The organism is Allomuricauda sp. XS_ASV26 (genome assembly GCF_041224615.1).
Lineage (GTDB): Bacteria > Bacteroidota > Bacteroidia > Flavobacteriales > Flavobacteriaceae > Flagellimonas > Flagellimonas alginolytica.
Map to the genome: position 1 here is coordinate 57672 of NZ_JBGFGK010000033.1, position 230686 is coordinate 288357.

Sequence of the window (230686 nt, forward strand, 5' to 3'; positions counted from 1 at the left end):
CTATTATGCCCTTTAGGGTATTTGGGCTATCGCTAAAGACCACATAATCCTCGATTTGGGTAAAGTAGGGTTTATCGAACTCATTAAATCTGCCGCCCAGTAGCATTTTAAAAAATCCTTTGATGGACAAAAAATTAATTTCGTACCCCTTGTAATTAACAGCTTTGAACTTTACCGGTGTTTTTTTGCGGACCTGCTCCACCACAAAATCCAAGTTGGTCCTAGCCTTATCGGCATTATTGGTTTTAAGGACAAGCGCTAGATCATTTTTGCCTTTGGAAATGTGAGATTGTATCTGAAGTAAGGCCACCTCGTCCCCTATCCAGCTCACAAAATTTTCCTTGATATCGATTTTTAGGAACTTTTCCACTTTGGCTATGCCCTTTTGGTAACTTTCAAACTGTTCGGGGTCGCTTTGCTGGACCATCTCAAAATTTTTGTAGAACTCGGAAAAGCTATCAAAACCATAGCTAACATAAAGCGCTGTGCTATTTGGGGCCACTTCTGGTATGGAACGTTTTGCCTTTCCCGATTTTTGAAGTGCCTTAAGGTAATATTCGTTTACCGAACTTATGTTGGTATATCCGTTGGCGGTCAGTGTGCTGTTCTTGTCCAAATCAAAATAGAACCCAGAAAACAAAAAGTTTTCACTTACGCGCATTACCCAGTCGGAGGGCCGGTCGGAATACATTTTAATGTAATCGTCAAAAAAATGGTATTGGACATACAACCGGAACAGGTCCTCGTGCCCGACTTTTTGATTGATTTCCAAAAAATTGAGGTTTCGCCCCAACACCGGCTCCATATATTGATCTATTGAAGCTTCTACCAAAGTGTGCGTGTAAGAGGCCACCAATTGATTTTTGATGAAGGACAAATGCATGGTTTCCTTGCTATCGCGATCGTGAACTTCCAATATCTCGTGTTCGTGATAGGTACGTTTGCTAAGCACATAGCCATCGTCCAACAGTGTGTTCAAATATGTTTTAAGCAATTGTAGCTTGGCTATCCGTTTTAAGTCCAGTACATAAAAAATCCCGTAGTCTTTGGGGGATATCATGTGTACGGATATGAACAGGGAGCGATTATCAAAAAACTCGAACAGTTTATGATTATCGTTAAATACAGTATCTACCCTTTGGATATTTTCTGTAAGGTCTGAAAAGTAATCGTTCTTTTTAAGATGGTGCCAGGCTCTGGACTTACTGACCTGTTCCCAACTTTCCACGGGCTTTTCCGATTCAACAATAAAAACGGCATCCTTTGGGATAAGGTAGATAGATTGAAGATTTGTCTTGGGGGATAGCACAAAAACATAAGCCAGATAGCACAAATACAGTACAATTAGGCCTAAGAAACCGTAAAAAATCCGTTTTTTGGTCATTTTTCCAAAAAGTGTCTTTTTCTAAAACGATAAAGAATTGATTTTAGTTTAGACACAGAAAAGTTGACCTTATTATAAGGATTTTAGATCTTTAATGGTCTTGAAGGCAACATCCACTTGTTCATCGTTCACCAAAATGGTAAACTCGTTTGTAGTGGATATTACTTCGTAGAGCACAATGCCTTCCCATGCCAATCGTTGAAAAATAAAGTAATAAATTCCTGGTACCGATACGTTATCGGACGGCAGTTTAACGGTAATCGACGAAAGTCCTTCGGCCTTTTGCGTACAGCGCTCCATTTTAAAGTACTTTTCCACAATACCGTCCATTGTATTGCTGATCACAATGTTGATTTCGTTTACACCGCGCGAGGAAGTATAAAACACATCTTGATTGGCATTGACTTCTTCCAAGAGTCGTGCCTGTTGTTGTAAAATAGTATCGGAGGCCAAAAACGTATAGTCGGATAAATTAGATCTAACGGTAATTTCCCCAATATTCTTGAGCACTTTTACAATCTTGTGTGTGGCCCTAAACTCCAGATCGTCCGAAAGCCGTTTGAGAGCCATTACAATAGCGCCATCTTTAACATCTTTTCCAAGTTCTTCTGCAATTTCCGGTTTTATTTGTCTGGATAAAGAAGTTAAGTTAATGATCCCTTGTGCCAGTGCTGTTTGCAAGAACGGCTTTTTTTTGATGTAGTGCTCAACTACGGCAGATATTGTTTTCATTTCTGGTTAGAGTTTATTCAAAAATAACACATTGTTATAAAACAAACAAATGGTTAAAAATGATAGAAAGCACCTTCAATGTGTTCAATTTCAAACTTCTGCCCTCTTTTTACAACGGTAATCACATCAAATCTAACCTCCACATCCAAATCATTTTTTTCGATATACTGGTTTGCCGCCATGGTCAAAAGTTTAATTTTTTTAGTGGTGATCACCGTTGAGATATCTTCCAAAAAACCCGTATTTCGGGACTTTACCTCCACTATTGCCAAAACATCGTCCTTTTGGGCAACAATATCGATCTCGGCACTGAGATACCGATAGTTACGATGACATATTTTGTATCCCTTCCCCTCTAAATGGGCAACGGCCTTCTGCTCCCCGAGCATCCCAAATGTGTTGTGTTCAGCCATATATTTTGTAAAAATGTAAATTTTTTGTGCATTTCGTCGAAAAATTTGGTAGTTCGTGGACTTAAGAACGTTAAGATTGTAATTTGTTGGCTCAATTGAACCACACCAACATTAGCATAAACATATAGTTGCCCCAAAACTATGTACTTAATAAACGCCAGACATTGCTATGGAGTACTTTATCAATTGTAATTCCTCAACTTTGGCACCGTACACTACTCCACTGGACGAGTTGCGTGCCGCCCATTTGTACCGAAGGCTAGGTTTTAGTGCCCCGGTGCAAACCATTGCTGCTGCTGTTGGACAAACAGCTGGCCCACTCGTGGACAGCTTGGTGGACCAAGCGCTAGCCGCTCTCCCGATTCCGGCCCCAGCCTGGGCAGACTGGAACAATGCCGATTACCCTGCCGATGATGATTTGGCTCGGCAAATGCGTAGAGCCCACATCGAAGAGCTTACCACAGCCTACGGAAACGCCTTGGCAAACAACGAACTGCTAGATAGATTGAGCTTCTTTTGGAGCAATCACTTTGTAACCCAATTGGAAACTTATGACTGTCCACAGTTCCTTTTTTATTATCTCAATTGTTTACAACGAAATGCGCTTGGCAACTTTAAGACCTTTACCAGTGAAATCGGCCTTACCAGTGCCATGCTCTATTATTTGGACGGTGTAAGAAATCGAGGGAACAACCCGAACGAGAACTATGCCCGAGAACTATACGAGCTGTTTACCTTGGGAGAAGGAAATAATTACACCGAAGAGGATATTATCGAAACCTCAAAAGCATTGTCCGGTTATACCGAAAGAGGTGAAGAAGGGTGTACCCAGGTCACTTTCGACCCGTCGGAATTCAATACGGACAACAAGACTATTTTCGGGCAAACGGGCAATTGGGGCTATGATGACGTAATAGACATACTGTTTAACCAAAGGCCCGATGAAATCGGATGGTTCATCTGTAAAAAACTTTATGAGTTTTTTGTCCATCCAGATTCTACAAACGATGATGGCGGCATTGCTCCACAGATTATCGATGGTCTAGCACAGACTTTTATCAATAGTGGCTTCGAAATTGCCCCTGTACTCCGTCAACTTTTTAAGAGCCAACACTTTTTCGACGAAACTGCAATAGGTGTAATCATAAAAAGTCCGGCCGATCTTTATTTCAACCTATTAAAAGAAACTGGGTTTACGTATGACGATGGCACCATACTGAACATGATCGATTCCTGTTCGTTGATCGGACAGCAATTTTTTCAACCGCCCGAAGTGGAAGGCTGGCAACGTGATCGGACCTGGATCAACACTAATTTTATAATTGGACGGTGGTTGACCGTTGAGATGTTCCTGCAAAGGTTTTATCAAGAAAATCCCGAACAATTCAGGGATTTGGGTCTCTCGCTTTCTGGCAATGCCGGGCTCACAAGCAACAACCCAGACGAAGTTGCCAGGCCCATTATCGATAAATTTTTACCAAAAGGCTTACTCACCGATGCCGACTACGATAGAGCATTTATAGCGTTTAGGAGCGATGTGGACATAAATTATTACGAAGGCGGAACAACGCCTTCGTGGACTTTACTTGGATGGGAAACAGGACCGTCTCAAGTTTATCTTCTATTGCGTCACTTATCCCGCGAGCCCGAATTTCAACTCAAATAACCCCACACCATGTGCGATAATCACCACACCCACGATACATCCCCACACAAAGGCCTTGAACACAAAGGCCACGATCAGGAACATAAAAAATGGAGCAGACGATCATTTATCCAGGCACTTGGTATAGCCGGTTCTGGATCCATGTTTTTAGGAAGCCATATGATCTCGGCATCAGCGCCATCCCCACTTACGGCAGCAGTAGCTGCGGCCGAAACCGACAATATTTTGATCCTTATTCGATTATCCGGAGGGAATGATGGTCTCAGTACTGTAATTCCCATTCAACAATATGATACTTATGCCAATGCAAGACCCAATATCTATATCCCCGAAAGTAAGGTCTTAAAACTTACCGACGATTTTGGGGTGCCCACTTATATGAGCGCCCTAGAGTCCCTTTGGGGAGACGGACAATTTAAGGCCGTGCATGGCGTAGGTTACGAAAACCAAAGCCTTTCCCACTTTACGGGATCGGATATTTTTGCCAACACCGATCTAACCACAACAGGATTCTCAGGAGAAAACACAGGATGGATGGGCAGGCATTTTGAAGAGCTGTATCCCGACTACCTGATTGCCCCGCCACCTTCCCCGGCAGCCATACAAATTGGCAACCTGGCCAACTTGGTCTTTCAAGGAGAAGAAACCAACTATGCCTTTGTGACCAACAATGTGGAACAATTGGAGCAAATTGCAGAAACAGGTACCTTTTATGATATAGAAAATGCTCCTTTTGACGATTGTATGTACGGAGACCAACTCAGGTTCCTGCGCGGAGTGGCCAATACCACATACGAATATGCAGGTACTATCCATGATGCATACATGGCCGGACAAAACCAAGTAGAATATCAAGACAATGGTTTTGCACGTCAATTGGCGCTTTTGGCACGTTTGATCAAAGGAAATTTAGGAACCAAAGTATATATGATCTCCATGGGAGGTTTTGATACTCACGGAAACCAACCCGAAGTTCACGAACGCTTAATGTCCAATCTTTCCGTGGCCATCAACAATTTTTATGAGGACCTAGCTTTTACCGAACAAGACGATAAGGTTTTGAGCATGACCTTTTCCGAATTTGGGAGACGGATTTTTGAAAACGGTTCCAATGGAACCGACCACGGAAAAGCAGCACCCACCTTATTTTTTGGCTCCGGATTGAACGGAAGCGCTTTTGTTGGCGACCACCCATCTTTAGATGAGCCCAATAATCGGGGAAATTTGGAGTATACCATGGATTTTAGAAATCTATATGGCACCGTATTGGCAGAATGGCTTTGTGTTCCCAGGGAATCTGTTGAACAGCACTTATTGGGACATCCTTACCAAGCTATCGACCTAGGGTTTAACTGTAGCGGAGAAGTTTTTGATGACATTGCCATGGACAATGACCCGCCTACCTTGCCCGAAACCCCGCCAAGTCAAGATCCAATGGACCCCAATATCGATATTTTGGATACCATTGAACACGCGGCCATATATCCGGCAACCTCACCTCGAGACCCATATATCCATCTGGAAATGCCCGTTTCAGCCCATGTAGATATTGAACTCTTTAATATTTTGGGACAACGTGTAGGCACCCTGTTCAATGAAATGATGATGGAAGGTGCCGTGGACATCAATATACGTGAGCGAATGCGCGATAGCTTGTCCACTGGAAAATATATCTATAGAATATCTGTAGGAGATAAGAAAATGAGCAAATCTGTAATGATAACCTAAAACACGTACATTTTAATAGTCCAATTTTCGAGACCCATCGATAGTGTACCCCTCACCCCAAATAGGGCCGCACTTTCGAGGGTTTCGTTTTTTATGTGTATCCCGTTAAAATCAGTATTTTTGGGGCCTAATTAGAATTTTACATGGCTCAGAATACATCACCTTCCAGATATACCATTACCGCAGCACTTCCGTACACCAACGGTCCCATTCATATTGGACATTTGGCCGGAGTTTATGTCCCTGCAGATATTTATTCCCGTTATTTAAGATTAAAGGGCAACGACGTTGCCTTTGTTTGCGGGAGCGACGAGCACGGCGTGGCAATTTCCATGAAAGCCAAAAAGGAAGGTGTTACCCCCAAAGAAATAATAGACAAGTACCACGGCATCATTAAAAAATCCTTTGCCGATTTTGGTATTTCTTTTGACAACTATTCCAGGACATCGGCGCAAGTGCACCATGAAACTGCTTCGGAATTTTTCAAAAAAATGTACGAGCAAGGTGATTTTATAGAAGAAGAAACCGAACAATTGTACGATGATGAGGCCAACCAGTTTTTGGCAGACAGATTTGTAATCGGAACCTGCCCAAGATGCGGGCACCACGAAGCTTATGGCGATCAGTGCGAAAATTGTGGGTCATCTCTCAACGCAACGGATTTGATCGACCCAAAATCGACGATAACGGGAACGGTACCGACCTTAAAAAAGACAAAACATTGGTTTTTGCCCTTGGACCGCTACGAAGGGTTCTTAAAAAAGTGGATCTTAGAAGGTCATAAGTCCGACTGGAAACCCAATGTTTATGGGCAATGTAAATCTTGGATAGACGAGGGCCTAAAACCTAGGGCCGTAACCCGTGATTTGGACTGGGGAATACCCGTTCCAGTGGATGGCGGCGAAGGCAAAGTACTATATGTCTGGTTCGATGCCCCGATCGGATATATTTCCTCCACCAAAGAGTGGGCAGAACGCGAAGGCAAGGATTGGGAACCCTATTGGAAAGATCAAAGCACCAAATTGGTCCACTTTATAGGCAAGGACAATATTGTGTTCCATTGCATTATTTTCCCGAGCATGTTACAAGCCAACGGTGATTATATACTACCGGAAAATGTGCCCGCAAACGAATTCCTGAACTTGGAGGGGAACAAACTGTCCACCTCTAAAAATTGGGCGGTCTGGTTGCACGAATATTTGGAAGAATTTCCAGATATGCAAGACGTACTCCGATATACCTTAACAGCAAATGCACCCGAGACCAAGGATAATGATTTTACCTGGAAAGATTTTCAGGCACGCAACAACAACGAATTGGTGGCCATTTTTGGCAACTTCGTGAACCGTGTGGCTGTTTTGACACATAAATATTACGACGGCACCATACCAGCGCCCGGAGAACTTACAAGCACTGATAAAGAAACCTTGAGTTCCTTAAAAAGCTATCCGGATCTACTTTCCAACTCACTGGAGCGATATCGTTTCCGAGAAGGAAGTCAAGAATTGATGAACCTGGCACGTTTAGGCAATAAATATTTGGCCGATGCAGAACCATGGAAGTTGATCAAAACCGACGAGGAACGGGTCAAGACAATAATGTACGTTGCCTTACAAATTGCTGCAGGTTTGGCTATTTTGAGCGAACCATTTTTGCCCTTCACTTCTAAAAAACTGAAAGGCATACTTAATGTCCAGTCTGGCAAGGTCGAGACTTCTTGGGAAAGTGTGTCTTCTGAAGATACCCTGCTCCCTGCCGGACACATCATCAATAAAAGTGAATTGCTTTTCCGTAAGATCGAGGACGCTGAAATTGAACATCAGCTACAAAAATTGGAAGACACTAAAAAAGAAAATGCTTCGACCACCAATAGCGCAGCTACCATGGAAAACAAAATAGTACCACAAAAAGACACCATTACTTACGATGATTTTTCCAAACTGGACATGCGCGTCGGAACCATTATCGAAGCCGAAAAAATGCCAAAAGCCGATAAACTTTTGGTTTTAAAGGTAGATACTGGTCTGGATACGCGAACCATTGTTTCGGGTATTGCAAAAAGTTTTAAGCCAGAGGATATTGTGGGCAAAAAAGTAACTGTATTGGTAAACTTGGCTCCTAGAAAATTACGCGGTGTAGAAAGTCAGGGGATGATCTTGATGACGGAGAACAAAGAGGAGAAACTGGTTTTTGTAAATCCTGATGCCGATGGAGTTTTAAATGGTGAAGTTATAAGTTAATCCATTACCGAGAAACTGTGCTTTGGAGCACAATTGAGATCCTCTTAAAAATTTTGGATAGTAAAACTTCTCGACTGCGCTCGAAGTTACAAATACTAAACAAACATGATGCAGCTTGTACCCTATATTGTCCGCCATACCCAATTGCCGGAAAAGAGTGTGGAAAACACAGTGACCCTTTTGAACCAAGATTGTACCGTTCCATTTATCTCTCGTTACAGAAAGGAACTTACCGGCAATCTGGATGAAGTCCAAATAGGTTCCATAGTGGAATTCAAGAACCAGTTCGAGGCATTGGAAAAAAGAAAAACAGCTATTCTAAAAGCTGTAGATGAGCAAGGCGCACTTACTCCAGAACTAAAATCAAAGTTTTTAAACTGCGAGGACCTTACCAGTCTGGAAGATTTGTATTTACCTTTTAAAAAAAGCAAGAAGACCAAAGCGGAGACTGCCCGTAAACATGGACTGGAGCCCTTGGCCAAAATTATAATGGCGCAGCGCAGTGATGACATCGAATTCATCGCTTCCAAATACCTAAATAAAGAGATAATCAATGAGGACGAGGCCCTGGAAGGTGCCAGACACATTATTTCCGAGTGGATCAATGAACGTACCGATATAAGAAATCAGCTCCGAGGTCAATTGGAACGCCACGCCCTGATTACCACAAAAGTGGTAAAGACAAAAAAGGATGATGAGCAGGCACAAAAATTCCGAGATTACTTTGATTGGAGCGAACCTTTGAACCGATGTCCATCTCACCGTTTTTTGGCCATTATGCGCGCCGAAAAAGAAGGTTTTATCCGTGTGAAAGTTGAAATTGATGATGAACGTGCGCTTCAAAATATGGAACGTAGATTGATCAAAACCAAAAACAGCTGCACAGAACATATCGAGATAGCCGTTGCCGATGCCTATAAAAGACTTTTGTTTCCTTCACTGTCCAACGAACTTTTAAAAATTGCCAAGGAAAAAGCCGACGCTTCCGCGATACAAGTTTTCTCAAAAAACCTGAAACAGTTATTGCTCGGTGCTCCACTTGGCGAAAAACGCATTTTGGCCATTGACCCTGGTTTTAGGACTGGCTGTAAAATAGTCTGTTTGGACGAACAGGGCGATTTAAAACATAACGAAACCATTTATCCGCACCCTCCTCAACGCGATAGTTCTGGAGCCATCAAAAAAATAAGCTCTTTGGTGGATGCCCATAAAATAGAGGCCATTGCCATTGGTAACGGAACAGCATCGCGCGAAACGGAACAATTGGTAAAACGGATTGCTTTTAAAAGGCCCATCGAAGTTTTTGTGGTAAGTGAAGCAGGTGCTTCCATTTATTCCGCATCCAAAATTGCACGAGATGAATTCCCAAACTACGATGTTACGGTAAGGGGAGCTGTTTCGATTGGTAGACGATTGGCCGATCCTTTGGCAGAATTGGTAAAAATAGACGCTAAATCCATTGGGGTGGGGCAATACCAACACGATGTGGACCAAGCACAATTAAAAACTTCTTTGGACACTGTTGTGGAAAGTTGTGTAAACTCCGTAGGAGTAAACATTAATACGGCCAGTATTCCATTATTGAGCTATGTATCGGGAATAGGGCCCAAATTGGCCGAAAACATAGTGGCCCACAGAAACGAAAATGGTGCTTTTAAGAATAGGGAGGACATTAAAAAGGTAGCTCGTTTGGGCGGTAAGGCCTTTGAGCAAAGCGCAGGTTTTTTGCGTATCAAAAATGGTGATAATCCTTTGGATGATTCTGCCGTTCACCCCGAACGTTACAGTTTGATCTCGAAAATGGCCAAAGACCGGGGAATCTCCCTTAAAGAAATTGTGGGAAACACCTCTGCTCTAAAGGAAATCGACCTTAAAGCATATTGTACAGATACAATCGGAATGCCCACTTTGGAAGATATTGTGAAGGAATTGGAAAAGCCTGGTTTAGATTTACGCGAAAAAGCAAAAGTGTTCACATTTAACCAAAACATTAGGGAAATCAACGATTTACGTGAAGGCCAATTATTACCGGGTATCGTAAACAACATCACCAACTTTGGCTGTTTTGTGGACATCGGCATTAAAGAAAGTGGCTTGATCCACATCTCCAATCTTGCCGACACTTTTGTAAAAGACGTTAACGAGCATGTGAGCCTTCATCAACAAGTTGTGGTCAAGGTCTTGGATGTGGATGTTCCCAGAAAACGAATTCAACTGGCATTGCACAAAAAGGATGTTTAAATGCTAAAAATAGCCTATCATCCCATATACAAACATCCGCTGCCCGAGAAGCATCGATTCCCAATGATCAAGTATGAGCTCTTACCTCAACAACTGTTATATGAGGGCACTTGTACCGAGGAGAACTTTTTTGAGCCCGCGCTACCGGAAGACCGGCATATTTTATCGGTGCACGATAAAACCTACTACAATGATCTTAAAGAGTTAATGCTTTCCAAAAGTGCCGTTCGAAAAATCGGTTTTCCTCTCAGTGATGAGCTTGTCCTACGGGAACGTATTATTGCCGATGGCACAATTAAAGGTTGTGAATTTGCACTTGAAAATGGTATCGCCATGAATATCGCAGGTGGAACCCACCATGCATATTCCGATAGAGGGGAAGCATTTTGTATGTTGAACGACCAAGCCATTGGGGCCCGTTATTTGTTAAAGAACGATCTCGCAAATAAGATACTGATCGTTGATCTGGATGTGCACCAAGGCAATGGAACCGCCGAAATATTCAGGACAGACCATTCTGTTTTTACTTTTTCCATGCACGGAAAGGGCAATTACCCCTTTAAAAAGGAAATATCCGACTTGGACATACCTCTTCCAAAAGGCACCACCGATCAAGAATACCTTTCCCTGCTTAAAAAAACATTGCCGGAATTATTGCAGCAAGTGCAACCGGATTTTATATTCTATCTCTGTGGCGTGGACGTACTCGATTCGGATAAATTGGGCACATTGTCGATGACCTTGGAAGGTTGCAAGGAGCGTGACCGATTTGTACTTCAATTATGTTCCGATGAAAACATTCCCGTACAATGCAGTATGGGCGGCGGATATTCACCAGATATTAAGACCATTGTCGAAGCGCATGCCAACACTTTTCGGCTTGCTCAAGATATTTTATAATTATTTTTGCGACAACCTAGTATAAACCATCATCATGAAACCTCTACAACTCCTTTTTCTAGTTCTTTTCACGACCACGATTTCGGGACAAGATCTACAACCTAAAAAAGAAAAAAACCTTTGGAACAACTTCACTTACGACGTTGGCAATATGTTTGGTGGTGTTGGATATGCCTACTCCCGTCCATTCCATTGGAAAGGTAACGACTGGGCCAATTTTGGTTATTTAACTGGCGGTACATTACTACTATTTACAGTTGATGATGAACTTAACCGTTGGAAAAATGGTTTTGACCAGGATGTTCCCGACCTTATTATGGACTATGGAAACAAATATGGTGCTCCCGAAAACAATTATATGCTAACGGGCGGCGTATATCTTGCCGGCTTATTTACCAAAAATGAAAAACTTCGCCGAACCGGGGTTCTTTTAATTTCTTCGGCCACTGCTGGGGGCTTTCTTCAACAGGTAAGTAAGCGGATCATTGGTAGGGCACGACCTAAAAGTGGTGCTGGATCGGGAACCTATGATCCTTTTCATTTGGACCGGGTGTACGATTATGATTCTTTCCCTTCCGGACACGCCATGCTTGCATTTAGCAACGCTTATGCCATTGCAAAGCAATTTAAAAGTCCTTGGGTAAAAGGAGGCCTTTATACTGTTGGGATGATTCCTGGACTAGTCCGTGTGTTGGATGATTTCCATTGGTTTTCGGATGTGGCGTTTAGTACTGTGCTAAGTATTTTTATCGTAGAGTCCATTGATCGTTACCTCGACTCCAAATACAATGAAAAATATAACAACAAAAGACCCAAAGACGTAAGTTGGAACCTATCTTTTGGTCCCAATAGGGTTGGTGTCTCCGTTAACTTTTAGGTTGACTCAAAATGCAATAATGTTAAATTTTATTTAGATTTATTTAAAATAATTATTTTTGCTCCGGTATTTCATTTCTATCAATGGGAAAGAAAAAGGACAAGAAAAAGCTCAAAAAGGCACAACTTAGAGAGTTGCCCCCAACTGGTAAGGTAAAATCCAAGTGCTGTAAAAAATATAAGAAGAGCGAGAGCAAGCGCTGTAAAAAATGTCCGTGCTTTGATCTTCTGAAAAAAGTTGCTTAGATAGGTTTGTCTTCCCGAGATTTTAAAATCTTCAAAAAAAATAACCCATTGCCTAATTAGAACATAGAACCCTTGGTATGTTCAGGCGTTGGTTAATACGATATCCACAAAAAAACGCCCCAACAATTGGGGCGCATTTATTAACCAACTAAAAATATGCAATCAAAAAATTCTTGGAGAAGCTACTTGGACAATTGAACCCACAGCCCCTTTGGATATATTTTCGTTGTCCTTGTATGTAAAATATATACTTGCCTTTTCGTAGAAGTAATCGCTATGCGTACACTGATTGTTGCAAGAATGGGCATACTGGGAGTATGCCTCCTGCTTGCTTGTCATGTATACTTGATAAGCCAGACGATTTTTGGTTTTTAGTTCCTTTTCGTATCGGACTTGATCTTGCCAAAAATCTTTTTCGTCATCTACATTTAAAAAAATGGCCGTTTGTTCTTTATAGGCGTCTTTTTTGGCTTGGTTTTCGTAAAAGGAAAGGTCATTCTCTTGTGCCGAAGCAATGGCCGCCAGCCCTAACGCTAAAAATACCGTGATGTGAACTTTTAATCTCATCTGTCTGAGTTCTTCTAAATACTGTGTTCATTATCTAAAGTTCTGGCGTTTGCCTTTATAACAACTTAATTTACATTTACCCTAATGTAAAAGCCAAAAAAATCGTTATTCTCCTCTTTTTGTCGCCTTGGAACAACTAAACTTACTTGCCCAACATCAACAATTCGTTGCATTTGATTTCCGTTATGTACCGCTTCTCACCTTCATTGGTTTCGTACGAACGGTTTACGAGCTTGCCCTCGATAATAACCTCTTTGCCCTTGCTTAGAAAATCTTCTGATATTTCGGCCAATTTGCCCCAGGCCACGATATTGTGCCATTGGGTATCCGTTACTTTTTCGCCCTTGTTGTTTTTGTATGTCTCGTTGGTCGCGATGGAAAACTTGGCCAATTTTGTCTCATTTTCCAGAACAATGATCTCTGGGTCGTTCCCCAGGTTGCCAATCAATTGTACTTTGTTTCTTAGTGAATTCATAATAGTAAGATTTAAGTTTAAAATTCAATTTTTGAATCCTGCTGATTCGATAGGGCAAACTTATATCCACAAAAAAACTGTATTCGGAATGCAACTATTTGTTTTCGTTTGTAAACGTATGTAAATAATTACGCATGATTATAAGTGACCCCTCATCCCTAATTTGTGTCATAAGAAATATATTTAATCATTCGACTTCATGCACATCAGAAATATTAATAGATACAAGGTCATTAAGCGGTTCAGTATTAGTAAAACGTTATTAGACATCAATGAAATCCTATATATTCAGGAAAAAGATACCGAACACGAAAATCCTCAAAAAATATTCAGTGAAACCAAAGAATATCTTACGGACATATCCCCGAAATTGTACAGTTCTCTACTACAGGGTTTCATTGTTCCCGATGAGCGCCTACCATCCAAACCAAAATAGGTCTTAACGGTTGCTAAATTTTCATATAAGGTTGATTTTATACTACTTACACAAAATTTTCAGTATAAATAATTACTGCTAAAATCTTCAAAACACAGTGGGAAAAGGCCTAAAACCCTATCGATATCGGCCCAAAAACCAATTGGATCAAGAATTAAATCGTTACGATCAATCCTCCCGGGCAATCTCTTATACTTTTACAGTGAACAAATAAAAAATCTAGTATATGGAAGCTGTTAAAGCAAAAAATAAAACATTCAAAAAATTAGGATTCACATATTTGGAAACTGCTGAAATCGTGGTCAGTTTAAACACCTTATTGGCCAATTATCAGGTCTTTTACAATAAACTGAGAAATTTTCATTGGAACATCGAAGGGCCCGATTTTTTTGAACTTCATGAAGAATTCGAAAACGAGTACAATACGGTAAAGGAAAATATCGATGTCGTTGCAGAAAGAATCCGGGTATTCGGAGTAAAAAGCAATTTTACCTTTAAGAAAACACTGGAGCTTTCCAAGATCAAAGAGCAAGAAAAAGAAATTTCCGCGTTGGAAATGGTAAGGGAAGTGCTCCACGACTATGAAATATTGCACGATAGAATGCTAGATGCGGTAAATGCCTCTCTGGAAACCGGCGATGTGGTAACCGAAAACATGATTACCGGATTTATGACCGAATTGGAAAAGAGACACTGGATGTTCACTTCTTTCCTAAAGTAGAAACCAGTCGGCACTCTCGAAAAAACAAAGTATTAACCTTAAAAAATAATTCTATGAAAAAGCTATTCACCATACTATCTATTGCCACCTTGACCGCATTTGCGGGATATGGGCAAAACAAGACTTCCGGCGTTATGAAAGCGACCACACAATTAAAAACCTTTACCGTTTCTGAAAATGGCAAGGAGCTACAGTACAGTGTTAAGGTAATGGAGCGCAGAAAATACGGAATGGAACTGGACCATAAGGACAAGGGCATGGTAAACCAAGATAGAAAAACATCAGCCGCCTATGTTACCAAACTAGTGGCCATTGATAGTGATTCCGATAACAACTACGATGATTATATGGTATTAAAATACAAGGGTACCGAAAACAATGATTTTGAAGTAGTACAGACGGACAAAGGATTTGATATCAATGTAGACGACAAATCCATGCACTACAATGTTCTGGAAAGCAATTATCTCGTAGATAAGAAGAGTAAAAACTTCTTTATTATCGAGGAATTTGAATCGAAATAAGTTTTAATTTCGTTTTTTGATTGATGAACGGCCGGAGATAATCTCCGGCTTTTTCAATTTTATATGCCCATATAAAGCCTATATTTGACCTAAAATTCAACCTATGGAAACTTGGTTACGCCCCACACAACTGGAAGGCGAATGGGTAAAACTGGTGCCCCTGCAAAAATCCCATAAAGTAGATTTGGCCTTCGCCGCATCGGATGGAAAGCTTTGGGAACTATGGTACACCTCGGTCCCCTCCCCCAAGACCATAGATGCCTATTTGGATGTTGCCCTGAACGAACAGGAAAATGGAACCGCATTGCCATTTGCCATAATCAATAAAAAGAACAACACCATTGTAGGCAGCACACGTTACATGAATTTGGATGCAAAAAACAAACGATTGGAGATCGGTTCAACTTGGTATGCCAAAAAAGTGCAGCGCACAGGCATCAATACCGAGGCCAAATACCTATTGTTAAAATATGCTTTTGAAAACTTAGGCTGCATTGCCGTAGAATTTCGGACGCACTTTCACAACCATCCATCCAGAAATGCCATTCTTCGACTAGGCGCAAAACAAGATGGTATTTTAAGAAACCATAGAATAGATGGTTCCGGAAACCTAAGGGACACCGTTGTTTTTTCCATTTTGAACAGCGAATGGAAAACCGTAAAAACTTCTTTGGAATTTAAGATGGGGATTAGACCTATAAATTAGCTTTTGCCCAATTTCAGCATATTTGCGAAATTATAGCTCGCCAATTCCAAGTTCTCCTCGACATTTGCCTTGGCATCGTCCAAATTGCCTACTTCATTAAGAATCGACACTGCATAATCCAGGCCCATTTCTTGTATTTGTCCAATGGTCACTTCTACCGAACCACAGAGTGCGGCAACGAGTACATTCTGTTTTTTCGCCGATTTTACCACTCCGTTAATGGTTTTGCCGGAAAAGGTTTGGGAATCCAGCTTTCCTTCCCCGGTAATTACCCAATCGGCACCCTGCAGCACTTTATCAAAATTGGCAAGTTGCATCACCAAATCTACGCCAGAGGCCAATTCCGCATTTAAAAACGTTATCGCTCCACCTCCTGCTCCACCGGCTGCACCGGCGCCATGGATCTCTTGGACATCAATCTTAAAAGTTGATCGCAAAATATTCGCAAAATGCCTTAAACCCTCGTCCAAAAAGGTAATCTCTTCTTCTGTTGCTCCTTTTTGAGCCCCATAAATTTTAGCAGCACCCAGCTCTCCATAAAATGGATTGGTCACATCGCAGGCCACTTGAATTTTTGTATCCATCAGTTTTGGATGTAGATTGTTTGTTCGTATTTCCCTTACCTTGCCCAGATTTCGCCCAATAGGCTTTAGCTGATTTCCATTCGCATCCACAAAAACGTAACCAAGGGCTTGGGCCATACCCATACCTCCATCGTTGGTTGCACTTCCTCCAATGCCCAATACAATGTTTCTGGCTCCTTTTTCAAGTGCATCCACCACCATTTCACCTGTTCCCAAGGTTGTGGTATCCATACAGTTCATCTCGGATTTTTGCAATAATTTATATCCAGAAGCTTCGGACATTTCAATAAAAGCCGTTTGCCTATCCTCGGAAAGCAGGTAAAAGGCGGTAATCTTCCTAAAAAGCGGGTCTGTAACAACAATCTTCTCTTTAGATGCCTTTAGGTAATCTATAACCACATCGATGGTACCGTCCCCACCATCGGCAAGGGGTCGATACACTGTTTCTGCATTGGGAAAAACTTTTTTGATGCCCCGGGCAACTATTTCACAAAATTCCCATCCAGTTAGGGAGCCTTTATATTTATCTGGTGCCAAAATAATTTTCATGCCTACAATGTACTCAAGTTAATTCAGTTAACCCATACATTCATGTGAATCAAAACTTTCAAATTAGACTACGGCACATGTTTTGAATGTAAAGATGAAGTATATACCTTTAATAAAAATTAATCATGAAAAAAACGATCTTTTTAATGGCCGCAGCGCTGTTCTCATCGGTAACTTTTGCCCAATCCAAAAACTTTTTGGACACCCCCTATCTGGAAACACAAGCCAAAGTGGACACTTTGGTGACCCCGGATAGAATATACCTCAATATCATTATCCAAGAAAAGGATACCAAAGGCCGTGTTTCTGTAGAGGAACAAGAAAACCAAATGGCACAACGCTTTAAAGCCATGGGCATCGACCTCACGGAACAACTTGTGATAAAAGACATGGGCAGCAATTTTAAAAAATACTTTTTGCGCCAAAAGGAAGTCCTAAAAAGCAAACAATATTCGCTTTTGGTCTATTCGGGAAAAGAACTCGGTGATGTTATGATGGCTTTGGAACAATTGGATATTGCCAATACCCATATCGAAAAAACCGAATATTCCATGATGGACGAATTAGAGCTGGAACTAAAATCCCGAGCAGTAAAGAGAGCGAAACAAAAAGCCGATGCCCTGACCCGACCTCTGGGCCAAAAAGTAGGCATGGCCATCCATATTGCAGATAATTCAAATTACTATCCTAGGTACAACCAAGCCCCCATGATGGAAATGAAAGCGGTTTCTGCTGATATGGGTCAGGCACAGCCCTTGGACATCGATTTTGAGAAAATCAATGTGGAGACCACTGTAAACGTAAAATTTGCTTTATCCAATTAACGATGGTAATGTAACACCGACCAAAAAACCATTATGAAACATATTACACTTATTTTCTTGTTGTGGGCGGGACTTGTTTCCGCCCAACATACAATGCAATTGAACAAAGGCCAATCATCACCAAAAGCCAATCTAGAGGATGTTTCATGGATCAAGGGCCACTGGATTGGCGAAGCTTTCGGAGGAACGGCCGAAGAAATTTGGAGTGCACCAATGGGCAATTCTATGATGTTTGTATTTCGACTAGTGAACAATGGCAAAGTTTCATTCTACGAATCAGGTCATATCCAACAATCGGACGATTCCATAATTCTCCAGCTCAAGCATTTTGACGGCAATATGAAAGGTTGGGAAGAAAAAGATAAAACCATTGATTTTAAACTAGTAAAACTAGAACCAAACAAGGTGTATTTTGAAGGGCTCACCATGGAAAAAATTGATGACGACCATATGAATGTCCATGTACTTATTGAAGAAAACAACAATACAGAAGAAATCCTGTTCGCTTACAAGAAAGTGAAGTAATTTAGTTTCATTGGAATACGTTGAATTAGTATCTTTAACGGACTAACTAATTCCAACACTCTCGTGAAAATAAGACCTTTACTATTATGTGCCATACTTTTGGCCTTGCACCCTGTTGATGCACAACGAAGAAACAAAAAATCCAACCAACCCTCCACAGAAGTCAACGACTCACTTTTTCCCGGTTTAAAATGGCGAAACATTGGTCCGTTCCGTGGCGGCCGAAGCGTTACATCCACCGGTGTAGTAGGGCAACCCTACACCTACTATATGGGTACCACTGGGGGTGGCATTTGGAAGACCACCGATGATGGTCTTACCTGGAAGAACATCTCCGATGGATTTCTAAAAACCGGAACCGTTGGCGATATTGCCGTTGCAGAAAGCAACCCTAATTTGGTTATCGCAGGAATGGGCGAACACGCCGCTCGGGGGGTTATGACATCCATGGGAGATGGAGTCTACAGATCTACCGATGCCGGTAAAACTTGGGAACATATAGGTTTGGATTACACACGCCACATTTCGGATGTTATAATCCATCCTACAGATCCAAATATCATCTTTGTCGCTGCCCAAGGCGCACAATATGGCCCATCCGAGGACAGAGGCATTTACCGTTCGACCAACGGCGGCAATACCTGGGAAAAAGTACTCTTTGTGGACTCAAATACAGGCGCTTCCTCCTTGAGTATGGACATGAACAACCCTTTGATTCTTTATGCATCCATGTGGCAACATCGCAGATATCCCTGGACAATGGAATCTGGCGGTGCCTCTTCGGGTCTTTATAAATCCACAGATGGTGGGACTACATGGAAAAAAATGGAAAAAGGACTTCCAAAAGAGTTTGGGAAATCCGGAATTTCGGTTTCTAGGGCAAATGCCGAGGTTGTATATGCCGTAATCGAAGCCGAAGGTGAAAAAGGTGGAGTATATAAAAGTACCGATGCTGGCAAAACATGGCGGCAGACCAATAAGGACCGTATCAATATAGCACGATCTTGGTACTACATGGAAATTTATGCCGATACGCAAGACGAAAACATCGTATATGTTCTCAATGCTCCCGTTACCAAATCCATCGATGGCGGAAAAACCTTTACCACGGTATCCACACCGCACGGTGACAACCATGATCTTTGGATCCATCCCGAGAACAACCAGATCATGGTCAATTCCAACGATGGAGGTGCTAATGTGTCCAACAACGGAGGTAAAAGCTGGAGCACACAGCAAAACCAAGCTACGGCGCAGTTTTATCGCGTAATTACCGATAATCTGGTACCGTACAACGTGTATGGTGGGCAGCAGGACAATTCTGCCATTTCCATTGCAAGCAGAACACATGGCTATGGAATTGATTGGAAAGATTGGTATTCCGTGGCAGGTTGCGAAAGCGCTTATTTGGCCTTTGACCCCGATAATCCGGAGGTGATATATGGTGGCTGCTACCAAGGTATCATCGAAAAATGGGTAAAGGCTTCAAGAGAATCCAAGCCCATAAAAGAATACCCAGAACTGGGACTGAGCAAAGTTCCCAAAGACTTTAAGTTCCGTTACAACTGGAACGCACCTATAATCAGTTCCCCCCACGACAGAAACACCATTTATCATGCCGGGAACGTGGTGTTTAGAACACAGGACGGGGGCAATAGCTGGGAAGTAGTGAGCCCCGATCTTACCCGGAACAATCCCGACCAGCAAGGTCCGGGAGGTGGCCCATACACCAACGAAGCAGCTGGTGGGGAAAACTACAATACCATTATGTACTTGGTGGAATCCCCTCACGAAAAAGGAGTTTTATATGCCGGTTCGGACGATGGACTGGTCCATATTACCAAAAATGGAGGTGAAAGCTGGGAAAATATTACCCCTCCCAATAGTAAAGAAGGTATTATAAACAGCATCGAAGTATCCCCGCACGAGCCAGGAACAGCATATATTACATTGATGCGCTATAAGTTCATGGACTTGAACTCCTATATTTTTAAAACCTCCGATTACGGGCAAACTTGGACCAAAATAACCAACGGAATAAATGGCGAGCACAACTTTACCCGTGTAGTGCGTGAGGACAAAAAGCAAAAAGGGTTACTGTATGCCGGTACCGAAACAGGTCTTTTTGTTTCACTGGATGATGGTTCCAACTGGCAACCGCTGCAATTAAACCTTCCTGTGGTACCCATCAATGATTTGGTGATCCACGATAATGATCTTGTAGCGGCAACAGCCGGTCGTTCTTTTTGGATTCTGGATGATCTAGGAGCGATCCAACATAGCATCGAACCAACTTCCGAGCTTCAAATTGTGCCCCCAAAACCTTCCTATCGCATCTTTAATGGAAGCACCAATTCCACTGTTCCAGGGTTGGGTCAAAACCCAAAATCGGGCGTTACTTTTGATTACTACCTGCCCAAAAAGTTGGACACGATAGAACTAAAACTCGAGGTACTTTCCGCTGGCAAGGTGATAAAAACAGTGACCAATCAACCCGATAAGAGTTTTAAAAGCTGGCCCGGTGGACCTCCAAAACCCGATGTATTGCCGTCGGCCAAAGGGTACAACCGTTTTACATGGGATTTTAGCAAAGAGGCTGTTCCTGCCGTGGACAAAGTTTTTGTTTATGGCAATTATAAAGGAGCTCGTGTGTCCCCTGGCACTTACACTTTACGTTTAACATCCGAGGGACGTTCCGTAGAAACAGAAGCAACGGTTCTTGCCAATCCAAAAGTTAGTGGCACTCCCATGGATTACGCAGAACAGCAATCGGTACTCAATAAAATTGATGAAACAGTGGCAAGTATGCACCATTCCGTAAACCAAATGCGCGAGGCCAAAAGTCAGTTAAAACATTATAAAAAATTGCTTAAAGACCACGAAAACGCCAAAGCATTGTTGGAAAACGGTGATGAATTATTGGAGAGAATAACCAATTGGGAAGAAAAGCTGATCCAGCCCAACCAAAAAACTTTCCAAGATGTAATCAATTTTAAAAATCAACTCAATGCCGAATTTATGCATTTGAAAGGCTTTGTAGATGTGGCCGAACCAAAGGTAACCCAAGGTGCCAAAGAAAGGTTACGTGATCTTTTGGCCCAATGGAAGACTTACGAAGATGAAAAAAACGCCATTGTAGTGGATGGTATGGGAACATATAACCAAATGTTCAAAGCATTGGATGTGCCCGCCATAATCTTGACCAAGGAGTAATGGCGGATAACTTTTGGCTGGAACAGGAGTTCGTAAAACAGGATTTTACCCAAACAAAATTGCCCAAAGGCGATTATGAAGAATGTAGTTTTGTGGACTGCCTGTTCTCCAAAGGTTTTTTGGACAACCAGAATTTTGTGGACTGCACTTTTGATGGGTGCGACCTTACCAATACCAATATTGCCCATACCATTTTTAATGGTGCAACCTTTAAAAGCTGTAAAATGGTGGGGGTTCAATTTGAGACCTGTAATCAACTTTTATTGACTTTGCGTTTTTTGGACTGTAATTTATCCGTGGCATCATTTATTGGGATGAACCTCCCCCAAATCCAATTTATGGACTGCAGGCTGCATCAAACCGATTTTACAGACACCCAATTAACTATGGCCAAATTTCCAAATTGTGATTTTGACAATGCTATTTTCGAGAATACGGATCTAAGCGGAGCCGATTTGAGTACTGCCTTTGGTTTTAATATAGATCCAACCATCAACCAACTAAGGAAAACCAGGTTTAGCCAAGAGGGATTGATCGGTTTATTAAAAAAGTATGATATTGTGGTAACCTAAATCTTATCACATGTCCGAAAGAAATTGTTTGGTCTGCGGTGAAAAACTACTCGGTCGCATAGATCAAAAGTACTGTTCCGACCATTGTAGGAACGCCTATAACAACCGACTTAACCGAGACAATAAAAACCTAGTACGCAACATAAACAACAAATTGCGCAAAAACTACCGGATACTGAATGGCTTTACCCTCCGGGATGGGAAAACAAAGACCACAAAAATGCGTTTGTTGGATAAAGGTTTTGATTTTGAATACATTACAAACCTATATACCACAAAAAAGGGCAGTACCTATTTTTTTGTGTACGATCTAGGGTATTTGCCGCTGGACAACGACTATTTTATGATCGTAAAAAGGGAGTGATCATTTCCAACTGTGCGACGTTAATTTAAGTGCTGCGATCACAATATCCTTTCGGCTTATCTGCCCAACGAGAATATCGTTTTTCATAACGGGCAATCTGCGCCTATTGTGACGATCAAATACGCCCGCTGCATCGAAAATGGACATGTCGTGGGGAATGGTCTCTACATTTTTGGTCATAAACCGCTCAACACTTTTATCCAAAATGGGTTGGTTAAAATACCTACTCTCCGATATCTGTTTCATACAATCCGCCTCGGATATGATTCCTACCAAAAACCCATTATTATCTACCACTGGTCCACCGGAAATATGATGTTTGGCAAACGTCTCCATTACTTCCAAAATGGACTGTTCAGGGGAAAATGTGATCAATTTATTGGTCATGTAATCTTCCACCAAAATTGGGGCATTGTACTTTTTCTTGTTCTCCTCCTTGCTCCGTATGCCTTGAAAACTTTTGATTGCCATAAGGTTAGATTTTAAAGTTGATTCTTAAATATAGTTTTTTTTAGCGAATAACCTAATTTTAAGCGCTTAAAGATGAGAACCTTTCATATATTCACATTTTAAATTATGAATATCACTACGCCATGAAGTTTTCCCGGACCCTTGCCCTAATTCTACTTTTTCTTGCCGTGTATTGGAGTTTTAGATCCTTGACGCCCCAGTACAAAACCGATCAGGATGCCCCGTTGGGAGCTTTCTCCACAGATAGAGCACTTTCCCATGTAAAAGAATTATCCAAAGAACCACATGCCGTTGGTTTTCCAGGACACCAAAGAGCCAGGACCTATATTATCTCCGAACTCAAAAAAATGGGTCTAGAAACTACCACACAACAGGGTTACACCGCTGGAGACTGGGGCAATCTGAGCAAAGCCACGAATATTTTGGCAAGAATTAAGGGCAGTGGCAACGGAAAAGCATTATTGGTGCTCTCGCATTACGATAGTAGCCCCCATTCCTCCTTTGGAGCAAGTGATGCAGGTAGTGGAGTTGCCACAATTTTGGAGGGAATCCGAGCATTTTTGAGCAACAATGAAACCCCAGAGAACGATATCATTATCCTAATTACCGATGCCGAGGAACTTGGCCTTAATGGGGCCGACCTTTTCGTAAATAAACACCCTTGGGCAAAAAATGTGGGGCTAGCCCTAAATTTTGAGGCTCGCGGTAGCGGCGGGCCCAGTTATATGCTTATAGAGACCAATCGCGGCAATGGCACTTTGATCAAGGAATTTACAAAAGCAAATCCCAAATACCCGGTTGCGAACTCTTTGGCCTATAGCATTTATAAAATGCTCCCCAACGATACCGACCTAACCGTTTTTAGGGAAGATGCAGATATTGATGGATTTAACTTTGCTTTTATAGATGACCATTTTGATTACCACACCGCCCTGGACAATTATGAGCGTTTGGACCGAAAAACCCTAGCTCACCAAGGCAGTTATTTAATGCCGTTGCTCGCACATTTTAGTAATGCCGATTTGGATAATTTAAAAAGTTTGGATGATTATGTGTATTTCAATATCCCCATCTTTAATCTGGTTTCCTATCCTTTTGAGTGGATCTGGCCCGCATTTGGCATTGCAGTTTTGGCTTTTGTCCTGTTACTTTTTTCAGGGTTTAAAAAACAGGTCTTAAAAACAAACGATGTTTTAAAAGGCTTTGTTCCCGTCCTCATCACCTTAATGGTGAACAGTGCGGTCGGGTATTTTTGTTGGGCCATAATTACATGGTGGTACCCCGGGTATAAGGATATGCTCCACGGGTTTACCTATAACGGCCATACTTACATTGCCGTGTATGTTATGTTCTCGCTGTTTATCTGCTTTTACACCTATCATAAATTCCGAAAAACCCCTACCCCAAGTTTATTGGTAGCCCCTATTTTTATTTGGTTGCTAATTTGCGGCTTGGTAGCACAATACTTAAAAGGCGCCAGTTTTTTTATAGTTCCCCTGTTCGGCTTGCTGGCAGGGCTGCTCGTAACCACCAATCAAAAGAAGCCCAATCCATTTTTAATGCTGTTCTTGGCCTTGCCCGCGGTTCTTATCTATTCCCCATTCATTAAAATGTTTCCCGTAGGCCTTGGTTTAAAAATGATGGTGGCCGCGACCCTTTTTACGACGTTGTTGTTTTTCCTGGCACTCCCATTTTTAGGTCAGTTAAAAAGTAAAAGGAGACTGGCCTATTTATTTCTGCTTCTTTTTTTTGCATTCGGAATTACGAGTCACATACAATCCGACTTCAACGAAGAAAGACCAAAACCCAGCAGTTTGCTATATGTTTATAATACGGACGACGACTCAGCACTATGGGCCACATACGATAACGTTCTAATTGATTGGAACGGCCAATTTATTAACGAAAACAAAAGAAAACCTAAAGCTGAGACCATATCCAGCAAATACCGCACTAACTTAAATTATGTGGCAGATGCACCAAAAAAACAACTGGAAGCATCCTATATTGATACCGTGATGGACACTATTGTTGGGAAAAACAGGGTAATAGAACTTTGCATCACACCGAAAAGAACGGTGAACCGCCTTGAGGTATTTACCAATCCGATCAATTTATCGAAGGCAAAAGTGAACCAAATCGAATTATCCCCTTATTTCCTCGAAAACAGGAAAAACAGGTTGGTCACTCATTATATTTCCAATAATGATTTTACAGAACTGCAACTCCAATTCCCTAAGGATTCGGTATTGGAACTCACTTTATACGAAGCATCCAACGATTTGTTGACACATCCGGATTTTAGCATACCGAAAAGACCAAAAAACAGTATTCCCACCCCTTTTGTGTTAAATGATGCTATATTGACCATAAAAACTTTGCGATTTGAATAAATATATTGGTATTCTGGGATGTGGTTGGCTGGGATTTCCCTTGGCCAAATCATTGATAAAAAAAGGATATCACGTTAAAGGGACCACCACTTCCACCGATAAATTAATGGAATTACAAAAAGAAGGTATTGAACCCTTCGAAATTCGTTTGACCGAAACTGGAACCGAGGGAAATATTAAGGAATTTCTTTCCCAAGTCGGGACCTTGATCATTAATGTGCCACCGAAGTTACGAGGCAATAATGCCGAGAGTTTTGTTGACAAAATAAAGTTCCTGATATCTGAATTGAAAGACAGCGAAATTTCCAATATTATTTTTGTGAGCAGTACTGCGGTATACGGAGATTTGGAGGGAGAGGTTACCGAAGCAACACCAGTATATCCCAATACGGAATCGGGCAGACAATTGGTGCAATGTGAAAACATGTTCCAAAAAGAAGTTGGCCTCGATACCACTATAGTCCGCTTTGGAGGGCTAATTGGTCCGGACAGACACCCTGTGACCACCTTATCGGGTAGGAAGCAACTTGGCAACGGCAACCATGCCATCAACTTGATTCACCTGTACGATTGCATTCACATGATCCAAACCATATTAGAAGAAGGTTATTGGGGCGAAATTTTCAACGGTGTTTACCCTTATCATCCCAAAAAGCAATTGTACTATTTTGAGGAGGCCCAGAAAAGAGGAATCCCCACGCCATCGTATAAAGAAACATCATCCAAGGCAATGGGAAAAATCGTTTTGAGCCAGAATTTTTTAAACAAATCCCATAACTTCACTACCTCCATTGTTTCCTGAGAACCTTCCATTACTTATTGTATTCTTAACAGCTTGGTTGGGATTATTTTGTTAGATTTGGCGCACTAAACTGAAGATCAATGAAAAAGACTATACTCGTATTGCTCCTTTTAACGGGCATTAGCGGTATTTCGCAAACCAGCAACGAACTTTTAAAACATTATGAAGCGTATTACAAAGAAATGCGTTTGCAGGGAGATGTAAACGGTGTTATTGGAGCGTTGACCCATTTGAACGTTTTGGCGCCATCAAAAGAAAGAAAGGATACCTTGGCCTTTGTTTATATGAACAACGGACAACACATGCAGGCCCTAAACACTATAGGTGTGGATAAAGATGCCACTGATTCCGATCTTGCCGTACAGATCAAAGCATTTTCGTTAAAGGCGCTTAACCAGCCCAAAAGGGCATTGGAGCATTTTGAGGAGCTTTTCTCGAGAAATCCATCTCCTTACCTGGCCTACGAAATGGCCGACCTTAAGATACAGACCGGTGAAACCAGCGATGCAAGAGTGAACATTGAGTACGGTATTGCCAATGCCACCGACGAAATGAAGTATGCTTTTTACGAACGTCAGCAGCCCTACGAGGTTCCTTTAAAAGCTGCATTTTATCATTTAAAAGGATTGGCAGATTTCAATCTGGACAAAGAAAATATTGATGCTGCCATAGTTTCTATAGATGAAGCCCTAAAGATTGCACCGAACTTTAACTTGGCGAGTTTGAGCAAACAGGCATTGGAAGCCAGAAAAAAAGAAGCAGCCCAGAGCGACGGGAACTAATCTATTATCTGTTCTTTTTTAGCTCCTCTAAGATTGCGTTGTCTTTTTCTTCTTTGATTTGGACAAGTTCATCCACATATTCGTTGGGAACGGCAATTGAAAGTACATAATGGGCAATTTTCCATTGCCCATTTTCTTTTTTGAGCACACCCGAACCTCTACATATTTTCATTTGGGTATCCAAAAGTTCATCGAACCAGGCCAAACTCCCAGAATCATCCAGATACACATTCCGCTGGACGGTAGTAAAGTTCCATGCCTTTCCTTTATCAAAATATGGTTTGGAAAACTCCCTAAACTCTGTATTTTGCCAGTTTTCCATGGCATCCGTGCCCAAAAACACCCCTTCTTTGGTCATATTGCCAAAATAAGCCTCAAAATCTGCATTGGCCGCTGCCATGTGCCAGTTATCCAACACCTTATTTATTTTTTGCTCATCACTGGTCTGGGCCAAAACGGTACTTACCATTAACAGTACAGTGATAATTATAATTTTATGTTTCATCCAAGATCAGTTTTTTATCCAATTGGCTATTTACTATTATGTTTAGTTGTTTTCGCATGTTGTTATATGCTTCCAGGGCTTCCACAATCGGACCAGTTGTTGGTTGGTTCTCTAGGATGCTTGCTTTTGCCTTGTACAGAAAAGTGCGCATCACACTTTGCCTACTCTTTACCTGAAAGGTATCGAAAAGTTCGGGATACTTACCGTTGGTCATTTTTTTCTCTTTCTCGATAAGATCGTCTATGGCCAGGGCCAAATCTTCGTTGTTGGTTGCCCTGTACAGTACGTCCACACTGGAATTCAAATCCTTGAACTCTGGCCACTCCTCAACTATGGCGGTTGCTTCCGGGTTGAACTCAATTTTATCCGGCATTTTTTGATAATCGAACTCCAACTCGGGAGATTCGACCTCGGCCGTGGCCTTCTCAACCTTCTTACATCCTCCCAGTACGGAGAACAGCAGTAAAATACCTAACAATTTTCGCATAAGCGAATGTACAAATTTTAAGAAAGGGTATCTTTGGCAACAAACTAAATTAACTTCGATTTACATGCACAAACCCATTTTAATTATTGGCGCTTGCGGTCAGATAGGAACCGAACTAACCTTTGAGCTACGCAACAAATATGGTGCGGACAATGTTATTGTAAGCGATATTAGAGAAGGAGGAGATGCCCTAATGCAGTCGGGGCCCTTTGAATTACTAGATGCCACCGACTATGCTGCAGTCGAAGATGTGGTTATGCATTACGAAATTGAAGAAGTGTATTTAATGGCCGCCATGCTCAGTGCAACTGCGGAAAAATTCCCGATGAGAGCATGGAACCTAAACATGAACTCTTTGTTCCATGTTCTTAACCTAGCCAAGGAAAAGAAGATCTCCAAGATCTTTTGGCCTTCCAGTATCGCCGTTTTCGGCCCAAATACCCCCAAGGAAGACACCCCTCAGAACACCATTATGGAGCCCAGCACGGTTTATGGCATAAGTAAGCAATCTGGGGAACGTTGGTGCGAGTATTATCACAAAAAATATGGGGTAGACGTTAGAAGTGTTAGGTATCCTGGCCTAATAAGTTGGAAAACCATGCCAGGTGGCGGCACTACGGACTATGCTGTAGAAATCTACCACGAAGCCCTAAAACAAGGTAAATATGAGTGTTTTTTGAGCAGTGAGACCCAATTGCCCATGATGTACATGGATGATGCAATAAGGGCGACCATTTGCTTAATGGAAAGTCCGGCTGAAAAAATAAAAGTACGATCGTCCTACAATCTGGCCGGAATGACCTTTACCCCCAAAGAAATTTCTAAGAGCATTGAAAAGCATATACCTGGGTTCACCATTAGTTATGCTCCCGATTTTAGACAGGAAATTGCTGATTCTTGGCCAAGTAGTATAGATGATACCAAAGCTCGCCAACAGTGGGGATGGACACCTAGGTTCGACCTGGACCAAACGACCAAGGAAATGTTGGATAATCTAAAGGCTATGACAAATTAGTCCTCTACCTTGTCGTTATCATCGGAATCGGAAAACTCATCGCTGTCACCGGGAATTTTTTCATAATCCTCAGAGTCAAAATCATCGTCTTCATCTTCATCGAAGTCCGCCATGGTACGCTCTAATTTTGAGCTGATCTTCACCAAATATTTGGTATCCTCCGTGGACACCTCAACGGCTTCAATAGTTTCCCCTTTCAGGTTTTTAAAGTTGATCACATCATCGTCCCCGTAACCATCGGGATATTTATCCACCAAAAGCTTGAGCACTTCGGAGGTCAATTTTTTATAATCAACTATTACACGTTTGAGGTTATTCATCGTTTTGGGATTGATTTATTGTTCGATATAGATCGAATCATTGTGATTGTATGGAAAAATTATAAAAAAAAACTTGGGTAGTCAAAAATGGGAAGATAAAATCGACCAAAAATGACCTTAACTAGAAGATGGTATTATTAAAATGTTGGGAAAGATGTGACAACTTCTTGATATTACAGCAAGTTTTGTCTTCGTGCCTTTTGCACGGCCTCCAACTTGTTGTGGACCTGAAGCTTCTTGTAAATATTCTCGATATGCTTTCTTACCGTACTTGGGGAGAGAAAGAGATTTTTGGCAATCACGGTATAGCTTAACCCTTCGGCCAGTTGTTCCAACACCTCCTTTTCGCGGGAACTTAGTAAAATATCCTCTTCCTGTGTGGATAGGGCTTTTTGTTTCTCTGGATACCGTAACAATTTAAGTGTCTTTACGGCGATTGAAGGGCTCATTGCCGCGCCTCCCCCAATGGTCTCCACAATGGCATTGTGCAGTTTTTGTCCTTCTATTTCCTTGAGCAAATAGCCATCGGCACCTGCTTGTATTGCGTTGAAAATATTCTCATCATTATCAAAAACCGTTAGCATAAGAACTTTAATGTGCGGGTATTTCCGTTTTACGATATGCACGGTTTCTATGCCGTCCAATATAGGCATTTCAATATCCAAGAGCACCAAATCCAGATTATGGTTTTTTTCTAGTGCGGCCAACAGTTCACTACCATTAAATGCCATGTACTTGATATCCAAATTTTCAAAATGGACCAATTTTTCGCGGACGGCCCTCGCCAAAAATGTATTGTCGTCCACTATGGCCAGTTTAATCTTGCTCATGGTTGTCTTTTTTCTACTATACTATTATACCCTAACCCTCAATGTTACCTTGGTGCCTTTACCCAGTTTACTTTCCTGTTCAAAATCAACACCTGCTTTTTCGGCCCTGTTTCGCATAATATGAAGTCCGTTCCCTGTTGACTCTTTTGACGTGCTGAACCCTCTTCCAAAGTCTAGGACCACAATTTGTACTGCACCATCAATTTCATTAAATATTACTTCTATTAGTTCGCTTCCCGAATGCTTCACGGCATTGTTGACCGATTCTTGAATAATTCTGAAAAGGTTCATTCCTACAAAAGCGTTGAGCACCCTATTGGCAGGGGTCCCTTTAATTTTGACTCGCGTTTTATCATCTGTTGCTTCATGCACGGTCGCAGCCATTTGTTGGGTACGCTCCTTAATATCCTCCAAGCTGATCTCGTCTTTGTTCATGGCCCAAATGGTATCCCGAAGCTCGGAGATAGTAACCAACGAAAACTGTTTCATTTGGGTGAGTTTTTCCATTAAAAACACTTCTCCTTTGTCTATTCCTCGTTTTGCGGAATCGGTTAGGGAAGTAAGGTATGTAAGCTGAGAACCAATATTATCGTGTAGATCCCGAGCAATCCGTAAACGTTGCTCTTTAAGGTTTTCTTGTGCTCGGGCCTCGGCCATTGCTTTCTCCAGAACGGTCTCCCTTTCAAAGTTCTTCGCCTTTATTTTCTGTTCCCTGAACAGTACAAATCCAACAATCAACAGTATTGCCACCAAACCGCCGCTACCCATCAGCATATTATTGCGTTTTTTTATGGACAGTTCGCTTTCTACCAGCTGGTTTTGTTGGCGCAAGATTTCATTCTCCTTTTGTTCGGACTCGTATTTTTCTTTTAGGTTAAGTACTTCTTTGGCCCTTTCATCACTTTTTAAGCTATCGTTTATTTTTACGGACTGTTGTAGAAAGGTATAGGCTTCACCATAATTTCCAAGGTTATTGTTAATTTCGGACAGTGTATTGCACAATTCCAATTGTGCCAAAACTATACCTTTTTGTAGTGCCTCGTCATACGCTTGATCCGCTATTGCCTTGGCTTTATTAAGTTTACCTTGTAAAATATAGGTTTTTGCAATATCATTCTTAAGATGAATGGCAACGTACCAATCTTCTTTTTCCTGCTGAATTTTTAAGGCCTTCTCAAAATAGTCCAAGGCTAAATCAAATTCTTTCGACCCTTGATGGGCATATCCCAAATTGTAAAGTGATGTGGCCGTTTCAAAATAGGCTCCCGAAGACACAAAGCCTTCAAGGGATTTATCTGCATATACCATTGCTTTAACGTAATCCTTGCGCAATAGGTAGATACTGGCCAAGTTATTGTTTATCAAGGCCACATAGTATTCGTAGCCCAATTGACCATACAAATCCCGAGCCTTTTTAAAATAGTTTTCGGAAGTATCATATTCCTCTATAGCTTGATACCTGCTACCTAAATTATTATAACTACCGGCAATCCATATGGAATCTTTTGAAATTTCGAATTCTTGCAATGCTTTTAGTTGATACGAAACGGACTGGTCCACTTCTCCTATTTTCTCATAGGCGTTGGACATATTTGTATAAAGGGCGCCTTTAGCAAAATAATCATCCGAATTTATAATTGTGGGCAAGGCCCTTTTGTAATATTTTAGGGCTTCCAACGAATTTCCCTTTCCGTTTTCCAATATCCCAAAAGATATGGTCAACCTTGCAGCCAAGTATTCATTTTGTTGTTCAATGGCTTCCGAGTAACCTATTTTTGTGTAATACCATGCACTATCATAATTTATAGATCTAAACTTCATCCCGATATCCTTCAGGACCAGAATCCTGTCCTCTCCCTTTTTCAACTTTAAGCTATCCTTTAGTGCGCTGATCTGCTGTTGAATATCTTGTGCAAAAAAAGGCATACTAAACATTAATGCGCAAAAGAAGAAAATGGGAGAAAGGATTTTTTTTGGACAGGTCATGGTAAAAGAAAATGGTTGGTGTTTAAAGCTAAACCAAAAGTGAATATAAATTTTCTTTTTTTAGAAAAATGTCGATAATCCCAACTAGCGTTAGTTTGATTTATTTGCCAATTTTTCGATAGTTGCACCCAAAAAGGCGGTTATTGCCATTTCGGCCCCTTTATTATATTTTTCCGGGTCGCATTTTACCACTGAAACATTGATGTCTTCTTTATCTTCCACTCGCCATATACGGAAAACCCCGGCATCGGTTCCTCTCTTGTCCACATCTGCTCCCTGTGAGGCATCAAACTTTTGCTTTTCCAAAATACCTGCTACTTCCACACCACCTTTAACGATCATTTGTCCAATATTGAACTTATTAAAACTGGAGGCACCAATCTTAAAATCGGTCTCGGCCTTTACCTGTGCGTATCCGGCATGCCTGTTCAATGCTCTTGTGGTCTCGCTCAAGGCATTATCAAAAGCCATTACATTAAGGACCACTTTATTAAAAATGAATTCCTTTTTTTGGTTGGAAACTTTCAGTTCTACTTGTTCTTCGTAATTGGCCAGTTTTAGGGGGCCTGTTTTTTTATTGTCCATATTCTTTTTGGCCACGATAAATTTCTGACCGGTTGGGCGCATTACAATGGTTCCGAACTCATCTCCTTTTTCCCCTCCTTGTCCAGACCGTAAGTCCCATCTTTTCTCACGATTTTTTTGGTATGCGTTATGGTTCCATAATTCTTCGATGGATGCTATTTCAAACCCTTTGGCGACAAGTTCGGCTTTGTATTGTTCAAAGAGTTTATCGGTGAGTTGCTGAAGTTCTTCTATATTGAGCCCGTCCAAGACCAACGTCAAAGATGCCTTTGCATCTCCTTTTAAACCCCCTCTCCACATTTTTCCGCCTTTCTTTTTATCTTCCAGTTGCAGAGCGGTTTGAAAGTTGACCTGAAAATCGGAGATTACCACTCTTTTTGGAACTTTCCTAAAGTTAAGATTGGCCGGCCCCAACATTTTTACCTTAAAGTCTTTTACATTTTGTGCAATCAAAACTGGAGATGCACATAATAGAATCAATAGAAAAGATAACATAGATAGATTAATACGTCTCATATACTGGTTTTATGGTTTATCGCAAACTTAAGTGCCAGTATCTGTCGACTCAATAGGGCAATTGACGTATTTAGGAAAGAAAAGCTAGCCCAAAAAAAATTGAACTTGTCTCCTAGACCTCTTTATTATTGGGATTTTAGCTTTTTAATTTCAAAATATCGACGATATGTGAACCCTTGATTAAAGTAGTTCTTTTTAAGTGCTGCCTTTATTATAGAGCTCTCAATATGTAATTCGGTATCATTTCATTTGGCGGCGTACTTTTACCATAAAGTTCGTATGAGTTGTAATTACCCCCTGTAAATACAGTAATCATATCAAGTTCTGGCCAAATATTAATTTTTTGCCCGCCATTTCCCGAAGCTAGATAAGAATTATATCTTTTACCGTCTATCACGAAATATTTATGTTCCCATAGGTAACCATAGTCTCCTTCCTCCATATCGAATGTTTTAATTATCCAATCTTTAGATATGACTTGTTTTCCATTCCATATGCCCCCGTCTTTAAACATTTTTGCTAAACGAACTAAATCTCTTGGTGTAATATACATTTGACTGAAAGTATTTTTACTAGAAGGATTTGGTTCAAAGTCCCATTTATAATTAGTAATTTCCATTGGTTGATAGAAATATTTTTTAGCAAAGTCTTCTATTTTTTCATTTGTTGCAATTTCTACCAAATTGCCCAGTGTAAGCGCACAGCCCGTACAATAGGATGAATATTGTCCTTGAATTGCTACCATGGGCAAATCAAGGGTGTATTTTACCCAATCTTCACTTTGCATCATTAGCATTTCATTTCCCTTGCTATCCGCGTTGTTATTTTCACAGTCCAGTCCATGGCGATAGGTTAAAAAATTCTCAATAGTGATTTCTTTTTTTCTGTCATCCAAATTGTCAATATTTGGATATTTTGCAGCAAAAAAAGGTAAGAGCTTCTCTTTCTCGCTACTTATAAATCCTTTGTCAATTGCAATACCCAGTATTCCTCCAATTAAAGGTTTGTTTGCTGATCTTAATTGATGTGGTGTATTGGCATCATACCCATAAAAATATTCTTCCAGTACCAATTTGTCATTTTTAAAAATAAGTATGCCGTGTACTTCGGGGAAATTTCCTTTGATTGTTTCCTTGACCATATTTATTATTGTTTCAGGGTTAGAAAATTCTTTAAACAAATCACCCGAAACGAGACCATCATTTTTATTTTCAGGTATTCCATAAGAATAATTATCAGCGTTACCGAATAATTCTCTACGTGGAAACATTTCCATTTTTTCGAACTCCTTGTTTAAAAGTTTGAAATCTTGACCTCCTGATCTATAACTAAATATTTTACCGCTCTCATCCCTTTTAAAAACAACTGGGTTATTTCTAATATTGACGAAACTATCTTTTTCAATATAGGTCAAAGGATATTTTGAATTGTCCAATACAGCATAGAGGACTGTATCAAATTCTGATGCTACAAGATCTATTGTAGTTTTTCCCAAATACTCATAATGCCCTTCATATTCAACTAATGTTTGATATTCATTTTTCTCTTTTCGTGGCGAACATCCTATTGCTACCAGTGTTATAACAAAAAATACTTTTCTCATATAGTAAGTTTTGTTTAAAGACGATATTTAGATTTAATTGTGACATTTTCTTGTTTAGGACTCTATGACATATAATCTTTCATAAAACCGGACATATTTTAATATCATATAACTATTAAATCAATTGTTTATCAAGATATAAGGCTTATCGATGTTGCTTGAGCAAATGAACTTTTGACACTTTACTTTTTTGAATCCTGTTCATTGATCGGAATCCTTCGCTTTAAACTGATGTTGAGCTTTTACCGTTCACAGAAATCCTGGCATGAATGGGAGCTTTGCCATTTTTAGGCCTACTGGAATAAAGTCAAAACAGAACGGAAAAATGTGGAGTTTGGCCTCTTAATTGTCTTCTTTTAGTTGTTGACGAAGACGAAAGTCAAATCAAATGCATCAACTAAATCACTGATTTTCAATATATTGCCTTAAAACAGCAACCTAAAAAATGTTGACGATTTGTGAACTCTAAAAGCCAAAATCAAAGGAATTCAATTAAAATCAAAAAATATGAAGAAGTCAAAAAGTAGCCCCGGCAAGAATCGAACTTGCATCTAAAGTTTAGGAAACTTCTATTCTATCCATTGAACTACGGGGCCATCCTTGAAAAGGGATAGCAAAAATATGCTTTTTCAGAAAAACTTTGTACTAGTTGAGAGTCAATTTTAAGATGTTCGGTGTTCGCCCGTTTTTTTGAATCAACTTCTCCTTTTCTCCTCTTCTTTCAAAATTTTCTCCAGATAAGATCGTGATAAGGGTTTGTCCACATAGCCCGCAATCAACCCATGATCTTTGGCTATGGTTCGGTCTTTGGCATTTGTAAAGGCAGATAACACATAAACACTGGGCAGTTTATGTTCTTTGAACAAATTTTTCAGGTTTTCCAGAAAATCCCATCCACTCATCCCGTCCATAACAAGGTCTAAAAAAATAATATCGGGCAACCTATTGCTCTTTTCCACAAAGTTAAAACAGGCTTGAACACCTTCTTCTCCACTGGAACAGGTTACGATATCAAACTCTCTTTGAGATTGTTGTATACAGTACCTTGTCGCAAATTGCGACACCAGATCATCATCAATGATAAATGTGGTCAGCTTCATTAATCGGGACTATTAAGTAGGTTTGCATCGAACAAAGCTATAGGCCAGCCCCCAAGCTGCCATTCATATTCGTTAATCGACCCAAATATCCCGTTAAGGCAACACTAATGTGGTAATTTCCCTCTTAAAACCCCATATACAAAGGCACCCAGCAATGCACCAAACAAAACAATGACCATGGGCCAATATCCTGCTCCGACTAAAATATAAATTGGTCCCGGGCACGAACCTGCCAGGGCCCATCCCAATCCAAAAAGAGTACCTCCCCATATATATCTTGCAAAGGATTTTTCCTTATCCGGTATTTGGATGATCTCTCCTGAAAATGATTTGACCTTGGATTTTTTGATCCAAAAGACCAAAACAACACCAATGGTCAAAGCTGATCCGATAATACCGTACATGTGGAATGCATCGAACTGAAACATTTCATAGATCCTAAACCATGATGCTGCTTCGGATTTATACAAGACCACTCCTAAAAACGAACCTAAAAGGATATACACTAAACGCTTCATACCGCAAAAATTAAAGGGAACAGTAAATGAACCATGATCAATCCCCCTACAAAAAATCCGATTACGGCAATCAGGGATGGTCGCTGTAAATTACTCAGACCAGAAATGGCATGCCCAGAGGTACAGCCGCCAGCGTAGCGAGTTCCAAAGCCTACCAAAAAGCCCGCCACCAAAAGTATCGCCCAAACTTTAGGATCGGACAAGGATTCTAGTGCAAACAGTTCTGTGGGCAAATAGGATTTACCTGCGCTTTCAAAACCCAGTTCGTTGAGCTTGGCTACCGTATCGTCCGAAATATCCACGGCAGGATTCGGTGAAAGTACGTTTGCACCAACAAATCCGCCAATTACAGACCCCAGAACCACCAAGAGGTTCCATCGTTTTGATTTTATGTCAACTTTGAAATAATCCGAGTATTTCCCCGCTCCTCCGATAGAACATAGGGTTTCGAGGTTGGAGGACATTCCAAAACGTTTGCCCATTAATATGAGCAGTGCCATGATAATGGCAATAAGTGGGCCGGCCACATACCATGGCCAAGGTTGATACAGCATTTTCGCGAGGTTTTTAAACAAAGATCACGAAAATGCTTTAGATATCAAATATAGATGGACTAGCAACAATCCTTTTCGGAATCGGGGACCCCGAACTTCTTCAGGATATCTTCCAGTAAACACCATTTGGTCAACGATGACTGTAACAGGTTGGCCCCTACAAAAGCCGTAAACCACAGCCAATTTTGACTTACATAAATGGCCAAAAGCAAACTGATCAATATAAAGCTTCCTGCTACTCCTCTTACAATTCTATTTTTCATGTTCGATGTTTTAAACGGTTCTTTCAATTGGGACTTCTACAGCCCTGATCGGGTTCGTTGTTTCACTTTCGGTATTGAATTGCTCGATCATTTTGAACAATTCGGTTACTTTTTCCTCTTCGGTAAAAGAAAAATACATGTTCGATGCTGCACCGCCTCTTTCGCTAGGAAACCAACTACTGGTGTACATTAAGGGCGCCGCTTTTTTAAAACCATCGATATCCGATCCACTAAAGCTTTCCACTCCGGCCTTTTTAAATAATTTGAATACTTCGTTCTTATATTCTTCGACCGTGGTAACAATGATCATTTTCATGTGCTTATTTTTATAGTTTTTTCAATGGTCACATGGAACCTTTGACGACTAAAATAATCTTTGCCGTGTGTCTAAAGATTATTTTAGTCATGTCGGTTTCATCTTAGTTATAATTTTTACGTTCAATCATATAATACACCAATGGCACCACCAAGAGCGTCAGTACGGTAGACACTATGGTTCCTCCCATAAGTGATATGGCCAATCCCTGAAAAATAGGGTCGAACAAAATCACAAAAGCTCCAATGACCACGGTTCCTGCGGTCAATAAAATAGGAGTTGTACGTACGGCTCCTGCTTCTATAACAGCCTGCTTTAATGGAACATCTTCTTTGAGCCTTAAGTTGACGAAATCAATAAGCAATACCGAGTTCCGTACCATAATACCAGCCAAGGCAATCATCCCGATGAAGGAGGTTGCCGTAAAAAAGGCGCCCAACATCCAATGTCCGAGCACAATCCCGATCAAGGAAAGCGGAATGGCCACCATCATCACCATGGGTGCTTTAAAATTTTGGAACCATCCCACGATCAACATGTAAATGATCACAATTACACCGAGGAACGCAATTCCCAAATCCCGGAATACCTCCAAGGTGATCTGCCATTCCCCATCCCATTTAACAGTATAATCATCCTCAAATTGCGGTTGTTCCATGTACAGTTCGTTGATGGAATATCCTTTGGGCAACTCCAATTGATTCAATTTGTCCGTCATGCCTAAAATGGCATAGACCGGGCTTTCCAATTCCCCCGCCATATCCGACATAACATATACTACTCTCTTTTGATTCTTCCGGTAGATGCTCTTGGCCTTTGTTCCCTCTTTAATGGAAACCAAATCACCCACGGACACCATGTTGCCCTGTTGGGACTTTATTTTCAATTGTTTGATTTTATCCAAACTGGACTTATCCTTTTCACTTACGGACAAAACAATTCCGATTTGATCAAAGGAATCTTCACGATACATATGGGATACCGGCTGCTCACGGAAAGCCATGGCCATCACCTGAACAATTTGTTGAGGGGTAACCCCGTACAACATGGCTTTTTCCTTATCAATCACAAAATCATACTCCACTTGGTCATCCTCTACCATCCAATCCACATCAACAACGTCAGTAGTATTGTTCAAAATGCCCTTTACCTTATCGGCCAAATCAATCTGTTTGTCATAATCGGGACCATACACCTCAGCCACAATGGTGGAAAGTACAGGAGGTCCCGGCGGCACCTCAACTATTTTGATATTGGCATGGTATTTTTTGCCCAACTCTTGGATTTTTGGGCGCAACAATTTGGCAATATCATGGCTTTGTTCACTTCTGTCGTGCTTGTCCACCAGATTGACCTGAATATCGGCCATGTTGCTTCCCCCGCGTAGGTCGTAGTGCCGTACCAAACCGTTGAAGGTTATCGGAGCTGATGTGCCCACATAGGTTTGATAATTCACCACTTCGGGTCGGGTGGATAAGTAAGCTCCGATTTCCTTAGTTACGGCAGCCGTTCTTTCCAACGTGGTTCCTTCGGGAAGATCTATCACCACCTGGAACTCGTTCTTGTTATCAAAAGGCAACATTTTTACCGCTACCGATTTGGTAAAGAACATGGCCACGGAGGCAATCAACAAGAGAAAGGTAATGCCCAAGAATAGCCATCTTTTTTTACCACTCTCGATCAAGGGCCTTTCAAATCGAGCATACGCCTTATAGATGAAGGTATCTTGAATTTCTACAGGCTCTTTTTCCTTTTTCTTCTTTTTATCTTTTTCCCTTAAGAAGATGTATCCCAAATACGGGGTTATGGTCAATGCCACAAACAATGATAGCAACATTGCAATGGATGCTCCAATGGGCATTGGTGACATGTAAGGGCCCATCAAACCAGAAACAAATGCCATTGGCAATACAGATGCAATAACCGTAAAGGTGGCCAAGATGGTGGGGTTACCTACCTCGTTGATGGCATACAGAGCGGCATCCTTGAACGGCAAGCGTTTCATTTTAAAGTGACGGTGCATGTTCTCCGCTATAATAATGGAGTCGTCCACCACGATACCGGTTACGAACACCAAGGCAAACAAAGTAATTCGGTTCAACGTATAATCGAGCATGTAATAGCTCAACAAAGTCAAAGCGAAGGTAATGGGCACGGAAAGGAACACGACCAATCCACCTCGCCAACCCATGGCCAACATCACCACAAAGGTCACGGCGATAATGGCACCGATCAAGTGCATCAACAATTCGGATACCTTTTGCGAAGCGGTTTGACCATAATTACGGGTCACTTCGACTTTCACTTCTTCCGGAATCAGGGTTGTTTTTAGGTGCTCCACTTTCTCCAACACCACGTCGGCAATCTTCATGGCATCCGCACCTTTTCTTTTGGCAATCGAAATGGTTACCGCTGGGTATTCCGATTTAAATTCTTCTGACTTTTCACTAGCGGCCCCAAATCCAAGGGAAACATAGTTTTTGGGCAGCTCGGGACCATCCAAAACGGTGGCTACCTGTTTTAAATATATGGGCTGACCTTGTTTTGTGCCCACAATCAGGTTTTTGAGATCTTCTTTTGTTTCCAAAAAATTTCCCGTGCTAATGTGGAACTCGGTATCGTTGGAAAGGAAATTCCCAGCATCCATTTGCTGGTTATTGGCTTTAATCATTTGGGCCACGGCCAACATATCGATGCCCGATTCGGCCATTTTATCCTTATCCACCACCACACGAAGTTGGGGACTACGTCCGCCTATCTTCTTGGTGATGGAAACCCCGTTAACTTTTTCAACCTCATTGACCAATTCCCCAGAAATCTCTCGTAACTGAAAATCATCATATTCATCGCTCCACAGAGTAAGTGCGAGCATGGGTACATCATCGATCGCACGGGTTTTTACCAATGGCATGGTTACTCCGGCGGGCATTTGGTCCATGTGCTTGTTGATCTCGTCGTACAAACGCACCAACGATCTTTCAATATCCTCACCAACATAGAACTGTACAATGGCCATCCCCTGCTCTTGCATAGAAGTTGTGTACACGTACTCTACACCTTTAATGTTCGATATAATTTTCTCCAGGGGTTTGGTAATCCTGGATTCCACTTCTGTAGGGCTAGCCCCGGGATATCCCACAAATATGTCCGCCATGGGCACGTCTATCTGTGGCTCTTCTTCCCTTGGGATAAGGAAGGAACTGTACACCCCAATGACCATGAACACGATCATTAGGAGCACCGTTAATTTGGAGCTGATAAACCCTTTGGCTATTTTTCCTGCAAGTCCGTCTTTCATTATTAGCTTTTTTTGGGTTATTGAATACTTACTTTAGCTCCGTTGTACAACTTTCCTTCGGCCGACACGATATACTGATCTCCTTGGGACAAACCAGATAATACTTCCACCTCATCTCCATAACTCTCTCCCAATCGCAACCAGCGTAAAAGCGCTACATTATCCTGCCCTAGCGTATAAACACCTGTTAGTTGGCCTTTGTGCACCAAGGCTTCGGACGGAACGGTAACAACTGTTTTACCATCGCTCTCCATTTCCGCCTCGAGCCTAACAGTGGCATACATACCTGACAAAATCTTGGCATCCGTATCGTCCAAGCTTACTTTCATTATATATTGTCCGCCTGTATTTTGTGCCGAGGCACTCAACTCGGACACTTTTCCCGCAATTGTGGTATTCAATGCTTTTACCAAAATGTGGGCTTTGGTTCCAACTTCGATGGCTGAAATGCTGTTCTCCGCCACTTTGGCCTCTACTTCAAACCCTGTTGCTGGGGATTCCACAGAAACCAACGGCACCCCTGGGTTGGCCATATCGCCTTCGTCAACATAGGTGTTGGTGACCACGCCATTGAATGGGGCCCTGATGTTGGCATAAGCAAACTGGGAGTTTACCTCGTTCTTCATTTGGCTTGCAGCTTCCAATCTGGCTTTTGCCATTTCGTAGCGCGCAGTCACATCATCCAACTCCTTTTGTGAAGCACTGCTTTCGTTAAAAAGGTTCTGGAACCTTTCATAATCTTTCTTGGCATTGTTAAATGCCACCTGTGCTTCGGTAATGGATGCCTCCACTTGTGCTTTTTTGGCGCGTAGGTCCACATTGTTGATAGAGATCAGCAAATCTCCTTTATTTACCTTCTGACCTATTTTCACAGGAATGGATTCCACATGGCCCATCATTCGGGTGCTCAAATTGGCACTATTCACGGCTTTAATCTGACCACTTCCTGCCAATATGGTGGAGCTATCGCCTATGGTTACTTCGCCGATGGTTACCGGTACTGCTTCCGTGTTGTCAGCCGGCTGTTTTTCATCACTTCCACAACCTATAAGCAAAAAGCCCAAGGAGACGGTCAGCATAAAACTTTTATATATCGTAGTGTTTTTCATCTTGCAATTATTCTTTGGTTAAAAATGTTAATAAGGATTGTGCTTGATTGTATTCAAATATGTTTTGATAATAAGCCAATTGCTTTTCGGCATAAGTGGCTTCGGCCATTAATAAATCGGTTGTTTTTTCCAATCCTTCTTTGAATCTATTGGTGCGTATCCTTAATGATTCTTCGGATTGCTCCATAGCCAATTCTGAGGTCTGGAGCCTGCTCTCGGCATTTTCGACCATCCGCTTGGTGCGTTGTAGCTCCATAGAACTTTTGGCGACGTACTGCTCATATTCTTGTTTTGCTTTTTCATAATTGGTTTTGCTCTTTCCTGCTTTGGAAAAGCGTTGAGACCCTTTAAACACATCCCAACTTAAACTTGCCCCTATAATATATCCGTTCGCATCGGCCCGGAATATTTCGTCATCGTACATTTCATAACTGGCGAAAGCATTCAATCTTGGCAAAAAGGTCATTTTATCGGCTTTCATATTGGCTTTGTAAGCTTCGGACACTAGGCCCATTGCCTTAACATCGGCCCTATTTTCCAGTGAGCCTTCTAAAGGTCCTCCTGGTCTGACTGGCACTAATTCTTCTGATGGTTCATAAATAACACCCCCATGTTCGTTCATTAGAAATGCCAAGTAATCCGAAGCATTTTGAACGTTGCTCTTGGCTGTTTTCAATTGGTCCGATACTTCCGTTACCCTCACTTTCACCTCCAACAAATCGGCTTTTTGAAGCAGACCTTGGTCATAACTGTTCTGTGCCGTGTTCAAATTGGCATTTGCAGCTTCAAAAGCTTTCTGCAACACGGCTACGGCTTGGTGAGCCAGTTGTAATTGACCATAGGCCTTTTGGGCTTCAAAATTGAGATAGTCCCTGGTCCGCATGGCTTGAAGCTCCTTGGCCTCCATGGTGGTCTTGGCCGCTTTACGCTGATAGAAACCATCCAGGTTGATCAAGGGTTGTTCCACTGAAATTTTTGTGGCATAGTTCTCAATCTGATCGGGGTCGTTCAACAAATCAGGGTTAAAATCGGTCTGGGTCAAAATCTCTTGGTTGAGTTTGGAGCCAAATGCCATTAAAGGATTTGTGGTCGCCAATCCAGTATGTGATACCGATACCTGCGGCAAAAAAATGGAATTGGAAAACCGATAATCATATTTGGCCATCTTGGCCTCATATTCGGATACCTTGATACTGGCATTGGATTCCTGTACCTTGATCAGGACGTCTTCCAAGGAGATTCCGACATGCTCTTGGGCAAAAAATTGACCCTGAGCAAAAAAGAATATCATTAATACTAATAATCGCTTCATATACCTAATTGATTTGAAGCAAAATTAGATTTGCAGCCAGACTTACACAGTAACATGAGTTACCGAGAATATCGCATAAAAAACCTCAATACTGGGTCCGTTAAGAGGTGTACTCCTGTATTGAGGCAATTTTAGTTCTGAGACCTATTTATTATTATGCGTCTCGGGTTCCACCGTGACCTCCTGCCACTACGACCAATACTTTGATGCTCAAATAAATGAACTTGAAGAATTGGATTATAGGGTTCATCATTGTAAATCGTTTGTATTTGGATATTCTGCGTGTCATAACTAATCTATTCAGGAATTAACCACCAAAAAGGTTTCATTTTTGCTTTATAAATAAAGGCATAGTGCAATGCCAGTTTCAACCAGTGGCCTGCCAAACCAATGGTACCAAAAGTCTTGCCCAATTTTCTGCCCTGTGTATCGGGATATTTGTTGTAATCGGGAACAATCGGAAAGGTAGTAATGCTCACACCGCTACCCTTGGTCATTCCAAAACCTGCGGATGCAATACAAGCGGCACCCATATTGCCCATAGATCCTTTGTGATACATTTTATTGCTCGAGTGTTTGATCATATCTATAATGTTATCGGCCACCAACTTTGCGGTTATCCCCGAAGGCATACCTGTTCTGGGAGGCGCCGGTGTAATATCCGTACCGTTCTTGCTCTTTCTTGGTTTGGATATACTGTGTGGCGGGGCAAAGGCAATTCCCGGCGCAAAAATATTGGGGTAAGACGGATTTTGATAGGTTTCGGGCCAGTCCTGAACACTCCATTCCTCGTACGGTTTTGGGGTGTAATCGGCATCAACGATCATAAATCCCCTAAAAAGTTTATCCGTAACATCCTCCCCTTCTTTATTGTAGGCTTTAAATCCGTGACCGGAAAAAGCAGGTATGAGCATGGCGAAATCGTAGGTTTTTTGTTTGTGATCACCGTCCAAGTTCTCGTAATGGACCAATCCGTCCTCTACCTTGTTTACGGCTGCTCCCAAAATCCAATTGATACCACGATCCTCAAAGATCATTTCCACCATTTCATTCGACTTCATAATGTTGCTTCCATAGCTCATTAGCATGCCGTCCATTCCAAAGTCTCCAAGATGGTATTCGTTGGAAATCCAAGTAATTTCGGCCATATCCCTGACCTTATGTCTTCTGAGTTCTTGTTCTACATTTAAAATGTACTCAAAAGCAGCTCCTTGACAGGTTGATTTGGCATGGCCCGTTCCGATCAATATTTTAATCTTTTTTCCTTCCTTCATTTGTTTAATGAGGCCTTCCAAGGCAATCCATGCTTCTTGTGCATGGGTGTAGGTACAAACGGAATGTGCTTTGTTCTTACCCGGTGAGAGTCCTTCGGTTCCTTCAAAGTTGAGTTTTGGTCCTGTGGCATTGATCAAGTAATCGTAGGTAACCTTTTCAGTCGTTCCCTTTTCATCACCAGCTACATATTCTGCCAAAACATAGGGTCTTGGTTCGTTATTATCACCTTCTGGATGAAAACTTATCGCTTTGGCCTGTTTATAATCAATTTGCTTTTTTTTGTAAAGAGGTGCTAATGGGAACAGAATATCCTTTGGTTTCATTCTCCCTATCCCTACCCAAATATTGGATGGAATCCATTGATAATTACTGTTTGGTGAAACTACCACAACCTCATGCTCCTTGGAGAGCTTTCTTCTAAGATGGGAGGCAGCAACATGGCCTGCAATACCAGCTCCCAAAACAACTATTTTGGACATTTTTTCTATGATTTACCCAAATGTAATGGTACCCAAGGAGATATAAAGTGACTTAAGTCACACACAAAAAAGAGCACTGTGCTTGATGCTTTTTTTTAATTGGAACAAAAAATCCAAAATCAATAACTGGTCTCGTCCAATTTTACTTTTCCCCAAAAGGTCTTGTACACAAAAATGGTATAGAACAGCACCAATGGAGTTCCAATGGCCACTATTACCATCATAATCTGTAAGGATTTTGTTGAAGATGCTGCATTGTAGATGTCAATATTATATTGTGGGTCTATCGAAGAACGCAACAGTACCGGATATAGTTCCACTGCTACCAAAACCAATAAAAAGGCAATGGTCAACGAGGAAAACAAAAACGCAGATTTATACCTGCGCTTTTCGGCCAACCTGGGTACGTTGGCAATACTGAGAAAGGTAAGCAGGGGTATAACAAAAAGTGCCGGATTACTTTTAAAATCGTCCGACAAATGGGGAATATAGATCAAGGTATAAAGGGTGGTCACCGCAAAACTAACCATAAAAAATATCATTCCTCTTTTTAAAAGGCGTGTTAACTTGGCGAACAACCTGCCCTCGGTCTTTAAGAGCAAAAAAATGGCGCCGTGTGCCATAAAAAGTGACAACGTGGTAAATCCCGTCATTAGAGCATATGGGTTTAAAAACTCGAACAGCACACCCCCTTGGTATTGGTAATTCTCCCCTATTGCAATTCCTTGTAGCACATTGCCCAGTACAACCCCCAACAAAAAAGCCAGCATAATACTGGACACACTGTAGCTAACATCCCATAGATTTCGCCACCACAACATCGGCTCTTTGCCCCTAAACTCTATGGATATGGCCCGGAATATAATAAATACCAAAAACAGCATAAAAGGAACGTAAAGGGACGAAAACATGGTGGCATACATAACAGGGAACCCAGCAAAAAGAGCTCCACCACCAATCACCAGCCAAACTTCGTTACCATCCCACACCGGTCCAACGGCATTTAAAGCGATCCTGCGACTGTTCTCTTTCTTTAAAAAGAGATGCCATGCCCCGGCACCAAAATCAAAGCCGTCCAGTATGGCATAGCCGGAAAAAAGACCTCCTACCACCAAAAACCACCATGTGGGATAATCCAATCCTAAAAAAGTTTCCATAATCTTATTTCATCATATGTGTTAGTGTTCCCCCGAAAGGTGTATCATCGTTTTCCGATTCATCGTATGGCCCATGTTTTATTTTTTTGTGCAACAAATAAATAAACAGCACGAACAAAAGGCTATACACAAAGAAGAACAGAATGAGGGAAAACAAAATTTGATTGTCGGACACTGCTTGCGAAAATGCCTGATCTGTTCTTAAAAGACCGTAGACCACCCAGGGTTGTCTACCCATTTCAGCAGCAAACCAACCGACCTGATTGGCAATTTGAGGCAGAAAAACTGCAAATACAAAAATCCACAACAGCCATTTTTTATTGAACAATTTACCTCTCCACCATAAAAAAGTGGCATAGAGGGTCAAAAATATCAACACCATACCAATGGCCACCATTATATGATAAAACTGAAAAACGGCATTCACTTGGGAAGGTCGCTCATCTTCGGGAAATGCATTGAGACCGGTTACCGGAGCATCAAAATCATATTCCAATAAAAAAGATAAACCTCCGGGTAACTTTAACCCTGTTACTTCCTGCTTATCTTTATCCACCCATCCCAAAATATACATGTCGGCAGGGGCGGAGGCTTCAAAATGTCCTTCCAGTGCGGCCAGTTTAGCGGGCTGGTTTTTTGCCACACCATCTGCTGACCGGTGCCCTGTGAACAACTGTCCCAGGGAAAATACAGTGGCAACTACCAGGGCTATTTTGAAGGCTTTTTTGGAAATTTCAACATATTTCCCTTTGATAAGATAATAAGCATGAACGCTCATGACCAAAAAGGCTCCGGCCAAAAAGGCTCCAAGCCAAACATGCGTCAATCGGTCTACACTAGACGGATTGAACACCATGGCCCAAAAATCTGTGATTTCTGCCCTGGCATCAAACCCTTCACCAACTATATGAAATCCGGCAGGAGTCTGCTGCCAGCTATTGGCAACTACGATCCAAATCGCGGAAAACATGGACCCCAAAAATACGCCGATGGTCGAAACCAAATGTACCCAAGGCTTGACCCTGTTCCATCCGAAGAGCAAGATGCCCAAAAATCCACTTTCCAAGGCAAAGGCAAAAATTCCCTCCGCTGCCAGCGCACTTCCAAAAACATCGCCAACAAATCTGGAATATACGGCCCAGTTGGTTCCGAATTCAAATTCCATAACAATACCTGTAACCACACCTATACCAAAGGTCAAGGCGAATATTTTGGTCCAAAATCGCGCTAGTTTATGGTAAATTTCCTTTTTGGTCCTTATGTAGGAACTTTCAAAAATTACAAGCAGCAGACCGATCCCAATACTTAAGGGCGGATAGATGTAATGAAAAGCAACAGTGAAGGCAAATTGAATCCGGGCGAGAATTTCGGTTTCCATGGGCAACTATTTATAGTCCAAAAATACACTAGACCGTGGTATTCTTAGGTGACCCATGTTACAAACGAAATGGATTTAACATAAAAGTAATTTAACCTATGCCAAATCCATTTCAAAGTATGTGGTTAGTATTTATTTTTTACCACTATTCATCATGGCCAAAACTGCAACTATCAACACGACGACCACTAAGGCAAACAGACCTATCATCCAGATACCGTTTTCCCAAACTACCAGAGGAATATTTGTAAGTGCTTTCACAATGTATTGGTTTTAATTTTAAATCAAATTTAATTGCTCCGATCTGTTCAAAACATGATATTACTCATAAATGCTGGTTCCAACAGGTTTCCAATTATACATTTTTACCTTTCATCAATATATTCCGATACAAATAAAATAGTCATATTCTTTAGGCCAATCCCAATGATCCTTCCCTCAAACACCGTTATTCTCAAAATAAAAAAGCCGTTCGAAATCGAACGGCCTTCCTATATCAACCAACCAAAAAACCTAATTTTTGACCTTACATGTACGTATTCCAAAAAGGGTATACAAAGGACAAAAACTAACTAAGCTTGTTAAAACAAATATGGTAGCCAAAGCTAGCAACACATATGCCAATGTTCCTGTTATCATATTAAAGTAATATAATGCACCAACTATAAGTGCAAGTACAATTCGGATTGCGCGGTCTGCTCCGCCCATGTTTTTTTTCATAATCGTTAGTTTATGATTTGCTCCTTACAATGCATCAAAAAAATAAAATGATTTATATCCGAAGCATGTATTTTTGATTTACAGGGCACTATTCCAAAAATATGGTCTCTTTAAATGTTTTAGCGTAACATGGGTTACATAACCGTTATTTTTTTAAAAGTATTTTTAAGTTTGAATCAGTTTTGCCCTTTGCAAACGACTAAGTACACCTATGTTGGAATATTTTGAAGCTTTAATCAATGGTTTTTTGGGTACGGTCCGTTGGACATGGAAGTCCATCCTTTTTGATGTTCCTTGGTACACCAATTATTTTTGGGGACTTATCTTGATCTCTTTGTTGGTATGGGCTTTGGAAATCCTTTTCCCTTGGCGCAAAGAACAATCCATTTTTAGGAAGGACTTTTGGCTGGATGCTTTCTATATGTTTTTCAACTTTTTCATTTTTGCCATAGTCATCAGTGGAGTTTACAAATTCCTTGGTGTGCTTTTTAAGGACGTGGGAATCAGTAGTACTTCGCTGACCATAATCGACATCAGTCATTGGTCCCAATGGGCCCAACTGCTCGTATTCTTTGTGGTATTGGACTTTGTCCAGTGGTTTACCCATGTGCTTTTGCACAAATACCCTGTGCTTTGGCAGTTCCATAAAGTACACCATAGTGTAAAAGAAATGGGGTTTGCCGCACACTTAAGGTTTCATTGGATGGAAAATATTTTATACAAACCTTTAAAAACATTGGGGGTAATGGTCTTGGGCGGGTTTGAACCTGAACAAGCCAATATTGTTCATTTTGCGGCAATTACCATTGGACATTTTAATCACTCCAATATAAAACTGACCTACGGCCCTTTAAAATATATTCTTAATAATCCGGTAATGCACCTGTACCATCATGCCTATACCATTCCAAAAGACTCCTACGGTGTAAATTTCGGAATAAGTCTAAGCATTTGGGACTACATCTTCAAGACACATTATATCCCCGAAAGTGGCGGAAAAATAAAACTTGGTTTTCCTGGTGATGAAAACCTGCCCAAAGGATTTTGGGGACAATTGGTATATGGCTTTAAAAAGCCAAAAAAATAAACGGATTTTTTAGTCTGTGTTTTTTGTGGCATCAAAAACAATACTCCAGATGCCACGGACCTCATCGGGACCGTATCCAACGGCCATATCCTTTGGATATAGCTCCAATAAATTCCGATATACTTTCGGAAGTATATCCTTGTTCGGCGTTCCATGGCAGTTTAAGCACATGGTATTGGTAACTATGGGGTAGTAAAAATACACCTTGCCGTTTTCCTCCCTTAAAATTGGTTCAACCGAATCCCCGGAGGCCACTTTGCCTTTAAACGAATCAATATGTTCCAATTCTATAGCATTTGCCCTGTTGTTCGGATTTCTGGGCTTATCCGATACTCTTCTTATACGGGCATTAAAGTGGGTGGACATACTATCGGTGAGTGGGTAGGCCCGCTCGTTGCAAAATACAAAGGCCTCCTCTACCCCTTTGTTCTGTATGGTACCCATAAGGTTTTGGCCCAACACTTTTTTGGTTCCCAACGCATATTGCATCCCGAGCTCCTTCGGCGTTGGTTTTGTCTTTATCGGCGCCAACCTTTTGCCTTTATTGTACAAAGAGTCGTTATGCCTAGCCAACCAATGTTCTTTAAACCAATCCGGCTCTTCAATTTGATAATCGAACATGTACTTCGCTATTTTTTTGACTTCTGTTTCGGGAAATTGCTGTGCCGGCATTACTCCAAATCTACGGACCGCTCCACGCATTAAGGTATTTTCCTCGGTTGGAGAATTTACAAACTGCATGATGCTTTTTATAAAGGCATCTTTGTTTTTATGGGCTGCTAAATAATGAGCTTTGATGGCGACCATTGGCGGCCCGATCCGAGAACCCTTTTCTGGAGCGGATGGGTTATGGCATAGATAGCATTTGGTTTCCATCAACTTTTGGGCGTCCTCCGGTGAGAACACTTCCGCTTGCACTACTGGCCCAGGATCTACATCGGTGGTTTTTGGCCCCTTTTTGCAGGATGCGATTCCAATTATAAGTGTTATGAAAACAAAAAGATTCTTCATTATTTGGACATTCTGCCGCTGGCACAGCTCATAAAGGATTTTGCCTTGTCCACAAAACCATTTTCATCATCGACTGTGGGATACCCCATTTTTTTGAGGGCCTCTTTAACTAAGGAAGCATCATCGGCGCTCTGATGATCAAAGCTAACCGATGAGCTATCCTTCTCCACAATCACATTTTTGATTTCTTTTATTTCCGAAAGTTTATTGGAAATTGTTTTTACACAGCCTCCACACTTAAGGTTTTGTACTTGAACTGTTGTTTTCATGTTGTATCGTCTTCAAATTAGTAGGTCCAAGTCCGGTATCCTCCTCGGAGGTCGTACACCTTATCGAACCCCATTTTTACCAGTTTTCTAGCTGCTTTTTGACTCCTGTTCCCTGACTGGCAATACAGATAGACCGGCTGATCTTTCTTTAATTCTGAAAAATTACTTTCAAAACTCGACCCTTGAAAAAAATCTATGTTCTTGGCCCCTTTAATATGGCCCGACATAAATTCTCTTTTTGTTCTGACATCTACGAGTTGAACCTTTCCTTTGGAAATCGCGCTTTTGTAATCCTCCCTATCCAAAATGGCTATGGCATCCGGCAGGTTTTGTTCTTTGAACAAGAAACTAAATATTGACATGGTATCTTTATTTTGAGACACTAAAGTATCTCAAACAGCCTGTCCCGTCAGTAACGATGGTTACATAACCTGAACTTTTTTGAAACTATTCCCGAAGTTTCTCCCTTATTTCAAGGTAGTAGGGCACACATAGTCGGTAACAGGTATGCCAGCTTTCTTGATGTCAGCAAAACCACCGGCAACGTCCACTAGGTTGTGGATTCCCCTACTCTTCAATATAGAGGAAGCGATCATGCTCCTGTATCCCCCTGCACAATGAATGTAAAATTTTTCGTTATCCGGAAACTCGGCCAAGTGGTCATTAATGTAGTCCAAGGGTGTCAAGTTTGCATCCACAACATGTTCGGCCTGGTACTCGCTTTCTTTTCGCACATCGAAAACGGGTACTTTCTTTTCGACCATTTTTTTGAACTCTTCCGCATTTACACTATCCACGGTATCGATTTCCTTGCCGGATTGTTTCCAGGCCTCAACTCCACCTTGTAGGAAACCCAAGGTGTTATCGAAACCAACTCTCGACAATCGCGTAACGGTTTCTTCTTCCCTTCCTTCCGGAGTGATCAACAATATGGGTTGTTCCACATCGGCGATCAAGGCGCCCACCCATGGTGCAAAACTGCCGTCCAGACCAATAAAAATTGATCGTGGCACATGTGCTTTGGCGAAGTCATCTTGATGGCGTACATCCAAAACAATGGCTCCAGTTTCATTGGCCGCCACCTCAAATGCACTGGGATTGAGTGCTTGTGTGCCCCTTTTTAATACCTTGTCGATATCCTCGTATCCTTCTTTGTTCATTTTTACGTTCAGAGGGAAGTATTGTGGCGGTGGCAATAGGCCATCGGTAACTTCTTCAATGAATTCGTCACGCGTCATGTCCGCCCTTAATGCATAATTCATTTTTTTCTGATTGCCCAGGGTATCCACGGTTTCCTTCATCATATTTTTTCCACAGGCCGAACCTGCTCCATGCGCCGGATACACGATTACATCATCGGCCAAGGGCATGATCTTATTGCGAAGACTATCGAACAGGGTTCCTGCCAATTCTTCCTGTGTCATGTGTGCAGCTTTTTGCGCCAGGTCCGGGCGGCCTACGTCTCCAAGGAACAGTGTATCGCCACTAAAAATTGCGTGGTCCTTTCCGTTTTCATCTATCAACAGAAAGGTGGAGCTCTCCATCGTATGTCCGGGTGTATGTAGTACTTTAATGGTAATTTTTCCTAGTTTAAACTCCTGCCCGTCCTCTGCAATCAACGCTTCGAAGGATGGATTTGCCGTTGGACCATACACGATGGCGGCCCCAGTTTCTTTGGAAAGGGTTACGTGTCCACTTACAAAATCGGCATGGAAATGGGTTTCAAAAATGTACTTGATCTTGGCCCCATCTTCCTCAGCTTTTTTAATATATGGTTTTACTTCTCTTAAAGGGTCCACAATGGCCGCTTCTCCTTCACTCTCTATATAATATGCCCCTTGGGCCAAACATCCTGTGTAAATTTGTTCAATCTTCATGTGATAATGGTTTTTATCAAAATTAGTATTGTGCTCCCTAATTTTCTGTGACCAAAGTTACAAACGTTTGGTCTTATATTGTTGGGATACTTTTTTCTGTATGGTACTCAATGTCTCTGGATTACGGCAGCATTCCACGGCATCAAAGGTTTGTGCAAAAAGATTTTCCTCTCCCAGTACATCTATAATTCCACTGGTGTACAATATATCACGTGTTGGGCCAATTGCCCCGGCTATTAAAAACTGGATACCGTTTTCCCGTTGTTCCCGAATAATTCGTTCCAACATAACTGCCGCACTGCTATCGATATAATTAATAGGCTCGGCATTTAAGATTATGTATTTTAAGCTCGGTCCTTTTTTTGCAATTTGTTGGTACAATTGTTTTTTGAAGTAATCCTTGTTCCCAAAATAGAGTTGAGCATCGAATCGTAGAATGAGCTTATCCCCGGACACCTCAACATCTTCCGAAAAACGATCTATGTTTTTAAAATAGTTGGTTCCTTTGATTCTTCCCAAAACCGCAATATGTGGGTTTGATATCCTATAGACCAACAGCAGCAAAGAAAGCAGAACACCCAAAAGAATACCTTCTATCAGTCCGATGGACATGGTCATTATAAAAGTGGCCAACAAAAGAACGAATTCATCTTTTCGGTTTTTCCACAATTGTAGGGGATACTTCAAATCAATCAGTCCAAATACCGAAACAATTATAATGGCACCGAGTACAACTGTGGGCAGGTTATAGAAAAGTGGGGTCAAAAACAACAATACTCCCGCTACCAACAAGGCGCTAAATACCAATGCCATTCCTGTGCGCGCTCCCGAGTGATCATTGATCGCTGTTCTGGAAAAACTTCCCGAAACGGAAAAAGATTGAAAAAACGACCCTAAAATATTGGAGATACCCAAAGCTCTGAGTTCTTGGTTGGGGTCAAGGTCGTATTCAGGATGCCTCTCTTCTACGGTTTTGGCAATGGAAATGGATTCCATAAAACCAAAAAGGGCAACGGTAAGTGCTATTGGTATAAACTGTCCTATTTTATCCCATTGAAATCTTGGCAATTGAAAACTTGGCAATCCTTTTGGAATTTCGCCAACCACTTTGATTCCTTTTGATTCCAATCCCAATATAACTACGGACATTATACCCAACACCACGACAAGTAAGGGAATCGGTAGCTTTTTATTGATTTTTTTCAACCCAATGATCAATGCGATGACCAAAATTCCCATGCCCAAAGTAAGCCATTGGACTTCTCCAAGGTTATCAAAAATATTTCCTAGCAACACATAGATCTTGCCCGACTGCGGCAAATCCACGCCGAGTACGTGCTTTAGTTGGCCCAAACCAATTAAAATGGCCGCTGCGGATGTAAATCCACTAATTACCGGTTTGGACAAGAAGTTTACAAAAAGGCCCATTTTTAAAATACCGAGCAATAATTGAAACAATCCAATAAGAAGGGTCAAAAAGATAACTGCTGCAATATAGTCTTCGGTATTTCCCAATTGCATAGCGCCTATTCCGGCCGCCACCAAAAGTGAATCCATGGCTACGGGGCCAACGGCCAATTGCCTTGATGTTCCTGTTATTGCATAGACCAATTGTGGCACCAATGCCGCGTACAGCCCATATATGGGTGGCATGCCCGCAATCATAGCGTAGGCCATCCCCTGCGGGATCAACATTATACCTACGGTAATGCCGGCAACTAAATCGCCAAAGAGCAAAGAGCGATTGTAAGAGCCTATCCAAGTTAAAAAAGGAAAAATCCTTTTGAGCATTCGATTGATTTTATGCAAAAATAGAATGGCCAGCTACTACAAACAGTAACAAAGGGCACATATTTTAAAGGTCTATTACAAGAATGTGGTTTCTGTGGAGCTCCAGCTTCTTCATTTTCTCCAGTTTTTTCAACAATCTGGAAACTACCACCCTTGAGGTGTGCAAGTCATAAGCGATCTCTTGATGTGTGTTATTTATCCGGTTGTCATTGGTTACCTCGACTTTCTTTTTCAGATAATCCATTAAACGTTGATCTAAATTTTTAAAGGCGATACTGTCCACGGTCAGCAACAACTCATTCAGACGGTTTTGGTAACTATCAAAAACATAATTGCGCCAACCTTTATATTTTGCCATCCATTCCTCCATTTTCTGCACCGGTACCATCACAATTTTGGTATCGGTTTCGGTTATGGCCTTAATTTCGCTTTTGGTATGTCCCATACAGCAGGTCATGGTCACCGAACAGGTTTCGCCCTGCTCCAAATAATATAAAAGCAGTTCATCGCCTTCTTCGTCTTCCCTGAGAACTTTTATGGCCCCGGACAACAACAGTGGCATACTTCTTATATATTGGCCAATATCCATAATGGTTTCTCCTGCTGGAATCTCCTTATACTTGCCCTCTTTAAGGATCTCTTGGATAAGAGCAGGTTCGAAATAGTTGCTGAATGTTCCTAAAAGTTCTTCTTCCATTTGGCAAAAATACACTGCTCTAAGGTAACCATTTTAACAAAACCTAGCACATAGCTTCAGGGTACAAAGAGAAAGACCCGCACTGATCATACGGGTCTTTGCACAAACATGAACTAATAAACTGAATTAAACGTACTTAAACTTATAGTTTTAGGAATTTTCTTGTTCCGGAGAGGTAATAACTAGTGAAAACTGAATCCATCACTTCGGACAAAATTTGTCTCTACTTGCTTTTTATTTCTGCCGTTTTAAATGACACCGTTGGGGACCAATCGCTCCAATTTAAGTTTTGGTCTCTATATCTGACTCTCCAATAGTAATTTGTATTGGGTTTTAATCGTTTTGTTTTTTCGTCCGTCAAATCATCGTTCTCTTGACGATTTTCTTTGTAATACCAGTTTTCAAATTGTTTCCAGCTATCCAAGGCCAATTTTTCAAAATCCTTGGATTCCGATACCTGCCAATGGGATGCTGCATGGAAGGAGGCATGGTGTGCACTGGAAAATTCTCCGGCTTTCAACATGGCAAACTCATCCTTTACAATTGCACCATTGATTGGGGAGACCGCCTTGGGCGCTTCGGGTTTTTTGCTCAGCCTCCAAATCGTGATGCTATCCCGAAGTTCATTTTCTCTGGATTTGATCGTATTCCCCCTACTAATCCTTTTAATGGTAAACTTGGGGTCGTTCCTGTTGCCATCCACCTCGACCATAACAAAACCGTATTCGTCCTGGGTAACGGTAAACTCATCATAATCCCTGCCTTCAAACTCGCCCCAATTGTCAATAGCGCCTCCAGCGGATGCCACATTTATCCACAAGTGCTTATGGTCTCGGGACTGTCCTCTGGAATACCCGTGGGTATGTCCAAAGAAATGAATACTTGGTTTTCCTGTTTTTGTTGAAAACTCTTCGAGCATTTTCACCACTTTTCCTGTCGATTCTTCCTCCCCTGGAATCCACAGTTCTGATTTATGCGGATGATGAAGTTGTGCAAAAACAAAATCAATATCCTCGTTTTTTTCGGTATCCAACAATACTTTCTCCAGCCACTCGTACTGTTCCCGTAGGTCACGATAACCTTCGTTGGAATTTAATCCGATGATTCGCGTATTCCCATAATCCTTGTACCACCAATGTTCTGCGTAGGCGGGAGTTCCATTTTCGGGCAAACTGAAGTACTTGAAGTAGAATACCGAATTTTTTTCATGATTTCCCAAAACGGGATATACAGGAACTTCTGCAAAAAGCTTTTGGGCGGGATCAAAAAAATGCTCTTTCCATTGATAGTATTTGCTTCCCGTGGTCACTAAATCGCCAGGAATCATTACCATGGCCAAGTTATTGGGCAATTTGCCGCCATGCGCTTTTTCGAGATATTGAAGCACTCCTTGATTCACGATCTCGGAAAATTTATTGGGATGCTGGCTATCGTATTGCATATCGCTCATGGCCACAATATTAAAGGACTCTTCGTCACTTGAAAACGGCGGTGTTTTAAATTGGAAGATATCCGATGTTATCTTTCCCGTTTTTACACGATAATAATACTCGGTGAATCGCTTGAGTCCTTCCAATTTTACAGTATGCACCCTGGATTCGGAGAAATTGATGTCCTCTGCCCTTCCGGTGGCTTTTTTACCGAGTTTTTCGGTAGTTCCCCACTCTACAATGCTTTCCTCTCCGCTAGAGGTTTCCCACATGATCACTATGGAATTGGGTTCGGCATCTTGCAAATAAGGTTGCACAAGAATTTCGGGTTTGGTCTGGGCAGCAAGCTGCATCAATCCCAAACAAAAAACAATACAAAAACAGTTGATTTTTTTCATTAGGCTATGGTGTTGGTTTTTAAAAATGCACAATTAAGTATTTCAAATGCTGTTTCCAGCTCTTCCCTGGAAATGGTCAAAGCGGGCGAAAGTTGCAGAACGTTCCCTTTGGAAACCTTGAAACTCAATCCTTGTTTTAGACATTCGTACATGATTTCCTCGGCTTCTGCCGTTGCTTTTTTCTTTGTGGTTCTATCGACCACTAATTCGATTCCCCATAAAAGTCCTACGCCTCGAACGTCACCTATCAAGGAATATTTACGGTACATTTTATAAAGGTTCTTCCGCATAAACTCTTGATCTTCCTTCACTTTTTGAAGAATCTGTTCATCTTCGAGCACTTCCAATAGCGTTAATCCTGCCATGGAGCCCAATGGACTTTTTTCGTGAGTATAGTGCCCAAGCGAAATATCCCCGAACTTATTGTACTCTTCTCGAGTCACAATGGCCGCCTGTGGAAATATCCCCCCGCCTAGACCTTTGCCCAAACATAGAATGTCCGGTTCAATGTCAAAAAGCTCATAGGCAAACATTTTGCCCGTGCGCCCGAAGGCAATCGGGATTTCATCCAAAATTAAAAGTACATTATGTTCAGTGCATAACTCCCTTGCTCCTTTCCAGAATTTTTTTGATGGAATCTGCACATCGGTATTACGGATGGTTTCTGCCAAAAATGCCCCTATCTGATGCTCTTTTTCCAAAACATATTTCAAATATTCCAAGGCCCTATCCTCATCTCCTTCAAAAATACCACGATAGGTTATTGGCGGTGGAATGCGCTCCACCCCCGGCATTAAAGGCCCCATATGTTCCTGAAAAACAGACTCGCCGCCCACGCTTATGGCATCTAAAGAGGCTCCATGGAACGAATCCCAGAATGAGACCACTTTGTGCTTTCCTGTTACGGCCCTCGCCAATTTTAGGGCAATACCAATAGCAGAGCTTCCATTTGGCGTAAGCAAGACACGGTCAAGACCTTTGGGCGTATATGAAGTTAACTTCTCGGCAAACCGAATTGCGGTCTTGTTGGCATACCTTCGGGTGGAAAAAGTTAGGCTTTGTAGTTGCTCGGTTAAACGAGAGACCAATTTTGGATGGGAAAATCCAATTTGGTGCACATTGTTGCCGTGAAAATCCAAATATTTTTTGCCGGATATACTTTCTATGTGCGACCCTTCACACGTTTGGAGCACATCCAAACAAGGTGTCGACATGGATTGATGCATAAAATATTTAGCATCTTTTTCCAAAAGTTCTCTGGTTTCTTCGCTCACTTCGTTTTGCAACCATTCGCTCCGAGCGGGGGTTCGGTTAATGTCGCCTTCCACAACAGATTCTAAGTTGTGCTTATCGCGTTCTCGGTTCATCATTTACCTATTTTTCTCTGTATAAATGATTTGCAGGTATAATCTGTTTTGGGGTGTTTGGGCCTTTATATTTCACATCTAAATGAAAGCCCCCGCCTCCATTAAAATACTCCACACGCACCAAATGTTTCCCTTTGGCAAGTTGTAACGACCCGCTACGTTCCCTTACACCATGGTCTCCATCGTTGTCAACTATTTCGGTGCCATTTACATAAAGTTTGCTGCCATCATCACTATTGGTATAAAAAGTATACTTCCCTTCTTGTGGAATTTCGAGTAAACTTTCAAACACAACGGCAACCTGCTCTTGGGGCCTGTCCTTGGTCAAGGACTGTTTGTGAGAAAACTCGGTTACAAAACCTTTAAGCATTGGTGTTAGAGACGAGAAATCGGGTAATTTTTCTATTCCATTTACCTGATAAATTTCAAATTGAACAGGGTCTTGCTTTAATTTTGGAACAATTCTAAAATTAGCCTCCGTAACCGTACTCACCAATTGGTTGTCCTGAAATATTCCTGCTTTTACGATTTCTGTTTGTTTCAGATAGAAGGTATCTTGGTAACGTTGGCTATTATCGAATGTGGGAACTATATCTCCAAGTGTGTACCTTATCTCGCCCAAATTGTTCGGGTTTTGCATAACCACCGCCACCGAGTCTGCTTTAAAAATCCCTCCTGCTGGCTCAAAATAGCCAGCATCCGGAAGAATTTTTGGTTGGGTTATTTTAACCTTTCGCTTGTAGATAAGTTTTGGGGCTTTATTACCTATAAATGCACCTTTGACGGGACGACCGATCCATGCTTGCGGAGTTATTAGCCCCATGGCATAGGCTACAGTTGGTGCGTTGTCGTATTGATAAACGGTTTCTTTTATTTGATATCCTTTTTTAATGCCTGCGCCGTACAAAATAAAAGGAATCTCCATTTCGGCCAAGCTTTCTCCTCCATGGCCAAAGCCCAACCCACCATGATCGGAGGCCACTATGAACATGGTATTTTCAAAAATTCCGGCTTCTTTGGTAGCATCCACAATTTTGGTGATTAGGGCATCTGCTTTTTCCACGGACTCATAATAATCGGGAGTGCCGTGACCCTTGGCATGGCCTGCGTGGTCCACATGGTCCAAGTGGACAAAGGTGAACTTTGGTTTATTCTTTTTGATATAGTCCACTGCTGCAAGGGCAGTTTTTTCTTCGTGGTCTCCATCAATATCAAAATCAACATCCGATTTCTCGAACAAGCGTCCGAATCCATCCCAATCGTAAATAGCTCCTACATGGGCTTCCGGTTGTTGGTCTTTAAAAAGTGTAAATATTGTTGGAAAAGTTCCGTTTTTGGTGGCTACGACCGGAGGCAATTGATGGTCGAATTTTTCCCATCCGTTAGATGTAACCCCATGTTGTTCCGTACCGGCTCCCATGATCATGCTGGCCCAGTTTGGACTGGAACTGGATGGTAATACGGCCCTTCCGTTCATGGTGGCTGCGCCGTTCTTAACCATTTCGTCCATCATTGGGGTTTCTGCCTTAAGAATACCATCCGGGCTCATACCATCTACTCCGATAACCACTACATGCTTGATTCCTGTAGGGGTTTTCTTGATTTTGGAATCACATGAAAACAGAAGGAATACAGATAAAATGGCACATACAATTAATCTTGACATACTGTTGGTTATTAAATGCAAAGGCTGCCCTTGGTAAAGGGCAACCACTTGCAATTATTTTAAATTTTGTAAGCTTAGTATCTTGTTCCTGTTTCCCACCATCCCGGTGTATTGATGTTATCGCCTTCGCCACCCATGGCCTCTACCGCTGCCTTATAATTATCTCCGTTCAAGGTCTGTTCAGAGGAGGGGTAAAGGAAGCGAACTGGATATCGGCCGCCATTAAGGTCGTCTTGACCATTCTCCAAGGCGGGTATTCCAGTTCTTCGATAGTCCATCCATCCTTGGTAATCCACGTTCCAAAGGGCAATTGTTTTTTGGGTCAACAATAATTCCAAAGAACCATTGTATTGAACGGCCGGCTGTACCAAATACGCTTCAATGTCATCACTGGGCACACCCCAGTAATCCAAACTTGCACGGATTCCATTGTTATAATAATCCTCTGCACTTCCAGAAATAAACCCTCTTTCTGCAGCTTCGGCAAGGATAAACTGTACTTCGGAGTTTTTCATAATAAAGGCTTCGGCTGCTGTAGAGGAAAAATAGAACAGCTCAACATCCAATCGACTTGGACTAAATTCATCGTCATAGGCACGAGCGTTATCTTGGTTAAGACCAATTGGGATCCCCACCCATTCACCTTCACTGTTGCGATCGAACCAAATATCCAATCGGGGATCATTGAATTCTTCAAAATAGCCCAACAAGGTTGTGCAAAGACTCTTTTCATCGAACCCTCCAATACGACCCGTACTCTGTGGCCAAGAATCGGTATTGGATGTTCCACTATAAACCAAAATCGCATTGTCGCTATTATCGTTGATGTAATTTCCTGCACTTACAATGGCCTGCATTTCGGAGGATACATCTCTTTGCTTGGAAATTCGCAATAGGTAGCGCAAACGCAATGCGTTCGCCAATTTTCTCCATTTGGATGCATCGCCGTTATAAATTACATCACCGGTAGACCCTGCTATGGCCTGACCTTTGGCAAGTGCCGCATCGGCATCGGCCAAATCCTGAAGTACTCCGTTGTATACCGTTTCTTGATCATCGTAAACAGGGGTAAAAATACCTTCTGTTTTACCTGCCATTGCCTCGCTATATGGAACGTGACCGTACAAATCGGTAAGGTTGGCAAAAGATAGTGCCCTTAGGGTAAGTGCAATCCCTTCGTAAGTTGAATTTTGAGTGCCTTCTGCTCTTGAAATTTCCAAAATATCGTTGATCTCGGGCAAATAGCTGTAGAAAAAATTCCACATGCCTTGATCTCCCCAATCGAACTGGCTAAACCCAGGGAAATTGTTTTTGGCCATTAATTGGGTAATTGTGTTCCCGTCGCTATACCCTTCTTGTGTCAATGTCCGTGTAATTTCGGAGGTTACCGTAGAGGTAAGCAGGTTGGCGCTAACTTGTTCGGGCGCATTTGGGTTGGAATTGATTTCCTCAAAATTGTTGGTACACGAAACCAAAACGGTTCCTGCAAATAAGATGGATTTTATGAAGTTTGATGTTTTCATCATTCTTTATCTTAAATTCTTTTTTAAAATTCTACGTTAAGGTTAAGCCCAAAACTTCTTGTGCTTGGCAATGCCATATCTTCTACGCCGGGAACAATGGTTCCTCCTGAGAATGAGATGGTTTCAGGGTCTACATGATCGTTCTCTGTCCAAAGGGCCAGATTACGGCCCACCAGTGAAATTGTGGCGGACTTTATCGGGGTTTTTGCCAATAGTTTGCTCGGTAATGTGTATCCAAGTTTTACTTCTCTCAATTTTACATAGGTGGCATCGAACATTGAACTTTCCTCGTTACCTCTGTTATAAACGTGGGAGTAATAATTGGATGCAGCTACGTTTGTGGTGTTTGGTGTATAATTTCCGTTTCCATCGTCCACAACACCTTGTGCCACGATCCCTGTTTCGCGACCGGGAACGGTAAAGTCCAGCATACCGGTTGTTCCGCCAATGGCAACTGTTCTTGAGTGATACACACCACCTTGTCTCCAATCGAACAAGAATCCGAAACGAAGATTTTTATACCTGAAACTATTTTGAAAACCAACCATAAAATCAGGGTTGTAGTTTCCTAGGTTTCTTAACTCGTTGCTTCTAATGGGCAATCCTGAATCACCATCTATGATCCATTGTCCATAGTATTGGCTGTTCTTATCGGTAACTTTTTCAAATCCGGTTCCGTACAAATCGCCCATGCGCTCGCCTACTTCGGCCACTACTTGCAAATAGTTCGATTTAACCAAATATTGATCTAGGCCTTCCGTCAACTCTTTTACCTCTCCACGATTGGTGGTAAAGTTGATGTTGGTGTTCCAGCTAAAATTATCCGTTTGTACCGGAGTGGCCGATAACGTTACTTCCAAACCTTTGTTCTCAACTTCACCTGCGTTTATGATTCTAGAACTATACCCGGAAGTATTGGATACCGGCAAGGATAAAATCTGGTTTTTGGTGATGGATTTGTATGCTGCAACGTCCAATCCCAAGCGGTTACCCAAGAATCTTAAATCGGCCCCTACTTCGAACGAGTTGGTACGCTCCGGTTTTAGGTCGGCCAATTTTAGTTCGGACGGTGAATAAACTCGTGAATACCCGTTAAACGTATTTCCAAAACCATAGGTCGCGGCCAAATTATAAGGGTCGGTATCGTTACCTACACTTGCCCAACCCCCTCTAATTTTTGCAAAGCTGATCGCTTCCGGCATTTGAAACATATCCGAAAGAATAAAACTTAAACCAACGGATGGATAGAAATAGCTATTGTTGCCATCGGGTAGTGTGGACGACCAATCGTTACGTGCCGTTACATCCAAAAATGCATAATCTTTATAGGCCAAGTTGGAAAATGCATACAAACTGTTTACGGTAAACTTGCTATCGTAATCGCTTTGTGTTAAAGGTTCTGCGGCATTTCCAAAATTGTAGATCCCAGGAATGGACAAGGAATTGGCACTGATCCGCTGGTATCTGTTTTTGGCAGAACGGTGGTTACCTCCCAAGGATATCCCAAAATCAAAGTCTTGATTCAATTCTTTGTTATAGGACAGCAAGAAATCGGTGTTCTGTTCGTAGGCATACACAAAATCCTCTCTATACTGTCCATTTGGAAAACGTTGTGTAGAGTAGGCCCTTTTACGTCTATCCAACTCATTGGAATAATCGAAGCCTGTACGGACCATCAAACTTAAACCATTGGCAAGATTCATATCTGCCCTAAGATTGGTAATTACACGATCCTTATTAAAGGCGTTTGTATTTTCGAAAACCGTAAAGAACGGGTTGTCGTGATAGTTATAGTTGTAGTTGTACTGCTGAACATCTTCCAATCCAGGCTGCCAGTAATCCTTTAATCCGTTCATATTGATATGACGGCCGAACCAAATCCACAGGTACATAATGTTCTCCGTTCCATAGGAATTGTTGGGACGGTTACGTGAATTTGAGTTGATGTAATTCATAGATCCAGTAACCTTTAACCAATCCGTTAGATTATATGATCCGTTTACTTGATATGACCTTCTTTTAAAATTGGAGTGCGGGATTACACTCTCACTCTGTAGGTCGGTAAATGAAACCCTAAAATTTCCATCTTTATTGGCACCGGTCAAAGCCACGTTATTGCTCATGGTAAAACCAGTTCTAAAAAAATCTTCGATATTATCGGGTTGGGGAGAAAATGGGGTTGCGATGATCTCATCGGCAAAAGTACCATCGGGATTTCTTGGTCTAACATGTACATCGCCCGCGCGGAAACCGCTAGAGGTAGGACTATCGTGCTGTGGGATCAATTGCCCGTTCATGGCAGGTCCCCAACTTTCGTCCACATGATCGTTTATGCCTCCGGTAAGGGAACGGTTCTGACCACCATCGTTAAAGGCAAACTGACCGCCAGAACCCTGTCCATATCGGTTTTGGTATTTTGGAAGGGTCAATAAGTCCTCGAAAGTTGTGTTATGGGTTATGGAAACACCGATTCCTTTGGTACCTTGACCTGATTTTGTTGTTATAAGTACAACACCATTTGCACCTCTGGAACCGTACAATGCGGTGGCGTTCGGACCTTTAAGCACGGTCATTGTTTCTACATCGTCCGGGTTTATGTCCATGGCCCCATTACCGTAATCCACTTCCATGTTACCTTCGGAACCTCTGTTGCTAACATTGTTGTTTATAGGAATCCCATCCACAACGAACAATGGAGAGTTGGCATTTGGGCTTGGGTTTAATGAACTTTCTCCACGAATTATAATCTGTGATGTAGAACCAACCCCAGAATTACCTCCTGTTACCTGAACTCCCGCCATTTTACCGGAGAGAGAGTTCACCACGTTGGTTTCACGCGCCTCTGCGATTTCTTCACCGGAAACCTTTTGTACCGCATATGCCAGTTTCTTGGTTTCCCTTTTAATCCCCAATGCAGTAACAACTACCTCATCCAACTGTTGGGAATCTGGCTGTAGCATTATGGAAATGGATGTTTTTCCAGCAGTCTCAACATCTTGAGAGATATACCCTATATAGGATACCTCGAGTATTTCTCCACCTTGAGGAAGCTCTATTTCAAAGTTTCCATCAAAGTCGGTGGCAACACCATTGGCACTGCCCTTTACAACAACCGATGCACCTGGTAAAGGCACGTTGTTCTCGTCTACTACCTTTCCAGAAAAGGTGACTTGCGAATAGCCAATTATACTTACCGTAAATGCAAGTAAAAATGCTACGAATGATTTTTTCATTTGTTGAATATTTGTAAAATTTGGTTAATTATTTATCAACAAATATCCAACACCAGAATTAAGACACGCATCCATCCAGATTAAAAAAATGATACGGAAAGGTTAAAAGAAACAGCCCAATGTTATATTAATATTATTTACAAATATTTAACTTTTAACAAAGGTTAGAGACATGTTCTTTTTTAAGAACTCTAACAATATCCTACCGTTACAGATATTTTTCTTATTCTTGATCTTTCTTAGAATATTATAAATACTAAAATTTTTGAGTTCGCATATTATGGAAGATTATTTGGTGGGCATTGGAAAGAGGATCAAACAAATTCGCAAAGACAATAAAAAAACCATAAACGATGTTGCTGGAAGTGCCGGGGTAACTGCCGGCTTAATTTCCAGGATAGAAAATGGCCGTACCATTCCATCGTTGCCCGTATTTTTGAAAATTGTGGAAGCATTGGGCACCGAAATGACCGTTTTTTTTGATGGTATCCCCAATGTAAATGGACAGAATTTTTTAGTGACCCGCAAAGATGAACAGTCCGTGATCGATAAGGAAGACGAAGCTATCGGCTTTTCTTACAATTACATCTTTAGCAAGCAATTGAACTCGGTCGGCTTTGAAAGTGTGCTCTTGGAGGTACAGCCCAACTCTAAAAGGGAAAAAGTGGTGACCGATGCTTTTGAGTTCAAATATATTTTAACCGGTGAGTGCTATTACGAAATAGGCGACCAAGAAGTGCTGTTAAAAGAAGGGGACTCTATTTTTTTTGATGGTAGAGTCCCCCATGTACCTGTAAACAAAGGGAATGTTCCTTCTAAAATGTTGGTTGTATATTTTTTTATCTGATCAGGAAAACAATTCCTCCGCCAAGCTGGACAAGGATTCCAAGATAAGGGTTGGCCGTGCTGTTTCCAATTGCTCACGGTTCTGTGCCCCGGTAAGTACACCTACCGTCCAGCCGCAATTGGCATTTTTACCCTCTTCAATATCGATAGCGGAGTCGCCGGCCTTTAATACCTTTTGCGGATCGGTAACACCAAATAATTCCATGGCCTTATCTATCATTTCGGACGACGGTCTTCCATTGACCACATCGTCCGCCGTGATCAAAGCATCCACCTGTTCACCGGGAATCCACCCCAATTTATTTAAAAGGGTTTCCGCTGTTTTACGATCATAACCAGTATTCAACACTATTTTTACTTCCTGTTTCTTTAAGGTTTTAAATAGTTCTTCAACGCCATCATAAGTGCCAACGTTTAAATTGGTATAAGCATCTTCCAACATTCCCTTAAAATCCTGAAACACTGCTTTGGCATCCACACTTTTGTTCTGGCTTTCCTCTAAAATATCGGAAATGGCCTTAAACTTTTCCTTTCCAGCGCCGCATTCGAGTACAGTTTCCAAAGTAACATCCACGCCATGCTTCGCCAGAGCGGCCCTTACGGTTTTGTACACCACATTATCTTCGTTCACTGTGGTTCCCGCCATATCAAAAACGGCCAGTTCTATTTTTTTCATAAATTGATTTTCTGTGCATTAAAAATTGTTGCAATGTTTTTTTTGGAAAATCCGGCACTCCCAGTCATTCCCTTACCTCCGATTCCCGTAACAATATGAATATTGTTGTCTATTGTTTTTTGATAAATATCACTGTTTTTACATTGTGAGTACATGCCGTACCATCTTTTTTGGATTTGATAGGTGGGCAGGTCAATAATTTTCTTGGCCTCCTGAACCATAAAATCATCAATATCCATATCAAGATCGTATCCCAGATCTTCCATGTTACCGGCATCGGCGTATTGGTGGGAATCCCCGAGAATTACCGAACCATCTGCTGCTTGTTTAAACAAAATGTGTACCCCCCATTTCTTTTGAAGGCTGTCCTTTGGCTCGTTGGCCTTTATCGTTTTGAAGGAAGGACATTCGTGAAACGCCTCGTACCTTCGAATGGACCAACCTGTCAATATAGATCCTTTTAGATTGTAATTCCCTTGGGGTTTGGTCTGCATCATCTGCAATTTGGAAACCTCTAGATCACTGGATGCAAACGTTTCGGGATAAAGATTTTTAAAATCGGCCCCATTGCAGATTATCACTTTTTTGGCTTGCACTTCTATATTTTTGGTGTTTTTGACCCTAACCCAACTACCATCGGATTCGCAGGAAACCACCGGAAAATCGAACTTGATATCCAACCCTTTTTGCTCCATCAAATATTTTTGAAGTTTATGGATCATTACCCTGGGCTCTACGGTGACTTCTTGCGGAAAATACAATCCGGACAGAACATAGTCTTTCCTTAATCCTGGATATTTTTCCAAGCACTGTTCCTTGGTTAGCATTTTGGATTCGTAATCGTTGCCACTGTTTATTGCCCTAAGCTCCACCAGCAAACGCTCTTCTTCTTCGTTGGATGCTAAATAGACTGTACCGTTCTGACGGATACTGATATCGAACTGCGATTGGATATCCTTATATATTCGAAGACTTTCGCGGCCAAATTTTTGCCATTTGGTATTCATGCCAGAAGGCACAACCTGTCCAAAGTTCTGGGTGGTAGCCCCTTTGGGGTAGGCATCTTTTTCCACCAAGCAAACTTTTAGGCCCATTTCCATTGCATGATAGGCATGAAAAGTTCCCAAAACACCGCCACCTACAATGACAGCATCATACTTATTGTCCATAATCGAATTGTTTATTGAGTTGTTCCGCCTTGCTCAGCGCAGTAAAATGAAAATACAGCACCAGTGTACAGCCAATACCTATAAATGCTACGGCATAGGTTCCATATATAAAAAAGTTGAGCCAAGATAAATTGGCCTGTCCAAAGTTTTTATAGAGCAAAACAAGTACACTGCCCACGTAGCCAAAAGAATCGGCGATGTATATAAGAAAACCCGAATTCCCTTTTACATGATAGGTGGCTATGAAGCGGTCGAAAAAAAGACAATTGAAGGGCACGTAGCAGATATATAGCCCAAAGCCGGTGCAAACCATCCAAATAAATGGGTCCAGTACTCCTGTTTGAAACAAAAGTGTACCTACGGCCAACACCAAGGTGCCCATTATTAGTAGGGCATGATAGGTAAGTAGCGCCTTAAAATTGTTCTTTATATAAAAAATGGAACCTATGATCAATAAGACTATAATTGCAATTATGATTTCCGATGTCGAAAAAACGGAAACATCGCCCTGATACCCGATACTATCCCAAAGTTCTCGAGCAAAATTGTCCCTAAAATCCCTAAATGCGGTTAAAAATGTATAGAAGAGCACAATGAGCACCAATGGAAAAAAATACTTTTTGACCAAGTCTCTTCGGTCTGCCGCAGTCATTGGGATACGTTCGGTCCTGCTGGAAATATCTTGGGCTGTTGGTGGTGGAACCCGTTGTAAAAGAAGGGAGCAAATCAAAAGGGGAACAAAAAACAATGCCCCGGTCACGGAGGGCATCCAAAATTCGCTCACACCCCATGAATTCATAACAAAGAGGCCTACAGATTTTACAACGCCACTGGAGACGATAAAACTTGCAGATAGGACCACTCCCAGAATATCGGTAAACTTTCTTCCTTCTATATAGGAAAACACAATGCCCCAGATCATTCCCAAGGGCAAACCGTTCAAGAACATAAACAATATATTGTACGGTGCAGGGACCCAGGCAAAAAGCAACAGGGATATTTCTGCAATACCTATAAGCGATATTAAGTAAAGTAACCTTTGGTCGGGTTTTAGTTCCGATATCACTTTTATACCGACAAATTTGGATAGTGCGTACCCCAACACCTGCGCAATCACCAATAATATCTTGTAATCCACTCCCCAGAAAGCCACTCCATCAAAAGTTGCTACAGAAAATGGTTTCCTAAAAGCGTACATACAAAAGTAAGTGCCAAAAGCAGCAAGCGATGCGTGCAGCACAAAAACCAAACTCGGTCGCTTAACAACAGAACTATTATCAATCAAAGTTTACTAATAATAAAATTAAGTTGCTAATTACTCAATTTATTATCATAAAAAAGCCACAAAACAGTTTAAATAATTGTTAGCTGTGGATTATCTTTTTGAAGGCCAGCCATCCATAAACTTTTGAAACTCCTTCAAATTAGAATGAAAATGTTGCGTTTATAGATTCTATATACTTTTCCGAAAAATCCAGTTATATTAGCATTTGTTAGAATTTTATATTCGCTTTTAATATTGGACCATACCGATTCACCTTGCAGTTTTTTGTAAAGTCCAGATTAATTGCACCCAACTAAGCAAACCGTTTTGGCACGCGCCGGAACATCAAACTTTAAAGTATGGCACTTATTTCCTTTTTGGGATTTACTCTAATGGTAGGTATAATATCCTGGTGGTCCGTTAGAAAAACGGACGAAACCTCATCGGACGGTTATTTTTTGGGCGGAAGAAGCCTAACCGCCGGCGTAATAGCTGGGTCACTATTGCTCACCAACCTCTCCACAGAACAAATTGTTGGCCTAAACGGCAGTGCATATAAGGACGGATTATCGGTCATGGCCTGGGAAACCCTGGCAGCGCTTGCCATAGTGGTCACCGCATTGTTTTTGCTCCCGCGCTATTTAAAGGGAGGACTTACAACGGTCCCTCAGTTTTTGGCCAAACGGTTCGATGTTACCACAAAAACGATTACATCGGGACTTTTCTTAACGGGCTATGTTGTTGTGCTGTTGCCGGTAATTTTATATTCTGGTTCGGTTGCCATAAGTGGTATGTTCGATGTTCCGACCTTACTAGGGGTATCGGATTCCACCGCTTTGGTCGTTTGTATTTGGGGTATCGGTATCATTGGTTCCATTTATGCGGTTTTTGGAGGATTAAAGGCTGTTGCCGTTTCAGACAGTATCAATGCGGTTGGACTTATTGTAGGTGGTATTTTGATACCCGTTTTTGGATTGATGGCCATTGGGGACGGAAGTGTTCTTGGCGGCTTGCAAACATTAATGGATGCCAACCCAGAGCGCTTTGATTCCACTGGGAATCCTGGACAAGAGGTGCCCTTTTCCACCATTTTTACAGGAATGATGCTGGTTCAGCTTTTCTATTGGGGCACCAATCAACAAATCATCCAAAGGGGATTGGGCGCAAAAAACCTTGCGGAAGGCCAAAAAGGCCTATTATTGGCCGCATTTTTAAAGATTTTAGGGCCAATAATCTTGGTGTTGCCCGGGATGATCGCCTACTATTATTTTGAGGGAGGGCTTGCCAGTAGCGACTTGGCATATCCCGAACTGGTACGCGCCGTGCTTCCTAAACCATTAATGGGCTTCTTTGCCGCTGTACTTTTTGGTGCTATTTTAAGTTCGTTCAATAGTGTGCTCAATAGTTCGGTGACCTTGTTCGGGATAGACATTTATAAACAGCACATCAACAAAAATGCCTCGGAAATAACCGTGGTAAAATACGGTAAGGTGTTCGGCGTATGCTTGGCACTTGCAGCCATGTTCATTGCCCCAATGATTGCCAACGCTGGTAGCTTGTTCAACTATTTACAAGAGATCAACGGTATTTACAGCATCCCTATTTTCACTATAATCGTTGTGGGATATCTCACCAAAAGGGTACCTGCCATTGCAGCCAAAATAGGCATCCTTTCAGGATCCATTCTTTACATCATCAGTCAGTTTATTGTGGGGCCCAGAATGGTGGCCAACGCACTTGCCGAAGCCAAGGCAAATGGCATTACAGACCCTGTGGAACTAAATCTGGTAGAAGCCGGTGCCTATCCACACTATCTTCACGTAATGGCGATATTGTTTGTTTCCAATATTGTAATTATGTTGATCATCGGGAAGTTTTATCCAAGAAAAGAACCCTTCGAATTGGAGTACACCAAACAGGTTTCCATTGAGCCCTGGAAGTATGTAAAACCGGCCAGTGCATTTATCTGCTTTATCGTTATTGCCATTTATGTGTACTTTGCGAAATAGAGCAAAATTTATAAAGATTTAAAGTAAAAGCCCGGAAACAAATTCCGGGCTTTTACTTTAATATGCTCTTTAAAAAAGTATCCTTATATGCCCTGCCCAAGGGTACTTTGGCCCCATTGGCCAGGATCACCAGATTTCCTGAAATCCTATCGATTTTTTTGGTGTTTATGATATGTGATTTGTGGATTTGATAGAATTGATCGCCTCCCAAAACACTTACCCAATGTCTAAGTGGTTCGTTGGACAAGATTTTTTTGTCCTCCAAGTGGATTTCGGTATAATCGGAATCCGAGGTAATCGTGTAAATATCATCCACCAGCACTTTAATATGCTCGTGGCTGGATTTTACGTAAATCTCGGTCAGTAGTTCATTGACGCTGCCGGATCTCTGCACATCCAACTTGGCATTTGCCTTGTTCACGGCCTGTAAAAAGCGCTGAAACGAAAATGGCTTCAACAAGTAGTCCACTACATTTAGATCATATCCTTCCAAGGCGTATTCGGAGAAAGCAGTGGTCAAAATAACTTGAGGAGGGTCCGGAATACTCTTTAAAAAGTCCAGACCATTGATTTTTGGCAAGTGTATGTCCAAGAACATAATATCCACGGACTCCCGGTTCAGGAATTCCATGGCGCTCAGACCGTCCGAAAACATATCAACAAGTTCCAAGTTGGGAACATCTTGTATATATTTTTTTAAGATTCGCTGCGCCGGTGGTTGATCCTCAACTATAATACACCTCATCTTTTTAGACTTTTTCCAGTTCCAATTTTAGATATACCTTGTAATCGTTCTCTGTTTCCTCTATCTGCAAAATATGTTTTTTTGGATAAAGCAGCTCTAATCTTTTCCTCACATTTTTTAACCCGATACCCTTGGCCACACTATCCAAACTAAAGCCAGAGACGTAGTTATTGCTGCATACGAATTCCAAGGTGGTATTATTTACCTTAACGGAAATATTGATCTTGATATCCGAAGATTGACCCGACTGGCTATGTTTAAAGGCGTTTTCGATAAACACAATCAAAATTAATGGCGCGATCCTGTATTCGCCCTCTATTTTATCAACATCAAAAAGTACCTCGCCCCTGTCCTCTATCTGTAATTTGTACAACTTGATAAAGTTCCCCAGTTGCTCCAGCTCTTTTTTGAGCGGGACCATCTGCTCTTTGGACTCGTACAGCATGTAACGCAGAACACCGCTCATCTCCAAAATAATCTCAGGGGTTTTAGGCGATTCTTGCAGGGCATAGGAGTATAAATTGTTCAAATTGTTGAACAAAAAGTGCGGGTTTATCTGGTTTCTGAGAAATTGAAGTTCACTTTCTTCTATGGCGTTTTTCAATTCATCTATCTGCGCTTGTTTCTGCAAGGCATCCCATCCGAATTTAAATCCGGACAGAATACAGATTACGGGCAGTACACTGAACAATGATATATATATTCCAGGAAAGCTTCTTCCACGTTCGGTATCGGGAAACATTATAGGCTCCAACACCAATTCTTCGATCAAAATTACGGATACCACTACCAAGGTCACCCCAAAGAAGAACTGCCAATACTTTTTCTTGTACAGAAACCGCGGCATTAGGTAATACGTTATGGACACGGTCGAAATACTATAAAACAACAGGAATACGGCCCGATACCAGACAATTCCCCCGGTGTTTCGGCTAAAGGAGAAAAACAATAGCACCAAAACGTGCAGTATTATTTGAAAAAGAAGTTCTTTTTTAGAAATCAAAATGCTCTTTTTAGCTAGAACAAAACTATTGATAAAAGTATTGCATAAGAAAAGTTGCTTTATAAACAACCATATTTACCCTGTAAACGACAGTTTGACCACAAAACGCACTTAAGTAATTGGTTAAATGCATATTAAGAAATAAGGGGTTTATCGTGAAGCCAGATTTGGCAATCAACTTGTAGGGATTCCAAATATTTTGATGAAATTGGAGAAAAATGGCATGTATCAATATTGCCACTTATATGACACTCAACAACAAACTTTACCCAACAAAAAAGCCACCGTTTTTCGGTGGCTTTTGCTTTAGATGCTCCCCCTCTTGGGCTCGAACCAAGGACCCTCTGATTAACAGCGTCGTCGAATGGGGTACAAGCAAAATTAAATTTGCTGTTATTTAATTGATTATCAATATTTTAATAAATTTTAATTTCAAACAGAATCAATTGAAACCAAGCTTTTGCGTGCAAATTGCGTGCAAATTTTTTTATAACTTATGTTCATGAATACGAGTATAAAGCTAAGTTTGGACACCCGCAGAATGACCCAAAATGGATGTTTTCCCATCATTTTGAGGCTGACCCATTTTAGAAAAACCACATCAATCAAAACAGGTCATTATGTCCCAGAGGAATATTGGGATCATCATCGATGCAAAGTAAAAAGAAATTTTCCAGATGTTGATTCAGTCCACTTAATGAATACCCTTTTATTAAAAAAACAACTTAAGGCACAAGAAGTAATCAATAGACTGGCCGATAATGATCAATTGGATAGTCTTACAGCAAAAGATATTGCTGATAAAATAGTCAATAGAAAAAGATTAAACTCCTTTTATGAGTTTGGCCTTCAAAAAGCGGAAGAGCTTATAAAAGAAAAGCGGATTGGCACTGCTAGAAACTATTCCGGGATAATTGGGCGACTAAGAGTATTTACAAACGGTAGAGATTTAAAATTTAACGAACTAAACCTTGAATTCTTAAGACGGTTTGAAAGACATCATTTATCTAAACCAGGCAATACCATTAATGGAATTGCATCATATATGAGAACGATAAAGGCCATCTACAATAAAGGAATCAAGGAAGGCATGGTGGATGAAGCTCTCTACCCTTTTAAATACTACATAATAAAAACAAAGCCAACTGAAAAAAGAGCCATTAAGATTGAAAGCATCAAGAAAATACTTGAAATGAAAACCGAGATTGGCTCCAATCATTTTCACTATAGAAATTATTTTATTCTTTCTTATCTGATGTTAGGTATGTCTTTTATTGATATGGCATTTCTGAAAAGGGATAATATAATTGATGGCCGTGTTAAATTCCAAAGACGGAAAACAGGAAAACGTTACGATATAATTATAACCGATCAAATTAAACCCATTATTCAATACTATCTGGACAATCCTAACCCCTCTGGTTTTTTATTGCCCATAATTTATCGGGATACTTTGGAATTGCAGTACAAAGATGCCCAATGGGAGCTTAGACGTTACAATATTGGTTTGAAGGAAATCGCAAAAGAATGTAAGATTGAAGAGCGTTTAACTTCTTATGTTTCAAGACATAGTTTTGCAACCCATGCAATGTTCAAAAAAGTTCCTCTGGAAGCCATATCCGCAATGATGGGCCACAATAAACTCAGTACCACTCAAATTTATCTAAAGTCATTACCAAGCAATGTACTTGACACCTATCAATTAGAACTAAATTCTATCTAAAAAATAGTTCTGCTTTCTTTTAAGAATCTTACAAACTCATTCGAAAAGCTGTCATAAATAAGTTACATATGCTATTCTTTTCAGAATAGATTAATTAACTCTTCTGGCTACTACTTCATTTTCTGAATTAGGAATACCATATATGATGAGTGTGTCTAAGTGTATTTCTTTAATTGGAAAGGCATAACTAAGTTTTTCCAACAAATAGAAACATAAAAAATAAGTTTTTTGCACCTTTTCAATAATAATGTGGTCCGTAACTATGGATGGATTATCCATTATAATTGCATCACCTTTAGCTTTTTTCTCACCCAATACAAACTTCATTTTTGCATGGGCAAAATGAATACTAAAGGATTTATTATAAAGGCTGTCGACTTGATTGTCTTGGTCTTTTGTAGGTAGTAATCGGACAAACTTCACTGGATGCTCTACATTGACATCATTAACAGACTTTTGTACCAAGATATTGTCACCAATGAACTTAAAATCAACTATAAGTGAATCATTTAAAACTAGAGTGTTCTTACCAAGAATTTTAGTTTCTCCCTTTTCGTACAACTTATCAAAATCAAATGCATAAATACTATCACTTCTTATCTCAATAATATTTACAAGTGGATAGTTTATTGAATTCGGGATTCTAATCTGCATCCATTTTCCCCGAATATCCTGTGCATTCCCAATGGAAAAGATTAAAATTAACGAAAGAAAGGCTAGCACCCTTGAACTGATCATGGTTAAGTTATTTTATTGATTTCATAGTCTGGATTACCTTTAATCAAGGCTTCGTTCCTATGCAAGGGTAGAATCTTTCTAAAAAAAGCATCTCCTACTGTGTATATCACCTTATCCTCCATTATTGGTGGTTTCACCCCTTTTAACTCAATTTCTTGAATGCTATATGGTAAAAAAATAGGATTTTCAGTGATGGCCTCCAGAGAAGACTGAATTTTTAAAAACAAATCTTTATGTCGATGATTTTCGGGCGAAACCCATATTTCTTTTAGGGTTTGCTTTGGCAATGTCAACTTCATCATAGGATTGAATTCCTTAGATTCCTCAATCTCCAATATTTGGATTGTATAGACATTGTCCAACAAGCTTACATAAAACTGTATTTGTGTAATGTCTTTTCGATTACTATCAATTTCATTTGAAAATTGTACTTGTCCACCATAATTGGGGATAAAACCAAAAGTAATTCCTTGAACATTACACCCAATTTCGCTACCAATATTCTTCAGCACTCCATCTTTCCAATAAACCTTATAATTTTCACTATTCCCAATTCTATCAAGAATCAGTTCCTCAATACTGTATTTTGCAATGGAATCTAACCCATAATATTCATTAAGAATACGATATAGCTTGGGGAACTTAACAATTAAACTGTCTATATCCTTTTTTTCTTTTTTCATTTGCAGTATCTTACCACTGACACACTCGCACCTCTGCAATTACCAATCGATGCAGTAGATCCCACCCTTAAACCCTGAAAAGCTATGTTCAAATTTCTTACCATAGCTGTACCGTATTCAGCGTCTGTAGGTTCTCTTTCTCCAATTATTTTTGCCATCACCTCATCAACATATAAACTATGCACAGCCGTCTCCCAAGCTATTTTAAGTCTTGTAGTTGCAATATGATTAGGATATTTTACCTCCTTATTATTGTAACCATAATCAAAATTAGGAATTTGAATACAAATATTCGGAATTTTGATTATTCTTCTTGGCCCTATTGGAATACCCAGAACTGGTGTTCTGGCTGTAAGACGCAGTCCCGACATCATGGTATAATAAGAATCTCCTATATCACTCCATACAATCCCTCCACATATTTTATTTTCTTCAGGTATTTTTACGAACGCATTGGTGACATCCTCTCTTTCTTTTTCAACCTTATCAATTACTGCCTGCCGTGACCATACGCCATACGAACCTGTGGTAAGGAGGTTTAATTGGCTTTGTAAGTAATCTTCCCCGAATATATACTGAGCCTTTGGAATTTGTGGGCTATATTCCTTTGCCCATTCATTTAAGATACTTTCATCCCAAACCATTGGAGGTCTATAATTGGCAAGTTGGGACGGCAAACAAGAAAGTTGAGGACTGGGACAATTCACATTGTTACTGATTAAATAAGCACTCATTTGAAAAACCTTAGCTTGCCACCCCAAACTGCGATAATGCGCTACCCGCTTATCGCTTATCTTAGTTAAAAGTTTGTCTCCATCGTTGACCATGGCTTTCAAACCGATAGATCGAGACTTATTAAAACCACTTTTATAAAAGGCGTCGCCAAATGCATCAAAGGCGATATCCCTGAAATTAAGGGCGTAGAACTTTGGACCTGGGCCACTATCGGTATCATAACTTCCTAAAGAATTCACATTCATGGCGAAATTTCTCAATTCGTCACAATAACCGCATTCTATCCATTTATTAAGTATTAGATAATCCTTTTGATTGTCCTTTGCTTTCTCCATCCAGTTTCTTGACCAAGTATTGTTCTTGGCCGCATTTTCATTGGCAATACGCACCGGACCGGAGTTGCCATATCTACCACCTTCATAAAACTTAAAATACTCTCTTTGGGCCGTGGAAAACGAGGTGTAGTTCTTGCCCATTTGTCTGTTCATTTCCTTTAAGAGAGTGGTATTCTCCTGTTTCTTCAACCAGTTATCAATTTCTTTCCTTGCCAACTGTGAGTACGCGATTTGTGATTGTAACAATTGTAGGATGTTAAAATTTCCAAATGACAAATTGAAAAGAAATTCGCCACCATCTTCCACACCCCCAATTGGTTCGATGTTGACAGGAAGCCTAGCCGATTTAGTATTGGACACATCAGCCTTTTCGGCATCGATGGCAGCCTGCTTGTCATAATAATGCAGTTCATACTGGGCATACGTCGCTTTCCCCCCAAACAGGGAGAACGAAAGAAATAATATAGTTATGTATAGATTCTTCATCTTTTTGTGATTATCGTTTGACTACCAATTTTGTATACAATCTGTCATTGACCTGGACCTGGACGACATAGATCCCTGATTTGAGGGAACCATTCGAAATGGTATGGACATGCTCTCCTGCCCTTAGGAAACCATTGGTTACGTTCTCCACATTGGAACCACCATAATAGTCCATGAGCCCAACCTGTACATGGGCATCGGTTTCCAGTTCATAGTGGATGAGAAGGTCATCTATAAAGGGATTCGGGTACAGTTTGATAAAGCTGTCCCCTTGTTCGGCAAAGGCAGCCAGGGCCTCCTTAGAAATCGGGGTACCCTCACGGGTCAGTACCAACATTATGGGTGGCCCAGGTTCTGACCAATTCAGAATCTGTGATTCCAATCTTCCCAATAGGTAATCAGTACCCTCCAAGTTCCTCACGGTAAAAGACATAGAGTTTAATCCGTAATCGAGGGTTGTATAATCGGGATGGTCGGTAAATTGCTTTTCGATGGTCACCTGCCCATCAAAAATGGTCAAATCTCCGTTCCTCCAAATGGCCTCGCTGGTCGTAGAGCTCTCTCCTACTTGAATGGTGCTTTCCACAGTTCCGTAGACATCAGAAACCTCCCCGACGGTCAAATTTGCAGGAAAAGTTCGGGTCATCTGTGTCCCTGACCAGTCCATTTCCATCCATTGCCCTTTCCAATTTCCTGTAATGGATTCGGGAATGGTTCCCATTTCAGTTGGTGCAATGGAAAGGATTTCCCCTTGACCATCGGCCATGGCCTCAAACAAATCCCCATTCTGTATTTCATCTTGAGCAGTTAGATCCTCTATTACATCCATCTTTTCCAATTGGCCCAATAGTACCTCACTATTGTAAATGGGGTTGTTGGTTAAGATGTCCAAAGCCCTTGCCCTGTCCTTCGGAACCCCATATCCGAAATAGTACATTTTGGCCAACCAATGCTTTGCCATAGGATGATTGCTTTTGGTAAACCATTCCAAGGCCTTGCCATAATCTTGTGGTATATTCCCCAACCCTTTTAGATATAAATAACCCAAGCTGTAACTTGCCTTTACATTGCCCATTTCATGGGCTGCCCTGAACTGTTCTCGGGCTTTGTCAAAGCTTAACGGGGCTCCAATACCATCCTTATAGAGAATACCCAACAAACATGTCGCCGCTGCATCCCCTGCTTGTGAAAGCTTCTCTATTTGCTTGAAAACTCGTTTCGATTCCTTTCTGTCAAAATCACCAAGATAAATATAGTCCTCCACGGATTTCAAGATAGAATCGTTGTCCGCTTCCTGTGCCTGGAGGGACATACATAGTACAATGGCAAGAAGTGCCATAATAGAATTTCTGTTCATAGGATATATATTAATGGTTTGTTCCTGTTGTGCTTAGACCAATAGAAAACAAAATCGGGGTCAAGTAGTTTCACTTCTTGAAGATAAAAGTAGCTATGTACCATAAGCACTTAGTTAGGTTGGTAAATTGGGATAATCAGTTCCAGGACCAAAAATTTCATGGCTCTGAAACGTTAAAGCAAGGTAAATCAAAGTTTAGGTTTCCACTCAACTGTGAAACATTGGAATTTCTAAGGTATATACCTTAGTTTTACTGAGGTATATTTACAGAAGACCTCTGGCTTTGGCAGTTTCGATAATAGATTGGGCCTGTCCTCCATCCAGACCAAACAAACTGGCCAGCCTCCGTTTTCTCCACTCAATCCCCGATGGGGACATTTTGAGTTCTTCCGAAAGTTCACGAGTCCCTGACCCTTTGGATAAAAGGAATAAAAGTCGGCGGTCCACATCCTCGATTTCCTGTGGTATTGACATTTCCTTTCGCAAAAATTCCTGAATCGATGGACTGAAAAAAGTTTCACCGGTTATTACCTTACTCAAGGCCCCTTCTATCTGCTTAAAGTCCAGTTCACTTTTTATTATAAAGCCTTCAGGATTAATCTGCCTAAAAATGGTATAGTACTGGTACTTCTCACTGATGGATGTAAGAAATATTATTTTGGTATTCGAATCTGATTTTTTTATGACTTTAGCTAAATCAAATCCTGTACCACTGCTATCGGCACCTAGCCTAAAATCCAAAAGTGCCAGGCGTACCTTTTTACCTGAATTAATATAATCAACAGCATCATCGTAGGAATGGTAGATTTCAATTTTAAAATCTAGAGTTTGGTGATTTTGGGAAATCTCTTCCAATGCCAATTTAAGAGCATAACAGGTCAAAGGCTCATCTTCAAGTATTAATACTTCTTGTACTATCACTTAAATTAATTTTATGGTAATGCAATATTTTTCTTGGGGGAGAGTATGAAATTACGTAAACTAAATCACATATTTAAATATTGCCTTATACTCGATACAATCCAAAAGGATAAACATGAATCTACATATGTGCTTTTTAGTTTCATTGCCATTTGGTCCTCAACTCTAAATTTATTGGCAACTTTTGAGGGTCAATCTCACTATAAAAGAGATAACCATAACTCCTATCTTTTGTGACCTTAGTAACATTCATTAAATGATTTCCAAATCTGTCTTCAAAACTGAGATAGTCGGTCACATTACTTTCTAATCCTTTATCCAATTCAACTAACCAAGTAAACCTTGAAGAAACGTACGGGTGGGTAACTTTTTGAATACTCAAAATTCTGGCTGAAATGGGTTCTTTAAGAAAATAAGATTGCCATTGTTCCGGAATTTGGTCCAGATTAAGTTCTTGATACGTTGAATTATAAGTTTGATCCATACTGACCAAATAAGCGCCGTGTTCCTCAGGTTCAAAACCTGAATTGTAATATTCAGAAAACCTTATAAAATCATTTTCCTTCTTTATACCCCATTCTGGAAATGCTTCTCCACCATATACTTCTGACAAAAGATACTCATGATTATTCCACTCTATAACATGATAGCTTGTTTTGTAACGTAAACTATCCAGTCTGGGGTTTAAAACTTGTTTCATGGGTTTCGGAACCATAACCTCTGAATACTCAATAAATTCCACTCTTTCTGGAAAAAGTTTTAACCCGTCGCTACTTTTCTTATACTTACCAAAAACCATAGTTCTTTCACCTCCACCCAAACAACTAAAATCATATTCTTCGCTGGAGAAACGGCCATTTGAAATAAGGTTAAGACTAAATCCCATATTCATAGCTGAGTATGAATAATTAATTGTGTCAAGCTTTGATTCCGATAGATTTTCATTAGGTTTTCCTTTTTCCTTTTCAGAACATGCGAAAAGGAAGACAGTTATAATTGCGAAAATTAAGTTGCTTTTCATTTAAATGAATAATTACCTAAACGGATAAACCACCACAACATATATGCCATGAACAATTTCTTCGTTCACTAATTAACTGGTTAATTAGGACTCTTCAAATTTTCATGTCGACCATATAAGCTTTAGGAAAAAGCGAACGAAGCAAAGCGAAGTGCTGCAAGCCCAAATCTTACCGGAACTAATTTACTGAGCGAGGCATAATGTCAATTTGGAAGCTTCAGGCCTCCGTATAATTCTTTCATTACTTCACAAGGGTCTATATCAATGGCCAATGAAATAAGGTAGAGTTCCTCTGCCCTTAGTTTCGTGGTCGGGTTGGAACTCAATTGACTTATCCGTGATTTACTTATACCGGTCCTTCTCGCCACTTCCGCTTTGTTAATGGACTTTTTGGCCAAATATAATCCTAGGTCTGTCATTTTAATAATGTAAAATTTTGATACATAAAGATAGATTTTAGATACACCTATATAAAATTTTATCCAATTCGTATAGAAAATGAGTATTTATTCTATATTTTCGTATAGAAATTCTATACAATTGGATTGAAACCCACCTTAAAGCATCGACATATGGATTCCTTAGCACAAAGAAAGAAACAGCTAGACCCCCAGATACAGGGGCTTTTATCGGATATCAACAAAGTAATTCCGTATGTCGTTCAGATCTATCTGAACAAAGGCCATGAAAAAAAGAACACCTTTAGATTCAGGTGGAACATCATTATTGATGCACCCAAAAATGACATCAACAACAAGTTCCTTCCCGTTATCCAAGGGTTGTTCCTTGACCATCAATATCATTTCCACAACCTCTTTTCTCATGATTACGCCAAAACAGAACTGGCTAATGGAAACCTGTATTTCATCAACCATTGTCGGACCGAACATCTCATATTTGGAAATCAAGAAATCGGCTTTCCTTGGAACCAGCATGAAGACCTTACCAATGAGAAAGTCCAGAAAAAGATCGAAGAGGACTTTCGGACATCCATGGAAGGCAGTTTTGCCTTTCAAAAGGGGTTCAAATACTTCATGTCAAATAACAACCTTTCCCAAGCTGCCTTTATGGCCCACCAAGGGTTTGAACTGGGATACAGAGTACTGGAGGGCTTTCTCTGTGGAAAAGTCAAAATCTGCCATAAAATAGAGGTCCATCAAAGGTTCTTGGAAAAGAACATACACCGAACAAGGGGAATGTTCAATCTTGAAGAAAATCTAGAGATGGAGTTATTGGAACTATTGGATAGGGCCTATTCCGGTTCAAGGTATGAGAACTCCTTCCATATTGAAAGGGATCAGTTGGATATTTTGGAACAAAAACTTGAAAGTTTCTTGGATGAAATCAGGCAATTGTTCCAAGAGGAACTTGAACTTTTACAAACTTATAATACAAGTGGAAAAAAGATTTCCGTTGAACCTCAAAATAAAGAAGCCCCCAACCTATTGGACACGATTAGGCAGTTGAGCAAGGAAAACTTTGCAATGATGAGACCTGCTAATCGAAGGACCAAAAAAGGGTATTATCTCAACCATATCTATGTCCACAGTCACTTTTCCATTTTCTATACCTTAAAATCGACCCTGAATGTATGTATCCTGGCCTTGGACGAGCAATGTGATATGACCTTGGACATCAAAAACATCAAGGAGGATGTAAAGACCGTACTGGAGTTTGCGAAGAACCTCATCCCCTTGGAAGAGGGCAACTATCTGGATCAAATGCGGGAACTCATGCTTTCCGATAATGAAACCACAACTTAACAAGGAGGCCATGGAAAAGAGCGAGGAAAGCCAAATAAGCGAAAAGGAACTACTGGACAAAGTGATTGGTTTGTTGAATCCAAGAAAGCGAAGATATCATGGGAAGGACGAACCACAAGTCCAAGAAGTAGTGTTCAAGGTGGAAAACAATTCAGAACTGCGTTATGTCATCTCTTGCCTGCTGAGGCTGTGCATGTCCACCATCGACAATGAAAACGAACTGGACTCCCCAAGACTTCCCTTTCTATCCAAGGATGATGCAGTAATCACCATACTGGAGTTGGTCATTGATATTCTTCCCGATGACCAATTGGACAGTTACGATCGAATAGAAAAACTCCTTTTGAAGGAGTAAGCATGATTGTCAACCCAAAAACATCAACAATGAAACACAAAAAGAAGCAACTCAAAACCTTGAAGGATATACAAGAGCTTAGAAAAAGTCTTACCGGGCTGCTTGGAAACAAAAAGTCCATTGATCCCAATGGAAACCATGTGTACTTCGAGGTCAGGGACAACAACCACCTTTTGATGCAAGTCAGAAGCCTATTGCAGCTCTGTGTATTCGCTCTTGATGGTGATGGGATGATGTTGGCCCCTAAAAACAATAATGCATCAAAGGAGGATAGTATTACCCAAGTATTGGAACAGGTACTTTGCATCCTGCCGGACAGCCAAATTTACTATATGGACAAACTGGATGAAATGCTATCGAAACTTGAAAACATGTAATCCAATAAAATCAATTTAAATACTTCACGTCATGAACCCAAACGAAGAAAAGCTCCTAAAGGATTTGAGACACCACTCAAATGACCATTCCCCGACATTGGTCCCACATCCATGGTTCAAGGAAAAGTTCCAACCCACGTTCTTTTACCTTGATGGTCATGCCGATCTATTATTGACCGTTCGTGCCTTGCTATACCTCTCCTCAAGGGCAATCAATCCTGAACTCGGTCAAGATGATGTTATGGACAAGAACCAAGAAGAATATATCCATCAGGCGATGACCATTGCCAACCGTTTGATGCCTATTGGGGAAGAGGCACTGATGGACCATTTGAACCTATTCTATAGGGAGGAAAATAAAGCCAAAGAGGAAGACTGATTTAGTTCGCCATAAATAAGCAATTGATTCACGATTTTTACGCTAAAAATTCCTTCATTTTACCGGGCTGAGAGCAATTTTAAACTAAAAATAGGGTTAACCCAAAAATTTCAGTTGGGTTAAAAACGGAATGAATCCTACACTAGTTTCAAACTTCAAACAATCAGTTTTCCATTAAAAATTCATTGATTTTACTGGGCTCAGAGTGTTTTTCCATCAAAAATGATGTAAATGCCAATAACCATTTTTTTTAAAAAACACCCTAAAAATGGGCTTTTCCGAAGGAAAATGAATCAATAGCGCTGCGCCAGCACGCTATCCTCTTGCTTTACATTTTTCTTTTGCGAAGCAAAACAAAAAAGAAAGCATTCCAACTCTGGAGATGAAGTAACTCTTGAAATTATTTAAACGCTATACGGGATTCCACATTTTCCAATTTATTGAAATTTCTTACATTTAGCTCAATCCCCCATATTTACATTGAGCCTAGTAAAAACTATGCTTTAAAACTTGGGCATAGTCAATCTAATTGTTAGTATATGCTGATAAAAGTTTGGCATATAAATGAGTTGGCAGTAATTAAAATAACGAAATGGAAACATCATTACAATCATTATCAAAAATTTTTACTGAGAAAATATACAGAATCCCTGATTATCAAAGAGGTTATGCTTGGACTGAAAAGCAACTTAAAGATTTTTGGAATGATCTAGTTCAACTCGAAAATGGAAAAAATCATTATACAGGCGTTTTAACAGTAGAGGAAGTATCAAAAGAAAATTACCTTAAATGGGAAGATGATATTTGGATAATAGAATCAAAAAGTTATGAGCCATTATATATAGTGGACGGACAACAAAGATTGACCACCTCAATAATACTAATTCAAGCTATTACCGAGACTATTCCCGAAGGAAAAAAATTGAACTACAACTCTTCTAACGAAATTAGAAAGAAATTCATTTTTGAATCTAAGGATGAAGGGATTTCCAGATCATATATTTTCGGCTATGAAAAGGACAATCCAAGTTATGACTACTTAAAATCTAAGGTTTTTAATGAAAAACTTGATGAGTTTTCATCAGAGCCTGAAACCATTTATACTAATAATTTAGAAAAGGCTAAAAAGTTTTTCAAGGATGAATTATCTAAGTTAGAGTTTGAACAAATTGAAGTCCTATACAAAAAATTGACTCAAAATTTCTTGTTTAATTCTTACTCAATATCTTCAGATATTGATGTTTTTATTGCTTTTGAAACAATGAATAATAGAGGAAAACCTCTATCGTACCTTGAATTGTTGAAGAATCGATTAATTTATTTGTCCACAAAATTCAACGTTTCAGAAACGGAAAAAAACAGTTTACGAAAAAGGGTTAATGAATGTTGGAAATCAATCTACCATAATCTTGGAAGAAATAAAGAACAGCCATTAGATGATGATGTTTTTCTTAGAAATCATTTTTTAATCTATTTCGGAAAAAAAATATTCAATGATTTAAAGGGGAACTTCAAAGAAGATTTTACTTATTCTATGTTTCTTCGTTCAAGGCGTAGAGGAGCAATTTTAGACTATCCCGTATTTCTATTAGAGGAACATTTTGTCACTAAAAACATTTTATGTGAAGATATACCTAATGGAATTTCCATTGAAGACGTCTATAACTATGTTCAAAGTCTTCAAAACTCTGTGGAAACTTGGTTCAAAATTTTCAATCCGAATTTAGGTAACTACTTCTCTGATCAGGAGACCTATTGGTTAGAGAAAATCAATAGAAATGGAATCAATGCAGTTGCTTCTTTAATAATGGTCTTTTTTGAAACAGAAAAGTCAGAAAAGAAAAGAATACGTTTATTAAAAGCTATTGAACGCTATAGATTTATAACTACAATGTTATCTTACAGATATCATTATGGATTTTACAATTCAACCTTCATAGAATTAGCTACTGATTTATCAGAAGACCAAATAAGTGTTGACACTGTTATTTCATCCATTACTGAATTAAATAACAAAATTTACAATGATGTCGAGAATAAAAAATCAATAAAAAAGTCATTCAAAAATTATGGGTTTTATTCTTGGGATGGAATAAGATATTTTCTGTATGAATACGATTTATCATTATTCGAAAAATCAAAAACCAAACGAATTAAATTAGATTGGTCAAAATTCAATGATACAGACTATGAGTCGGTAGAGCATATTTACCCTCAAAATGCAAGAAAAGAATGTTGGACGAATAACTTCTCTAAATATACCACTAAACAAAGAAAAGTTTTGAGGCACTCAATTGGAAACTTGGTACCACTTTCTAAGCCAAAAAATTCCAGCTTTAAAAATAAGTGTTTTGTTGATAAAGTTTCAAATGAAGAAAACTCTATAGGTTTTAGATTTGGTTCCTATTCAGAAAATGAATTGACAAAATTTACTGATTGGACAGCTATAGAAATACTTGAAAGAGGAATTAGGCTTCTAAGCTTTATGGAAAAGAGATGGCAAATTTCAATCGGCAATACAAAAGATAAAATTGAATTTCTAAATCTCGATTTCGTATTACAGAACGAGGGAATAAAAATAGAAGAATTAACTACTGTCAACATTGTGTATAAGTAATAGCGGTTTAAGTGATAAAACGAAAGAATTAATACAAAACATAACCGAAAGGTTTTAGAGTAGAAATCCGCTACTACTCATACAGACCGTTGGCAGCAAGCTATTATCCAATAAAAATGAAATATTTATTTATAATCGTTTGTCAATTCCTGCTTACACAAATTAGTGCACAAACCAATCATGTAATAACTGCCAACATTCTGGAAAATGTTTATCGGATTGAAACGGATACATTGTCTGGAACTTGTTTTTTGACAGAAAATAATGGCAAGGAATATCTAATTACTGCCAGACATCTTTTTAAGACAGGCTTAAAAAATAAGGACAGTACAAAAATCAAGCTTTCTTTCAGAAACACAGTAAAAGACTACAATGCTGAATTTAAAATATCTTCTAATAAAAATATTGATATTGCAGTACTAAGTATTTCGGAATCTCTGAAAAAACTTAAACCACTCCCTTCGTCAAAAAAAATTATAGTTGGGCAAGATATGTTTTTTCTAGGCTTTCCATCATTCAATAAAAGTTCTTTTTTTACCTACGATAAAGAATTGGGAATACTCCCCTTGGTCAAAAAAGCTATCTTTTCCGGTGGTCCTGTGCTGGACGGATACAACTTACTTTTTCTCGATGGACATAACAACCCTGGATTTTCTGGAGGTCCAGTTATTTCCTATGATTACAGTTTACAAAGCGCAGCTATTGTGGGAATTATTTCAGGTTATTACCCTGAAGAAAGACAAGCCAAAAACCGAGATGAAATAAAATTAGACGCTTTTACTTTTGAAAATTCTGGTATCATAAAGTGTTTTCCTTTTAAACTTGTATCAGATATAATTACAAGTAACTAACTCCAGCTTCAAACAAAGAGGCGATAATTCATAATGGATACTTCGGTTCATTTAGTGTCAGTGATATCGGTTTAATCTGTGCCACTTTGAAAGATTAGGCAACAATTACCTTGTCGCTTAAAAATAAGCGATATGCCCAATACATTGACAAAAGATTGGGGAGAAAGAATTCTGTAGCCTTCCCTAAAGTGGTGGATTGACTAGAATACCAAAAGGCACGAATAAAGAACTAATATTAGTGAATTCATTATAAAAAAACAGTGCCCAAAAAGACCACAGTTAATTATGGGCAATAATACAAGCATCCTATTCATTAACAAAAGTATAGTCAAAAAAGTAAGGTGTGTAAAGTTCAAAACCCATTGAGCAAATTTAGTTGCACCCTATTCCAATTTTATTAAACGCTTTTCTTGCCGAACACTATAAAATTGAAATAGGATCCATGTGCAAAAGTTTAAGGGTAAGAATTTGGGACAAGTCGCAAATTATTCTGGAAAATTTTAGTCTGAAATGTTAAAGTTTGGCCCCAAACTTTATTTTTTTCAATGCGCGTGCAAATTGCGTGCAAATGAAAAAGGCTCCAGAGTGTGAATTTCTCTGAAGCCTTGCTGTTTCTGCTCCCCCTCTTGGGCTCGAACCAAGGACCCTCTGATTAACAGTCAGATGCTCTAACCAACTGAGCTAAGGAGGAATATTTTTACCTTAAGCGGGTGCAAATATAATAGATTCTTTTTTACACCACAAACAAAAAAATTGCTTTTCTATTTAAAAAGCCATTTATATAAATCATTACCATTGGCAAACAACAATAATGCGATCAATATAAAGAAACCAATCATCTGGGCATACTCCAAAAACTTATCGCTCGGTTTACGCCCAGTTACCATTTCGTACAACAAAAAGGCTACGTGACCTCCATCCAATGCCGGAATGGGCAAAATGTTCATAAAGGCCAAAATAATGGATATAAATGCCGTAGTGGCCCAAAATGCAGGCCAGTTCCAAGTATCGGGGAACATTCCTCCAATAGCGGCAAAACCGCCCACCTCTTTATATGCACCAGTATCGGGATTGAATATTTTTTTCATCCCCTTAATGTAATCCGTTAGCGTTTTTACGCCTTTGTTCCAGCCAGCGGGAATGGATTCCCAAAAAGAATACTTCAAAGTTTTTAATTCCAAATAGCCCGCTTGTTTAAACTCTTCGGGTGTCATTCCCAAAACTACACCAAGTGCAGCATCATCAGATATGGATACCGTAAGGTCTTGAAGCGACCCCTCTCTCATAACCTTAATCGGTACTTCTTTGCCCTTATTTGCTTCCAAAATAGGAGTAACTTGGTCTTTATACTCCACAGGTATACCCGCCATTTCAACAACAGCATCGCCTTTTTGTAGACCACTATCGGCATTTGGTGATTTTTTAGGGACTTCGTTAATCACAAATGGCAAGCGGTAAGAAATAAAACGAACCTTTTCCTTATCTTCGGACAAGGTTTCTATAAAATCAACCGGAATTGTTTTTTCAATGATCTGGCCATCCCTCTCAATGGTATATTTTTCACCATAAATCATTTCAGGAAGAATCTGCTGTAAAGCTTCTATCTTTTTCCCATCCACAGATAAAATTTTATCCCCAGTTCTAACTCCCAATTCATCGCCCAAACTTTTCTCTGTTACCCAAATTCCATCTTTAAGGCTATCGTTGGCAATATATTCTTCCCCATAAGTAAATACCAACCCTATAAAAATCACCACCGCCAAAACAAAATTTACGGTAACACCGCCCAGCATAATGATCAAACGTTGCCATGCCGGCTTGCTACGAAACTCCCATGGCTTTGGTTCTTGCTTCATCTGCTCTTTGTCCATGCTCTCATCGATCATACCGGATATCTTTACATATCCGCCCAAGGGCAACCAACCGATTCCGTAAACAGTTTCTCCTATTTTCTTTTTGAACAATGAAAATTTGACATCAAAAAACAGATAAAACTTCTCCACCCTGGTCTTAAAAAACTTCGCAGGGATAAAGTGTCCCAACTCGTGAAGCACGATCAGAAGCGACAAACTCAAAAAGAATTGTATGGTCTTTATTAGTATAGGGGTCATCCGTATTATTTTCTTAAAACGAACAAAAGTAACCTTTTAGGTATTTATAAAAAAACATCTAAATTAATCCCCTTGCCATTTAAGAAAGATTTAGCAACAAAAGCCGTCTTTCTCCTTGAAGAATAACCAATTGGGCCGTAATTTTGCACCTATGGGATCTTTCTTTGCAAAATACAAGTTCTTTGGCATCGTAATGTTGGCTCTTTCCGGCGTAATCGTATATCTATTTTACAATGCGCTGCAACCAAAAAAAATGTTGCCGGTCTACCAACCATCAATGGTAGACAAATCGCTTGTGGACAGCACATTGCACTATACCAAAAAGTATCACAAAATCGGGGATTTTTCCTTGGTGAACCAAAATGGTGACACCATAACACAGAACAATTACAAGGACAAAATCTATGTAGCCGATTTTTTCTTTACCACTTGCCCTACGATTTGCCCAATAATGACCAAGAATATGGCCGAGATCCAAGAAGTGATCAAGAACAAACCAAACGTTATGCTACTCTCCCACTCCGTTACACCTCAAATCGATACCGTAGCGCAATTAAAAAGGTATGCCATGGAGAAAGGGGTCTTGGACCACAAATGGAATTTGGTAACTGGAGATAAAAAACAGATCTATGAGTTGGCCAGAAAGTCGTATCTCGCGGTAAAAAACGACGGAGACGGCGGTCCTTTTGATATGATTCATACCGAAAATTTTATCCTTGTGGACAAAGAAAAACGAATCCGCGGCTTTTACGATGGAACCAACCGAGACGATATTGATCGCCTTTTGGAAGATCTTAAAATACTTGAGGCCAGTTATACGGAATAATTGACAAACGATTATCCATGATCGGCACTTCCAGTTCCTCTTTTTTACTTATTTTTGCTCTTAATTAAATTTATTCTAAATAAACACAGTGGCTACCGTTGCAGATTTACAATATGGACAAAAAGGTATAATCAAGGATTTTACCGAACATTCGCTCCCTGTTAAATTAATGGAATTGGGCTGCTTGCCCGGCAACAGTGTGGAACTGTTGCAAATAGCTCCCTTGAACGACCCCATATACATCAACCTCAGTGGAAGTCATCTCGCAATACGAAGGTCTTTGGCAGAACTCATCGAGCTGGATATTATTGAAGAAACGCAGGCCAAATGAGCAAAAACATTAATGTAGCCTTGATCGGCAACCCGAACACAGGGAAAACCTCGGTTTTTAATCAACTTACAGGACTCAAGCAAAAAGTAGGGAACTATCCAGGAATCACCGTAGAAAAAAAAGAAGGTGTCTGCAAACTTCCAAGAGGGGTCAAGGCGCACATTCTGGATTTACCTGGCACATACAGTCTCAATACAACTTCGTTGGACGAAAGCTTGGTGGTAGAACTCCTGCTCAACAAAAACGATAAGGATTATCCAGACGTTGCCGTGGTGATCAGTGATGTGGAAAACCTCAAGAGGAACCTGCTGCTTTTTACACAAATCAAGGACCTTAAGATTCCTACTATTTTGGTGATCAACATGGCCGACAGGATGGACCGCAAGGGCATCTCGTTGGACATTGAGGCCATGGAGAAAAAACTTGATACCAAGATTGCGCTGGTAAGCACCCGTAAAAATACGGGCATCGACCGAGTAAAAGAACTCATTGCCGATTACAAAAACATCTCGTCCAAACCCCTCCTCGATCCCAATCGGATTTCTCCAGAATATTTTGATCGACTACAAAAAGCCTTCCCGCAGGAAGATCTGTACAAGCTCTGGCTGGTAATCACCCAGGATGTAAATTTTATGCCGATTGAAAAAAAACGGATTCAAGATGCCACGGATTTCTCCACAAAATCAAAGGATGAGCTCAAAAAACTACAACATAAGGAAACCGTTCTTCGATATCAGCTAATCAACACTATTTTAAAGAAGACCTATAAAGTCGATTTTTTGGCGGCAAAAGGTCTTCGTGCAACCTTGGATAAGATCCTTACCCACAAAATATTCGGATACCTTATCTTTTTCGCCATTCTACTGTTGATTTTCCAGGCTATTTTCGAATGGAGCTCGTATCCCATGGACTTTATAGATGAGAGCTTTGCCTCGGCAGCTGAATGGATCAAAAACACCTTGCCGGCCGGATTGTTTACGGATTTATTGGCAGAGGGAGTAGTGGCCGGAATCGGGGGAATCGTAATTTTTATACCCCAGATCGCGTTCTTGTTCCTTTTTATTTCCATTCTGGAAGAATCCGGATACATGAGCCGTGTAGTCTTTTTAATGGACAGATTAATGAGACCTTTTGGACTGAGCGGAAAAAGTGTGGTGCCATTAATTTCGGGAAATGCATGTGCAATTCCGGCGATTATGGCCACTCGTACCATAGAAAATTGGAAGGAAAGACTTATCACCATTTTGGTCACACCTTTCACCACCTGCTCCGCTAGGTTGCCCGTGTACTTAATTCTAATTGCCTTGGTAATTCCGGAAGGCAGTTTTATAGGACTTAGTTATCAAGCATTGACCTTGATGTTGTTGTACCTGATCGGATTTGGCATGGCGCTTTTATCTGCAATGGTATTGAACAAGATCCTTAAAATAAAAAGCAGATCTATTTTTATGATAGAAATGCCTACATATCGCTTGCCTTTAATAAAAAATGTGGGCTACACCGTAATCGAAAAAACCAAAAGCTTTGTTCTGGGTGCCGGTAAAATCATTCTGGCCATTTCCATTGTCTTATGGTTTTTGGGCTCCAATGGCTATTCCGATGATTTTAAAAATGCCGAAGACATTGTTACCGAAAGAATCCAAAATGAAGGATTGAGCACCTACAGCAAAAATTATATCCAGAACAACATTGCTTCTTATCGCGAAACGGCTTTGGACGAAGGAATGGCGCCAAAGACCATTCAGGATTCTGTAAAGGTTTTAACATCGGAACTTTCCGAAAGGGCCATAGCTCAAGAAATCGCCAGTCATAAATTGGAACATTCGTACATTGGTCAAATCGGCAAGGCCTTTGAACCCATTGTAAAACCTCTGGGCTACGATTGGAAAATTGGAATTGCAGTACTGACATCGTTTGCTGCCCGCGAAGTATTCGTTGGAACATTGGCCACAATATATAGTGTTGGCAGCGATGAGGAGGAAACCATTAAAAACAGAATGGCCGCCGAACTGGATGATTCCGGAAAACCATTGTTCAACTTGGCATCGGGAATTTCGTTGATGTTATTTTATGCCTTTGCCATGCAATGTATGAGTACACTCGCCATTGTAAAAAGAGAAACAAATTCTTGGAAGTGGCCTTTGATCCAGCTGGGCTTTATGAGCGTTTTTGCCTACATTGTAGCTTTAATAGCCTACCAAATCCTAATATAACTGTAGAATGATTCAACAAATATTGGCATACGGAACCTTGGCAATAGCAGCAGGCTATCTTATTTGGAAGTTCTTCCTGCCAAAATCCCTTTTTAGTAAAAGAAAAAGCAATTCCAATTCCTGCGGAAGTGACAACTGTGGTTGCGGTTAGCAACTTCTGAATGTATTTGTCAGGTCGAGCGCTGTCGAGACCTCCATTTTAAGTATGGTATATCTTCAACTATGTCCGAAGTGGCATTCTTGTATCTTATTTTTCAACTCCTTACCCCTACTCTAAACAATTTTTCATTTTTTCTACCCCCTTTGTGTAACCTTTTGTAATTTCTTGACTATATAAGACAAACGCCAACTAAAAAAGCAGCATTTGGAAACAATTTCAGATGAAATGATCATGCAAAAAGTATCCGAGGGCAACTTGGATTTACTCAAGGAGCTTTTTGACCGACACCATAAACATGTATACAATTTTCTGTACAAAATGTCGGGAGATCGTATGTTGGCAGAAGATCTTACACAAGATGTTTTTTACAAACTGATCAAGTATCGGCACTCGTACAACAATGGATCTTTTTTGTCCTGGATGTTCACCATTGCAAGGAACAGCCTTAAAACACATTACACAAGAAAACATAAAGCCCATGACGATATCGAGGTCTTGGCCTACAAGGCGGTGGAGGAAGAAGATAATGCCACAGAAAACAATGCCCACCTACAATACGCCCTGAGCAAACTTGATCCTTACGATAGGGAACTGGTTATATTGAATCGTTATCAGGAAATCAAATACGACGACCTTGCCCAAATAATGGGAAGCACTCCCGGAGCAGTAAAAACCAAAGTGTGCAGAATCTTAAAAAAACTGAAGAATATCTATTTAGAAAGTATATAGCCATGGACAATAATCAATTGTATGACCAAATCCCGGATTATCTGGACGGCAGATTAAACCCATCTGAAAAAAACAGGTTCGAACAGCACCTTGAGCAATCCGAAGACTTCAAAAAAGAAGTAGAGGAAATGAAATCCTTTTTACAGGTAATGGACCAAAGTGTCCCCGTTCCCTCGGATAGGTTAAAGTCAAGATTTGAACAAGTTCTTGAGCAAGAAAAGGCAGAACGGGGCAAAGTGGTACAGTTGGGATCCAAAGCATCATCTATGTGGGCAGGAAATGTGCTAAAGATAGCGGCCAGCATTGCCCTATTGGTGGCAGCATTCCAGATGGGAAGTCTTTTTCAACAGCGAAAAGTGAACGAGGACATTGCACAGTTGCAAAACGAGACCAATCAAATGAAACAAACGGCCATGCTTTCCCTCATGGAAAATCAGTCTGCCAGTAAGCGGATCCAAGGAGTAAATTTTATTGAGGAATTTGAACGGCCGGATGAAGCCATTATCCAAGCTTTGAGCAATCGTTTGCTCTACGACGAAAACGACAATGTTCGAATGACCGCCTTTGAGGCATTGGTGAAATTTACTTCTTCCGAAACCGTAAAAAATACATTTATAGAGGTATTGGAAAAAGAAAAGAACCCCAGCATACAAGTCTCCATCATTCAAGCATTGGTTCAGATACAAGAGAAAAAGGCGGCCGAACCCATGAAAAAATTATTGGAAAAAGACGACACACAACCCTTTATAAAAGAACAAATCAAGGCAGTATTGCCAAGTATATCTTAAACATCAAAAAGCGAAAATCATGAGAAAATTCACAATTATTCTAATGGCCCTATTTGTGGGTGCCATTGCCAACGCGCAATCCGATTACACCAAATCACTCAACGGAATCGAATGGGTAAAAATTGAATCCAAAACGGATATTACGGTCAAAACCCATAATACCAACGAGCTCCTGATCAAATCTGGCCCAGAGGTCAAAGCCCCGGAACGCGCCAAGGGATTAAAACTAGTAGGCGAAGGCGGCACCGACAACACCAATGTTGGATTTTCCGTAGTCCAAGATGGCAACACTTTGATCGTGTACAATTTAAGAAAGAGCAAAGGGGCCGAAATATATCTGCCTGCTTCACAAAATATTGCAGTAAAAAGTACATGGAACGGAGATATCGAAATCGATGGCTTTTCTGGTGAAATAGAAGCGGATGCACAACTTAACGGAGGTGTAAAAATATTGAACATAAACGGCCCTGTAACAGCAAATTCTTTGAACGGCTCACTGGAGGTGATCTTTGGAAAAATAACCCAGAACTCCCCTATTTCCCTCTATTCCACCAATGGGGCCGTAGATGTTAGTCTTCCTGCCAACACCCCGGCCAACTTAGCCTTGAGTACGCTCAACGGAAATGTGTACACGGATTTTGACGTAAAAGCCGAGGACAAGAAAGGGCTAAAGTCCATATTGGGGCGGGATATTAAAGCATCCATCAATGGAGGGGGGGTCAAGATTTCCATGAAATCCACCAACGGGAACATGTATCTAAGAAAAAAATAAAGAGAACCTCATATCGAGCGCCTGCCTACCCATCCGGCAGGCCGGCGCTCAGAGTAACAAAACATCAATTACCTATTAAAATCAAAAAAATCGAACAGTCATGAAAAAATTAATCATCACAGCCTTTGTGGGGCTGGCAACACTATCCCTCTCCGCACAAAAAGTCATTGAAAAAAGCTTTAATTATTCAGGCCAATCCATTGATTTGGATGTTAAGTTCGCCAACAACATCGAGGTAAAGACCTGGGAAAAATCCACCGTTTATTTTAAAGCCGATATCACTATTGAAGATGGAAAATATCTGGACAAATTTAAACTTGATATTGATGAGAGCAGCAGTTTCTTAAGCATTGCTTCCAATGTAGCGGATGTGTTTGATGCCTTTAAGGCCGAATGGAAGAAAACACGCCCGGACAAAAAGGGTTATTATTTTGACGGGAAAACCTACGAATTCAATTATGTTCTTTATGTTCCCAAAGGAGCAACCCTTAAGGTTAGCAGCATTAATGGCGACCTTACATCGGAAATTATTGAAGGTAATTTTACCGCAGAACTGATCAACGGCAATGTCGATATCAAAAAATATAATGGGGATATGGATTTAAAAACCATCAACGGGGAAATAGATCTGGTAATGAAAAATTCCAGATTGGTCGCCGAAACCATTCACGGTAGCATCTATGCCGATCAGGGTATGAACCTTACTGTTTCCGACCGATATGTGGGGCAAAAAGTGGAAGGTAGCTTTGACAACGCCACCCATCGTCTAAAATTGAACACCATAAACGGAAATATGTATTTACGCCTTTAAACCAAATTGGAAACAAAAGAGTAGAGCAACAAAGCCCAACCCACGACCAAAAGCAGTCCTCCGAGCGGGGTCACTGGTCCCAAAAAACGAGGTTTATTGCCTTTTGCAGCTCCCAAGCAGAGTGCATAAATGCTAAACGAGAACAACAGTGTTCCAAAAATAAAGCAGTTAATAATCCAAGAGTCCATTGGCTTATCAAAATTTAGATTAAAGCTTAGGATCAACAGTATAATGGCATGGTACATCTGATATTTGACCCCTGTTTCAAAACTATGTAACAGTTCAGGGGTCAATTTCTTTTTTAACGCATGGGCACCAAAGGCGCCAAAAACTACCGCTAAAAGCCCGTATAGCGCACCCATTAATTGAGCCATAAAAATTGTTTCCATAGTGGTTTCAAATTTACTTATAAATCAATGTGGATTTGGTGATCGGAATCCATTCTAAAAGCGCACTCCTTATATTTTGGAGGTCCAAAAGTCTTCATCTTGGCATTGGAAAAGGCTACTTTCTCTTTTGGGATGCCCAGCCAATTGGTGTCCAACTTTCCGTTATCGTTCTCATCGTGGAAAACGGCCAAAGCATACTCTCCAGAAGGCAGGTCGGAAATATGAAGCACAACACTACCTTGGTCGGCCACCACACTTTTCGTTTTTAGTACCTGATCAAAAGACAAAAAACCTTCGTCGGAATCGTAAACCGCAACATTGACCTTTCCCTTATGGGGTTTTACATTGTTCACCTGAACGGATAAGGTGTTTTGGGAAAAGCCCACAACGGGCAATAAGAATAAAAACAAAAACCTTTTCATACTCATTGAAGTCCTTTCGCAGTTTCCTTTTGATTGATTAGTTCAGTGCGCAAAAGTGCAAATAATTCTTGGGTTTTTAGGCTATCCCTCAAGTTCATGTATAATTTCAAAGTATCGTGATGTACCACTTTTATTTTTTGTTGATAGAGGTCATCCACAAAAACATAGGCTTTGGAACTGGTTAAGGTATCCATAAAAACCCCTTTTTCCTTTTCTTTCCAAGAAAATCCGCTGGAACGTTCCATTTCGGGCAGTTTATCTACCAACAATACACTATCCATTTCGGACAGGGCAATTTTTTGATAGTAAATTCCAGACAATACCTTTAGGTTTCCATCTTCGATCTTGTGCCAGTTCTTGTAATGGGCCACAAAAGCGATCGAACAGATGATCACTGTAAAAACAATAAGCAGGTTCCAAAGCCAATGTCTTCTTTTCTTATTCATTTTTAATATCTGTTCTGTACTTATCAAACCATGCAATAGTATGGGCCACTTTGGTCATTAAATTGCTCGGTTTGTTGGCTATGCCATGGCTGGCTCCGGGAATCTCCACCAAAACAGTCTCTATTTTTCTTAGTTTAAGGGCATGGTACAACTGCTTGGCCTCGCTCGGAGGTGTTCGCAAATCGTTCATCCCGACCATCACCATAGTGGGTGTCTGTACATTACCAACGAGCGAAATAGGTGAAAATTTCCAATACCCTTCAAAATTTTCCCAAGGTTGCCCTGGATATCTATTTTCGGCATAATAAAAATAATTGTCGGCCGTCAAAGTTTTACTGATCCAGTTCATAACCGGTTTGGCCACCACGGCTGCCTCAAAACGATTGTTTTTGCCGATCATCCAAGCTGACATTATTCCTCCCGCACTACCTCCGGTCACAAACAACTGATCTTCGTGGGCCACACCTTTTTCAATGCAATGGTCCACTCCGTCCATTACATCATTATAATCCTCGCCGGGGTAATTGTTGTAGAGCAAATTGGCAAACTCCTCTCCATAACTTGTGCTACCTCTCGGGTTTGGATAGAAAACCACATATCCGGCAGCGGCATACAATTGCATTTCAATGGAAAATCTATCACCATAATTGGCAATGGGACCTCCATGGTTTTCCACCATAAAAGGATACTTTTTATTGGCGTCGTAATTGGGTGGGTAAACAATCCACCCTTGAATATCCCGCCCATCCACGGACGATTTGTACCAAACCTCCTCCACCTTGCCCAAATTTCTATAGTTGAGCAGTGCTTTGTTCAGGTTGGTTATTCTTTCAGCGTTTTTTGCTTTTGGTCCCAGAATGGCCAAATCTGCCGGGTAATTTGGTCTGGTCTGTGTAAAAACTATGGTGCCCTTGTTGGAAACACTGTACGAACCACCGGAATATGGCCTTCCCAAACTTGTGCCGCCCAGATTGTCGGCTAATTTTGTAATTTTTCCTTTGAGGGATATCAATCCCACTTTACCATTTCCTTTGTCATCATAGGATACATATATTCCATCTCCTTTTTCGTTCCATTGGATGTTCGACACGGATCGGTCCAAGTCCTCCGAAATAACACGTTGTGCACTCCCATCAATATTCATTACATGTAATTTGTATGTTTGATGGGCCTGCACCTTATCCTCATAACCCGCATAAGCGATAAGTTTTCCATCGGGAGAAACCTGCGGGTAGGAATCCGGTCCGTTACGATCGGTAAGGGCAACAATATTGCCTGTTTCCACATCAACAGAATATATCTCGCTGTTACGGAATCGATACTCCCAATCCTCTACCCTATTGGCGGAAAAGTAGATTTTGGAACCATCTTTGGCCCAGGACAAAGTACCTCTATGGTGCCAATCACCAGAAGTTATTTGGCGTGCCGCCCCGCCATTGGCAGGAATTGTAAAAATATGGTTGAACCCAGGGGCGATATATCCTCGCCCATCCGCTTCGTGGTACAAGCGATCGGTAATTCTCGGAGCTTTTTGCCATTTTGCGCCTTTTGGCTTGGATGGTATTTTAGCAATTACCGGGGGTGCTTGCGGAACGTTCATGGAAAAAGCCAATTGGTTTCCATCCGGGGACCAGGTCAACGAACTTGGGCCAAAAGGCAATTGGGTCAACTTGGCTACTTTGCCCGTACCTACCCAGTACATATATATTTCAGAACCTTCTCCAGTACTGCTGGTAAATGCGATCCGATCTCCACTGGGCGACCATCTAGGACTGCTCTCATTACTTTCCGATGCCGTAAGTTTTTGGTTCTGACTCCCATCCGAACGGATCAACCAAAGATTGCCGCGAGAGCCATCTTTCATAATATCAAAACCCATTCTTCGGTACACCACCCATTCACCATTCGGAGATATTTGAGGGTCGCTCGCATATTGAAGATCAAAAATATCGAGATAGGAAAATTCTTTTTTTTGTGCGGATGAAAATTGAAATGACAGCGCTAAAAAAAGCAAAAAAAGTGATTTATGCATGGTACTGATTTTTGTGATTTTCTAAAAGTAATGTAATTCCGTTTAGCATTCAAGACCGTACTTTCCTATTATCTTTGGAAAAGCAATTTAGCGATATGGATTTTAAAGGTAAGCACGTATTGATCACAGGGTCCTCCCGAGGCATCGGAAAAGCCACAGCTATGGCATTTGCCAAAAAAGGAGCCAAAGTAGGCATCAATTATAGGAATAATGATGCTGTCGCCCAACAAACACTTCAAGAATTGGCAGGAGACGGCCATTCACTTTTTAAGAGGGATATTTCACGAAAATCCGAAACCGAAAATCTGATACAAGATTTTGTAGATGAATACGGTCAACTTGACATATTGGTCAACAATGCCGGAATTTCCATCTTCCACGAGATTGACCAAGTAGATTTTGAACACTGGTCGCATGCCTGGGAAAAAACCTTCGAGACCAATCTTTTTGCCGTGGCCAACTTGTGCTACTGGGGAGCCAAGTCCATGATAAAGTCAGGCGGCGGACATATTGTTAGCGTATCCTCTAGAGGTGCTTTTCGTGGCGAGCCTACAAAACCGGCTTATGGTGCCAGCAAAGCTGCATTGAATTCCATGAGCCAATCCTTGGCCAAAAAATTGGCGCCGCACAACATTTATGTTGGGGTTGTAGCTCCAGGATTTACCGAAACCGAAATGGCCAAAGAAACCTTAACGGCTGCCGAACGCGAAAACTTGCTCCGAGAATCACCCTTTAAACGAATGGCGCAACCGGAAGAAGTAGCCCATGCGATCTTGTTCTTGGCATCGGCCGAGGCGGCTTATTCCTCTGGAACCATAATCGATGTAAACGGAGCCTCATATCTAAGATAGTTTATTATGAAAGCTGCTACCATTGCCCAACTAAAAAAAGAACTCCAATTTAAATCACAAGAGGACATAACACAGCTTTGCTTGCGTCTGGCCAGGTTCAAAAAAGAGAACAAGGAATTACTGACGTACCTACTATTTGAATCGGATAGTGAAGAAGGGTACATTGAAACGGTAAAAGAAGAGGTGGACCAAATGTTTACCGAAATCAACACCAATAGTTATTTCTACATTAAGAAAAGTGTTCGCAAGATCCTACGGACCATCAAAAAGTACATTCGGTATTCGGGAGACAAAGCTACCGAGGTTGAACTTTTGCTATACTTCTGTGAAAAACTGAAGACTTTTCGCCCCTCCATCCAACGAAACACTACTTTAAAAAATTTATATAACCGTCAACTGGAATACATAAGCAAAAAAATCCCTGGGCTCCATGAAGACCTACAATACGATTTCGGGACAATTCTAGAAGAGTTGCAAGTCTAAATAAGGCGAAAAGCATCATAACGCGCTGCACCAGAGTTGTTTATTTCGAAAATTCGCTTGTTTTGGATTTATTTTCTCATTGTTATTGATTAAATTGTTCCTAATTCTAACTAATCAAAACCAACCTCAACAACATGAGAATGCCAAAAAATCCACTACAGAGTTGGGTGCTACTCTGTCTTTTTCTTTCAACAATTTTCACCTATTCGCAAAATCCAGCTCCCACTACCGTTGACACTAGCTTTTATAGCGGTTTTAAATGGAGAAATATAGGTCCCGACCGAGGAGGACGCTCCTTGGGCGCCTCTGGAAGCTCGGCCAGGCCCAACGAATATTATTTTGGAGCCACTGGAGGCGGACTTTGGAAAACCATCGATGGCGGAAACACGTGGAAATGTGTTACCGATGGTTATGTCACCAGTTCATCGGTAGGAGCCGTGGCCGTGGCCGAAACCAATCCGGACGTGGTATATATAGGAATGGGCGAAACCCAACTAAGAGGAAGCATTACTCAAGGGGATGGCGTTTACAAAACTACCGACGGCGGTGAAACATGGACACATTTAGGACTGGAAGAAACCCAAGCCATTGCCAGGGTACGAGTTGACCCGACCAACGAGGACATTGTTTATGTGGCAGCACTTGGACACCCCTATGGAAATAATGAGGAACGTGGTGTTTTTAAATCTGTTAACGGCGGAAAAACATGGAAAAAAGTTCTTTATGTAAGCGATAAGGCAGGTGCCGCCGATTTAATTATTGACCCCAACACCCCCAATGTATTATATGCAAGCACATGGCAAGTATACCGAAAAGCATGGAAAATGTGGGGCGGTGGTCCCGATTGTAAATTATGGAAATCCATTGATGGTGGCGAAACTTGGACGGACCTTACCAAAAATCCGGGTATGCCGACCGGGCCTATAGGCAAAATTGGCGTTACGGTTTCTCCTGTGGATTCCAACAGGGTTTGGGCCATTGTAGAAGCCAATGAAGGTGGTGTTTTCCGTTCCGATGATGCAGGAAAAACATGGAAATTGACCAATAACGAACGTAAACTTAGGCAACGCGCCTTTTACTATTCCAGATTGGTCGCCGATCCAAAGGACAAGGATATTGTATATGGATTGAATGTTGGATTCTTTAAATCCACCGACGGAGGAGTAACCTTTGACGAGCGTATAACCACTCCCCATGGAGACAATCACGATCTATGGATAGACCCCAATAATCCCGACCGAATGATCAATGCAAACGATGGCGGTGGTGTTGTGAGCATAAACGGCGGAAAAACATGGACGGCCCAAGATTATCCTACCTCGCAGTTTTATCACGTTATGGCAACTAGCGATGTTCCCTACCATGTTGTTGGTGCACAACAGGACAACTCTACCTTGGCCATACCCAGCGATGGTTGGGATTTTATGCAGGCCAGAGGCCCAAGTCCAGATTGGTATTATGCCGTAGGTGGCGGAGAAAGTGGTTGGATTACACAAAGCCCAACAAATCCCGATGTTTTTTATGCAGGTAGCCAAGGCGCTCTTTTAACCCGCTATGATCGAAGCAATGGACAAATAAGAGATATTCAGGTCTATCCAAGATTTTTCTCCGGAGAACCTGCCAGTGCACTTCCCGAACGTTGGCAATGGACCTTCCCTATTATGTTCGCTCCCAAAGACCCCAATGTAATGTACACCTGCTCCCAACACGTTTGGAAAACCACCAACGATGGACAGACCTGGGAAAAAATAAGTCCAGATCTTACTTATGCGGACCCTGAAACTTTGGGCAAAACCGGCGGTGTGATCACTATGGACATGAACGGCCCTGAGATTTATGCCACAGTTTTTGCGTTGGCCCCATCCAATCACGACATAAATACCATTTGGGCGGGTTCCGATGATGGTAAAATACATATTACGAGAGACGGCGGCAAAAACTGGGAAGATATAACCCCTACCGAATTGCCCAAATTCTCAAGAGTGAGCATTATCGAGGAATCCATCCATAATCCGGGCACTTTATATGTAGCAGCCAACCGTTACCAAGTGGATGACCGTGCCCCTTACGTTTTTAAAACACATGATTATGGAAAAACTTGGACCAAAATAATTTCAGGCATTAAAGACGGACATTTTGCCAGGGCCATTCGAGAAGACCATCAAAAAGAAGGACTTTTGTTCTTGGCTACCGAACACGGCGTTTATTTTTCCATAAACGATGGTTCAGAATGGCAATCGCTCCAGTTAAACTTGCCGGACACCCCCATCCGCGATCTGGTAATCAAGGACAACGATGTTGTTTTAGGCTCCCATGGAAGAGGTTTCTGGATTTTGGACGACATTCAACCCCTGCGAGAGTATTCCGAAGATCTAAAGAATCAAAAAAATGTATTGTTCAAACCCACCAATGCCATACGCGGTATCTATAATGCCAACTTTCAATATTTCTTGGAAGAACAAGTGGATACGGTGACTTTCTCCATTTTTGATGCCGATAACAAACTAATCGACACCTTTGGCGGAAACCAACCTAAATACGAAAAGAGTGGGAGATCATCCTGGTGGAGCCGTTTTAGCAGTACCAAACCTACTACGGCCAAAGGTATTAATACTTTTACTTGGAACTTGCGATATCCCGGACCAACCACTTTTGATGGAATAATTATCTGGGGAGCTTCGGCAGAAGTGGGCCCCAAGGCACCTCTCGGCAACTATACCGTGCAAATGAAAGTAGGTGAGGAAGTTATCAAAAGCTATCCGTTTAAAATTGAAATAGATCCAAATTTAAAAGGTGTTACAGCTGATGACCTTGAAAAGCAATTTGAATTGGCATCCAAAATCACTGCAAAAGCCACCATTGCCAACGAAGCAGTTATCAAAATAAGAAGCATTCGCAAACAAATGGACAGTTTGGGCAAAGGAGTGTCCAGTAAAAAATTTAAAAAACTTTCTGAAGATTTTATGGCTTCCTTGACCAAAATCGAAGAAGACCTGTACCAAACCAAAAACCAATCGGGGCAAGACCCTCTGAATTTCCCGATTAAACTGAACAACCGGTTCAACGCCTTGCAAAGAAGTATCGAAAATGGGGATGCCAAACCTACCGATGCCGCTTACGTGGTGTATAATGAACTTTCTGAAGAATTGGACGGACATATGGCCAAGCTGAACAGTCTATTACAAAAAGAGCTTCCCAAGATCAATCAATTTTTAAAAGACAACCAACTATCAACCATTGAGAACAAGTAGGGTCCTTTATGGTTTTTAAAAATGAGACTTATTCTAAATTAAGAAGTTATGTTCATCCTACTACGTATTCTTTGTAATTTTACGTAGTACGGATGAACAAACTAATTTCCATAGGGGTTTCCCTGCTTATCTTGCTCCAAGGAGCCAATATTCATCTAAAGGATTTGGTTGAACTTGGAGATTTGGTAGAGCATTACCAATTCCACAACAAGGAATATGGTGACAGTTTTATGGTCTTTGTTTCCAAACACTACGGAGAACTTAAGGCATCTCACAGCGAAAAGCACAAAGAAGAACAAAAGGATCATGAAAAACTGCCTTTTCAACATCAGTCCCATTGCTCGATCCAACACGTTTTTGTTGTTGACTCCGATAATTACATAACATCCGATTCGGAAATTCCTTTGGTTGCAAAAGGCAATTTCCATTATCAAATATCCTACTTCCTAGTTTGGGAAGATGGACCGTTCCAGCCACCAAGGCACACATAGTTCATAGTATTTCAGCATAGCTGAACACTTTTTATCCAGCCTTATTCCATTTTAATAATGCTATTTTTTTCTATGAATCATGTTTTCAAAAATCATTTATTTTAGTATTCGGAACAAGTTTATTGTTCTTCTATTTACGGCGACCATGGCCCTAGTAGGTCTATATTCGCTATCACAAATTCCTATTGGAGCGGTTCCCGATGTAACCAATAACCAAGTTCAGGTAATTACAACTTCCAGAAGTTTGTCCACCCAGGATATGGAACAGTTTGTAACCTATCCGGTGGAACTGGAAATGGCCAATTTACCTGGTGTAAAAGAAATCCGATCAGTATCCAAATTCGGATTATCCGTAGTGACCATCGTTTTTGATGACGACATGGGAACCTTTTTGCCCAGACAGCTTATTGCTGAAAAAATAAAATCGGCATCAAATCGAATTCCCGAAGGCTTTGGAAGCCCGGAAATGGGGCCGATCACTACGGGATTAGGAGAAATCTACCAGTACATTTTGGATGTGGAGCCCGAGTTCAAGGACATATACTCATCCACCGAATTAAGAACCATACAGGATTGGATCGTTAAAAGGCAACTGTCCGGTATTCCGGGGGTAGTGGAAGTAAATACTTGGGGAGGCCACCTTAAACAATACGAAGTGGCCATACAAACACAAAAACTCAACGCTTATAATATTGGTGCCAAAGAAGTGTTCGCCGCTTTGGAGAGGAACAATAGCGTTACTGGCGGTGGCTATATCGAAAAAGTGAACCAAGCCTATTTTGTTCGCGGAGAAGGACTGGTAAATACGCTTTCGGATATTGAAAATATAGTGGTAACCACTCGAAACAGTATCCCAATTTACATTAAGGATATTGCCAAAGTAGGATTTGGGAGTGCACCCCGATTTGGCGCGATTACCGGAAATGGGGAGGGGGAAAAAGTGCTTGGTCAAATTATGATGCTCAAGGATGCTGACTCGAAACGCGTTATCGAGGCCGTAAAAGAAAGAGTAGCGGCCATATCCAAATCTTTGCCAGAAGGGGTTTACATTAATCCAGTAGTAGATCGCAGCGAACTAATTGGAAGAACAACCTTCACCGTTACCGAAAATTTAGTTTTAGGCTGTTTGATCGTGATTTTCGTCGTGGTTTTATTGTTGGGCAATTGGCGTTCCGGTCTGGTAGTAGCCTCTGTAATCCCACTCTGTTTACTGTTCGCTCTTACCTTAATGAACCTTTTTGGCGTTGATGCCAACTTATTGAGCCTGGGAGCCATCGATTTTGGAATCATAATAGACGGCGCAGTGATCATCGTAGAGTTTATTGCATTCCAGATTACCCAAAAGCAAACTGAAATTTCCTCGTTGGACAAAGATCAAAGTCAGACCATGAAAGATAAAATTACAGTGGAAGGGGCTTCTAAAATGATGAACTCAGCTGTATTTGGCCAACTTATCATTCTTTTGGTTTTTATCCCCATACTTTCGTTAAGTGGTGTGGAAGGCAAAATGTTCAAACCCATGGCTATGACTTTTAGCTTTGCCCTTTTGGGAGCCATTTTGCTCTGTTTCACCTATGTCCCCGTAGCATCGGCCTTGTTTTTAAAACCTACTAAAGCAAGCCCCAAGAATATTTCCGAGCGACTTATGCGGTTCATTAATAAAATATACGATCCTTTGATCGATTGGGCCATGAAAAGCAAAAAATTGGTATTGGGCGTTGCTGCCGCATTATTGATAGGGGCCATTTTACTGTTCTCCTCAATGGGCGGCGAATTTGTACCGACCTTGGATGAGGGGGATTTTGTAATTCAGCCTGTTTTAAAAACAGGTACCTCCTTGGCCAAAACCGTGGAAACCACCACCAAAATTGAACAAATATTATTAGATCGGTTTCCAGAAGTAAAGCAGGTGGTAAGCCGCATTGGTGCCGCAGAAGTGCCAACGGACCCCATGTCCATGGAAGAAAGTGATGTAATTATCACATTAAAGCCTAAAAAAGAGTGGGTGTCGGCTACATCTAAAGACGAACTGGCAGATAAATTCAAGGAGGCATTGTCCGTGGTTCCCGGCATGGAGGTTGAATTTACCCAACCTATTGAAATGCGTTTCAATGAACTGATCACAGGGGTACGTGCCGACATTGCAATTAAAATTTTCGGGCAAAATCTTGAAACCTTGAACCGAAAGGCCAATGAGATAAAGGACCTCATCAAAGAGGTAGAAGGCGCATCGGATATTGTAGTGGAAAAAGTAGAAGGCTTGCCACAGATGAACGTTGCCTTTGATCGCGCCAAAATTGCAAGGCACGGGCTCAACATTGCCGATCTCAACGAAATGATTTCCATGGGCTTTGCAGGTAAAATTGTGGGCAGTGTTTTCGAAGGGGAACGACAATTCGACCTAGCGGTTCGTTTGGATGCCGCTGACCGACAAGATATTTCCAACTTAAAAAATCTATATGTGGATATTCCCAAGGGCGGAAAAATTCCATTGAACGAACTGGCAGAGATCACTTATCAAAAAGGAGCGGCCAAAATATCAAGGGACGATACCAAACGTAGGATCGTTGTAGGAATAAATGTTCGGAACCGTGACCTACAATCCGTTGTGGACGATATACAATTGTTGGTGGATGAATATATCACCCTACCTCCTGGGTACACCATCACCTATGGTGGTCAGTTCGAAAACCTGCAAAATGCCAAAGACCGTTTAACGGTTGCGGTCCCCATTGCATTGTTGCTCATTTTTATAATGCTCTATTTTGCCTTTGGATCGGTAAAGGAGGCTTTGCTTATTTTCTCGGCCATTCCACTTGCTGCCGTTGGAGGCGTACTATTGTTGTGGCTTAGGGACATGCCCTTTAGTATTTCTGCCGGTGTTGGGTTTATTGCTCTTTTTGGGATTGCCGTCCTCAACGGAATTGTACTGATCGAACATTTTAAAGAATTGAAATCCAAAAAATTCAACACCATGGAAGAGCTGATCAAACAGGGCACCAGGGATAGGCTCCGCGCCGTTCTACTTACGGCATCTGCCGCAGCGTTGGGCTTTTTGCCCATGGCAGTTTCCACCAATGCAGGTGCGGAGGTACAAAGACCGCTGGCCACTGTTGTTATCGGTGGATTGGTATCGGCCACACTGCTTACCTTGGTAGTGCTGCCCGTTTTATATGCCTACGTGAACAACGCTAAACTAGGTGTGATGAAAAACAACCTTAGCATTAATAAAAAGGCATTAACAATTCTCCTACTTGTTTCTTCCTTTAGTGGTTTTTCGCAAACCAAGTTAAATCTGGAAGACTTAATGGTTCTCTCCTTAGAAAACAACAAAGGAATCCAAGCGGGCGCTTTAATGGTTGAGCAGGCGGAGGCACTCAAGGGCACTGCATTTGAATTCGACAAAATGGATATTTATTATCAATACGACGAAAACAACCTTGCCATAAACGGGAATCCTTTACGGGTTTTTGGGGCACAGCAACAGTTCGAGTTCCCCACGGTGTACGGTGCAAAAAATAGATTGCAGAGAACCAACCATGAGTTTCAAAAGTCTTCTTTCGAAATTAAGAAAAAACAGCTCTTCCAGTCGCTGAGCACTGCGTATTACGAATATCAAACCTTGCAGCAAAAAGCTAAAATGTATGGTACTTTGGACAGTATCTACAAAAAATTTGCCCATGCGGCCAACCGACGATTTGAACTAGGCGAGACCAATTATCTCGAAAAGGTCACTGCCACAGCAAAACAACGACAGATTGCCAATGCATACGCCAAGTTAAAACAGGAAATTTTAACCACTCATGTCAAAATTATGAGCTTGGTGCAGTCCGGGGATACGCTATCGATCTTAACCGAAAAACCGGAAAAGCTCAAAGTGCTCAACCAACAAGGAATGATGCCCACCGAGGCTTCATTTTTGGACAACCGCCAGGCCATGAGCCATGCAGAAAAAAGCTTGGAGGAAAATAGGTTGCTTCCTGATCTAAGCCTTGAATATTTTCAGGGCACAAACAACAATCTGGGAACATCGCTCTACGGTATCCAATTTGGGGTTCGTATTCCTATTTTCTTTTTTGGACACAGCAGCAGGGTAAAGTCTTCTAAAATTCGCACCAAAATAACGGAGATGGAAAATACGGAAATTACCGTTGTCGTGAACCAACGTTACAAAACCTTATTGACCCAATTGGAACAGCAGACCAAGGAACTCTCCTACTACGAAGAAGAGGGCAGGCTGCTCTCCGACCAAATTCTGAAAGCGGCCATTGGAAATTTTCAGAATGGGGAAATCGATTTTTTCCAATACATCCAAAGCTTGGAAAACGCATACGACATCCAACTCAACTATCTGGATGTCCTCAACGAGTACAATAAAACTGTAATAGCCATTAATTATTTGACCATAACACTATAACCATGAAACATATATTTTCACTCGCCGTACTTTTCCTCCTTTTGATGGGATGCGGTAAAAATAACAAACCTGAAACAGAATCCGAAACACAAGAGGAGAAATCCGGAATTGTGGTAACACAGGCGCAGTTCCAATCCAATGGTTTTACATTGGGAAAACTGGAAAAAAGAGCGTTCCCAAAAATTGTGGAGACTTCGGGAACAATAGATGTTCCCCCGGAGAATCGTGCCAGTATCACTGCATTTATGGGCGGTTTTGTAAAAACCACCTCCTTACTGATCGGAGACCAAGTAAAAAAAGGGCAATTGGTGGTCACCTTGGAAAATCAGGAATTTGTGAAGATGCAACAGGAGTATCTGGAGGTTTTTAATCAATTGGATTTTTTAAGATCAGAATTTGAAAGGAACCAGACCCTTTTTGAAGAGAAAATCGCTTCACAAAAAAATTATCTTCTGGCCAAGAGCAATTACGAAACGGCGAAGGCCCGTTACCAAGGGCTAAAAGAGCAATTACAAATGCTGAACATTTCGCCCAGCAAGGTGGAACAGGGCAACATCACCTCCGTAACTCCTATTTACGCCCCAATTTCGGGCAGTGTTACCCAAATGAACGTGGCCAAAGGAAGCTATGTCTCCCCTGCTACGGAAATCTTGGAGATTATGGACAATGATCATATCCACTTGGAACTTACCGTTTTTGAAAAGGACATTTTAAGAGTAAAAAAGGACCAAAAAATACGTTTCCGAATTCCAGAAGCTTCGGAAAATGTATTCGATGCCAAGGTATATCTGGTCGGGAAATCCATAGATGATGATACACGAACCATCCAAGTGCACGGTCATTTAGAACACGAGGAAGATGCCAACTTTCTGCCTGGGATGTTCGTAGAGGCCATGATTTTGACAGATACCGCACAAAATACATCGCTTCCCGAAGAAGCCGTAATCGAGTCGGAAGGCACCTTTTATGTACTCCGTTTAATCGAACAAAAAGATGGAAACTATGTTTTTGAACGTATCCCGATAGAAAAAGGCAACACATTCGATGGCTACACCGAACTGAACTCTTCCGGACTAACGGAAACCGATCGGTTTTTGACCAAAGGTGTTTTTGATTTGATCGGTGGGTAACGATCAGCTCAGCCCGACATCCAAGGTCATCATAATTATAAATCCACCGATAAAGCCCATGGTGGCAATATCGGTGTATTTGTCCTGTTGTGTTTCGGGAATAACCTCTTCCACGACCACAAAGATCATTGCTCCAGCCGCAAAAGCAAGGGCATATGGCAAAATAGGCTCAAAGGTCAATACCGCCCAAGCCCCCAATACACCAGCAATGGGTTCCACTATGGCAGAAGCCTGACCGTACATCCAACTTTTTCTTCGGCTAAGTCCGTGCCTGCGCATAGGTACGGCTACGGCGAATCCTTCCGGGAAATTTTGCAATCCAATACCCAGTGCCAATGCGACGGCCCCGCCAATGGTAGCACCCTCAAAACCAGAAGCTACACCACCAAACAAAACCCCGACCGCCAATCCTTCGGGAATATTGTGCAATGTAATGGCCAAAACCAACAGCGTGGTGCGGTGCCAAGGAGTCTTCACACCTTCGGCTTCATCCATTTTAAAATTAATATGGATATGCGGCAATACCTTGTCCAATCCAAAAATAAAGAGTGCACCCATTAAAAAGCCCACAGCTGCGGGAATCACCTTAATAAAACCATCGCCAGGGCTCATTTCGATTCCCGGTGCCAAAAGGCTCCAAAAACTGGCTGCGACCATTACACCACCGGTAAAACCCAACATTCCATCCATCAAAGCCCTGTTTGGGCTTTTGAACAAAAAAACAAGACCCGCTCCGGCAGCTGTCAGTCCCCAAGTGAACAATGTGGCGTAAAGGGCCGCCAAAATTGGGTCAATGCTTTTAAAGTATTCGATTACAACTTCCATTAACTATTCTTTTTTACAAATAAATTTGATGCTATTTGGTGTGATATACGCATTTCGTTCCCATCCATTAGAATACGTAGGGAATTATCAAAATCTTCTTTGTCCACTACTTGAATTGTATTTCCCAAAGCTATTTTGTTCTTGTCCAAAAACTTGAGAAACGGTACGGATGAATCCTTTACCCCTACACAAACTCCTTGGCCCCCTACAGGCAACTCACTCAACAATTGCTTGTCTCTTTCCTGAAATTCGCCATTTTTGGTAGGTATTGGGTCTCCGTGCGGGTCATACTTTGGAAAATCCAAGAGCTCATCTATTTTATCGATGAGCTTTTCGCTTTTAATATGCTCCAATTGTTCGGCCACTTCGTGTACCTCGTCCCATGTAAAATCCAATTTCTCCACTAAAAAAACCTCCCATAACCGATGTTTTCTAATAATGGACAAGGCCGTTTTTACGCCAAAATCGGAGAGGGACACTCCTTGATATTTTACATAATCCACCAAACCTTTTTCCGCCAATTTCTTTGCCATATCGGTAACCGAAGAGGGTTTTGTATCCATCTGTTCGGCAATGGCATTGGTGCTGATGGATTTTGATCCTCCCCCTCCCAAATGGTAAATAGTCTTTATATAATTCTCTTCCGATCGGGTCATCAAAAAAATATTTTTTCAAAAATACATTTTTATTTGACAAAATCTATTTTTAGTTTTGTCTAAATTTATATTTATACAGCTATAAAATCATGCGCAAACACGTTACTTTATTTATAATTGGATTACTTGGAATGCTAGGATTCTCTCAAACAGCATCCATAAGTGGCACTGTTTCGGATAGCGGCGAACCTTTGCCTTTGGCGAATATTATACTCAAGGGGACCAAAATGGGCACGGCCACCGATATTGACGGCCTATATGAGATTACAGCTATTCCGCCAGGAGACTATATATTGCTGGTTACTTCTTTAGGGTATTTGCCCTACGAAACCACGATCGGTTTGGGTCAAAACGAATCTAAAACCATCAACATACGGCTCGAAGCATCGGCACAGAATCTTGAAGAAACTGTTGTAACAGGCACCCTAAAACCCGTTAGCCGATTGGAAAGCCCTGTTCCAGTAGAGGTATACTCCCCTACTTTTTTAAAAAAGAACCCAACAGCCAGTGTGTTCGATGCGCTTCAAAATGTGAACGGGGTTCGCCCACAGATCAATTGTAACGTATGCAACACGGGCGACATCCACATAAACGGATTGGAAGGGCCGTACACCCTTGTGCTTATCGATGGCATGCCCATTGTGAGCGGCTTGGGTACTGTGTACGGTTTAACAGGTATTCCCAACTCCCTTATTGAGCAAATTGAAATCGTAAAAGGCCCAGCTTCCTCACTTTATGGTAGTGAAGCGGTTGGTGGATTGATCAACATCATCACAAAAAATGCCTTGAGCGCTCCCGAATTTTTTGCCGATGCCTTTGCCACAGGCTGGGGCGAGTACAACTTGGACATTGGAAGTAGAATCGGTATCGGTAAAAAAACAGACCTGCTTTTGGGCGTTAATTACTTTAATTATGATAATCCGATGGATAACAACAATGATAATTTTACAGATGTTACCCTTCAAGATCGTATTTCAATCTTTCAAAAATGGAACTTTAAGCGCGCAAACAACCGATTGTTTTCTTTAGCCGGACGTTTTTTCTATGAGGATCGCTGGGGCGGCGAAATGCAATGGACACCAGAGTTCCGAGGCGGCGACGAAATTTATGGGGAAAGTATTTACACGCGTAGGTGGGAAGTTTTGGGAAAATATCAGTTGCCTGTTGAGGAAAAGTTTCTTTTATCGTTTTCCTACAACGACCACAACCAGAACTCGGTATATGGCGACACTGAATATTTAGCGGATCAACGCATAGGTTTTGCCCAGTTGACTTGGGACAATACTGCCGGAAATCACGATCTATTGTTCGGCTCCGCTGTTCGATACAATTATTACGATGACAATACTCCGGCTACCATAAAAGCGGACAATATTTGGATTCCCAGTCTTTTTGCCCAGGATGAATACTCGTTTGCTCCCAAACATTCATTTTTGGCTGGATTACGATATGATTACGATAGGCGACATGGAAATATTTTTACGCCGAGGGCCGCTTACAAATGGAAGATTTCCGATAACGATATATTTCGTGTAAACGCAGGCACTGGTTTTCGGGTTGTGAACCTATTTACCGAAGATCATGCTGCTCTTACCGGATCAAGGGAGGTTATAATAACCGAAGAACTAAAGCCCGAAAGATCCGTTAACCTGAACCTCAACTATTTAAAGAAAATTTATAGCAATAACGGAACTTTTGTGGGAATCGATGCCTCTGCATTCTACACCAGGTTTTCCAATGTAATCCTACCCGACTACGAAACCAATCCCAACCAGATTATATACGATAACCTTGATGGCAAATCCGTTTCGCAGGGAATCAGTGCCAATTTGGACATCGCTTTACCAAGTGGTCTTAAACTTATGGCCGGTGCAACGTGGCAAGATGTCAGCAGCACAGAAAACGGCATTAGCCAACAACAGATCCTTACCGAAAGCATTACCGCTACTTGGGGCATTACCTATAGCTTTCGCCAGCTCAATTTAACTGTAGACTATACAGGGAATTTATATGGCCCTATGCGATTACCGTTACTGGGGGAGTTGGATCCCAGGGATGAATATTCCCCGACTTGGAGCATTCAGAACATCCAATTTACCTACAAGGGTCTTTCTAATTTCGAGTTTTATGGAGGTATAAAAAATCTTTTAGATTGGACCCCGAACCGAGGTAATCCGTTTATTATTGCACGGGCCAACGACCCATTCGATAAAGAAGTCACCTTTGATGGCAATAGTAATGCTGTGGCCACTCCCAACAACCCTTATGCCCTTACTTTTGATCCCAGTTATGTTTACGGTACCAACCAGGGCATCCATGGGTTCTTTGGTTTAAGGTATACTGTTTTTTAGGGTGAAGAAAGTTTGGTTATCTTTAAACCCATGCCCCACTTCGACTACATTATTATAGGTGCAGGAGCCTCAGGCCTTTTGCTTGCAAATGCCCTGGGCAAAGATGCGTTCTTTGCTTCCAAATCCATTTTGGTGCTGGATAAGGACGACAAAACAACAAACGATCGTACTTGGTGCTTTTGGGAACGTGGCAAAGGTGAATTCGACCATCTCATCCATAAAACATGGAATTCAATCCATGTGGGCGGGCAGCAGCTTCAAAAATCAACTTCAATTGCCCCGTACACATACAAAATGCTCCGCGGTATTGACTTCTACAATTACTTTTTACCAAAGGTAAAAGCCTTCCCCAACATTACTTGGATTCAGGAAGAAGTGCAACAGATCGAAGATCAAGAGCATGAGGTCGTAGTGACCACTTCTTCTCAAAAATTTGGCGGACAAACGGTATTTTCCAGTCTTTATAATCCGTCCATTCCACTACAACAACAGAAATACCCAGTTTTACAGCAACATTTTGTAGGATGGCAAATTAAAACCAAACAGTCGGTATTTAATGATAAAGAGGCGACTTTTATGGATTTTTCCGTGCCCCAAAAAGGGAATACCCGATTTATGTACGTGCTTCCCTTTTCAAAAAACGAGGCTTTATTGGAATACACACTTTTCTCCGCCAATCTATTGGAAAAATATGAGTATGAGGATGCCATAAAAGCATATATTAAAGATAATTTTGGTGATATTGACTACCGTGTAACAGAAACGGAATATGGAAGCATTCCCATGACCTGCTACCCGTTCCATCAAAACAACACCGATCGTGTTTATAATATCGGCATTACTGGTGGATGGGCAAAACCCAGTACGGGCTATACTTTTTACAACACTGCAAAGCAGGTGCCCAAGTTGGTCGAATATTTGAAATCGGGAGAGCCCTTGTCCGGTTTTTATCAAAAAAACAGATTTTTGTTTTACGACATGCTTCTGTTAGATATCTTATTTGAACACAACCATTGTGGACACGAGATTTTTGAATCCATGTTCAAAAGAAGAAAGGCATCCTTAATACTAAAATTTCTGGAAAATGAGACCAATATTTGGGAAGAACTGCAGATCGTAACGGCTCCTCGACCATTACCTTTTATAAGAGCTTTGTTTAAACGATTGTTTTAAACGGTCCTTTCCATTAAACTTTCCCCAAATTGCTGTAGCAGCGCCTTACTTTGTTCTGGCAGTTTGGTTTCGTCCAATGCACGGAATGCCATTTGTGTATACTTTTTTATGGCCTTCCTGGTTTCTTCGACCGCTCCACTTTCTTCAAATATGGTTTTCACTGCCTCTACTTTTGTCGAGGAATCCTCAGGTTTAATGGAATATAGGTGCAACAAGCCTTCTTTATCATCTTTGGTGGCGCCTTGGAGTGCCTTTAGGTATAAATAGGTCTTCTTGTTTTCTATAATATCCCCGCCTATCTGTTTTCCAAAGGTCTCCGGGTTGCCAAAGGCATCCAAAAAATCGTCCTGTAACTGAAAAGCGATCCCCAAGTTTCTTCCGAACTCGTAAATGGCATCGGCGTCTTTTGGGTCCGCATCTGCAACGATTGCCCCCATCTTCATGGCCGCAGCGACCAAAACGGAGGTTTTATACTCGATCATTTTTAAGTATTCGGGGATGGTCACATCGTCCCGTGTCTCAAAATCAACATCGTATTGTTGGCCTTCGCATACTTCCAAAGCGGTTTTGCTGAATAATTTAGTGAGCTCGAAATAGGTTTTTACCGGGTAGCCCTCAAAAAACTGATAAGACAGTATCAACATAGCATCTCCAGAGAGAATTCCAGTATTTATATCCCATTTTTCGTGCACCGTGGTCTTTCCCCGTCTTAACGGGGCATCATCCATAATATCATCGTGAACCAAGGAGAAGTTATGGAACATCTCAATGGCCAAAGCAGCATCCATGGCTTTTTCGGCCTTGCCCCCAAATGCTTCGGCCGTCATCAGGGCAAGTATTGGGCGTAATCGTTTACCGCCCAATCCCAAAATATACTGGACCGGTTCGTACAAATTCCGTGGGTCCGTAATTTGTGTTCTTGCTTGGAGATGCGTAACAAACTGCTCTCTATACTTACTAATGATATCGATATCTGACATGGGGCCAAAAATACGCTCAAAAAATTGATTTTGGCCAAAGGCCCAACCCAAAATCCGGTTTAGGGTAAACGCATTTGACATGAACAGGATTTAAAAAAATATAGAAATACTGCAATAGAAAATTTTTTCATCGTCTCTATAGATGTAGCGCAACCTGATTTGACCGAATGACAGCCAAAAACGACAACCATAACAATTTGACCACCTTTTTTAACGAGGAGTATGGTTCGTTGCGGTCTTATGTAAAATCCAGGATCAGGGATACATCGGAACAGGACGCAGAAGATATTGTACAGGATGTTGCCCTACGGATATTTTCCCGGCCCGAGGATGCCATTCCCATAACCAATGTGGGCGGGTTTGTTTACAATGCAATACGGAACAGGATCATTGATATTATGCGAGGCAAAAAAGAGAAAAAACTCCCCAGCGAAGAAATCGACAGGCAATGGAGGGAATTTGCGGAGTTTTTCTACGGAGATGCGGATAATAGTTATTCCACAGAAATGGAGCAGGCCCTAAAAAAGGCCGTGGAAGACCTTAAACCCGTGTACCGCGACATTGTGATCGCCATAGATTTTGAAGGATACAATTATAAACAGATTGCAAAAAGAACCGGAATACCGGCAGGCACTTTAATGTCCAGAAGGCACAGGGCCATGTCGGAGCTATCAAAAAAATTAGAAAAAATAAAAGAACCTGAATATGGAAACTAATCAAGTGTTTGAAAAACAAGTAGAAAAAAAGGTGGAAAAATATGTCAAAAAAGGAGTGAAGATTTTGGCAATAATCGTTCTTGGAGGAATCCTCTTCCTTTTGGCCAATTATGTATTAATGCGTTTATGGAACTGGCTTATGCCCGACCTGTTCGGCGCGGGAACAGTAACCTACTGGCAAGCGTTGGGCATTTTTGTGTTGGCTAAACTTTTGTTCGGCTTTGGAGGTGGAGGCAGCAAAGGCAAAGGCAAATCCTCCCATAAAAAGAAATTAAGGTCTTCGCATAAATGTGCAACATGGAGAAGGGATTTTGATGAATGGAAGCATTACGATCAATACTGGAGAGAAGAAGGCGAAGAAGCTTTTAAAGCCTATGTAGAAAAAATCAAAAACGAAAATCATGGTACAACAAAAGAAGAGTAAGGAAAAGAAAAAATACGTGTTACGTTTTAGCCCTTTTTTTTGGAGACTGGGACATATTGCTAGCGACAGCTCCAAAAAGAATACGCAACTGAGCCCATTGGTTATTGCCAGCAAGGACCCCGATTATAACAAATAGACAACCTCTCGTTAAAAAATTGTAAAACCAAGGAAACTTTTTTTGTTTTTAAAGTTTCCGTGTTTAACTTTGCCCCTGATTATGAGGGAAAAAATAATTCAGAAAGCGACCGAAATGTTCTTAAACCTAGGGTTTAAGAGCGTTACCATGGACGATTTGGCGCACGAAATGGGCATTTCCAAAAAAACGATCTATTCCCATTACAAAAACAAAACCGATCTGGTACAACAAACCGCAATGGCCATGTCCGATTTTATTGTCTGTGGCATAGACGATATCGTGAGCTTACAAAAGAACCCTATTGAGGAACTGTATGAGATCAAGAGGTTTGTAATGACCCATTTAAAAGATGAAAAATCATCACCCTTGTACCAGCTCCAAAAATATTACCCAAAAATACACTCGGCCCTTAAAGAAATCCAATTCGAAAGCACCCATCGCTGTGTAGCCGACAATGTAAAACGTGGCATGGAACTGGGCATTTATAGAGACAACCTTAACGTGGAATTTGTTTCCAGAATTTACTTTATGGGCATTACCAGTATCAAGGACAACAGCATGTTTCCCACAGAAATATTTAGTAAAGCCGAAATACTAGATCTCTATTTAGAATATCACTTAAGGGGCATTGTAACCCCCGAGGGAAGAAAAATACTCAATTCAATCATCAATTCAAACAAAGAATAAATGCGAAAAACGTTATTCAGCCTGTTATTTATAATGTCTTGGCTGGCATCTGCTCAAGATGCACCGCCAAGCTTTAGCCTGGATCAGGCCATTGCACATGCATTGGAGCATAACTACAGTGCCCAGAATGCCGAAAGAGATGTCCTGGATGCGCAAAAACAAAAATGGGAAACCATTGCTACAGGACTTCCCCAGATCAATGGTGCCGTTAGCTATCAGAACCAGTTAAAACAACCCGTATCGCAGATTCCCGCCGAGTTTTTTGGTGGAGAACCCGGCACATTTCAAGAAGTGGTGTTTGGTCAGGCACAATCCATGTCGGCAACAGCTACCTTGACACAGCAAATTTTTGACGGATCATACATCGTAGGAGTACAAGCCACCAAAACATTTTTGGAGTATAGCCAGAACAACAAGGAGAAAACCGAACTGGAAGTAAGGAAGTCGGTAGTAGAGGCCTATGGCAACGTTCTATTGGCACAAGAAAGTGTATTGATCTCCGAAAGGAACAAAGCCACATTGGAGGAAAACCTCTACGAAACCAAACGTATTTATGAAAATGGTCTTGGTGACGAAGAAAGTGTGGATCAATTGCAGATTACACTATCCACAGTGGACAATCAACTCAAAAATGCCCGTCGAATGGAGAAGATAACACTCCAAATGCTCAACCTTGTATTGGGACTCCCGATAGATACCCCAACCATACTGAGCGAGAATTTGGACGACCTTACCCAAAAACAAATTGACCTTGCTCTGATCGATACCCCATTCGATATAGAAAACAATGTAGATTACAAAATGGCACAGAACCTTAACGAACAAAGAGAGTTGGAGCTAAAATTGGCCAAAAGTTATGCCTTGCCCACATTGAACGCCTTTGTAAACTATGGCGGAAACTCTTTTAGCGATAGTTTTAATTTTTTAAATAGCGGGCAGCAATGGTTCGGATCATCCATTTTAGGGATAGACCTCAATATTCCCATTTTTAGTTCATTTAAAAGAAGTGCGGGCACTCAGCGCGCCAAAATTGCCTTGGACAAGGCCAAAACACAATTTACAGAAGCTCAAGCACAGATACGTCTACAATTGGAAAGTGCCAAAAGTGATTATATCCTTGCCATAGAGCAATACGGCACCTCCAAGGACAACCTGGAACTGGCCGAGCGTATCGAGAAAAAAAATCAAATAAAATATTCCGAAGGATTGGCCACCAGTTTTGAACTGAGACAGGCGCAGACACAATTATATTCCAGCCAACAGGAGTATTTGCAATCCATGGTCGATGTAATCAACAAAAAGACCGAATTGGAAAACATCATAAACAAATAATAAAGAAAACCATTCCATCATGAAAAAAGCAATATATATAACACTAACCGCAGCGGTTTTGGCTTCATGCGGGGGCAATGGCAACAAATCTTTGGAGAAAGCACTTAGCAGCCAAGATGTTGAGGTAATCCGTGCCAAGCATGCCGAAATTTCAATAGAAAAGAAAGCGTTGGAGAGCCAATTAAAATCCTTGGATTCCGCCATTGCACTGTTGGATGGTTCTGCCAAGTTACCATTGGTGACCACCATAGAAGTACATCCTCAAAGGTTTGATCATTACCTGGAATTACAAGGAGATGTAATGACCAAGCAAAATGTACTTATTTATCCAGAAATGTCCGGAACACTGAACAAAGTGTATGTAAAGGAAGGACAAAAAGTAACCAAGGGACAGCTATTGGCCACTATTGATGATGGAGGCTTATCCAGCCAATTGGCACAACTTAGAACACAGGCCGAATTGAGCAAAACCACTTTTGAACGCCAAAAAAGACTGTGGGAACAGAACATTGGTTCCGAAATACAATACCTACAGGCAAAAACCAATTACGAAGCGCAACAAAGTGCCGTAAAACAAATGGAAAGTCAGGTTGGCAAATCCAGTATACGGGCCCCTTTTACAGGAATTATAGACGACGTGATCAAAGATCAAGGCACAGTGGTAAGCCCAGGTCCAGGTTCCGAGGTATTCCGCATAGTAAATCTATCCAATATGTACATCGAAGTTGAAGTACCGGAAAGCCATTTGCAAAACGTAACCCCAGGAAAAGATGTAAAAGTATATTTCCCGGTACTGGGCGATAGCGTTAACACAAAAATTAGACAGACCGGTAATTTTATAAACCCCAGCAACCGTTCGTTTACCGCAGAAATCCCCGTGCCAAGTCACGATGGCAAAATAAAACCGAACCTTACCGCACGTGTAATGATCAACGATTATACCAGCGAAAATGCCATTTTGATCCCACAAAGTATATTATCCGAAAATGCGGATGGAGAACAATATGTATTGTTGGTAGCCGCAGATTCCATTGAGAATAATCCAGTGGCCAAAAAAGTGGTCATAAAAACAGGAAAAACACAAGGCGATTACGTAGAAGTACTCTCCGGCATCAACGAAGGTGATGCCATAATAGACGAAGGTGCCAGAAGCGTAAAAGAAGGGCAACAAGTGAATATAAAAAATAGCTAGACAGCCAAAGTACAGACTATGAGCAAACAAAAGAAAAGCGTAGACAAGGAATTTGGGCTGTCGTCATGGGCCATAGATAACCAGACCACAATGTATGTGCTAATTTTGGTTATCCTTATTCTGGGCGGTATGGCATACTTTAGTATGCCCAGGGAAAGTTTTCCCGAAGTAAAGGAAACCAAGATTTACATTAGTTCCATTTACCCGGGCAACACCGCAGAGGATATCGAAAAACTGATTACGGATCCTTTGGAGGACGAGCTCAAGACCGTAAGCAATCTTGTGGAAATCACCTCTACCTCGCAGGAGGATTATTCCATGATCATTGTTGAGTTTGATGAGAACATCTCCGTAGAAGCTGCCCTGCAAAAGGTAAAAGACGAAGTAGATTCCAAGACCGCCGGCGAAGATTGGCCCACATTTAACGGTGCCAAGGTCGAGCCAAACGTATTCGATCTTAGTCTTTCCGAAGAAATGCCCATCCTTAACATCAACATCTCCGGAGATTACCCCATTGAAAGACTAAAAGAATTTGGGGAATATCTGGAAGATGAGATAGAAGGTCTCCAAGAAATCAAACAAGTAGATATTCGAGGTGCCCAAGAAAAAGAGGTGGAGGTTGCCGTGGACATCTATAAAATGATGGCGGCAAAAGTGAGCTTTAACGATGTGATAAATAGCATCAACAACGAAAACCTGACCACATCCGCAGGTAACCTAATTGCCAGTGGACAACGCCGAACCATCAGAATTGTAGGGGAAATAGACAAACCCCAGGACCTACGGGACTTTGTGGTAAAATCGGAAAATGGAAACCCCATTTACCTAAAGGACATTGCCAAAATTTCGTTTAAAGAAGAGGATAAAACAACCTACGCACGTGAATTTGGCGAACCCGTGGTAATGCTAGATGTAAAAAAACGTTCTGGAAAAAACATGGTGGCCGCGGTTGACCAGATCAAAGTAATCGTAGAGGATGCCATAGAAAACGAATTTCCGCAAGACCTTAAAGTTACCATCGCCAACGACCAGTCCTCCAAGACCATTGGTCAGGTGGACGATTTGGTGAACAACATCATCTTCGGGATCATATTAGTGGTAACGGTATTGATGTTCTTCTTAGGATTTAAAAATGCCCTGTTCGTAGGTTTTGCCATCCCAATGTCCATGTTTATGTCGCTAATGATCCTGGATGTAATGGGGTATACCATGAACACCATGATCCTTTTTGGTTTGATCATGGGACTAGGTATGTTGGTGGACAACGGTATTGTGGTCGTAGAGAACATTTACCGACTCATGGATGAGGAAAAAATGCCTCGGATAGAAGCGGCGAAAAAAGGAATAGGCGAGATCGCTTTTCCCATTATTATATCCACATTGACCACAGTAGCAGCATTTGTTCCGCTCGGCCTATGGCCAGGGATCATGGGGCAGTTTATGAAATATTTCCCCATAACGCTTTCCGTGGTTTTAGGTTCATCCCTTTTTGTGGCCATCTTCTTCAACTCGGTATTGGTATCCCGATACATGACCACCGAAGACAAGGAAATGCCATTAAAGCAGATTATTCGGATCACTTCTATCATCTCGGTGATCGGAATACTCATCATTATTTTTGGAGGAGCATATCGATCATTGGGGACTTTAATGGTGGTAACCGCCATTATGCTCTGGATCTATCGCCTGTTTCTTAGAAATTGGGCCAATACTTTTCAGAATAAGATCCTGCCCAATTGGGAAAGAATGTACGAAAAAACCTTGCGGTATGCCTTATCTGGGAGAAAACCTATCTTTATTTCGATCATCACTTTTGTATTGCTTTTGATAGCCTTTGCAGGATTTGGCGCATCGGTAGGAAGCCAACGGACCAAAGTAGAGTTCTTCCCGGACAATAAGCCCAACCAAATCATAGTGTATATTGAATATCCGGAGGGTACCGATATCGAAAAAACCAACAAAATAACCAAGGATATTGAAGGTAGGGTCTACGACATTATCAACTCCGAAGCTTATATGCACGGTGATTACAATTTTATGACCGAAAGTGCGGTATCTCAAGTAGGGGAAGGCGCCGGTAACCCACAAACCGATGGTGGTTCCAGTGCCGAAATGCCCAACAGGGGTAAAATTACCGCTACATTCCGAGAATTTAAGTACCGTGAAGGAGCAGATAGTGAGGAGTTGCTCAAAAAAGTGCAGACAGCGCTTAAAGATGTTTATCCAGGGGTTGCCATTTCTGTAGAAAAGGATGCGGTAGGACCTCCAGTAGGTTATCCCATCAACATAGAATTGGAAGGTGAGGATTATACGGAGCTGATCACCACAGCGGAACGCATGCGAAACTTTATCAACTCTCGAAATATTCCGGGTATAGATGAATTAAAAATCGACGTTAACAAATCCAAACCTTCTCTTTTGGTTCAAGTGGACCGCAAAAAAGCAGGTGAGTTAGGGGTTGCCACCGGGCAGGTGGGCCAACAACTGCGAAGCTCCATTTTTGGTTCCAAGGCAGGAATCTATAAAGAAGGTGGCGAGGATTATGATATTTATGTGCGGTTCAACAAAGATGACAGGTACAACACCAGTGCCCTGTTCAACCAACGAATAACTTTTAGAGACCCTTCCAGCGGGCAGATCAAGGAGGTTCCCATTTCAGCGGTCACCAAACAAACCAATAGCACCGGGTTCAGTGCCATTAAGCACCGCGATGTAAAACGCGTGGTTACCGTGTACTCGGCTTTGGCATCGGGGTATACAGATGCAGGAGCGATTGTTGGAAAAATACAAGAGGAAATGAACGATTTTGAGAATCTTCCAAGTGATATCAAAATAGATTATACCGGACAGATCGAGGAACAAAACAAGCAGATGGCTTTTTTAATGGGTGCTTTTTTCACCGGACTTGGACTTATCTTTTTTATTCTGATTTTCCAGTTCAACTCCATAAGCAAGCCAGGTATTATTATGTTGGCGATATTCCTAAGCTTGATCGGGGTTTTTGGTGGAATTGTTGCCACAGGCAGCGCATTTGTTATTATGATGACCATGATGGGGATTATCTCCCTTGCGGGTATTGTAGTGAATAACGGTGTGGTACTGTTGGACTACACCCAATTGTTGATCGACAGAAGAAAAGTAAAGCTGGGACTTGAAGAAGAAGATTTATTGGAGTCCGAAGATTTAATGGAAGCGGTGATCAAAGGCGGAAAAGCAAGGCTTAGACCTGTATTACTTACGGCCATCACCACAATTTTAGGTCTAATACCATTGGCCACAGGATTCAACATTAACTTTTTTACCTTGATGAGCGAGTTCAATCCCAACATATATTTTGGTGGGGACAATGTAATATTCTGGGGACCTTTGGCATGGACGGTAATTTACGGTCTGTTGGTAGCTACCTTCTTAACATTGGTAGTGGTGCCTATCCTGTTCAGTTTGGTCTACAAACTTAAGATCAAAATTCGAAACGGCAGATTAAAAAAAACAAGATCGTAAACAAACACCAATTCCCGAGCAAGCTTAAAGAGATATAATAAAAAAGCGGCGGCCAAATTTGGCCGCCGCTTTTTTTAAACACTGATTTTAAATTATTGGTTGACCGTAACGGCATCGCCTTGGCTCCAATTCTTTACTTGGGCAATACGATTGTCCGTAAAATCGACCTCACTTAACACATCGTTCTGCCAAAAAAACCATTTTCCGGTCTTTTGTCCGTTTTCGTATTGGCCGGTGGCAATTTTTTTACCTTGAACATTGAACATTACCCAATCACCATGTAACTTTCCGTTCAACATATAACCGGTCTGGGCAATTTCGCCATTGTCATGAAAATAAGTGGCTTTCACCATTTTTCCCATTTTTTCAAAGGTCGGCTTTGTATCTTGAGCCGATACGCTAACCGCAAACATCACCGCCAAAAATAATACTGCTTTTTTCATATTTTATGGGATTTTAATATTGTTAGTACTTAATGATAACGACACAAAGTTACTTAAATTTTACTTTAAATACACTTTTACATAACTTTTTGTTTACGTTAAATTAACTTTAAAGTCTTTATTAGCTGTTTTTCAGTGTTTTACGATGTCGTCAATTACGGGTAACACCCCTGATTATCGAACATTTTAACCTTTAATCCCCTTAATATTACTCAAGAATCTATTCTAATGTTAATTTAATGTTACGTAAAATTGATCTGGTCAGCTCTATTTGGGTCCAAAAAAATACTTACGTCAGAAAATCGACATATCCCCTTTAAAATACGCACATTACTATTAAATTTGCGCTCTTATACTAGGTAACATGTACAGAAGTAATACTTGTGGTGCATTAAGGGCATCGGATATAGGTTCAGAAGTAATTTTAAGCGGTTGGGTCCACAAAGTACGCGACAAAGGCTTTGTTGCTTGGGTAGATCTTCGTGATAGATATGGTATCACCCAATTGGTTTTTGATGAAGAACGCTCGTCCAAAACACTTTTGGAACAAGCTCGCGAGCTGGGTCGTGAAACCGTTATCCAAGCAAAGGGCGAGGTAATCGAACGTGCCTCAAAAAACCCCAATATTCCTACAGGTGAAATTGAAGTGCTTGTCACCGAACTTACCGTGCTGAACCATTCCCTACTCCCTCCATTTACCATTGAAGATGAGACCGATGGCGGAGAGGACATCCGAATGAAATACCGATACTTGGATATTCGTAGAAACCCGGTAAAGAACAAACTTATTTTTAGGCATAAGGTTTCCATGGAAGTTCGAAAATACCTTTCCGACCAAGGTTTTATCGACATTGAAACCCCATATTTGATCAAGTCCACCCCAGAAGGCGCCAGGGATTTTTTGGTGCCCAGCCGTATGAACGAAGGACAGTTCTACGCCCTCCCCCAATCCCCACAAACATTTAAGCAGTTGCTCATGGTCGGGGGAATGGACAAGTATTTTCAGATTGTAAAATGTTTTAGGGACGAAGATCTACGTGCCGACCGTCAGCCTGAGTTCACACAAATAGACTGTGAAATGGCATTTGTGGAACAAGAAGATATCCTGAATACTTTTGAAGGACTAACGAAACATCTTTTAAAAGAGATCAAGGGTGTAGAAGTAGATGAGTTTCCTCGCATTTCCTATGACGATGCCATGCGATTATATGGTAACGACAAACCCGACATTCGATTTGGCATGCAGTTCGGAGAACTGAACAAAGTCGCACAACATAAGGATTTTAATGTATTCAATTCCGCAGAACTGGTGGTTGGTATCGCCGTTCCGGGAGCTGCTTCCTATACCCGAAAAGAAATAGACGGGCTAATTGATTGGGTCAAGCGCCCACAGGTAGGCGCCAAAGGGATGGTCTACGTTAAATGTAATGAAGATGGCACCTACAAATCTTCCGTGGACAAGTTCTATGACCAAGACGACCTTGCCAATTGGGCCCAAACGACCGGAGCAAAACCAGGAGACCTTATCTGTGTGCTATCTGGCAACACCAACGAAACCCGAGCTCAATTGAGCGCATTGCGAATGAAGCTCGCCGAACGATTGGGACTAAGAAAACCAGATGAGTTCGCTCCATTGTGGGTAATAGATTTTCCGTTATTGGAATTGGATAAAGAAACTGGGGACTACCACGCCATGCACCACCCATTTACCTCTCCAAAACCCGGACAATTGGAACTATTGGAAACAAATCCGGGCGAAGTAAAAGCCAATGCTTATGATTTGGTGCTTAACGGAAACGAAATAGGTGGTGGTTCCATTCGGATCTATGACAAAGAAATACAGGCAACCATGTTCAAACACTTGGGCTTTACCCAAGAAGAAGCCAAAGCACAATTTGGGTTCTTAATGGACGCCTTTCAATATGGAGCTCCACCCCATGGAGGTATCGCATTTGGCCTGGACAGATTGGTAGCTATTCTGGGTGGCCAAGAAACCATTCGCGATTTTATTGCTTTCCCCAAAAACAACAGTGGACGGGATGTAATGATCGATGCGCCAGCAAACATAGATGACGAGCAATTAAAAGAACTCCATTTAAAATTGGACCTATGATAAATCAAAATCCCGTTCCATGAGCGGGATTTTTTAATACTTTTAATAGTATTATATACCTCAATGCCCTACAGCAACAAAAAACTGTATACCAAATTTCTTAAATGGCGATATAGAAATATCTCCAACAGGACCTTCATTCAAATAATGAGCCTGATCGTAGGTTTTTTGGCCGGACTGGTAGCGGTAACTGTAAAAAACTCCACCTACTTTATAGAATCGCTCTTAGAAAAAGGGATTGTCTCATCAGAAAATCAGTTGTATTTTATCCTTCCTATAATTGGCTTGACCTTGGTCTACCTCTATGTAAAGTTTGTGCATAAAGAGCCGTTACAGCATGCTGTTTCCTCCATTATTTTTTCACTTTCCAAGAAAAAAGGACTACTTGGGATCAAGGACATTTACACTCCCTTGATCACCGCACCGCTTACCGTTGGTTTTGGTGGGTCCGTGGGTTTGTTGGGACCGGCCGTAAAATCTGGGTCTGCGGTAAGTTCCAATTTGAGCCGATTGTTTCACATCGATGCCAAGACCCGAACACTTTTGGTAGCATGCGCTTCGGCAGGGGCCATTGCCTCAATTTTTCAATCACCTATTGCTGCCATCATTTTTGCCGTGGAAATCTTTACTTTGGATTTGACCATGATGTCCATGTTACCTTTATTACTGGCATCGATTTCTGGGGTATTGACCTCCTATTTCTTTTTAGGTAACGAAGTCTTGTTCAATTTCTCCCTTTCCGAGGGTTTTGAACTAAACGATACGGCATTTTATGTTCTTTTAGGGGTTGGCACGGGTGTGGCCTCCATATATTTCACCAAAATGTACTTTGCCATTCTATCCCTTTTTAAAAAATTGAAAAGTCCAAAATACAAGCTCTTGGTCGGTGGAGTGGCTATTGGGGTCATGCTTTACGCCATCCCCCCGCTCTATGGCGAGGGTTTTGGATTTATTAACAACCTGTTGGACGGCAATCATCAAAAAGCCCTTGGCACTACTCCTTTTGATGGTTTTACCCAAAATATTTGGATTGTAATCGCCCTACTTTTTGGGATAACCATTTTTAAGGCCATAGCCATGACCACTACCATAGCAGCAGGGGGTGCGGGAGGAGTTTTTATTCCCACAATGGTAATGGGAAGTGCTTTGGGAAATGCCGTAGCCAAAGTAATCAACAATTTAGGCCTGGGCTTTTCTGTATCGGAAAGCAATTTTACCCTAATTGGAATGGCAGGTCTTATTTCCGGTGTAATCCATGCTCCATTGACCGCCATTTTCCTTATCGCCGAAATAACCGGGGGATACCAGCTCTTTGTTCCCCTGATGATTACCGCGGCCATATCTTACTTGATTACAAAAAACGCACTGGATTACACCATTTACACCAAAGAATTGGCCAAGATAGGAGCGCTGTTGTCGCACAATAAAGATCAGATGGTTCTCGGGCTTATGGAAATGAACAATGTGATCGAAAAAAACTTTAGGCCCGTACATGCAGAAATGTCGTTGGGAGAAATGTTGCATCAATCGGTGTCCAAGTCCAAAAGAAACTTGTTTCCAGTATTGAACGATGATAGAAAATTGATTGGAATCATAGTCTTGGACGATATCCGTCCCATGATGTTCGACACCGAGATGTACGACACTGTTTTTGTTAAAAATTTGATGCATGCCCCGCCAGAGGTTATCTTTTACGAAACGGACAGCATGAAACAGGTTATGCAAAAATTTCAGCTAAGTGGCGCATGGAACCTTCCTGTCATTAAAAATGGCAGATACGAAGGTTTTATCTCAAAATCCAAACTGTTGACGGCGTATCGCAGAAAATTGATCAATTATTCCCAATGAAAATCAAGTTAAAACACATTATTTTTTTGATTATGTTGACCTCTTTGAGTTCAATTGCCTTCGGTCTTTCCCTCGAAGAAGGACATCCACAAGCGGCAAAGTATATAGGTGGAGGTACCGTTGGGCTCTTTTTGGTGGCCATGCCCCTATTCCTTTTTAAAGAGAGTAAGGGGAAAAACATGCAAGATTACATGCTCACCAAAGAAAATATTAAGAAAATGCAAGAAAAAGAGCGCAAATCATCTGAAAATCAATAATTTTCCGAATATTTAAAGTTCTTTTTACCCATTCACTCATAAAAAAAGTTACTTTCGTGTTTTAACATTTTATTTTTATTTAATGACTGGTACAGTAAAATTTTTCAATGAATCCAAAGGTTATGGGTTCATTACAAACGACGACACAGGAAAAGACATCTTTGTTCATGTTACAGCATTGAACGGAGTGGAACTGAACGAAGGCGACAAAGTAGAATACATCGAAGAAGAAGGAAGAAAAGGAGTGGTTGCAGCACAAGTGCAGGTAATCGGATAACAATATTTTATTTTGATTAGAATGTAAAACCCGGCGATGCCGGGTTTTTTTATCAGTTCAAATTTCTCCGCTGTATAAAAAAACGCTTTAGAAGTTCTGCCGACTCTTTCTCCAACACACCCCCTGACACAGCAGTTTTGGGATGCAGGTTGCCGCCCATTACACTATATCCGCGCTCTAGATCCGGAGCTCCGTAAACAACCTTGGATATTTGGCTCCAATACAGTGCTCCCGCGCACATTTGGCATGGTTCCAAAGTAACATAAAGCGTGCAGCCATGTAAATACTTGCCGCCCAAAAAATTGGAAGCTGCGGTTATGGCCTGCATCTCGGCATGCGCTGTAACATCCTTTAAGCGTTCCGTAAGGTTGTGCGCCCTTCCAATAATTCTATTCTCGATTACCACTACTGCTCCTACCGGTACTTCGCCATTTTCAAAGGCAATCTCGGCCTCTTGTATGGCTTTCTTCATAAAATAAGTATCGTCAAACGGATTTTCCACGAAATTTTAAGTCATTTTCAATAGATTGCTAAGCTACACATAAAATAATTTTAGGGATAATCGATACTTTTGTTTTTTATTCTTTGGAAACATTACTATCACATATCGATTCCCCTGCAGATCTCAAAAAGTTAGCTTTGGAAGAGCTGCCTAAACTCGCTCAGGAATTGAGGGAGTTTATTATTGACATTGTATCTACAAAGGAAGGGCATTTGGGGGCAAGTTTGGGCGTAGTGGAACTTACCATTGCACTGCACTATGTGTTCAACACCCCTCAGGATAAACTGATCTGGGACGTTGGACACCAAGCATACGGACATAAAATCCTAACGGGCAGAAAAGAGTTATTCGATACCAACCGCCAACTTGGTGGTATTAGCGGTTTTCCAAAACGGAGCGAAAGTGAATTTGATGATTTTGGAACAGGCCATAGTTCCACGGCCATATCTGCCATTTTAGGCATGGCCATGGCATCAAAATTACAAGGACATACAAGGAAACAGCACATTGCGGTGGTCGGAGATGCATCCATAGCCAGCGGAATGGCTTTTGAAGGTTTAAACCATCTCGGGGTGACCGATGTAAATGCATTGATCGTTCTCAACGACAATGCTATCGGCATAGACCCCAGTGTTGGGGCCCTAAAAAAATACCTTACCAATGTTAAGGCAGGAAAGGCAAAGGACGAGAACATTTTTGAGTGCCTCAACCTCAACTATTCCGGCCCTGTGGATGGACACGATTTGCAAAAACTTGTTGAAGAACTGGAAAGACTAAAGCATGTAGATGGCCCAAAGTTGCTCCACATCATCACAACCAAAGGAAAGGGTCTAAAAAAGGCAGAAGAAGATCAGGTGGTCTACCATGCCCCTGGCAAGTTTGATAAAATAACAGGGGAACGCATCAAAAAACCTGAGGTAATTCAACCTCCAAAATATCAAGATGTGTTTGGCCACACTATTGTGGAATTGGCCCAAAAGAACAGCAAAATAGTTGGAATTACCCCTGCAATGCCCAGTGGGAGTTCCCTAAAGTTTATGATGGACCAAATACCCGACCGAGCTTTTGATGTGGGTATTGCCGAACAACATGCTGTTACCTTGGCGGCCGGTATGGCAACCCAAGGGTTGATCCCGTTCTGCAATATTTACTCTACTTTTTTACAACGGGCCTATGATCAAGTGATCCACGATGTAGCCCTTCAAAAACTTCCGGTGGTTTTTTGCCTGGACCGAGCTGGCTTGGTAGGCCAGGATGGACCTACCCATCATGGTGTTTTTGATATTGCATATTTACGCTGCATCCCAAACCTTGTTATTTTTGCACCGCTCAACGAGCACGAGCTACGGGATATTATGTACACCGCACAACAAGGGCTGGAGCTTCCCATTGCAATAAGGTACCCCAGGGGGCGAGGTGCCATGATCGATTGGAAAAACCCAATGAAATCCATAAAAATCGGTACTGGCAAACAACTAAAGAAGGGCACCAAAATGGCAATACTTAGCGTGGGCCATATTGGGAACCAAGTTTCCGAACTAATCAAAAAATCAGGGAAACCGGAAGAGATCGGACATTACGATATGCGCTTTATCAAACCATTGGACAAACCATTGCTACAACATATTTTTGAAAACCATGAACACATAATTACCCTAGAAAATGGTGTCAAAATTGGCGGCTTTGGTTCAGCTGTGCTGGAAATTGCCAATGAAGAAAAGTATACAGGATCAATTAAGATTTTCGGCATTCCGGATTCTTTTATCGATCATGGAACCATTCCCGAAACCCTTAAATTGGCTGGTATAGATTTTGATGCCATACACTCTTATATACAATCAACCTTGAACCCATGCGAATAAATTGTTTTTTAATCCTGTTCTTTGCCGTTTTTGTTACTTCCAATGCTCAGATCACACGTTTAAAGGCCTTTGAGCCAGACAGTACCGACTCCAATTTTAGAGTTGTTCGCATAAAGGATGTAAAGCTCAAATATCTGACCAGAAACGCTAAGCTAACAGACCCCAGAACCGTACTGAACCGGGTAAAACCTCTGAGTATTTGGTACAAGCGGTTCAAACCAACTTCTTTCTGGAAAAAGGTGAACAAATTTGGACTTAACATTAGTGAAGTTGCTTTTGTGAACTGGAATGCCGGAGGGGACAATTCGGTGTCGGCCTTGGCAAGTGCAGATTTTGCCCGGAACTATAAGTTCCGTTATCTGGATTGGAACAATGAGGTCCAGCTGCGCTATGGCATCAATGCGCAAGAGGGCAGGAAACTCCGAAAAACAGACGATCAAATCCGCTTGTCCACCACCCTGAGTTTTAGAAAGGACACCATAACCAATTGGTACTATTCGGTAAAAGCAAACATGAGAACACAATTCTCCAACGGATATAAGTACCCGAACCGAGAGAACCCTATTTCAAGATTTATGTCCCCCGGTTACTTGTTTGTGGGTGTCGGTACATCCTACATACCGCCTCAGGACAAATTCAACCTTTATATTTCGCCCGCCACCATGAAATCCACTTTTGTTCTGGACGAAGCTCTTTCCAACCAAGGGGCGTTTGGTGTGGAAGAGGGAGAACACATTTTTTTGGAACTTGGTTTTTTGATCACCAATACATGGGAGACACAAATAGCGGAAAATGTTTTAATGAACCATCGCCTAAACCTGTACACGGATTATGTAAGAAGTTTTGGCAATATCGATGTGGACTGGGAACTTAATTTTAACCTTAAGGTCAACCAATACCTCAATGCCAACATTGGAACCCACCTTATTTTTGATGATGATATCAAATTCGACGAACAAATTGCCGAAGATGGCACAACAATAGACCCGGGCATACCCCGAATCCAGTTTAAACAACTACTTGGGGTTGGCCTACTCTATTCGTTTTAAATATGTCGGCCTGTCAACTTATCGTGAATGTGCACCGCTGCACTGTCGGACAAACTTGCAACAAAACAGCTGGTATCCAATAGGATTTTATAAAGTGATGCATCCGTATTGCGGTATTTCTCGGGCAAACTTGTTAAGAGCAGTCGGTCATAATTCGTATCCTGGCCCTCTTTTACATTTATCAAAGCCGTTGTGTACGTATCCAGTAAATCGGAAATAATGCGATACCCGGCCAACTCTTTATCCACTACTTCTGTGGACTGATAGATTTTTTCGACGCTCAATTTAATAATATCGGCAACTTGAGCGGTATATTTTCCTTTGTCGAGCAATGATACATTGAACTCCCCGTTCAATATTTTATCCTCATTTTTTACAAAAACATCCACGGCGTCCCCGATCAGTGTACTTATCGCAAGAGCCCTTAAATAACTCAAACGGTCGCTCGAGGTGGTCATTGTATTATATTTCTTCGTGTTGATGTTGTCCTTCACCAAATTGATAAGATACTCCAAGGCATACTCTTCCGGAATCAATCCTAAGTTGATGCCATCTTCAAAATCGATTATGGTATAGCAGATATCATCAGCCGCTTCTACCAAATAAGTCAAAGGGTGCCTTAAAAAACCTGTTTCCTGGTGGTCAGGGTTGGGCAAAAGGCCAATTTCTTCCACAAGTTCATGGAAAAAGGCTTTCTCCGATTGAAAAAAGCCAAATTTTTTGTCCACGATGTTCTTGGATGGTCTTTTGGGCAATGATCCTTTTGGGTATTTAATAAAGGCACCCAAAGTCGCATAACTCAAACGAAGCCCCCCGGGCACACCGTCCCTGGACTCTGACAATAATTTAAAACCATTGGCATTTCCCTCAAAATCGATAAGATCTTGGTACTCCTCTGCAGAAAGAACATTTCGAAATTGCTTCCCTTTGCCCTGTTTAAAATAATTGCCGATAGCTTTTTCCCCACTATGCCCAAATGGAGGATTCCCTATATCGTGGGCCAAGGCAGCTGCGGCAACAATTGCACCAAAATCATTAAATTGATAACCGTGGATTTCGGTCAAAAAAGGATACTTTGTCAAAATTTGCTGTCCAGCACTTCGGCCAAGACTTCTTCCCACAACAGAAACTTCCAAACTGTGTGTAAGCCGGGTATGTACAAAGTTTTTTTGCGAACCAACGGCGATCGGCATCGGAAACACTTGTGTCTTATCCTGTAAACTTCTAAAAGCCGACGAAAAAATAATCCGATCGTAATCCACCTCGAACCCCAATCGGGTCTCATTCTGTTCCTTTCTAAGCCTTTTACCTTTGTCTCCGAATCGTTTTAAAGAGAGTAACTGCTCCCAATCCATTGGTCCATTATTTGTTAGCGAAGATAAATCAAAAGATGAACCTAGGCCCTACACTGGAAAAATATTGATATTTTTAGGAGCGTATTTGGTAACATTTTGTTAACCTCATTGCCGAATTATAATGGCATTTTTGCCATATTTCTTAAAGAATGGGAGAGAATATTTACATTTTCATGGTTGTGGCCCTTGGCATATTGGCCATAACCGATTTGGTAGTGGGCGTAAGCAACGATGCGGTTAACTTTTTGAACTCGGCAATCGGGTCCAAAGCGATATCTTTTAGGACCATTATGATCGTTGCCAGTGTTGGTATAGCGTTTGGCGCAATGTCTTCCAGTGGAATGATGGAAGTGGCCCGAAAGGGGATATTTAACCCCGGTGAGTTCGTTTTCGAAGAAATCATGTTCATTTTTATGGCCGTAATGATTACGGACATTCTACTATTGGATTTTTTCAACACCTTGGGAATGCCCACATCTACGACCGTTTCCATTGTATTTGAGCTTTTAGGGGCCTCTGTAGCCATCTCCTTGATAAAAATCGCAGATACCCAAGGAGGGTTTTCGGATCTGGCCACATATATAAACACAGATAAGGCGGCGGAAATTATTTTTGGGATACTCCTTTCCGTTTTTATCGCATTTACCATAGGTGCCCTGGTTCAGTTTGTATCGAGAGCCTTGATTTCTTTTAAATTTCAGAACAAATCCAAGTGGGTAGAGTCTATATTTGGTGGCCTTGCGATTACGGCCATTGTATATTTTATTTTGGTAAAAGGACTGAAGAGTGCTGCCCTTTTTGACGGAGCAATTTCTGAGTTTGTGGCAACCCAGCCCCTTGCTTTCTTGGCCGGAAATTTTGCATTCTGGACGATTTTATCGTTTATCGTGGCAAGTTTTTTAAGATGGAACATATACCGCATCGTAATAGGTTTTGGAACATTTGCCCTGGCAATGGCCTTTGCTGGCAACGATTTGGTAAATTTTATCGGTGTACCTATTGCTGCACTTCAATCGTACCAAGATTGGCAGGCTTCTGGTATAACTGCAACGGAATTTAATATGCGCGGACTAGCCTCTGCCGTGCAGACCCCAACAATGCTATTGTTGTTATCCGGCGCTGTAATGGTAATTACGCTCTGGTTTTCCTCCAAAGCAAAAGGAGTTGTAAAAACCAGTGTCGACTTGGCCAGGCAAGATGAGGGCGACGAACGTTTTCAGCCCAATTATCTGTCTAGACAAATAGTGAAATTCAGTATCGTGGCTTTTGAAAACGTATCAAAAATTGTTCCTCCATCTCTTCAATCAAAATTGGACAAACAGTTTGTATTGCCACAAACCTATGTTCCAAAAAGCAAAACCCAGGAGCTGCCAGCATTCGATTTGGTAAGGGCTTCGGTCAACCTAATGGTGGCCAGTGTACTTATTTCCATCGCCACGTCCATGAAATTGCCCTTGTCCACCACCTATGTTACCTTTATGGTGGCCATGGGTACATCCTTGGCCGATAGGGCATGGGGTGCAGAAAGTGCCGTATATCGCGTTGCCGGAGTATTGAACGTTATCGGTGGTTGGTTTTTTACCGCCCTTAGTGCATTTACGGCCGCAGCGATAATCGCTTACCTGTTGTTTATAGGAAAATTTGTTTCGCTTGTTATTATGTTGATGTTGGCAGCGGTCATTTTACTGCGCAACTATATCTCGCACAACAAAAAGACCAAAGAAATAAAGGCCGAAGATAGTTTAAGACGTGCCGAAAGCAGTTCCATCCAAGGAGTTATAGAGGAAAGTGCAACCAACATTGCCAACGTTGTAAAGCGCAGCAACCGTATTTACTCGAACTGTATTCGAGGGTTGTCCAAACATGATTTGGACTTTTTGAAAAAGAACAAAAAACAAAGTAACAAACTCTCTTCAGAAATAGACGGTCTTAGAAACGATACATTCTACTTTATCAAAAACCTGGATGAAGCGCATGTGGGCGCGAGTAACTTTTACATTAATGTGATGGATCTTCTAACGGATATGTCACAGTCCCTCGAATACATCGGCAAGGTGAGTTACAACCACGTTAACAACAACCACAAAAAATTAAAATACAACCAGATAAAGGAACTCAAAGAGATAGATAATTATCTGGAAAAAATATTCAACAGCACGGAAAAAGCATTTGTAGATCGCTCCTTTGAGCAAATTGGAGATGTGCTTCAATCCAAAAACGAGATCAATGAAATGGTTTCGCAAAAGATAAATAGGCAGGTTTCCCGAACAAGGACGGAAGAATCGAGCCCAAAGAACACCACACTATATTTTTCTTTGTTGCTGGAAAGCAGGGACCTGATCACTTCTATGATGGAATTACTGGAACTCTATTATGCAGAGCACGATAGTTCCGTAAAACCAGCAACTATACCAAAGAAATAAATTCGGTATCTTACAACATCTATAAATTGTAAAGATATGATCAAATATTTCTTTTCTCTTATGGCAGTTGGCCTATTGGGCCTTGCGCCATTGCACTCACAATCCCTTTCTGCAAAAGAAGTTTTGGAAAAGGCCATTTCATTTCATGATCCAGATGGTAACTGGGCCAACCTAAAAACATCGTTCAAAGTAGTTATGGAAACTCCGGAGCGACCCAAACGCACAAGTGTGATTTCCGTGGATTTCCCCAAACAGGAGTTTGTCTTGGATGTTACCCAAGATGGTGATCATTACTCATATATTTTAAAAAACGGGTCCTGCGAAATCATGTTTAACGAGAGCAAAGAGTTTACCAAGGAAGAAGCCGAAAAGTATCGCCTGACCTGCGAACGGGGAACCATGATGAAGGATTACTACACTTACCTATACGGCCTTCCCATGAAGTTGAACGACCCAGGCACCCACCTAGATCCCGTGGTCCAACAAAAAACCTTCAAGAATAAAAAATATGTGGTTTTAAAGGCCACTTACGATGCCGAAGTTGGCAAAGACACTTGGTACTTTTATTTTGACCCTTCCACTTACGCCATGGAGGTATATCAATTTTTTCACGATGAAACCAAAAACGACGGAGAGTACATTCTTTTAGAAGGCCTGGCGGAAGTAAATGGCATCAAAATGCCAAAAACGAGGGCATGGTACATGAACAAGGACGATAAGTATTTAGGAACCGACACTCTGGAAAAAATACAATAAACAGTTCGTGTTTTTTTATCTGTAAAAGTTCATCTCGTCCATATATTTCCACACCGGTTCGGGCAGCATTGGACGAATATTTTTTCCTTGATTATGGGCCTTTCGAATAAAAGTGGACGATATTTCCATTATCGGCGCACTGACCTTGGTGATTTTGGGGTGATCCTCAAATTGATGGGCCATCTCGCCCGTAGAAATGCGCGGGTAAACATGGATCGAGTATTGCTCCAATATGGCTTCATAATTTTTCCATTTGTGGAAACTTTTCAGATTGTCTTCGCCCATGATCAATGAAAACGCATAATCCGGGCCATATTTATCTTCCAGATGGGCCAAGGTATCGGAAGTATAGTTGGGCTGTGGTAAATCAAACTCAATTGTACTGGGTTTGAGCCTGGGATAATCCTGTACAGCTTCGTACACCATTTGGAACCGGTGATTGTTGTCCAAAAGCGATTGCTTTACCTTAAATGGACTTTGCGGGGTTATAACAAACCAAACTTCATCCAAATCGGAAAACTCCACCAAATGGTTGGCAATGATCAAATGACCAATATGTATCGGGTTAAAGGTTCCAAAAAAGAGCCCTACCTGTTTCATACGTCAATCTTATTTTGAATCGGGATTCTTGGCCCCAACAAAATCGGCGACCAATTTGTGGGCTTCGTCGAGAGCTACATCCAGATCATAGTTTTTAATAATCTTATCAAACTGAGGGGCGGTTGCCAATTCTACCGACGCTTTGGCAATTCTCATATTGATCTTATCGTCACTCTCCGTGCTGCGCTTTTTAAGTCTGATCTTTAGCTCATCCACACTGGGAGGCTTCACAAAAACGGCCAAGGTCTTGTCCGGAAATTTCTTTTTGATCCTTAGCCCGCCAGAAACATCGATATCAAATATTACATTCTTGCCTTCTGCCCACAAACGTTCCACTTCACTTTTTAAAGTCCCATAAAAATTGTCGCGGTACACTTCTTCCCATTCCAAAAAATCGCCATCCTTAATGTGTCGCTTAAATTGGGAAACGGACATAAAATAGTAGTTGACCCCATTTTTTTCCTTGCCCCTGCGCGGGCGCGAGGTTGCGGAAATGGAAAAGGCCAAGTTGAGTTCCGGCTGATTCAACAAATGTTTTACAATGGTAGTTTTACCACTTCCCGATGGGGCCGAAAATATGATGAGTTTACCACCTTCTGTCATAGCACATTGAGCATTTGTTCTTTTATCTTTTCCAATTCGTCCTTCATTTGGACCACCAATTGTTGCATGGGTGCAAAATTGGCCTTGGATCCTATGGTATTGATTTCCCTTCCTATTTCTTGTGAGATGAACCCTAGTTTTTTGCCATTGGATTCTTTGGAATTCAGGGTGGTTTCAAAATATTTTAAATGGTTCGCCAAACGTACCTTTTCTTCGGTAATGTCGTACTTTTCCAAATAATAGATGAGTTCTTGTTCAAATCTATTCGCATCCAATTCCATCTTAAGGTCGGCCACAGCTTTCTCCAAACGTTCCCGTATCGTAGCCAACCTATCTGGATCCATGCTTTTTACAGCATCCAAAAGTTCGTTGAGTTTTTTTAATCGTTCTACAAAATCCTGCTCCAAAACCTTGCCTTCCTCATTGCGGAACTCCACTATTTTGGATAAGGCCTCGTCCATTGCTTTTTTAATGGCATCGTACTCTTCGGCATCGATGTCGTCTTTATCGGTTTTAAGGGTGTCGGGCATACGTAACGCCATTTCCAACAGTTTAATGTCATCTCCTTGGGCTATTGCGGCCAATTGCTCCATATACTTTTTAACTACACCCTTGTTAACTTCTGCCGTAGTCTCCTCACCGGTTATTTCCACATAAAGGCTAAAATCCACTTTACCCCTGTTTAGGGCACTGGCAATCATTTTACGTAATTCCAGCTCCTTTTCCCTATAAAACTGTGGAAGCCTGGCATTAATATCCAGATTTTTGCTGTTGAGCGATTTAAGCTCTATTGTAATTTTTTTTGAAGGAAGCTGAACTACGTGCTTCCCAAAGCCTGTCATGGATTGAATCATATACGTATGATTAAATTTTGCCAAAGGTAACCAAAATAGATTTTGACCTTTGAAGATTCTAAATTTTGGCCCCTTGAAAACTACTCCAGTTCCCTGACCCAAATATTACGGTAGCTCACCCTGCTATTGTCCCCATGGTCCTGAAGCCTAAGAGGTCCCTTGCCATGTGGCGGATTCTTGGGCCAACCAATATATGGCGTTGTGCCCTTGATCTCCACATGGTCCTGGATCAACACACCATTGTGGATAACGGTAATGGTCCCAGATTTTATTTTTTGTCCTTTTTCGAACACTGGTGCATGATAAATAATATCGTAGGTGTTCCATTCGCCAGATGGGACCGATGCCATGGCCAAGGGTACATGCTGTTTATAAATGGAGCCCACTTGACCATTTACATAGGTGTCGTTGTTATTGTTGTCCAATACTTGAACTTCATAGATTCCATTTAAGAAAACACCGCTATTACCTCGGTTTTGTCCATCCATTTGCACTTCTGCTGGGGATTTCCACTCAATATGAAGCTGAATGCTCCCAAAATTTTGTTTGGTCTGAATATCTCCCGTCTTGTCCTTTACGGTCATGCTGCCATCTTCGTTCAAGAGCCATTTGGCATCCGTGCTATCCCTGGAACTTATCCAATTTTTAAAAGATGTCCCATCAAAAAGTACGATGGCATCACTTGGAGGAGCTCCTGCTTTGCCCGGAATTACCTTTGGCGGCACTGGTTCATAAATCTCCGTTTCCTCGGGAGTGGTTGGCTCTATGTCCTGGGACCAAGTCCATCCACTAAACAAGATGGCCAAAAGCAATGGAACAATTTTTAATTTATACATATTATAATGCTTTGATCTTTATGTTTTTATAGGACACCCTGTCCCCATGATCTTGTAAACCGATTTTTCCAGTCCTGTAAGCGCCAAAACCTTCCCAATCTGCAAATTTTGAGGATGTGACCATTTTGTCCCAATCCGGCCCATGCACTGGAAACTCCACTATTTTTGTTCCATTCAATACTACATGTCCTTTGTTGGTCTTATGGTTCACCATTAATTCAAACGTATTCCATTCACCGGCTGGCTTGGTTACATGTTGGGTAGGCGAAACCATATCGTACAAAGCTCCTGCCATACGATTTTCCCCATTTTGGGCATCAGGATGTCTTTCATTGTCCAACACTTGTATTTCTGGTCCTGTTAAATAGGGCTGGGCGTATTTTTCATCTTCTGAAACACCCCAAAAAATCCCACTATTTCCCCCTTCGGCAATTTTCCATTCCATAGTCAAAATAAAATCCGTAAACTCAGCATCACTAACCAAATTAAAAGACGCTCCTTCTTCCCTGTTTTCCGGTGGGTAGAACACCATGGCCCCATCTTCCAATTTCCATGGCTCGGTAACTGGTCCGCCATTATAGTAATGCCAACCTTCGAATGAACTTCCGTCGAATAGGGTAACCCACTCATTTTCGGATTCTTTCACAATCTCGATCACTTCTTCTTTTTCTTCCTTATTTTCCTTTGGGTTTTCTTTACAGGCAACGCTAATGGCCAGTAATGCCAACATCAAAGCTCTTTTCATAGTCCAAGTATTTTTTTCAATTTTTCCTTATCCACATCTGCTCCGGCAAAATCGTCAAAGGTTTTGGTTGTTGCCTCTATTATATGATCTTGAATAAATTTAGCGCCTTCGCGCGCTCCTTGTTCCGGGCTTTTAATACAGCATTCCCATTCCATAACGGCCCAAACATCGCAGCCATATTGGGTAAGTTTGGAGAAAATGGTCTTAAAATCGATCTGTCCATCCCCTAGGGACCTGTATCTCCCTGCTCTGTCTCCCCAATCGTTGAAACCGCCAAATGCTCCCTTTTTACCTGTTGGGTTAAATTCCGAATCCTTTACGTGAAAGGATTTGATGAACTCATGATAATGATCGATATACGCAATATAATCCAGTTGTTGCAAAACAAAGTGACTTGGATCATAAAGTATGTTTACGCGCTTATGGTTTCCCGTAGCTTCCAAAAATCTTTCAAAAGTATCCCCATCGTGAAGGTCTTCTCCGGGATGAATCTCGTAACAGACATCCACGCCCTCTTCATCAAAATGATCGAGGATGGGCTTCCATCGATTGGCGAGCTCTTCAAAACCCATTTCCACCAATCCGGCAGGACGCTGTGGCCACGGGTGGGCGGTATGCCAAAGCAATGAGCCCGAAAAAGTGGCATGGACGTTAAGTCCGAGCCTACGGCTTGCTGTTGCCGCTTTTTTAACCGTTTCAACTGCCCATTTGGTTCGTTCTTTCGGTTTTCCGTGCAGTTCCTTGGGAGCAAAATTATCGAACATAATATCGTATGCAGGATGAACAGCCACCAATTGTCCCTGCAAGTGGGTGGAAAGTTCGGTGATCTCCAATCCGTAGGAATTAATTTTTCCCTTGAGCTCATCGCAATAATCCTGACTTTCTGCTGCTTGGTCCAAATCTATAAGAAATGATTCCCAAGTTGGTATTTGAATGCCCTTGTAACCAAGGTCGGAGGCCCACTTGCACATTCCATCCAAGGTATTGAAAGGAGGTTGACTGTCCACAAATTGAGCCAAGAACACAGCTGGTCCTTTGATTGTCTTCATTGAATTTAATTTTAAGGAATTAGGAAATCCCAATCAAATTGGGATTTATCTTCTATATTTAAGAAAAAAACTATGCTATTTTTACACCTCATGTAGCAAAACATAAATATAGGAATTCATATACAATTAAAATAGCTTACCGCTTATAAAAACCACATATGGAAAATGCTTCTGCCCGCAATTTATGGGGCGATTTTTTAGATGCCCATTTGGAGTTTGCCTCCCAAGATGCTCCAAAAGTGATACATTTTTGTGATAATGAACAAGATGCCAATACTTGTGCAGATCTTGTTTGCAAAGAAACCAAAAGAGCCACCTCACATTCCTTAAAAGGTTTACAGCTCCGCAACGAAAATATACCTAGAATCGGAGATTTTTATGTGGTTACGGATTGGGACGGGAATGCCAAATGTATTATTCGCACCACTGGGGTAAAACTGCTCCCTTATTTTAGTATTAGAGAAGAACACGCCCGTTTGGAAGGTGAAGGGGATAAAAGTCTGGAACATTGGAAAAAGACCCATTGGGACTACTACACCCGCGAATTGGCCAAATTTGGCACAACTCCAAAGGAAAGCATGATCATTGTGTTCGAGCAATTTGAAATGCTATATAAAAAATAATGGCCGTCCATTGGACAGCCATTATATCTATTATTTTGGGTTCTGGATCAATCCATATCTACCCAAACATTTCCATTCTTGTGTGAAGCAACGGTGTTTTCTATAAAATTTAGGCCACGCACACCATCTATTATGGTCGGAAATTCTCCGTTGTTATAGGCTTCTCCACGAATTGCCTTGGCCACGCCCAAATATATGTTCGCCATGGCATCAAAAATTCCTTCTGGGTGGCCTGGTGGCAATTTTGTACCGCCCAAAGAGAGTTCGGAATTGTACCCATGTCCTGGCTTGTATACTTGCAAAGGTTCTGGATCATTTAATTTATATAGGTAGTTAGGGTTCTCCTGCTCCCATTTTAAACCTCCTTTTTCACCATAAACGGCAATGGTTAGGTTATTTTCTTCCCCAGTGGCCACCTGACTTGCCCTAATGACGCCTTTTACATTCTTATCCATTCGTATCAAAGCGGTTCCATCCATGTCCATTTGGTTATCGTCGTACAAATAATTGAAATCGCACAATAGAGATCTAACCCTTAATCCGGTGGTGTACTCGACCATATTAAAGGCATGTACTCCAATGTCTCCCATACAAGAACTAATCCCTGCCTTTTTAGGGTCCAAGCGCCAAACGGTGCCGCGCTTTTCTTTATCATGGATTATCGGGTTCATCCAACCTTGGTAATATTGGGCATCGACCTTGTGTATCTTTCCAATGACCCCTTCCTTGATCATCTCCCTCATTTGACGCACCATTGGGTAACCTGTATAGGTATGGGTGACCGCAAATACGGTTCCTGCCTTTTTTAGGGTTTCCTGCAATATTTTGGCCTCCTCATAGCTGGTGGTCATTGGTTTTTCACAAATGACATTGAATCCATTTTCCAACAGTTTTTTTGCCATCGGAAAATGAAGAAAGTTTGGAGTGAGGATAGAACAGACCTGAATACGTTCGTCTTCCGGCAGTTTCATTTCTTCTTCCACCAAGGTGTCGAAATCCTTATAAATTCGATTCGTTGGAATATCTATCTCTTTTGCGAACGCTAAACTATCTTCCAGTTCGGGGGTAAATACGGCCCCAACGATTTCATAATTATCATTTATAAAAGAGGCTACGCGGTGCAAAACTCCGATAAGGGAGTCGCCGCCCCCACCAAGAATTCCAAGTCTTATTTTTTTAGGCATGTTTTTTATTATGATTTATATTCTACTTTTTCATTTTTAAATACCAACGCAAACAGCACAAATACCACGGCTGCAAATATTGCTGGGTAAATCCAGATGTTTTGCCAAACATGGCTTCCGTCTTCCAATAAATAGGAGTCCGTAATTTTTCCTGCTATCCAAAACCCTATCAACATCCCCACTCCATAAGTGGCCAAGGTGATCAGTCCTTGAGCTGCACTCTTATATTTTTCGCCCGCTTTGGTATCGGTGTAGATCTGGCCGGACACGAAGAAAAAATCGTAACAAATTCCGTGAAGTGCTATCCCCAAAATCAACATAAATGCCAAATCGCCTGCATTACCATATGCAAAGAGCAAATAACGTACAGTCCAGGCCAACATTCCGACCAATATGGTCTTTTTAAAGCCAAATCTTGTAAAGAACAGTGGCAATAATAGCATGAAAAGCACTTCGGAAGCTTGCCCAATGGTCATTTTTCCGGTCGGATTGTCCAATCCGATCTCGGTGAGGAATGGATTGGCGTTTTGATAGTAAAAGGCCAATGGGATACAAATCAATACCGAGGCAATAAAGAAAACCAAAAAGTTTTTATCCTTCAACAATTTCAAGGCATCGAGCCCCAACACATCGGTTATGGTGACTTTTTCGGTCTTGTCCACTCTTGGCGGTGTTTTGGGCAAGGTAAAGCTGAACAACCCCAATATTGCCGATGCTATGGCTACCATTAAAAAAGTGTTTTTCAGCATTCCAGCGGACAAACTCTCGGGTGAATCCCACAGAAAAACATAACTGATCACCAATCCAGCAACTATCCAGCCAATGGTTCCAAACACCCTAATCGGCGAGAATTCCTTGGCAGGATCTTTCATTTGATTAAATGAAATGGAATTGACCAATGCCAAAGTCGGCATGTACAAGATCATATAGCCCAAAACATATGGATAGAACACGGAGAATTCCGTGGTCTGATACATTTGGTACATTAAAAATGCCCCTATTAGGTGCAAAATGCCCAAAATCCGTTCAGCATTAAAATATCGGTCTGCGATCAACCCAATAATAAAAGGAGCTATTATGGCACCCCAAGATTGAGTGGAAAACGCCTGGGCGATCTCCCCGCCGCTAGCTTTTAAATTGGTTCCCAAAAAAGTTCCCAGTGTTACAAACCATCCGCCCCAAATAAAAAATTCGAGGAACATCATAAAGGACAGTTGAAATTTGGTCTTAAAATTCATGTTGTGTAATTAGTTAGTTGTTATCGTTTGTAGTGTATATAATCCAAAGGTTCCGGAGCTATACCAGCCTTTCTCCATTCCATCATAATTTGACCGCGATGGTGGGTGGAATGATTGATAATATGAAAAAGAATATCCTTTACCTCGTTAGAAAAGTGAACTTGTTGGCTGTTCACATATTCAACACGTTTTTCAAAGGTATCCGTATTGGAAATAATTTCAAAAGAGGTCTTTTGATTTTCGTAATGGATTTCTTCCCATAGTACCATATCATGTTGATCCCAAACATCGAACTTTACTTCCGAACCAAGTAATCTCTGGTTCCAAATATGGTGCGCATTGAGTATGTGACTAAAAAGTCTAATGCAGTCGCCAGAAACTTTTTCCCGACCACTGCATTGCTCGATAATTTTTTTGTTACAATAAAAATTGTAATCGAAGAGCTGCTGTAAAAACCCCTTCATTTGATGCTATTGTGTTCGTTTTACTGCACTATTCTCTCCAAGAGCCTTTTGGTTGCCAAAATCCCTTCTTCTTCGCTCAGGTCGGAGCCTTCATATTCTACTCCAACAAAACCTTCGTATCCGGATTCCAGAACAATCTCCATGATCCGTGGATAATCCACTCTGGTCTCGTTGCCTTCTTCATCAAAACTATAGGATTTGGCGCTTACACCTTTTGCATAAGGCATAAGTTCTTTGGTTCCTTTATAACGATCGTATTCTTCCAAGCATTTGGACGAATAGTAGTCGCCGGCCTCTCTTTTGATACAAAAATTACCAAAATCTGGTAGTGTGCCGCAGTTTTCCATACCCACCTTCTCCATTACCTCGGCCAACAATGCACCGTTCGAAGATGGGCCGCCATGGTTTTCCACAATAATATTGATGTTCTTTTCCTTGGCATAGCCTGCCAATTGCTTAAGTCCTTCAACAGAGGCCGGAATCCAAACTTCGGGCTCCATGCTCCCATTTAGGTTAACACGAATGGAATGACAGCCCAATGCTGCGGCCGCATCTACCCATTTGTAATGGTTTTCCACAGCTTCTGTTCTTTTGGTTTCGTCTTCCACTGCAATATCCCCTTGGCCGTCCACCATGATCAAAAGGTTCCGAAGCCCATATTTTTCACTTTCTGCCTTGCTTTTTTCCACCCAATTGTTCATCGCTTCTTCCGAAAAATTGGCTGCCTGCAATTCTTTGTAATATAGGCCGCTTACATACTCCAGTCCTTCAAAGCCCCAGTTGCTCGCCTTTTCTGCAAAAGAGTATGGGTCCACTCCTTCTTCAAGAATCATTTTGTGCATGGACCATTGGGCCAATGAGAGTTTAATTTCCGGTTTGGACTCCTCTGCAACTTCTTGCTCTGTTACTTTTTCTGCTTCGGATTCTTTTTTTTGATTTTCCTTACAGGAAGAAAATCCTAAAAAAACAACAAAAATTAGGGTTACGATACTTTTTTGGGTTAATCTACGTCTGTTCATATTTTTATGTTGGTTAATTTCTTTCAGAATCCAAAAACTACAACGTTATAGTGCTGAATTCTCAATAAACATAGGGATTAAATGTAGAAAATTAATTTAATAATTAATACATTTAGCAAATAAACAATCCGAATAAATGAGTAAATTTTATTACAATCAGGAGCAGGAATCCTATGATGCCATCGTGGTAGGAACGGGTATCAGTGGTGGTTGGGCTGCCAAAGAATTGTGCGAAAATGGCCTCAAGACCTTGGTCTTGGAACGAGGTCCCATGGTAAAGCACCGTGAAGATTACCCAACAGCCAATATGGATCCTTGGGATTTCCCCCATGCCGGGAACGCAACCCGAGAAGATATCAAACAACAAGAAAAACAATCCAGAACAGGCTATACCACTGGGGCGGCCTCCAAGCACTGGTTTGTAAACGATTTAGATCACCCTTACAATGAAACCAAACGTTTTGATTGGATGCGTGGCTACCATGTGGGCGGACGTTCCATTATGTGGGGGAGACACAGCTACCGTTGGAGCGATATTGATTTCGCCGCCAATAAGAACGAAGGTATCGCCGTTGATTGGCCGGTAAGATACAAGGATATAGCCCCTTGGTACGATAAAGTTGAAAGTTATATAGGAGTTTCCGGGGAAAACCTGGGTCTACCACAATTGCCTGACGGCCAGTTTGAACCCATGATGGAACTTAACTGTGTGGAAGACCATGTTAGGGGTAAGGTTGCCGAGCATTTTAACGGACGGGTTATTACCGCCGGTAGGGTAGCTCACATTAACAGTGATAAAAAATTTGATGGCGATGGACGTGTACGTTGCCAGTTTAGAAACAGATGTATCAGAGGGTGTCCTTTCGGAGCATACTTTAGTAGTGTTTCCTCTACTTTGCCCGCAGCTGAACGCACAGGCAACATGACCTTAAGACCCGACTCCATAGTCCACGAGGTCATATATGATCCAAATACCCAAAAAGCAACAGGCGTTAAGGTTATAGACAGAGAGACCAAAGAAGAGTTCGAGTTCAAGGCCAAGGTTATATTCCTTTGTGCTTCGGCTGTTGCATCCACTTCTATTTTGATGCAATCCAAATCCGATAGATTCCCCAATGGATTAGGAAACGATTCTGGAGAATTGGGACATAACATTATGGACCACCACTTCTTGGTAGGAGCATCCGGAAAGTTTGAAGGATACGAAGACAAATACTACAAAGGAAGAAAGCCAAATGGAATTTATATCCCAAGGTTTAGAAACCTAGGAGGCGACTCCGACATGAAAAATTTCACCAGAGGTTACGGATACCAAGGTGGTGCCGGTAGAGGCAACTATGAAGAATTGATTGCCGAAGCTTCTTTTGGAAAAGATTACAAGGATGCCATGTTGACCCCAGGTGGTTGGACCATGAATATGCTTGCCTTTGGTGAGATACTACCTTACCACGATAACAAAATGACTTTGGATTACGACAAAAAGGATAAATGGGGACTACCAACCGTAACTTTTGATGCCGAAATCCGCGAGAACGAGATCAACATGCGTAAAGACATGCAGGACCAAGCGGTTCAAATGTTGGAAAAGGCCGGCGCCAAGGACATTACTCCATATGATCGGCCCTATGCCCTTGGACTTGGAATCCATGAAATGGGTACCGCCCGTATGGGCCGTGACCCAAAAACTTCTGTTGTAAACGGAAACAACCAGGTACACGGATGTAAGAATGTTTATGTAACCGATGGTGCGTTTATGACCTCGGCAAGCTGTGTGAATCCATCGTTAACGTATATGGCATTTACTGCAAGAGCGGCCAACCATGCAGCTCAAGAACTTAAAAAAGGAAATATATAATGGAAAGAAGATCAGCACTCAAAAATATGGGGTTGGCTTTTGGTTATGCCGTTGCCACTCCAACATTATTGTCGTTACTACAAAGTTGCAAGAACAAACCGGCATATGCGGAATGGACTCCAAATTTCCTTGATAAGGACAAAGGTTATGCCATGGCACAGACCCTGGATGTGATTCTTCCAAAAACAGATACCCCTTCTGCAACAGAGATGAACGTACATGCGTTTATCGATGCTTACTTGGATGAGGTAATGCCGTTGGAACAAAGAGACTTTGTTGTGATGAAGATGAACAAATTTTACGAAAAGGTTTTGGCAGATTCCGGTAAGGAATCCTTAATGGATATAGAACCTGTGGATATAGAACCAGCCCTTGCAACATATTTGAAAAAACGAACTGACGAGGAAGAGGATTTGCAGAACGAGGCCATTATGAGCTATATGCAAGCCATAATGGAAGGCGGCGAGGCAACTTTGGACGATGAGATTTCCAGAGTATCCTTTGCCCACGAACTAAGGGATTTGGCGACATGGGCCTACAAAAATTCCGAATATGTGGGAGAGGAAGTTTTAGCTTATCTTCCAATACCAGGAGAGTATATTGCCTGTGAGGATGTTACAACTTTGACCAATGGTAAAGCATGGTCACTCTAAGTTTTAGAAGCCTCCAATAAAAATAGAAGCCTCCTAAATAGGAGGCTTTTTTAGTTTCCTGCACAAACAAAAATACCTCGGAACGTTCTAATGTGGGGTGAACTCATCCGAGGTATTAAAATCAATAAACACTATCACACGTACCGCATAAATACAGTACAGTAAAACTGTAACCTAACATTTTGTAAAATACATCAACCAGACTACAGTATTTCTTTTTCCCAATTAAATACACCATTGCCCTATGGAGAGCTATAGCGGAAACTTGTAAAAATACATTTGGGATGGTTGCAAATATTTAAAAATACTGCGGATTAAAGAAGCAATAGGGGCTGTAAATGCAGTAAAGTTTTTAACACAAAATGTTGACATCTGGCACTTCCAACATTTTACACAGAATAGTAACTCTTAATAAACAAAAAGCCGGGCAAGAAACTTGCCCGGCCTATCTTTTATGATGAACTATTAGCTTAATATTACCAAGAGTACGGCCTCTTCAATCATGGCCGGTATAATCTTTATTTGTTCTAGGTAGTTCCCCCGAAACCTAAAATCAAATCCGGATTGCAGCCTAATTGAAGATTTAATCTTGCAAGCGGTTTTTACAATCATGTGATTGGTTGCTGTGGCCGTACATTCTATTGGTAATACAAAATTTTAAAGAGCTTGTAATGGGATGCCAAAATCATTTCTTGGCAACCACACTATTCCAATCCGAATTTAATTCGGCACTATTCTTTTCTGATACTGCGGCAAAAATAAGAGCCATTATCAAAATCAGGAACAATATTGCACATTTTCTCATCTGCTGGCTATTTGGTCTGTCCTTTGTTTTTTGACATGCCGAATATAGATAACAAAAGCCCTTGCTCAGGAGCTCTATGTATAAATTGCAGCTTTTTGTGTATAATCGGCTGTTGTATATTTTAGGTGTGTAGGCGAAATCCGTAGTATTGAACAAGGAAGTCCTTATAAATCACCAGATTTCCTTTGGTTTTGTTTTTTTTACCAGTTATACGCACTAAATATCCATTAACACATAATTTTAGCAGTATTTGGGGAATAATTCTAAATTTGATTATACCTATATTATATTATGCTAGAAGCAGTAATTGTTGATGATGAGATTAAGGCCCTACAAAGTTTGAGTTGGGAACTTACCAATTTGAGCGATGAAGTGGATATTATTGCGTCCTTTACCGATGCCCGAGAAGCCTTGACCTATTTGGAACAAAACACTCCAGATTGTTTGTTCTTGGATATTGAAATGCCTGCAATGGACGGTTTTCAATTCATAAAGAACCTAAAGAACAAGGATTTCCCTGTTGTAATCACCACTGCCTACAACCAGTACGCACTGCAAGCCTTAAAAAACGAGGCCATCGATTATTTGCTAAAACCCATCGATTCGGATGATCTTGAGGAAACCATTACCAAAATAAAAAAGTTCAACGCCAAAAACCTGACCGTAGAAAAGTTGGAGAAAATATTGCTCAACTTCAATGCGGACTCCCATAATAAAAAAATAACCATCAATACGGATGGCAAGTTGGTCTTCCTCAACAGTGACGATATACTTTATGCAGAATCGGACGGAAATTACAGTACCATTTTTTTAGCTGATGGGCAAAAAATCCTGCTTACCAAAAAACTCAAGGAAGTCAATGCCCTGTTGCCCCAAAACAGCTTCTTTAGAATCCATAATTCCTACATCATAAACCTGAACAAAATAAAGGAATTCCTTAAAACGGACGGTTATGTTGTTTTGGAATCCAACCATAAAATCCCTGTTTCCCGACAAAAAAAATCCGACTTTTTGGATATGCTTTAATCCCGCAATGTTCCCGTGCCTATAGAAAACTTTACACAAGTCGAATACCTGAATCGAGTGAAAAGAAACACAGTGCTTTTTCTTTCGCTCTTTTTTGTTTTTAACCTATCAAGTGCACAGGAAATTCCCGAAGAGTTTATAGAAAAAGTGGAAACCTTGGTGCAGCTTCGGCCCAAGACTTACGAGGCATTGGACAAAGAGTTGTACCCGGACAAAAGAGATACTACCTTACTTCGGTTTTTTGACAATTCGAGCAGGGAAAATGAATATTCTGAAGGCAGGGCATATGCACTCAACTTATTGGGAATGAAATACAGGAACATTTCCCAGTATGAAAAAGCTGTAAAACTGCACGAGCAGGCCCTTGAAATTTCGGAGGAGGCCAATAGTATAGATTTTAGAGTACTCAGCTTAAATATGTTAGGGGTCGTATACCGCCGAACAGACGCCATAAAAACAGCATTGGACTACAACCAGAGGGCATTGGAACTGGCAGAACAGGTAGAGAATCCATCCAACCACATCAAAAGAAGTATCAATGTAGCCTTAAATGGTATTGGTAACCTCTACCAATCGTTGGAACAGTACGATTTGGCCATTCTGCAGTTTGAACGAGCCCTAAAACTGGAAGAAGAGATGGGCAATCAACTCGGATTGGCGATCAACCATCAAAACATAGGACACTGTTTGGAGGAAAAAGGAGATTTGGAGGGAGCTCTCGAAAACTACAGAAAGTCTTTGGCCTATAACGAAGAAATAGACTCCGACATAGGCCGTGTGATCTGCAAGAACAGTTTGGCACAGATTTATTTAAAACAGAACATGCCTTATCTGGCATTGGTTCTTTTAGAGCCTTTACAGAACGAATCCAAAAATATCGGGGACTTTTCCATTACCTCCTTGGTTTATATCAATACCGGATGGGCCCACACAAAATTGGCCAATTACGATAAAGCGGAGAATTATATCTTCGAAGGCCTGGAAATGGCCCAAACCAGGAATATCCCCAGTAATATCCTATATGCCTACGAAAAATTGTCCGATCTGGAGAATGGCAGAGGAAATTTTAAACAGGCCTACGAGTATTACAAAAAAGCCGGTGAGTACGATAAACAGATTTCGAGTGCCACCAACCTACGGTACATGAACGATGTTATCGTAAAATACGAAAACGATAAGAAAAACAATCAAATTGCAGTATTGGCCAAAGAAAATGAGATTGTTAGGTTAAGATTGAAAAAAAACCAGACCACATTATTGGTAAGCGCCTTGATCGTGGGGCTTATTTCTTCCATTCTTTACATTTTGTACAGGCAATACCAAAGCAAGAACGAGAAAAGAGTGCTCACCTTGGAACAAAAAATGTTGCGCAGCCAAATGAACCCGCACTTTTTGTTCAACTCATTGAATTCCATTAAACTTTACATTATAAACAACGAGCAGAAAAATGCCGTTCATTATCTGAACAAATTTTCCAAACTCGTCCGCAAAATTCTTGAAGCCTCATCCCAAAAAGAAATTTCCTTATCGGAAGAATTGGGCACCATGGAGCTTTACATGAATATAGAAAATATCAGGTTTTCCAATGAGATAGATTTTAAGATCCAGGTAGAGAAAGATATCAATGTGGACAATATCAAAATCCCATCCCTTACATTACAACCATTTTTGGAAAACTCACTTTGGCACGGGCTATCCCCAAAAGAAGGGGACAAAAAAATACAGATCAATGTGAAGCATAAGGACAAGGGCCATGTAACCATCGAGATAGTGGACAACGGAGTAGGCCGAACTATGGCGGAGCTCAACAAAGAAAACAGGGTTCTTAAAAGAAAGTCATTGGGCATACATATTACCAAAGAAAGGTTGGCCAATTTTGCCAAGGATTATCAAAATAAATTTGATGTGGCGATTATGGACCTTTTTGATGAAAATGGCAATCCGAACGGAACCAAGGTAGTGTTGGATATCCCTACTATTTAGCGCTTTCCTTGGCTACGGTCTCCAATTCCCGGTACCAATACTCTCCAAACTTTTGGACCAAGGCATCCTTTACAAATTTATAAATGGGCACCTTTAATTCTGCTCCCAAAGAGCAAGCGGGATCACAGATTTCCCATTTATGGTAGTTTACCGCGGTAAATTCGGTGTATTCCCTGGTCCTTACCGGATATAAATAGCACGATATGGGCTTTTTCCATTTGGTAACTCCAGCTTCGTAAGCAGCCTCCAACCCACATTTTGCAACCCCGTCTTCCGAAAAAACAACATAGGCACACTCATTATTGTTTACCAACGGAGTTTCCCACTCACCATCTTCCCCTTTCACAAAGGCACCTTGTTCCTCTATGGCACTAATTCCTTCCGGACGTAAAAAAGGTTTTACATCTTGATAAATGTCCACAAGCCTATCGGTCTCGGAATCTTCCAAGGGAGCGCCATATTCACCCCCTACACAACAGGCCCCTTTACAAGCATTGAGATTGCAAACAAAATCGTTCTGCAAAATCTCTTCGGACACAATGGTTTTACCAATTTGGAACATAAAGAATCAACTTTTATCGCAAAGGTAATCCAAAACAAAAAATTGATGATTTATAAACACTTTTATGTAGTCCAAAAGTAATTTTTAACCGTAAATTTGCCGTCCGAAAAAATTAACGCCATGAATTTTGACCTTAAGGAAATTGCGACCGCAGGAATGGTATTGTTCGCCGTAATCGATATATTGGGCAGTATTCCCATTATTTTATCCTTGCGGAACAAGGTAGGCCATGTACAATCGGAAAAAGCTTCGATTGTGGCAACTTGTATTATGATCGCGTTTTTATTTGTTGGCGAGAGTATACTATCCTTGATTGGTATAGATGTAAACTCGTTCGCCGTGGCAGGTGCATTTATTATATTTTTCCTTGCCATAGAAATGATCTTGGGAATTACCCTTTACAAAGATGATGAGCCGGAAACAGCTTCCATTGTACCCATTGCATTCCCCTTAATTGCCGGGGCCGGTACATTGACCTCCATATTGTCCCTACGGGCGGAATATCATGTAGAGAATATAATAATTGCCATTGTTATAAACGTTATCTTTGTGTACATCGTTTTAAAATCGAGTGCAAAAATAGAACGCATATTGGGCAAAAATGGCCTTAATATTATCCGAAAGGTGTTCGGTGTTATTCTAATGGCCATTGCAGTAAAGCTATTCGCTGCCAATATTAACGAGTTGATGACCCACAGTGCGTAAAATATTGATATGAACAGGACTTTTGCTATTGTTATAATAATAATCGCGTTGGGGCTTATTGCCTACAACGTGACCATGGTAGATTTTGAGAACCCACTAAAGGGTGACAGCACTGTTGCCCTGATCGGTATTGTGGCTTCTTTGTGCGCAATAATTCTAATGTTGATCTTTATGACCTCCAAAAAGATTGATAACAAGCTAAAAAAATAAGTTAGGGCTTAACCCCTACCGCTCCGATTTGCGATGGACCTATTGAAGTAGCTTCGTCCAAAGCCCTTACTTTTAGTAGCATTGCGTCGTGTTCGCCCTTGATCTGTGCGGAAAGATTGGGAGAGTACAATTGCTCGGCAATATTGGCCTTTAAATACGATTTTATCTTATCCTCGTAAGCGTAAAAATCTAGTTTGATCTTGCGATCGAGCACAAATTGGATAAACTTGTCGAACAAGATATCATCTACTTTAAATTCATCCAAGAAACTATTTTGGGTATAATCATCATAAATTGTTCTATCCTCTTCCAAATGCTCGAACACAAAACGGGCAAAAAACTGATAGGTATCGTCCATACTTTCTATGGCCTCTTCCTGGTTGGTCCCAATTGGAACAAAAACATCTGGGATTATACCGCCTCCCCCATAGACCACTTTCCCTTTTGGGGTAACAAATTTTAAAGAATCGGCCACTTTTATGCTATCCGCAGATACTAGTTCCCCACTGGAGTAGCGGTCCATAAATGTTTTATAGTAGTCGTGATTACCCTTTTTGTATGATTTTTGAATAGATCTTCCCGTGGGGGTATAATAGCGAGAAACAGTTAACCTAACGGCCGAACCATCACCTAAATCCATTTCCCGTTGCACCAGCCCCTTTCCGAACGAACGCCGCCCCACTATGGTGCCTATGTCGTTATCCTGTAGGGCACCGGCAATAATTTCACTGGCAGATGCCGAACGCTCATTGATGAGCACATACACTTGTCTATCCTGAAACTCTCCTTTTTTTGTGGCATACGCTTTCTTGACCTTGCCTTTTTTGTTCTTGGTGAACAGGATCAGTTTATCCTCTCCCAGAAATTCATCGGCCAATTTTTCGGCTATCCCCAAATATCCTCCGGGATTGTCCCTAAGGTCCAAGGTCAACTTTTCGGCTCCTCGTAGTTTTAATTTTCTAAGGGCATCTTTAAACTCATCGAACGTGGATTCTGCAAAACGATTGATCTTAATATAACCCATGTCCTTGGTGAGCATATAATAGGCATCTACACTTCGTATAGGCACACGATCCCGAACTACCGGGACCTCCAACATTTTATTTTCTGTTTTTCGAAAGACCTTTAAGTTCACTTTGGTGCCTATTTTTCCCTTTAGGGTGGACACCACATCATCGTTGGCAATTCTTCTACCGTAAAGTGTATCCATGTCCGCCATTAAAATACGGTCACCTGGTTTTATGCCACTTATATAACTTGGTCCATTTTTTATGGTCCTGATCACAGTGATGGTATCCCGAAACATATAAAAGCTTACTCCTATTCCCGCGAAGTCTCCCTTCATGCTTTCGGCAACGTCTTTCATTTCGTCCTTTGGAATGTAAACGGAATGTGGGTCCAATTTCCCCAAAATATTGTTTACGGTTACATCTACAATACTATCGGTATCCACATCGTCCACATATTCGTAATCGATATAGTCGATAAGTCGATTGAGCTTGTCTTTTTTGGAGTTTGTGGAAAATAGTTTTTCCGGGGAGTCGTTAAAATGCAGTTTACCGCCTATAAAAATGCCAATGGCAACTGCCAAGGCAAGTAAGGTAGGCCAAATATATCCTTTGATCTTTTTCATATAGCAATTATGGTATTAAACCATTTCTTCCAGGATGGGCAAATGAACAATTTCTACGCCTGCCCTTTCCAGAAACTTTAATCCAGAATCGTCTTTGTAGGCATTCTGGTATACCACACGTTTTATGCCAGCTTGGTGCACAAGCTTACTACATTCCCTGCAAGGTGAGAGTGTAATGTACAATGTGGCGCCTTCGCAAGACTGTGTAGAAGAGGCTACTTTAAGTATGGCGTTGGCCTCGGCATGGAGCACGTACCATTTTGTGTACCCTTCATCGTCTTCGCAAAAATTTTCAAATCCAGTAGGTGTACCGTTGTAACCGTCGGAAATGATCATCCTGTCCTTAACGATTATGGCACCTACCTGCCTTCTTTTACAGTAAGACAATTTGCCCCATTCTTGGGCCATCCGTAAATAGGCCTTATCGTATTTTTCTTGCTTGCTCGCCTTCATTTATCCAAAAAACGCTGATAATTAATTAAATATACCTGCTTTAAAAGACCTTTACAACCTTATTCGATTAAATTTAACTTTGGCCCTACATGGGGAACGTAGCAATCAACAAAGGTATTGTGATGGCTATGATCAAAATTGACGCAATGGCAATATATATGCGCCTTTTTACTTTAAAGAGATTTAAAACAGCATATGCAATGGCCAGTACCACTAAAATTATGGTTACCTGCGAAAGTTCTATACCTGTGGCAAACCCCAACAATGGTGTAATTTTGTCCTCTTCCTCTGCCATTAGCATTTTAAAGTAGTTGGAAAACCCGAACCCATGGATCAAACCAAAGAATGCCGTTGCCAAAACATGAAGAAAAATACCTACATCGAGTGCTTCGCGATACACATAGGCAAAATTGAAGAGGGCTGTTAGCAAAATCGTAACCGGAATCAAAAATTCGATAAGACCAACATCCACGGTCATAACCTCATACACCGATAAAGCCAAAGATGTACAGTGCGCAATGGTAAAAATGGTAGCCAAAATCAATACGCGTTTCCAATATTTGAATGTGAACGGCACTGCTAGGGCCGATAGAAACAAAATATGGTCGTATGCCCCAAAATCCAAGACGTGCTCAAGACCTAATTTGGTATAAAATAAAAATTCGTCCATGTTTATAATTGATTAAGATAGTCCTCTTTCCTTTTGGATGGTTTCGTAGGCTTTTTGTACTTCTTTAAACTTCTCTTCGGCGCCTTTTCGTATGGCCTCATTTTCCGTGACCACCCGGTCCGGATGATATTTTTTCGCCATCGTCCGGTAAGCTTTCTTTACCTCATCATCGGTGGCGGTTTTTTCAATTTCCAAAATTTTGTATGCGGTATCGGCCGATTTAATGAACATGGCCATTATACTTTCAAAATCGTGTTGGCCGACACGCAAATATCTTGCAATCTCTTTAAGTTTTTGTGCCTCTGCCTTACTTACCTGCCCATCGGATTGGGCTATACCGAACAAAAAATGCAGCAGTTGCAACCGCACTTCATATCTGGTACGCTGTACCATAAAGCTGCAAATGCGCTCAGCGGATATCTCCCTTTTTTTAATTACTTGGTTGAACGTTCTAAAGATAGCATTTGCTTTCTCTTTTCCGTACGTGCTCAAAAAATACTGCCTTACGTAATCCAATTCTCTCTGGTTTACCTGTCCATCGGCTTTAATTATAATGGAACAAAGAGATAATAGGTTCAATTCAAAATCGGCAGGAGAAACCGATTGTCTGGTCACATTTTCAAAAACTGTGCGTGTTCTATTGCCAGAACCACCAAAGTTGTCCAAAAAGCTCCCTACTATAAACCCCAATACCGCACCGGGAAATCTGAATAAAAAATAACCAAGAAAAGCGGCTATCCACTTGATCATACTTCAAAAATTAAAGCGCAAAGATAGGGGTTTGATAAGTAAACAAAGCTTTAAGCAATGTTAAGGGTGATGAAAAAAACCTGACAATACCGTATCTTTGTAACATAATCAAAAAGAAGTCTATGTATCCAGAAGAATTGGTAAAACCTATGCGCGAAGACTTGGCAGGAGCCGGGTTCGAAGAACTACATACCAGCGAAGCTGTTGAAAATGCCCTAAAAAAGGATGGCACCACCTTGGTCGTGGTAAACTCGGTTTGTGGTTGTGCCGCGGCCAACGCAAGACCTGCGGCCAAGTTGAGCCTTCAAAACAGCAAAACACCGAATAATTTGGTCACTGTTTTTGCCGGGGTCGATATGGAGGCAGTTGCTACGGCAAGAAACCACATGGTCCCGTTTCCTCCCTCTTCACCCAGCATGGCCCTTTTCAAAGATGGTGAATTGGTACACATGATCGAAAGACACCATATTGAAGGAAGACCTGCAGAACTTATTGCCGAAAATTTGATGGAAGCCTATAACGAATTTTGCTAAAATCAAGTAAATAAGATATGGAAAGACCACCCTTTTAGGGTGGTTTCTTATTTTTACATCAACCAATACCTGTGCAAACGTGCTAAAACTGTTATCGTACCCCCTAACCATTGTTTTCTTTATCCTTTTTGGTCTGGTCCTTGTTATTTTTCATCCCATACAATGGGTATGTTTAAATATTTTCGGATATAATGCCCATAAGGGCAGCGTTTCCATATTAAATTGGTTTATAATGCGTTGCACAAATGTTCTGGGCACGCGTTATAGTTTTAGGAACAAACAAGATCTTCCTAAAAGCAGACCCCTGATCATTGTTACCAATCATCAGAGCATGTACGATATTCCTCCTATTATCTGGTACATGCGTAAATTCCACCCCAAGTTTGTGAGCAAGATTGAATTGGGAAAAGGAATCCCCAGTGTATCCTATAACTTAAGGCACGGTGGTTCGGCACTTATAGATAGAAAAGATCCTAAGCAGTCCATTGCCGAGCTTCAAAAGTTGGCCAAGTATATCGAGGAAAATAACCGAAGTGCTGTTATTTTTCCTGAAGGGACCCGAAGTAGAAACGGGGTGCCAAAACCTTTTAGGACCACTGGGCTCAAGGTAATGTTGAAGAACGCACCTTCCGCATTGATCGTGCCCGTGAGCATAAACAATTCTTGGAAACTGTTGCGATACGGAAAATTTCCGATGGGACTGGGCTCTCATCTTACGTTTGATGTACACCCGCCAATGGAGAACAAAGGGAATGCCGATGAACTGATCGCCCAAATAGAAAAACAAATTGTTTCGGGAGTAAATACACATTAGATGAAGAATGACCAACTAGTTCAAAGCACCATTGATTTTGTAAAAAAAGAGCTTCAAAATGCAGAAGGAGGTCACGATTGGTTCCATATTGAACGTGTTTTCAATACATCAAAATCGATTTTAAAACAGGAAAGTGCCAATTCGCTTGTGGTTCAACTAGCTGCACTACTCCATGATATTGCCGACCCAAAGTTCCATAACGGCAATGAAAATATTGGCCCCTCCAAGGCGAGAGAGTTCTTGGAATCCCAATCTGTTGATAAAGAAATTATTGAGCATGTGGTCAACATTATAAAGCATATGTCCTTTAAGAACAGTTTAGATAACAATGGGGCTTCGTTTACATCCAAAGAGCTCCAAATTGTACAAGATGCAGACAGGTTGGACGCTATTGGTGCCATAGGTATTGCCAGGGCTTTTAATTATGGTGGATTTAAAAACCGTGAACTTTATAATCCAGAGATTCCCCCCAATTTACAAATGAGCAAAGAGGAGTACAAAAATTCCAATGCCCCAACAATTAACCATTTTTACGAAAAATTACTGTTGCTAAAGGATACAATGAATACTACAACAGGCAAAAAAATAGCTCAAGAAAGACACCGATTTATGGAGTACTTTCTTGAGCAATTTTATAGAGAAGCTGGTATTTTTAAATAAATTTTATTTTTTATTGGATAGTCCACGTGTTAACCAACCCCTTTTGTTAGCGGTAGCGATGGCATAGGGTGTAATCCAAAATAGACCAAAGGTGTATAGTATGCTATAGGAATAAGCCCAGAACGATTCGGAAAGCTCGTAGCGTTTAGCATAGAAAAATACGGGAAACGAGGTCAATACCATAATACTTACCAATGTTGAACTAATAAATAATAGCGGATGGGTTAGTATAAAGAATAACATAAAGATCAAGAACGGATAACTCATTATGATCCTTAAAAACTGACTTGTAAACAACAACCTTGTACCTGTTTTAGGCCCTTTTCGGAAATTTTTGAACACGTACTTGGACATTTCTATATTTTCCCTAACATTGCTCCTTCCCCACCTAATGAACATTTTGTACAGTCCTTTATATTGTTCTGGAACATTGGTGTAACAGTATGCATTCCTTTGGAACAACACATGGTGTCCTTGTTTCAGGATCATGTTTGTCATAGCTCGATCTTCCCCAATATCGGAAGGTTTTCCCATAAAGGTTTGGTTGATCCAATCGGGCAAACAGGCAAATACTGCTGAACTTCTGTAGGCGGCCAACGCCCCAGGAGTACACAAAACCGAATTTAGGCTGCTCTCCGCTGAGCGTACAAACTCAAAACTCAAAACAAAACTTACGTCCAACATTTTTGGCAACAATGCTTTTTCGTTGTTCAGCACTCGGATGTTACCTGCGACAGCGCCACACTCGGGATTGGTTACGAATGGACTCACTAAATTTCGAAGCGTATCCGATTTTACAATCGAATCACTGTCCACAGTCACAAAAATCTCTCCCTTACCTTCATTAAACCCACGATAGAGTGCATGCCTTTTTCCTTTGTTTTTTGGCTGTTTATAAATGGACACACTGTTCCCAAGCTCTTTTTTTGCTTCTTGTATCCATTCCCATGTATCGTCCTGACTACCATCATCTATGGCCAAAAGCTCGAGTTTCTCCATAGGGAAATCACTTTCGGCAAGACTTATCAAAGTGTGATAGACCTGCTTGCCTTCGTTGTAAGCGGGCACAATTACGGTACAGGTAGGCAGCTCCTCATCCGAAACGGAAGAAATCGGTTTATACTTAAAATATCTATAAACGGTATACAAAAAGAAACTTGTCTTGAAAACAAACAATGCCGCAGCAATGATCATAAAGGTCAGTCCTAAGCTATTTTCCATCCGCTCCATGTTGAACTGTTCAAAGTCACCTTGTAAAATATATACGAGATAGGCAGACCCGAGCATTAGCACAAAAGTGCTTCCCATTACAAAAACACCCCATGCGTCCGCAGTATGGAAGAATTTACGTATGCTAGAGAAAAGGTTGATCTGTTTTAGGGTGTTCAAGGTAGTTTTAAAAAAGGAACTTTTTTTCTGTTGATTCGAGGTAGTGTTCTTCATAAAATTTGAATTGTATGCAGTGTTTTAATCATTTACGAATCAAATGTGTTTTTAGATCGGATTTAAAAATACTTTAACGTAATCGTGTCTTAATCCTAACAAAAGGGAGCATCGACCCAAAAGAAATTTGAGATTGTGCTCCACGAGTTTTTTGTATCTTGGAATTTCATAAAATCAAACTAAACAAAATGCAAAGAAGAAAGTTCATAAAAAATGCTGCAGCTGCTTCGGCCGCTTTTTCCATTGTACCCAGCCATGTCTTGGGGAAAACACATGTTGCCCCTAGTGACACTCTGTATGTTGCCGGTTTTGGTGTTGGAGGAAGGGGTAATGGCGTAATCAACGGGTTACACAATACCGGCCGTGTAAAATTTGTGGCTTTTTGTGATGTTGACGACCGCCGTGCCGCGCAAACCTACGAACAGTTCCCGGATGTAAAGCGCTTTAAAGATTTTCGCAAAGTTTTTGACAAGCACCTTAACGACATTGATGCCATTATGGTCGCTACCCCCGACCATACACATGCCAGCATTGCATTGCCCCTTATGCGCGAAAAAAAGCATGCCTATGTAGAAAAACCTTTAACGCACAATATTCACGAAGCCAGATTAATGACCCAAGTTGCCAAGGAAAATGGCATTGTTACCCAAATGGGAAACCAAGGTGCTTCCAGCGACGATAGCAGGATTGCCCGGGAATGGGTAGAATCCGGTATTATTGGAAAGGTACATACTATTGATTGTTGGACCAACCGTCCTGTTTGGCCGCAAGGAGTGCCCATGCCCACAAAGAAAGACCGCATTCCCAAAGAATTGGATTGGGACCTCTGGTTAGGCCCTGCGGCAATGCGGGATTATAACAATGCTTACCTCCCATTTAAATGGAGAGGTTTTTGGGATTTTGGTACTGGTGCTTTGGGCGATATGGGCTGCCATATTATGGAAACCCCTTTCAGTGTTCTGGACCTTGGTTACCCGATTGAAGCAGAAGCTAGTTGCACCACTGTTTGGGTGGATGATTTTGTGGAAGCGGATTACAGTCATTCTTGCCCTCCATCATCCAAAATACATCTTAAGTTTGAGCACGAAGAGCATGGTGATATCGCGTTAAACTGGTACGATGGCGGACTTAAACCAAACCTACCGGACGAATTAAAAGATGGTGAAACCATCGGAGATAGCGGAGGCGGTACCGTAATGTATGGTGAAAAAGGTATTTTGGTATGTGATACATATTCACGAAATGCCCGATTATTGCCTTCGGATATGATGGATCTATACAAAGCCCCATCTCCTAAATACCCTAGGGTTCCAGGTGGAATGGATGGACATATTGCCAATTTTGTGGATGGGTGCCAAAATGGTACGCCCACCTCATCCAACTTTGATAAGGCCGGCAAGTTGACAGAAACAGTTTTAATGGGCAACTTGGCCGTTAAAGCCTATCAATACAAAGAGCTGCAGGAAGGAAAAACGCCCAGGGACTGGAATCCATATAACTCACCAGGAAGAAGGAAATTGAAATGGGATGGGGAGAACATGAGAATCACCAACTATGACAAAGCCAACGAGTGGGTCACCAGAGAGTACCGCGAAGGCTGGGAATTAAAATAAGCTTTATTTATATTGAAAATGGCCCTAAATGGGCCATTTCTTTTTTTCATGTTCTTGCATGCTCATGCACTATACTATCTTTCAAATTCTTATTCATTTTGAGCCGAAAGTAGAATGCGCGATAATTCTTAGGCAGAATGGGTTTCTCAATCTTCACGTTGTTCCTCTTATCAAAATAGCAAATATGTCTTGCTAATCGGTGATATTCCAATTGAAGCTAAAACAATTTCATTTGCCCATCTTTATACTGCTCATGAAGTTCCATATTCAATTTTGGAAAAGTTCTTCCATTAAAATAACGCCGTCTGGCCAAATGTGCCATTTCGTGGATTTGATGAGCAATTTTACCTTCCCCTTTCATTCTAGAACCAAAACGGCTATCATTCAACGATCTCCCATGACAATCTTTTATCTGGTGCAGCACTTTTTCCGCTCGATCGGGCATGGTCTTTCTGATCCAATCCTCAAATATTTGTCCAATGGCTCCATTGAGCCGCACCACTGTTAAACCAAAAGAAAGTGCACCATGCTCCGCCACAGTCTTCGCCAAGGGCAAGAGTTCATGTGAATTTATTCCGGGAATAATTGGTGCCAACATCGCATTAACCGGGATATTGTTTTTCGATAAAGCTTCGATCGTTTTGAGTCTTTTTTGGATAGATGCCGTTCTGGGTTCCAGTGTTCGTCTTATTTTTTCCGACAATGAGGTTACGGAGATATTTACGCCGATCAAATTATAACTGTTCAACTCCTTTAAAATGTCCAAATCCCGCAAAACCAATGCATTCTTTGTAATGATCCCGACCGGATGGCGATATTTTAAGAACACCTCAAGGCATTTCCGAGTTAACTCATATTCTTGTTCTGCTGGTTGGTAGCAATCGGTGTTCCCTGACATAACAATAGTGCTTGCCTTCCATTTTCTACGCTTGATCTTTTCTTCCAACAGTTCCGGAGCTGCTTTTTTTATGAGTATGTTACGTTCAAAATCCAATCCAGCACTATAGCCCCAAAATTCATGTGTATTTCGGGCATAGCAATACACACAACCATGCTCACATCCTTGATAAGGATTCATGGAATATTGCATACCAACATCCGGGCTGTCCACTTTATTGACGATGGTCTTTGGAAAAATGGGCACATAAGTTGTTTTATTATGGTCGGCCACCTCCCCTTCCAACCTACAGAATTCCAAAAAATCTTCCCGCGTTTCGTACACATGTTGTAAAAACCTGTTATCGGTATTTTGTTGTGCTCCTCTCCCTTTCAGAAAATTTCCCATTTACAGTATTTGGATTTATTCCAAATATATGGATTATTTCCTTTATTTTCTTGTTCAAAAATTTATGAGGACCTACTCTTATGCCCAGACCAATAAAAGACTTTAGCAATGGTCTGGGAGATAATATTTTAATCACTTGACACAAAAAAAGCCCTCGATAAAGAGGGCTTTTTTGTGGGGTGAAAAAATATTTTTCCATGTTCTTAAGACCAAGGTCTAAGTAGGTTAAGATCCATAAGATCTGTGCATGACACTAAAATGACTTAAAAACATGGTGAAAGTATACCGCCGGTGGTCAGTTTCTAAATTTTTGTTGTGTAGGGCACTGAAATTGTGGTGAACCTGCCTCACCTATGTAGTTTATCGAAAAAACGGGCCGAACGTCCGTTTGCCCTAAAACTCATCCAAATGCTCCGGGTACAAAAAGTTGTTGTACGGAAAGCGGGTCACATGGATATCCCTTACGGCATGGTACACTCGTTTTCTGAATTCGTCCATGTTCTCCTTGTTAAGCGCAGAAATAAACAGAACCTTGTCGCCCAATTTGTTAAAATAAGTATTTTTCCATTCCTCCAGGGTGAAATGTGCAGTGGTCCGTTCGGTTACAAGGTCATCTTCTTCTATTGTTTCCGGGCTATATTGGTCTATTTTGTTAAAGACCATAATGGTAGCCTTGTCGGAACTTTCTATCTCGTCCAAAATCTGGGTTACCGAGCTGATATGATCTTCAAAATTAGGATGCGATATATCTACCACATGAAGTAATAGATCGGCTTCGCGAACCTCGTCCAACGTACTCTTGAAACTCTCCACCAATTGGGTGGGTAATTTTCGTATAAACCCAACTGTATCACTCAGCAAAAAAGGAAGGTTGCCCAAGACCACTTTTCGAACGGTAGTATCCAAAGTGGCAAAAAGCTTGTTCTCCGCGAACACATCGCTCTTGCTGATCACGTTCATTAAAGTGGATTTCCCTACATTGGTGTACCCGACCAAAGCTACACGGACCAAAGAGCCTCGGTTACCACGTTGGGTTTCCATTTGGCGGTCTATTTTGGCAAGTTTCTTTTTGAGCAAAGCAATTCGGTCGCGAACAATACGCCTATCCGTTTCAATTTCCGTTTCACCGGGGCCACGCATTCCTATACCCCCTCGCTGCCTTTCCAAGTGTGTCCAAAGACCTGTAAGCCTAGGCAACAAATATTCATATTGGGCCAATTCCACTTGGGTTCTGGCGTAGCTTGTTTTTGCCCTTTGGGCAAATATGTCCAGAATAAGGCTGGTTCTGTCCAGCACTTTGCAGCGCAACAGCTTTTCAATATTGTTCTGTTGTGCGGGCGAGAGTTCATCATCAAAAATAACAGAGCCGATTTCGTTCTCCTTAACAAAACTCTGAACCTCTTCCATTTTTCCACTTCCAATATATGTTTTGGGATTGGGCACATCGACTTTTTGTACAAATCGTTTTGCGACCTCACCTCCTGCAGTGTAGGTCAAAAATTCGAGTTCGTCCAAATACTCTTTTACCTTTTCCTCGTTCTGGTGCTGGTTCATTACACCGATCAGCACCGCCTTTTCATATTCTATAGTCTTCTTTTCTAGCATTAAATGGGTTTAGATTGCAAATCTACATAATGTTTTGGAAGCTGTTTTTGTACATTCGCTTTTGAACAGTAACAATCAATAAAAATTGCTAAAAAAGAAGAATAGGTACACCATCGCTTTTTATAACCTTGAGAATTTTTTTGACACCAAGGACGATCCCTATTTGTTGGATGATGATTTTACACCAAAAGGTTTTCGAAAGTGGGATGAGCATAAATTTGGCAAAAAGGTAAAACGGATTGCGAAAGCCATTTCAAAAATTGGAAGAAAGGAGAGTGTCCACCCCCCGGTTTTAATCGGTATGGCCGAAGTAGAGAACAAGTTTGTGGTCGAAAAAATATTACATGCCTATAAATTAAAGAATACTGCCTATGATGTTATCCATTTTGATTCACCGGACGAACGGGGAATCGATACGGCTTTGGTTTACCACAAACAACATTTTAAGGTATTGGATGCTCAAACCATTCCTTTGATCGTAGATAACACTAACGGGGAAAGGGATTTTACGCGAGATATTTTATATGTTAAAGGGGTACTTCACCAGGAGGAAATCCATGTTTTCGTAAATCATTGGCCGTCCCGAAGGGAGGGCGCAGATGAAACCAACTTCAAAAGAGTCAAAGCCGCAAACACAATTCTGGATAAATTGGAAATAATGCAAGGGGATTCCGATAACATTATCATAATGGGGGATTTTAACGATGATCCACGTTCGGAAAGTATACAAACCTTGATGGAAACGGGTCGATTTATAAACCCTATGAATAAATTACTGTCCCCAAAAACAGGCAGTGCTAACTATAGGGGAAATTGGAATCTTTTTGATCAAATATTGATTTCCCATAGTTTTTTGAATTTCCAAGCTGGCACACATAGTTTTGTTGAAGCTAAAATTTTCGCGCCGCGCTTTTTAAAGGAATGGCATGGGAAGTATAAGGGGAACCCGTTCAGGACATATGCAGGAGGTAGTTATTTGGGAGGGTATAGCGATCACTTTCCTGTTTATGTTGTTTTAGAAGAAAATTAAAAAGTAAGAAATAAATTACACAACATAAAAGTTAATTTTCACAACAAAAGGCGTAAAAAGCCGTGTATTTCGTCGAATAAAGTAGGAATTTTATCGAAGTACATCATCTTTCCTAATATATTCGTAGTCCAAATCTTACCTAAACTTAATTATGGACTACAGATTTCCTTTAGGGACCAAGAGAGCTATCTTCTCTTTATGTATCTCACTACTCAGCGTGAGTTCCCTAATTGCACAATCTAAAAACGGGAAGGACAAGATTCGTTTTTCCTACGATCAAGGAAAAATATCTTCCTTGATTTCCGATTTTGAATCGGAGCACCAAAATAAGCGTCAAAAAATAGAAGAATTAATAAAGACCAAAGGTCTTTTTGCATCAAAAAATAAAGGTGATGGCACTCAAATAGCACTTGAGGATATCGGCTCCGACGGCACTCCTTTGTTTTATACAACATTGAACGACCCAGCATCCCAAACATCGAGAGCCCATACCTTGTACGATAATGGCCTGTTGAACCTTGGCCTTACAGGAAGCAATATGGAAGTGGGCGTATGGGATTCCGGCATTGCTCTAAGCTCGCATCAAGAGTTTGATACAAGGGCATACAAAAATGATAATTCCACCGAAGTAAGTCTGCATGCCACCTTGGTAACGGGCAACCTTATATCTGCAGGAGTAGAGCCCAATGCCAAAGGTGTGGCCTATAACGCCAAGGCTTTGAGCCACGATTGGAGCCGAGATAAGATCGAAGTGGCACAGGCTGCCGCAAATGGCCTGTTGTTGAGCAACCATTCCTATGGAATTTTGTCCGACAGAGTGCCAGATTGGTACTTTGGGGCTTACATAAAAGCTACCCAAGATTGGGACAGGATCATGTACAATGCTCCTTATTATTTGATGGTGACCGCAGCAGGAAATGCCAGACAATCCAACGATAATGCTAGCCCAAACTTTGGTAAGACCAGCGATGGTTTTGATCTTTTATTGGGATTTACAACATCAAAAAACGGATTGACCATTGCCGGTGCAAATACAGAAATAGACAACAAAGGAAATTTAAAGAACGTATCGGTGGCCGGATATAGCAGTTTTGGCCCTGTTGACGATGGCCGTGTTAAGCCGGACCTTGCAGGAGATGGAGGAAATATTCTATCTACCAGCTCATCGACCAACAGTAGTTATCAAGTGTCCGCCGGAACTTCCATGGCAGCACCCGGAGTAACAGGTTCTTTACTTTTGCTGCAACAATACCACGAAGAGCTTTTTGGCAAGTATATGAAAGCGGCAACCTTAAAAGGATTAGCTCTTCATACAGCAGATGATGTGGATGCCAAAGGACCCGATTACAAAATGGGTTGGGGGGTGATGAATGCCAAATCGGCGGCAGAGGTGCTTCAGAACAAAGACTACACCTCCTTGGTCAATGAAGAAAGTTTGATCAATGGCGAAACCTACTCCATAACGGTAACTGCACTTGAAAACCATCCTTTGATCGCTTCCATTTCTTGGACCGACCCAGAATCGGAAAACATTAACCGTGGAGACCTGAACAGCACAACAGCCGCTTTGGTCAACGATTTGGATATTCGTATCACAAAAGATGGAAAGAACTATTTTCCTTGGAAACTTAATCCAGCCAGAGCCAACGACCCGGCAACCTTGGGAGATAACAAGGTAGACCCGTTCGAACGAATTGAAATCGAAAATGCCAAGGGTACGTATACCATCACTGTAAGCCATAAAGGGCGATTAAAAAACGGAATCCAGGATTTTTCCTTGATCGTGTCCGGGGCTCAAATATCCAATTGCTCTATTGAGGTTCCTACGGGTTTTGAAATTAAAAACTCTACGGAAGCAGGCACTACACTTTCTTGGAGCAATGCCGATGAAACATTGTTCGAATTTCAATATAAAAGTATTGATTCCGATAACTGGAGCAATGAACTGATTTGGGAAAACAGCTTTAATCTTGATTTACTGGAAACGGGAAAGGTATACGAAGCACGGGTACGTTCCATTTGTACCGAGAATGCAGTATCCGAATTTTCGGAAACGATTGAATTTGAGTTTAATGGTATAGAAACAGTATTGATTCAGAATACACCTATGTACGTACCACAGCAGTTGAGCATTTCCGTTTATCCCAATCCTACCGTGGACTACCTCAATGTAAACGGTGAGTTGTCCAAAGATGCAGAATTCTCTATTGTGACGACTTCCGGAAATGTTATAAAAAAAGGAAAGACCCAAGGCTCAATAAATGTATCTTCAATTTCTTCCGGCCTATATGTTTTGGTCATTCAGGATTATTCTGGGATAAAAAGTACCAAGTTTTATAAGAATTAGAGGTAAGGCCGGAGTGCCAATAACCTTTTGCCGCTCTGAAAAGGCCACCATCCATCGATATCGGGATTTACAGAACGGTCACTCTATTTTTGTAGGCTATTGAACGAAAGTTTGCCACAGGTAATCGTGGAAATGAAGTATGTTGAACCCAAATAGAGATTTTACTAGACTTTTTGTAGTAAGAAGGTCTAAGGCTATCCAAAGAAATTATCGATTATATGTCATGCTGTTTATACTCTGGACAGCGATACCTTTTGAAGTGTACACACCAAAAGCCCATTAATGGGACACCATGTATGCAAAAGTAATATCGGAGGTCATTTCAACATGAGATGCAAAGCATCGATTGAGAAATCTCAAAATAAAAAGATTTCTCCCTGCTTCCTTCGACCCATTTCGACTTAGCTCAATAACCAGCGCTCAGGCTGACAGTTCGAAATGACGATGACAGACTTTTTAGTAGATAAAAAAAGATACCTTACTGCGTTTGGAAAGACATATAATTAGCATGGTAAAGGGAACATTTGCCTATACCTTATTAATTTCATCATCCGTTAAAAGTTCCTCGTTGCGCATGCGTAAAAACACCTGTGCAGTGGTCACAACATCCAATTCACAATAGGCAATGATTCTATCAATATCATTCTCCTTGTAAAATACATCCTTTACCATACTACCATCCATATCTTCTTTTGGTGAAGGTATCCCAAGAATATGCGACAATAATTTGAGGGAGGTATAATGTTTGTAATCACCGAACTTCCATAGTTCCATGGTATCCAAATGGGGTACTTCCCATGGCTTTTTCCCGAAAAGATCCAGTTTATAGGGTAGATTGATTCCGTTTATTACCATTCTGCGGGCGATATAGGGGAAATCGAACTCCTTTCCGTTGTGGGCACACAAGAGATGTTTGGCATGATTAAAATGGTCTTGGAGCAGTTGTTTGAATTCTATTAAAATTTTGTTTTCACTACCATAAAAGGAAGTCACCCTAAAACTCCTTATGTCTCCTTTATGGGTAAAATAACCAACAGATATACATATGATCTTCCCAAATTCGGCCCAAATTCCGGCCCGGCCGTAAAATTCCTCAGCGGTGAATTCATCCTTACGTTGATATTGTGTTTTTTGTTCCCACAAGTGTTGGCCATTTTCATCCAGATCGGTGAAATGTTGATGTTGGGGCACAGTCTCAATATCCAAAAAAAGGATATGTTCCAGGTTAAGTTTATAAAGCATGGCAACTAATTAAAAAAGAGTCGTCTGCTTTGCAGGACTCTCGTGTTCCAATAACCATTTTTTTCTATGCAGTCCACCTGCATATCCTGTGAGGTCTCCATTGGTTCCTATTACTCGATGACAAGGAACCACAATCCAAAGTGGATTTTTGCCATTGGCCGAGGCTACTGCACGAATGGCCTTTACATCACCGAGTTGTTTGGAAAGTTCTAAATAAGAAATGGTTTTTCCAAAAGGAATTTCTAAAAGAGCATTCCATACTTTTTTTTGAAAATGGGTACCGGATGGGTTTAGCTTAAGGTTAAATACCGTTCGGTTTCCATTAAAATACTGTTGAAATTGCTCTGCTGCTTCCTTAAGTTCCGTTGGTATTGTACCAATTGGTTTTTTGTTGTTTAAAACCGTAACCGATGCAAGTCCGTTCTTGTCTCCTTTTAACTCGGCTACACCTATAGGTGTTTGTATATAAGCAACCTCCATTATTCAACCTCATCTTCACCTTCAATAATACCCAACCGTTTGGCGCGGGCATGCCAATTTTTTCTGGCCAGCTTTTGTAGGTCCTCAACATTGTCGCTTTCATCCATAATCTCGAACCCAAGAAGAGTTTCTATTACATCTTCCATGGTTACCAAGCCACTTACCGAACCATACTCATCCACAACCAAAGAAATGTGCTCGCGTTTCTGTACAAATGTTTTAAAAAGATCATTTATGGACTTTCCCCGGTTGGTAACAAGCAAATCCCTTCGGATGGTGGCCAAGGTCTGATTTCCTTTTTTGTTGATGATGGCTTCCAATAGTTCGTCCTTTAAAAAGAAACCGGTAATGTTGTCCATACGGTCCTTATACAACGGAATCCTGGAAAATCGCAGGGGACGGTTCTTTTCAAAAAACTCTTTGATCGGGGTATCTTCGGATGCTACTTTCATTACCGTTCTTGGCGTCATTACATCACGGGCCAGGATTTCATCAAAATAGAGCAAATTTTTGATCATTTTGGATTCTGATTCCTTGAACACACCTTCTTCTTCGGCAATTTCCGTCATTGCACTAAAATCTTCTCGACTCAGTATGCTTCCGTGCTCTCCCTTGGCTCCTACAAGTTTGGTGAAAAGTTGTAATAGCCATAACAAACCTGTCCATTTTAGGATAAACACCATAATGTTCAATGCCTTGCTCGTAAAATTGGCCAATTGCTTCCAAAAAGTGGCCCCAATGGTCTTGGGAATTATTTCCGAAGCTACCAGAATTAAAATCGTCATAATAGTAGAAACGATCCCGACCATAAGATCTTCGGTAAGTCTAAAACCAAGAATGCTACGTTCGGTACTTCCGTACATTTCTGCGTAGGCAACTTTGGCCTGTACGCCCACCAAAATAGCGCCCACGGTATGTGCGATGGTATTAAGGGTAAGAATGGCGATCAGCGGCTTGTCAACGTCCTTTTTAAGGCTTTCCAAAGTGGTTGCATATTCTTTTCCCTCTTGTTTTTTTACATTGATAAACGTAGGGGTTATGCTCAGTAGCACTGCCTCCAAAATAGAGCACAAAAATGAAAAGAAAATTGAAATGAGGGCGTAAAAAATGAGTAGTCCCATAGAATGGCTAAATCTTTAGTACCAAGATAGGCAATCGGAATCAATTTAATGGCTTATACCCTGAGCTTTATAAAAAACATCCTGCAATGCTGTCCGGATGTTCAGATTGTACAGTTGACGATGGCTTCTGGAAGGGTATACCCGATTCGACAGAAAAATATATGTAAGTTGGTTTTCTGGGTCCGCCCATACAAAGGTGCCGGTAAATCCGGAGTGCCCAAAACTTTTAGGCCCTACCCTAGGAGAGGGGTAAGCATCCTCCAGGGCAAGCTCGGCATTGTCCAACAATGGCTTGTCAAAACCCAAACCACGACGGTTCTCGTTTTCCGGGTACTGCACTTGGGTAAATTCTTTTACGGTCTCGGCCGAAATAAGTTGCTTACCGTCCATCATACCATAATTTTGATAAAAAAGCATGATCTTGGCAAGGTCGTCCGCCGTACCGAACAATCCTGCATTGCCGGATACACCGCCCATAAGCGAGGCATTTTCATCGTGTACCCAACCTTTTACCAAGGATTTTCTAAAAAGAGTATCTATTTCCGTTGGCACTATTGCATTTATGTAATGGTTGTTTTTTGGCAGATATCCTAAGGTATGGCACCCTAATGGGCGGTAGAAATTTACATCCAGATAAGTCTCATAGTCGATTCCCGAGAGCTGCTCGATCAAACTAGGGAAAATAAGAAACGTGAGACCGGAATATCTATACTTCTTTTCATCTGAAACTTTGGAGCGGCCAATGAGTCGGTTCATTTTTCTTCCAAAACGGTCATTGATGTACAGACCATCATACACTTGTCCCTTAAATCTTTTATTGGATGAATTGCGGACAAACCGTTTTTTGATCTTGCCATTTTTTCGGAGCACTTGTTGCAAAAACACAATATATGGCTCTAGACCTGCCTGATGCGCTAAAATTTCGCGGAGCGTAAGATTTTTTTTGTCTTTTATATTCTGCCAAGGTTTCCAGTAGGTACTGAAAGGTTTGTCCAGGTCCAATTTGCCTTCGTCCACTAATTTCATAAGGGCTGGCAGTGGCCCAGTAATTTTGGTTACCGATGCCAAATCATAAATGTCGTTCAGGGCAACAGGGCGCAGCTTATCATAAGTGTGAAAACCATAGGCTTTGTGAAAAATTACCGTATCGTTTTTGGCCACCAAAACTTGAGCCCCGGGGAATGCCAAACTGTCGATGCCCATCTCCATAATAGAATCCACTTTTTGATTGATGAAATCTTCGTTGAACCCTAATTTGGATGGATATGCGTGTATAAGTTCGCGTTGGGCAAAGGTTAGGGGCATCACTAAAGTGATGAGCAAGAGTGAAATGGATATTTTCTTCATTTGGTAAAGGTTTATCCCAAAGATCGTACAAAATCCTTGGCAAAATAGCTCGCAATAATGTCTGCACCGGCTCTTTTTATGGCGGTCAATTGCTCCAACATCACGGCATCGTGGTCCAACCACCCTTTTTCTGCAGCTGCTTTTACCATGGCATACTCTCCGGATACCTGGTACACGGCAACGGGGGTATCGACTTCATTTTTAATTTCACGGACTATGTCCAAATAGCACAGACCGGGTTTTACCATTACAATATCGGCTCCTTCGTCAATGTCCATTTGGGTTTCCCTAATGGCTTCATACCGATTGGCATAATCCATTTGATAGGTTTTTTTATCCTTGGGCACGTCCGCAATATCCACAGGTGCGGAATCCAATGCATCGCGGAAAGGACCATAAAATGCACTAGCGTATTTTGCGGAGTAGGCCATTATGCCGGTATTCAAGTAGCCTTGATCTTCCAAGGCTTCACGAATGGTAAGGATTCGTCCGTCCATCATGTCGCTTGGTGCTACAAAATCTGCGCCCGCTTGGGCATGGGACACGCTCATTTCGGCCAACACTTCTGCAGTTTCGTCGTTCAAGATCTGTCCTTCTGCTACAATACCGTCGTGCCCGTATGCTGAAAAGGGATCTAAAGCCACATCCGTCATCACCAACATTTGTGGACAGGCATTTTTTACGGTTTTTATGGCACGTTGCATCAACCCGTTCGGATTAATGGCCTCGGTACCTTTGTTGTCTTTTAGTTTATCATCAACTTTTACAAAAAGTAGCACGGAACACAATCCCATCTTCCACAATTCTTTCACTTCTTTTTCAAGATTGTCCAGGCTCAATCTAAAATAGTTGGGCATAGATGGAATTTCTTCTTTGATTCCTTTTCCTTCGGTTACAAAGAGAGGTACCAAAAAATCATCTGGTGTAACTTGGGTCTCTCGGACCAATCTTCTAATGGATTCGGATGCGCGCAGTCTTCGGTTTCGTATTAGTGGGTACATGGTTTTAGTTTTAAGTGTTGATCAAATATCTATTTCTCCTTCCAGATAAGGTACTGCTTTGCCAGAAATTTTAACCCTATCCCCTAAATATTCGCAAACCAGATCTCCACCTCTTTTGGATAGCTGCTTTGCCGTCATTTTGGTCCGGTCCAATTCTTTGGACCAATAGGGCGTTAAGGAAGTATGTGCCGAACCGGTAACCGGATCTTCGGGTATACCGCAGGAAGGGGCAAAAAACCGCGATACAAAATCCACTTCGGTGCCCGGTGCGGTAACAATAACTCCTCTAGCATCCACTTGATCTAAAAGGAAAAAGTTGGGCTCAATTTTTTCAATCTCTTTTTGAGAACTGTAGACAAGCATGTAATCGGTTTTACCCTTAAAGGTTTTGATGGGGGACTTACCCAAAGCTTGATCGATCTCGTCAATATTTTTGATCGCAACAAGAATATCTGCCGGAAAATCCATTGTTAACCAGCCATTATCAGCTTTGGCAACAGTAAGTTCTCCGCTACGATGCGAGAAAAACCGAACGGTATCCATATCTAAATTATAAAAATGAAACAATACGAAGGCCGTAGCCAAGGTGGCATGGCCACATAGGTCCACTTCCAGCTCTGGAGTAAACCAGCGTATTTCGTAGGTGTCATCTTTTTTAACGGCAAATGCGGTCTCGGCCAAATTATTTTCCCGAGCTATGTTTTGCATCAGTTCTGGACTCAACCAGGCATCCAATATGCAAACGGCGGCAGGGTTGCCGGCAAAAGTCTGGTTGGCAAATGCATCAATTTGATAAATTTTCTGTCTCATGGCTTGTTTTTACGACTACATATTACACCCATTCTTTTGGGTTTTGGAGTGCTTCTATCAATTTTGTTTCGGCACTGTTCTTTTCTGGATGATGATCGTACCTCCATTGTACATGAGGTGGCAGACTCATCAAAATACTTTCTATTCTGCCATTGGTGCGCAACCCAAAGAGCGTGCCCTTATCGTGCACCAAATTGAACTCCACATAGCGTCCTCTCCGAATCTCCTGCCAATCGCGTTGTGCTTGGGAGTACGGCAATTCCTTTCTTTTTTCGACAATAGGAACATAGGCCCCCAAAAAGCTGTCCCCGACCTCTGTTACAAAATTGTACCAATCTTCCATACTGGTTTCTTCGGATGCTTTGCAATAATCGAAGAACAATCCACCAACCCCACGGGCTTCGTTCCGATGGGCATTCCAGAAGTAGTTGTCGCACTTCTTTTTATAGTCGGGATAGAAATCCGGATTATGGGCATCGCAGGCTTTTTTACAGACTGAATGAAAATGAATGGCATCTTCATCGAACAGGTAGTAGGGAGTAAGATCTTGTCCGCCTCCGAACCATTGATCCACAATGTTACCTTCCTTGTCGTACATTTCAAAATAGCGCCAGTTAGCATGCACCGTGGGCACCATTGGATTTTTTGGATGAATCACCAAACTCAGTCCGCAGGCGAAAAAGTCCACATCTTCCACTCCAAAGTAGTTTTGCATACTCTTGGGCAACGGGCCATGTACTTTTGAAATATTTACGCCGCCTTTTTCGAAAACTGCTCCGTTTTCGATTACCCGTGTTCTGCCTCCACCACCTTCTTCGCGCTCCCAAAAATCCTGTTGAAATTTAGCTGAACCATCCAACTCTTCCAATTTATGGGTGATGGTATCCTGTAGTTTTTGAATGTATTCGTAAAATTTATCCTTCATAATATAATTCGTAAAGTTCCATATCGAGAAAATCTTCGTTGGGCGGTCGATATGCTTTTTGGATCGTTCTTTTCCATTGAAAACCGCATTTTAGAGCAACCCCTATACTTCCTCGATTAGTTTTATGCGCTATAATTTTAAGGGTTTTTAAATCTATTTTATCAAAAGCAAAATCTATTGCTTGTTTTATGCAAGAACTGGTGATGCCCTTACCATGGTAATCACTGTCCAAACAATAAGCAAGTTCTCCCTCTCCGATGTTGTGATCAATGTTTTTTAGTATGACCAAGCCGAGTATGCTTTGGTCATTATTCTCTCTTATGGCAAAGGTGAATTCCTCTTTCTTAGCAATTTCTTCGTCTTTTTTTTCAATGTAGTTTCGAGAACCGAGCACTGAAAGGTTTTGTTGCAGGGTGTTTGGGAAGAAACGTTCAAATATCTCCCGGTTCGATCGCATTAAAAGAGATAAGCTTTCTGCATCGTCCGGTTTAAGATAATCTATTTGAAAAGCTGTATTGATCATAACTTATCAAAGAATATGTACCATTTGGTATTTATAATTGGAAAGTTTTGACGTTTCATTTATTTTGATGGATTCACCGGTCATTTCTTTCAACTTGGCTACAACCTCGGTCTCCACCTTATCGGCATTTTGCCTATAAATAAACCTACCTACCTCATTATTGTGCAAATCCATTTGTTTTGGCAATTTTTTGTTTGGAAACGAATCCTCGTGCCAATCGGTTACCCTTTTTGCCCATTGGGTTGCCGATTCTTCGTTTCTGCTCCAGGCAAAACATCTTTTGGCAATCAAATAATTCCATAGTGCATGCCTAAATGCGTTCGCCGGACCATTTTTATGGTGCAGTTTACCAAAGTACTTGCTCGAAATGGCCAAGCAATCCTTTGTTGCTCTTATAGTCGGGAGTATAAAGAGAGGCCTGCTCAAACCAATACCGATAACCTTTAGGAGATTCTTTACATCTAACCGTTTCAGTATCGCAAAAAGCTTCACCCTTTATACTCCTTAACCGCTTCTATAAAAGCTTGGGCATTCTCGATAGGAATGTTGGGCAAAATACCATGGCCCAGGTTTACAATGTATTTGTCCTTGCCAAAATTACGGATCATCTGTGTCACCATTTCCTTGATTTTTTCTGGTGGTGAAAGTAATCTTGCTGGATCAAAATTACCTTGAAGCGTGATGTTTCCTCCCGTTAAGTATCTGGCATTTTGCGCAGAACAGGTCCAATCGACCCCAACTGCGGACGCACCTGAATTGGCCATCTCTTTTAATGCAAACCAACAGCCTTTACCAAATACAATTACTGGGGCCTCATCTTTTAATGCATCCACTATTTGTTGGATATATTTCCATGAAAACTCTTGATAATCCACGGGCGAAAGCATTCCTCCCCAAGAATCGAAAACCTGTACGGCATTAACACCAGCTTTAACCTTTGCTTTAAGGTAAGCAATGGTAGTATCGGTTATTTTTTGAAGCAGTTCGTGGGCAGCTTTTGGCTGGGTAAAACAGAAACCACGGGCCTTGTCGAAACTTTTGCTCCCTTGCCCTTCCACACAATAGCAGAGAATGGTCCAAGGAGAGCCTGCAAATCCGATCAAAGGAATTTCATCATTTAATTTCTCCTTTGTCATTTCAATTGCGTCCATTACATACCCAAGCGAGTCATGAACATCGGGAACAACCACATGGTCCAAATCCTTTTGCGAACGGATCGGATTGGGAAGATACGGTCCAAAGTTGGGCTTCATTTGCACCTCGATGTCCATAGCTTGGGGTATTACCAAGATGTCACTGAACAATATGGCGGCATCCATGCCATAGCGCCGAATGGGCTGTACGGTTATTTCAGAAGCCAGTTCCGGTGTTTGGCAACGGGTAAAGAAATCGTATTTTTTCTTAAGTTCCATGAATTCTGGCAAATAGCGTCCCGCTTGTCGCATCATCCATACGGGTGGACGCTCAACGGTTTCTCCTTTTAAAGCCTTTAGGAACAAGTCGTTTTTTATCATAAGTTCTTATAGTAGTTAATCGCCTGTACCAACACATTTTCAACAGTCGGTTTGTTGGCTAAAATTATATTCTCTGAATGTTTTTTAGCTTCGGCAGCGGTGGTGTTTCCAATGCAGAACAACATGCTGTTGCCCAATTTGTTTTCCAACAAGTAACTTTGAATACCACTGGGGCTGTAAAAAAGAATACCATCGAAATTTCTATTGAAGGCCTTAGGGTTCGAGTGAGTCCGGTACACCATCATTTCTTTATACCGAATGTTATTTTTTTTAAAGGCATTGGGCAAATCATCCCTTCTTTTGTTCCCACATAAAAACAAAAAGGATTCACAGCGGTATTTTTGTGCAATAACTTTTCCCAATTCTGAAGCATACTGCGTGGATTCCACGACTAATACTCCATTATCTTCCAAAAGCGATCGCGTTTTATCGCCTACGCAGAATGCACGAAACCCGGACCTGTCCAATCCTTCTGTTTGCTTTATAAAAACCTTGACTGTATTCTGGCTGGTAAAAACGTAATTTTTGTGTTCCAAAGGTATCTTGTCTTCGAGAAACTCGATCGATAGCGCATTGTATTCCACCAATCCCAAGCCGGAATTTAGAAAAAGTTCTTTTTGTGACGGGCTTAATATTTTAGTGGACAGCACTGTTTTCATTTCTGATTTCCTGCATCAATTTATCACCGCCGTTTTTTAGCACTTCTTCCGCACACGCCTGGCCAAGGTTCTTTGCTTCGGACAGTTTCACCTCTTTTTTAATTTCAATCTTTTTTTTGCCGTCCAAAGAGAACACTACGCCTTTAAAATGCACTTTTTTATCCTTTATTTGGGCCAATGCTCCTATTGGGGCAGTGCATCCTCCTTCCAAAGTGCGCAAAAATTCACGCTCTATGGTTGTTGCCACTTCGGTTTCCGAATGGTTAAGATGGGCCAATGCCTGTTGGGTAAAGTCATCTTCTTGTTTGGCGACCACCAACATGGCACCTTGTGCGGGAGCGGGAACCATCCAATCCAATTGAATGGCGTCTTTGGGCAATAGTTTTATACGCTCCAATCCTGCTTGTGCGAAAATGGCACCTTGCCAGTTGTTCTCGATAAGTTTTAACAAGCGAGTGTTTACGTTTCCCCTAAGGTCCACCACTTTGTGGTCGGGGTATTTGTTCAACCATTGGGCTTTTCTGCGCAAACTGCCCGTGGCAATGATCGCAGGTTGGTCCTGCTCCAAAAAACCAGAACCTTTATGCACCAGAATATCGTGGGTAACGGCGCGCTCAAGTACGGCCACTTGTACTATGCCTTTAGGGAGTTGGGTGGGTACATCCTTCATGGAATGTACAGCAATATCTATATCGCCCTTTAACAAGGCTACATCCAGTGTTTTGGTAAAAATACCGGTAACGCCCAACTCGTACAGAGGTTTGTCCAACACTTGGTCCCCCATGGATTTTGTGGGTACCAAAATGGTATCGTACCCTAGTGTTTCCAATTTATTTTGAACGGTAGTGGCTTGCCACAGCGCCAATTCGCTATCGCGGGTTCCAATGCGGATTATCTTGCTCATTTGGAATGTAGTTCTAGCTGAAATACTTTCTGGATAAGTTCCAGACTGTCCTCCGTATCCACTTCGTTGCTCTTTAAGTGATTGGCAAACTGTTTGGTAATTTTTTGTATGATCCTATCGGAGATGATTTCTGCTTGAATTTGGTCGAAACCTTCTATTTTTTTGGTCTGAAAATCGATTTCTTCGGTTTTCATTGTGTTCAGTTTGTCCTTAAGGGCATTGATTACCGGAGCAAACTTTCGCGTTTCCAACCATTTAAGGAAATCTTTTCTCACTTTCTCAATAATCGCTTCTGCCTTTGGGATAAATTCCTTTCTTTTGGCCAAAGTCTCATCGGTAATTTGCGACAGCTGATCCAAATGCACCAAGGTAACGTTCTTCAGCTCTTTTACATCGTCAGATACGTTTTTGGGTACGGACAAATCCAAAATCAATAAGGGCTTTTTAGTGTATACCAAAGCTTTCGAAACGGTTGGCAGTTGGGCCCCTGTGGCCACAACAAGTATGTCGGCCTTTCGTATTTCGGACTGCAGATCTCCATAATCTTTTACCGTTAATTGAAACTTGCCTGCAACATCCTCTGCTTTTTCCCTGGTTCTATTGATCAGTGTAATGTGGGAATTGTTGGAGTGTTTTACTAAATTTTCGCAGGTGTTCCGTCCAATCTTGCCAGTCCCGAAAAGTAAAATGTTCTTATTGGAAATATCATCCACATTATCCAGAATATATTTTACCGATGCAAATGCAACCGAGGTGGCCCCAGAAGATAGTTCCGTCTCGTTTTTAATACGTTTGCTGGCCTGGATCACCGAATTGCACAAACGTTCCAAGAACGGATTGGCCATTTCCTGCTTTTTGGCACGGTAAAAACCTTGTTTGATCTGGCTGATGATTTCAAAATCACCCAAAATCTGACTGTCTAGACCAGTCCCCACTTTGAAAATATGGGAAATCGCGTCATGGTTTTTATATACATAGGCCACTTCCTGGAATTCCTCCACAGTGCCTTTGGTCTCCTCACATAACAGCTTTATAAGTTGATAGGGGTGCTGTGCAAATCCATACAGTTCGGTCCTGTTGCACGTAGAAATGGCCAAAAGCCCATCGATGCCCATTCCCTTCGCCTTGCTCAATATATGATCAATGGCAGGAACATCCAGACTGAACTTTCCTCTAACCTCTGCATCCGCCTTCTTGTAACTCAACCCAATGGCGTAGAAGGAATTATGTTTTGAAATATGGTAGTTCCTCATAAAGGATATAAATCGCAGAACAAAATTAACAGGCTTATGTATCAAAAAATAACGGTAGCGGAACCAGATAGGCCACTACTATTTATTTTGTTTTTTATTTTTGATAAAATTTACGTCAAGTATTGATATTATTGATAAATTTGATATTGCAGAATACAATTTAGAGCCATTCTAAATTAACAAAACATCTAAACCAAATTGAAAAACAACTTAAAAAATATCGCTAGCGGTTCCTATGATGAAATTTTAGTAGAGGACGGAATTTACATCTTAAAGATTCAGAACGACTCCAAGGACCCTAGACTTATTGAGCGTGAAATAGACAGCACGTACATCCAATTCCATTTTTGTCTAAAGGGGAGGTCCAAATTCAATTTTAATGAAGGTAACTACTATTTGGAAGTAAATGAGGAAAACTCGTTGCTCTTGTACAACACCCAAAAAGACCTGCCCTTGGATCTGGTGGTCTCGCCCGGCTCTTGGCTGCTTTCCGTAGTTATGACGATAAGGAAGTTCCATTCCCTGTTTTCCGACGAAGCGGATTATATTCCTTTCTTAAGCGACGAAAACAAGGAGAAGAAATACTATTCTCAAGAAATGGTATCTCCGGCCACGGCCGTTGTCCTTAGCCAGTTAATGAACTATAATTTGCATCCATCCATAAAAAAACTGTATTTAAAAGGCAAAGTGTACGAGTTGATCTCCCTGTACTTTAATAAAACCGAAGATGCCGATCTTGAACAATGCCCCTACTTGGCAGACGAGGACAATGTTCGCCGAATTCGAATGGCCAAGGAAATTATGATTTCCCGTATGGCTGAACCGCCAACACTTGCAGAACTCTCGCAAGAGGTTGGGTTAAGCCTTAAAAAACTAAAGGAAGGCTTTAAACAAATTTATGGAGACTCTGTTTTTGGCTTTTTGTTCGATTACAAAATGGAATATGCCCGTAAAATGTTGGAAACAGGAAAGCACAATGTAAACGAGGTGGGATTAAAAGTAGGGTACAGTACCGCTAGTCATTTTATTGCTTCTTTTAAAAAGAAGTTCGGCACAACACCTAAAAAATATTTAACTTCAAATGCCTAATTAAACCCTTATGAAAAAATTTGCACTGTATTTACTCAGCTTCTGTTTCGCCCTTCATGTTTCGGCACAAGATATACCCGCTGAAAAAGAGAATACGCAAAAAATGCCCGATTTGGTTCTTGTTTTTACCAAAACTCAAGGATTCCGGCATAAATCCATAGAAAAAGGGGTGCAGACCTTTAGGGAATTGGGCAGACAAAATGGTTTTATTGCCTTGCAATCCGAATCCGAAGATGATTTTAACACCTTAAATCTTGATAATTACAAGCTAGTGGTTTTTTTGAACACAACCATGGATGTGCTGAACCATACTCAACAGCTTGCATTTGAGCAGTTTATTAAAGGAGGTGGTGCTTTTCTGGGTGTGCATGCCGCTGCCGATACCGAGTATGATTGGGATTGGTACGGTAAATTGGTAGGGGGCTATTTTGATTCCCATCCAACTGACCCTAATGTGAGAAAAGCTAAAATTGATGTGGTAAACAATATACACCCGTCCACTGCCCACTTGAAGGAAACTTGGATCAGAACAGATGAATGGTACAATTATAAAAATCTAAGTCCCGATGTTACCGTATTGCTCAATTTGGACGAGACCAGTTATGAAGGGGGCACCAATGGACCCGATCATCCAATTGCCTGGTTCCAAGAGTTCGATGGTGGCAGGGCCTTTTATACAGGGGGAGGCCATACGGACGATTCGTTCAATGAGCCTATGTTCCGCCAGCATCTTTTGGGCGCTATCGAATGGTGTTTAAAAAGAGACTAAAGCAGGTCTGGCAACAATGATTCCTATATTGCTTTTGATGTTTTTGAGGTAATCCGCCAACGGCAACTCGGAAATCTCTACTTCACCATTCTTACTGGAAGCATGTAATAGATGCAACCTACCATCGGGTCTGTGCAATGCAATTCCGGTATGTGTTACATCCAATCCTTTTATAGATGTGGCCAAAGCAATAATGTCCCCGGATTTTATCAGGTGTTCCTTGCTTTCTATTTGGTCCTTTGGCAAATAACAAATTTCTTCTGTGGCCAGTACCTTTTCCACCTCTAACATTGCTTCAAAATTCTCATCGCTGGCCAAAAAAGGGTACAGGTTACGATGGGTCCCCATAAAATTAATGGACTTTTCCAGTTTCTCGCCCCCTAATTCCTCGGTGATGTCCTTTACCAACCCCTTACGCTCGTTATTCCGAATCCATTCTGTAAAATAGTGTAAACGAGAAGGATACCCGTTTAAACTGCCGTTTCTATACCGAACAGTCTCCAGATTGTCCGTAAAGCTTTCAAAATCCTTTTGCCGGTTTTGCAGCATCAGGCTAAATGCCAATACATTTTCCACAAATGTTGTACAGTCCAATCCGCCGAAGTTCACCACCAAAGTTTCCGTATCACCAACTTCGAGGGTTTTTTCAACATACGGAGTTCCAAGGAACGATCGGCCCACCTGTGCAATGGTGTCGCCCAAGGTGGCGCCTTTGGTTTGCATTAGGTCCAAAAGCTTGACTTCAAAAAGTGATTTGTCCTCTGGGGAACAGGTAATCTGTTGTGCATTTAACCCATATCCCAAAGTCAATAAAAGAGCGAGTATAGTTTGTTTCATCAATTTTCTTCATTTTTATGTTCAACCGTCAATCTCGTGGTTCTAGCAATACTTTCTGGGTAATTTTCTTGGAGGTAAACAATTAGTCTTTCCCTTAAATGTACTCTGAGATCCCAGGCCGTGGACGAGTCTTTGGCACTGACCAAACATCGAATTTCCAAATAATTTGGTTTGGTATCGGTAACTTGTACTACGTTTACCTTACCGTCCCAAAGATGGGTATTGTTCAGGATTTTTGTTTGTTCTTCTCGAATTTTATCAAACGGAACATTATAATCCACATACAGAAAAACGGTTCCCATTAAATCGGCAGATGTTTTGGTCCAATTTTGGAAGGGCTGATTGATAAAGTAAGGCGTAGGCACGATCAAACGCCTTTTGTCCCAAATACTCACCACAACATACGTTAAAGTAATCTCTTCGATACGGCCCCATTCCCCTTCCACAATAACCACATCATCAAGTTTAATGGGTTGGGCAATGGCAATTTGGATGCCAGCCAAAATAGTACCGATAAACTGTTGTGCCGAAAACCCGATAATGATACCCGCCACTCCTGCAGAAGCAAAAATACTGATGCCCACCTCACGGATTTCTTCAAAGCTCATCAATGCAAAACCAGTTGCAAGCAAGACTATGATAAAAATAAAAATACGCTCCAGAATTGTAAACTGTGTATAAACTTTACGTGCCTTTAAATTATCGGCAACACCAATGTCGTAGTTTTTAATGATTACCGCTTTTATAATCTTTAACATGGCGATCATTGCCCACGCCATGGCAAAAATAAATAGGACGGTGCTGGCCTTTCTAAACCAATACCCTGCATCCTCGAGGTTAAGGAGGTCACGTAATGCCTTCATCCTAAGGAGTACGGCAATAAAAATCAAAACCAATGGCGTAGCCAATCGTTTAAAAGAACTTTTGGGCAAAAGATACTTCGGATTCTTGCCCAATCGTTTCATCAGCGCTGCTGTACCCCAAAACAGGAAAACGAGCACAAGAAGGGCAACGCCCAAGTAAATAAGCGACTCTTTGGAAACTGTATCATAAAAGGACTCCATACTCCAAAAATAAGACAGAAAAATTCAAGGCAATCCCAAAGTCTAAACAAAATCGATATTCATTATTTCATCATAAGAAAGTTTTGTAAGCTACAAAAGGCGAAGTCCTCTTGGTGTTGTATTTTAGCTGCTCAAAACAAATAAGTGTGAAGAAAGGAGTTTTATTGGTCAACCTTGGGTCGCCGGACAGCCCAACAGCCAAAGATGTTAAGCCGTATTTGGATGAGTTTTTGATGGACGAACGTGTAATCGATGTAAATCCTGTTTTAAGGAATATTATAGTTCGAGGAATCATTCTGAATACTCGCCCAAAAAAATCCGCCGAAGCATATTCTAAAATTTGGTGGGACGAAGGTTCTCCTTTGATCATTATTTCGGAAAGGTTTGCAGAAAAGGTCCGAAATCAAATCGAATTACCGGTGGCATTGGGCATGAGGTACGGTTCCATGTCCATTAAAGAAGGGTTACAAGAATTGAAGGAGAAAGGGGTCGATGAGGTGTTCTTGGTGCCGCTGTACCCACATTATGCCATGTCTTCCTATGAAACGGTTGTTGTAAAAGCACTGGAGGTGCAACAACAGGATTTCCCTGATATGCAAATGACCACTCTACCGGCCTTTTACAGTAATCCAGATTACATCAAAATATTATCCAAAAGTATAGCGGAAGGTTTAAAGGGTTTCGATTACGACCATATCCTATTTTCCTATCACGGAATTCCGGAGAGGCATATCAGAAAATCAGACCCGACCAAGTTCCATTGCCAGCTGAACGGGCAGTGTTGCAAGACCAATTCCGTAGCGCACCATACCTGCTACCGCCACCAATGTTACGATACTACCGAACTGGTAAAAAAAGAGCTGAATTTGCCAGAAGAAAAGGTGAGCACCTCATTCCAATCTAGATTGGGCAGTGACCCTTGGCTGCAACCATTTACCGACAAGGAGTTTGAACGATTAGGGGAAGAAGGTATAAAAAAATTGGCCGTAATCACTCCTGCATTTGTGAGCGATTGCCTAGAAACTCTTGAGGAAATTGCCATGGAAGGCAAGGAACAGTTCCAAGAAGCAGGCGGTGGAGACTACATCCACATTCCATGCTTGAACGACCGCGACGACTGGGCCCAACTTATGGCCAAATGGATCAAAGCATGGGAAGTTAACGGTGCTTTGCCCGAAACCCATATCCGATAAGTCTGAAACCAAAGAGAATATGAAAATTGAAAATCTGGGGAAAGAACTTGAACCCCTTCGCAATACGCTCAAAAATCACCTACTTTATACCCAATTGGATTCGTTGGATGACATTAAAACCTTTATGGAAAGCCATGTGTATGCCGTTTGGGATTTTATGTCGCTCCTAAAAGCACTTCAGCGCAGCCTAACTTGTGTAGATTTGCCCTGGCAGCCACGCCCCAATACCGAGGTGGCTCGTTTCATCAACGAAATTGTCTTGGAGGAAGAAACGGACCGGAACGAGTTGGGAGAGCCTAAAAGTCATTTTGAAATGTACCTCGACGCCATGAAAGAGGTTGGTGCAGATACGGAGAAAGTGCAAGCAACTATTTCTTCGTTCAATAATTTGGATAAAATCTCCGATCAAATTAAAAAAGCTCAACTCAACCAAGCAGAAAAGGATTTTCTTCAATTTACTTTTGATGTTATCAGCACCCGACAACCGCATATAATTGCAGCAGCATTTACCTTTGGCCGGGAGGATTTAATTCCTGATATGTTCTTGAGCATTATTGAACAATCTGGCTCAAATGGGCCGAGCAGGTACAAAAAATTGGAATATTATCTTAAAAGGCACATAGAGCTGGATGGCTATGAGCACGGCCCTTTGGCCCTACGTATGATCAAATCCCTATGCGGTGCAGATGAGCAAAAATGGGACGATGTTAAGGTTTATAGCACCAAGGCATTAAAGGTGAGAATTGCGCTTTGGAATAGCATTGCACAAACATTGGAAAAGAAAAAGAGCAAGTTGGTGGGAACCCTGTAGTTAAGCAACCAACAAAATATGTAAAGCTTTAATCCGGCATGGCCAAAATAACCTCAAGCGAACTCGGCGAAGAACCCATCGGAAAATTACTGATCAAACAGGCCGTACCCGCATCGATTGGTATCTTGGTAATGTCCCTAAACGTATTGGTGGACTCCATATTTGTAGGCAACTGGATAGGCTCCATTGCCATTGCCGCAATCAATGTAGTGTTGCCCGTATCCTTCTTTATCGCTGCCTTGGGCATGGCGATTGGTATTGGGGGTTCCAGTATTATTTCGAGGGCACTTGGAGCAAATAACAAGGAAAAGGCCCTTAAAACGTTCGGAAACCAGATTACGTTGACCTTGTTGGTCACTATTTCCATGGTGGCACTGGGGCTCTATTTTGTGGATAACCTGATTCCAGCTTTTGGCGGTAAAGGTTCCATTTTTGAACCCGCTAAGATTTATTACACTATCATTTTGTACGGAGTGCCCTTCCTTGCACTTTGCATGATGGGAAACACCGTGATACGTGCAGAAGGAAAACCTCGATTTGCCATGATCGCGATGATCATCCCGTCCGTTGGGAACCTCTTGATGGACTACATTTTTATTTATGTGTTCGATTGGGGTATGCATGGGGCCGCTTGGGCCACCACGGTTGGTTATTTACTATGTTTCTTTTACGTGTTTTATTTTTTCCTGTCCAAAAATTCGGAATTAAAAATAGATATTTCCCATTTTGGACTAGATCGACCCATTCTTCGGGAAATTGGCTCGTTGGGGTTTGTGACCTTGGCCAGACAGGCCGTTACCAGCATTACCTATTTGTTGATGAACAATATATTGTTCAACTTGGGAGGAGAGGCGATGGTAGCGGTGTATGCCATTATCGGCAGGATGTTGATGTTTGCCCTGTTCCCCGTTTTTGGCGTAACCCAAGGATTTCTTCCGATAGCTGGGTACAATTATGGCGCCCAAAAATTTGAAAGAGTAAAACAATCCATCTATACGGCAATTAAATATGCAGCCTTGGTAGCCTCCCTTGTTTTTGTGGTTCTTATGGTTTTTCCCTCGGAAATCGCCTCATTGTTCCTAAGTGAACGGCCAGAGCTATCTGCCGAAGAACTGGCAACCAACAATTTTGTTTTGGAGCATACGCCTTTGGCCATGCGCTTGGTGTTTGCCGCGACTCCCATTATCGCCATACAGTTAATAGGTGCCGCATATTTTCAGGCAATCGGCAAAGCCATTCCCGCCTTATTGCTCACTTTGACCCGTCAGGGCTTCTTTTTTATCCCGTTGATTTTGATTCTGCCCAATTTCATGGGCGAGATAGGTGTTTGGCTATCATTTTGTATTGCAGATGTGCTATCAACCATTGTGACCGGAATTTTTCTAAAGAGAGAAATAGATAAAAATCTTCGGGCCAGTGTGGCTTCTAACAAAGATTAGTCTTTCTCAGGTAAGAGCGTGGCCGCTTTGCTGATGATTTTCCATTGGCCCGACAACTTTTTCAAAAGGAACAGATCAATAAATTTCATACTAGTTGATTCAATCCAGATTTCTGCTTTGGCAGTGGCGATATTATGATTTATGTCAATGTTCAAGATGGTTGTTTCCCGACCATTGAATTTTCCTTTGGGTCGGTTTTCGAAGAGTGCGGCATATTCTTTTGGGGTAAGCACCCATAGTTCTTGTCCTTCTCTGGACAGGAACAGATCTGCATTTTCATAAAATGCTTCTTGGATTAATTCTTGATTGCTATATGAGGATCCCTCTAAGTACTTGTTCAAGGTTTCACGGACAGCCTTGTCTTCAGACTGGGAAAAGCAGTTGATAGTCAACAGTAGAGTTAAAATTGAAATGATTCTTTTCATGATGTTTATTTTGGAAGTATTTGAATGATTTTACCATTTTCTTCATCTGTAAGCAGGTACAATTTGCCTTCGGGACTTTGAGCAACTTTTCTCGAACGAACCCTATCATCCAGAAAAAGTTCTTCGGCACTTTTAAGGGTGTCCCCAACGATATGAAACCTCCAAAGACTACCTCTTGAGAGGCCAGGTACAAGCAAGTTGTTTTTCCAATGGGGGAAATCTTTGCCTGTGTAAAAGCAAAGTCCTGTGGGGGCAACGGTATGCTGCCAAAACCAGGCTGGTACAGTAAAGCTTACATGTTCCAATTTTGGCGGGGAGTAATCATCGCTGCGCAATTTTCCGGAAGTAACGTTGGGCCAGCCGTAGTTGCCCCCTTTTTTTAATATATTGATTTCGTCACCTTGAATTGTTCCATGTTCCGTGAACCAAATCGTACCGGTTTCAGGCTGCACAGCAATACCTTGTGTGTTTCGAATACCCATGGCATAAATGCTTGGAATGGCTTCTTTTCCTAAGTTGGGATTGTCGTTCGGTATAGTTCCATCCAAATTGAAACGATGGATCTTGCCTCTGGGGTCCGTTACGTCTTGGGCAATGGGCAAGACAGGTTCATCGTGTTCCCAGAAAAGACGTTCGCCAACCGTAAGGTATAGTTTATTGTCCGGACCGATGGTCATTCCACCCCCATAATGGTAGTTGACGTAGGTATAGGGTTCTGCAACCAAAATGGTTTTTTGATTGGTCAAGGAATCATTTTGCAACTGAGCTTGAACAAATTTGGTGGTTTTCCCAACTCCTTTTTTCTTAGCAGCATAGGAAAAGAAGAGCTTTTTGTTTTTTTCAAAACTTGGATGAAGCAAAATTTCGAAAATACCTGAATTGTCCCCAATGTGGATAGCACCGATACTATCGGTCAAGTCCTTTGGAAATCCTTTAATGGTAATTTTGGTTTTGGTTTGAAGGTTTACTTTAACCAAAGCCCCATTTTTTTCTGTGACCAAAGCTTCGTTCTCGTTTAAAAAAGCAATGCTCCAAGGACGGTTCAATCCTTCAAAAACTATTTTTTTCTTTGGTTGTATGTTGGTCGAAACGTCTGTGGTAGGACTATTTTTGTTGCACCCTGCCAAGAGTAGGACAATGAGAAATAATTGATAACGCATGGGATAAATTTTACCCCAAATGAACAGGTGTTAGCAATCAAAAGCTTTAAAAATCATGATTCTTAAAACGATTTCCATCTAGGAAGGACTGTTTTGCCTCCTGTATTGGGATGGTGTTAGGTGGGTAAATGACTTAAATGCCACATTAAAGGAAGTCACGTTTCCAAAACCTGAATCGTAAGCAATGGAAATAATCTTTTCATCCTTTCCGTTGGGTGACACCAAAAGTTTTTTTGCTTTTTCAATCCGGTGGAAATTCACAAATTCTGAAAAATTCATCCCCTTGTTTTCATTTACTACTTGCGAAAGAATTCTGGGAGATGTTTTCAACGCTTGAGCAACTTCTTGGAGGGATAGTTTGTGGTTTAAATAAATTTCCTCCTCTTCAAATAGCATGTTGATGGAATCCATCATGTCCATTGAGGTGTTTTGATCAATAGTTGAAGCGGTATATTTTTCCAATGAAAAAGTATGGTTGCGCAGAAGAAGGAAGGAAAACATATATACCAAAAGAGAAAAAAAGAGGGCGCCACCAATATAAAAAGGTATCAATCCAGCAATGTTGCCAATATAAAAAGCCCAAATCAGCACAACACCAATCAAAAGATTACGATACCATTTATAAATTTTAGGTTTATTGTCTTTATGGTTGTTGACCAATAATCTTGTGGCCATAATCAAATACATCAAAAGATGGGCAAAAACTGCATCGTAGATAAAATAGGATAGAGGGTCTCCTCGATTCGGTATAGTCCAGCACAACAATGTGAATAATAGGTAGGGTAAAAAATGTAAGTAAATGGCCCAATGCAGTTTTCTTTTTTTATGGAACAATGCTTCTCCATATTGCCAAAGGCTTGGCCCTACCAACAAAATTCCAGCAATACCAATGTTTCGTTGCCAGGCATCAAGGTCGAGGTATACATTTAAAATCGATTTGCCAATGCGGAGAATCAGTCCAAGGATAACCAATACCAAAAACCGATGCGCCAATCGATTACCTTTTTTAAGAGTTAATAAGTAAAAGCATAGAAAGATGCCTTGGACAATACCTAAGCTGCACAATATCAATATGACGATGTCATTTTTCACACATTAAAGATAAAAAGTTGAAGTCATTGAACTACTTTCATTACTTTAGAAAACAAACAAACTGAACAAATGAAGAGATTGGCACCTGTATTACTTTGGGTAATCATGATTATTTCTTGTAACCAAAAACCTCAAGAAAAACCCATGTACACCCTATTTGTTGGAACGTATACCGATGGAGATAGTGAAGGTATCTACACGTATTTTTTTGATTCGAGTACAGGGGAACTGTCCAGCAAAAAACTGGCGGCCAAGTTGACAAATCCCTCCTATTTGGCCATTTCGGAAGACAAAAAGAACCTGTATGCGGTCCAAGAAACTGCCAATTTTGATAGTTTGGGCGGGGGTGTTACCGCTTTTAAGTTGAAAGATGATATTTTGGAACTTCAGAACAGCATGGGAACCCAAGGGGCACATCCTTGTCATCTGTCACTTTCTGGAGACGGACATTTGGCCGTTGCCAACTATACCGGTGGCAATGTTTCTATTTTCTCCCTTAATGAAGACGGTTCTCTATCCGAAAATCCACAAATCATCGATCATAAACCATTGGACTCCGTTAAAACATCGCATGCGCACATGGCACAGTTTAATACAGATGGACTAATGGTTACCGATTTGGGATTGGATGCGGTAAAACGATACAATCAAAAGGATGGAGAGTTCGTTCCTGCCGAACAGAGTTCAATATCGTTTGAAGATGGAGCAGGCCCTCGCCACTTTACCTTTGGTAAGAATGGTCAAATGTTATACGTCATCAACGAATTGAACAGCACCATTTCCGTCTTTGAAAAAGATGGTGAAGGAAATTACCGAGAAGTTCAGGTGGTATCGACCTTAGCTGCTGATTTTGATGGGGAAAGCTTTTGTGCCGACTTGCATTTGTCTCCGGACGGGAAATTTTTATATGGTTCCAACCGTGGGGAAAACACTATTGTGATTTTTGCTGTGGATAGCGATTCAGGTCAATTGGAATTGGTTGGAAGAGAACCCGTTCAAGGGGATTGGCCGAGAAACTTTTCCATGGACCCTACGGGCGAATTCTTGTTGGTCGCCAATAAAAAGACCAGCAACATTGCAGTTTTTAAAAGAGATAAAGAAAACGGAACCTTGATTTTTTTGAATGAGACCAGCCACCCAAACCCAGTCTGTTTGGTGTTTTTGGACTAAGGTTATCTTCCGTGCGGCTCCATATTTGGAAGCGGGCTTTCGTCCCTGACATAGCGATCAAAGTGATTTTTCATGGCTTGGAACATATCTTCTCGGTACTCTCGAATGCCATGGTCTGCTCCTTCGAACAAAATGAACCTTGTAGGGTGTTTATACTTGTACAATTGGCTTACCAAGCTCAATGATTCCTCCGCAGAAACACGCCAATCGGCACTACCGTGCATAACTAACAGAGGGGTTGTTTTGCACATTTTGTCGGCCCATAATACAGCAGATCTTATGTTAAGTTGGTTTTCCTTGTCCGCCCAATAATTTGGTGCCAATTCCGAAAATACATGTTTTTCCATTTCGGGTCTGTTTTTTATATTTAAATGAGCATCTGCCATTCCAGCGATCGCTGCGGCCGCTTTAAACCTGCACGATTCTTTCATGGCCAAATAAGTCATCATGCCTCCCCGGCTACCACCCTCAATACCTATTCGGGCAGTGTCCGCCTTTGGCAATTGTTCCAAAACGGGCATTAAATTTAAAACATCGTTAATATCATCGCCGCCAAACTGCTCAATTCCTTCACCACCATCATTTCCTCTATATTGACTGGCGACCACAACATATCCCCAACTTGCCATTTTGCCCATAAAAAACGCAACGCTCAATGGATTCCATTCACCAAATTCCCTGTTGCCGCCCCGATTGGAGATTATACAGGGATATTTTCCTTCTTTTTTGGGCTCGGCAATATATCCGGTTACCTTAAGGCCATCGGACAGATATGTGATTTTAGAGAACTGGATTGCATCCAACTCCGGGACACTTTCCGCTAAACGGGTTCTTATTGAATCCGAAACAACCAAAGCTTCTTTTGAGATAATTTTTCCATCTTGAGCGCAGGCAGTGCTGCCGATTAAAAGTAAGAGCAAAAACAGTTTTTTCATGTCCGCATTATTTTTTTGAAACAAGTACAATTACACCAATAACGGCAAGTACAGCTACAACAGCAAAGAATATTTTCCAAAAACTGTAGGGTCTTGATCCAGATATTCGCCCATTCTCCCCATTTATAAAGAAATTATATTCCTTTCCATTGAATCGGTAAGCACTGACATAAACAGGCAATAGAATATGTTTAAAGGTTTCTTCGGACAAACTCATGTTCATGGAATGTACGCGTTGGGTATCCCCGCCAATATCCCTTCGGCACCAAGTATCCGCTATATCCCTTGCTATTTCTTTGGAACGCAGGTGCCCATCTTTAAGGGGAATCGTGTATTTTTCTGTCACGAACCCAGACAGGAAACCACTATCAAAAGGTTGTAGTTTTTTTAAGTCCCAAGATGCAATCTTGTTTGGAATCCGGCCTGTTTTTTGGTGGGATGCCTTGATCAAGGTATCGTCCACAAATCCTGAAACTTGTCCAGATGCAGGGTACCATCTAGTTTTTCGCACCCTTTGGGTCACCATTTTTCCTTTGGAATTGCGTACTCTTTTGGTCTCGTAATAATATTCGCCTCGTTGGCCGGTGTAGGTGGCGAACAGTTGCGCATCAAAGGTCCAGTAGGGCAAGTACAGGCCTTTGGTAAATTGGGGGTCGAGCGCTGCTTTTTTTAAGTTATTTGGGGCAAACCATAAGCGCTTAACCCAATTTTTGAATATCCCAAAGGACTTTTTCTTATCTATTTGAAACGGGAGTACGGCACCAGGAAGAATCCATTCTTCTTTGTAAGTATCTTCAATAACCAAGGGTTGACCACAATACACACAATGCAGGGATTTGTAGTTTTCCTCTACGTGCTGATCCGCGCCACAGTTTTTACAATGGAGCATAGAAATTTCCTCACTGTGCTTTTGTGCACCCATTTCTTCAAGAAAAGGATACAGCTCCAATTCCTCGAACCCGTTTTCATCCAAGACAATGGTCTCCAAATGTCCGCAATATTCGCAGCTTATCTGGGTAGTACCGGGCTTGTATTTAAGCTCTGCGCCACAATTGACACAGGCTTTTTTGAGTTCGGTCTTTTGGATCGTTGGTTCTTCCATGCTTGCTTTTCCGCCGAGGCGGACATCTATATCAATTGAGATAAATTAGTATTTCGAACAAAAGTGAGAAACCCCTAGAGTGTTTCTAGTGATGAACCTTCTCAATCGTTGTTTTGCAACTCATTTCGAAATGACAATAAAAAGATTACTCTGTTGGTAATGGCGGCGGGGTATTTCCTCCCAAAAACGATTTTAATTCTTCTACTTCTTTAAGAGATGCCCAAGCCGACATGCCTTGTTTCCAAACCAAACTATCACGGTTAATGGTTCTTGAGGCAAAAAGGGATTGCATCTGTTCAAATGTAACCGGTCCGTGTTGTACTCCGTTGGTGGCATAATAGTACATGGTCTGCGTTGGCATTGGAGGCGGAACAGCTCCAGCAGTTTGCTGTGCAGCTTGTTGTGGGGCAGCTTGCATATTTCCGCCCATCATACCGCCCATTTGTTGGGCCAAAACAAATCCCATGCCCATGCCCATTCCTGCTCCAGCGGTTCCGCCCTCGTTTTGGGCAGCGGCCTCGATAGCCTTGGCTGTTTTGAACTTGGTCAATTTGTCCAGGTCAAGTTTGTCGATACGGCTGTACTCGAAGATTTCCTTTTTAAGATCTTCGGGCATGGATACGTTTTCAATGTAGAATTTCTCCAAGGAAATGCCCACACTCTCAAACTCGGGAGACATCACCTCGCGGCAAGTATCAGAAAGTTCCGTAGTGTTGGCAGCATATAGTTCAATGGGCAAATTGGCTTGGCCAACGGTATTCGTGAACCGTGTAGCAATCAGACTTTTTAAGTGTTCGTTGATTTCGTAATTGGTAAAATTACTGTCGGTTCCTACAATGTCCTTGATAAATTTGCCTGCATCGGAAATTTTGAAGGCATAGGTCCCAAAAGCACGGATTTCCACCAATCCAAAGCGATCATCGCTTAATGTAATTGGGCTTTTTGTACCCCACTTTTCATCGGTAAATAAGTGGGTGTTTACAAAGTAAACCTCTGCTTTAAATGGAGAGTTGAACCCATATTTCCAACCTTTTAGGGTAGCTAAAATAGGTAGGTTCTGAGTTGTAAGGTCGTAAGTGCCCGGTTCAAAAACATCCGCCAGTTGGCCCTCGTTGATAAAAACTGCCGTTTGTCCTTCCCGAACAATAAGCTTTGCGCCATTCTTTATTTCGTTTTGATAGCGTTCAAATCGATATGCTATGGTGTCATCGGTATAATCGAGCCATTCAACAATATCAATAAACTCATTACTGAGTTTTTCTTTGATCTTTCCAAAAATATCCATGGTAGTGTTTTATTTAGATGATTAATTTATAAAAAAAGGAGAAAGTCTCCGTTAGATTAGTGTAAAATGATGTAAGAATGTTACAATCGGCAATAAATCACGCTTTTAGCGCACTAACCGTTACCAATAACTGTCCCACATGCCTTTGACTGTGCTCGGCCGAATGAAAGATTAAACCGATAACAGTGGTCGGCAATTTTTTTCGCCCCACAAACCTTTCATCTGTTAGTGTAGACTCGGGAATGGTTTTAAAGTAGTCCAGAGCTTCGTTGACCTTTTGCTCAAATTCGGTGATCAATTGTTGCGACGAAGGTGCTTTTTCCCCATTACCTTCGTTTTTTAAAAATTGGAATTGCTCATCCGTGAGTGTCTCCTGTTTTGCATAAGTGAGCAATCGGTCCAATACCCCGGTAAGATGACGGAGATGAAATCCTACGGAAGCCCTGCCGAACGGTGTGTCCCAGAGTTTTTCTTCTGGAAAATCCAACAAATAGTTCTTTGTTTCCCTGACTGATTGCAACAAAGCGTGGGCAGCGGGCTGTAAAAGTGACGGTACATTTTCTATTGGGCCGCTGAGCCAATATTCCTGGGTGGATGACATATATAATTTTTTATGATTAAAAATTCCGGTAATCCCCGGACAGATATTTGTTTGCTTTTTCTTCCTGAAACTGGGCGGTCTCGGCATTCCAATGCAAAGTTTCGCCAGGGAAACGGCCTGCAATGGTTCCCAAGAGAATAGTCTCGGTCAATCGGGCAGCATAGTCAAAAGGAGCGGTTGTATTGTCTTTGCCCAAACAAGCATCTACAAACTGATGATAATGCTTTGGGCCTTCAGTATTATAATTTCGAATGGGCTCACCTAAGTTGTGTTCTTTCGAAACTTTGGCAATTTCCCTTGAAATATCCACGTATTTCCCTTTTCTGATTTTTTTGGGCAATTGCATAAAATGGGGCAGCAATAACCGTCCTTTTTCACCTACAAACATGGCTCCTTGTTCTGGTAATTCATTTTCACCCGCCACTCCGGCATCCAAAGAAATTTTATCTTTTGCGCTTTTAGTAACGGATGCGGTATTCTTTTTCATTTCCATGCCGGGCAATAAAAGGTCTTCGTGCATTGTGGGAGCACCTGGACCATCGTACCATATCCATTTTAGGGATTTACCCGTATATCTAGTGCCGGGAAATTCATAGGTAACGGTATTGTTTTCTGGAAACCCAAATCCATTGCTCGGACGGCATTCCGTTTTAATGGTTCTGGGAACATCCAATTGGAGCGCGTTGTAAGGCGTATCAAAAATATGCACCCCCATGTCGCCCAAAGTGCCGCAGCCGTAATCCATCAATTTTCTCCAGTTCCCTGGGTGGTACAGATTTTTTTTATAGGGTTGTTTGGTGGAAGTACCCAACCATAGATTCCAGTCCAATTGATCCGGAATTGGGTCTTGGCCTTGGGGCAGTGGACCATCGTATCCCCAATTTTTTGGCGACCATGCATGTACCGTATGCACTTTTCCAATAATACCGGACTGAATCAAAAGTGTGGCGAGTTTGTAATCGTAAAAGGAATGCACCTGAATGCCCATTTGCGTGATCAAGCCTTTTTCTTCCGCTACTTTTTTCATCTCCCTGGATTCGGACACGTAGTGGGTCAATGGTTTTTGGCAATATACCGCCTTATCCATTTCCATGGCCAATAACGAAGCCGGTGCATGAGTATGGTCCGGGGTCGATACGATTACCGCATCGATTTCATCCCCCATTTCTTCCAACATCACACGATAATCAAAAAAAACACGGGCCTCCGGATGCATTTTATGTGCAGTGGACAGATAAATGGCATCCACATCGCAAAGGGCAACTACTTCTACAGCGGCATGCGAAGAAATAGCTTTAAGGTCTTCCATACCCATATTACCCACACCAATATGTGCAGTTCTTAGCTTTTCTTTGGCAAACCCTTTTTCCAAAAAGGAAGGAGCCAGCATAATGCCCAAGGCCCCAACACTGCTCTTTTTAATAAACTCTCTTTTGTTCATGGTTGATTCTGGTTATTTTAACCCTTACGCATCCATTCATTTTTCGGTAAAAACAATTTCCCTTTAAAAAAAGTGAACGGAAACACTAAGAAATAAATATGGTTTTGTTTTTTGTAAGGATGGTTAAAGTACAAAATAAAGTGTAATTTTTTTGCGGGTTTTTCACTACATTTAAAGCAGACTAACTCAACACTTTAAAAATGAAGATTTGCTTTTTCAAAATCGGTTTGCTTTTGCTTACCGTATCATTATTTGTTACACCAGTGCATTCCCAGCGCAGAAATAAAAAACAAAGCGCACCGGAATACCCCGAAGAATTGTACTCAAGTTTAGATTACCGATTGATCGGCCCATTTAGAGGAGGTCGTTCCGCAACGGTAACCGGTGTGCCCGGAGAGCCCAACCTATTTTATTTTGGCGCTACCGGAGGAGGTGTATGGAGAACTACGGATGGGGGTCGCTCATGGGAAAATATTTCCGACGGGTATTTTGGCGGAAGTATCGGTGCCGTTTCCGTAGCACAAAGTGACCGAAACGTGATTTATGTTGGAGGTGGAGAAAAAACTGTACGGGGCAATGTTTCTTCAGGATACGGAATATGGAAAACCGAGGATGCAGGAAAAACATGGAAATCGTTGGGCTTGGATAAAAGTCGGCATGTTTCACGTATCAGGATTCACCCTACAGACCACAATATAGTTTACGCGGCCGTAATGGGCAATTTATACAAACCAACCACCGAAAGAGGTGTTTACAAAAGTACAGATGGAGGACAATCATGGAAAAAAGTGTTGTACGCGAACGATATGGCCGGGGCTGTAGATCTTATTGTTGACCCTAACAATCCTAGAATACTTTATGCTTCCACATGGCGGGTACAGCGTACACCATACAGTTTAAGTAGTGGAGGGGAAGGCTCGGCTCTTTGGAAAAGTACCGATAGTGGTGAAACTTGGACCGAAATTTCCAAAAATGATGGATTCCCATCGGATACTTTGGGTATTATTGGAGTAACCGTTTCCCCTCAGAACAGTAATAGGGTATGGGCCATTGTGGAGAATAAAGATAAAGGTGGATTGTACCGTTCTGAAAATGGAGGAAAGACATGGGCGCTTGTAAATAGCGATAGAAGCTTAAGACAACGGGCTTGGTATTATACTAGGGTTTATGCCGATACCAACGATGAGGATGTGGTGTATGTGTTGAATGTAAGCTATCATAAAAGTACCGATGGTGGTAAAACATTTGAATCTTCGAATGCGCCCCACGGTGACCATCACGACCTTTGGATAGCCCCAGAAAATTCTAATCGAATGATAATTGCCGATGATGGTGGTGCCCAGATAAGTTATGATGGCGGTGAAACTTGGAGCACATACCACAACCAGCCAACAGCTCAATTTTATAGGGTTACCACAGATAACGCTTTCCCATACCGTATTTATGTAGCACAGCAAGATAATTCCACCTTGAGGGTAAATTATAGAAGTGACGATGGGTCCATCGGCGAAGACGATTGGGAATCTACCGCAGGTGGCGAATCCGCTCATATTGCAGTGGATCCAAACAATAATGATATTGTTTATGGAGGGAGTTACGGAGGTTTTTTAACCCGAGTGAACCACGCCAATAAAACAGCAAGGGCGGTAAATGTGTGGCCAGATAACCCTATGGGCTATGGAGCGGAAGGGATGAAATATCGCTTTCAGTGGAACTTTCCAATAATGTTCAGCAAGCATGATCCAAAAAAACTATACACTTTCTCCAACCATGTGCACATGAGCACCAACGAAGGTCAAAGCTGGGAGGTGTTGAGTGATGACCTTACCCGTAATGATCCCGACAAATTGGTGTCCAGTGGAGGTCCTATTACTCAAGATAATACAGGTGTAGAGTATTATTGTACAATTTTTGCAGCTAACGAAAGTCCATTGACCGAGGGATTGATTTGGGTAGGTAGTGATGATGGGTTGATCCATGTTACCAAAAATGGAGGACAGACCTGGGAAAATGTGACACCGCCCAATATGCCGGAGTGGAACATGATCAATAGCATAGAACCTTCTGCTTTTGATGAAGGTACGTGTTACGTTGCTGCTACTCGATACAAACTGGGCGACTTTACCCCCTATCTGTACAAGACCACCGATTATGGAAAAACCTGGACCAAGATTACCAATGGAATAGAAAATGAACACTTTACCCGTGTGGTAAGGGAAGACCCGAAAAGAAAAGGGTTGTTGTATGCCGGTACCGAAACCGGAATGTATATTTCCTTCAACGATGGTCAGAACTGGGAAAAGTTCCAATTGAACCTGCCCATAGTTCCCGTTACAGACCTTACGATCAAGGACGATAACTTGATTGTGGCCACCCAAGGTAGAAGTATTTGGGTGATAGACGACCTTACCGTTTTGCATCAATTGGACAATGCCAAGAAGTCTGCAAGCTCCATCTTGTACAAACCAAGAAATAGTTATAGAACCAAGGGAAGAAAGGCCAGAAGACCATCAAAAACCGAAGGAGAAAACCTTGCCAATGGCGTAATTACCCATTTTTATCTGAAGGATTTCTCCGAAAAGGACAGCGTTTCGTTGACCTATACCAAAATGAACGGAGACACCTTGGCCACATACAGCACATTCTCCAAAGAAAGAGGTAAAAAACTAGAAGCAAATAAAGGAGGGAATACCTTTGTGTGGAATACCCGGGGAAAAGGAGCCGAAAGATTAAAGGGCATGATTCTTTGGTGGGCCAACTTAAGCGGTCCCAAAGCTGTTCCCGGAACTTATAAGGTAAGTTTAAATGTGAACGGCAACGACCAAACGGAGGAATTTACCATTCTTCCAGACCCTAGGGCAGAAGTTTCGGTGGCCGATATGCAAAAGCAGTACGATTTTATCACAGAAGTAAACCAAACTGTGGATAGAGCACATCAATCCATTAAAAAAATAAGGGCCATCAACGAAAAGTTGGACGAGTTCATCAAAAAATATAAGGATGATGAAGCTACCAAAGCATTAGTGGAAAAAGCCAAAAAGATGAAGGAGGAATTTGGTGCCATTGAAAAAGAACTGTATCAGACCAAAAACAGAAGTAATCAAGATCCATTGAACTTCCCGATAAAGCTTACCAACAAACTGGCACATTTGAACAGTTTGGTTTCAATCGACGATTTCCCTCCAACAGATCAGGATATCGCTGTAAAAAATGAACTGTCTGCACAAATTACAAAGCAGTTGGAGGCTTTTGATAAACTTGTGGACCAAGAAATTGGAGCATTCAATAATGAATTCAATCAACTCAAATTGGATTATTTGAGCATTGAGGAATAATACACCAAAGCCCCTACGTAAAACATAGGGGCTTTTCTTTTTTTAGACTACCATACTTCTTAAACAAACCAGCATTTACCATGAAAAAAGGACTTCTTTTTCTGTTATGCAGCGTTTTTGGGACGCTAGCATTCGCCCAGACCGCCAACGATTATTTTGAACCCATGAAATTTAGGAACATCGGCCCATTTCGTGGTGGTCGGTCTGTTACCGCTAGCGGTGTAGTTGGAGACCCACTTACCTATTATATGGGAACTACTGGTGGAGGATTGTGGAAAACCAGTAATGCCGGCGGCAAATGGGAAAACATTTCCGATGGTTATTTTGAAATGGGCTCCGTGGGAGCAGTTTCGGTTTCCCGATCCAATCCCAATATTGTGTACTGTGGGATGGGAGAACATGCTCCACGAGGTGTAATGACATCTTATGGAGACGGTGTATATAGGTCCAACGATGCTGGAAAAACATGGGTAAAGCTCGGCCTGGAAAAAACTCAACATATTTCACGGATAATAATTCATCCAACAAACCCTGAAATTGTATATGTTGCCGCACAAGGAGCATTATATGCGCCGAACCCCGAAAGAGGGGTTTACCGTTCTATGGATGGCGGAAAAACATGGGAGAAAATCCTTTATGTAAACGAAGGTACGGGAGCTGCCGAACTTTCAATGGACGCAAACAACCCAATGATTCTGTATGCGGCTATGTGGGAACACCAGCGTAAACCCAATATCGTAATTAGCGGTGGACCGGGCAGTGGTCTCTACAAAAGCACCGATGGAGGAAATACTTGGCAAGAGATGACCAAAGGCCTGCCAGAAGAAAAAGGCAAAATGGCCATTAGCGTAAGTCCTGCAAATTCTGAAAAGGTATATGCTTTGATCGAGAGCGATTCCAATCAAGATAAAGGCGGTTTGTTTGTGTCGAACAATGCAGGGGAGAGCTGGCATATGGTGAGCGGTGATAACAGATTGGTGCAACGCGCCTGGTACTATATTGAGGTCTTTGCCGATCCCAACAACGAAAATACCGTATATGTGTTAAGTGCACCTATGCTACGTTCCGAAGATGGTGGGAAAACTTGGGAGACTATCTCTGTGCCCCATGGCGACACCCATGATCTGTGGTTCAACCCCGATAATTCCAAAAATATGGTGATGGCCAACGATGGAGGTGCGGCCATAACTTTTAACTACGGAAAGGATTGGTCCACATTGGACAATATGCCCACGGCTCAATTCTATCGAATCAATACGGACAACCTATTCCCATACAACATTTATGGAGGACAGCAGGACAATACCTCGGTAAAAATTGCAAGTCTTTCGTTGGGCAGATGGAGCATCAACCAAGAAGATTGGCATTATTCCGCAGGAGGCGAAAGTGCATTTTTGGCCTTTGATCCCGACGATCCGAGGTATGTGATGGGAGGAAGTTATTTAGGCACAATAGAGTTGTTGGACATGGAAACCAAAATGTCCAGCAAGGTTATGGCGGCCCCAATTCAATACTTGGGCAGGGATGCCCGCGACATGAAATACTTGTACAATTGGAATGCACCGATCATATGGTCCAAACACGAGCCGGGAACATTTTATCATGGAGCACAATTGGTACTGAGAACACGGGATAATGGAGTAACTTGGGAAGAAATTTCACCAGACCTTACCAGAGACCAAGATGCACTCCAAGGAAAAGGAGGAGGTCCATACACCAACGAAGCAGTAGGCGCTGAAAACTATGGAACCTTGGCCTATATTATTGAATCGCCACATGAAAAGGGCGTTTTAATAACAGGAAGTGATGACGGTTTGGTACATATTACCAAAAATGGCGGAGAGACTTGGCAAAATATAACCCCAAAGGGGTTAAAGGAATGTTTGGTCAACGCCATCGAAGTATCCCCACACAATCCTGGTACTATTTATATTGCCACGACCCGCTACAAGTTCAACGATTACACCCCCGCCCTGTACAAAAGCACCGATTACGGAAAAAACTGGACAAACATCAGCAATGGCATACCATATGGCGCATTTACCCGAGTGGTCCGTGAGGATTTGGAACAAAAAGGACTATTATATGCCGGCACCGAAAAAGGATTGTATGTTTCTTGGAACGATGGTAAAATGTGGGAGCCCTTGCAATTGAATCTACCCAAGACACCCATCACCGATTTAAAAGTGCACCGAGGGGACTTGATCGTGGCCACATCGGGCAGAAGCTTTTGGATCTTGGATAATATTACTACCCTGTCGCAATACAATGGTAGTCCACAAGGTCTGGGGCTTTACCAACCAGAAGAGGCCATTTTTGGCTCTTGGGGGAGTGCAATGAACAGTAATTCTAAAAGTTTGAGCGGCACCAACCCTTTTGAGGGGGTAAACCCAGCTAATGGAATGGTAATCTATTACCATCTCCCAAAACAAATGGATTCATCCGAAGTAACTATGGAAATTACGAACACACAAGGGAAAGTGGTGCGGAGTTTTACATCAAAAAAAGACCCTGGTTATATTCCCCATAATGGTGGGGGTGCCCCGCCTGCCCCGGTTTTGGCAACGGATAAAGGCTTGAACCGTTTTGTGTGGGATTTAAAAACACCAATAGTTCCGAGTGTCCCGGGCGTTTATATCGAAGCCAATTTTACCGGCCATAAAGTGCCTCCGGGGGAGTACACCATCAAACTTAAGGCAGGAGATGAAGTGGTTACCGTACAAGGAACGGTAATCCCAACACCAGGAACAAACATAAGCAAGGAACGTTTTGCGGAATACGATGCGATCATGAACGATTTTGAGGCCAAGGTAACCGAGATGCACAATAGAGTGAACCAGCTAAAAAAAGTACAAGATCAATTGGGAGCACTGATCAAGGATATGGACAATGAAGGGTTAAAACAAGAAGGGCAAGACTTGTTGGATAAACTAAAATTTTGGGACCAGGATATGGTGCAACGTAAATCCCAAGCGTATGACGATGTGGAGAATTTTCCCAACAAGTTTACTGCGGAGTATCTTTTTGTGATGAACCAAAGCAACAGTGAACTGCCACAGATCAATCAACCATCAAAAGATAGAAAAGCAGAGTTGGATGCCCAATGGATCGGATTAAAACAACGGGCAGAAACTTTAATACAAACAGAAATCCCTAATTTTAACACCAAACTTTGGGAGAATGGTATTGGTGCCATTCAACTGTAAAATTAAAACGTAGATCTATTGCTGTATCCTTATATAAAATCGTTGCACCTCATATTTGTGGTAACTTGGTTTGCCGGGCTTTTTTATATTCCAAGGCTTTTTATTTATCATATTGAGGCTTGGCAAAAACCGTCACCGGATAAGGAAATTTTATCCGAACAGTTAAAATTAATGACCAAAAGATTGTGGTACATCATCACATGGCCCTCTGCAATTATTTGCACGCTTACGGCCATTTGGCTCTTAATTTTAATGCCGGCATGGCTACAACAACCTTGGATGCATGTAAAACTTGCCTTTGTGGCCTTGCTTTTTGGGTATCATTTTAAGTGTCATCAAATATTTAAACAGTTGCAACGCGATGAAGTAAAGTACACCTCGAAGTTTATGCGAATCTGGAACGAAGTGGCGACCCTTATTCTTTTTGTGGTCGTTTTTTTGGTAGTCTTAAAAAGCGCCTTCAATTGGATTTACGGTATTGTGGGCATGTTTTTATTGATGATATTGTTGATGTTGGGAATACGATGGTACAAGAAAGTGCGGGAAAGAAACCCCAATGCCTAAACGTAAAACTGCCGTGGATATATCTCGACTTGGCTCGATAATTGCGTAAATTTATCATTAAATCAAGCGAGCTTGTTTAGAAAACTATCCTTACGATCACGTATTTTCTTTGCCATGATCACCTTGGTAGTGGTTGCCTCTGTACTTATAGCCGGGGTTACGGTTTACCAATATAAGGAACAAGGGGACGATTACCATAACGAAAGATTGGAACGTAAGGAGGAGCAATTGATCAAAAGTATCAATTACACCTTAAAAGAGACCACCTACCCGGTTACTACCGAAAATCTTCATCTTATTTTTAGTGAGGACATTTACAAGATAGCCAATATTCAAAACGTAAATTTCAATATATACGATCTGGAAGGCAATCTGGTCAAAAACTCAAGGCCCAGTTTTGATTCGAACACATTTGCAACGTGCTTGGATGCCGAGATACTCAACTTTTTAAGAGGAAGTGGAGAAACACGGTTTGTTGAGGAAAAAAGAGCTGCAGGGGATAACTATCAATCCACCTACACCTACATCCACGACCTAAAATTTAAGCCCATTGGTATTTTGCACTTACCTTATTTTGAGGATAACACCTTCAATAATATGGAATTGAAGGAATTTCTTTTCAGGTTGGGAATGGTATATGTGTTAATGTTGATTGCGGCCATAATTCTTGCCTATTTCATATCAAAATACATTACACGGTCCTTGCAGGCGATATCCGATAAAATGAACCGGACCAATCTTACCCAGGAAAATGAAAAAATCTATTTAGATCGTCCGGGCGAAGAAATAGAAAAATTGGTGGATTCGTACAACCGAATGATCGATGAGCTTGAGGAAAGTGCCGTAAAATTGGCTCGGAGCGAGCGGGAACAGGCATGGCGGGAAATGGCCAAACAGGTAGCGCACGAGATAAAAAACCCATTAACACCCTTGCGCCTTACCGTACAGAGTTTTGAACGCAAATTTGACCCCAACGACCCAGACATCCACGAAAAACTGAAAGAGTTTTCCAAAACGTTGATCCAGCAGATAGATACCATGAGCAATATTGCCACGGCATTCTCCAGTTTTGCAGATATGCCGGCCCAACAGAACGAAACCTTGAACGTGGTAAAAGTTGTGAAGCTGGCCTTGGAGATCTTTAACGAGGATTATATTCATTTTATAGCGGACGAAGAGGAAATCGTTGCCAAACTGGATAGAACACAGCTGATCAGGGTAATTACCAATTTGGTGAAAAATGCCATACAGGCAGTACCCGGGGTAGACTCCCCACGAATATTGGTGACCGTTGCAACTGATGGTCCCGAAGTAAAAATTTCGGTGGCGGACAACGGCATAGGTATATCGGAAGAATTTAAGCACAAGATCTATGAGCCAAAGTTCACTACAAAGTCAAGCGGAACAGGTTTGGGCCTAGGAATGGTAAAGAACATTGTGGAAAACTATGGCGGAACCATTACCTTTACTTCTCAAGTAGGCAAGGGGACAGTTTTTTGTGTAAGGTTCCCAAAAGAGCAAAGTACAGAACGGAAAAATTAATAGACCATTTCAAATTTATAGCAAACATGGACTTCGAGAACATTTACATTGAAGAAGAAAACAATTTGGCCACAATTACCATAAACAGGCCAAAAAAATTGAACGCGCTCAACAAAAGGACCATAGAGGAGTTACATGTTGCGTTCAAAGAATTGGAGGAAGACAAGGATATTAAGGCGATTATAATAACCGGAAGCGGGGAAAAGGCCTTTGTCGTCGGTGCCGATATTTCGGAGTTTGCCGAGTTTTCGGTGAAGGAAGGGCGTCAACTTGCCGCTACAGGCCAGCGTACGCTGTTCGATTTTGTGGAAAATCTATCCACTCCCGTAATAGCGGCCATTAACGGCTTTGCCCTTGGCGGTGGATTGGAATTGGCCATGGCATGCCATTTTAGAGTGGCCAGTAGCAATGCCCGAATGGGTTTGCCCGAGGTTTCCTTAGGTTTGATCCCGGGCTACGGCGGAACGCAACGATTGCCGCAATTGATAGGAAAAGGGAGGGCCATGGAAATGATCATGACGGCCGGAATGATAGATTCGGACAAGGCCTTTGGTTACGGATTAGTGAACCATGTGGTTTCTTCGGAAGAACTGTTGCCCTTTTGTACAAAAATTGCAAGCAGGATATCGAATAATTCCTCAGTTGCCATAAAACACGCAATAAAAGCGGTAAATGCTGGTTTTAAGTATGACGCCGATGGCTATTCTGTGGAGATCGATGCTTTTGGCCATTGCTTTGGAACCGACGATTTTAAAGAAGGTACATCAGCATTTTTGGAAAAACGAAAAGCCGATTTCCCCGGATCATGACCATTGGCCTAACCAAGCCAGATCATGAGAAAAATTTTCTTACTACTTTTTTGTACAATTTTGGGCATTTTTGTAAATGCCCAAAAAATGCCCGTATCCTACGATTTTGGAGAAAAATATAAGGATCGCTATCGCTACTCCAATCTAGTCGCCATAGAAGAGGACGACTCGGGAGGATACATTTTGGTCCGATCCTATTACCAAGGGCTCATTCTTAAACCAAAGGGCTATTTGATCGAAAAGTATAATAGCGATCTACAATTGGTTTCCGAATATAACTACAAGCTCAAGGGGCTAGATTTTGTAAACGGCTTCCTTAAAAATGGGCAGTTGCATCTTCTATTTTTAAATTACAACCCGCTAAAGGGAGAGTATGAATATTGGGCGCATAGCAGTCCAACCATTGCTTTTAATTTTAAGGAAAAAAAGTTGCTGTCGATCGCATCGGCAGAAGTAAGCGACCCCGTGGGAAAAAATTATTACAATCGTGATTTTTCACGCGGATTTACCACGGCCATTCTTTTTAACGAGGATAAAACCGGTTTTGTGATCAGTACGCATCATAAAAAAGGAAAGAGCAATAAACATATGATCCATATGTTCGATACCGCGCTCAACAAAAAATTCGAATATGATTTTTCCGATGAGATAGAAGAAAAAAACTATGCCTTCGAGAACGTGGCTTTCTCTCCCGATCTACAAACAGCTTATATAGTGGGAAAGGCCTACTTTAAAAAGCGACGTTTTAGGGTAGACGAAAGAAAGTTCCAATACGAGTTGATCAAAGTATCTCAATATGGCAGCCAAACACAATCCTTTGTGGATCCGGGCAAGTATCCAGAAGCATTGTATCCCGTTCTTAATAAAGGAAAATTGATTTGCGTAGGCTTTTATTCGGATAGAAAGGATAATAGGTACAACGGTATCGCCTATTTCGATGTTGCCCCGAACAGTTTAACGATCCAATCGCAGATATACAACCCATTCTCCCAACAGTTTATGGACGATAAGTTTGGCCGTGAAGAAGATAAGGACATCAAGAACCTTGTTTTTAAGGGGGTTGAAGTAACGGACGAACAAGAGATCTTCTTTAATGCCGAAGAGTATTTTGTTACTTCCGGATTGGAAACCACCGGAGCCGGTCAGCGGATCAAGATAGAACGCTATCACCACAACGATATTGTGAGCGTAAAACTAGATACGAACGGCAATATGGAGTGGGCACGGAACATCAACAAGACCGAAGTTACCCAAGGCGATGGAGCCTATGCCTCCTACAGTTCGTACTGCAAAAACGGGAATACCTACTTCTTTATCTGCACTGCTGCAGAAAACCCACAATTGATCAATAACGAACGCTTGATCTTTAAACAAGGGTTTAGTAGAAACCGGAACGTGTTCATGATCTCTTTGGATCAAAACGGGGTAATGGATTATGAAAAAATAATAGACCAACAAGAAGCAAGATTGCCCCTCATGGTCTCCAAACCACTAAAGGACGAGATGGATGATAAAATGCTTTTCTATGCCAAACGAGGAGGCAGGAAACAATTGGTAAAGGTGGATTTTAAATAAAAACACTCTTTAATCTAGATAAAACAATTGCCCCGTTTCGGGGCTTTTTTATTTTGCTGAAACAAAATAGAAAGAAAATACTTACAATATAAATATTACATCAATTGATAAGCATCATTCATCAAATGGTGGCCTGCCTACGTTAATTAGGGTAAAATCACCCCATTTTCCTACCATACTTTTGGTCTGTTAATAACCCTAATTTAAAAACAAAAAATTATGAAATCTTTAAAATTAGTTGCAATGGCCATGCTTTGCTTGGCAGTAAGTTTAATTTCCTGTTCGGGAGAGGATGGGGAACAAGGTGAACAAGGAAAGCCAGGGGATCCCGGTGCAGATAGTACAGTTCCAGGACCACAAGGTCCAGCTGGAGACGATGGAATTAGCTGTTGGGACCTTAATGGAAATGGTATTGGAGATGCGGATGAGGATATTAACCAAGATGGGAATTTTGATGCACAGGACTGCCAAGGTGATAATGGTGAGAATGGTGTGGATGGTAATGCCAATGTACAAGAGCTTTTATATGGTCTAGAGCTATTTGGAGACTACACTGAATTAACAATTAATTTAAATGACTTTGAGGAAATAGATACTCCTGCTAATTACGCTTTTTTATACTACTTACATGGTACAAACGGAAATAGATATTCAATACCAGGTCATTTAGTGGACAATACCCATTATGCCAGAGTTCATACAAATTTACAGACAGGCACTCTATTTGTTAATTTTTATGATTTGGACAATGCACCATATATGGTTCCTGGATTGGTGTATCAAACTGTTGTTATAGTTGCAATAGAACTTTCCAACGCTGGAAAAACAAGTGAGAATGTTATGGCAGAACTAAAAGCTGCTGGAGTAGACACTTCGGATTACAACGCTGTGGCCACATATTTTGGTTTAGAATAATTTTTAATGGATCTACCCCTCTAGTAGTGGGGCAATCTAACCATTAGCTAAAAAGCCGGACAATTGTCCGGCTTTTACTTTTACTTCTGCTTGTTTTTAGAACTTATAGCTCAATCCTAAAGTCCAATACGTTTGTAGTTCGTTATCTATACTTTCAAAAGTTGCTGTAGGATCTGGCGTTGGGGCATTGTTCAGAACATAGTTCAAGGTTTCTTGCTTGTTGTTTCTTAATCCAAAATCGAAACCAACCCCGATCATTTTCCATAATGTATAGCTAAAAGAGTTCGTCCAGGTCCAGTTACTGTAATCACCGCTCTTGTAACTTTGGAACATGGAAAGGTTGCTCTTAAAACTAACTGCTCCGATCTGTTTGGTGTAATCGGCAACAATCTTGGCACCCATAGAAGATTCAAAAATGGTATCCTCATCACTGAACACAAAGTTATAGTTGAGAGGATGCATTACAACTATTAAATCGGGTATGGGCGTCCAAGTAGCACCAACCCCTAAATCCAAGTAACCTGGATCGTTAAAGTTGCTTAATATGGTAGTACGATATTCCATTAAGCCGGAAATCGCAAATTTTTCGCTCAGTTTTCTACCGTACAATGATGATATATTAAAAACATCTGTAGCCTGTCGGAAGCTATCGTCGTCCGTAGGATCGTCCTTATCATCCAACTTTACCCAAGCAAGGTTTATGTTGGCCGCATTACGCCAAAAGAATTTTTCCTCTTGAAGGTTGGCAAATGCATTAACGGTAAAACCTATGTTTCCGGCAGAGTTATTTGGAATGCCCTGGGCAAACCAATTATTAAATTCGGAAATGCTTCCACCAATAGTTCCAAAAGCACCGATTTTCCATCCGGGAAGAGCATCCAGTTTTGCCTGTAGGGCATCCACCCTTGCCTGAATAGCCGCAATGGAATCTTTTTTCGGGGCAATTTCTGATTTTAGTTCCTCAGCTGTCTGTGCCGAAGCAGACACAAATACAAAAAGGGACATAGCTGTAAAAAACAGTTTTTTCATAGTATGGAGTTTAGTGTTAAGACCCGCAAAAATAAGAAAAGTCACTTTCTAAAGTATTATCAATACAGAAATCAGTCATCAGATGTTAGATTTTTGATATAAAACTCTAGAAATGAGTGTTTAAAGTTGTTAAAGACAATAATGATAATAGGTATAATTCTTGTCAAATCAATGAGCAATGAATACTGCGTTGTAGAAAACAACTTCATCCTATTTCATTTACAAAAATCTTACTGCTTTTACGACTGAGCGATACTTAGCGCGACAGCTCGAAATGACAATGACAGGCTTATTTAATAGATAAAAAAGGTGCTTCACGATGTTCGAATTGACACTGCCCGCTGGACTACTGCCAACTGAAATCTACTTCTTTCTTTTAAACAAGGGCACCGAGGAACAGGCTTCGCCGTACATTACACTTTTGGCCACTTCCTGTATTTTGGTCACGGCCATCAAATAAGCATTTTCGGGTACGGGTTTATTGGAACATCCTTTTATAATCACGGGTTTGTCCTTAAAATCAGAAACGTCCAATTCCTCCAATATTTTTTGATATAAAGCGGTTTCCAAGTATTCCAAACTTCCATGAATCACCTTTTTGGCATAGGGCTGTAGTTTGGAGGCAATCAGCATAAAGGCCCAACCGGGCACTATGGCATCCGAGGAACATTGAAGCGCCACATAGGCATCTTGATAGGCTGTCCAATCATGTTCATCAACGTGTGCACGGAACTCCTTTTCACGTAAAATAAAGCCTTCGTACAGCCAATCCTTAATGTCCAACACCTTTCGCTCTCCCTTTGGATAATAATCCTCTAGGTTGAAAGTGATCAACTTGCTTTGGGCTACTCTATTTACAATTTCTTCAGACATCAGATGTTAGATTTCAGTAGTTAGACCTAAATACCGACCAGTGGACATTTCTAAGAAAACAAAAAATGCATTAGAGCTTTTGATTCTGCGAACGAAACCGATTGGCCGGAGATGTTTTCTGGTGCTTGGTCTTTCTTCCTTTTACCCGCTTTCTCCACAACTCAAAAGACGAACGTTTAAGGTTGCTGCGCATTATTTCCCTTACATCGTTTTCCTTGAGGTCAAATTGATATTCCATGGCTTCGAAAGGGGTTCTATCCTCCCAAGCCATCTCAATAATCCTATCAATTTGTCTTGTGGTCATCTGCATTTGGGTTTGGCTGTGTATTTTACAGGAGCCCGAGTTCCAATTTGGCTTCTTCGCTCATCAGTTCCTGGGTCCATGGTGGGTCAAAAGTGATCTCCACTTCCACATCCTTCAAAACGTCAATGGACTTTACCTTTTCTTCTACCTCCACGGGCAAAGTTTCCGCCACGGGACAGTTAGGGGATGTCAGGGTCATCAAAATCTTAACTTCGTATTCTTCGTTCACAAATACATCGTAAATCAGTCCCAACTCGTAAATATCCACAGGGATTTCCGGATCATAAATGGTCTTGAGCACCTTTACGATTTTTTCGCCCAGTTCTTGTGTATCTATGGTAGTTTCTTCACTCATTCTGTGTTATTTTAACTGTGTTTGATAGGCAACTGCATACAGTTTCAATTGCTTGATCATACTTACCAATCCGTTGGCGCGGGTGGGGGACAAATGTTCTTTTAGTCCAATTTCATCAATGAACTCGGTATCGGCATCAATAATGTCCTGTGGTTTTTGGTTGCTGAACGCCCTGATCAAAATGGCAATAATGCCTTTGGTGATAATGGCATCGCTATCTGCTGTAAAAACCAACTTGTCTCCATCCAGTTCGGCGTGTACCCACACTTTGCTCTGACAACCTTTTATGATGTTGTCGTCGGTTTTATATTTTTCTTCTATTAACGGAAGTGATTTACCGAGCTCGATCATGTATTCGTAGCGCTGCATCCAGTCGTCGAACATGGAAAACTCGTCTATTATCTCTTCCTGTATCTCTTTTATGGTCATGCAATGGTTTTGTTCAAAAATACAACTCGCTATGCTGCGATTCAAGTGTTTAAGATAAAGATAACGCTTTGCCTAAAGCAACATGTTTTTGGCTCGTTTTATACCTTCTACCAGCTTATCCACTTCTTCCTTGGTGTTGTAAAAGCTAAAACTGGCCCGTACAGTTCCCGGAATTTGGTAAAAATCCATGATGGGCTGTGCACAATGGTGACCGGTTCTAACAGCTATCCCCAGTTTGTCCACAATGGTACCGATATCGTAGGGATGGATTCCCTCAATATTAAAGGATATCACGGAAGTTTTATGTACTGCAGTTCCGTAAATCTTGAGGCCTTCGATCGTGAGCAACTGCTCCGTAGCATATTGCAACAATTCATCTTCATATTGGGCAATGGCATCAAATCCGATACTGTTCATATAGTCCAAAGCTGCTCCAAAAGCGATTCCACCGCAAATGTTGGGCGTTCCGGCTTCAAATTTATGGGGCAGGTCGGCATAGGTGGTCTTTTCAAAGGTCACCTCCGCGATCATTTCGCCTCCGCCTTGGTAAGGAGGCAATTTCTTGAGCCATTCCTCTTTTCCATATAGCATTCCAACACCCGTTGGTCCACACATTTTATGTGCGGAAACGGTGTAAAAATCCACATCCAAAGCTTGCAGATCAGCTTTAATATGTGGGGCTGCCTGTGCTCCATCTATCAAGACTGCTGCCCCTACCTTGTGTGCGGCATCAATAATTTTTTCAATTGGGTTAACGGTTCCCAATGCATTGGACACGTGGTTGCAGAAGACCAATTTCGTCTTATCGGACAATAGATTATGGTATTCCTCCATGACCAATTCCCCATCCAGATTCATTGGAATCACTTTAAGAAGTGCTCCCGTGCGTTCACACAGCATTTGCCAGGGAACAATATTGGAATGGTGCTCCATGGCAGACACTAAAATCTCATCTCCTTCTTTTAAAAAGGAAGTGAATCCGGTTGCCACCAAATTGATGCTTTGCGTGGTTCCCGAAGTAAAAATTATCTCGTGTGCTTTTGCAATATTGAAATGCTTCTGGATTTTTTGACGGGCAGCCTCGTAGGCATCAGTGGCTTCTTGCGACAAGGTATGCACCCCACGATGGATATTGGCATTATAGTTTTGATAATAATCGACAATGGTGTCAATCACCTGCTGTGGCGTCTGCGAGGTGGCTGCATTGTCCAAGTATACCAAAGGCTTACCATTGACCTCTCTTTGGAGGATGGGAAAGTCTTTGCGAATTGTTTGTATGTCCAATGTTTTTGTAATCATTAAAAAATAAGATAACCTAATGAAAGTTGAAAAACAGAATTGTTCTGAGTGGAATCAATTATGGTGATTTTTCTATCCAAATTGGACAGTCCATGAAAATAATTAAGCTGTATGGATGCGTTAGTTGCAAAATAAAAGGTTACACCTGCCATAGCTCCGTAATCCAGAAAGAAATCACCTGACCCCTCTTGTGGTACATCACCTTTTGCGAAATAGCCCTCTCCATCAACTTCGGTAATTACATCTTTTGAATATAATAAGAAAGCGATTTCTGGCCCCAAATCCAAACTAAGATTATCCACCAACTTATATTTGAACAACAAAGGAACTGACAGATAACTATTTCTATTAGCATATTTGACATGTCTTTGGGTTAATGGTAGTTCCCCGTTTTGACTCTGGAACTCGCCAAAATCTATTTCATCATTATATCCTTTTGAAGAAAACAGTATTCTTGGTTCCAGAGCCATCTTATCATTTAATGAAATATTTGAAAATACACCCAAATGATAAGCAGTTCGCCAACTATTGTTTGTAAAATCCGTTCTGTCTCCCCTAATGTTGGCATAATTTAATCCTCCAATTACTCCAAAATTTCTTTCTTGGGCATTCACAAATAAACTGCTCGCTAACAAAACAATTGCTACAACACTTACTGATTTTTTCATATTCAATCAAATTTGAATTAATAGCCACATATTTAATTATGCAGCTTTGATTAATAAAATAGAGTAAGGTTGAAGTATTATTTTATAAACTTTGTATCTACAGATCAAAACCCATACGAACGCCGAGTTTATCCGCAATGATTTTATTGATCCTAACTTTTAGTTCAGGGATTCGAACGCTTTCCAATACGTTGTTTGCAAAAGCGTACATCATTAAAGCCTTGGCCTCTTTCTTTGGTATTCCCCTTGATCTTAGGTAAAAAAGGGCCTCATCATCCAACTGACCAATGGTACATCCGTGCGAACATTTTACATCGTCCGCAAAAATCTCCAATTGGGGCTTCGAATTGATAGTAGACTTATTGCTCAACAATATATTGTTGTTCTGCTGAAAGGCATCCGTTTTCTGTGCAATCTTGTCCACAATGATCTTACCATTAAAGACCCCGGTGGAACTATCGCCAAAAATGCCTTTATAATCCTGATGGCTCTCACAATTAGGTTGTGCGTGGTGCACCAAGGTGTGGTGGTCCACATGCTGCTTATCTCCCAAAATGGTTACACCCTTCAAGGTAGAGTCGATACGTTCCCCGTTCTGATAAAAGTTCAGGTTGTTACGGATAAGTTTACCGCCCAAAGAAAAAGTGTGTACGCGCACTACGCTGCTATCCTTTTGTGAAATATAGGTGTTGTCCACCAAGGAGGCTGTAGATGCATCATTCTGTACCTTGTAGTAGTCAACAATAGCGTCCTTGCCCGCAAAAATCTCGGTCACGGAGTTGGTAAAAACTTCGTTCCCCGTCAAACTCTGGTGGCGCTCTATAATCTGGACCTCAGCGTTGTCTTCTGCCACGATCAAGTTACGCGGCTGCAACATCAGGGCCGCTTCGTTACCCGTTGCCAAATGCAGTATCTGGATGGGTTTTTTGGGCATTTTGTTCTTTGGGATGTAGATATAGGCTCCTTCTTTACTGAAAGCTGTGTTCAACGAGGTCAGCGTTTCATCTTTTGATGCCGCTTTGTTGAAATATACTTCGATCACTTGCTGGAACATGGGCTTGCTAAAGGCCGAGCTCATCAAACATACATCCACTCCATCGTGTGTGGTTTCAGATAGATAAGAACTGTAGACTCCATCTACAAATACAATTTTGTATGTGTCTATCTCGTGTAGGAAATATTTTTTGACATCCTTGTACTCCAACGAGGTCTCGTGTTTTGGAAAGATGCTGAAATCTATCTTTTCCAAACTTTTAAGGGATGTATATTTCCAGGCTTCGTCTTTTTTGGACGGAAACCCTTTGCTCTCAAAATTCTTTATGGCCCTGGACCTTTCTTCGTGTACGGGATGGTCTAAATCCATACCATCTTCAAAAGCCAAAAATGAGGAGACTAATTTTTCCTTTAAATCCATTCGTTTTTAATTGTCATTCCTGCGAAAGCAGGAATCGAATTAATGATTCTTTTTCATTTGGATTCCCATTTTCATGGGAATGACAAAACTGGTTATACCGAAGCTTCTTCTTTAATCCAGTCGTACCCTTTTTCTTCCAATTCCAAAGCTAGTTCCTTGGTACCGGATTTTACGATTTTACCATTGTACAATACATGTACAAAATCCGGCACAATGTAATCCAACAATCTTTGGTAGTGCGTTATCACAATAATGGCATTGTCCTTGCTGCGCAATTTGTTTACGCCATTGGCCACGATACGGAGTGCATCGATATCCAATCCGGAATCGGTCTCGTCGAGAATGGCCAATTTGGGTTCCATCATTGCCATTTGAAAAATCTCGTTCCGTTTCTTTTCACCACCAGAAAAGCCTTCGTTCAAAGAGCGTGAAAGAAATTTTCTGTCAATTTCCAACATTTCGGACTTCTCACGGATCTTTTTGAGCATTTCATTGGCCGGCATGTCTTCCAAGCCTTGTGCTTTTCTGGATTCGTTTATTGCGGTCTTCATAAAGTTGGTCACCGACACTCCAGGAATCTCAACTGGATATTGAAAGGACAAGAACACTCCTTTGTGAGCTCTTTCTTCTGGTGAAAGTTCTTCCAAATCTTCTCCTTCCAAGAGAATGTTTCCTTCTCCCACTTCAAATTCTTCCTGGCCTGCAATTACTTCGGCCAAAGTACTTTTACCTGAACCGTTGGGGCCCATAATGGCGTGCACCTCTCCTGCGTTCACCTTTAGGTCGATTCCCTTAAGGATTTCTTTATCGTCTACGCTTGCGTGTAAATTTTTGATTTCTAGCATCTTCTATAATTGTATCCTATCTTATTAATTGTGATTTCGACTTAACTCTACCACAAATCGAATTGGGTAGCTGAGCTCAACCGAAGCTATCCTACTGATCCTTCCAAACTAATTTCCAATAGTTTTTGTGCTTCTACTGCAAATTCCATTGGAAGTTTGTTCAACACTTCCTTACTAAATCCGTTCACGATCAAGGCAATGGCCTTTTCGGTATCGATCCCCCTTTGGTTACAATAGAAAATTTGGTCCTCTCCAATTTTACTGGTGGTAGCCTCGTGCTCTATCTGTGCCGATTTGTTTTTGGCCTCGATGTAGGGGAATGTGTGCGCTCCACAACGGTTGCCCATCAACAGGGAATCACATTGCGAAAAGTTTCTGGCGTTTTCGGCCCTGCTGTTTACTTGAACCAGGCCTCGGTAACTATTTTGTGATTGTCCGGCGGATATTCCTTTGGAAATTATTGTACTCTTGGTGTTTTTTCCCAAGTGGATCATTTTGGTCCCGGTATCCGCTTGCTGAAAATTATTGGTCACGGCAATGGAATAGAACTCACCTATTGAGTTGTCTCCTTTTAATACACATGATGGGTATTTCCAAGTTACGGCCGATCCTGTTTCCACTTGTGTCCAGGAAATCTTGGCATTTTTTTCACAGATCCCTCGCTTGGTCACAAAATTGAACACCCCTCCTTTACCTTCACTATTGCCCGGGTACCAATTTTGTACGGTAGAATATTTGATCTCGGCATCGTCCAAGGCGATAAGCTCTACAACCGCTGCGTGCAGTTGGTTCTCGTCGCGGGAAGGTGCGGTACAGCCTTCCAAATAGCTTACATAGCTGCCTTCATCCGCCACCACCAAGGTTCTTTCGAACTGTCCTGTTCCCGCTTGGTTGATACGGAAATAAGTGGAAAGCTCCATGGGACATCTTACTCCTTTTGGGATATAACAGAATGACCCATCGGAGAATACGGCGGAGTTCAACGCTGCATAAAAATTATCTTTTTTGGGCACTACAGTTCCCAAGTATTTCTTCACCAATTCAGGATGTTCCTGGATAGCTTCTGAAATGGAACAAAAAATTATTCCTTTTTCCGCCAGGGTTTTTTTGAAGGTTGTGGCCACAGAAACGGAATCCATCACAATATCCACCGCTACCCCGGCCAACTTTTTCTGTTCGTCCACGGATATTCCCAACTTTTTAAAAGTCTCCAACAGTTCTGGATCTACCTCGTCCAGGCTATTGTACTTGGGCTTTTTGTTAGGGGCCGAATAGTAGGAGATATCTTGAAAATCGGGTTTTTCATAGGTCACATTGGCCCATTCTGGCTCCTCCATTTCCTTCCAGGCACGAAAAGCTTCCAGTCGCCACTCCGTCATCCACTCGGGCTCCTCCTTCTTTTTGGAAATAGCTATTACAATATCCTCGTTCAACCCTTTGGGCAGGGTGTCCGATTCAATATCCGTGTAGAAACCGTACTCGTATTCCTTGGTCTCCAGTTCTTTTTTTAATTCTTCCTCTGTATAAGCCATATATTCTCTCAGTTAAAAGTCAAAAAGTCAAAGATTGCTTCGCTTTTTAACGTACTTGATATAATTAGCAAGCTGTTTTGAAATGTTGATTACCTGCTTTTTATAATCGACCAATTCTTCAGCTTTAAAATATCCTACCTCTTCCATTAAGTTAAAAAGATTTCTGATTTCTCCGGCCGAACCTTTGGAGAAATAAAGGAACCTTATCAACTCTTTATCCGTTTCCCTTTCAAATCCTTCCGAAATGTTGTTTGAAATTGAAATGGTAGCTCTTCGTACTTGGTCAACCATTGCAAAATCTTCTTTTAAAGGACTTCTCTTCAATAAATCATAAACTTGGCCAGTAAACTTTATTGTTGTTTTGTAAACTTCCAAGTCTTCAAAAGAGCTGTACATTTATACTTTTACTTTTTTAATGTTTAGCTCTTTTAACTCATTTTATAGTGAAAAACTCTCTCCACATCCACAGGTTCGTTGGGCATTTGGATTATTAAAAACAAAGCCCTTTCCGTTTAAACCTCCGGAATATTCCAATGTGGTGCCCACGAGATACAAAAAGCTTTTTTTATCCACGATAATCCTTACGTTATTATCCTCAAAAACCTTATCTGTATCAGCAGCCGACTTGTCGAACTTTAACTCATAAGACAATCCGCTGCATCCTCCGCTCTTTACACCAACACGCACATAATCTGTGGTCGCATTGAAACCTTCTTCGGTCATGAGCGACACCACTTTATGCCTTGCTGATTCTGAAACCTTAATCATCTTACTTGAATTTAATCTAAATAGCTTACAAATATACTGTATAAGTAGTGTTTTACCATAGCAGCTAACATTATTATAACGAATGATTCCATAGGTGTTCTTTATAGAAAACAGTACCGATGGAGCCATATGGCCCAGCAACCTTGAACTTATAGGCACTAAGCAACATGTTTTGCTCAAATTGGACCAAAAAATATTATGTCGCCAACAACACCAAATTATTAGATTATCCTCATTATTTTTGCAAAATGCTAGAAGACAAGAATCAAGAACGTACTGCACTGGAGAAATTGGGTGAATTTGGCCTGATCGAACACCTTACCAAAAATTTCGAACTATCCCAATCTTCAACCATTAAGGGTGTTGGGGACGATGCCGCCGTTATGGATTACAATGGCAAAAAAACAGTGGTTTCCACCGATATGTTGGTGGAAGGAGTTCACTTTGATTTGAGTTATGTGCCCCTTAAACACTTAGGTTATAAATCTGTGATGGTGAACCTATCCGATATCTACGCCATGAACGCCATGGCAACACAAGTTACGGTTTCGTTGGCCATTTCCAACAGGTTTCCCCTCGAAGCCCTGGAAGAGTTTTATGCCGGGGTTGCGCTTGCTTGTAAATTGTACAATGTTGATCTGGTCGGTGGCGATACTACATCTTCTACACGCGGAATGATAATAAGCGTTACCGCAATTGGCATTGCCAATGAAAATGACATTGTTTACCGCAAAGGGGGCAAACCAAACGATTTATTGGTAGTGACCGGAGACCTTGGTGGCGCCTACCTGGGACTACAAGTACTTGAACGGGAAAAGGAAGTGTTCAAGGTAAACCCGAACAGCCAACCAGATCTTGAACCCTACTCTTACATCGTGGAGCGACAACTAAAGCCTGAAGCCCGCAAGGACATTGTGGAACTCCTCACGAAATTGGAAGTAAAACCTACTTCCATGATAGATATTAGCGATGGACTATCTTCAGAGGTTCTTCATTTGTGCAAGCACAGTGATTTGGGATGCAATGTTTTTGAGGATAAAATTCCTTTGGACCCCACGGTTATTTCTGCTTCGGAAGAATTTAAAATGGATAGCACCATGATTGCCCTGAGTGGCGGGGAGGATTATGAATTGCTGTTCACCATTGATCAAGCTGATTTTCCAAAAATTAAAGGAAATCCCAATCTAACGGTTATAGGTCACATGACGGAAAAGAATGAAGGGATACATTTGATCACTAGAGCAGAAACCAAAATTCCGATTACGGCGCAGGGCTGGAATTCTTTTGAGAAATAAAAAATCCCGAAAATCAAGATTTCCCTACAACATGGTATTGGGGCACGTAACCAGTAGCAGTAGGTAATTACTTAAGTTTCCGGGATAAGATTTGGGCCTTTTTTAAAAAGAAAAAGGGTTATGCTACTTGGTGCACCACCCTACTTTTTCGTTTTCTGTACATATCTTCCAATGTACTGTTGATTTCTTGCATTTGAGGAGTCAATGCAGATAGTTTTCCGCTGACATCCGTTGTAACCTGTTTTTGGCAATGTACACATTTGTACTCTTTAATGTGCTCTGTTACTTTTTTGGAAACCACATAATGGTGCCCGAACAAACTACAAAAGAAAGAAGATAATTTTTTGCCATGCTGGATAGTAGATGTTTTCATAAGCTGGTTTGTTTGAAGAAAAGCAATGGTTGACGAAATGGGGCTTCGAAAAATGCTTAAATTGGTTACTTGTAATTTTTTGTTATATGAATATAATTTAGAGGTTACTCTTTTTACTGGAACGGATGTTGATAACTTTTTATTTTACGAACACACTGCTAAAACATTTTTTTCGATGAAATACCAAAAAATCGACTAAAAGACATCTTTTTCCGCCAAAAAACGCTTTTGAAAGATACTATATTGAAAACAAATTATCAACAACGCCAGAATAAAAAAACGTTAACTGTAACTGCATTTGCTCTGTTTTCCCTCTTTTTTGGTGCAGGAAATTTGGTTTTGCCACCGCTTTTAGGATACAAATCAGGGAGTTTATGGTGGCTAGTCACCCTAGGTTTCTGTATTTCGGGTGTTCTCATCCCTATTTTAGGAATAATGGCACATGCCAAACTCCAGGGAACCTTGTTCGATTTTGCCAAAAAGGTGTCGCCCATGTTCAGTGCCATATACTGCTACATAATTTATGGCATCGCCATTTCCCTGCCTTCACCAAGAACAGCTTCGGTGACCCACGAAATGGCCATTCAACCATTTTTGGACTCGTCATCGCTACTGACCAGTTTGATCTATTTTATTTTGGTATTTGTTTTTGCCATAAATCGCTCCAAAATAATGGACCTTTTGGGTAAATTATTGACCCCGGGCATTCTTATTATACTGATCGCGATAATTGCCGCAACGATTTTTTCCCTGGATTTTGACTTTGTAACTTCCGAGATGGAACGCCCTTTTAGTTCCGGGATTTTGGAGGGCTATCAAACCTTTGATGCCATTGGAGCGGTGGTCGTTGGGGCCGTAATCATCATTTCCGTTAACATAAAGGAAAAAACAGCCTCGTTCCAAGAAAAGAAAACTCTTATTGCAAAAGCGGGACTTTGGGCGGGCATTGGGTTGCTTTTGGTTTATGGAGGACTAATTTTAACCGGCGCATTGTTTGGAGGGTCTTTTGATGACGAAATTTCCAGAACCGCACTTTTACGAGGCATTAGCACCGAAACTCTAGGTCAAAAAGCCAACTTTTTCCTAAGTGTATTGGTAAGCTTTGCCTGTTTTACTACAGCCGTGGGCATTGTAACGGGTACGGCAGATTTTATAAAAGGTAGGTTCAACAATTCCATTTTAGCATATCGGGTCACTGCACTTATAAGTTGTTTTCTAGGGGTAATGGTGGGGCAATTTAATGTAGGCCATATTATTGCCGTAGCGGTTCCTGCGCTTATGTTTATTTATCCCATCACTATTGTATTGATTCTATTGAACGTGATTCCGGAACAATGGAGCTCTTCCAAAGTGTTCAAAAGAGTGGTAAGTGTAACTGTTCTGTTCAGTATTCCCGATTTTCTGGGAAGTGTTGGACTGGGCGATCATATATCCCATTATACCACTTGGATACCTTTTAACGGTTATCAATTAGGTTGGGTTCTGCCCAGTTTGGTGGCTTTTTTAATTTCCAACTTGGTTCACGGAAAAAAACAAGCGTAAAGTATTAGCCCCCCATTCGTTTAAAGCTACAAAAAGTAAAATTCTGTTTGGTGCCGAAAGGTGTGATATGGTCAAGTGTTCGGCAACTGATTTTTGTGAAGTTTTGAAACGTTTCTGCCATTTGAACTTCATTATATTGCTTAATATCCAAGCCACTGCATTTTTTGGGCCCGTTCTCGGAGAACGTGCCTAGAATCAAATAGTCCAAAACAGCTTTTTCTGCCAATTTCACGTAAGCCTGAATCTGATTTTCCTCTGTCAAAAAATGAAATGCCGCCCTATCGTGCCAAACATCATACCTTTCTTCGGGGTGAAAATCAGTGATATCACACTCGATCCATGTTACTTTTCGAGCTTTGTCTCCCAACCTCGATTGAGCTCTTTCAATTGCCTTGCCCGAAATATCAAGAACCGTTATATTTTCAAATCCTTCGTTCAGCAAAAAATCTACCAACTTACCATCTCCTCCGCCTACATCAATTATTTTGGCGCTCTTGTCCAAGTTAATTGCCTTTATCAATTCGAGTGATGTTTTTGGGACATCTTGGGTCCAGCTGACCTCATCCGGATTTTTTGTCCGATAAACGGTTTCCCAATGATTTTTTCTTTTTTGCATCATTTATAAAAAACAGAATCAAAAAAGGATTTCATTTTTGCAGCGTAAGGGACACCGTATCTCTCGAAAGTTTTCCTGGTCTGTGCATCCGGTTTCCAATCAAAAAAAGCGTGTCCGGCTCCTTTAACCTCTATGTTCTGAACCGTCTGCCCTTGCTCCTTTAATTCTTGAACGTATGGGTGCACTACGTTCTTGGTGACCAAGCCATCCTCGGCAGCCTTTATATTTGGATTGGCGTACGCTGTAAAAGCGAAAGCAAAAAGCAATGAAAAAATATAAGTTGTTCTGGACATTTTTTATACGATAAATTGCGAAAACCTAAGTTAAGTGAATCCAACAAAGGTCGCAAGTCCAGCACCATATATAAATCCGTAGTTTAAGGTTTATAAGAAAAGGTATTGTTATGGGATTGCCTCAGCTAATCGGAACCACGGTTCTTTTTGTTGTAATAGTATATAGCATAAGCAATTCCCGCCAATACCACAAAAGGGAGGTAACTCCCGATCACCACACCTATTTCGTATGCGCTATCGGGGGCTTCCTTAATTTTTTGTTCAATGTTGGATTGTTGAATCGACCAGAATAGATTCATATACATCGTGTTTAAAAAAGGGGTGTCACAGCAATTTATATTTGCTTAAATTGACACATTAACTATTCATCAATTCTTCTATCTCTTCAATTTCTATTGGGATGTTGCGCATTAAATTGAACGGTTCTCCTTTTTCTTGTATAACCACATCATCCTCCAAACGAATGCCCATACCCTCTGCAGGAATGTAGATACCGGGTTCTACCGTAAATACCATATTGGCCTTCATCGGAGTTTTCAACTCTCCATAATCATGCGTGTTAAGTCCTATGTGGTGACTGGTACCGTGCATAAAGTATTTTTTATACGCTGGCCATTCGGGATCTTCGTTCTGCACATCTGCTTTATCCAATAGTCCTAGCCCCAAGAGTTCCGAGGTCATAAGCTTTCCAACTTCTTTATGATATTCGGCCCAAATGGTCCCGGGCACCAACATTTTTGTAGCTTCATCCTTTACTCGGAGAACGGCACGGTATACCTCTTTTTGTCTTTCGGTAAACTTACCATTAACCGGTATGGTCCGCGTCATGTCACTGGAATAGTTGGCGTACTCAGCGGCTAGATCCATCAAAATTAAATCACCTGCCTTGGTTTGTTGGTTATTCTCGATGTAGTGCAATACGTTGGCATTCCCTCCAGATGCTATAATAGGACTGTAGGCAAATCCTTTTGATCGATTTCGGATAAATTCGTGCAGGTATTCTGCCTCGATCTCGTGTTCCCAAACGCCCGGTCTTACAAAGCCAAGTACTCGTCTAAACCCTTTTTCGGTAATATCGCAAGCTCTTTGCATTATTGCTATTTCCTCGGGTTCCTTGACCCCGCGGATTTTTTGTAGGATGGGGTTGCTCTTCGCCCATTGGTGCGCCGGATATTCTTTTTTTACCTTTTCTATAAAACGGTCTTCCCTGGTTTGGGTTTCCACCGCTTGCCTGTAGTGTTCGTTGGTATTAAAATAAATGGTATCGGCCTCGGTCATCAGATCAAAGAATATCTTGTCAAAATCCGAAAGCCAATAAATGGTTTCTATGCCCGACACTTCGGTCGCTTTTTCTTTGGTCAGCTTTGCCCCTTCCCACACCGCAATATGATCATTGGTCTCCCTAACAAATAAAATCTCCCTGTGTTTGGGATCCATTGCGTCCGGAAAAAGCAACAGAACGGTCTCTTCTTGGTCGGCACCGCTCAGATAAAAAATATCCCGATCTTGCTCAAAAGGAAGGGTGCTATCTGCGCCAATGGGGTAAATATCGTTAGAATTGAATACTGCAATACTTTTGGGCCTCATGTATGCCGTGAACTTTTTACGGTTCTTTACAAAAAGTTTGCTGTCTATTTGATCGTATTTCATATCTATATTTTGATTTGCTCAAATTTAGGTAATTGCCATACCGATGACAAATTCTTACCTTACCTTTCAAATTAAAACTATGCAGCTCAGCCTAAGTATTCCAGCTCTACTTTTTCCTGCCATTTCGTTGACCATGTTGGCATACAACGCCCGTTATTTGGCCATTGCCGCTTTAATTCGGCAATTGCACAAACAATTCGAGGAAACCTCCGCCCAACCCCTTAAGCAACAGATCAACCAATTACGCTCCCGTTTGGGCATAATTAAGAATATGCAGGCCTCTGCGATAGTCAGTTTTTTATTGTCAGCGATAACCATGTTTTTAATTTATGTGGAAATGCAGGTCTGGGCCAATGTAATATTTGGCATAAGCTTGGTCTTTTTAATGATTTCCTTGGTACTCTCCCTTTTAGAAGTTCAACTTTCCACAAAAGCGTTGGGCATACAATTGGAGAATATGGAAAAATAATAAGGGTTTTTAACGGTGTTTGTAGGAATACTTCTTTTTGGCAAAAAAGGGTCGATTTTCCCGTCAATTGAAATGGCCGATACACCAACCAACAAGGGGCATCGGTAAAATAGCGCCATTGATAACCTATGCTTGACTCTATTTTTGATGAAGACATGGATTCATCAAAAAAAGAACAGTTTTTATGCAGAGCGTTAAAGAGTTGGAGTTTTTTAAAAACATCCGGGAGATCAGGGAATACGAATTTGGCATATTTTATTTTTTTGACGGTTTGGTCATCTCCGAAATGAAAGAGGGTGCAATTTTTAATTGGGATATTGCCGAAAAGATCATCCTAGTTGCCTACCAACTTTTAGGAAAGGACAAGCCCATTGCCTATATCAGCAATCGAATCAACGATTACTCCGTTGTTCCCACCGATTGGTTAAAGTTTTACAAACATCGGCATCGATTGGAGCACTACTCCATTGTGGCCTATAACAAAAGTGGATTGGCCAGTGTAGTGTTGGAGCGAATGTTCTTTCGTCATAAAATCCGTCAATTTTCCAATCTGGAAAACGCCATTAAATTTAGTCTGTCCAAAGTTTCGGGTAAAGAAATCGACCTATCTGCATAAAAAAGCAGCGACCATTATCGCTTACCATTTTTTTCCACGTACCGAACGATTGCCTTGGCCACATTTACACCTGTGGCAGATTCGATTCCCTTGAGCCCGGGCGAAGCATTGACCTCTATCAACAAGGGGCCACTTTTGGATCTGATCAGATCAACTCCCGCCACCCCAAGTCCCAAATGTTTGGTCGCATTCAAGGCCATATACTTTTCTCGCGGTGTTAGTTGCACCTTTTGTATCTCTGCTCCCCTGTGCACATTAGATCTAAAATCGTCCAGTCCACTGGTCCTTTTCATGCTGGCCACAATTTTATTGCCCACCACGATTATTCTTAAATCTTCCCCGTTTGCCTCCTGTATAAATTCCTGCAACAAAATACTGGTATTCATATTATACAAAGTATCGATCACGGATTTTGCGGACTTTTTGCTTTCTGCCAAAATAACCCCCTTGCCTTGGGTCCCCTCTTGTAGTTTTATAATTACGGGGGCTCCGCCCAGCAATTCGATTTGATCTTCTACATTGTTGGGATTGATAGAAAATACCGTTTTGGGAATTGAAATTCCTTTTTTGGACATCAACTGGAGGGTGGCCACTTTGTTTCTTGCTTTTAGTATGCCAAGGGATTTTGCGGTACTGAACACATGGTTCAATTCGAATTGTTTTACGATCGCTGCACCATGCCTAGTAACCGTAGTGCCGATTCTCGGCACAACGGCATCGAACTCATCCGTAATGTTCTCGGATTCGAAAAAAATCTGAGGTCTTTCCCCGCTCAAAAGCACGGAACATTTAGTGTGATCAATATGCTCAACATAGTGTCCCGCTTTTTCGAACTCCTCCGCGATTCTCGCTGTGGAATACACGTTTAGACTTACGGAAAGCAGGGCAATGTCCATGTTTTACATTGGTTTGATAATCAATCCCAATATCGGTTAAAAATCCGAAAAATAAATCCTGAAGGGTTAAATCCCAGTAGCTTAAAATGAGTCTAAATAACCTGTTTTGCGTTGTTGAAAGCTTGTTAAAAACTCATCCGTGCCGTAAATTTGTGTAAAAACTAACTTCTGATGAGTTTGATTAAATCTTCGTTGGCCAGAAAATATGTGATGGCCCTATCGGGTCTTTTTTTGGTCATATTTTTGATTCTACACGTGACCATCAACTTGGCCTCGGTATTTTCCCCGGAATTTTTTAATGAAGCATCCCATTTTATGGGCTATAACCCAATGGTCCAATTTTTGATGCAACCTATTTTGATCATTGGTGTGATTGTGCACTTTGTGATGGGCTTTGTTTTGGAAATCCAGAACAAAAAAGCAAGGGATGTTCGTTATGTAAAGTACAAGGGCAGTGCCAATGCTCCATGGGTTTCCAGGAACATGATCTACTCCGGCCTGGTAATCCTTGCCTTTTTGGCCTTGCACTTTTATGACTTTTGGGTACACGAAATGGCTTACAAGTACATTGAGGCCAACCCTGAGGACCCAACACGTTACTATGGAGAAACCGTGGAGAAATTCGCTCCTTTCTGGAGGACCATTCTTTACGTTATTTCCTTTGTTCTGCTCAGCTTGCACTTGTGGCATGGCTTTGCTTCATCCTTCCAATCCATGGGTGCAAACAACAAATACACCGTTGGATTCACAAAATTTGCTAAAATATTTGCGGTAGTGGTACCCCTGGCATTTGCATTTATCGCCATATACCACCACCTTAACCCAATAACACATTAAGTATGGGCATATTGGACTCTAAAATTCCATCCGGGCCATTGGCCGATAAATGGACCAAGCATAAAAACGACATCAACCTGGTTAACCCTGCCAACAAAAGGAACATCGACGTTATTGTTGTTGGAACAGGACTTGCCGGTGGTGCCGCAGCAGCAACTTTGGCCGAGTTGGGTTACAATGTAAAAACATTCTGCTACCAAGATTCACCCCGAAGGGCACACTCCATTGCTGCCCAAGGAGGTATCAATGCGGCAAAAAATTATCAAGGAGATGGTGACAGCAATTATCGTCTTTTTTACGACACTATAAAAGGTGGCGACTATCGTTCCCGCGAAGCCAACGTTTATCGATTGGCAGAAGTATCCGGCAACATTATAGACCAATGTGTGGCACAAGGGGTTCCTTTTGCCCGTGAGTACGGCGGAATGTTGGACAACCGTTCTTTTGGTGGAGTATTGGTATCCAGAACCTTTTACGCCAAAGGGCAAACTGGACAACAATTATTGCTCGGTGCTTATTCCGCAATGAACCGCCAGATAAACCGTGGTAAGATCCAAGCCTACAACCGTCACGAAATGATGGACTTGGTATTGGTGGACGGAAAAGCAAGAGGAATCATTGCCCGGGATTTGGTTTCTGGCGAAATTGAAAGGCACAGTGCACATGCCGTTGTTCTGGCAACCGGGGGATACGGAAATGTTTTCTTCCTTTCTACCAATGCCATGGGAAGTAACGTAATGGCCGCTTGGAGAGCACACCGTAAAGGAGCATTCTTTGCCAATCCATGTTTTACCCAGATCCACCCGACTTGTATTCCTGTTTCTGGCGATCATCAATCCAAATTGACTTTGATGTCCGAGTCACTTAGAAATGACGGGCGTATTTGGGTACCTAAGAAAAAGGAGGATGCCATCGCCATTCGCGAAGGAAGGCTAAAGCCTACCGAACTGGCCGAAGAAGATCGTGATTATTATTTGGAAAGAAGATACCCTGCCTTTGGTAATCTGGTTCCAAGGGATGTGGCATCCAGAGCGGCCAAAGAGCGTTGCGATGCAGGTTTTGGTGTAAATAAGACCGGTGAAGCCGTATTCTTGGATTTTGCAGCGGCCATCGAACGATATGGAAAAGAAAAGGCACTGACTTCTGGGATCAAGAATCCCGATAAGGCCACGATCACCAAACTTGGTGAAGAGGTCGTCGAGGCCAAATACGGTAACCTTTTCCAGATGTATGAAAAAATTGTGGACCAGAATCCATATAAGACCCCAATGATGATCTATCCAGCGGTACACTATACCATGGGAGGTCTTTGGGTGGATTACAATCTACAAACCACAATTCCCGGTTGCTATTGCGCCGGAGAGGCCAACTTTAGTGACCATGGAGCCAACCGTTTGGGAGCCTCTGCCCTAATGCAAGGTCTTGCCGACGGTTACTTTGTGCTGCCATATACCATCGGGGATTATTTGTCCGACGACATTAGAACGGGAGCTATTCCAACAGATTCCAAGGAGTTCGAAGAGGCAGAGCAACAAGTACGAGACCGAATGGAAAAATTGATGGGCGGTTCTGGAATCCATTCCGTGGACTACTATCATAAAAAGCTGGGCAAGATCATGTGGAACAAATGTGGCATGGCCCGTAATGAAAAAGAATTGAAAGAAGCTATCGAGGAGATTTCCGCCCTTAGAAAAGATTTCTGGGAAAACGTGAAGGTTACCGGAACCATGGATTCCAAAAACCAGGAGCTAGAAAAAGCTGGACGGGTTGCCGATTTCTTGGAATTGGGCGAACTTTTCGCAAAGGACGCCTTGCACCGAAACGAGTCTTGTGGAGGTCACTTCCGCGAAGAGTACCAGACCCCAGAGGGTGAGGCTCTCCGAGACGATGAGAACTTTAAGTATGTGGCCGCCTGGGAATACGTGGGCGAGCCCAAAGACGCCAAATTGCACAAAGAGGATTTGGTATACGAGAATATTGAACTGAAGACAAGATCCTACAAATAAGAAACTATGAAATTATATCTAAAAATATGGCGTCAAAAAGACGCATCCACCCCCGGAAAAATAGTGGATTATACCCTTGATGGTGTAGAAGGTGATATGTCTTTCTTGGAGATGTTGGATATTTTGAACGAAGAACTGGTCTCCAAAGGAGAGGAGCCTGTTGAATTTGATCACGATTGCAGGGAAGGTATATGTGGAACATGTTCCCTGCAAATTAACGGCGAACCCCATGGTCCCGATAGACTGATTACCACTTGCCAGTTACACATGCGTAAATTTAACGATGGTGACACCATTGTTATTGAGCCGTTTCGTGCCAAGGCATTTCCCGTAATCAAAGATTTGATCGTGGACCGCAGTGCCTTTGACCGTATTCAACAAGCTGGTGGGTATATTTCCGTTAATACTTCTGGAAACACCATAGACGCCAATGCGATTCCTATTAACAAACATGCTGCGGACGAAGCCATGGATGCTGCAACCTGCATTGGCTGTGGAGCGTGTGTTGCTGCTTGTAAAAATGCGAGTGCCATGTTGTTCACATCTGCAAAGGTTTCGCAATTTGCATTGTTGCCACAAGGTAGAGTGGAAGCCGTGGAGCGTGTACAGAACATGGTTCGCCAGATGGATCTGGAAGGCTTTGGTAACTGCACCAACACAGGAGCATGCGAAGTGGAATGTCCTAAAGGTATTTCCTTGACGAACATTGCACGCATGAACCGTGAGTATTTATCCGCTTCGTTAAAAGGATAAACACAATACATTTTAATACTCGAGACCCAAATTCCAATAGGAGCTTGGGTTTTTTGTTATCTTGGAGTATGCCCAAAGAATACCCAACAGAGCGCATAAAAGTCCCTCGGTTCAATGAGGAGTCCGGTTTTTACACCACCCCTGAGCGATCCAAGATCATGGGCAAAATCCGGGGCAAGAACACAAAGCCAGAACTAGCCTTTAGAAGAGCTCTGTGGCAAGCGGGCTACCGATACCGTATCGACTACAAAAAGCTTATAGGAAAGCCCGATATAGCCCTTAAAAAGTACAAGACCGTTATATTTATTGATGGCGAATATTGGCACGGTTATAATTGGGAAGAACGTAAGCAAAAAATCAAGACCAACCGAGATTTCTGGATTCCCAAAATTGAACGGAACATACAACGTGATCAAGAGGTGAACCATGCCCTGAAGGAAAAAGGATATACCGTGTTCCGGTTTTGGGAAAGCGAGATTAAGAAAAACTTGGATGAATGCCTTGGTTTAGTCCTAGACCATTTAAAAAGTATCAAAACTGCTTCTTAACGATTTTGAATACCCGTAACACATCATCCAAAGGCAATTCAAAGTCCTTAAATTCGGGCGATTTGTTCAAATTATGACACTGGAGCGATTTATTCATCTTATTAAACCCTGTAAGCTGTTTACAGATAATCCTATCCGAACAAACCAATACATATGATTGGTTCCAAGTGGTCGGACGGTTTTTTGTAAACGACTCTTTTTTTATTTCCAAACCTAGCACGTATGCCTTGTTCGGTATTGAATCGGACGTACCATTGTTCATGGAATCCCCGGAAATTTCAAAAATTCGATGGGGTTCGTCGGTTAAAAAATCAATTACAAAACCGCCTTGGAACGGATTGGTCAAACTAGTGCTCTGAAGACTTTCGATATACTTTCTGTGCCACTCGACCAATACCAGAGGGGCCATTACCAAATATTTACCGTGCTCCAATGGGTAGAAAACGCTGCCGTGCTTGGTAAACGGCTGTCGTTTGGTGTACGCCTCGCCCATATCGTTGACTTCGTGCATGTAGAGTTCTGCAATGGTAAGCCCAAAATACTCGGCAATCTTTGTTAAATTTTTGATCGGGATATTCGCATCTTTGCGTTCGTAGAGCTGAATAGTGCGCAGACTTACACCAATTTCTTTCCCCAATTGTGATTGGCTAATATTATTTTTTCTTCGTAACTGCTTAATTATATACATTTATTTCTATATTGTGTAATATTGTTACGCAATACGCACTCAACGCAGCAATTTATCTAGTTTTCTGTAATTGGGTTACAAGCCAAATATAGAAAATAGGTTTCGACCCCAACATATTATTATTTAACACGACTTATGTATGGGATCAATTAAAGGGCTTGGGCCCATTGTAAAAACCGAACTGATTTTTAGAGATGAAGATTATGGAAAGCCTATTAACGAAAGGCTTTCCCTTGTGCTTCGACGAAACACCACAAAAAACGATTTTGCCAATATTGCCATTAAAAGCAATGTTAGCTTTTCTACCATTAGAGATGTGGTTTACCGGACCAATAGCTTAACCAAACTAAATGCCTATGCAATTTCGTTGCTTATCCATGCTGCGTTCGAGAATTCTTTTGCGTACAAGTTACAAGCAGAGGGGGAT

General features: G+C 41.4%; 218 protein-coding genes and 2 tRNA genes (2 of these 220 only partly in view). 96 read left to right on the forward strand and 124 right to left on the reverse strand.

The genetic code is table 11. The features are described 5' to 3' along the window. The 3 genes from AB9K32_RS12330 to AB9K32_RS12340 all read right to left on the reverse strand — a co-directional run. Positions 1-1384: the 5' portion of a DUF3352 domain-containing protein gene (locus tag AB9K32_RS12330; protein WP_369885359.1), read on the reverse strand. 599 nt of this gene lie to the left of the window's left edge; the window shows 1384 of its 1983 coding nt (coding positions 1-1384); it begins with the start codon at positions 1382-1384; the stop codon falls past the left edge of the window. Between the two features lie 72 nt (positions 1385-1456). Next, positions 1457-2116 carry an aspartate kinase gene (locus tag AB9K32_RS12335; protein ID WP_224835708.1) on the reverse strand — a complete coding sequence of 220 codons (660 nt, stop codon included), beginning with the start codon at positions 2114-2116 and terminating at the stop codon, positions 1457-1459. A 53-nt stretch (positions 2117-2169) separates the two neighbouring features. Further along, positions 2170-2529: a YraN family protein gene (locus AB9K32_RS12340; protein WP_252078792.1), complete on the reverse strand. Its 360-nt coding sequence runs from the start codon at positions 2527-2529 to the stop codon at positions 2170-2172. A 169-nt stretch (positions 2530-2698) separates the two neighbouring features. Here AB9K32_RS12340 and AB9K32_RS12345 point away from each other — a divergent pair, with 169 nt between their 5' ends. From AB9K32_RS12345 to AB9K32_RS12375, 7 genes are all read left to right on the forward strand, one after another. Next, entirely contained in the window at positions 2699-4195 is a 1497-nt protein-coding gene (locus tag AB9K32_RS12345; protein ID WP_369885360.1) for a DUF1800 family protein, read from the forward strand. 9 nt (positions 4196-4204) lie between these two features. After that, positions 4205-5923: a DUF1501 domain-containing protein gene (locus AB9K32_RS12350; protein WP_224835711.1), complete on the forward strand. Its 1719-nt coding sequence runs from the start codon at positions 4205-4207 to the stop codon at positions 5921-5923. Positions 5924-6066: 143 nt separating this feature from the next. Next, on the forward strand, positions 6067-8163 hold the full coding sequence (metG, locus tag AB9K32_RS12355; RefSeq protein ID WP_369885361.1) for a methionine--tRNA ligase: 2097 nt from the start codon (positions 6067-6069) through the stop codon (positions 8161-8163). 108 nt (positions 8164-8271) lie between these two features. Further along, positions 8272-10404: a Tex family protein gene (locus tag AB9K32_RS12360; RefSeq protein WP_338198078.1), complete on the forward strand. Its 2133-nt coding sequence runs from the start codon at positions 8272-8274 to the stop codon at positions 10402-10404. After that, positions 10405-11304 (forward strand): histone deacetylase, encoded by a 900-nt coding sequence (locus AB9K32_RS12365; RefSeq protein ID WP_338197941.1) that lies wholly within the window; start codon positions 10405-10407, stop codon positions 11302-11304. A 34-nt stretch (positions 11305-11338) separates the two neighbouring features. Continuing rightward, entirely contained in the window at positions 11339-12181 is an 843-nt protein-coding gene (locus AB9K32_RS12370; RefSeq protein ID WP_338197938.1) for a phosphatase PAP2 family protein, read from the forward strand. 83 nt (positions 12182-12264) lie between these two features. Then, positions 12265-12426: a hypothetical protein gene (locus tag AB9K32_RS12375; protein WP_224835716.1), complete on the forward strand. Its 162-nt coding sequence runs from the start codon at positions 12265-12267 to the stop codon at positions 12424-12426. 162 nt (positions 12427-12588) lie between these two features. On the opposite strand, the gene AB9K32_RS12380 is transcribed toward AB9K32_RS12375, so the two are convergent. Next, entirely contained in the window at positions 12589-12993 is a 405-nt protein-coding gene (locus AB9K32_RS12380) for a hypothetical protein (protein WP_338197936.1), read from the reverse strand. A gap of 142 nt (positions 12994-13135) precedes the next feature. Next, the gene (locus AB9K32_RS12385; RefSeq protein WP_338197933.1) at positions 13136-13468 is read right to left on the reverse strand and encodes a single-stranded DNA-binding protein; all 333 of its coding nucleotides are present in this window, start codon (positions 13466-13468) and stop codon (positions 13136-13138) included. Between the two features lie 199 nt (positions 13469-13667). Between AB9K32_RS12385 and AB9K32_RS12390 the strand changes: the two genes are divergently transcribed. The 4 genes from AB9K32_RS12390 (at position 13668) to AB9K32_RS12405 (ending at position 15855) form a co-directional block, all read left to right on the forward strand. Continuing rightward, entirely contained in the window at positions 13668-13904 is a 237-nt protein-coding gene (locus AB9K32_RS12390) for a hypothetical protein (protein ID WP_224835719.1), read from the forward strand. A 226-nt stretch (positions 13905-14130) separates the two neighbouring features. Further along, positions 14131-14625 carry a Dps family protein gene (locus tag AB9K32_RS12395; protein WP_338197930.1) on the forward strand — a complete coding sequence of 165 codons (495 nt, stop codon included), beginning with the start codon at positions 14131-14133 and terminating at the stop codon, positions 14623-14625. Positions 14626-14678: 53 nt separating this feature from the next. Next, positions 14679-15149 (forward strand): hypothetical protein, encoded by a 471-nt coding sequence (locus tag AB9K32_RS12400; protein WP_224835721.1) that lies wholly within the window; start codon positions 14679-14681, stop codon positions 15147-15149. Between the two features lie 103 nt (positions 15150-15252). After that, on the forward strand, positions 15253-15855 hold the full coding sequence (locus AB9K32_RS12405; protein WP_224835722.1) for a GNAT family N-acetyltransferase: 603 nt from the start codon (positions 15253-15255) through the stop codon (positions 15853-15855). Here the strand turns inward: AB9K32_RS12405 and AB9K32_RS12410 are convergent. Then, a complete protein-coding gene (locus tag AB9K32_RS12410; protein WP_338197927.1) occupies positions 15852-16988 on the reverse strand; it encodes a glycerate kinase in 1137 nt (378 codons plus the stop codon). The two genes, AB9K32_RS12405 and AB9K32_RS12410, sit on opposite strands and share 4 nt — an antisense overlap. A gap of 125 nt (positions 16989-17113) precedes the next feature. Between AB9K32_RS12410 and AB9K32_RS12415 the strand changes: the two genes are divergently transcribed. From AB9K32_RS12415 to AB9K32_RS12435, 5 genes are all read left to right on the forward strand, one after another. Further along, positions 17114-17812, forward strand: coding sequence for an SIMPL domain-containing protein (locus tag AB9K32_RS12415; protein ID WP_293297400.1), 699 nt, complete (start codon positions 17114-17116; stop codon positions 17810-17812). Between the two features lie 33 nt (positions 17813-17845). Beyond that, on the forward strand, positions 17846-18337 hold the full coding sequence (locus tag AB9K32_RS12420; RefSeq protein ID WP_252078782.1) for a DUF6265 family protein: 492 nt from the start codon (positions 17846-17848) through the stop codon (positions 18335-18337). Positions 18338-18400: 63 nt separating this feature from the next. Continuing rightward, positions 18401-21550, forward strand: coding sequence for a glycosyl hydrolase (locus tag AB9K32_RS12425; RefSeq protein ID WP_369885362.1), 3150 nt, complete (start codon positions 18401-18403; stop codon positions 21548-21550). Continuing rightward, the gene (locus AB9K32_RS12430) at positions 21550-22122 is read left to right on the forward strand and encodes a pentapeptide repeat-containing protein (protein WP_224835727.1); all 573 of its coding nucleotides are present in this window, start codon (positions 21550-21552) and stop codon (positions 22120-22122) included. The genes AB9K32_RS12425 and AB9K32_RS12430 overlap by 1 nt, the downstream gene beginning before the upstream one ends. A 10-nt stretch (positions 22123-22132) precedes the next feature. Then, entirely contained in the window at positions 22133-22486 is a 354-nt protein-coding gene (locus AB9K32_RS12435; protein WP_369885363.1) for a hypothetical protein, read from the forward strand. Here AB9K32_RS12435 and AB9K32_RS12440 read toward each other — a convergent pair whose 3' ends face one another. Further along, positions 22487-22957, reverse strand: a complete 471-nt coding sequence (locus AB9K32_RS12440) for a CBS domain-containing protein (protein ID WP_224835729.1) — start codon at positions 22955-22957, stop codon at positions 22487-22489. A gap of 122 nt (positions 22958-23079) precedes the next feature. Here AB9K32_RS12440 and AB9K32_RS12445 point away from each other — a divergent pair, with 122 nt between their 5' ends. The 3 genes from AB9K32_RS12445 to AB9K32_RS12455 all read left to right on the forward strand — a co-directional run bounded on the left by AB9K32_RS12445 (position 23080) and on the right by AB9K32_RS12455 (position 26934). Continuing rightward, a complete protein-coding gene (locus AB9K32_RS12445; protein WP_369885364.1) occupies positions 23080-25350 on the forward strand; it encodes a M28 family peptidase in 2271 nt (756 codons plus the stop codon). Next, complete coding sequence (locus AB9K32_RS12450; RefSeq protein ID WP_369885365.1) at positions 25343-26152, forward strand: NAD-dependent epimerase/dehydratase family protein; 810 nt, start codon at positions 25343-25345, stop codon at positions 26150-26152. The genes AB9K32_RS12445 and AB9K32_RS12450 overlap by 8 nt, the downstream gene beginning before the upstream one ends. A gap of 80 nt (positions 26153-26232) precedes the next feature. After that, on the forward strand, positions 26233-26934 hold the full coding sequence (locus tag AB9K32_RS12455; protein ID WP_369885366.1) for a hypothetical protein: 702 nt from the start codon (positions 26233-26235) through the stop codon (positions 26932-26934). Positions 26935-26938: 4 nt separating this feature from the next. Here AB9K32_RS12455 and AB9K32_RS12460 read toward each other — a convergent pair whose 3' ends face one another. Together AB9K32_RS12460 and AB9K32_RS12465 are read right to left on the reverse strand one after the other, a co-directional pair. After that, on the reverse strand, positions 26939-27439 hold the full coding sequence (locus AB9K32_RS12460) for a nuclear transport factor 2 family protein (RefSeq protein ID WP_369885367.1): 501 nt from the start codon (positions 27437-27439) through the stop codon (positions 26939-26941). Then, entirely contained in the window at positions 27429-27926 is a 498-nt protein-coding gene (locus AB9K32_RS12465; RefSeq protein WP_369885368.1) for a hypothetical protein, read from the reverse strand. The genes AB9K32_RS12460 and AB9K32_RS12465 overlap by 11 nt, the downstream gene beginning before the upstream one ends. Before the next feature lie 64 nt (positions 27927-27990). Between AB9K32_RS12465 and AB9K32_RS12470 the strand changes: the two genes are divergently transcribed. Next, on the forward strand, positions 27991-28941 hold the full coding sequence (locus AB9K32_RS12470) for an NAD-dependent epimerase/dehydratase family protein (protein ID WP_369885369.1): 951 nt from the start codon (positions 27991-27993) through the stop codon (positions 28939-28941). On the opposite strand, the gene AB9K32_RS12475 is transcribed toward AB9K32_RS12470, so the two are convergent. The 20 genes from AB9K32_RS12475 to AB9K32_RS12570 all read right to left on the reverse strand — a co-directional run bounded on the left by AB9K32_RS12475 (position 28938) and on the right by AB9K32_RS12570 (position 48260). Continuing rightward, positions 28938-29261, reverse strand: a complete 324-nt coding sequence (locus AB9K32_RS12475; protein ID WP_369885370.1) for a hypothetical protein — start codon at positions 29259-29261, stop codon at positions 28938-28940. The two genes, AB9K32_RS12470 and AB9K32_RS12475, sit on opposite strands and share 4 nt — an antisense overlap. A gap of 173 nt (positions 29262-29434) precedes the next feature. Further along, on the reverse strand, positions 29435-30091 hold the full coding sequence (locus tag AB9K32_RS12480; protein ID WP_224835737.1) for a response regulator transcription factor: 657 nt from the start codon (positions 30089-30091) through the stop codon (positions 29435-29437). A gap of 24 nt (positions 30092-30115) precedes the next feature. After that, positions 30116-32017 (reverse strand): tetratricopeptide repeat protein, encoded by a 1902-nt coding sequence (locus AB9K32_RS12485; RefSeq protein ID WP_369885371.1) that lies wholly within the window; start codon positions 32015-32017, stop codon positions 30116-30118. 150 nt (positions 32018-32167) lie between these two features. After that, entirely contained in the window at positions 32168-33178 is a 1011-nt protein-coding gene (locus AB9K32_RS12490; RefSeq protein WP_252078772.1) for a hypothetical protein, read from the reverse strand. Positions 33179-33389: 211 nt separating this feature from the next. Continuing rightward, positions 33390-34781: a serine hydrolase domain-containing protein gene (locus AB9K32_RS12495; RefSeq protein WP_369885372.1), complete on the reverse strand. Its 1392-nt coding sequence runs from the start codon at positions 34779-34781 to the stop codon at positions 33390-33392. Between the two features lie 524 nt (positions 34782-35305). Next, positions 35306-35377 (reverse strand) — tRNA-Arg (locus AB9K32_RS12500). 99 nt (positions 35378-35476) lie between these two features. Beyond that, entirely contained in the window at positions 35477-35881 is a 405-nt protein-coding gene (locus tag AB9K32_RS12505; RefSeq protein ID WP_224835741.1) for a response regulator, read from the reverse strand. Positions 35882-35985: 104 nt separating this feature from the next. Further along, positions 35986-36399 (reverse strand): DUF6691 family protein, encoded by a 414-nt coding sequence (locus AB9K32_RS12510; protein ID WP_293297443.1) that lies wholly within the window; start codon positions 36397-36399, stop codon positions 35986-35988. After that, positions 36396-36953 (reverse strand): YeeE/YedE family protein, encoded by a 558-nt coding sequence (locus AB9K32_RS12515; RefSeq protein ID WP_224835743.1) that lies wholly within the window; start codon positions 36951-36953, stop codon positions 36396-36398. The genes AB9K32_RS12510 and AB9K32_RS12515 overlap by 4 nt, the downstream gene beginning before the upstream one ends. A 59-nt stretch (positions 36954-37012) precedes the next feature. Beyond that, positions 37013-37216, reverse strand: coding sequence for a DUF2892 domain-containing protein (locus AB9K32_RS12520; protein WP_369885373.1), 204 nt, complete (start codon positions 37214-37216; stop codon positions 37013-37015). A gap of 10 nt (positions 37217-37226) precedes the next feature. Next, positions 37227-37532 (reverse strand): hypothetical protein, encoded by a 306-nt coding sequence (locus AB9K32_RS12525; protein ID WP_224835745.1) that lies wholly within the window; start codon positions 37530-37532, stop codon positions 37227-37229. Positions 37533-37635: 103 nt separating this feature from the next. After that, entirely contained in the window at positions 37636-40830 is a 3195-nt protein-coding gene (locus tag AB9K32_RS12530; RefSeq protein ID WP_369885374.1) for an efflux RND transporter permease subunit, read from the reverse strand. A gap of 17 nt (positions 40831-40847) precedes the next feature. Continuing rightward, complete coding sequence (locus AB9K32_RS12535) at positions 40848-41939, reverse strand: efflux RND transporter periplasmic adaptor subunit (RefSeq protein WP_224835747.1); 1092 nt, start codon at positions 41937-41939, stop codon at positions 40848-40850. Positions 41940-41946: 7 nt separating this feature from the next. After that, positions 41947-43251 carry a TolC family protein gene (locus AB9K32_RS12540; RefSeq protein ID WP_369885375.1) on the reverse strand — a complete coding sequence of 435 codons (1305 nt, stop codon included), beginning with the start codon at positions 43249-43251 and terminating at the stop codon, positions 41947-41949. 154 nt (positions 43252-43405) lie between these two features. Then, positions 43406-43540 carry a hypothetical protein gene (locus AB9K32_RS12545; RefSeq protein ID WP_262902823.1) on the reverse strand — a complete coding sequence of 45 codons (135 nt, stop codon included), beginning with the start codon at positions 43538-43540 and terminating at the stop codon, positions 43406-43408. A gap of 7 nt (positions 43541-43547) precedes the next feature. After that, positions 43548-45005, reverse strand: a complete 1458-nt coding sequence (locus AB9K32_RS12550) for an NAD(P)/FAD-dependent oxidoreductase (RefSeq protein ID WP_369885376.1) — start codon at positions 45003-45005, stop codon at positions 43548-43550. Between the two features lie 119 nt (positions 45006-45124). After that, a complete protein-coding gene (gene cydB / locus AB9K32_RS12555; protein WP_224835750.1) occupies positions 45125-46162 on the reverse strand; it encodes a cytochrome d ubiquinol oxidase subunit II in 1038 nt (345 codons plus the stop codon). A gap of 4 nt (positions 46163-46166) precedes the next feature. Further along, the gene (locus tag AB9K32_RS12560; RefSeq protein WP_369885377.1) at positions 46167-47540 is read right to left on the reverse strand and encodes a cytochrome ubiquinol oxidase subunit I; all 1374 of its coding nucleotides are present in this window, start codon (positions 47538-47540) and stop codon (positions 46167-46169) included. Between the two features lie 132 nt (positions 47541-47672). Next, positions 47673-47801 (reverse strand): hypothetical protein, encoded by a 129-nt coding sequence (locus AB9K32_RS12565; protein ID WP_262902824.1) that lies wholly within the window; start codon positions 47799-47801, stop codon positions 47673-47675. A gap of 252 nt (positions 47802-48053) precedes the next feature. Beyond that, positions 48054-48260 (reverse strand): DUF2892 domain-containing protein, encoded by a 207-nt coding sequence (locus AB9K32_RS12570; RefSeq protein ID WP_224835752.1) that lies wholly within the window; start codon positions 48258-48260, stop codon positions 48054-48056. Positions 48261-48471: 211 nt separating this feature from the next. Here AB9K32_RS12570 and AB9K32_RS12575 point away from each other — a divergent pair, with 211 nt between their 5' ends. Next, positions 48472-49347, forward strand: coding sequence for a sterol desaturase family protein (locus tag AB9K32_RS12575; RefSeq protein WP_369885378.1), 876 nt, complete (start codon positions 48472-48474; stop codon positions 49345-49347). Between the two features lie 9 nt (positions 49348-49356). On the opposite strand, the gene AB9K32_RS12580 is transcribed toward AB9K32_RS12575, so the two are convergent. The 11 genes from AB9K32_RS12580 to AB9K32_RS12630 all read right to left on the reverse strand — a co-directional run bounded on the left by AB9K32_RS12580 (position 49357) and on the right by AB9K32_RS12630 (position 64609). Beyond that, positions 49357-50358, reverse strand: a complete 1002-nt coding sequence (locus AB9K32_RS12580) for a DUF3365 domain-containing protein (protein ID WP_369885379.1) — start codon at positions 50356-50358, stop codon at positions 49357-49359. Then, positions 50358-50627 (reverse strand): heavy-metal-associated domain-containing protein, encoded by a 270-nt coding sequence (locus AB9K32_RS12585; protein ID WP_224835755.1) that lies wholly within the window; start codon positions 50625-50627, stop codon positions 50358-50360. Before AB9K32_RS12585 ends, AB9K32_RS12580 begins: the two co-directional genes overlap by 1 nt. A 17-nt stretch (positions 50628-50644) precedes the next feature. Beyond that, complete coding sequence (locus AB9K32_RS12590) at positions 50645-50989, reverse strand: rhodanese-like domain-containing protein (RefSeq protein WP_252078761.1); 345 nt, start codon at positions 50987-50989, stop codon at positions 50645-50647. A 105-nt stretch (positions 50990-51094) separates the two neighbouring features. Beyond that, positions 51095-52504, reverse strand: a complete 1410-nt coding sequence (locus AB9K32_RS12595; protein WP_369885380.1) for a rhodanese-like domain-containing protein — start codon at positions 52502-52504, stop codon at positions 51095-51097. A 57-nt stretch (positions 52505-52561) separates the two neighbouring features. Continuing rightward, entirely contained in the window at positions 52562-54295 is a 1734-nt protein-coding gene (locus AB9K32_RS12600) for a SulP family inorganic anion transporter (protein ID WP_369885381.1), read from the reverse strand. 64 nt (positions 54296-54359) lie between these two features. Then, positions 54360-54992, reverse strand: coding sequence for a Crp/Fnr family transcriptional regulator (locus AB9K32_RS12605; protein WP_252081208.1), 633 nt, complete (start codon positions 54990-54992; stop codon positions 54360-54362). A gap of 223 nt (positions 54993-55215) precedes the next feature. Then, positions 55216-56820: a fibronectin type III domain-containing protein gene (locus AB9K32_RS12610; RefSeq protein WP_369885382.1), complete on the reverse strand. Its 1605-nt coding sequence runs from the start codon at positions 56818-56820 to the stop codon at positions 55216-55218. Next, complete coding sequence (locus AB9K32_RS12615; RefSeq protein ID WP_369885383.1) at positions 56820-58190, reverse strand: aspartate aminotransferase family protein; 1371 nt, start codon at positions 58188-58190, stop codon at positions 56820-56822. The genes AB9K32_RS12610 and AB9K32_RS12615 overlap by 1 nt, the downstream gene beginning before the upstream one ends. A 4-nt stretch (positions 58191-58194) precedes the next feature. Continuing rightward, positions 58195-59853 carry an alkaline phosphatase family protein gene (locus AB9K32_RS12620; RefSeq protein WP_369885384.1) on the reverse strand — a complete coding sequence of 553 codons (1659 nt, stop codon included), beginning with the start codon at positions 59851-59853 and terminating at the stop codon, positions 58195-58197. A 74-nt stretch (positions 59854-59927) separates the two neighbouring features. Further along, positions 59928-61376: a SusD/RagB family nutrient-binding outer membrane lipoprotein gene (locus AB9K32_RS12625; protein ID WP_369885385.1), complete on the reverse strand. Its 1449-nt coding sequence runs from the start codon at positions 61374-61376 to the stop codon at positions 59928-59930. 23 nt (positions 61377-61399) lie between these two features. Beyond that, positions 61400-64609, reverse strand: a complete 3210-nt coding sequence (locus AB9K32_RS12630) for a SusC/RagA family TonB-linked outer membrane protein (protein ID WP_369885386.1) — start codon at positions 64607-64609, stop codon at positions 61400-61402. A gap of 280 nt (positions 64610-64889) precedes the next feature. Between AB9K32_RS12630 and AB9K32_RS12635 the strand changes: the two genes are divergently transcribed. Then, complete coding sequence (locus AB9K32_RS12635; RefSeq protein WP_224836430.1) at positions 64890-65456, forward strand: XRE family transcriptional regulator; 567 nt, start codon at positions 64890-64892, stop codon at positions 65454-65456. Here AB9K32_RS12635 and AB9K32_RS12640 read toward each other — a convergent pair whose 3' ends face one another. The 3 genes from AB9K32_RS12640 to AB9K32_RS12650 are packed head-to-tail and all read right to left on the reverse strand — an operon-like array spanning position 65457 to position 68498. After that, positions 65457-66131: a phosphonatase-like hydrolase gene (locus AB9K32_RS12640; RefSeq protein ID WP_224835765.1), complete on the reverse strand. Its 675-nt coding sequence runs from the start codon at positions 66129-66131 to the stop codon at positions 65457-65459. Further along, positions 66128-67300 (reverse strand): TIGR03364 family FAD-dependent oxidoreductase, encoded by a 1173-nt coding sequence (locus AB9K32_RS12645; RefSeq protein WP_369885387.1) that lies wholly within the window; start codon positions 67298-67300, stop codon positions 66128-66130. Before AB9K32_RS12645 ends, AB9K32_RS12640 begins: the two co-directional genes overlap by 4 nt. Continuing rightward, positions 67290-68498, reverse strand: a complete 1209-nt coding sequence (locus tag AB9K32_RS12650; RefSeq protein WP_224836431.1) for a DUF5690 family protein — start codon at positions 68496-68498, stop codon at positions 67290-67292. The genes AB9K32_RS12645 and AB9K32_RS12650 overlap by 11 nt, the downstream gene beginning before the upstream one ends. A gap of 425 nt (positions 68499-68923) precedes the next feature. Between AB9K32_RS12650 and AB9K32_RS12655 the strand changes: the two genes are divergently transcribed. Then, on the forward strand, positions 68924-70573 hold the full coding sequence (locus AB9K32_RS12655; protein ID WP_369885388.1) for a solute:sodium symporter family transporter: 1650 nt from the start codon (positions 68924-68926) through the stop codon (positions 70571-70573). Positions 70574-70625: 52 nt separating this feature from the next. Here the strand turns inward: AB9K32_RS12655 and AB9K32_RS12660 are convergent, their stop codons facing one another. After that, the gene (locus tag AB9K32_RS12660) at positions 70626-71318 is read right to left on the reverse strand and encodes a LytR/AlgR family response regulator transcription factor (protein WP_369885389.1); all 693 of its coding nucleotides are present in this window, start codon (positions 71316-71318) and stop codon (positions 70626-70628) included. A gap of 4 nt (positions 71319-71322) precedes the next feature. Next, complete coding sequence (locus AB9K32_RS12665; protein WP_369885390.1) at positions 71323-72321, reverse strand: sensor histidine kinase; 999 nt, start codon at positions 72319-72321, stop codon at positions 71323-71325. Positions 72322-72823: 502 nt separating this feature from the next. Between AB9K32_RS12665 and AB9K32_RS12670 the strand changes: the two genes are divergently transcribed. Continuing rightward, on the forward strand, positions 72824-74044 hold the full coding sequence (locus AB9K32_RS12670) for a site-specific integrase (RefSeq protein WP_369885391.1): 1221 nt from the start codon (positions 72824-72826) through the stop codon (positions 74042-74044). Between the two features lie 90 nt (positions 74045-74134). On the opposite strand, the gene AB9K32_RS12675 is transcribed toward AB9K32_RS12670, so the two are convergent. From AB9K32_RS12675 to AB9K32_RS12705, 7 genes are all read right to left on the reverse strand, one after another. Further along, positions 74135-74782, reverse strand: a complete 648-nt coding sequence (locus AB9K32_RS12675; protein ID WP_369885392.1) for a hypothetical protein — start codon at positions 74780-74782, stop codon at positions 74135-74137. Positions 74783-74784: 2 nt separating this feature from the next. After that, positions 74785-75465, reverse strand: coding sequence for a hypothetical protein (locus AB9K32_RS12680; RefSeq protein WP_369885393.1), 681 nt, complete (start codon positions 75463-75465; stop codon positions 74785-74787). Further along, entirely contained in the window at positions 75462-77021 is a 1560-nt protein-coding gene (locus AB9K32_RS12685) for a hypothetical protein (protein WP_369885394.1), read from the reverse strand. Before AB9K32_RS12685 ends, AB9K32_RS12680 begins: the two co-directional genes overlap by 4 nt. 10 nt (positions 77022-77031) lie before the next feature. Continuing rightward, positions 77032-78378 (reverse strand): T9SS type A sorting domain-containing protein, encoded by a 1347-nt coding sequence (locus AB9K32_RS12690; RefSeq protein WP_369885395.1) that lies wholly within the window; start codon positions 78376-78378, stop codon positions 77032-77034. Between the two features lie 264 nt (positions 78379-78642). Then, positions 78643-79299, reverse strand: a complete 657-nt coding sequence (locus AB9K32_RS12695) for a response regulator (RefSeq protein ID WP_369885396.1) — start codon at positions 79297-79299, stop codon at positions 78643-78645. 142 nt (positions 79300-79441) lie between these two features. Then, complete coding sequence (locus AB9K32_RS12700; RefSeq protein WP_369885397.1) at positions 79442-80320, reverse strand: hypothetical protein; 879 nt, start codon at positions 80318-80320, stop codon at positions 79442-79444. Positions 80321-80523: 203 nt separating this feature from the next. Further along, positions 80524-80739, reverse strand: coding sequence for a helix-turn-helix domain-containing protein (locus AB9K32_RS12705; protein WP_369885398.1), 216 nt, complete (start codon positions 80737-80739; stop codon positions 80524-80526). Positions 80740-80892: 153 nt separating this feature from the next. Here AB9K32_RS12705 and AB9K32_RS12710 point away from each other — a divergent pair, with 153 nt between their 5' ends. The 6 genes from AB9K32_RS12710 (at position 80893) to AB9K32_RS12735 (ending at position 86662) form a co-directional block, all read left to right on the forward strand. Next, complete coding sequence (locus AB9K32_RS12710; protein WP_369885399.1) at positions 80893-82083, forward strand: hypothetical protein; 1191 nt, start codon at positions 80893-80895, stop codon at positions 82081-82083. Next, positions 82067-82438: a hypothetical protein gene (locus tag AB9K32_RS12715; RefSeq protein WP_369885400.1), complete on the forward strand. Its 372-nt coding sequence runs from the start codon at positions 82067-82069 to the stop codon at positions 82436-82438. The genes AB9K32_RS12710 and AB9K32_RS12715 overlap by 17 nt, the downstream gene beginning before the upstream one ends. A 29-nt stretch (positions 82439-82467) precedes the next feature. Continuing rightward, positions 82468-82815: a hypothetical protein gene (locus AB9K32_RS12720; protein ID WP_369885401.1), complete on the forward strand. Its 348-nt coding sequence runs from the start codon at positions 82468-82470 to the stop codon at positions 82813-82815. 31 nt (positions 82816-82846) lie between these two features. Continuing rightward, positions 82847-83194 carry a hypothetical protein gene (locus tag AB9K32_RS12725; RefSeq protein WP_369885402.1) on the forward strand — a complete coding sequence of 116 codons (348 nt, stop codon included), beginning with the start codon at positions 82847-82849 and terminating at the stop codon, positions 83192-83194. A gap of 592 nt (positions 83195-83786) precedes the next feature. Further along, complete coding sequence (locus AB9K32_RS12730; protein WP_369885403.1) at positions 83787-85811, forward strand: DUF262 domain-containing protein; 2025 nt, start codon at positions 83787-83789, stop codon at positions 85809-85811. A 116-nt stretch (positions 85812-85927) separates the two neighbouring features. Then, entirely contained in the window at positions 85928-86662 is a 735-nt protein-coding gene (locus tag AB9K32_RS12735) for a serine protease (RefSeq protein ID WP_369885404.1), read from the forward strand. A 617-nt stretch (positions 86663-87279) separates the two neighbouring features. Here the strand turns inward: AB9K32_RS12735 and AB9K32_RS12740 are convergent. Both AB9K32_RS12740 and rseP read right to left on the reverse strand, forming a co-directional pair. Next, positions 87280-87353: transfer RNA gene (locus tag AB9K32_RS12740), tRNA-Asn, on the reverse strand. A 70-nt stretch (positions 87354-87423) separates the two neighbouring features. Then, positions 87424-88773, reverse strand: coding sequence for an RIP metalloprotease RseP (rseP, locus tag AB9K32_RS12745; RefSeq protein WP_369885405.1), 1350 nt, complete (start codon positions 88771-88773; stop codon positions 87424-87426). A 151-nt stretch (positions 88774-88924) separates the two neighbouring features. Here rseP and AB9K32_RS12750 point away from each other — a divergent pair, with 151 nt between their 5' ends. From AB9K32_RS12750 to AB9K32_RS12785, 8 genes are all read left to right on the forward strand, one after another. Continuing rightward, positions 88925-89599, forward strand: coding sequence for an SCO family protein (locus AB9K32_RS12750; RefSeq protein ID WP_369885897.1), 675 nt, complete (start codon positions 88925-88927; stop codon positions 89597-89599). An 88-nt stretch (positions 89600-89687) separates the two neighbouring features. Further along, positions 89688-89930, forward strand: coding sequence for a FeoA family protein (locus AB9K32_RS12755; protein ID WP_224835771.1), 243 nt, complete (start codon positions 89688-89690; stop codon positions 89928-89930). Then, the gene (feoB, locus tag AB9K32_RS12760; protein ID WP_369885406.1) at positions 89927-92143 is read left to right on the forward strand and encodes a ferrous iron transport protein B; all 2217 of its coding nucleotides are present in this window, start codon (positions 89927-89929) and stop codon (positions 92141-92143) included. The genes AB9K32_RS12755 and feoB overlap by 4 nt, the downstream gene beginning before the upstream one ends. 7 nt (positions 92144-92150) lie before the next feature. Next, positions 92151-92294: a hypothetical protein gene (locus AB9K32_RS12765; RefSeq protein WP_369885407.1), complete on the forward strand. Its 144-nt coding sequence runs from the start codon at positions 92151-92153 to the stop codon at positions 92292-92294. Between the two features lie 213 nt (positions 92295-92507). Next, entirely contained in the window at positions 92508-93032 is a 525-nt protein-coding gene (locus AB9K32_RS12770) for an RNA polymerase sigma factor (RefSeq protein WP_338197845.1), read from the forward strand. Beyond that, on the forward strand, positions 92984-93820 hold the full coding sequence (locus AB9K32_RS12775; protein WP_369885408.1) for a HEAT repeat domain-containing protein: 837 nt from the start codon (positions 92984-92986) through the stop codon (positions 93818-93820). Before AB9K32_RS12770 ends, AB9K32_RS12775 begins: the two co-directional genes overlap by 49 nt. A gap of 19 nt (positions 93821-93839) precedes the next feature. Then, positions 93840-94592: a hypothetical protein gene (locus AB9K32_RS12780; protein ID WP_224835776.1), complete on the forward strand. Its 753-nt coding sequence runs from the start codon at positions 93840-93842 to the stop codon at positions 94590-94592. Positions 94593-94692: 100 nt separating this feature from the next. After that, positions 94693-95403 carry a hypothetical protein gene (locus tag AB9K32_RS12785; protein WP_369885409.1) on the forward strand — a complete coding sequence of 237 codons (711 nt, stop codon included), beginning with the start codon at positions 94693-94695 and terminating at the stop codon, positions 95401-95403. Here AB9K32_RS12785 and AB9K32_RS12790 read toward each other — a convergent pair. Genes AB9K32_RS12790 through AB9K32_RS12805 form a run of 4 tightly spaced genes read right to left on the reverse strand, consistent with a single transcriptional unit; the run spans position 95400 to position 98692 of the window. Beyond that, the gene (locus tag AB9K32_RS12790) at positions 95400-95792 is read right to left on the reverse strand and encodes a DUF423 domain-containing protein (RefSeq protein WP_369885410.1); all 393 of its coding nucleotides are present in this window, start codon (positions 95790-95792) and stop codon (positions 95400-95402) included. The two genes, AB9K32_RS12785 and AB9K32_RS12790, sit on opposite strands and share 4 nt — an antisense overlap. A gap of 17 nt (positions 95793-95809) precedes the next feature. Continuing rightward, positions 95810-96214, reverse strand: coding sequence for a DUF2141 domain-containing protein (locus AB9K32_RS12795; protein WP_369885411.1), 405 nt, complete (start codon positions 96212-96214; stop codon positions 95810-95812). Positions 96215-96216: 2 nt separating this feature from the next. Beyond that, positions 96217-96660, reverse strand: coding sequence for a hypothetical protein (locus tag AB9K32_RS12800; RefSeq protein ID WP_369885412.1), 444 nt, complete (start codon positions 96658-96660; stop codon positions 96217-96219). Then, the gene (locus AB9K32_RS12805; protein ID WP_369885413.1) at positions 96653-98692 is read right to left on the reverse strand and encodes a prolyl oligopeptidase family serine peptidase; all 2040 of its coding nucleotides are present in this window, start codon (positions 98690-98692) and stop codon (positions 96653-96655) included. Before AB9K32_RS12805 ends, AB9K32_RS12800 begins: the two co-directional genes overlap by 8 nt. Before the next feature lie 95 nt (positions 98693-98787). On the opposite strand from AB9K32_RS12805, the gene AB9K32_RS12810 reads away from it, so the two are divergent. From AB9K32_RS12810 to AB9K32_RS12835, 6 genes are all read left to right on the forward strand, one after another. Then, positions 98788-99543: an SDR family NAD(P)-dependent oxidoreductase gene (locus tag AB9K32_RS12810; RefSeq protein ID WP_369885414.1), complete on the forward strand. Its 756-nt coding sequence runs from the start codon at positions 98788-98790 to the stop codon at positions 99541-99543. Positions 99544-99549: 6 nt separating this feature from the next. Continuing rightward, positions 99550-100026, forward strand: a complete 477-nt coding sequence (locus AB9K32_RS12815; protein ID WP_369885415.1) for a hypothetical protein — start codon at positions 99550-99552, stop codon at positions 100024-100026. Between the two features lie 140 nt (positions 100027-100166). Then, positions 100167-103277 (forward strand): WD40/YVTN/BNR-like repeat-containing protein, encoded by a 3111-nt coding sequence (locus AB9K32_RS12820; protein WP_369885416.1) that lies wholly within the window; start codon positions 100167-100169, stop codon positions 103275-103277. Positions 103278-103369: 92 nt separating this feature from the next. Beyond that, complete coding sequence (locus AB9K32_RS12825) at positions 103370-103768, forward strand: hypothetical protein (protein ID WP_369885417.1); 399 nt, start codon at positions 103370-103372, stop codon at positions 103766-103768. Positions 103769-103847: 79 nt separating this feature from the next. After that, positions 103848-108185 carry a CusA/CzcA family heavy metal efflux RND transporter gene (locus tag AB9K32_RS12830; protein ID WP_369885418.1) on the forward strand — a complete coding sequence of 1446 codons (4338 nt, stop codon included), beginning with the start codon at positions 103848-103850 and terminating at the stop codon, positions 108183-108185. A 2-nt stretch (positions 108186-108187) separates the two neighbouring features. Continuing rightward, positions 108188-109315: an efflux RND transporter periplasmic adaptor subunit gene (locus tag AB9K32_RS12835; protein WP_369885419.1), complete on the forward strand. Its 1128-nt coding sequence runs from the start codon at positions 108188-108190 to the stop codon at positions 109313-109315. Positions 109316-109318: 3 nt separating this feature from the next. Here the strand turns inward: AB9K32_RS12835 and AB9K32_RS12840 are convergent, their stop codons facing one another. Then, the gene (locus tag AB9K32_RS12840; protein ID WP_224835788.1) at positions 109319-110140 is read right to left on the reverse strand and encodes a ZIP family metal transporter; all 822 of its coding nucleotides are present in this window, start codon (positions 110138-110140) and stop codon (positions 109319-109321) included. Then, complete coding sequence (locus AB9K32_RS12845; RefSeq protein WP_224835789.1) at positions 110140-110796, reverse strand: metal-dependent transcriptional regulator; 657 nt, start codon at positions 110794-110796, stop codon at positions 110140-110142. Before AB9K32_RS12845 ends, AB9K32_RS12840 begins: the two co-directional genes overlap by 1 nt. Before the next feature lie 89 nt (positions 110797-110885). Here AB9K32_RS12845 and AB9K32_RS12850 point away from each other — a divergent pair, with 89 nt between their 5' ends. Continuing rightward, positions 110886-113147 (forward strand): TonB-dependent receptor domain-containing protein, encoded by a 2262-nt coding sequence (locus AB9K32_RS12850; protein ID WP_369885420.1) that lies wholly within the window; start codon positions 110886-110888, stop codon positions 113145-113147. 30 nt (positions 113148-113177) lie between these two features. After that, positions 113178-114320 carry a lycopene cyclase family protein gene (locus tag AB9K32_RS12855; RefSeq protein WP_369885421.1) on the forward strand — a complete coding sequence of 381 codons (1143 nt, stop codon included), beginning with the start codon at positions 113178-113180 and terminating at the stop codon, positions 114318-114320. On the opposite strand, the gene AB9K32_RS12860 is transcribed toward AB9K32_RS12855, so the two are convergent. Next, the gene (locus AB9K32_RS12860; protein ID WP_338198072.1) at positions 114317-115300 is read right to left on the reverse strand and encodes a polyprenyl synthetase family protein; all 984 of its coding nucleotides are present in this window, start codon (positions 115298-115300) and stop codon (positions 114317-114319) included. The two genes, AB9K32_RS12855 and AB9K32_RS12860, sit on opposite strands and share 4 nt — an antisense overlap. 167 nt (positions 115301-115467) lie before the next feature. On the opposite strand from AB9K32_RS12860, the gene AB9K32_RS12865 reads away from it, so the two are divergent. The 7 genes from AB9K32_RS12865 (at position 115468) to AB9K32_RS12895 (ending at position 123288) form a co-directional block, all read left to right on the forward strand. Further along, complete coding sequence (locus AB9K32_RS12865; RefSeq protein WP_224835792.1) at positions 115468-116016, forward strand: RNA polymerase sigma factor; 549 nt, start codon at positions 115468-115470, stop codon at positions 116014-116016. Next, positions 116006-116440, forward strand: coding sequence for a hypothetical protein (locus tag AB9K32_RS12870; RefSeq protein WP_293297563.1), 435 nt, complete (start codon positions 116006-116008; stop codon positions 116438-116440). Before AB9K32_RS12865 ends, AB9K32_RS12870 begins: the two co-directional genes overlap by 11 nt. Beyond that, positions 116418-116576, forward strand: a complete 159-nt coding sequence (locus tag AB9K32_RS12875) for a hypothetical protein (protein ID WP_338197804.1) — start codon at positions 116418-116420, stop codon at positions 116574-116576. Before AB9K32_RS12870 ends, AB9K32_RS12875 begins: the two co-directional genes overlap by 23 nt. Positions 116577-116657: 81 nt before the next feature. After that, the gene (locus AB9K32_RS12880) at positions 116658-117263 is read left to right on the forward strand and encodes a TetR/AcrR family transcriptional regulator (protein WP_224835794.1); all 606 of its coding nucleotides are present in this window, start codon (positions 116658-116660) and stop codon (positions 117261-117263) included. Next, positions 117264-118595 (forward strand): TolC family protein, encoded by a 1332-nt coding sequence (locus tag AB9K32_RS12885; protein ID WP_224835795.1) that lies wholly within the window; start codon positions 117264-117266, stop codon positions 118593-118595. It abuts the gene before it with no gap. A gap of 19 nt (positions 118596-118614) precedes the next feature. Further along, complete coding sequence (locus AB9K32_RS12890; protein ID WP_224835796.1) at positions 118615-119787, forward strand: efflux RND transporter periplasmic adaptor subunit; 1173 nt, start codon at positions 118615-118617, stop codon at positions 119785-119787. Positions 119788-119805: 18 nt separating this feature from the next. After that, entirely contained in the window at positions 119806-123288 is a 3483-nt protein-coding gene (locus AB9K32_RS12895; protein WP_369885422.1) for an efflux RND transporter permease subunit, read from the forward strand. A gap of 92 nt (positions 123289-123380) precedes the next feature. Here the strand turns inward: AB9K32_RS12895 and AB9K32_RS12900 are convergent, their stop codons facing one another. Then, positions 123381-123731 carry a toxin-antitoxin system YwqK family antitoxin gene (locus AB9K32_RS12900; RefSeq protein ID WP_224835798.1) on the reverse strand — a complete coding sequence of 117 codons (351 nt, stop codon included), beginning with the start codon at positions 123729-123731 and terminating at the stop codon, positions 123381-123383. Positions 123732-124095: 364 nt separating this feature from the next. On the opposite strand from AB9K32_RS12900, the gene aspS reads away from it, so the two are divergent. From aspS to AB9K32_RS12920, 4 genes are all read left to right on the forward strand, one after another. Further along, positions 124096-125844 (forward strand): aspartate--tRNA ligase, encoded by a 1749-nt coding sequence (gene aspS, locus AB9K32_RS12905; protein WP_369885423.1) that lies wholly within the window; start codon positions 124096-124098, stop codon positions 125842-125844. A gap of 63 nt (positions 125845-125907) precedes the next feature. Beyond that, entirely contained in the window at positions 125908-127692 is a 1785-nt protein-coding gene (locus AB9K32_RS12910; RefSeq protein WP_252081129.1) for a chloride channel protein, read from the forward strand. Beyond that, the gene (locus AB9K32_RS12915; protein WP_224835801.1) at positions 127689-127949 is read left to right on the forward strand and encodes a hypothetical protein; all 261 of its coding nucleotides are present in this window, start codon (positions 127689-127691) and stop codon (positions 127947-127949) included. The genes AB9K32_RS12910 and AB9K32_RS12915 overlap by 4 nt, the downstream gene beginning before the upstream one ends. Positions 127950-128031: 82 nt before the next feature. Beyond that, entirely contained in the window at positions 128032-128226 is a 195-nt protein-coding gene (locus AB9K32_RS12920; protein WP_163624136.1) for a cold-shock protein, read from the forward strand. A gap of 52 nt (positions 128227-128278) precedes the next feature. Here the strand turns inward: AB9K32_RS12920 and AB9K32_RS12925 are convergent, their stop codons facing one another. Continuing rightward, positions 128279-128728, reverse strand: coding sequence for a nucleoside deaminase (locus AB9K32_RS12925; protein ID WP_252081128.1), 450 nt, complete (start codon positions 128726-128728; stop codon positions 128279-128281). 83 nt (positions 128729-128811) lie between these two features. On the opposite strand from AB9K32_RS12925, the gene AB9K32_RS12930 reads away from it, so the two are divergent. Continuing rightward, on the forward strand, positions 128812-130590 hold the full coding sequence (locus tag AB9K32_RS12930; protein ID WP_369885424.1) for a 1-deoxy-D-xylulose-5-phosphate synthase: 1779 nt from the start codon (positions 128812-128814) through the stop codon (positions 130588-130590). Beyond that, a complete protein-coding gene (locus tag AB9K32_RS12935) occupies positions 130581-131639 on the forward strand; it encodes a DUF3078 domain-containing protein (protein WP_224835804.1) in 1059 nt (352 codons plus the stop codon). Before AB9K32_RS12930 ends, AB9K32_RS12935 begins: the two co-directional genes overlap by 10 nt. On the opposite strand, the gene dgt is transcribed toward AB9K32_RS12935, so the two are convergent. Further along, the gene (gene dgt / locus AB9K32_RS12940; RefSeq protein WP_369885425.1) at positions 131636-132994 is read right to left on the reverse strand and encodes a dGTP triphosphohydrolase; all 1359 of its coding nucleotides are present in this window, start codon (positions 132992-132994) and stop codon (positions 131636-131638) included. The two genes, AB9K32_RS12935 and dgt, sit on opposite strands and share 4 nt — an antisense overlap. Positions 132995-133143: 149 nt before the next feature. Between dgt and AB9K32_RS12945 the strand changes: the two genes are divergently transcribed. Continuing rightward, positions 133144-135417 (forward strand): inorganic phosphate transporter, encoded by a 2274-nt coding sequence (locus AB9K32_RS12945; RefSeq protein ID WP_224835806.1) that lies wholly within the window; start codon positions 133144-133146, stop codon positions 135415-135417. A 36-nt stretch (positions 135418-135453) separates the two neighbouring features. Continuing rightward, positions 135454-136173, forward strand: coding sequence for a DUF6503 family protein (locus AB9K32_RS12950; RefSeq protein WP_369885426.1), 720 nt, complete (start codon positions 135454-135456; stop codon positions 136171-136173). A 15-nt stretch (positions 136174-136188) separates the two neighbouring features. On the opposite strand, the gene nadD is transcribed toward AB9K32_RS12950, so the two are convergent. From nadD to AB9K32_RS12980, 6 genes are all read right to left on the reverse strand, one after another. Next, entirely contained in the window at positions 136189-136773 is a 585-nt protein-coding gene (gene nadD / locus AB9K32_RS12955; protein WP_224835808.1) for a nicotinate (nicotinamide) nucleotide adenylyltransferase, read from the reverse strand. Between the two features lie 9 nt (positions 136774-136782). Beyond that, the gene (gene gmk / locus AB9K32_RS12960) at positions 136783-137376 is read right to left on the reverse strand and encodes a guanylate kinase (protein ID WP_224835809.1); all 594 of its coding nucleotides are present in this window, start codon (positions 137374-137376) and stop codon (positions 136783-136785) included. After that, positions 137373-138230 carry a YicC/YloC family endoribonuclease gene (locus tag AB9K32_RS12965; RefSeq protein WP_369885427.1) on the reverse strand — a complete coding sequence of 286 codons (858 nt, stop codon included), beginning with the start codon at positions 138228-138230 and terminating at the stop codon, positions 137373-137375. The genes gmk and AB9K32_RS12965 overlap by 4 nt, the downstream gene beginning before the upstream one ends. A gap of 80 nt (positions 138231-138310) precedes the next feature. Continuing rightward, positions 138311-139066, reverse strand: coding sequence for a DUF1080 domain-containing protein (locus AB9K32_RS12970; RefSeq protein ID WP_293297601.1), 756 nt, complete (start codon positions 139064-139066; stop codon positions 138311-138313). A gap of 1 nt (position 139067) precedes the next feature. Next, positions 139068-139811, reverse strand: coding sequence for a DUF1080 domain-containing protein (locus AB9K32_RS12975; protein WP_369885428.1), 744 nt, complete (start codon positions 139809-139811; stop codon positions 139068-139070). Then, positions 139808-140860, reverse strand: a complete 1053-nt coding sequence (locus tag AB9K32_RS12980; protein ID WP_252081121.1) for a sugar phosphate isomerase/epimerase — start codon at positions 140858-140860, stop codon at positions 139808-139810. Before AB9K32_RS12980 ends, AB9K32_RS12975 begins: the two co-directional genes overlap by 4 nt. Before the next feature lie 158 nt (positions 140861-141018). Here AB9K32_RS12980 and AB9K32_RS12985 point away from each other — a divergent pair, with 158 nt between their 5' ends. Next, positions 141019-141483 carry an ASCH domain-containing protein gene (locus AB9K32_RS12985; protein ID WP_369885429.1) on the forward strand — a complete coding sequence of 155 codons (465 nt, stop codon included), beginning with the start codon at positions 141019-141021 and terminating at the stop codon, positions 141481-141483. A 47-nt stretch (positions 141484-141530) separates the two neighbouring features. Here AB9K32_RS12985 and AB9K32_RS12990 read toward each other — a convergent pair whose 3' ends face one another. Genes AB9K32_RS12990 through AB9K32_RS13005 form a run of 4 tightly spaced genes read right to left on the reverse strand, consistent with a single transcriptional unit; the run spans position 141531 to position 145388 of the window. Then, a complete protein-coding gene (locus tag AB9K32_RS12990; RefSeq protein ID WP_369885430.1) occupies positions 141531-142667 on the reverse strand; it encodes a Gfo/Idh/MocA family protein in 1137 nt (378 codons plus the stop codon). A gap of 8 nt (positions 142668-142675) precedes the next feature. Further along, positions 142676-143905, reverse strand: coding sequence for a nucleoside permease (locus AB9K32_RS12995; protein WP_224835816.1), 1230 nt, complete (start codon positions 143903-143905; stop codon positions 142676-142678). Between the two features lie 20 nt (positions 143906-143925). Next, the gene (locus AB9K32_RS13000; RefSeq protein ID WP_224835817.1) at positions 143926-144369 is read right to left on the reverse strand and encodes a DinB family protein; all 444 of its coding nucleotides are present in this window, start codon (positions 144367-144369) and stop codon (positions 143926-143928) included. Positions 144370-144389: 20 nt separating this feature from the next. Beyond that, positions 144390-145388 (reverse strand): sugar phosphate isomerase/epimerase, encoded by a 999-nt coding sequence (locus AB9K32_RS13005; protein WP_224835818.1) that lies wholly within the window; start codon positions 145386-145388, stop codon positions 144390-144392. 136 nt (positions 145389-145524) lie between these two features. Here AB9K32_RS13005 and AB9K32_RS13010 point away from each other — a divergent pair, with 136 nt between their 5' ends. The 4 genes from AB9K32_RS13010 to AB9K32_RS13025 all read left to right on the forward strand — a co-directional run bounded on the left by AB9K32_RS13010 (position 145525) and on the right by AB9K32_RS13025 (position 151710). Next, complete coding sequence (locus AB9K32_RS13010; protein ID WP_224835819.1) at positions 145525-147243, forward strand: GMC oxidoreductase; 1719 nt, start codon at positions 145525-145527, stop codon at positions 147241-147243. Beyond that, entirely contained in the window at positions 147243-147896 is a 654-nt protein-coding gene (locus AB9K32_RS13015) for a gluconate 2-dehydrogenase subunit 3 family protein (RefSeq protein ID WP_293297622.1), read from the forward strand. Before AB9K32_RS13010 ends, AB9K32_RS13015 begins: the two co-directional genes overlap by 1 nt. A 1096-nt stretch (positions 147897-148992) precedes the next feature. Then, entirely contained in the window at positions 148993-149727 is a 735-nt protein-coding gene (locus AB9K32_RS13020; protein ID WP_224835821.1) for a LytTR family DNA-binding domain-containing protein, read from the forward strand. Positions 149728-149784: 57 nt separating this feature from the next. Further along, the gene (locus AB9K32_RS13025) at positions 149785-151710 is read left to right on the forward strand and encodes a tetratricopeptide repeat protein (RefSeq protein ID WP_369885431.1); all 1926 of its coding nucleotides are present in this window, start codon (positions 149785-149787) and stop codon (positions 151708-151710) included. Here the strand turns inward: AB9K32_RS13025 and AB9K32_RS13030 are convergent. Continuing rightward, on the reverse strand, positions 151703-152272 hold the full coding sequence (locus tag AB9K32_RS13030; protein WP_369885432.1) for a DUF3109 family protein: 570 nt from the start codon (positions 152270-152272) through the stop codon (positions 151703-151705). The two genes, AB9K32_RS13025 and AB9K32_RS13030, sit on opposite strands and share 8 nt — an antisense overlap. 120 nt (positions 152273-152392) lie before the next feature. On the opposite strand from AB9K32_RS13030, the gene AB9K32_RS13035 reads away from it, so the two are divergent. Beyond that, a complete protein-coding gene (locus AB9K32_RS13035; protein WP_224835824.1) occupies positions 152393-152977 on the forward strand; it encodes a MarC family protein in 585 nt (194 codons plus the stop codon). A 9-nt stretch (positions 152978-152986) separates the two neighbouring features. Next, positions 152987-153187 (forward strand): hypothetical protein, encoded by a 201-nt coding sequence (locus AB9K32_RS13040; RefSeq protein ID WP_224835825.1) that lies wholly within the window; start codon positions 152987-152989, stop codon positions 153185-153187. Between the two features lies 1 nt (position 153188). Here the strand turns inward: AB9K32_RS13040 and AB9K32_RS13045 are convergent, their stop codons facing one another. The 4 genes from AB9K32_RS13045 to AB9K32_RS13060 form a co-directional block, all read right to left on the reverse strand. Beyond that, positions 153189-154820 carry a S41 family peptidase gene (locus tag AB9K32_RS13045; RefSeq protein WP_252081116.1) on the reverse strand — a complete coding sequence of 544 codons (1632 nt, stop codon included), beginning with the start codon at positions 154818-154820 and terminating at the stop codon, positions 153189-153191. Positions 154821-154835: 15 nt separating this feature from the next. Continuing rightward, the gene (locus AB9K32_RS13050; RefSeq protein WP_224835827.1) at positions 154836-155273 is read right to left on the reverse strand and encodes a dCMP deaminase family protein; all 438 of its coding nucleotides are present in this window, start codon (positions 155271-155273) and stop codon (positions 154836-154838) included. 85 nt (positions 155274-155358) lie between these two features. Next, positions 155359-155943 carry a HupE/UreJ family protein gene (locus tag AB9K32_RS13055; RefSeq protein ID WP_224835828.1) on the reverse strand — a complete coding sequence of 195 codons (585 nt, stop codon included), beginning with the start codon at positions 155941-155943 and terminating at the stop codon, positions 155359-155361. Between the two features lie 12 nt (positions 155944-155955). After that, entirely contained in the window at positions 155956-156693 is a 738-nt protein-coding gene (locus tag AB9K32_RS13060) for a TerB family tellurite resistance protein (protein ID WP_224835829.1), read from the reverse strand. A 122-nt stretch (positions 156694-156815) separates the two neighbouring features. On the opposite strand from AB9K32_RS13060, the gene AB9K32_RS13065 reads away from it, so the two are divergent. The 3 genes from AB9K32_RS13065 (at position 156816) to AB9K32_RS13075 (ending at position 158700) form a co-directional block, all read left to right on the forward strand. Further along, a complete protein-coding gene (locus AB9K32_RS13065; RefSeq protein WP_224835830.1) occupies positions 156816-157226 on the forward strand; it encodes a BrxA/BrxB family bacilliredoxin in 411 nt (136 codons plus the stop codon). 79 nt (positions 157227-157305) lie between these two features. After that, positions 157306-158040 (forward strand): lysophospholipid acyltransferase family protein, encoded by a 735-nt coding sequence (locus tag AB9K32_RS13070; RefSeq protein WP_293297645.1) that lies wholly within the window; start codon positions 157306-157308, stop codon positions 158038-158040. After that, positions 158041-158700 carry an HD domain-containing protein gene (locus AB9K32_RS13075; RefSeq protein WP_369885433.1) on the forward strand — a complete coding sequence of 220 codons (660 nt, stop codon included), beginning with the start codon at positions 158041-158043 and terminating at the stop codon, positions 158698-158700. Positions 158701-158703: 3 nt separating this feature from the next. Here the strand turns inward: AB9K32_RS13075 and AB9K32_RS13080 are convergent, their stop codons facing one another. Continuing rightward, positions 158704-160143 (reverse strand): glycosyltransferase family 2 protein, encoded by a 1440-nt coding sequence (locus AB9K32_RS13080; RefSeq protein WP_224835833.1) that lies wholly within the window; start codon positions 160141-160143, stop codon positions 158704-158706. A gap of 188 nt (positions 160144-160331) precedes the next feature. Here AB9K32_RS13080 and AB9K32_RS13085 point away from each other — a divergent pair, with 188 nt between their 5' ends. After that, the gene (locus AB9K32_RS13085) at positions 160332-161756 is read left to right on the forward strand and encodes a Gfo/Idh/MocA family protein (RefSeq protein WP_369885434.1); all 1425 of its coding nucleotides are present in this window, start codon (positions 160332-160334) and stop codon (positions 161754-161756) included. Positions 161757-161973: 217 nt separating this feature from the next. Here AB9K32_RS13085 and AB9K32_RS13090 read toward each other — a convergent pair whose 3' ends face one another. After that, a complete protein-coding gene (locus AB9K32_RS13090) occupies positions 161974-163041 on the reverse strand; it encodes a PA0069 family radical SAM protein (protein WP_369885435.1) in 1068 nt (355 codons plus the stop codon). Positions 163042-163434: 393 nt separating this feature from the next. After that, on the reverse strand, positions 163435-164646 hold the full coding sequence (gene hflX / locus AB9K32_RS13095; protein WP_369885436.1) for a GTPase HflX: 1212 nt from the start codon (positions 164644-164646) through the stop codon (positions 163435-163437). A gap of 85 nt (positions 164647-164731) precedes the next feature. On the opposite strand from hflX, the gene AB9K32_RS13100 reads away from it, so the two are divergent. Together AB9K32_RS13100 and AB9K32_RS13105 are read left to right on the forward strand one after the other, a co-directional pair. Beyond that, complete coding sequence (locus AB9K32_RS13100; RefSeq protein ID WP_369885437.1) at positions 164732-165676, forward strand: endonuclease; 945 nt, start codon at positions 164732-164734, stop codon at positions 165674-165676. A gap of 151 nt (positions 165677-165827) precedes the next feature. After that, positions 165828-168023 (forward strand): S8 family serine peptidase, encoded by a 2196-nt coding sequence (locus tag AB9K32_RS13105; protein WP_369885438.1) that lies wholly within the window; start codon positions 165828-165830, stop codon positions 168021-168023. A gap of 528 nt (positions 168024-168551) precedes the next feature. Here the strand turns inward: AB9K32_RS13105 and AB9K32_RS13110 are convergent. The 13 genes from AB9K32_RS13110 to hemA are packed head-to-tail and all read right to left on the reverse strand — an operon-like array spanning position 168552 to position 179802. Next, on the reverse strand, positions 168552-169265 hold the full coding sequence (locus tag AB9K32_RS13110) for a 3'-5' exonuclease (protein ID WP_369885439.1): 714 nt from the start codon (positions 169263-169265) through the stop codon (positions 168552-168554). Positions 169266-169274: 9 nt separating this feature from the next. Next, positions 169275-169745 carry a methylated-DNA--[protein]-cysteine S-methyltransferase gene (locus tag AB9K32_RS13115; protein WP_293297757.1) on the reverse strand — a complete coding sequence of 157 codons (471 nt, stop codon included), beginning with the start codon at positions 169743-169745 and terminating at the stop codon, positions 169275-169277. Continuing rightward, the gene (locus tag AB9K32_RS13120) at positions 169745-170866 is read right to left on the reverse strand and encodes a CNNM domain-containing protein (protein WP_369885440.1); all 1122 of its coding nucleotides are present in this window, start codon (positions 170864-170866) and stop codon (positions 169745-169747) included. Before AB9K32_RS13120 ends, AB9K32_RS13115 begins: the two co-directional genes overlap by 1 nt. A 45-nt stretch (positions 170867-170911) precedes the next feature. Continuing rightward, positions 170912-172213 carry a serine hydrolase domain-containing protein gene (locus AB9K32_RS13125; RefSeq protein WP_369885441.1) on the reverse strand — a complete coding sequence of 434 codons (1302 nt, stop codon included), beginning with the start codon at positions 172211-172213 and terminating at the stop codon, positions 170912-170914. An 11-nt stretch (positions 172214-172224) separates the two neighbouring features. Further along, the gene (gene hemB / locus AB9K32_RS13130) at positions 172225-173214 is read right to left on the reverse strand and encodes a porphobilinogen synthase (RefSeq protein WP_293297747.1); all 990 of its coding nucleotides are present in this window, start codon (positions 173212-173214) and stop codon (positions 172225-172227) included. Between the two features lie 21 nt (positions 173215-173235). Next, entirely contained in the window at positions 173236-174024 is a 789-nt protein-coding gene (locus AB9K32_RS13135; RefSeq protein ID WP_369885442.1) for a PhzF family phenazine biosynthesis protein, read from the reverse strand. A 22-nt stretch (positions 174025-174046) separates the two neighbouring features. Continuing rightward, positions 174047-174949 (reverse strand): oxygen-dependent coproporphyrinogen oxidase, encoded by a 903-nt coding sequence (gene hemF, locus AB9K32_RS13140; RefSeq protein ID WP_369885443.1) that lies wholly within the window; start codon positions 174947-174949, stop codon positions 174047-174049. After that, positions 174939-175472, reverse strand: coding sequence for a GNAT family N-acetyltransferase (locus AB9K32_RS13145; protein ID WP_369885444.1), 534 nt, complete (start codon positions 175470-175472; stop codon positions 174939-174941). Before AB9K32_RS13145 ends, hemF begins: the two co-directional genes overlap by 11 nt. Positions 175473-175478: 6 nt before the next feature. Continuing rightward, positions 175479-175964 carry a hypothetical protein gene (locus AB9K32_RS13150; protein WP_369885445.1) on the reverse strand — a complete coding sequence of 162 codons (486 nt, stop codon included), beginning with the start codon at positions 175962-175964 and terminating at the stop codon, positions 175479-175481. After that, positions 175961-176986, reverse strand: a complete 1026-nt coding sequence (gene hemE / locus AB9K32_RS13155) for a uroporphyrinogen decarboxylase (protein ID WP_369885446.1) — start codon at positions 176984-176986, stop codon at positions 175961-175963. The genes AB9K32_RS13150 and hemE overlap by 4 nt, the downstream gene beginning before the upstream one ends. Continuing rightward, complete coding sequence (locus AB9K32_RS13160) at positions 176983-177645, reverse strand: uroporphyrinogen-III synthase (RefSeq protein ID WP_369885447.1); 663 nt, start codon at positions 177643-177645, stop codon at positions 176983-176985. Before AB9K32_RS13160 ends, hemE begins: the two co-directional genes overlap by 4 nt. Next, a complete protein-coding gene (hemC, locus tag AB9K32_RS13165; RefSeq protein WP_369885448.1) occupies positions 177623-178549 on the reverse strand; it encodes a hydroxymethylbilane synthase in 927 nt (308 codons plus the stop codon). Before hemC ends, AB9K32_RS13160 begins: the two co-directional genes overlap by 23 nt. Then, positions 178546-179802 (reverse strand): glutamyl-tRNA reductase, encoded by a 1257-nt coding sequence (gene hemA, locus AB9K32_RS13170; protein ID WP_369885449.1) that lies wholly within the window; start codon positions 179800-179802, stop codon positions 178546-178548. The genes hemC and hemA overlap by 4 nt, the downstream gene beginning before the upstream one ends. A gap of 198 nt (positions 179803-180000) precedes the next feature. Between hemA and AB9K32_RS13175 the strand changes: the two genes are divergently transcribed. Both AB9K32_RS13175 and AB9K32_RS13180 read left to right on the forward strand, forming a co-directional pair. Beyond that, positions 180001-180891, forward strand: coding sequence for an AraC family transcriptional regulator (locus AB9K32_RS13175; RefSeq protein ID WP_224835852.1), 891 nt, complete (start codon positions 180001-180003; stop codon positions 180889-180891). Positions 180892-180901: 10 nt separating this feature from the next. Beyond that, positions 180902-181660, forward strand: coding sequence for a ThuA domain-containing protein (locus AB9K32_RS13180; RefSeq protein WP_369885450.1), 759 nt, complete (start codon positions 180902-180904; stop codon positions 181658-181660). On the opposite strand, the gene AB9K32_RS13185 is transcribed toward AB9K32_RS13180, so the two are convergent. Both AB9K32_RS13185 and AB9K32_RS13190 read right to left on the reverse strand, forming a co-directional pair. Continuing rightward, on the reverse strand, positions 181646-182497 hold the full coding sequence (locus AB9K32_RS13185) for an N-acetylmuramoyl-L-alanine amidase-like domain-containing protein (protein ID WP_338197706.1): 852 nt from the start codon (positions 182495-182497) through the stop codon (positions 181646-181648). The genes AB9K32_RS13180 and AB9K32_RS13185 overlap by 15 nt on opposite strands. Further along, on the reverse strand, positions 182497-183561 hold the full coding sequence (locus AB9K32_RS13190) for a mechanosensitive ion channel family protein (protein ID WP_369885451.1): 1065 nt from the start codon (positions 183559-183561) through the stop codon (positions 182497-182499). Before AB9K32_RS13190 ends, AB9K32_RS13185 begins: the two co-directional genes overlap by 1 nt. Positions 183562-183707: 146 nt before the next feature. On the opposite strand from AB9K32_RS13190, the gene hemH reads away from it, so the two are divergent. The 3 genes from hemH to AB9K32_RS13205 are packed head-to-tail and all read left to right on the forward strand — an operon-like array spanning position 183708 to position 187004. Further along, the gene (hemH, locus tag AB9K32_RS13195; RefSeq protein WP_369885452.1) at positions 183708-184754 is read left to right on the forward strand and encodes a ferrochelatase; all 1047 of its coding nucleotides are present in this window, start codon (positions 183708-183710) and stop codon (positions 184752-184754) included. Positions 184755-184773: 19 nt separating this feature from the next. Beyond that, positions 184774-185565 (forward strand): DUF3050 domain-containing protein, encoded by a 792-nt coding sequence (locus AB9K32_RS13200; RefSeq protein WP_369885453.1) that lies wholly within the window; start codon positions 184774-184776, stop codon positions 185563-185565. A 38-nt stretch (positions 185566-185603) separates the two neighbouring features. After that, positions 185604-187004 carry an MATE family efflux transporter gene (locus AB9K32_RS13205; protein WP_369885454.1) on the forward strand — a complete coding sequence of 467 codons (1401 nt, stop codon included), beginning with the start codon at positions 185604-185606 and terminating at the stop codon, positions 187002-187004. Here AB9K32_RS13205 and AB9K32_RS13210 read toward each other — a convergent pair. The 3 genes from AB9K32_RS13210 to AB9K32_RS13220 form a co-directional block, all read right to left on the reverse strand. Continuing rightward, positions 187001-187429, reverse strand: coding sequence for a nuclear transport factor 2 family protein (locus AB9K32_RS13210; RefSeq protein ID WP_224835859.1), 429 nt, complete (start codon positions 187427-187429; stop codon positions 187001-187003). The genes AB9K32_RS13205 and AB9K32_RS13210 overlap by 4 nt on opposite strands. Before the next feature lie 5 nt (positions 187430-187434). Further along, positions 187435-188589, reverse strand: coding sequence for a sorbosone dehydrogenase family protein (locus AB9K32_RS13215; RefSeq protein ID WP_369885455.1), 1155 nt, complete (start codon positions 188587-188589; stop codon positions 187435-187437). 78 nt (positions 188590-188667) lie between these two features. Continuing rightward, a complete protein-coding gene (locus tag AB9K32_RS13220; protein ID WP_338197689.1) occupies positions 188668-189582 on the reverse strand; it encodes a helix-turn-helix domain-containing protein in 915 nt (304 codons plus the stop codon). A gap of 168 nt (positions 189583-189750) precedes the next feature. On the opposite strand from AB9K32_RS13220, the gene AB9K32_RS13225 reads away from it, so the two are divergent. Beyond that, complete coding sequence (locus AB9K32_RS13225; protein ID WP_369885456.1) at positions 189751-190851, forward strand: lactonase family protein; 1101 nt, start codon at positions 189751-189753, stop codon at positions 190849-190851. Between the two features lie 2 nt (positions 190852-190853). Here AB9K32_RS13225 and AB9K32_RS13230 read toward each other — a convergent pair whose 3' ends face one another. The 5 genes from AB9K32_RS13230 to AB9K32_RS13250 all read right to left on the reverse strand — a co-directional run bounded on the left by AB9K32_RS13230 (position 190854) and on the right by AB9K32_RS13250 (position 196215). Further along, positions 190854-191786, reverse strand: a complete 933-nt coding sequence (locus AB9K32_RS13230; RefSeq protein ID WP_369885457.1) for an alpha/beta hydrolase family protein — start codon at positions 191784-191786, stop codon at positions 190854-190856. A 7-nt stretch (positions 191787-191793) separates the two neighbouring features. After that, complete coding sequence (locus tag AB9K32_RS13235) at positions 191794-192888, reverse strand: DNA helicase PriA (protein WP_369885458.1); 1095 nt, start codon at positions 192886-192888, stop codon at positions 191794-191796. Between the two features lie 145 nt (positions 192889-193033). Next, positions 193034-194173 carry an SPFH domain-containing protein gene (locus AB9K32_RS13240; RefSeq protein ID WP_369885459.1) on the reverse strand — a complete coding sequence of 380 codons (1140 nt, stop codon included), beginning with the start codon at positions 194171-194173 and terminating at the stop codon, positions 193034-193036. A gap of 97 nt (positions 194174-194270) precedes the next feature. Beyond that, entirely contained in the window at positions 194271-194774 is a 504-nt protein-coding gene (locus tag AB9K32_RS13245; protein ID WP_338197677.1) for a DinB family protein, read from the reverse strand. A gap of 16 nt (positions 194775-194790) precedes the next feature. Next, positions 194791-196215, reverse strand: coding sequence for a Gfo/Idh/MocA family protein (locus AB9K32_RS13250; RefSeq protein ID WP_369885460.1), 1425 nt, complete (start codon positions 196213-196215; stop codon positions 194791-194793). A gap of 200 nt (positions 196216-196415) precedes the next feature. On the opposite strand from AB9K32_RS13250, the gene AB9K32_RS13255 reads away from it, so the two are divergent. From AB9K32_RS13255 to AB9K32_RS13285, 7 genes are all read left to right on the forward strand, one after another. Further along, positions 196416-199550, forward strand: a complete 3135-nt coding sequence (locus tag AB9K32_RS13255) for a glycosyl hydrolase (protein WP_369885461.1) — start codon at positions 196416-196418, stop codon at positions 199548-199550. An 80-nt stretch (positions 199551-199630) separates the two neighbouring features. Further along, a complete protein-coding gene (locus tag AB9K32_RS13260; protein ID WP_369885462.1) occupies positions 199631-202756 on the forward strand; it encodes a glycosyl hydrolase in 3126 nt (1041 codons plus the stop codon). Between the two features lie 18 nt (positions 202757-202774). After that, positions 202775-203320 carry a CopD family protein gene (locus tag AB9K32_RS13265; protein ID WP_224835870.1) on the forward strand — a complete coding sequence of 182 codons (546 nt, stop codon included), beginning with the start codon at positions 202775-202777 and terminating at the stop codon, positions 203318-203320. 114 nt (positions 203321-203434) lie between these two features. Beyond that, entirely contained in the window at positions 203435-204862 is a 1428-nt protein-coding gene (locus AB9K32_RS13270) for a PAS domain-containing sensor histidine kinase (protein ID WP_224836434.1), read from the forward strand. 26 nt (positions 204863-204888) lie between these two features. Further along, positions 204889-205671, forward strand: a complete 783-nt coding sequence (locus AB9K32_RS13275) for an enoyl-CoA hydratase/isomerase family protein (RefSeq protein WP_369885463.1) — start codon at positions 204889-204891, stop codon at positions 205669-205671. A 24-nt stretch (positions 205672-205695) separates the two neighbouring features. Further along, positions 205696-207246 carry a hypothetical protein gene (locus AB9K32_RS13280; protein ID WP_369885464.1) on the forward strand — a complete coding sequence of 517 codons (1551 nt, stop codon included), beginning with the start codon at positions 205696-205698 and terminating at the stop codon, positions 207244-207246. Between the two features lie 243 nt (positions 207247-207489). After that, on the forward strand, positions 207490-208161 hold the full coding sequence (locus AB9K32_RS13285; RefSeq protein WP_369885465.1) for a collagen-like protein: 672 nt from the start codon (positions 207490-207492) through the stop codon (positions 208159-208161). 96 nt (positions 208162-208257) lie between these two features. Here the strand turns inward: AB9K32_RS13285 and AB9K32_RS13290 are convergent, their stop codons facing one another. From AB9K32_RS13290 to AB9K32_RS13345, 12 genes are all read right to left on the reverse strand, one after another. Next, entirely contained in the window at positions 208258-209190 is a 933-nt protein-coding gene (locus tag AB9K32_RS13290) for a DUF3078 domain-containing protein (protein ID WP_224835874.1), read from the reverse strand. Between the two features lie 363 nt (positions 209191-209553). After that, positions 209554-210063, reverse strand: a complete 510-nt coding sequence (locus AB9K32_RS13295; RefSeq protein WP_369885466.1) for a DUF2480 family protein — start codon at positions 210061-210063, stop codon at positions 209554-209556. A 70-nt stretch (positions 210064-210133) separates the two neighbouring features. After that, on the reverse strand, positions 210134-210373 hold the full coding sequence (locus tag AB9K32_RS13300) for a TIGR03643 family protein (protein ID WP_369885467.1): 240 nt from the start codon (positions 210371-210373) through the stop codon (positions 210134-210136). A 19-nt stretch (positions 210374-210392) separates the two neighbouring features. Further along, positions 210393-210722 (reverse strand): iron-sulfur cluster assembly protein, encoded by a 330-nt coding sequence (locus AB9K32_RS13305; RefSeq protein WP_100816841.1) that lies wholly within the window; start codon positions 210720-210722, stop codon positions 210393-210395. Between the two features lie 6 nt (positions 210723-210728). Beyond that, positions 210729-211151, reverse strand: coding sequence for a SufE family protein (locus AB9K32_RS13310; RefSeq protein WP_224835877.1), 423 nt, complete (start codon positions 211149-211151; stop codon positions 210729-210731). A 72-nt stretch (positions 211152-211223) separates the two neighbouring features. Further along, entirely contained in the window at positions 211224-212450 is a 1227-nt protein-coding gene (locus tag AB9K32_RS13315) for an aminotransferase class V-fold PLP-dependent enzyme (protein ID WP_338197647.1), read from the reverse strand. Further along, on the reverse strand, positions 212450-213118 hold the full coding sequence (locus AB9K32_RS13320) for a porin family protein (protein WP_369885468.1): 669 nt from the start codon (positions 213116-213118) through the stop codon (positions 212450-212452). Before AB9K32_RS13320 ends, AB9K32_RS13315 begins: the two co-directional genes overlap by 1 nt. 97 nt (positions 213119-213215) lie before the next feature. Then, complete coding sequence (gene sufD / locus AB9K32_RS13325) at positions 213216-214532, reverse strand: Fe-S cluster assembly protein SufD (RefSeq protein WP_369885469.1); 1317 nt, start codon at positions 214530-214532, stop codon at positions 213216-213218. Between the two features lie 92 nt (positions 214533-214624). Beyond that, positions 214625-215377, reverse strand: a complete 753-nt coding sequence (sufC, locus tag AB9K32_RS13330; protein ID WP_224835879.1) for a Fe-S cluster assembly ATPase SufC — start codon at positions 215375-215377, stop codon at positions 214625-214627. Between the two features lie 86 nt (positions 215378-215463). Beyond that, the gene (sufB, locus tag AB9K32_RS13335; protein WP_224835880.1) at positions 215464-216909 is read right to left on the reverse strand and encodes a Fe-S cluster assembly protein SufB; all 1446 of its coding nucleotides are present in this window, start codon (positions 216907-216909) and stop codon (positions 215464-215466) included. A gap of 27 nt (positions 216910-216936) precedes the next feature. Continuing rightward, the gene (locus AB9K32_RS13340; RefSeq protein WP_252081074.1) at positions 216937-217305 is read right to left on the reverse strand and encodes a four helix bundle protein; all 369 of its coding nucleotides are present in this window, start codon (positions 217303-217305) and stop codon (positions 216937-216939) included. A 42-nt stretch (positions 217306-217347) separates the two neighbouring features. Beyond that, positions 217348-217677 (reverse strand): iron-sulfur cluster assembly accessory protein, encoded by a 330-nt coding sequence (locus AB9K32_RS13345; protein WP_224835881.1) that lies wholly within the window; start codon positions 217675-217677, stop codon positions 217348-217350. Positions 217678-217925: 248 nt separating this feature from the next. Between AB9K32_RS13345 and thiL the strand changes: the two genes are divergently transcribed. Continuing rightward, the gene (gene thiL / locus AB9K32_RS13350) at positions 217926-218972 is read left to right on the forward strand and encodes a thiamine-phosphate kinase (protein ID WP_252081073.1); all 1047 of its coding nucleotides are present in this window, start codon (positions 217926-217928) and stop codon (positions 218970-218972) included. Positions 218973-219090: 118 nt separating this feature from the next. Here thiL and AB9K32_RS13355 read toward each other — a convergent pair whose 3' ends face one another. Then, the gene (locus AB9K32_RS13355) at positions 219091-219345 is read right to left on the reverse strand and encodes a hypothetical protein (protein WP_224835883.1); all 255 of its coding nucleotides are present in this window, start codon (positions 219343-219345) and stop codon (positions 219091-219093) included. Positions 219346-219588: 243 nt separating this feature from the next. On the opposite strand from AB9K32_RS13355, the gene brnQ reads away from it, so the two are divergent. Next, positions 219589-220887, forward strand: a complete 1299-nt coding sequence (gene brnQ / locus AB9K32_RS13360) for a branched-chain amino acid transport system II carrier protein (RefSeq protein WP_369885898.1) — start codon at positions 219589-219591, stop codon at positions 220885-220887. Between the two features lie 4 nt (positions 220888-220891). Here brnQ and AB9K32_RS13365 read toward each other — a convergent pair whose 3' ends face one another. The 4 genes from AB9K32_RS13365 to AB9K32_RS13380 form a co-directional block, all read right to left on the reverse strand. Then, on the reverse strand, positions 220892-221506 hold the full coding sequence (locus AB9K32_RS13365) for a class I SAM-dependent methyltransferase (protein WP_369885470.1): 615 nt from the start codon (positions 221504-221506) through the stop codon (positions 220892-220894). After that, positions 221503-221796, reverse strand: coding sequence for a hypothetical protein (locus AB9K32_RS13370; RefSeq protein ID WP_369885471.1), 294 nt, complete (start codon positions 221794-221796; stop codon positions 221503-221505). The genes AB9K32_RS13365 and AB9K32_RS13370 overlap by 4 nt, the downstream gene beginning before the upstream one ends. Before the next feature lie 125 nt (positions 221797-221921). Next, complete coding sequence (locus tag AB9K32_RS13375) at positions 221922-222095, reverse strand: hypothetical protein (RefSeq protein ID WP_224835886.1); 174 nt, start codon at positions 222093-222095, stop codon at positions 221922-221924. A gap of 58 nt (positions 222096-222153) precedes the next feature. Further along, complete coding sequence (locus AB9K32_RS13380; RefSeq protein WP_369885472.1) at positions 222154-223446, reverse strand: aminopeptidase P family protein; 1293 nt, start codon at positions 223444-223446, stop codon at positions 222154-222156. A 79-nt stretch (positions 223447-223525) separates the two neighbouring features. On the opposite strand from AB9K32_RS13380, the gene AB9K32_RS13385 reads away from it, so the two are divergent. Both AB9K32_RS13385 and AB9K32_RS13390 read left to right on the forward strand, forming a co-directional pair. After that, a complete protein-coding gene (locus tag AB9K32_RS13385) occupies positions 223526-223915 on the forward strand; it encodes a DUF2721 domain-containing protein (RefSeq protein WP_224835888.1) in 390 nt (129 codons plus the stop codon). A gap of 184 nt (positions 223916-224099) precedes the next feature. Next, a complete protein-coding gene (locus AB9K32_RS13390; RefSeq protein ID WP_369885473.1) occupies positions 224100-224531 on the forward strand; it encodes a hypothetical protein in 432 nt (143 codons plus the stop codon). 14 nt (positions 224532-224545) lie between these two features. On the opposite strand, the gene AB9K32_RS13395 is transcribed toward AB9K32_RS13390, so the two are convergent. Continuing rightward, the gene (locus AB9K32_RS13395; RefSeq protein ID WP_224835890.1) at positions 224546-225427 is read right to left on the reverse strand and encodes a RimK family alpha-L-glutamate ligase; all 882 of its coding nucleotides are present in this window, start codon (positions 225425-225427) and stop codon (positions 224546-224548) included. 168 nt (positions 225428-225595) lie between these two features. Here AB9K32_RS13395 and AB9K32_RS13400 point away from each other — a divergent pair, with 168 nt between their 5' ends. From AB9K32_RS13400 to AB9K32_RS13415, 4 genes are all read left to right on the forward strand, one after another. Next, positions 225596-226264: a succinate dehydrogenase cytochrome b subunit gene (locus AB9K32_RS13400; protein WP_369885900.1), complete on the forward strand. Its 669-nt coding sequence runs from the start codon at positions 225596-225598 to the stop codon at positions 226262-226264. Between the two features lie 2 nt (positions 226265-226266). Beyond that, positions 226267-228270: a fumarate reductase/succinate dehydrogenase flavoprotein subunit gene (locus AB9K32_RS13405; protein ID WP_252081070.1), complete on the forward strand. Its 2004-nt coding sequence runs from the start codon at positions 226267-226269 to the stop codon at positions 228268-228270. A 6-nt stretch (positions 228271-228276) separates the two neighbouring features. Beyond that, complete coding sequence (locus AB9K32_RS13410; protein ID WP_224835892.1) at positions 228277-229023, forward strand: succinate dehydrogenase/fumarate reductase iron-sulfur subunit; 747 nt, start codon at positions 228277-228279, stop codon at positions 229021-229023. A gap of 68 nt (positions 229024-229091) precedes the next feature. After that, positions 229092-229571 (forward strand): very short patch repair endonuclease, encoded by a 480-nt coding sequence (locus AB9K32_RS13415; RefSeq protein WP_252081069.1) that lies wholly within the window; start codon positions 229092-229094, stop codon positions 229569-229571. On the opposite strand, the gene AB9K32_RS13420 is transcribed toward AB9K32_RS13415, so the two are convergent. After that, the gene (locus tag AB9K32_RS13420; protein ID WP_369885474.1) at positions 229555-230259 is read right to left on the reverse strand and encodes a helix-turn-helix domain-containing protein; all 705 of its coding nucleotides are present in this window, start codon (positions 230257-230259) and stop codon (positions 229555-229557) included. The two genes, AB9K32_RS13415 and AB9K32_RS13420, sit on opposite strands and share 17 nt — an antisense overlap. A 139-nt stretch (positions 230260-230398) precedes the next feature. Here AB9K32_RS13420 and AB9K32_RS13425 point away from each other — a divergent pair, with 139 nt between their 5' ends. Beyond that, positions 230399-230686, forward strand: partial view of a hypothetical protein gene (locus tag AB9K32_RS13425; protein WP_369885475.1) — the 5' portion only. 33 nt of this gene lie beyond the right edge of the window; only the first 288 of its 321 coding nucleotides appear in the window; its start codon is at positions 230399-230401; its stop codon lies off the right edge, out of view.

What these genes read in the sequence shown, in the direction of transcription:
- AB9K32_RS12335 (WP_224835708.1), bottom strand. Translation starts at nt 2,116, where the DNA reads ATGAAAACAATATCTGCCGTAGTTGAGCACTACATCAAAAAAAAGCCG.
- AB9K32_RS12340 (WP_252078792.1), bottom strand. Translation starts at nt 2,529, where the DNA reads ATGGCTGAACACAACACATTTGGGATGCTCGGGGAGCAGAAGGCCGTT.
- AB9K32_RS12345 (WP_369885360.1), top strand. Translation starts at nt 2,699, where the DNA reads ATGGAGTACTTTATCAATTGTAATTCCTCAACTTTGGCACCGTACACT.
- AB9K32_RS12350 (WP_224835711.1), top strand. Translation starts at nt 4,205, where the DNA reads ATGTGCGATAATCACCACACCCACGATACATCCCCACACAAAGGCCTT.
- metG (WP_369885361.1), top strand. Translation starts at nt 6,067, where the DNA reads ATGGCTCAGAATACATCACCTTCCAGATATACCATTACCGCAGCACTT.
- AB9K32_RS12360 (WP_338198078.1), top strand. Translation starts at nt 8,272, where the DNA reads ATGCAGCTTGTACCCTATATTGTCCGCCATACCCAATTGCCGGAAAAG.
- AB9K32_RS12365 (WP_338197941.1), top strand. Translation starts at nt 10,405, where the DNA reads ATGCTAAAAATAGCCTATCATCCCATATACAAACATCCGCTGCCCGAG.
- AB9K32_RS12370 (WP_338197938.1), top strand. Translation starts at nt 11,339, where the DNA reads ATGAAACCTCTACAACTCCTTTTTCTAGTTCTTTTCACGACCACGATT.
- AB9K32_RS12375 (WP_224835716.1), top strand. Translation starts at nt 12,265, where the DNA reads ATGGGAAAGAAAAAGGACAAGAAAAAGCTCAAAAAGGCACAACTTAGA.
- AB9K32_RS12380 (WP_338197936.1), bottom strand. Translation starts at nt 12,993, where the DNA reads ATGAGATTAAAAGTTCACATCACGGTATTTTTAGCGTTAGGGCTGGCG.
- AB9K32_RS12385 (WP_338197933.1), bottom strand. Translation starts at nt 13,468, where the DNA reads ATGAATTCACTAAGAAACAAAGTACAATTGATTGGCAACCTGGGGAAC.
- AB9K32_RS12390 (WP_224835719.1), top strand. Translation starts at nt 13,668, where the DNA reads ATGCACATCAGAAATATTAATAGATACAAGGTCATTAAGCGGTTCAGT.
- AB9K32_RS12395 (WP_338197930.1), top strand. Translation starts at nt 14,131, where the DNA reads ATGGAAGCTGTTAAAGCAAAAAATAAAACATTCAAAAAATTAGGATTC.
- AB9K32_RS12400 (WP_224835721.1), top strand. Translation starts at nt 14,679, where the DNA reads ATGAAAAAGCTATTCACCATACTATCTATTGCCACCTTGACCGCATTT.
- AB9K32_RS12405 (WP_224835722.1), top strand. Translation starts at nt 15,253, where the DNA reads ATGGAAACTTGGTTACGCCCCACACAACTGGAAGGCGAATGGGTAAAA.
- AB9K32_RS12410 (WP_338197927.1), bottom strand. Translation starts at nt 16,988, where the DNA reads ATGAAAATTATTTTGGCACCAGATAAATATAAAGGCTCCCTAACTGGA.
- AB9K32_RS12415 (WP_293297400.1), top strand. Translation starts at nt 17,114, where the DNA reads ATGAAAAAAACGATCTTTTTAATGGCCGCAGCGCTGTTCTCATCGGTA.
- AB9K32_RS12420 (WP_252078782.1), top strand. Translation starts at nt 17,846, where the DNA reads ATGAAACATATTACACTTATTTTCTTGTTGTGGGCGGGACTTGTTTCC.
- AB9K32_RS12430 (WP_224835727.1), top strand. Translation starts at nt 21,550, where the DNA reads ATGGCGGATAACTTTTGGCTGGAACAGGAGTTCGTAAAACAGGATTTT.
- AB9K32_RS12435 (WP_369885363.1), top strand. Translation starts at nt 22,133, where the DNA reads ATGTCCGAAAGAAATTGTTTGGTCTGCGGTGAAAAACTACTCGGTCGC.
- AB9K32_RS12440 (WP_224835729.1), bottom strand. Translation starts at nt 22,957, where the DNA reads ATGGCAATCAAAAGTTTTCAAGGCATACGGAGCAAGGAGGAGAACAAG.
- AB9K32_RS12445 (WP_369885364.1), top strand. Translation starts at nt 23,080, where the DNA reads ATGAAGTTTTCCCGGACCCTTGCCCTAATTCTACTTTTTCTTGCCGTG.
- AB9K32_RS12455 (WP_369885366.1), top strand. Translation starts at nt 26,233, where the DNA reads ATGAAAAAGACTATACTCGTATTGCTCCTTTTAACGGGCATTAGCGGT.
- AB9K32_RS12460 (WP_369885367.1), bottom strand. Translation starts at nt 27,439, where the DNA reads ATGAAACATAAAATTATAATTATCACTGTACTGTTAATGGTAAGTACC.
- AB9K32_RS12465 (WP_369885368.1), bottom strand. Translation starts at nt 27,926, where the DNA reads ATGCGAAAATTGTTAGGTATTTTACTGCTGTTCTCCGTACTGGGAGGA.
- AB9K32_RS12470 (WP_369885369.1), top strand. Translation starts at nt 27,991, where the DNA reads ATGCACAAACCCATTTTAATTATTGGCGCTTGCGGTCAGATAGGAACC.
- AB9K32_RS12475 (WP_369885370.1), bottom strand. Translation starts at nt 29,261, where the DNA reads ATGAATAACCTCAAACGTGTAATAGTTGATTATAAAAAATTGACCTCC.
- AB9K32_RS12480 (WP_224835737.1), bottom strand. Translation starts at nt 30,091, where the DNA reads ATGAGCAAGATTAAACTGGCCATAGTGGACGACAATACATTTTTGGCG.
- AB9K32_RS12485 (WP_369885371.1), bottom strand. Translation starts at nt 32,017, where the DNA reads ATGCCTTTTTTTGCACAAGATATTCAACAGCAGATCAGCGCACTAAAG.
- AB9K32_RS12490 (WP_252078772.1), bottom strand. Translation starts at nt 33,178, where the DNA reads ATGAGACGTATTAATCTATCTATGTTATCTTTTCTATTGATTCTATTA.
- AB9K32_RS12495 (WP_369885372.1), bottom strand. Translation starts at nt 34,781, where the DNA reads ATGAGAAAAGTATTTTTTGTTATAACACTGGTAGCAATAGGATGTTCG.
- AB9K32_RS12505 (WP_224835741.1), bottom strand. Translation starts at nt 35,881, where the DNA reads ATGAAGCTGACCACATTTATCATTGATGATGATCTGGTGTCGCAATTT.
- AB9K32_RS12510 (WP_293297443.1), bottom strand. Translation starts at nt 36,399, where the DNA reads ATGAAGCGTTTAGTGTATATCCTTTTAGGTTCGTTTTTAGGAGTGGTC.
- AB9K32_RS12515 (WP_224835743.1), bottom strand. Translation starts at nt 36,953, where the DNA reads ATGCTGTATCAACCTTGGCCATGGTATGTGGCCGGCCCACTTATTGCC.
- AB9K32_RS12520 (WP_369885373.1), bottom strand. Translation starts at nt 37,216, where the DNA reads ATGAAAAATAGAATTGTAAGAGGAGTAGCAGGAAGCTTTATATTGATC.
- AB9K32_RS12525 (WP_224835745.1), bottom strand. Translation starts at nt 37,532, where the DNA reads ATGAAAATGATCATTGTTACCACGGTCGAAGAATATAAGAACGAAGTA.
- AB9K32_RS12530 (WP_369885374.1), bottom strand. Translation starts at nt 40,830, where the DNA reads ATGAAAGACGGACTTGCAGGAAAAATAGCCAAAGGGTTTATCAGCTCC.
- AB9K32_RS12535 (WP_224835747.1), bottom strand. Translation starts at nt 41,939, where the DNA reads ATGAAAAACACTACGATATATAAAAGTTTTATGCTGACCGTCTCCTTG.
- AB9K32_RS12540 (WP_369885375.1), bottom strand. Translation starts at nt 43,251, where the DNA reads ATGAAGCGATTATTAGTATTAATGATATTCTTTTTTGCTCAGGGTCAA.
- AB9K32_RS12545 (WP_262902823.1), bottom strand. Translation starts at nt 43,540, where the DNA reads ATGACACGCAGAATATCCAAATACAAACGATTTACAATGATGAACCCT.
- AB9K32_RS12550 (WP_369885376.1), bottom strand. Translation starts at nt 45,005, where the DNA reads ATGTCCAAAATAGTTGTTTTGGGAGCTGGTATTGCAGGCCATGTTGCT.
- cydB (WP_224835750.1), bottom strand. Translation starts at nt 46,162, where the DNA reads ATGGAAACTTTTTTAGGATTGGATTATCCCACATGGTGGTTTTTGGTG.
- AB9K32_RS12560 (WP_369885377.1), bottom strand. Translation starts at nt 47,540, where the DNA reads ATGGAAACCGAAATTCTCGCCCGGATTCAATTTGCCTTCACTGTTGCT.
- AB9K32_RS12570 (WP_224835752.1), bottom strand. Translation starts at nt 48,260, where the DNA reads ATGAAAAAAAACATGGGCGGAGCAGACCGCGCAATCCGAATTGTACTT.
- AB9K32_RS12575 (WP_369885378.1), top strand. Translation starts at nt 48,472, where the DNA reads ATGTTGGAATATTTTGAAGCTTTAATCAATGGTTTTTTGGGTACGGTC.
- AB9K32_RS12580 (WP_369885379.1), bottom strand. Translation starts at nt 50,358, where the DNA reads ATGAAGAATCTTTTTGTTTTCATAACACTTATAATTGGAATCGCATCC.
- AB9K32_RS12585 (WP_224835755.1), bottom strand. Translation starts at nt 50,627, where the DNA reads ATGAAAACAACAGTTCAAGTACAAAACCTTAAGTGTGGAGGCTGTGTA.
- AB9K32_RS12590 (WP_252078761.1), bottom strand. Translation starts at nt 50,989, where the DNA reads ATGTCAATATTTAGTTTCTTGTTCAAAGAACAAAACCTGCCGGATGCC.
- AB9K32_RS12595 (WP_369885380.1), bottom strand. Translation starts at nt 52,504, where the DNA reads ATGAAGATTGAACAAATTTACACAGGATGTTTGGCCCAAGGGGCATAT.
- AB9K32_RS12600 (WP_369885381.1), bottom strand. Translation starts at nt 54,295, where the DNA reads ATGCTCAAAAGGATTTTTCCTTTTTTAACTTGGATAGGCTCTTACAAT.
- AB9K32_RS12605 (WP_252081208.1), bottom strand. Translation starts at nt 54,992, where the DNA reads ATGGAAGAAGAACTTTTAGGAACATTCAGCAACTATTTCGAACCTGCT.
- AB9K32_RS12610 (WP_369885382.1), bottom strand. Translation starts at nt 56,820, where the DNA reads ATGAAAAAAATCAACTGTTTTTGTATTGTTTTTTGTTTGGGATTGATG.
- AB9K32_RS12615 (WP_369885383.1), bottom strand. Translation starts at nt 58,190, where the DNA reads ATGATGAACCGAGAACGCGATAAGCACAACTTAGAATCTGTTGTGGAA.
- AB9K32_RS12620 (WP_369885384.1), bottom strand. Translation starts at nt 59,853, where the DNA reads ATGTCAAGATTAATTGTATGTGCCATTTTATCTGTATTCCTTCTGTTT.
- AB9K32_RS12625 (WP_369885385.1), bottom strand. Translation starts at nt 61,376, where the DNA reads ATGAAAACATCAAACTTCATAAAATCCATCTTATTTGCAGGAACCGTT.
- AB9K32_RS12630 (WP_369885386.1), bottom strand. Translation starts at nt 64,609, where the DNA reads ATGAAAAAATCATTCGTAGCATTTTTACTTGCATTTACGGTAAGTATA.
- AB9K32_RS12635 (WP_224836430.1), top strand. Translation starts at nt 64,890, where the DNA reads ATGGAAGATTATTTGGTGGGCATTGGAAAGAGGATCAAACAAATTCGC.
- AB9K32_RS12640 (WP_224835765.1), bottom strand. Translation starts at nt 66,131, where the DNA reads ATGAAAAAAATAGAACTGGCCGTTTTTGATATGGCGGGAACCACAGTG.
- AB9K32_RS12645 (WP_369885387.1), bottom strand. Translation starts at nt 67,300, where the DNA reads ATGGACAATAAGTATGATGCTGTCATTGTAGGTGGCGGTGTTTTGGGA.
- AB9K32_RS12650 (WP_224836431.1), bottom strand. Translation starts at nt 68,498, where the DNA reads ATGTACGCTTTTAGGAAACCATTTTCTGTAGCAACTTTTGATGGAGTG.
- AB9K32_RS12655 (WP_369885388.1), top strand. Translation starts at nt 68,924, where the DNA reads ATGGCACTTATTTCCTTTTTGGGATTTACTCTAATGGTAGGTATAATA.
- AB9K32_RS12660 (WP_369885389.1), bottom strand. Translation starts at nt 71,318, where the DNA reads ATGAGGTGTATTATAGTTGAGGATCAACCACCGGCGCAGCGAATCTTA.
- AB9K32_RS12670 (WP_369885391.1), top strand. Translation starts at nt 72,824, where the DNA reads ATGAATACGAGTATAAAGCTAAGTTTGGACACCCGCAGAATGACCCAA.
- AB9K32_RS12675 (WP_369885392.1), bottom strand. Translation starts at nt 74,782, where the DNA reads ATGATCAGTTCAAGGGTGCTAGCCTTTCTTTCGTTAATTTTAATCTTT.
- AB9K32_RS12680 (WP_369885393.1), bottom strand. Translation starts at nt 75,465, where the DNA reads ATGAAAAAAGAAAAAAAGGATATAGACAGTTTAATTGTTAAGTTCCCC.
- AB9K32_RS12685 (WP_369885394.1), bottom strand. Translation starts at nt 77,021, where the DNA reads ATGAAGAATCTATACATAACTATATTATTTCTTTCGTTCTCCCTGTTT.
- AB9K32_RS12690 (WP_369885395.1), bottom strand. Translation starts at nt 78,378, where the DNA reads ATGAACAGAAATTCTATTATGGCACTTCTTGCCATTGTACTATGTATG.
- AB9K32_RS12700 (WP_369885397.1), bottom strand. Translation starts at nt 80,320, where the DNA reads ATGAAAAGCAACTTAATTTTCGCAATTATAACTGTCTTCCTTTTCGCA.
- AB9K32_RS12705 (WP_369885398.1), bottom strand. Translation starts at nt 80,739, where the DNA reads ATGACAGACCTAGGATTATATTTGGCCAAAAAGTCCATTAACAAAGCG.
- AB9K32_RS12710 (WP_369885399.1), top strand. Translation starts at nt 80,893, where the DNA reads ATGGATTCCTTAGCACAAAGAAAGAAACAGCTAGACCCCCAGATACAG.
- AB9K32_RS12715 (WP_369885400.1), top strand. Translation starts at nt 82,067, where the DNA reads ATGAAACCACAACTTAACAAGGAGGCCATGGAAAAGAGCGAGGAAAGC.
- AB9K32_RS12720 (WP_369885401.1), top strand. Translation starts at nt 82,468, where the DNA reads ATGAAACACAAAAAGAAGCAACTCAAAACCTTGAAGGATATACAAGAG.
- AB9K32_RS12725 (WP_369885402.1), top strand. Translation starts at nt 82,847, where the DNA reads ATGAACCCAAACGAAGAAAAGCTCCTAAAGGATTTGAGACACCACTCA.
- AB9K32_RS12730 (WP_369885403.1), top strand. Translation starts at nt 83,787, where the DNA reads ATGGAAACATCATTACAATCATTATCAAAAATTTTTACTGAGAAAATA.
- AB9K32_RS12735 (WP_369885404.1), top strand. Translation starts at nt 85,928, where the DNA reads ATGAAATATTTATTTATAATCGTTTGTCAATTCCTGCTTACACAAATT.
- rseP (WP_369885405.1), bottom strand. Translation starts at nt 88,773, where the DNA reads ATGACCCCTATACTAATAAAGACCATACAATTCTTTTTGAGTTTGTCG.
- AB9K32_RS12750 (WP_369885897.1), top strand. Translation starts at nt 88,925, where the DNA reads ATGGGATCTTTCTTTGCAAAATACAAGTTCTTTGGCATCGTAATGTTG.
- feoB (WP_369885406.1), top strand. Translation starts at nt 89,927, where the DNA reads ATGAGCAAAAACATTAATGTAGCCTTGATCGGCAACCCGAACACAGGG.
- AB9K32_RS12765 (WP_369885407.1), top strand. Translation starts at nt 92,151, where the DNA reads ATGATTCAACAAATATTGGCATACGGAACCTTGGCAATAGCAGCAGGC.
- AB9K32_RS12780 (WP_224835776.1), top strand. Translation starts at nt 93,840, where the DNA reads ATGAGAAAATTCACAATTATTCTAATGGCCCTATTTGTGGGTGCCATT.
- AB9K32_RS12785 (WP_369885409.1), top strand. Translation starts at nt 94,693, where the DNA reads ATGAAAAAATTAATCATCACAGCCTTTGTGGGGCTGGCAACACTATCC.
- AB9K32_RS12790 (WP_369885410.1), bottom strand. Translation starts at nt 95,792, where the DNA reads ATGGAAACAATTTTTATGGCTCAATTAATGGGTGCGCTATACGGGCTT.
- AB9K32_RS12795 (WP_369885411.1), bottom strand. Translation starts at nt 96,214, where the DNA reads ATGAAAAGGTTTTTGTTTTTATTCTTATTGCCCGTTGTGGGCTTTTCC.
- AB9K32_RS12800 (WP_369885412.1), bottom strand. Translation starts at nt 96,660, where the DNA reads ATGAATAAGAAAAGAAGACATTGGCTTTGGAACCTGCTTATTGTTTTT.
- AB9K32_RS12805 (WP_369885413.1), bottom strand. Translation starts at nt 98,692, where the DNA reads ATGCATAAATCACTTTTTTTGCTTTTTTTAGCGCTGTCATTTCAATTT.
- AB9K32_RS12810 (WP_369885414.1), top strand. Translation starts at nt 98,788, where the DNA reads ATGGATTTTAAAGGTAAGCACGTATTGATCACAGGGTCCTCCCGAGGC.
- AB9K32_RS12815 (WP_369885415.1), top strand. Translation starts at nt 99,550, where the DNA reads ATGAAAGCTGCTACCATTGCCCAACTAAAAAAAGAACTCCAATTTAAA.
- AB9K32_RS12820 (WP_369885416.1), top strand. Translation starts at nt 100,167, where the DNA reads ATGCCAAAAAATCCACTACAGAGTTGGGTGCTACTCTGTCTTTTTCTT.
- AB9K32_RS12825 (WP_369885417.1), top strand. Translation starts at nt 103,370, where the DNA reads ATGAACAAACTAATTTCCATAGGGGTTTCCCTGCTTATCTTGCTCCAA.
- AB9K32_RS12830 (WP_369885418.1), top strand. Translation starts at nt 103,848, where the DNA reads ATGTTTTCAAAAATCATTTATTTTAGTATTCGGAACAAGTTTATTGTT.
- AB9K32_RS12835 (WP_369885419.1), top strand. Translation starts at nt 108,188, where the DNA reads ATGAAACATATATTTTCACTCGCCGTACTTTTCCTCCTTTTGATGGGA.
- AB9K32_RS12840 (WP_224835788.1), bottom strand. Translation starts at nt 110,140, where the DNA reads ATGGAAGTTGTAATCGAATACTTTAAAAGCATTGACCCAATTTTGGCG.
- AB9K32_RS12845 (WP_224835789.1), bottom strand. Translation starts at nt 110,796, where the DNA reads ATGACCCGATCGGAAGAGAATTATATAAAGACTATTTACCATTTGGGA.
- AB9K32_RS12850 (WP_369885420.1), top strand. Translation starts at nt 110,886, where the DNA reads ATGCGCAAACACGTTACTTTATTTATAATTGGATTACTTGGAATGCTA.
- AB9K32_RS12855 (WP_369885421.1), top strand. Translation starts at nt 113,178, where the DNA reads ATGCCCCACTTCGACTACATTATTATAGGTGCAGGAGCCTCAGGCCTT.
- AB9K32_RS12860 (WP_338198072.1), bottom strand. Translation starts at nt 115,300, where the DNA reads ATGTCAGATATCGATATCATTAGTAAGTATAGAGAGCAGTTTGTTACG.
- AB9K32_RS12865 (WP_224835792.1), top strand. Translation starts at nt 115,468, where the DNA reads ATGACAGCCAAAAACGACAACCATAACAATTTGACCACCTTTTTTAAC.
- AB9K32_RS12870 (WP_293297563.1), top strand. Translation starts at nt 116,006, where the DNA reads ATGGAAACTAATCAAGTGTTTGAAAAACAAGTAGAAAAAAAGGTGGAA.
- AB9K32_RS12875 (WP_338197804.1), top strand. Translation starts at nt 116,418, where the DNA reads ATGGTACAACAAAAGAAGAGTAAGGAAAAGAAAAAATACGTGTTACGT.
- AB9K32_RS12880 (WP_224835794.1), top strand. Translation starts at nt 116,658, where the DNA reads ATGAGGGAAAAAATAATTCAGAAAGCGACCGAAATGTTCTTAAACCTA.
- AB9K32_RS12885 (WP_224835795.1), top strand. Translation starts at nt 117,264, where the DNA reads ATGCGAAAAACGTTATTCAGCCTGTTATTTATAATGTCTTGGCTGGCA.
- AB9K32_RS12890 (WP_224835796.1), top strand. Translation starts at nt 118,615, where the DNA reads ATGAAAAAAGCAATATATATAACACTAACCGCAGCGGTTTTGGCTTCA.
- AB9K32_RS12895 (WP_369885422.1), top strand. Translation starts at nt 119,806, where the DNA reads ATGAGCAAACAAAAGAAAAGCGTAGACAAGGAATTTGGGCTGTCGTCA.
- AB9K32_RS12900 (WP_224835798.1), bottom strand. Translation starts at nt 123,731, where the DNA reads ATGAAAAAAGCAGTATTATTTTTGGCGGTGATGTTTGCGGTTAGCGTA.
- aspS (WP_369885423.1), top strand. Translation starts at nt 124,096, where the DNA reads ATGTACAGAAGTAATACTTGTGGTGCATTAAGGGCATCGGATATAGGT.
- AB9K32_RS12910 (WP_252081129.1), top strand. Translation starts at nt 125,908, where the DNA reads ATGCCCTACAGCAACAAAAAACTGTATACCAAATTTCTTAAATGGCGA.
- AB9K32_RS12915 (WP_224835801.1), top strand. Translation starts at nt 127,689, where the DNA reads ATGAAAATCAAGTTAAAACACATTATTTTTTTGATTATGTTGACCTCT.
- AB9K32_RS12920 (WP_163624136.1), top strand. Translation starts at nt 128,032, where the DNA reads ATGACTGGTACAGTAAAATTTTTCAATGAATCCAAAGGTTATGGGTTC.
- AB9K32_RS12935 (WP_224835804.1), top strand. Translation starts at nt 130,581, where the DNA reads ATGCGAATAAATTGTTTTTTAATCCTGTTCTTTGCCGTTTTTGTTACT.
- dgt (WP_369885425.1), bottom strand. Translation starts at nt 132,994, where the DNA reads ATGGATTGGGAGCAGTTACTCTCTTTAAAACGATTCGGAGACAAAGGT.
- AB9K32_RS12945 (WP_224835806.1), top strand. Translation starts at nt 133,144, where the DNA reads ATGGGAGAGAATATTTACATTTTCATGGTTGTGGCCCTTGGCATATTG.
- AB9K32_RS12950 (WP_369885426.1), top strand. Translation starts at nt 135,454, where the DNA reads ATGATCAAATATTTCTTTTCTCTTATGGCAGTTGGCCTATTGGGCCTT.
- nadD (WP_224835808.1), bottom strand. Translation starts at nt 136,773, where the DNA reads ATGAAACAGGTAGGGCTCTTTTTTGGAACCTTTAACCCGATACATATT.
- gmk (WP_224835809.1), bottom strand. Translation starts at nt 137,376, where the DNA reads ATGACAGAAGGTGGTAAACTCATCATATTTTCGGCCCCATCGGGAAGT.
- AB9K32_RS12965 (WP_369885427.1), bottom strand. Translation starts at nt 138,230, where the DNA reads ATGATTCAATCCATGACAGGCTTTGGGAAGCACGTAGTTCAGCTTCCT.
- AB9K32_RS12970 (WP_293297601.1), bottom strand. Translation starts at nt 139,066, where the DNA reads ATGTATAAATTAAAAATTGTTCCATTGCTTTTGGCCATCTTGTTTAGT.
- AB9K32_RS12975 (WP_369885428.1), bottom strand. Translation starts at nt 139,811, where the DNA reads ATGAAAAGAGCTTTGATGTTGGCATTACTGGCCATTAGCGTTGCCTGT.
- AB9K32_RS12980 (WP_252081121.1), bottom strand. Translation starts at nt 140,860, where the DNA reads ATGAAGACAATCAAAGGACCAGCTGTGTTCTTGGCTCAATTTGTGGAC.
- AB9K32_RS12985 (WP_369885429.1), top strand. Translation starts at nt 141,019, where the DNA reads ATGGAAAATGCTTCTGCCCGCAATTTATGGGGCGATTTTTTAGATGCC.
- AB9K32_RS12990 (WP_369885430.1), bottom strand. Translation starts at nt 142,667, where the DNA reads ATGCCTAAAAAAATAAGACTTGGAATTCTTGGTGGGGGCGGCGACTCC.
- AB9K32_RS12995 (WP_224835816.1), bottom strand. Translation starts at nt 143,905, where the DNA reads ATGAATTTTAAGACCAAATTTCAACTGTCCTTTATGATGTTCCTCGAA.
- AB9K32_RS13000 (WP_224835817.1), bottom strand. Translation starts at nt 144,369, where the DNA reads ATGAAGGGGTTTTTACAGCAGCTCTTCGATTACAATTTTTATTGTAAC.
- AB9K32_RS13005 (WP_224835818.1), bottom strand. Translation starts at nt 145,388, where the DNA reads ATGAACAGACGTAGATTAACCCAAAAAAGTATCGTAACCCTAATTTTT.
- AB9K32_RS13010 (WP_224835819.1), top strand. Translation starts at nt 145,525, where the DNA reads ATGAGTAAATTTTATTACAATCAGGAGCAGGAATCCTATGATGCCATC.
- AB9K32_RS13015 (WP_293297622.1), top strand. Translation starts at nt 147,243, where the DNA reads ATGGAAAGAAGATCAGCACTCAAAAATATGGGGTTGGCTTTTGGTTAT.
- AB9K32_RS13020 (WP_224835821.1), top strand. Translation starts at nt 148,993, where the DNA reads ATGCTAGAAGCAGTAATTGTTGATGATGAGATTAAGGCCCTACAAAGT.
- AB9K32_RS13030 (WP_369885432.1), bottom strand. Translation starts at nt 152,272, where the DNA reads ATGTTCCAAATTGGTAAAACCATTGTGTCCGAAGAGATTTTGCAGAAC.
- AB9K32_RS13035 (WP_224835824.1), top strand. Translation starts at nt 152,393, where the DNA reads ATGAATTTTGACCTTAAGGAAATTGCGACCGCAGGAATGGTATTGTTC.
- AB9K32_RS13040 (WP_224835825.1), top strand. Translation starts at nt 152,987, where the DNA reads ATGAACAGGACTTTTGCTATTGTTATAATAATAATCGCGTTGGGGCTT.
- AB9K32_RS13045 (WP_252081116.1), bottom strand. Translation starts at nt 154,820, where the DNA reads ATGAAAAAGATCAAAGGATATATTTGGCCTACCTTACTTGCCTTGGCA.
- AB9K32_RS13050 (WP_224835827.1), bottom strand. Translation starts at nt 155,273, where the DNA reads ATGAAGGCGAGCAAGCAAGAAAAATACGATAAGGCCTATTTACGGATG.
- AB9K32_RS13055 (WP_224835828.1), bottom strand. Translation starts at nt 155,943, where the DNA reads ATGGACGAATTTTTATTTTATACCAAATTAGGTCTTGAGCACGTCTTG.
- AB9K32_RS13060 (WP_224835829.1), bottom strand. Translation starts at nt 156,693, where the DNA reads ATGATCAAGTGGATAGCCGCTTTTCTTGGTTATTTTTTATTCAGATTT.
- AB9K32_RS13065 (WP_224835830.1), top strand. Translation starts at nt 156,816, where the DNA reads ATGTATCCAGAAGAATTGGTAAAACCTATGCGCGAAGACTTGGCAGGA.
- AB9K32_RS13075 (WP_369885433.1), top strand. Translation starts at nt 158,041, where the DNA reads ATGAAGAATGACCAACTAGTTCAAAGCACCATTGATTTTGTAAAAAAA.
- AB9K32_RS13080 (WP_224835833.1), bottom strand. Translation starts at nt 160,143, where the DNA reads ATGAAGAACACTACCTCGAATCAACAGAAAAAAAGTTCCTTTTTTAAA.
- AB9K32_RS13085 (WP_369885434.1), top strand. Translation starts at nt 160,332, where the DNA reads ATGCAAAGAAGAAAGTTCATAAAAAATGCTGCAGCTGCTTCGGCCGCT.
- AB9K32_RS13090 (WP_369885435.1), bottom strand. Translation starts at nt 163,041, where the DNA reads ATGGGAAATTTTCTGAAAGGGAGAGGAGCACAACAAAATACCGATAAC.
- hflX (WP_369885436.1), bottom strand. Translation starts at nt 164,646, where the DNA reads ATGCTAGAAAAGAAGACTATAGAATATGAAAAGGCGGTGCTGATCGGT.
- AB9K32_RS13105 (WP_369885438.1), top strand. Translation starts at nt 165,828, where the DNA reads ATGGACTACAGATTTCCTTTAGGGACCAAGAGAGCTATCTTCTCTTTA.
- AB9K32_RS13110 (WP_369885439.1), bottom strand. Translation starts at nt 169,265, where the DNA reads ATGCTTTATAAACTTAACCTGGAACATATCCTTTTTTTGGATATTGAG.
- AB9K32_RS13115 (WP_293297757.1), bottom strand. Translation starts at nt 169,745, where the DNA reads ATGGAGGTTGCTTATATACAAACACCTATAGGTGTAGCCGAGTTAAAA.
- AB9K32_RS13120 (WP_369885440.1), bottom strand. Translation starts at nt 170,866, where the DNA reads ATGGGACTACTCATTTTTTACGCCCTCATTTCAATTTTCTTTTCATTT.
- AB9K32_RS13125 (WP_369885441.1), bottom strand. Translation starts at nt 172,213, where the DNA reads ATGAAGAAAATATCCATTTCACTCTTGCTCATCACTTTAGTGATGCCC.
- hemB (WP_293297747.1), bottom strand. Translation starts at nt 173,214, where the DNA reads ATGTACCCACTAATACGAAACCGAAGACTGCGCGCATCCGAATCCATT.
- AB9K32_RS13135 (WP_369885442.1), bottom strand. Translation starts at nt 174,024, where the DNA reads ATGAGACAGAAAATTTATCAAATTGATGCATTTGCCAACCAGACTTTT.
- hemF (WP_369885443.1), bottom strand. Translation starts at nt 174,949, where the DNA reads ATGAAGGATAAATTTTACGAATACATTCAAAAACTACAGGATACCATC.
- AB9K32_RS13145 (WP_369885444.1), bottom strand. Translation starts at nt 175,472, where the DNA reads ATGATCAATACAGCTTTTCAAATAGATTATCTTAAACCGGACGATGCA.
- hemE (WP_369885446.1), bottom strand. Translation starts at nt 176,986, where the DNA reads ATGATAAAAAACGACTTGTTCCTAAAGGCTTTAAAAGGAGAAACCGTT.
- AB9K32_RS13160 (WP_369885447.1), bottom strand. Translation starts at nt 177,645, where the DNA reads ATGAAAACAGTGCTGTCCACTAAAATATTAAGCCCGTCACAAAAAGAA.
- hemC (WP_369885448.1), bottom strand. Translation starts at nt 178,549, where the DNA reads ATGAGCAAGATAATCCGCATTGGAACCCGCGATAGCGAATTGGCGCTG.
- hemA (WP_369885449.1), bottom strand. Translation starts at nt 179,802, where the DNA reads ATGAGGAACTACCATATTTCAAAACATAATTCCTTCTACGCCATTGGG.
- AB9K32_RS13180 (WP_369885450.1), top strand. Translation starts at nt 180,902, where the DNA reads ATGAAAAAATTTGCACTGTATTTACTCAGCTTCTGTTTCGCCCTTCAT.
- AB9K32_RS13185 (WP_338197706.1), bottom strand. Translation starts at nt 182,497, where the DNA reads ATGAAACAAACTATACTCGCTCTTTTATTGACTTTGGGATATGGGTTA.
- AB9K32_RS13190 (WP_369885451.1), bottom strand. Translation starts at nt 183,561, where the DNA reads ATGGAGTCCTTTTATGATACAGTTTCCAAAGAGTCGCTTATTTACTTG.
- AB9K32_RS13200 (WP_369885453.1), top strand. Translation starts at nt 184,774, where the DNA reads ATGAAAATTGAAAATCTGGGGAAAGAACTTGAACCCCTTCGCAATACG.
- AB9K32_RS13205 (WP_369885454.1), top strand. Translation starts at nt 185,604, where the DNA reads ATGGCCAAAATAACCTCAAGCGAACTCGGCGAAGAACCCATCGGAAAA.
- AB9K32_RS13210 (WP_224835859.1), bottom strand. Translation starts at nt 187,429, where the DNA reads ATGAAAAGAATCATTTCAATTTTAACTCTACTGTTGACTATCAACTGC.
- AB9K32_RS13215 (WP_369885455.1), bottom strand. Translation starts at nt 188,589, where the DNA reads ATGCGTTATCAATTATTTCTCATTGTCCTACTCTTGGCAGGGTGCAAC.
- AB9K32_RS13225 (WP_369885456.1), top strand. Translation starts at nt 189,751, where the DNA reads ATGAAGAGATTGGCACCTGTATTACTTTGGGTAATCATGATTATTTCT.
- AB9K32_RS13230 (WP_369885457.1), bottom strand. Translation starts at nt 191,786, where the DNA reads ATGAAAAAACTGTTTTTGCTCTTACTTTTAATCGGCAGCACTGCCTGC.
- AB9K32_RS13235 (WP_369885458.1), bottom strand. Translation starts at nt 192,888, where the DNA reads ATGGAAGAACCAACGATCCAAAAGACCGAACTCAAAAAAGCCTGTGTC.
- AB9K32_RS13240 (WP_369885459.1), bottom strand. Translation starts at nt 194,173, where the DNA reads ATGGATATTTTTGGAAAGATCAAAGAAAAACTCAGTAATGAGTTTATT.
- AB9K32_RS13245 (WP_338197677.1), bottom strand. Translation starts at nt 194,774, where the DNA reads ATGTCATCCACCCAGGAATATTGGCTCAGCGGCCCAATAGAAAATGTA.
- AB9K32_RS13250 (WP_369885460.1), bottom strand. Translation starts at nt 196,215, where the DNA reads ATGAACAAAAGAGAGTTTATTAAAAAGAGCAGTGTTGGGGCCTTGGGC.
- AB9K32_RS13255 (WP_369885461.1), top strand. Translation starts at nt 196,416, where the DNA reads ATGAAGATTTGCTTTTTCAAAATCGGTTTGCTTTTGCTTACCGTATCA.
- AB9K32_RS13260 (WP_369885462.1), top strand. Translation starts at nt 199,631, where the DNA reads ATGAAAAAAGGACTTCTTTTTCTGTTATGCAGCGTTTTTGGGACGCTA.
- AB9K32_RS13270 (WP_224836434.1), top strand. Translation starts at nt 203,435, where the DNA reads ATGATCACCTTGGTAGTGGTTGCCTCTGTACTTATAGCCGGGGTTACG.
- AB9K32_RS13275 (WP_369885463.1), top strand. Translation starts at nt 204,889, where the DNA reads ATGGACTTCGAGAACATTTACATTGAAGAAGAAAACAATTTGGCCACA.
- AB9K32_RS13280 (WP_369885464.1), top strand. Translation starts at nt 205,696, where the DNA reads ATGAGAAAAATTTTCTTACTACTTTTTTGTACAATTTTGGGCATTTTT.
- AB9K32_RS13285 (WP_369885465.1), top strand. Translation starts at nt 207,490, where the DNA reads ATGGCCATGCTTTGCTTGGCAGTAAGTTTAATTTCCTGTTCGGGAGAG.
- AB9K32_RS13290 (WP_224835874.1), bottom strand. Translation starts at nt 209,190, where the DNA reads ATGAAAAAACTGTTTTTTACAGCTATGTCCCTTTTTGTATTTGTGTCT.
- AB9K32_RS13295 (WP_369885466.1), bottom strand. Translation starts at nt 210,063, where the DNA reads ATGTCTGAAGAAATTGTAAATAGAGTAGCCCAAAGCAAGTTGATCACT.
- AB9K32_RS13300 (WP_369885467.1), bottom strand. Translation starts at nt 210,373, where the DNA reads ATGCAGATGACCACAAGACAAATTGATAGGATTATTGAGATGGCTTGG.
- AB9K32_RS13305 (WP_100816841.1), bottom strand. Translation starts at nt 210,722, where the DNA reads ATGAGTGAAGAAACTACCATAGATACACAAGAACTGGGCGAAAAAATC.
- AB9K32_RS13310 (WP_224835877.1), bottom strand. Translation starts at nt 211,151, where the DNA reads ATGACCATAAAAGAGATACAGGAAGAGATAATAGACGAGTTTTCCATG.
- AB9K32_RS13315 (WP_338197647.1), bottom strand. Translation starts at nt 212,450, where the DNA reads ATGATTACAAAAACATTGGACATACAAACAATTCGCAAAGACTTTCCC.
- AB9K32_RS13320 (WP_369885468.1), bottom strand. Translation starts at nt 213,118, where the DNA reads ATGAAAAAATCAGTAAGTGTTGTAGCAATTGTTTTGTTAGCGAGCAGT.
- sufD (WP_369885469.1), bottom strand. Translation starts at nt 214,532, where the DNA reads ATGGATTTAAAGGAAAAATTAGTCTCCTCATTTTTGGCTTTTGAAGAT.
- sufC (WP_224835879.1), bottom strand. Translation starts at nt 215,377, where the DNA reads ATGCTAGAAATCAAAAATTTACACGCAAGCGTAGACGATAAAGAAATC.
- sufB (WP_224835880.1), bottom strand. Translation starts at nt 216,909, where the DNA reads ATGGCTTATACAGAGGAAGAATTAAAAAAAGAACTGGAGACCAAGGAA.
- AB9K32_RS13340 (WP_252081074.1), bottom strand. Translation starts at nt 217,305, where the DNA reads ATGTACAGCTCTTTTGAAGACTTGGAAGTTTACAAAACAACAATAAAG.
- AB9K32_RS13345 (WP_224835881.1), bottom strand. Translation starts at nt 217,677, where the DNA reads ATGATTAAGGTTTCAGAATCAGCAAGGCATAAAGTGGTGTCGCTCATG.
- thiL (WP_252081073.1), top strand. Translation starts at nt 217,926, where the DNA reads ATGCTAGAAGACAAGAATCAAGAACGTACTGCACTGGAGAAATTGGGT.
- AB9K32_RS13355 (WP_224835883.1), bottom strand. Translation starts at nt 219,345, where the DNA reads ATGAAAACATCTACTATCCAGCATGGCAAAAAATTATCTTCTTTCTTT.
- AB9K32_RS13365 (WP_369885470.1), bottom strand. Translation starts at nt 221,506, where the DNA reads ATGATGCAAAAAAGAAAAAATCATTGGGAAACCGTTTATCGGACAAAA.
- AB9K32_RS13370 (WP_369885471.1), bottom strand. Translation starts at nt 221,796, where the DNA reads ATGTCCAGAACAACTTATATTTTTTCATTGCTTTTTGCTTTCGCTTTT.
- AB9K32_RS13375 (WP_224835886.1), bottom strand. Translation starts at nt 222,095, where the DNA reads ATGAATCTATTCTGGTCGATTCAACAATCCAACATTGAACAAAAAATT.
- AB9K32_RS13380 (WP_369885472.1), bottom strand. Translation starts at nt 223,446, where the DNA reads ATGAAATACGATCAAATAGACAGCAAACTTTTTGTAAAGAACCGTAAA.
- AB9K32_RS13385 (WP_224835888.1), top strand. Translation starts at nt 223,526, where the DNA reads ATGCAGCTCAGCCTAAGTATTCCAGCTCTACTTTTTCCTGCCATTTCG.
- AB9K32_RS13390 (WP_369885473.1), top strand. Translation starts at nt 224,100, where the DNA reads ATGCAGAGCGTTAAAGAGTTGGAGTTTTTTAAAAACATCCGGGAGATC.
- AB9K32_RS13395 (WP_224835890.1), bottom strand. Translation starts at nt 225,427, where the DNA reads ATGGACATTGCCCTGCTTTCCGTAAGTCTAAACGTGTATTCCACAGCG.
- AB9K32_RS13405 (WP_252081070.1), top strand. Translation starts at nt 226,267, where the DNA reads ATGGGCATATTGGACTCTAAAATTCCATCCGGGCCATTGGCCGATAAA.
- AB9K32_RS13410 (WP_224835892.1), top strand. Translation starts at nt 228,277, where the DNA reads ATGAAATTATATCTAAAAATATGGCGTCAAAAAGACGCATCCACCCCC.
- AB9K32_RS13415 (WP_252081069.1), top strand. Translation starts at nt 229,092, where the DNA reads ATGCCCAAAGAATACCCAACAGAGCGCATAAAAGTCCCTCGGTTCAAT.
- AB9K32_RS13420 (WP_369885474.1), bottom strand. Translation starts at nt 230,259, where the DNA reads ATGTATATAATTAAGCAGTTACGAAGAAAAAATAATATTAGCCAATCA.